General features: G+C 67.4%; 192 protein-coding genes, 4 tRNA genes and 1 pseudogene (1 of these 197 running past the window's edge). 107 read left to right on the forward strand and 90 right to left on the reverse strand.

From position 1 onward, the window contains the following. The first annotated feature begins 251 nt into the window (after positions 1–251). The 12 genes from ACMGEZ_RS08260 to cheZ all read left to right on the forward strand — a co-directional run bounded on the left by ACMGEZ_RS08260 (position 252) and on the right by cheZ (position 10925). Positions 252–539, forward strand: a complete 288-nt coding sequence (locus tag ACMGEZ_RS08260; protein WP_436821784.1) for an EscU/YscU/HrcU family type III secretion system export apparatus switch protein — start codon at positions 252–254, stop codon at positions 537–539. A gap of 287 nt (positions 540–826) precedes the next feature. Next, positions 827–1183, forward strand: coding sequence for a flagellar transcriptional regulator FlhD (gene flhD / locus ACMGEZ_RS08265; RefSeq protein ID WP_436821785.1), 357 nt, complete (start codon positions 827–829; stop codon positions 1181–1183). A 20-nt stretch (positions 1184–1203) separates the two neighbouring features. Continuing rightward, entirely contained in the window at positions 1204–1833 is a 630-nt protein-coding gene (gene flhC / locus ACMGEZ_RS08270; RefSeq protein ID WP_436822180.1) for a flagellar transcriptional regulator FlhC, read from the forward strand. Between the two features lie 46 nt (positions 1834–1879). Next, entirely contained in the window at positions 1880–2740 is an 861-nt protein-coding gene (motA, locus tag ACMGEZ_RS08275; RefSeq protein ID WP_436821786.1) for a flagellar motor stator protein MotA, read from the forward strand. A gap of 18 nt (positions 2741–2758) precedes the next feature. Then, on the forward strand, positions 2759–3697 hold the full coding sequence (gene motB / locus ACMGEZ_RS08280) for a flagellar motor protein MotB (RefSeq protein WP_436821787.1): 939 nt from the start codon (positions 2759–2761) through the stop codon (positions 3695–3697). Between the two features lie 32 nt (positions 3698–3729). Next, positions 3730–5742: a chemotaxis protein CheA gene (gene cheA, locus ACMGEZ_RS08285; protein WP_436821788.1), complete on the forward strand. Its 2013-nt coding sequence runs from the start codon at positions 3730–3732 to the stop codon at positions 5740–5742. 18 nt (positions 5743–5760) lie between these two features. Then, complete coding sequence (locus tag ACMGEZ_RS08290; RefSeq protein ID WP_436821789.1) at positions 5761–7080, forward strand: EAL and HDOD domain-containing protein; 1320 nt, start codon at positions 5761–5763, stop codon at positions 7078–7080. A 60-nt stretch (positions 7081–7140) separates the two neighbouring features. Continuing rightward, positions 7141–7998 (forward strand): CheR family methyltransferase, encoded by an 858-nt coding sequence (locus ACMGEZ_RS08295; protein WP_436821790.1) that lies wholly within the window; start codon positions 7141–7143, stop codon positions 7996–7998. A gap of 166 nt (positions 7999–8164) precedes the next feature. Further along, positions 8165–8776 (forward strand): chemoreceptor glutamine deamidase CheD, encoded by a 612-nt coding sequence (cheD, locus tag ACMGEZ_RS08300; RefSeq protein ID WP_436821791.1) that lies wholly within the window; start codon positions 8165–8167, stop codon positions 8774–8776. Continuing rightward, positions 8773–9849, forward strand: a complete 1077-nt coding sequence (locus ACMGEZ_RS08305; protein ID WP_436821792.1) for a protein-glutamate methylesterase/protein-glutamine glutaminase — start codon at positions 8773–8775, stop codon at positions 9847–9849. Before cheD ends, ACMGEZ_RS08305 begins: the two co-directional genes overlap by 4 nt. 37 nt (positions 9850–9886) lie before the next feature. After that, entirely contained in the window at positions 9887–10285 is a 399-nt protein-coding gene (gene cheY, locus ACMGEZ_RS08310) for a chemotaxis response regulator CheY (protein ID WP_436821793.1), read from the forward strand. 1 nt (position 10286) lies between these two features. Beyond that, positions 10287–10925 carry a protein phosphatase CheZ gene (gene cheZ, locus ACMGEZ_RS08315; RefSeq protein ID WP_436821794.1) on the forward strand — a complete coding sequence of 213 codons (639 nt, stop codon included), beginning with the start codon at positions 10287–10289 and terminating at the stop codon, positions 10923–10925. Positions 10926–10984: 59 nt separating this feature from the next. Here cheZ and ACMGEZ_RS08320 read toward each other — a convergent pair whose 3' ends face one another. Beyond that, positions 10985–12148 carry a DEAD/DEAH box helicase family protein gene (locus ACMGEZ_RS08320; RefSeq protein WP_436822194.1) on the reverse strand — a complete coding sequence of 388 codons (1164 nt, stop codon included), beginning with the start codon at positions 12146–12148 and terminating at the stop codon, positions 10985–10987. 23 nt (positions 12149–12171) lie between these two features. Beyond that, positions 12172–12492 (reverse strand): hypothetical protein, encoded by a 321-nt coding sequence (locus ACMGEZ_RS08325; protein ID WP_436821795.1) that lies wholly within the window; start codon positions 12490–12492, stop codon positions 12172–12174. Between the two features lie 268 nt (positions 12493–12760). On the opposite strand from ACMGEZ_RS08325, the gene ACMGEZ_RS08330 reads away from it, so the two are divergent. The 6 genes from ACMGEZ_RS08330 to ACMGEZ_RS08355 all read left to right on the forward strand — a co-directional run bounded on the left by ACMGEZ_RS08330 (position 12761) and on the right by ACMGEZ_RS08355 (position 20986). After that, on the forward strand, positions 12761–13195 hold the full coding sequence (locus ACMGEZ_RS08330; RefSeq protein ID WP_436821796.1) for a type III secretion system chaperone family protein: 435 nt from the start codon (positions 12761–12763) through the stop codon (positions 13193–13195). A 367-nt stretch (positions 13196–13562) separates the two neighbouring features. Next, a complete protein-coding gene (gene flhB, locus ACMGEZ_RS08335; protein WP_436821797.1) occupies positions 13563–14705 on the forward strand; it encodes a flagellar biosynthesis protein FlhB in 1143 nt (380 codons plus the stop codon). Further along, entirely contained in the window at positions 14702–16798 is a 2097-nt protein-coding gene (gene flhA / locus ACMGEZ_RS08340) for a flagellar biosynthesis protein FlhA (protein WP_436821798.1), read from the forward strand. The genes flhB and flhA overlap by 4 nt, the downstream gene beginning before the upstream one ends. Beyond that, positions 16795–19323 carry a flagellar biosynthesis GTPase FlhF gene (flhF, locus tag ACMGEZ_RS08345; protein WP_436821799.1) on the forward strand — a complete coding sequence of 843 codons (2529 nt, stop codon included), beginning with the start codon at positions 16795–16797 and terminating at the stop codon, positions 19321–19323. The genes flhA and flhF overlap by 4 nt, the downstream gene beginning before the upstream one ends. A gap of 55 nt (positions 19324–19378) precedes the next feature. Beyond that, positions 19379–20215, forward strand: a complete 837-nt coding sequence (locus ACMGEZ_RS08350) for a MinD/ParA family ATP-binding protein (protein WP_436821800.1) — start codon at positions 19379–19381, stop codon at positions 20213–20215. Positions 20216–20248: 33 nt separating this feature from the next. After that, the gene (locus ACMGEZ_RS08355; RefSeq protein WP_436821801.1) at positions 20249–20986 is read left to right on the forward strand and encodes an RNA polymerase sigma factor FliA; all 738 of its coding nucleotides are present in this window, start codon (positions 20249–20251) and stop codon (positions 20984–20986) included. 17 nt (positions 20987–21003) lie between these two features. Here the strand turns inward: ACMGEZ_RS08355 and ACMGEZ_RS08360 are convergent, their stop codons facing one another. Then, a complete protein-coding gene (locus tag ACMGEZ_RS08360) occupies positions 21004–21180 on the reverse strand; it encodes a hypothetical protein (protein WP_436821802.1) in 177 nt (58 codons plus the stop codon). Positions 21181–21332: 152 nt separating this feature from the next. Here ACMGEZ_RS08360 and ACMGEZ_RS08365 point away from each other — a divergent pair, with 152 nt between their 5' ends. From ACMGEZ_RS08365 to ACMGEZ_RS08375, 3 genes are all read left to right on the forward strand, one after another. After that, complete coding sequence (locus ACMGEZ_RS08365) at positions 21333–22508, forward strand: DUF3182 family protein (RefSeq protein ID WP_436821803.1); 1176 nt, start codon at positions 21333–21335, stop codon at positions 22506–22508. Then, entirely contained in the window at positions 22508–23308 is an 801-nt protein-coding gene (locus tag ACMGEZ_RS08370; protein WP_436821804.1) for an alpha/beta hydrolase family protein, read from the forward strand. The genes ACMGEZ_RS08365 and ACMGEZ_RS08370 overlap by 1 nt, the downstream gene beginning before the upstream one ends. A gap of 130 nt (positions 23309–23438) precedes the next feature. Then, positions 23439–23882, forward strand: coding sequence for an FHA domain-containing protein (locus tag ACMGEZ_RS08375; RefSeq protein ID WP_436821805.1), 444 nt, complete (start codon positions 23439–23441; stop codon positions 23880–23882). A 790-nt stretch (positions 23883–24672) separates the two neighbouring features. Here ACMGEZ_RS08375 and ACMGEZ_RS08380 read toward each other — a convergent pair. The 5 genes from ACMGEZ_RS08380 to ACMGEZ_RS08400 all read right to left on the reverse strand — a co-directional run bounded on the left by ACMGEZ_RS08380 (position 24673) and on the right by ACMGEZ_RS08400 (position 30605). After that, positions 24673–24748: transfer RNA gene (locus ACMGEZ_RS08380), tRNA-Thr, on the reverse strand. Positions 24749–24759: 11 nt separating this feature from the next. Next, positions 24760–25767 (reverse strand): class 1 fructose-bisphosphatase, encoded by a 1008-nt coding sequence (locus tag ACMGEZ_RS08385; protein ID WP_436821806.1) that lies wholly within the window; start codon positions 25765–25767, stop codon positions 24760–24762. Positions 25768–25805: 38 nt separating this feature from the next. Next, the gene (pepN, locus tag ACMGEZ_RS08390; protein WP_436822181.1) at positions 25806–28499 is read right to left on the reverse strand and encodes an aminopeptidase N; all 2694 of its coding nucleotides are present in this window, start codon (positions 28497–28499) and stop codon (positions 25806–25808) included. 25 nt (positions 28500–28524) lie between these two features. After that, positions 28525–29629 (reverse strand): peptide chain release factor 2 gene (gene prfB / locus ACMGEZ_RS08395; RefSeq protein WP_436821807.1). Its coding sequence is split into 2 segments (ribosomal slippage): positions 28525–29547 and positions 29549–29629, totalling 1104 coding nucleotides; the frame shifts between segments, so codons are not numbered across the junction. A 49-nt stretch (positions 29630–29678) separates the two neighbouring features. Beyond that, complete coding sequence (locus ACMGEZ_RS08400) at positions 29679–30605, reverse strand: alpha/beta fold hydrolase (protein WP_436821808.1); 927 nt, start codon at positions 30603–30605, stop codon at positions 29679–29681. Between the two features lie 86 nt (positions 30606–30691). Between ACMGEZ_RS08400 and ACMGEZ_RS08405 the strand changes: the two genes are divergently transcribed. The 4 genes from ACMGEZ_RS08405 to ACMGEZ_RS08420 are packed head-to-tail and all read left to right on the forward strand — an operon-like array spanning position 30692 to position 33353. Continuing rightward, a complete protein-coding gene (locus ACMGEZ_RS08405; protein WP_436821809.1) occupies positions 30692–31753 on the forward strand; it encodes an aldo/keto reductase in 1062 nt (353 codons plus the stop codon). Between the two features lie 55 nt (positions 31754–31808). Further along, positions 31809–32300, forward strand: a complete 492-nt coding sequence (locus ACMGEZ_RS08410; RefSeq protein WP_436821810.1) for an aminoacyl-tRNA deacylase — start codon at positions 31809–31811, stop codon at positions 32298–32300. A gap of 49 nt (positions 32301–32349) precedes the next feature. Continuing rightward, complete coding sequence (plsY, locus tag ACMGEZ_RS08415) at positions 32350–32991, forward strand: glycerol-3-phosphate 1-O-acyltransferase PlsY (protein WP_436821811.1); 642 nt, start codon at positions 32350–32352, stop codon at positions 32989–32991. A gap of 8 nt (positions 32992–32999) precedes the next feature. Continuing rightward, positions 33000–33353, forward strand: a complete 354-nt coding sequence (locus ACMGEZ_RS08420; protein WP_436821812.1) for a RidA family protein — start codon at positions 33000–33002, stop codon at positions 33351–33353. A gap of 9 nt (positions 33354–33362) precedes the next feature. On the opposite strand, the gene ACMGEZ_RS08425 is transcribed toward ACMGEZ_RS08420, so the two are convergent. Next, positions 33363–34004, reverse strand: a complete 642-nt coding sequence (locus ACMGEZ_RS08425) for a retropepsin-like aspartic protease family protein (RefSeq protein WP_436821813.1) — start codon at positions 34002–34004, stop codon at positions 33363–33365. A gap of 7 nt (positions 34005–34011) precedes the next feature. Beyond that, on the reverse strand, positions 34012–34497 hold the full coding sequence (locus tag ACMGEZ_RS08430) for a YajQ family cyclic di-GMP-binding protein (protein ID WP_436821814.1): 486 nt from the start codon (positions 34495–34497) through the stop codon (positions 34012–34014). A gap of 44 nt (positions 34498–34541) precedes the next feature. Between ACMGEZ_RS08430 and murB the strand changes: the two genes are divergently transcribed. Next, positions 34542–35594, forward strand: a complete 1053-nt coding sequence (gene murB / locus ACMGEZ_RS08435) for a UDP-N-acetylmuramate dehydrogenase (RefSeq protein WP_436821815.1) — start codon at positions 34542–34544, stop codon at positions 35592–35594. A gap of 38 nt (positions 35595–35632) precedes the next feature. On the opposite strand, the gene argG is transcribed toward murB, so the two are convergent. From argG to ACMGEZ_RS08455, 4 genes are all read right to left on the reverse strand, one after another. Beyond that, positions 35633–36967, reverse strand: coding sequence for an argininosuccinate synthase (gene argG / locus ACMGEZ_RS08440; protein WP_436821816.1), 1335 nt, complete (start codon positions 36965–36967; stop codon positions 35633–35635). A 16-nt stretch (positions 36968–36983) separates the two neighbouring features. After that, a complete protein-coding gene (gene ppnP, locus ACMGEZ_RS08445) occupies positions 36984–37307 on the reverse strand; it encodes a pyrimidine/purine nucleoside phosphorylase (protein WP_436821817.1) in 324 nt (107 codons plus the stop codon). A gap of 82 nt (positions 37308–37389) precedes the next feature. After that, complete coding sequence (locus tag ACMGEZ_RS08450; protein WP_436821818.1) at positions 37390–37953, reverse strand: hypothetical protein; 564 nt, start codon at positions 37951–37953, stop codon at positions 37390–37392. Positions 37954–38029: 76 nt separating this feature from the next. Beyond that, positions 38030–38383 (reverse strand): ArsC family reductase, encoded by a 354-nt coding sequence (locus tag ACMGEZ_RS08455; RefSeq protein ID WP_436821819.1) that lies wholly within the window; start codon positions 38381–38383, stop codon positions 38030–38032. Positions 38384–38429: 46 nt separating this feature from the next. Here ACMGEZ_RS08455 and folC point away from each other — a divergent pair, with 46 nt between their 5' ends. From folC to ACMGEZ_RS08500, 9 genes are all read left to right on the forward strand, one after another. Continuing rightward, complete coding sequence (gene folC / locus ACMGEZ_RS08460; protein WP_436821820.1) at positions 38430–39725, forward strand: bifunctional tetrahydrofolate synthase/dihydrofolate synthase; 1296 nt, start codon at positions 38430–38432, stop codon at positions 39723–39725. A gap of 60 nt (positions 39726–39785) precedes the next feature. Continuing rightward, positions 39786–40658 carry an SPOR domain-containing protein gene (locus tag ACMGEZ_RS08465; RefSeq protein WP_436821821.1) on the forward strand — a complete coding sequence of 291 codons (873 nt, stop codon included), beginning with the start codon at positions 39786–39788 and terminating at the stop codon, positions 40656–40658. A 6-nt stretch (positions 40659–40664) separates the two neighbouring features. Next, the gene (locus ACMGEZ_RS08470; protein WP_436821822.1) at positions 40665–41150 is read left to right on the forward strand and encodes a CvpA family protein; all 486 of its coding nucleotides are present in this window, start codon (positions 40665–40667) and stop codon (positions 41148–41150) included. 18 nt (positions 41151–41168) lie between these two features. Beyond that, positions 41169–42680, forward strand: coding sequence for an amidophosphoribosyltransferase (gene purF / locus ACMGEZ_RS08475; RefSeq protein ID WP_436821823.1), 1512 nt, complete (start codon positions 41169–41171; stop codon positions 42678–42680). 11 nt (positions 42681–42691) lie between these two features. Continuing rightward, on the forward strand, positions 42692–43906 hold the full coding sequence (locus ACMGEZ_RS08480) for an O-succinylhomoserine sulfhydrylase (protein WP_436821824.1): 1215 nt from the start codon (positions 42692–42694) through the stop codon (positions 43904–43906). 10 nt (positions 43907–43916) lie between these two features. Then, a complete protein-coding gene (gltX, locus tag ACMGEZ_RS08485) occupies positions 43917–45314 on the forward strand; it encodes a glutamate--tRNA ligase (RefSeq protein ID WP_436821825.1) in 1398 nt (465 codons plus the stop codon). A 20-nt stretch (positions 45315–45334) separates the two neighbouring features. Further along, a tRNA-Ala gene (locus tag ACMGEZ_RS08490) sits at positions 45335–45410 on the forward strand. Between the two features lie 52 nt (positions 45411–45462). Beyond that, positions 45463–45538 (forward strand) — tRNA-Glu (locus tag ACMGEZ_RS08495). Positions 45539–45608: 70 nt separating this feature from the next. Further along, a tRNA-Asp gene (locus ACMGEZ_RS08500) sits at positions 45609–45685 on the forward strand. Between the two features lie 461 nt (positions 45686–46146). Here ACMGEZ_RS08500 and ACMGEZ_RS08505 read toward each other — a convergent pair. After that, positions 46147–46845 carry a hypothetical protein gene (locus tag ACMGEZ_RS08505; protein WP_436821826.1) on the reverse strand — a complete coding sequence of 233 codons (699 nt, stop codon included), beginning with the start codon at positions 46843–46845 and terminating at the stop codon, positions 46147–46149. 128 nt (positions 46846–46973) lie between these two features. Here ACMGEZ_RS08505 and ACMGEZ_RS08510 point away from each other — a divergent pair, with 128 nt between their 5' ends. The 9 genes from ACMGEZ_RS08510 (at position 46974) to ACMGEZ_RS08550 (ending at position 55339) form a co-directional block, all read left to right on the forward strand. Further along, a complete protein-coding gene (locus ACMGEZ_RS08510) occupies positions 46974–47333 on the forward strand; it encodes a hypothetical protein (RefSeq protein ID WP_436821827.1) in 360 nt (119 codons plus the stop codon). A 64-nt stretch (positions 47334–47397) separates the two neighbouring features. Further along, entirely contained in the window at positions 47398–50898 is a 3501-nt protein-coding gene (locus ACMGEZ_RS08515; RefSeq protein WP_436821828.1) for a beta strand repeat-containing protein, read from the forward strand. Between the two features lie 8 nt (positions 50899–50906). Next, positions 50907–51332, forward strand: a complete 426-nt coding sequence (locus tag ACMGEZ_RS08520) for a hypothetical protein (RefSeq protein ID WP_436821829.1) — start codon at positions 50907–50909, stop codon at positions 51330–51332. A gap of 72 nt (positions 51333–51404) precedes the next feature. Beyond that, positions 51405–52553, forward strand: coding sequence for a hypothetical protein (locus ACMGEZ_RS08525; RefSeq protein WP_436821830.1), 1149 nt, complete (start codon positions 51405–51407; stop codon positions 52551–52553). Positions 52554–52594: 41 nt separating this feature from the next. Continuing rightward, positions 52595–53401, forward strand: coding sequence for an SEL1-like repeat protein (locus ACMGEZ_RS08530; RefSeq protein ID WP_436821831.1), 807 nt, complete (start codon positions 52595–52597; stop codon positions 53399–53401). Between the two features lie 80 nt (positions 53402–53481). Further along, positions 53482–53772, forward strand: a complete 291-nt coding sequence (locus ACMGEZ_RS08535) for a hypothetical protein (RefSeq protein WP_436821832.1) — start codon at positions 53482–53484, stop codon at positions 53770–53772. Positions 53773–54029: 257 nt separating this feature from the next. Beyond that, entirely contained in the window at positions 54030–54353 is a 324-nt protein-coding gene (locus ACMGEZ_RS08540; protein WP_436821833.1) for a hypothetical protein, read from the forward strand. Between the two features lie 7 nt (positions 54354–54360). Further along, positions 54361–55074 (forward strand): OmpA family protein, encoded by a 714-nt coding sequence (locus ACMGEZ_RS08545; protein WP_436821834.1) that lies wholly within the window; start codon positions 54361–54363, stop codon positions 55072–55074. A 10-nt stretch (positions 55075–55084) separates the two neighbouring features. After that, a complete protein-coding gene (locus ACMGEZ_RS08550) occupies positions 55085–55339 on the forward strand; it encodes a zinc ribbon domain-containing protein (protein WP_436821835.1) in 255 nt (84 codons plus the stop codon). Positions 55340–55378: 39 nt separating this feature from the next. On the opposite strand, the gene ACMGEZ_RS08555 is transcribed toward ACMGEZ_RS08550, so the two are convergent. From ACMGEZ_RS08555 to ACMGEZ_RS08565, 3 genes are read right to left on the reverse strand one after another with little or no spacing between them, the layout of a single operon-like run. Continuing rightward, positions 55379–56215: a metallophosphoesterase family protein gene (locus ACMGEZ_RS08555; protein ID WP_436821836.1), complete on the reverse strand. Its 837-nt coding sequence runs from the start codon at positions 56213–56215 to the stop codon at positions 55379–55381. After that, positions 56212–57171 (reverse strand): diacylglycerol/lipid kinase family protein, encoded by a 960-nt coding sequence (locus ACMGEZ_RS08560; protein WP_436821837.1) that lies wholly within the window; start codon positions 57169–57171, stop codon positions 56212–56214. The genes ACMGEZ_RS08555 and ACMGEZ_RS08560 overlap by 4 nt, the downstream gene beginning before the upstream one ends. 3 nt (positions 57172–57174) lie before the next feature. Continuing rightward, a complete protein-coding gene (locus ACMGEZ_RS08565) occupies positions 57175–57846 on the reverse strand; it encodes an alpha/beta hydrolase family protein (protein WP_436821838.1) in 672 nt (223 codons plus the stop codon). Between the two features lie 190 nt (positions 57847–58036). Here ACMGEZ_RS08565 and xdhA point away from each other — a divergent pair, with 190 nt between their 5' ends. From xdhA to ACMGEZ_RS08620, 11 genes are all read left to right on the forward strand, one after another. Next, entirely contained in the window at positions 58037–59638 is a 1602-nt protein-coding gene (gene xdhA / locus ACMGEZ_RS08570; protein WP_436821839.1) for a xanthine dehydrogenase small subunit, read from the forward strand. Positions 59639–59640: 2 nt separating this feature from the next. Then, the gene (gene xdhB, locus ACMGEZ_RS08575; RefSeq protein WP_436821840.1) at positions 59641–62067 is read left to right on the forward strand and encodes a xanthine dehydrogenase molybdopterin binding subunit; all 2427 of its coding nucleotides are present in this window, start codon (positions 59641–59643) and stop codon (positions 62065–62067) included. 82 nt (positions 62068–62149) lie between these two features. Continuing rightward, on the forward strand, positions 62150–63103 hold the full coding sequence (locus ACMGEZ_RS08580) for a LysR family transcriptional regulator (protein ID WP_436821841.1): 954 nt from the start codon (positions 62150–62152) through the stop codon (positions 63101–63103). Positions 63104–63208: 105 nt separating this feature from the next. Then, on the forward strand, positions 63209–64561 hold the full coding sequence (locus tag ACMGEZ_RS08585; RefSeq protein ID WP_436822182.1) for an NCS2 family permease: 1353 nt from the start codon (positions 63209–63211) through the stop codon (positions 64559–64561). A gap of 82 nt (positions 64562–64643) precedes the next feature. Further along, on the forward strand, positions 64644–66185 hold the full coding sequence (locus ACMGEZ_RS08590) for an ABC transporter ATP-binding protein (RefSeq protein ID WP_436821842.1): 1542 nt from the start codon (positions 64644–64646) through the stop codon (positions 66183–66185). Next, entirely contained in the window at positions 66178–67332 is a 1155-nt protein-coding gene (locus ACMGEZ_RS08595) for an ABC transporter permease (RefSeq protein ID WP_436821843.1), read from the forward strand. The genes ACMGEZ_RS08590 and ACMGEZ_RS08595 overlap by 8 nt, the downstream gene beginning before the upstream one ends. Then, the gene (locus ACMGEZ_RS08600; RefSeq protein WP_436821844.1) at positions 67332–68252 is read left to right on the forward strand and encodes an ABC transporter permease; all 921 of its coding nucleotides are present in this window, start codon (positions 67332–67334) and stop codon (positions 68250–68252) included. The genes ACMGEZ_RS08595 and ACMGEZ_RS08600 overlap by 1 nt, the downstream gene beginning before the upstream one ends. Positions 68253–68300: 48 nt before the next feature. Continuing rightward, positions 68301–69470: a BMP family ABC transporter substrate-binding protein gene (locus ACMGEZ_RS08605; protein ID WP_436821845.1), complete on the forward strand. Its 1170-nt coding sequence runs from the start codon at positions 68301–68303 to the stop codon at positions 69468–69470. A 64-nt stretch (positions 69471–69534) separates the two neighbouring features. Continuing rightward, entirely contained in the window at positions 69535–70518 is a 984-nt protein-coding gene (locus ACMGEZ_RS08610; RefSeq protein WP_436821846.1) for a Rieske 2Fe-2S domain-containing protein, read from the forward strand. A gap of 2 nt (positions 70519–70520) precedes the next feature. Further along, positions 70521–71573, forward strand: coding sequence for an adenosine deaminase (locus tag ACMGEZ_RS08615; RefSeq protein ID WP_436821847.1), 1053 nt, complete (start codon positions 70521–70523; stop codon positions 71571–71573). An 89-nt stretch (positions 71574–71662) separates the two neighbouring features. Beyond that, positions 71663–72673 carry a GSU2403 family nucleotidyltransferase fold protein gene (locus ACMGEZ_RS08620; RefSeq protein WP_436821848.1) on the forward strand — a complete coding sequence of 337 codons (1011 nt, stop codon included), beginning with the start codon at positions 71663–71665 and terminating at the stop codon, positions 72671–72673. 47 nt (positions 72674–72720) lie between these two features. Here the strand turns inward: ACMGEZ_RS08620 and ACMGEZ_RS08625 are convergent, their stop codons facing one another. Further along, positions 72721–73341 (reverse strand): pyridoxamine 5'-phosphate oxidase family protein, encoded by a 621-nt coding sequence (locus tag ACMGEZ_RS08625; protein ID WP_436821849.1) that lies wholly within the window; start codon positions 73339–73341, stop codon positions 72721–72723. A 16-nt stretch (positions 73342–73357) separates the two neighbouring features. Further along, positions 73358–73816: a hypothetical protein gene (locus ACMGEZ_RS08630; protein ID WP_436821850.1), complete on the reverse strand. Its 459-nt coding sequence runs from the start codon at positions 73814–73816 to the stop codon at positions 73358–73360. A 145-nt stretch (positions 73817–73961) separates the two neighbouring features. On the opposite strand from ACMGEZ_RS08630, the gene ACMGEZ_RS08635 reads away from it, so the two are divergent. From ACMGEZ_RS08635 to ACMGEZ_RS08645, 3 genes are all read left to right on the forward strand, one after another. Then, positions 73962–74495, forward strand: a complete 534-nt coding sequence (locus ACMGEZ_RS08635) for a GNAT family N-acetyltransferase (RefSeq protein ID WP_436821851.1) — start codon at positions 73962–73964, stop codon at positions 74493–74495. 127 nt (positions 74496–74622) lie between these two features. Further along, positions 74623–77718, forward strand: a complete 3096-nt coding sequence (locus tag ACMGEZ_RS08640) for a sensor domain-containing diguanylate cyclase (protein ID WP_436821852.1) — start codon at positions 74623–74625, stop codon at positions 77716–77718. 107 nt (positions 77719–77825) lie between these two features. Then, on the forward strand, positions 77826–79709 hold the full coding sequence (locus tag ACMGEZ_RS08645; RefSeq protein ID WP_436821853.1) for a GspE/PulE family protein: 1884 nt from the start codon (positions 77826–77828) through the stop codon (positions 79707–79709). A gap of 39 nt (positions 79710–79748) precedes the next feature. On the opposite strand, the gene ACMGEZ_RS08650 is transcribed toward ACMGEZ_RS08645, so the two are convergent. Next, positions 79749–80492 carry an EAL domain-containing protein gene (locus tag ACMGEZ_RS08650; RefSeq protein WP_436821854.1) on the reverse strand — a complete coding sequence of 248 codons (744 nt, stop codon included), beginning with the start codon at positions 80490–80492 and terminating at the stop codon, positions 79749–79751. 245 nt (positions 80493–80737) lie between these two features. On the opposite strand from ACMGEZ_RS08650, the gene ACMGEZ_RS08655 reads away from it, so the two are divergent. Further along, positions 80738–81826: a BMP family ABC transporter substrate-binding protein gene (locus ACMGEZ_RS08655; protein ID WP_436821855.1), complete on the forward strand. Its 1089-nt coding sequence runs from the start codon at positions 80738–80740 to the stop codon at positions 81824–81826. A gap of 15 nt (positions 81827–81841) precedes the next feature. Here the strand turns inward: ACMGEZ_RS08655 and ACMGEZ_RS08660 are convergent, their stop codons facing one another. After that, a complete protein-coding gene (locus tag ACMGEZ_RS08660; protein ID WP_436821856.1) occupies positions 81842–82504 on the reverse strand; it encodes an acyltransferase in 663 nt (220 codons plus the stop codon). Further along, positions 82501–83655 carry a glycosyltransferase family 4 protein gene (locus ACMGEZ_RS08665; protein WP_436821857.1) on the reverse strand — a complete coding sequence of 385 codons (1155 nt, stop codon included), beginning with the start codon at positions 83653–83655 and terminating at the stop codon, positions 82501–82503. Before ACMGEZ_RS08665 ends, ACMGEZ_RS08660 begins: the two co-directional genes overlap by 4 nt. A 183-nt stretch (positions 83656–83838) precedes the next feature. Between ACMGEZ_RS08665 and guaD the strand changes: the two genes are divergently transcribed. The 4 genes from guaD (at position 83839) to ACMGEZ_RS08685 (ending at position 88364) form a co-directional block, all read left to right on the forward strand. Then, positions 83839–85128, forward strand: coding sequence for a guanine deaminase (gene guaD, locus ACMGEZ_RS08670; protein WP_436821858.1), 1290 nt, complete (start codon positions 83839–83841; stop codon positions 85126–85128). A 59-nt stretch (positions 85129–85187) separates the two neighbouring features. After that, positions 85188–85754, forward strand: a complete 567-nt coding sequence (gene dcd / locus ACMGEZ_RS08675; protein ID WP_068676294.1) for a dCTP deaminase — start codon at positions 85188–85190, stop codon at positions 85752–85754. Positions 85755–85915: 161 nt separating this feature from the next. After that, positions 85916–86797 carry a KPN_02809 family neutral zinc metallopeptidase gene (ypfJ, locus tag ACMGEZ_RS08680; RefSeq protein ID WP_436821859.1) on the forward strand — a complete coding sequence of 294 codons (882 nt, stop codon included), beginning with the start codon at positions 85916–85918 and terminating at the stop codon, positions 86795–86797. A gap of 94 nt (positions 86798–86891) precedes the next feature. After that, entirely contained in the window at positions 86892–88364 is a 1473-nt protein-coding gene (locus ACMGEZ_RS08685; RefSeq protein WP_436821860.1) for a DEAD/DEAH box helicase, read from the forward strand. 9 nt (positions 88365–88373) lie between these two features. On the opposite strand, the gene ACMGEZ_RS08690 is transcribed toward ACMGEZ_RS08685, so the two are convergent. Next, the gene (locus tag ACMGEZ_RS08690) at positions 88374–89216 is read right to left on the reverse strand and encodes a symmetrical bis(5'-nucleosyl)-tetraphosphatase (protein ID WP_436821861.1); all 843 of its coding nucleotides are present in this window, start codon (positions 89214–89216) and stop codon (positions 88374–88376) included. A 24-nt stretch (positions 89217–89240) separates the two neighbouring features. Between ACMGEZ_RS08690 and ACMGEZ_RS08695 the strand changes: the two genes are divergently transcribed. Next, the gene (locus tag ACMGEZ_RS08695) at positions 89241–90557 is read left to right on the forward strand and encodes a hemolysin family protein (protein WP_436821862.1); all 1317 of its coding nucleotides are present in this window, start codon (positions 89241–89243) and stop codon (positions 90555–90557) included. Positions 90558–90600: 43 nt separating this feature from the next. On the opposite strand, the gene ACMGEZ_RS08700 is transcribed toward ACMGEZ_RS08695, so the two are convergent. Continuing rightward, positions 90601–91092: a thermonuclease family protein gene (locus ACMGEZ_RS08700; protein WP_436821863.1), complete on the reverse strand. Its 492-nt coding sequence runs from the start codon at positions 91090–91092 to the stop codon at positions 90601–90603. Between the two features lie 254 nt (positions 91093–91346). On the opposite strand from ACMGEZ_RS08700, the gene ACMGEZ_RS08705 reads away from it, so the two are divergent. Then, positions 91347–91991, forward strand: a complete 645-nt coding sequence (locus tag ACMGEZ_RS08705) for a hypothetical protein (RefSeq protein ID WP_436821864.1) — start codon at positions 91347–91349, stop codon at positions 91989–91991. A gap of 37 nt (positions 91992–92028) precedes the next feature. On the opposite strand, the gene ACMGEZ_RS08710 is transcribed toward ACMGEZ_RS08705, so the two are convergent. The 4 genes from ACMGEZ_RS08710 to gcl all read right to left on the reverse strand — a co-directional run bounded on the left by ACMGEZ_RS08710 (position 92029) and on the right by gcl (position 98345). Beyond that, positions 92029–94689, reverse strand: a complete 2661-nt coding sequence (locus tag ACMGEZ_RS08710) for a hypothetical protein (protein ID WP_436821865.1) — start codon at positions 94687–94689, stop codon at positions 92029–92031. 129 nt (positions 94690–94818) lie between these two features. Continuing rightward, entirely contained in the window at positions 94819–95721 is a 903-nt protein-coding gene (locus ACMGEZ_RS08715) for a 2-hydroxy-3-oxopropionate reductase (RefSeq protein WP_436821866.1), read from the reverse strand. A gap of 31 nt (positions 95722–95752) precedes the next feature. After that, positions 95753–96532, reverse strand: a complete 780-nt coding sequence (gene hyi / locus ACMGEZ_RS08720) for a hydroxypyruvate isomerase (RefSeq protein ID WP_436821867.1) — start codon at positions 96530–96532, stop codon at positions 95753–95755. A 19-nt stretch (positions 96533–96551) separates the two neighbouring features. Next, the gene (gene gcl, locus ACMGEZ_RS08725) at positions 96552–98345 is read right to left on the reverse strand and encodes a glyoxylate carboligase (protein WP_436821868.1); all 1794 of its coding nucleotides are present in this window, start codon (positions 98343–98345) and stop codon (positions 96552–96554) included. Between the two features lie 111 nt (positions 98346–98456). On the opposite strand from gcl, the gene ACMGEZ_RS08730 reads away from it, so the two are divergent. Continuing rightward, on the forward strand, positions 98457–99359 hold the full coding sequence (locus tag ACMGEZ_RS08730) for a LysR family transcriptional regulator (protein ID WP_436821869.1): 903 nt from the start codon (positions 98457–98459) through the stop codon (positions 99357–99359). Positions 99360–99449: 90 nt separating this feature from the next. Beyond that, positions 99450–100547 carry a cupin-like domain-containing protein gene (locus tag ACMGEZ_RS08735; protein ID WP_436821870.1) on the forward strand — a complete coding sequence of 366 codons (1098 nt, stop codon included), beginning with the start codon at positions 99450–99452 and terminating at the stop codon, positions 100545–100547. Between the two features lie 58 nt (positions 100548–100605). Here ACMGEZ_RS08735 and ACMGEZ_RS08740 read toward each other — a convergent pair whose 3' ends face one another. From ACMGEZ_RS08740 to ACMGEZ_RS08785, 10 genes are all read right to left on the reverse strand, one after another. After that, positions 100606–103788 carry a galactose oxidase early set domain-containing protein gene (locus tag ACMGEZ_RS08740; protein WP_436821871.1) on the reverse strand — a complete coding sequence of 1061 codons (3183 nt, stop codon included), beginning with the start codon at positions 103786–103788 and terminating at the stop codon, positions 100606–100608. 96 nt (positions 103789–103884) lie between these two features. Next, positions 103885–105390, reverse strand: a complete 1506-nt coding sequence (locus ACMGEZ_RS08745) for a carotenoid oxygenase family protein (RefSeq protein ID WP_436821872.1) — start codon at positions 105388–105390, stop codon at positions 103885–103887. Between the two features lie 8 nt (positions 105391–105398). Beyond that, positions 105399–105809 carry a DUF2141 domain-containing protein gene (locus tag ACMGEZ_RS08750; RefSeq protein ID WP_436821873.1) on the reverse strand — a complete coding sequence of 137 codons (411 nt, stop codon included), beginning with the start codon at positions 105807–105809 and terminating at the stop codon, positions 105399–105401. Between the two features lie 136 nt (positions 105810–105945). Further along, positions 105946–107010 carry an AI-2E family transporter gene (locus ACMGEZ_RS08755; RefSeq protein WP_436821874.1) on the reverse strand — a complete coding sequence of 355 codons (1065 nt, stop codon included), beginning with the start codon at positions 107008–107010 and terminating at the stop codon, positions 105946–105948. Positions 107011–107096: 86 nt separating this feature from the next. Next, positions 107097–107795 (reverse strand): GntR family transcriptional regulator, encoded by a 699-nt coding sequence (locus ACMGEZ_RS08760; RefSeq protein ID WP_436821875.1) that lies wholly within the window; start codon positions 107793–107795, stop codon positions 107097–107099. A 14-nt stretch (positions 107796–107809) separates the two neighbouring features. Further along, a complete protein-coding gene (locus ACMGEZ_RS08765; RefSeq protein ID WP_436821876.1) occupies positions 107810–109153 on the reverse strand; it encodes a C4-dicarboxylate transporter DctA in 1344 nt (447 codons plus the stop codon). 239 nt (positions 109154–109392) lie between these two features. Beyond that, positions 109393–110766 (reverse strand): amidohydrolase family protein, encoded by a 1374-nt coding sequence (locus tag ACMGEZ_RS08770; RefSeq protein ID WP_436821877.1) that lies wholly within the window; start codon positions 110764–110766, stop codon positions 109393–109395. A 760-nt stretch (positions 110767–111526) separates the two neighbouring features. Further along, a complete protein-coding gene (locus ACMGEZ_RS08775) occupies positions 111527–112504 on the reverse strand; it encodes a Bug family tripartite tricarboxylate transporter substrate binding protein (protein WP_436821878.1) in 978 nt (325 codons plus the stop codon). A 116-nt stretch (positions 112505–112620) separates the two neighbouring features. Next, complete coding sequence (locus ACMGEZ_RS08780; RefSeq protein ID WP_436822183.1) at positions 112621–113565, reverse strand: Bug family tripartite tricarboxylate transporter substrate binding protein; 945 nt, start codon at positions 113563–113565, stop codon at positions 112621–112623. 77 nt (positions 113566–113642) lie between these two features. Beyond that, positions 113643–114596 (reverse strand): 2-hydroxyacid dehydrogenase, encoded by a 954-nt coding sequence (locus tag ACMGEZ_RS08785; protein ID WP_436821879.1) that lies wholly within the window; start codon positions 114594–114596, stop codon positions 113643–113645. Positions 114597–114732: 136 nt separating this feature from the next. Here ACMGEZ_RS08785 and ACMGEZ_RS08790 point away from each other — a divergent pair, with 136 nt between their 5' ends. Further along, positions 114733–115890, forward strand: coding sequence for a citrate/2-methylcitrate synthase (locus ACMGEZ_RS08790; protein ID WP_436822184.1), 1158 nt, complete (start codon positions 114733–114735; stop codon positions 115888–115890). Positions 115891–115968: 78 nt separating this feature from the next. Here the strand turns inward: ACMGEZ_RS08790 and ACMGEZ_RS08795 are convergent, their stop codons facing one another. The 14 genes from ACMGEZ_RS08795 to ACMGEZ_RS08860 all read right to left on the reverse strand — a co-directional run bounded on the left by ACMGEZ_RS08795 (position 115969) and on the right by ACMGEZ_RS08860 (position 129228). After that, a complete protein-coding gene (locus tag ACMGEZ_RS08795; protein WP_436821880.1) occupies positions 115969–116661 on the reverse strand; it encodes a TetR/AcrR family transcriptional regulator in 693 nt (230 codons plus the stop codon). Positions 116662–116709: 48 nt separating this feature from the next. Continuing rightward, on the reverse strand, positions 116710–117510 hold the full coding sequence (locus tag ACMGEZ_RS08800) for an enoyl-CoA hydratase/isomerase family protein (RefSeq protein WP_436821881.1): 801 nt from the start codon (positions 117508–117510) through the stop codon (positions 116710–116712). Between the two features lies 1 nt (position 117511). Beyond that, positions 117512–119320 carry an AMP-dependent synthetase/ligase gene (locus ACMGEZ_RS08805; protein WP_436821882.1) on the reverse strand — a complete coding sequence of 603 codons (1809 nt, stop codon included), beginning with the start codon at positions 119318–119320 and terminating at the stop codon, positions 117512–117514. Beyond that, positions 119317–120165, reverse strand: a complete 849-nt coding sequence (locus ACMGEZ_RS08810; protein WP_436822185.1) for an ABC transporter ATP-binding protein — start codon at positions 120163–120165, stop codon at positions 119317–119319. Before ACMGEZ_RS08810 ends, ACMGEZ_RS08805 begins: the two co-directional genes overlap by 4 nt. Beyond that, complete coding sequence (locus ACMGEZ_RS08815; protein WP_436821883.1) at positions 120165–121346, reverse strand: ABC transporter substrate-binding protein; 1182 nt, start codon at positions 121344–121346, stop codon at positions 120165–120167. Before ACMGEZ_RS08815 ends, ACMGEZ_RS08810 begins: the two co-directional genes overlap by 1 nt. Before the next feature lie 19 nt (positions 121347–121365). Continuing rightward, positions 121366–122406 carry a branched-chain amino acid ABC transporter permease gene (locus tag ACMGEZ_RS08820; RefSeq protein WP_436821884.1) on the reverse strand — a complete coding sequence of 347 codons (1041 nt, stop codon included), beginning with the start codon at positions 122404–122406 and terminating at the stop codon, positions 121366–121368. A 3-nt stretch (positions 122407–122409) separates the two neighbouring features. Beyond that, positions 122410–123303, reverse strand: coding sequence for a branched-chain amino acid ABC transporter permease (locus ACMGEZ_RS08825; protein WP_436821885.1), 894 nt, complete (start codon positions 123301–123303; stop codon positions 122410–122412). Further along, positions 123300–124136: an ABC transporter ATP-binding protein gene (locus ACMGEZ_RS08830; RefSeq protein ID WP_436822186.1), complete on the reverse strand. Its 837-nt coding sequence runs from the start codon at positions 124134–124136 to the stop codon at positions 123300–123302. The genes ACMGEZ_RS08825 and ACMGEZ_RS08830 overlap by 4 nt, the downstream gene beginning before the upstream one ends. Positions 124137–124253: 117 nt before the next feature. Next, the gene (locus tag ACMGEZ_RS08835; RefSeq protein ID WP_436821886.1) at positions 124254–125507 is read right to left on the reverse strand and encodes a branched-chain amino acid ABC transporter substrate-binding protein; all 1254 of its coding nucleotides are present in this window, start codon (positions 125505–125507) and stop codon (positions 124254–124256) included. Between the two features lie 131 nt (positions 125508–125638). Beyond that, positions 125639–126679, reverse strand: a complete 1041-nt coding sequence (locus tag ACMGEZ_RS08840) for a L,D-transpeptidase family protein (protein ID WP_436821887.1) — start codon at positions 126677–126679, stop codon at positions 125639–125641. 122 nt (positions 126680–126801) lie between these two features. Next, positions 126802–127506, reverse strand: a complete 705-nt coding sequence (locus tag ACMGEZ_RS08845) for an enoyl-CoA hydratase-related protein (protein WP_436821888.1) — start codon at positions 127504–127506, stop codon at positions 126802–126804. A 15-nt stretch (positions 127507–127521) separates the two neighbouring features. Further along, positions 127522–127740, reverse strand: coding sequence for a hypothetical protein (locus ACMGEZ_RS08850; protein WP_436821889.1), 219 nt, complete (start codon positions 127738–127740; stop codon positions 127522–127524). Between the two features lie 17 nt (positions 127741–127757). Next, on the reverse strand, positions 127758–128174 hold the full coding sequence (locus ACMGEZ_RS08855; protein ID WP_436821890.1) for a response regulator transcription factor: 417 nt from the start codon (positions 128172–128174) through the stop codon (positions 127758–127760). A gap of 160 nt (positions 128175–128334) precedes the next feature. Then, on the reverse strand, positions 128335–129228 hold the full coding sequence (locus tag ACMGEZ_RS08860; protein WP_436821891.1) for a LysR family transcriptional regulator: 894 nt from the start codon (positions 129226–129228) through the stop codon (positions 128335–128337). A gap of 133 nt (positions 129229–129361) precedes the next feature. Between ACMGEZ_RS08860 and ACMGEZ_RS08865 the strand changes: the two genes are divergently transcribed. The 3 genes from ACMGEZ_RS08865 (at position 129362) to ACMGEZ_RS08875 (ending at position 132018) form a co-directional block, all read left to right on the forward strand. After that, positions 129362–130357: a tripartite tricarboxylate transporter substrate-binding protein gene (locus tag ACMGEZ_RS08865; RefSeq protein ID WP_436821892.1), complete on the forward strand. Its 996-nt coding sequence runs from the start codon at positions 129362–129364 to the stop codon at positions 130355–130357. After that, a complete protein-coding gene (locus ACMGEZ_RS08870) occupies positions 130354–131193 on the forward strand; it encodes a class I SAM-dependent methyltransferase (protein ID WP_436821893.1) in 840 nt (279 codons plus the stop codon). The genes ACMGEZ_RS08865 and ACMGEZ_RS08870 overlap by 4 nt, the downstream gene beginning before the upstream one ends. A 207-nt stretch (positions 131194–131400) precedes the next feature. Further along, positions 131401–132018 carry a YdeI/OmpD-associated family protein gene (locus ACMGEZ_RS08875; protein WP_436821894.1) on the forward strand — a complete coding sequence of 206 codons (618 nt, stop codon included), beginning with the start codon at positions 131401–131403 and terminating at the stop codon, positions 132016–132018. Positions 132019–132137: 119 nt separating this feature from the next. On the opposite strand, the gene ACMGEZ_RS08880 is transcribed toward ACMGEZ_RS08875, so the two are convergent. After that, on the reverse strand, positions 132138–132536 hold the full coding sequence (locus ACMGEZ_RS08880; RefSeq protein ID WP_436821895.1) for a hypothetical protein: 399 nt from the start codon (positions 132534–132536) through the stop codon (positions 132138–132140). Between the two features lie 118 nt (positions 132537–132654). On the opposite strand from ACMGEZ_RS08880, the gene ACMGEZ_RS08885 reads away from it, so the two are divergent. Further along, positions 132655–133275 carry a class I SAM-dependent methyltransferase gene (locus ACMGEZ_RS08885; RefSeq protein ID WP_436821896.1) on the forward strand — a complete coding sequence of 207 codons (621 nt, stop codon included), beginning with the start codon at positions 132655–132657 and terminating at the stop codon, positions 133273–133275. 209 nt (positions 133276–133484) lie between these two features. Here the strand turns inward: ACMGEZ_RS08885 and ACMGEZ_RS08890 are convergent, their stop codons facing one another. The 7 genes from ACMGEZ_RS08890 to ACMGEZ_RS08920 all read right to left on the reverse strand — a co-directional run bounded on the left by ACMGEZ_RS08890 (position 133485) and on the right by ACMGEZ_RS08920 (position 140642). Then, positions 133485–134351 (reverse strand): pirin family protein, encoded by an 867-nt coding sequence (locus ACMGEZ_RS08890; protein ID WP_436821897.1) that lies wholly within the window; start codon positions 134349–134351, stop codon positions 133485–133487. Positions 134352–134697: 346 nt separating this feature from the next. Further along, entirely contained in the window at positions 134698–136239 is a 1542-nt protein-coding gene (locus ACMGEZ_RS08895; RefSeq protein WP_436821898.1) for an acetolactate synthase large subunit, read from the reverse strand. Positions 136240–136284: 45 nt separating this feature from the next. Beyond that, on the reverse strand, positions 136285–137043 hold the full coding sequence (locus tag ACMGEZ_RS08900; RefSeq protein WP_436821899.1) for an SDR family oxidoreductase: 759 nt from the start codon (positions 137041–137043) through the stop codon (positions 136285–136287). After that, the gene (locus ACMGEZ_RS08905) at positions 137036–137875 is read right to left on the reverse strand and encodes a 2-keto-4-pentenoate hydratase (protein WP_436821900.1); all 840 of its coding nucleotides are present in this window, start codon (positions 137873–137875) and stop codon (positions 137036–137038) included. Before ACMGEZ_RS08905 ends, ACMGEZ_RS08900 begins: the two co-directional genes overlap by 8 nt. Next, on the reverse strand, positions 137872–138834 hold the full coding sequence (locus ACMGEZ_RS08910) for a Bug family tripartite tricarboxylate transporter substrate binding protein (protein WP_436821901.1): 963 nt from the start codon (positions 138832–138834) through the stop codon (positions 137872–137874). Before ACMGEZ_RS08910 ends, ACMGEZ_RS08905 begins: the two co-directional genes overlap by 4 nt. A 16-nt stretch (positions 138835–138850) precedes the next feature. Further along, positions 138851–139702, reverse strand: a complete 852-nt coding sequence (locus tag ACMGEZ_RS08915; RefSeq protein ID WP_436821902.1) for an HpcH/HpaI aldolase family protein — start codon at positions 139700–139702, stop codon at positions 138851–138853. Positions 139703–140111: 409 nt separating this feature from the next. Next, positions 140112–140642: a hypothetical protein gene (locus ACMGEZ_RS08920; protein ID WP_436821903.1), complete on the reverse strand. Its 531-nt coding sequence runs from the start codon at positions 140640–140642 to the stop codon at positions 140112–140114. 197 nt (positions 140643–140839) lie between these two features. Here ACMGEZ_RS08920 and ACMGEZ_RS08925 point away from each other — a divergent pair, with 197 nt between their 5' ends. Then, positions 140840–141373 (forward strand): peroxiredoxin family protein, encoded by a 534-nt coding sequence (locus ACMGEZ_RS08925; RefSeq protein ID WP_436821904.1) that lies wholly within the window; start codon positions 140840–140842, stop codon positions 141371–141373. Positions 141374–141385: 12 nt separating this feature from the next. Here the strand turns inward: ACMGEZ_RS08925 and ACMGEZ_RS08930 are convergent, their stop codons facing one another. Together ACMGEZ_RS08930 and ACMGEZ_RS08935 are read right to left on the reverse strand one after the other, a co-directional pair. Further along, positions 141386–142807 (reverse strand): FAD-binding oxidoreductase, encoded by a 1422-nt coding sequence (locus ACMGEZ_RS08930; protein ID WP_436821905.1) that lies wholly within the window; start codon positions 142805–142807, stop codon positions 141386–141388. Between the two features lie 231 nt (positions 142808–143038). Beyond that, positions 143039–145801 carry a PAS domain-containing hybrid sensor histidine kinase/response regulator gene (locus ACMGEZ_RS08935; protein ID WP_436821906.1) on the reverse strand — a complete coding sequence of 921 codons (2763 nt, stop codon included), beginning with the start codon at positions 145799–145801 and terminating at the stop codon, positions 143039–143041. A 229-nt stretch (positions 145802–146030) separates the two neighbouring features. Between ACMGEZ_RS08935 and ACMGEZ_RS08940 the strand changes: the two genes are divergently transcribed. Then, positions 146031–146312: a hypothetical protein gene (locus ACMGEZ_RS08940; protein WP_436821907.1), complete on the forward strand. Its 282-nt coding sequence runs from the start codon at positions 146031–146033 to the stop codon at positions 146310–146312. A gap of 79 nt (positions 146313–146391) precedes the next feature. Here the strand turns inward: ACMGEZ_RS08940 and ACMGEZ_RS08945 are convergent, their stop codons facing one another. After that, positions 146392–146796, reverse strand: a complete 405-nt coding sequence (locus tag ACMGEZ_RS08945; RefSeq protein ID WP_436821908.1) for a hypothetical protein — start codon at positions 146794–146796, stop codon at positions 146392–146394. Positions 146797–147128: 332 nt separating this feature from the next. On the opposite strand from ACMGEZ_RS08945, the gene ACMGEZ_RS08950 reads away from it, so the two are divergent. The 5 genes from ACMGEZ_RS08950 to ACMGEZ_RS08970 all read left to right on the forward strand — a co-directional run bounded on the left by ACMGEZ_RS08950 (position 147129) and on the right by ACMGEZ_RS08970 (position 151499). Then, positions 147129–147554 carry a CBS domain-containing protein gene (locus ACMGEZ_RS08950; RefSeq protein ID WP_436821909.1) on the forward strand — a complete coding sequence of 142 codons (426 nt, stop codon included), beginning with the start codon at positions 147129–147131 and terminating at the stop codon, positions 147552–147554. 59 nt (positions 147555–147613) lie between these two features. Next, a complete protein-coding gene (locus ACMGEZ_RS08955) occupies positions 147614–148306 on the forward strand; it encodes a phosphoribosyltransferase (RefSeq protein WP_436821910.1) in 693 nt (230 codons plus the stop codon). Further along, the gene (locus ACMGEZ_RS08960) at positions 148290–149630 is read left to right on the forward strand and encodes an erythromycin esterase family protein (RefSeq protein ID WP_436821911.1); all 1341 of its coding nucleotides are present in this window, start codon (positions 148290–148292) and stop codon (positions 149628–149630) included. Before ACMGEZ_RS08955 ends, ACMGEZ_RS08960 begins: the two co-directional genes overlap by 17 nt. Before the next feature lie 2 nt (positions 149631–149632). Continuing rightward, positions 149633–150316, forward strand: coding sequence for a dienelactone hydrolase family protein (locus tag ACMGEZ_RS08965; protein ID WP_436821912.1), 684 nt, complete (start codon positions 149633–149635; stop codon positions 150314–150316). A 97-nt stretch (positions 150317–150413) separates the two neighbouring features. After that, a complete protein-coding gene (locus ACMGEZ_RS08970; RefSeq protein WP_436821913.1) occupies positions 150414–151499 on the forward strand; it encodes an ATP-dependent DNA ligase in 1086 nt (361 codons plus the stop codon). A 36-nt stretch (positions 151500–151535) separates the two neighbouring features. Here the strand turns inward: ACMGEZ_RS08970 and ACMGEZ_RS08975 are convergent, their stop codons facing one another. The 5 genes from ACMGEZ_RS08975 to ACMGEZ_RS08995 form a co-directional block, all read right to left on the reverse strand. Beyond that, positions 151536–151784: a hypothetical protein gene (locus tag ACMGEZ_RS08975; protein WP_436821914.1), complete on the reverse strand. Its 249-nt coding sequence runs from the start codon at positions 151782–151784 to the stop codon at positions 151536–151538. Positions 151785–151835: 51 nt separating this feature from the next. Next, positions 151836–156668, reverse strand: coding sequence for an autotransporter domain-containing protein (locus ACMGEZ_RS08980; protein ID WP_436821915.1), 4833 nt, complete (start codon positions 156666–156668; stop codon positions 151836–151838). A 15-nt stretch (positions 156669–156683) separates the two neighbouring features. Further along, positions 156684–163106: an autotransporter-associated beta strand repeat-containing protein gene (locus ACMGEZ_RS08985; protein ID WP_436821916.1), complete on the reverse strand. Its 6423-nt coding sequence runs from the start codon at positions 163104–163106 to the stop codon at positions 156684–156686. Positions 163107–163189: 83 nt separating this feature from the next. Next, complete coding sequence (locus ACMGEZ_RS08990; RefSeq protein WP_436821917.1) at positions 163190–163603, reverse strand: hypothetical protein; 414 nt, start codon at positions 163601–163603, stop codon at positions 163190–163192. A 388-nt stretch (positions 163604–163991) separates the two neighbouring features. After that, on the reverse strand, positions 163992–164363 hold the full coding sequence (locus ACMGEZ_RS08995; protein WP_436821918.1) for a response regulator: 372 nt from the start codon (positions 164361–164363) through the stop codon (positions 163992–163994). Positions 164364–164787: 424 nt separating this feature from the next. On the opposite strand from ACMGEZ_RS08995, the gene ACMGEZ_RS09000 reads away from it, so the two are divergent. The 5 genes from ACMGEZ_RS09000 to ACMGEZ_RS09020 are packed head-to-tail and all read left to right on the forward strand — an operon-like array spanning position 164788 to position 181855. Further along, on the forward strand, positions 164788–175674 hold the full coding sequence (locus ACMGEZ_RS09000; protein WP_436821919.1) for a cadherin-like domain-containing protein: 10887 nt from the start codon (positions 164788–164790) through the stop codon (positions 175672–175674). 53 nt (positions 175675–175727) lie between these two features. Next, positions 175728–177611 (forward strand): TolC family protein, encoded by a 1884-nt coding sequence (locus ACMGEZ_RS09005; protein ID WP_436821920.1) that lies wholly within the window; start codon positions 175728–175730, stop codon positions 177609–177611. Then, positions 177608–178390 carry an efflux RND transporter periplasmic adaptor subunit gene (locus ACMGEZ_RS09010; protein WP_436821921.1) on the forward strand — a complete coding sequence of 261 codons (783 nt, stop codon included), beginning with the start codon at positions 177608–177610 and terminating at the stop codon, positions 178388–178390. The genes ACMGEZ_RS09005 and ACMGEZ_RS09010 overlap by 4 nt, the downstream gene beginning before the upstream one ends. 25 nt (positions 178391–178415) lie before the next feature. Continuing rightward, positions 178416–179768 (forward strand): efflux RND transporter periplasmic adaptor subunit, encoded by a 1353-nt coding sequence (locus ACMGEZ_RS09015; protein ID WP_436821922.1) that lies wholly within the window; start codon positions 178416–178418, stop codon positions 179766–179768. Continuing rightward, positions 179762–181855 carry a site-2 protease family protein gene (locus ACMGEZ_RS09020; protein WP_436821923.1) on the forward strand — a complete coding sequence of 698 codons (2094 nt, stop codon included), beginning with the start codon at positions 179762–179764 and terminating at the stop codon, positions 181853–181855. Before ACMGEZ_RS09015 ends, ACMGEZ_RS09020 begins: the two co-directional genes overlap by 7 nt. A 48-nt stretch (positions 181856–181903) precedes the next feature. Here the strand turns inward: ACMGEZ_RS09020 and ACMGEZ_RS09025 are convergent, their stop codons facing one another. Beyond that, positions 181904–182233, reverse strand: a complete 330-nt coding sequence (locus tag ACMGEZ_RS09025) for a hypothetical protein (RefSeq protein WP_436821924.1) — start codon at positions 182231–182233, stop codon at positions 181904–181906. Positions 182234–182259: 26 nt separating this feature from the next. Next, the gene (locus tag ACMGEZ_RS09030) at positions 182260–182586 is read right to left on the reverse strand and encodes a hypothetical protein (protein WP_436821925.1); all 327 of its coding nucleotides are present in this window, start codon (positions 182584–182586) and stop codon (positions 182260–182262) included. Between the two features lie 323 nt (positions 182587–182909). On the opposite strand from ACMGEZ_RS09030, the gene ACMGEZ_RS09035 reads away from it, so the two are divergent. From ACMGEZ_RS09035 to ACMGEZ_RS09070, 8 genes and pseudogenes are all read left to right on the forward strand, one after another. Beyond that, positions 182910–183626, forward strand: coding sequence for a response regulator transcription factor (locus ACMGEZ_RS09035; protein WP_436821926.1), 717 nt, complete (start codon positions 182910–182912; stop codon positions 183624–183626). Beyond that, entirely contained in the window at positions 183616–185346 is a 1731-nt protein-coding gene (locus ACMGEZ_RS09040; RefSeq protein WP_436821927.1) for a FecR family protein, read from the forward strand. The genes ACMGEZ_RS09035 and ACMGEZ_RS09040 overlap by 11 nt, the downstream gene beginning before the upstream one ends. A 39-nt stretch (positions 185347–185385) precedes the next feature. Then, positions 185386–187353: a CHASE2 domain-containing protein gene (locus tag ACMGEZ_RS09045; protein WP_436821928.1), complete on the forward strand. Its 1968-nt coding sequence runs from the start codon at positions 185386–185388 to the stop codon at positions 187351–187353. Positions 187354–187404: 51 nt separating this feature from the next. Then, positions 187405–189417, forward strand: coding sequence for an ATP-dependent zinc metalloprotease FtsH (gene ftsH / locus ACMGEZ_RS09050; protein ID WP_436821929.1), 2013 nt, complete (start codon positions 187405–187407; stop codon positions 189415–189417). A gap of 13 nt (positions 189418–189430) precedes the next feature. Beyond that, positions 189431–189997, forward strand: a complete 567-nt coding sequence (locus tag ACMGEZ_RS09055; protein ID WP_436821930.1) for a DUF4142 domain-containing protein — start codon at positions 189431–189433, stop codon at positions 189995–189997. Between the two features lie 226 nt (positions 189998–190223). Continuing rightward, on the forward strand, positions 190224–190505 hold the full coding sequence (locus ACMGEZ_RS09060; protein ID WP_436821931.1) for a hypothetical protein: 282 nt from the start codon (positions 190224–190226) through the stop codon (positions 190503–190505). A 481-nt stretch (positions 190506–190986) separates the two neighbouring features. After that, the gene (locus tag ACMGEZ_RS09065) at positions 190987–191169 is read left to right on the forward strand and encodes a hypothetical protein (protein WP_436821932.1); all 183 of its coding nucleotides are present in this window, start codon (positions 190987–190989) and stop codon (positions 191167–191169) included. A gap of 447 nt (positions 191170–191616) precedes the next feature. Then, positions 191617–191744 (forward strand): annotated as a pseudogene (locus ACMGEZ_RS09070) (IS481 family transposase); the annotation flags it as partial. Here the strand turns inward: ACMGEZ_RS09070 and ACMGEZ_RS09075 are convergent. Together ACMGEZ_RS09075 and ACMGEZ_RS09080 are read right to left on the reverse strand one after the other, a co-directional pair. Further along, on the reverse strand, positions 191741–192010 hold the full coding sequence (locus ACMGEZ_RS09075) for a GlsB/YeaQ/YmgE family stress response membrane protein (RefSeq protein ID WP_436821933.1): 270 nt from the start codon (positions 192008–192010) through the stop codon (positions 191741–191743). The pseudogene ACMGEZ_RS09070 and the gene ACMGEZ_RS09075 overlap by 4 nt on opposite strands. A 34-nt stretch (positions 192011–192044) precedes the next feature. Then, entirely contained in the window at positions 192045–192356 is a 312-nt protein-coding gene (locus tag ACMGEZ_RS09080) for a hypothetical protein (RefSeq protein ID WP_436821934.1), read from the reverse strand. A 260-nt stretch (positions 192357–192616) separates the two neighbouring features. On the opposite strand from ACMGEZ_RS09080, the gene ACMGEZ_RS09085 reads away from it, so the two are divergent. Next, a complete protein-coding gene (locus tag ACMGEZ_RS09085; protein ID WP_436821935.1) occupies positions 192617–192862 on the forward strand; it encodes a hypothetical protein in 246 nt (81 codons plus the stop codon). Positions 192863–193068: 206 nt separating this feature from the next. Further along, a complete protein-coding gene (locus ACMGEZ_RS09090; protein WP_436821936.1) occupies positions 193069–194103 on the forward strand; it encodes an RNA methyltransferase in 1035 nt (344 codons plus the stop codon). Here ACMGEZ_RS09090 and paoC read toward each other — a convergent pair. From paoC to ACMGEZ_RS09115, 5 genes are all read right to left on the reverse strand, one after another. After that, positions 194060–196270, reverse strand: coding sequence for an aldehyde oxidoreductase molybdenum-binding subunit PaoC (paoC, locus tag ACMGEZ_RS09095; protein WP_436821937.1), 2211 nt, complete (start codon positions 196268–196270; stop codon positions 194060–194062). The two genes, ACMGEZ_RS09090 and paoC, sit on opposite strands and share 44 nt — an antisense overlap. A 3-nt stretch (positions 196271–196273) precedes the next feature. Next, positions 196274–197224: an FAD binding domain-containing protein gene (locus ACMGEZ_RS09100; protein ID WP_436821938.1), complete on the reverse strand. Its 951-nt coding sequence runs from the start codon at positions 197222–197224 to the stop codon at positions 196274–196276. Further along, positions 197221–197859: an aldehyde dehydrogenase iron-sulfur subunit PaoA gene (gene paoA, locus ACMGEZ_RS09105; RefSeq protein WP_436821939.1), complete on the reverse strand. Its 639-nt coding sequence runs from the start codon at positions 197857–197859 to the stop codon at positions 197221–197223. The genes ACMGEZ_RS09100 and paoA overlap by 4 nt, the downstream gene beginning before the upstream one ends. Before the next feature lie 274 nt (positions 197860–198133). Beyond that, entirely contained in the window at positions 198134–199129 is a 996-nt protein-coding gene (locus ACMGEZ_RS09110; RefSeq protein WP_436821940.1) for a Bug family tripartite tricarboxylate transporter substrate binding protein, read from the reverse strand. Between the two features lie 60 nt (positions 199130–199189). Then, entirely contained in the window at positions 199190–200278 is a 1089-nt protein-coding gene (locus ACMGEZ_RS09115) for a tartrate dehydrogenase (RefSeq protein ID WP_436821941.1), read from the reverse strand. Positions 200279–200385: 107 nt separating this feature from the next. On the opposite strand from ACMGEZ_RS09115, the gene ACMGEZ_RS09120 reads away from it, so the two are divergent. Then, on the forward strand, positions 200386–201318 hold the full coding sequence (locus ACMGEZ_RS09120; protein ID WP_436821942.1) for a LysR family transcriptional regulator: 933 nt from the start codon (positions 200386–200388) through the stop codon (positions 201316–201318). Positions 201319–201357: 39 nt separating this feature from the next. Here ACMGEZ_RS09120 and ACMGEZ_RS09125 read toward each other — a convergent pair whose 3' ends face one another. Then, positions 201358–201852: a GAF domain-containing protein gene (locus ACMGEZ_RS09125; RefSeq protein WP_436821943.1), complete on the reverse strand. Its 495-nt coding sequence runs from the start codon at positions 201850–201852 to the stop codon at positions 201358–201360. A 108-nt stretch (positions 201853–201960) separates the two neighbouring features. Here ACMGEZ_RS09125 and ACMGEZ_RS09130 point away from each other — a divergent pair, with 108 nt between their 5' ends. Next, complete coding sequence (locus tag ACMGEZ_RS09130) at positions 201961–202827, forward strand: aldo/keto reductase (protein ID WP_436821944.1); 867 nt, start codon at positions 201961–201963, stop codon at positions 202825–202827. A gap of 66 nt (positions 202828–202893) precedes the next feature. Here ACMGEZ_RS09130 and ACMGEZ_RS09135 read toward each other — a convergent pair whose 3' ends face one another. Both ACMGEZ_RS09135 and ACMGEZ_RS09140 read right to left on the reverse strand, forming a co-directional pair. Beyond that, positions 202894–204378, reverse strand: coding sequence for a nucleobase:cation symporter-2 family protein (locus ACMGEZ_RS09135; RefSeq protein WP_436821945.1), 1485 nt, complete (start codon positions 204376–204378; stop codon positions 202894–202896). Positions 204379–204556: 178 nt separating this feature from the next. Next, positions 204557–205468, reverse strand: a complete 912-nt coding sequence (locus tag ACMGEZ_RS09140; RefSeq protein ID WP_436821946.1) for a LysR family transcriptional regulator — start codon at positions 205466–205468, stop codon at positions 204557–204559. 109 nt (positions 205469–205577) lie between these two features. Here ACMGEZ_RS09140 and ACMGEZ_RS09145 point away from each other — a divergent pair, with 109 nt between their 5' ends. The 4 genes from ACMGEZ_RS09145 to ACMGEZ_RS09160 all read left to right on the forward strand — a co-directional run bounded on the left by ACMGEZ_RS09145 (position 205578) and on the right by ACMGEZ_RS09160 (position 210689). After that, a complete protein-coding gene (locus ACMGEZ_RS09145; RefSeq protein ID WP_436821947.1) occupies positions 205578–206963 on the forward strand; it encodes an acyclic terpene utilization AtuA family protein in 1386 nt (461 codons plus the stop codon). Positions 206964–207076: 113 nt separating this feature from the next. Further along, entirely contained in the window at positions 207077–207433 is a 357-nt protein-coding gene (locus tag ACMGEZ_RS09150) for an AtuA-related protein (protein WP_436822187.1), read from the forward strand. A gap of 53 nt (positions 207434–207486) precedes the next feature. Beyond that, positions 207487–208452 (forward strand): Bug family tripartite tricarboxylate transporter substrate binding protein, encoded by a 966-nt coding sequence (locus ACMGEZ_RS09155; RefSeq protein WP_436821948.1) that lies wholly within the window; start codon positions 207487–207489, stop codon positions 208450–208452. Positions 208453–208490: 38 nt separating this feature from the next. After that, on the forward strand, positions 208491–210689 hold the full coding sequence (locus ACMGEZ_RS09160; protein ID WP_436821949.1) for an alpha/beta hydrolase domain-containing protein: 2199 nt from the start codon (positions 208491–208493) through the stop codon (positions 210687–210689). Between the two features lie 401 nt (positions 210690–211090). Here the strand turns inward: ACMGEZ_RS09160 and ACMGEZ_RS09165 are convergent, their stop codons facing one another. Next, positions 211091–212488 carry an FAD-containing oxidoreductase gene (locus ACMGEZ_RS09165; protein ID WP_436821950.1) on the reverse strand — a complete coding sequence of 466 codons (1398 nt, stop codon included), beginning with the start codon at positions 212486–212488 and terminating at the stop codon, positions 211091–211093. A 141-nt stretch (positions 212489–212629) separates the two neighbouring features. Here ACMGEZ_RS09165 and ACMGEZ_RS09170 point away from each other — a divergent pair, with 141 nt between their 5' ends. Beyond that, positions 212630–213091: a GNAT family N-acetyltransferase gene (locus tag ACMGEZ_RS09170; RefSeq protein WP_436821951.1), complete on the forward strand. Its 462-nt coding sequence runs from the start codon at positions 212630–212632 to the stop codon at positions 213089–213091. A 38-nt stretch (positions 213092–213129) separates the two neighbouring features. Continuing rightward, the gene (locus tag ACMGEZ_RS09175) at positions 213130–213651 is read left to right on the forward strand and encodes a GNAT family N-acetyltransferase (RefSeq protein WP_436821952.1); all 522 of its coding nucleotides are present in this window, start codon (positions 213130–213132) and stop codon (positions 213649–213651) included. A 152-nt stretch (positions 213652–213803) separates the two neighbouring features. Here the strand turns inward: ACMGEZ_RS09175 and ACMGEZ_RS09180 are convergent, their stop codons facing one another. The 3 genes from ACMGEZ_RS09180 to ACMGEZ_RS09190 are packed head-to-tail and all read right to left on the reverse strand — an operon-like array spanning position 213804 to position 216877. Beyond that, positions 213804–214562, reverse strand: coding sequence for a GntR family transcriptional regulator (locus ACMGEZ_RS09180; protein WP_436821953.1), 759 nt, complete (start codon positions 214560–214562; stop codon positions 213804–213806). 55 nt (positions 214563–214617) lie between these two features. Further along, entirely contained in the window at positions 214618–215376 is a 759-nt protein-coding gene (locus tag ACMGEZ_RS09185) for an aspartate/glutamate racemase family protein (protein WP_436821954.1), read from the reverse strand. Between the two features lie 10 nt (positions 215377–215386). After that, the gene (locus ACMGEZ_RS09190; protein ID WP_436821955.1) at positions 215387–216877 is read right to left on the reverse strand and encodes an NCS1 family nucleobase:cation symporter-1; all 1491 of its coding nucleotides are present in this window, start codon (positions 216875–216877) and stop codon (positions 215387–215389) included. A 182-nt stretch (positions 216878–217059) separates the two neighbouring features. Here ACMGEZ_RS09190 and ACMGEZ_RS09195 point away from each other — a divergent pair, with 182 nt between their 5' ends. Beyond that, complete coding sequence (locus tag ACMGEZ_RS09195) at positions 217060–217368, forward strand: acylphosphatase (protein ID WP_436821956.1); 309 nt, start codon at positions 217060–217062, stop codon at positions 217366–217368. 267 nt (positions 217369–217635) lie between these two features. Then, positions 217636–218736 (forward strand): glycosyltransferase WbsX family protein, encoded by a 1101-nt coding sequence (locus ACMGEZ_RS09200; protein WP_436821957.1) that lies wholly within the window; start codon positions 217636–217638, stop codon positions 218734–218736. A gap of 39 nt (positions 218737–218775) precedes the next feature. Here the strand turns inward: ACMGEZ_RS09200 and ACMGEZ_RS09205 are convergent, their stop codons facing one another. From ACMGEZ_RS09205 to ACMGEZ_RS09220, 4 genes are read right to left on the reverse strand one after another with little or no spacing between them, the layout of a single operon-like run. Continuing rightward, positions 218776–220008, reverse strand: coding sequence for a M20 family metallopeptidase (locus ACMGEZ_RS09205; RefSeq protein WP_436821958.1), 1233 nt, complete (start codon positions 220006–220008; stop codon positions 218776–218778). Further along, on the reverse strand, positions 220005–221783 hold the full coding sequence (uraD, locus tag ACMGEZ_RS09210) for a 2-oxo-4-hydroxy-4-carboxy-5-ureidoimidazoline decarboxylase (protein WP_436821959.1): 1779 nt from the start codon (positions 221781–221783) through the stop codon (positions 220005–220007). The genes ACMGEZ_RS09205 and uraD overlap by 4 nt, the downstream gene beginning before the upstream one ends. Before the next feature lies 1 nt (position 221784). Beyond that, entirely contained in the window at positions 221785–222738 is a 954-nt protein-coding gene (gene puuE, locus ACMGEZ_RS09215) for an allantoinase PuuE (protein ID WP_436821960.1), read from the reverse strand. Between the two features lie 8 nt (positions 222739–222746). Beyond that, positions 222747–223424 carry a GntR family transcriptional regulator gene (locus ACMGEZ_RS09220; RefSeq protein ID WP_068676740.1) on the reverse strand — a complete coding sequence of 226 codons (678 nt, stop codon included), beginning with the start codon at positions 223422–223424 and terminating at the stop codon, positions 222747–222749. Between the two features lie 87 nt (positions 223425–223511). Here ACMGEZ_RS09220 and uraH point away from each other — a divergent pair, with 87 nt between their 5' ends. Further along, positions 223512–223874, forward strand: coding sequence for a hydroxyisourate hydrolase (gene uraH, locus ACMGEZ_RS09225; protein WP_436821961.1), 363 nt, complete (start codon positions 223512–223514; stop codon positions 223872–223874). Here uraH and ACMGEZ_RS09230 read toward each other — a convergent pair. Further along, positions 223859–224383, reverse strand: coding sequence for a hypothetical protein (locus ACMGEZ_RS09230; RefSeq protein ID WP_436821962.1), 525 nt, complete (start codon positions 224381–224383; stop codon positions 223859–223861). The two genes, uraH and ACMGEZ_RS09230, sit on opposite strands and share 16 nt — an antisense overlap. A 53-nt stretch (positions 224384–224436) precedes the next feature. Here ACMGEZ_RS09230 and xdhC point away from each other — a divergent pair, with 53 nt between their 5' ends. Both xdhC and ACMGEZ_RS09240 read left to right on the forward strand, forming a co-directional pair. Next, positions 224437–225252, forward strand: a complete 816-nt coding sequence (gene xdhC, locus ACMGEZ_RS09235) for a xanthine dehydrogenase accessory protein XdhC (RefSeq protein WP_436821963.1) — start codon at positions 224437–224439, stop codon at positions 225250–225252. A gap of 182 nt (positions 225253–225434) precedes the next feature. Next, positions 225435–226490, forward strand: the 5' portion of a protein-coding gene (locus tag ACMGEZ_RS09240; RefSeq protein ID WP_436821964.1) for a urate hydroxylase PuuD. 153 nt of this gene lie beyond the right edge of the window; the window shows 1056 of its 1209 coding nt (coding positions 1–1056); its start codon is at positions 225435–225437; the stop codon falls past the right edge of the window.

Below are 226490 nucleotides of genomic sequence, written 5' to 3' on the forward strand. Positions count from 1 at the left end.
TTTGGTTACTTTCTTTGGCGAGACAAAGAAAGTGACTCGCCCGCCGGGGCGAATTCCCGGCTCCGGACTCAAACCAACAGCAACGTCCGAGTCGACGGCAACGTCCGAATCGACGGCAACGTACGAATCAACGGCAACGTACGAATCGACAGCCAACGTGCCCCCACCCCAACCCTCCCCCAGAGGGACAAGGAGTAAGGCAAACACACCATCCGCGGCACTCGCACGCACCCGAACGCACAGGCACGCCGATGACGCCCCCCAATGACGAGCGCCCGAGCGCGGTGGCCTTGTCCTACCTGGACAAGAACCGCGCCCCCATCGTGGTCGCCAAGGGCTACGGCCTGGTCGCCGAATCGATCATGCGCGAGGCCCGTGAGAACGGGCTGTATGTGCACGCCTCGCCCGATCTGATCCGCCTGCTGATGCAGGTCGACCTCGACCGGCAGATCCCGCCCGAGCTCTACCTCGCCGTGGCTGAGGTGATGGCCTGGATCCATGGGCTGGAACAGGCCGAGGTAGGAGCCAGTTCGCGCTGATTGGAAGGTTGCCCGATGTAATACTTTTGTAGAGCAATCTTCATTCGCTTTTTGTTCACTTAATCAGCGTTGGGCCGTTACTACTTTTTTCGCACGTAATTGACCGAGGCGGTACTTATGAATATGCATGAGTTCTTCTTAACGCGCTCCACCCTCGCGGCCCCCTCTGTAGGACCGTTCGCACAAACTCTGTAATTTATTCCTCACTTCTTAAAGCCAAAAGCTACAAACGTTACAAATTCAAAGCGTCCTGCATACACTTGAGCCTCGATTGAACGGAGTGCAAAGTGGAAACGGACAAGGTCACAAACGCGGCGAACGGCGACATTTCGAAAGAAATCGGGGACATCAATCTCGCCTACATGTTGCTGGCCCAGAAACTGGTCAAACAAGATCGCGCAGCGGCGATGTTCAAACTGGGCGTGAGCCGCGAACTCGCCGACATGCTGGCTGGCATGTCGCTGGCGCAGATCCTCAAGCTGGCGGCCTCCAACTTCCTGCTGTGCAGCTTCCGCATCGACGACCACCCGTCGATGTCGGCTGTTGTCGGCGACGAGAAGGACACGACGCTTCAACAGGCACACATGTCGATCCTGATGTCGGCGCGGCGCCTGCAGGTGCGTGACACCGGCGTAGCCGCGTGAGCCCGTCGAACAGCGGGCCGATGAGCCGCAAGAGCGTGCTCCGCGAGGTGCGCGAGGTGCAGCTCGCGATCGAGCTGATCGAGCTCGGCGCGCGCCTGCAATTCCTGGAGGCCGAGGTGGACCTGAGCCGCGAACGCCTGATCCGCCTCTACAAGGAACTCAAGGGCGTCTCGCCGCCCAAGGGATTGCTGCCTTTTTCCACGGATTGGTACATGACGTGGCTGGCCAATATTCATTCGTCGATGTTTTACAACATGTATCAATTCATGTTGACGCACGCAAATGAGAATGGTTTGCAGGCGCTGATCAAAAGTTACCGCCTTTATGCCGAGCAAATTGAATCGCAAGGCGGCGAAATCGTGCTGGATTTCACACGTGCCTACACCATGGTGCGTTTTTTCGACAGCGACATGCTGCAGTTGAGCGCCTGCTGCCGCTGCGGCGGCAGGTTCGTCGCGCACGCTCACGACAGCAAGAACGGCTATGTGTGCGTGCTGTGCCGCCCGCCCTCCCGCGCGGGCAAGACGCGGGGCGCCAAGCGCGCGGCGACGGCCATTTCGAGCGAATCGGGACTTCAGAAACCGGCTTCCCCTGCCGATAGACCGGAAGCAGCGCCCGCAGGGAGGGCTCTGCTGGCGGCCCTGCCCTGAAGGCAGGTACTGGATTCGATGCCTTGACGGGCAAAAGGGGAAGCGCGTGCTGGTTCTGGTCGGGTATCTGGTAGTGGTGGGGGCCGTCTTCGGCGGCTATGCCTTGATGGGCGGCCACTTCGGTGTCCTGTTCCAGCCGGTGGAACTGCTGATGATCGGCGGTGCCGCCCTCGGCGCCTTCATCGCGGGCAACAACGGCAAGACCATCAAGGCCACCATCAAGGAGCTGCCGCTGCTCCTGCGTTCCTCCAAGCACAACCGGCAGCTCTACATGGACCTGCTGGCGCTGCTCTACGAGCTGCTGGCCAAGGCGCGCAAGGAAGGAATGATGAAGCTCGAGGCCGACGTCGAGGCGCCGGCCTCGAGCGAGATCTTCGCGCGCTATCCCGACATCCTCGCCGACGCCAACATGATGGAGTTCCTCTGCGACTACCTGCGCCTGGTGATCAGCGGCAACACCGACGCGTTCGAGATCGAGGCGCTGATGGACCACGAGATCGAGACCATCAAGCACGAGGCCGAGGTGCCCAGCCACAGCCTCTCGCGCATCGCCGACGCGCTGCCCGCGCTGGGCATCGTGGCCGCGGTGATGGGCGTGGTCCATGCGCTGGGCTCGGCCGACCTGCCGCCTGCGGAGATGGGCGCGCTGATCGCGCACGCCATGGTCGGCACCTTCCTCGGCGTGCTGCTGGCCTACGGCTTCGTGGCGCCGCTGGCCTCGCTGATCGAGCAGAAGGTGGCCGAGGGCATGAAGATGTACCAGTGCGCCAAGGTCACGCTGCTCGCCAGCCTCAACGGCTACGCGCCGCAGCTGGCGGTGGAGTTCGGCCGCAAGGTGCTGTTCTCGACCGAGCGGCCCACCTTCACCGAGCTCGACAGCCATGTGCGCGAAGTCAAGGCCCGCTGAGATCGCGAGGGCAGGGGCATGAGCGCAGAAAGGGGCCGTGTCGTCGTCAAGCGCGTCGCGGGCAACAGCGCCGGCGGGCACCATGGCGGTGGCTGGAAGATCGCCTATGCCGACTTCATGACGGCGATGATGGCCTTCTTCCTCGTGATGTGGCTGCTGTCCAATGCCAGCCCCAAGCAGCGCGAGGGCATCGCCGAGCACTTCCGCATGCCGCTGAAGGTGGCGATCAACGGCGGCGAGAAGAGCAGCACCAGCACCAGCGTCATTCCCGGCGGCGGCATGGACCCGGTCACCCATGTAGACGGCGAGGTCCGCCTGGCTCAGGCCGACATGGAAGACGCGGCCGACGCCGACCGCCTGGCCAGCATGAAGAAGCGGCTGGACGACCTGATCGAGAACAGCCCGGTCTTCAAGCAGTTCCGTTCGCAGATCCTGATCGACATCACGACCGAGGGCCTGCGCCTTCAGATCGTGGACAACGAGAACCGCCCGATGTTCGACCTGGCCAGCGCGCGGCTGCTGCCGCACGTGCGCGGCATCCTGCGCGAGATCGGGCCGGTGTTGATGGAGCTCCCCAACAAGATCACGCTGTCGGGCCATACCGACGCCATCGTCTACACCAACGGCGACCGCTCCTACGGCAACTGGGAGCTGTCGGCCGACCGCGCCAACGCCTCGCGCCGCGAACTGGTGATGGGGGGCATGGCCGAGGACAAGGTCATGCGCGTGGTCGGCCTGGCCGACAGCATGCACCTGGACAAGGCCGAGCCGCGCAACCCGATCAACCGCCGCATCAGCATCATCGTGCTCAACCACCGCACGCAGCAGCAGATCGAGCGCGAGAACAGCGGGGACGGTGGCGGGGCCACACGGGCCGGCCGCTTGCCGCGGCCGGCACCGCCGCCGCCCGACAACGTCAAGGTGACGGCCTACAAGCCGCCGCCGCTGCAGAACTAACCCAGCCCGAAGAAGCCGGTCAAGGAGCACCCATGGACCTCAGTCAATTCACACAAGCATTCTTCGTCGAGGCGGTCGAGCTGCTGGCCGAGATGGAACAGCTGCTGCTCGAACTCGACGTCGCCGCGCCCGATGCCGAGCAGCTCAACGCCATCTTCCGCGCCGCGCATTCGATCAAGGGTGGCGCGGCAACCTTCGGCTTTACCGCCCTGACCGACACCACGCACCTGCTGGAGACCCTCCTGGACCGGGCGCGCCATGGCCAACTGAGCCTGAGCGCTCCGATGATCGATGCCTTTTTGGAAACGAAGGACGCCTTGCAAGAACAACTCACGGCCTACCAGGCGGGCAAAGAACCGGAGCCTGAGAGGGTGGCGCAGATCTGCGCCGTGCTGCAACAACTGGCACTGGAGAACGGCGCCGCCGGGGCCGCGCCTGCTCCCGCTGCTGCGCCCGCACCGGCCCCCGTGGCCGCCGCGCCCGCCGAGCCCGTGCCGCAAGGCGCGCTGCGCATCCGCTTCTCGCGCCTGTCCGACAGCGAATGCGACCTGCTCGCGGACGAGCTCGGCAACCTGGGCAAGCTGCTGTCGCGCACGCGCAGCGGCGACCAGTTGACGGCACTGCTCGAGACCACCTGCAGCCCCGACGACATCATCGCCGTGTGCTGCTTCGTCATCGACGAATCGCAGATCGACATCACGCGCGAGGCGGCGGCGCCCGAGGCCGCCGCGGCCCCCGCCGCCGAGGCCCCGGCCGCGGCGCCGAAGGCAGTGCCGGTTGCGGGCCCGCCGGCCGGGCCGGCTGCGGCAGCAGCGAACGCCAAGGAGTCCAGCTCGATCCGCGTCGACGTGGAGAAGGTCGACCAGCTCATCAACCTGGTGGGCGAGCTGGTGATCACCCAGTCGATGCTGACCCAGGCCGCGACCATGCTCGACCCCGTGGCCTACGAGCGCTTCCTGAGCGGCCTCGGCCACCTGGAGCGCAATGCGCGCGACCTGCAGGAATCGGTGATGTCCATCCGCATGATGCCGATGGACTACGTGTTCAGCCGCTTCCCGCGCGTGATCCGCGACGTGAGTGCCAAGCTGGGCAAGCTGGTCCGGCTCGACACCTACGGAAAGGAGACCGAGCTCGACAAGGGCCTGATCGAGCGCATCGTGGACCCGCTCACGCACCTGGTGCGCAACAGCCTCGACCATGGCATCGAGACGCCCGAGCAGCGCCTGGCCAAGGGCAAGGACGCCACCGGCCAGCTGCTGCTGTCGGCCCAGCACCACGGCGGCAACATCGTGATCGAGGTCAGCGACGACGGAGCGGGCCTGAACCGCGGCAAGATCCTGGCCAAGGCGCAGCAGCAAGGCATTGCGGTCAGCGACGGCATGCCCGACGACGAGGTGTGGCAGCTGATCTTCGCGCCGGGCTTCTCCACCGCCGAGCAGGTCACCGACATCTCGGGCCGCGGCGTCGGCATGGACGTGGTCAAGCGCAACATCCAGGAGATGGGCGGCCACGTGGAGATCAGTTCACGCGAAGGCCGCGGCACCACCACCCGCATCGTGCTGCCGCTGACGCTCGCCATCCTCAACGGCATGTCGGTCAAGGTCGGCGAAGAGGCCTACATCCTGCCGCTGAGCTATGTCATCGAGTCGCTGCAGCCGCTGGCGGAGCACCTGCACTCGATCACCGCCGACGGCCATGTGATCAAGGTGCGCGGCGAGTACCTGCCGCTCATCGAGCTGCACCGCGTGTTCGACGTGGCCGGCGCGCAGACCCAGCCGACCCAGGGCATCCTGGTGATCGTGCAGGCCGACGACACGCGTTTCGCGCTGCTGGTCGACGAGCTGCTCGGCCAGCACCAGGTGGTGGTCAAGAACCTCGAGACCAACTACCGCAAGGTGCCCGGCATCTCGGCCGCGACCATCCTGGGCGACGGCAGCGTGGCCTTCATCATCGACGTCGGCGCCATGCCGCGCATCCAGCGGGCCCAGGCGGCCAGTGCCGCTGCGTTGGCGGGCGCCTCGAGGATGGACCCGATCGCAGCCTGAGAGCACGGAGACCACGCCATGCGCTTCGACTTCTTCCGGCGACAGCAATCCAGCGACGGCCCCGCGGCCGGCCAGGCGTCCGGCCAGGCGTCCGCCGCCGGCGAATGCGACGCCAGCGGCTACGTCACCTACGCCCAGCTGCTCGACGCGGGCAAGCGTGTGATGGGCTACAGGCTCGCATGGCGAGCGGCCTCGTCGGACAACGCGGCGGATGCGCTTGCGCAGTTCAAGGCACTCATGACCTGCGCCGGCAGGCACCTCAACAGTCCCAAGACCGGATGGGCGCTCGGGCGCACCCTGCTGTTCGTCGACGTCTCGGCCGAGTCGATCATGGCCGGCGAGCTGCAGCTCCTGCCGCCCGAGAATGTCGTGCTGTGCGTCGAGCCCGAGCTGCTCATGAACGAGGAGCTGCGTCCCATCGCGCTGTTCCTGCGCGAGCAGGGCTTCAGCTTCATGCTTTGTGGTGCCGACGCACTGCCGCAGGAGGAGGAGTTGCGCGGCCTCGTGACCCACTTCGACGTGGGTGCGGGCGACCGCGCGCTGGTGGAGCGCCTGCGCAGCGAGGCGGGGGCGGGGCAGCCGCCGCTGCAGCTGATCGTCACGCGCATGAACGAATGGAGCGACTTCGGCGCCGCCGCCGCGCAGCGGCTGGAGGTGTTCGTCGAGGGAAAGCACCTCCGGCCCGGCGAGCACGCGGCGCCCAGCCAAGGCGCCATGCAACCGGAGTCGATGCTGATCGTGCAGCTGATGCAGATGATCCAGCGCAACCAGGACGTGCGCGAGATCGAGGCCGTGCTCAAGCGCGACGCCGCGTTGACCTACCGGCTGCTGCGCTACATCAACTCGCCGGCCATCGGCGCCGGCGTCGAAATCCATTCGCTGCGCCACGCCGTGACCATGCTCGGCTATGCGCCGCTGTTCCGCTGGCTCTCGGTGCTGCTGGCCATGAGCAATGCCAAGGGCAGTGCGCCCTTCATGACGAAGAAGGCCATCCTGCGCGGCCGCTTCGTCGAGCTGATGGGCAAGGGCATGCTGCCGGCTGCGGATGCCGACAACCTCTTCGTGGTCGGCATGTTCTCGCTGATCGACCGGCTGCTCGGGGTCCCGATGCGGGAGGTGCTCGGCAAGGTGCAGCTCAGCGAGGCGGTCCAGCAGGCGATCCTGACGCGCGAGGGTGCCTACGGGCCCTTCCTGGCGCTGGCCGAGAGCTGCGAGGAGGACGGCGAGCGCGCCGCGAGCCTGGCCGAGGCGCTCTTCATGAGCGCCGACCAGGTCAACGCCGCGCACCTGTCGGCACTCGCCTGGGCCCAGGACCTCGGCCCCGCCGAGGCCGCCTGAGCGGAAGCGAGATGCAGGGCTTTTGGTCGCTTGATCGCCACATTGAAAAAGACGTGCGCTATGTACATTGAAAGCCCATCCCCGGCGTCGCTCGTGAACTCCGAATTCCTCTTTACCGACCACGATTTCGCGAAGGTCCGCACGCTGATCCATCGCCGGGCGGGCATCGCCCTTGGCGAGCAGAAGCGCCAGATGGTCTACAGCCGGCTGTCGCGCCGTCTGCGCGAGCTGCGGCTGCCCGAGTTCTCGCGCTATCTCGAGATGCTGGAGTCCAGCCATGACGGCGAGGAGTGGCAGGCCTTCATCAATTCGCTCACCACCAACCTGACCTCCTTCTTTCGCGAGGCGCACCATTTCCCGGTGCTGGCCGAGCATGCGAAGCGCGGCAAGCAGCCGGTCACCGTCTGGTGCGCCGCGGCCTCCACTGGCGAGGAGCCGTACTCGATCGCCATCACGCTGGTCGAGGCGCTGGGCGAGCGCGCTGGCGCGGCCCGCGTGATCGCCACCGACATCGACACGGCGGTGCTGGCCAAGGCCTCGGCCGGCGTCTTCACGCTGGAGCAGGTCAACCACCTTCCCGCCGAGCGGCTGCGGCGCTTCTTCAACAAGGGCACCGGCGCCAATGCAGGCAAGGTGCGGGTGCGGCCGGAGCTCGCGGCCATGGTGCGGTTCGAGCGCCTCAACCTGCTCGACCCGGTGTGGCCGGTGAAGGAGCCGGTGGACGCGATCTTCTGCCGCAACGTGATGATCTATTTCGACAAGCCCACGCAGAAGCGCATCCTCGATCGCTTCGAGCCGCTGCTCAAGACAGGTGGGCTGCTGTTTGCCGGGCATTCGGAGAATGCATCTCTGGTGAGTCCGAACTTCAAGGCGATCGGGCAGACGGTTTATGAAGTGAATCGGAAGGGGAGGGCATGAGCGCTTCATGGTTGCGCGAATGTGCTCCTGGCTTGCTCCGTCGCCCGCCGGGGCGAAATCCCGGCTCCGCACTCAACACAACAGCAACGTACGAAATCAACCGAAACGAGTGCCCCCACCCCAACCCTCCCCCGGAAGGGGAGGGAGCAGAACCGGAGGCTTCCACATGACCGCCTCCGCCCCAGGCTCGATCGCCAGCCACCACTACTTCGACCGCGACTTCGACAGCATGGCCGTCAAGCTGCTGCCCTCGGAGTACTACGTCACCGCCGCCGACACCGTGATGACCACGGTGCTGGGCTCCTGCGTGGCGGCCTGCCTGGTCGACCGCGATGCCGGCGTCGCCGGCATGAACCACTTCATGCTGCCGGAGGACGCCGAGCCGGGCACCCGCGGCCAGGCCGAGTCGATGCGCTACGGCGCCTACGCGATGGACGTGCTGATCCGCGAGCTGCTGCGCGCCGGCGCGCGGCGCGACCGCCTGCAGGCCAAGGTCTTCGGCGGCGCCGCGGTGCTCGCCAACATGACCACGCTGAACATCGGCGACCGCAACGCCGACTTCGTGCTGCGCTATCTGGAGACCGAGCGCATCACTGTCGCGGCCCAGGACCTGCGCGGCCCGCATGCGCGCCGCGTGTGCCTGCTGCCGCGCAGCGGCAAGGCTGTGGTGCGCAAGCTGCGCGCCCAGGTGGAGGTGCAGTCCGTGCAGCGCGAGGAGGGCGAGCTGCTGCGCAAGCTTTCCGCCGTCAACAAGAACAAGGGGAGTTGCCTGTCATGAAGAAGATCAGGGTCCTGTGCGTCGACGATTCCGCGCTGATCCGCAGCGTGATGACCGAGCTCATCAACAGCCAGAGCGACATGACGGTGGTCGGCACCGCGGCCGACCCGCTGGTGGCGCGCGACCTCATCAAGCAGACCAACCCGGACGTGCTGACGCTGGATGTCGAGATGCCGCGCATGGACGGCCTCGAGTTCCTCGAGAAGCTGATGCGCCTGCGGCCGATGCCGGTGGTGATGGTGTCATCGCTGACCGAGCGCGGCTCCGAGATCGCGCTGCGCGCGCTGGAGCTGGGCGCCATCGACTTCGTCACCAAGCCGCGACTGGGGGTGCGTGACGGCCTGATCCAGTACACCGAGCACATCGCCGGCAAGATCCGCGCCGCCGCGCAGGCGCGCCTGCTGCCGAGCCGCCCCGCAGCCGCGCGGCCGGCCGCCGAGAGCGCCCAGGAGCCGCTGCTGCGCAGTCCCCTGCTGTCGACCGAGAAGCTGATCATCATCGGCGCCTCCACCGGCGGCACCGAGGCCATCCGCGAGGTGCTGCAGCCGCTGCCGCCCGACGCGCCGGCCGTTTTGATCGCGCAGCACATGCCGCCCGGCTTCACCCGCTCGTTCGCGCAGCGGCTGGACGGCCTGTGCCGCATCAACGTGAAGGAGGCGGAGCAGGGCGAGCGCGTGCTGCCGGGCTATGCCTACATCGCGCCGGGGGGCTGGCACCTCGCGCTGGGCCGCAGCGGCGCCAACTACGTGGCCCAGCTCAACCAGGAGCCGCCGGTGAACCGGCACCGCCCCTCGATCGACGTGCTCTTCGACTCGGCGGCCCGGCATGCGGGCAAGAACGCGATCGGGATGATCCTCACCGGCATGGGCCGCGACGGCGCCGAGGGCCTGCTGCGCATGCGGCAGGCGGGCGCACACACCCTGTCGCAGGACGAGGCGAGCTGCGTGGTCTACGGCATGCCGCGCGAGGCCGTGCTGCTGGGTGCCGTCGACGAGGTGTCGCCCTTGAACGAGATAACCCGCCGCGTGCTCGCGCACCTGCGCACCTTCGGCGAACGCACCAACCGCGTGTGACGCCGTCTGAATCTGAACCATTGAAGCTGGAGAAATCGTGATCGATAAGAGCATCAAAATTTTGGTCGTGGACGACTTTCCGACCATGCGGCGCATCGTGCGCAACCTGCTGAAGGAGCTGGAGTTCCTCAACGTCGACGAGGCCGAGGACGGCGCCGCCGGCATCGAGAAGCTGCGCGGCGGCGACTTCGGCTTTGTCGTGTCGGACTGGAACATGCCCAACATGGACGGCCTGACCATGCTGAAGGCCATCCGCGCCGACCCGGAGCTGGCCAAGCTGCCGGTGCTGATGGTCACGGCCGAGGCCAAGAAGGAGAACATCATCGCCGCGGCACAGGCCGGCGCCAACGGCTATGTGGTCAAGCCCTTCACCGCTGCCACGCTCGAGGAAAAGCTCAACAAGATCTTCGAGAAGCTGCAAAAAGAGGCCGCCTGATATGAGCTCCAACACACAAGGCAACACGCATGACGAACTGCTGGGCCGCATCGGCCACCTGACGCGCCAGCTGCGCGAGGGCATGCGCGAGCTGGGCCTGGACAAGCAGGTCGAGCGCGCAGCGCAGGCCATTCCCGATGCGCGCGACCGCCTCAACTACGTGGCCGCCATGACGGAGCGGGCGGCGCATCGTGCGCTCAACGCCATCGACGTGGCGCAGCCGATGCAGGAGGCGCTGTCGAACGGCGCGAAAGACCTGAGCGGGCGCTGGGACCAGTGGTTCGCCAACCCGATCGAGCTGGACCAGGCGCGCGGGCTGGTGATGGACACGCGCGGCTACCTGCAGCAGGTGCCGGAGCGCGCCAGCGCCATCAACTCCCAGCTGATGGAGATCATGATGGCGCAGGACTTCCAGGACCTGACGGGCCAGGTCATCAAGAAGATGATGGAAGTGGTCAACGAGGTCGAGACGCAGCTGCTGCAGGTGCTGATCGACAACTCGCCGATGGAGAAGCGGCCGGAGCTCGCCGTGGTTCAGGGCAACGGCCTGATGAATGGGCCGCAGATCAAGGCCGACAACCCGGAGGCGGTGACGGATCAGGCGCAGGTGGATGACCTGTTGGAGAGTCTGGGGTTCTAGCGTCTGCAAACCCCGTGTTGCTCCGTCCTGGCGCGCGTCCAGGGTAGTTGTCGCCTCGTTCAAGCAGCCATCGGCTGAATGTCGTTGGTGGCCGAATGCATCTTGATGAGGGAGGCGCGTTCGGGGTTGAGCGTCACCGGTCCGATGGGCGACCAATTGCGTGTGGCGCCCGACCAGCGCCGGGTTGAGCTCGCGAGCGCTCGTGCTTTGCCCAGCGCGTTGAGCTTCATCGTGATACGACTCGCGATAAAGCGCGGGTTGTTGGAGCCGGCGGCGTGCTGCAGTTCATGGCGCTGATAGATGCCCAGAAGGCTTTCCTCGCGCGGCGTGGCCACTGCCAGCAGCTGGGGCTCTAATCCCAAACCCTTTTTTTCACCCGGCCTAGTCAAGAGGTCAAGAAGTGGGTTGTCCGGCGAAATTTTGAAATCCCGTATCAAATCTATGATTTGATCAGTTGACTGTCCATTAATCTCAGAGATGACAGATTGAAGATTGCGTAAAGTCCTTGAATTGAACTCCGTTTCTAATTCACCCAACTTATGCCCCGAATTTTCTCGATATTTCTGAACAGCCTGATCAGCAAGCCTATATGAACTATCTTCCCGCCCCCAAAAAAAGAGCGCATCTTCAAATCTCGACCCTTCCCATTTGTTCGATTTAATCCCTCTTGCACAATCGTCTGAAAAAAGCACGGGAATTCCATCCTGAACAAGGCCAGGTGTCATATTTTCATAGTATTCGTTAAAATCTTCCTGAACCCCAACGGTATTGCGCACGCACGCATTGGTATCAAAACCTGCAACGATTACAAAATCAGCAGCACGTACTTGTTTACGAAGCTCAGGATCTTCTAGTTTGTTGAGTGGATTTATCGAATGAAAAGTGTGCAGAACATTGGCGACTGCAGATTCCAGTTCCGGCTTTAAAAGCGGCTGGCATGGTCTTGTACAAATCAGGACTTGCCCTCCTAATTTCTTGACCTTATCAATCAACGCCAATTGATTTTTTGTGATCTGCTTATCGAAGCCGTTTCGATCGTCGCCGACTTCATCAATAAGCAATAACGTTGGCTTCAGCCCCTTGTCGTGTAAGGAGTTAAGTGCATGATCGAGATTCAAAGCCGGATACCCATTTTCATCTTTTGCCAGGGTCGCCTTGACAATGTCCAGATTTTTTTCGCGTACCTCAAAAACATGATTTTGTTCGCCAGCCTCAATAGACATTATTTCACTTGAGTTTTCTCTTTCTATTTCGCTGTATTCGTGTTTTTTAAGCTGGCTAGATCAGCTTGCGCAAGTTCTATAACGGGATTTTCATGAGCTCGCCTGGCAATTTCCAGGGCATAAGTTGCCCCAAACCCCGCCGCGGTTCGCGCCAGTTTGCGCTCTTGATGACGGCTATTGATCCACTGCACTGGATGATCGGGGTTGAACATCTGATTGATCAAGCAGCCACGGAGATTCTTGAATCCTCGCCCGACATTTTGTTTAACGTCTTTGAAGCCGCGGGCTGCTGCCTCACTAGTTGCCATTTCTTTCGTATATCGTGGGTGGGCTGATGGGATCATGGCTTTCTCCAATGACAAAAGTGGATCAAGAGTGACTTTAAAGTCGCGGGAATAGTCGCTTCACATTTCATTGCTAAACCAAAGGTAATGAGATGTTGATATGGTTGTAACAACAAGTGGCGCCAAGTTCCCGCTAACCCTGCAGATCACAAATGGGGCATTGGAAAATGTGCCGAAAGTCACAGTTCCGACTTACGTTTGGGATAGGTGCTGAAGACAGGCAAGTTGCCACTGTCATAATAGAAATTTGGTCCTGGAGGTATTCAAAATGTCGCCTGATCAATTCCGCGAGCTATGCCGCAGCACCGCGAGGGTACTTCAACTGGATCGGCTGGATGCATTCGATGATGACGATGTGTACTTAGACGGAGTAACGGTAGGACTTCTCCACGCTGAGGATTGGGATGAAGATGGAGTTTTTTGCTACGCTGACCTTGGCTCCATCGATTCGTGTGCAGCAGCGCCGCAGCTGGCTGAAGAGGTGCTCGCGCTCAATCTTGAGCTAGACGCTGGCTTAGGAGAGGTCATCGGCATAGAGCGACAGAGCCGTCATCTCGTTTTTCGCGCCCGCCTTGATAATCGGAGCAAACCACTGCGTGAAGCTGAAGTGGCCGAACAACTACGCAGCTATGCGGCGCTTGCGAACGAACTCTACCAAACCGTCCTCGTGGGTCTGAGCCGTCCGGCCCAGCGAACAGCTTAACCCCGCAAGGCTTTATTCGGAAGTTTACCTTCGACACACTGGTAGGCCTGCTCAGCCGCCATTGAATGTGTGACCGCGCGGAGGATATATCGCTGCGCATGCCGCAAACAAGGGGTTTGCCCTTGCGCAGACGCGTCCACTGGCCTGCTGGGTACTCCACTTCTCAACGCCGCGGCCATGATCCGAAAGCTGCTGGCCCGCCGCGCTCATCCCGTGGCTTTCGCCGCCGTGCAGGGCCCTGTCCATCTCGCTCTAAGCCCCAAGCAGGAGGGCATTCCTGCCCCTCATCGATGGATTGTCCAGAGGGCCCGAATCCAATAATCAGCCACGACTCGGCGATGTTCGCCGATGCTCTCCCGGGACATGAATGGCTGACGAAAGCGATCTCGAAAAGACAGAACCGGCCTCGCCGCGGCGCCTCGAGAAGGCGCGCGAAGAAGGCAGCGTGGCCCGCTCTCGCGAGCTGGTCACCTTCGTTCTGCTCGCCACCGCGGTCGCCGGCCTGTGGGCACTGTCGGGGCCGCTGGGCCGGGACTTCCAGGCATCGTTCAGCCACGGCCTGCGCTTCGAGCGCGCGGCGGCCTTCGACACCTCCTTCATGCTGACGCAGGCCGGGCTGCTCACGATGCAGGCGCTGATCGCGATGGCGCCGCTGATGGGCATGCTCGTGCTGGCCGCGCTGGTGGCGCCGCTGATGCTCGGCGGCTGGCTGTTCTCGACGCAGGCGCTGGGGCCCAAGTTCGACAAGCTCGATCCCATCGCGGGCATCAAGCGCCTGTTCTCCACCCAGTCGCTGGCCGAGCTGTTCAAGGCGTTGGCCAAGTCGCTGCTGATCGGCGGCGTGGCCTGGCTGGTGATCATGGACGGCATGGACGAAGTCAACGCGCTGATGGCCCAGTCCGAGCGCGCCGCACTGCCGCAGATGGTGCTGCTGGTGGCGCGCAACTGCGCGCTCATCACTGCCGCGCTGCTGCTGATCGCGCTGGTGGACGTGCCCTGGCAGCTGTGGAGCTACTACCGCAAGCTGCGCATGTCGCGCGAGGACCTGCGCCAGGAGCACAAGGAAAGCGAAGGCGACCCGCACCTCAAGGCGCAGATCCGCCGCCAGCAGCAGCAGATGGCCAAGCGCCGCATGATGTCCGAGGTGCCCAAGGCCGACATCGTGGTCACCAATCCCACGCACTTCGCCGTCGCCCTCAAGTACGTCGACGGCGACATGCGCGCGCCGCGCGTGGTGGCCAAGGGGACGGACCGCGTGGCCGAGCGCATCCGCGAGATTGCCAAGGAGAACAAGGTCGCGATCCTCGAGGCGCCGCCGCTCACGCGCGCGCTCTACAAGAACACCCGCCTGGGCGACGAGATCCCCGCCGGGCTTTACACCGCCGTGGCCGAGGTGCTGGCCTGGGTCTACCGGCTCAAGCGCTGGCAGGCCGAGGGCGGCGAGGCACCTCGCACGCCGGGCGATCTGCCCATTCCCCAGGATCTCGAATACACGCCGAACGCCGCATGAACGCGATCGCCTCTTTCCTGCGCCTGCCGCCGCAGAGCTTCTCCGGCGCCCAGATGAAGGGCCTGGCCGGTCCCATCCTCATCATCCTGATCCTCAGCATGATGGTGCTGCCGCTGCCGCCCTTCCTGCTCGACCTGCTGTTCACCTTCAACATCGCCATGTCGGTGATGGTGCTGCTGGTGAGCATGTACACGATGAAGGCGCTGGACTTCGCGGCCTTCCCGGCGGTGCTGCTGTTCTCGACGCTGCTGCGCCTGTCGCTCAACGTGGCCTCCACCCGCGTGGTGCTGATGCACGGCCACACGGGCCCCGACGCCGCCGGCAAGGTGATCGAGGCCTTCGGCCACTTTCTGGTGGGCGGCAATTTCGCGGTGGGCGTGATGGTCTTCATCATCCTGGTGCTGATCAACTTCATGGTCATCACCAAGGGCGCGGGCCGCATCGCCGAGGTCGGCGCGCGCTTCATGCTCGACGCCATGCCAGGCAAGCAGATGGCGATCGACGCCGACCTCAACGCCGGGCTGATCGGCGAGGACGTGGCGCGCAAGCGGCGCACCGAGGTCGCGCAGGAGGCCGATTTCTACGGCTCCATGGACGGCGCCAGCAAGTTCGTGCGCGGCGATGCCATCGCGGGGCTGCTGATCATGGTGATCAACATCATCGGCGGCCTGGTGGTGGGCATGGTGCAGCACGGGCTGGACTTCTCGACCGCCGGCAAGACCTACACGCTGCTGGCCATCGGCGACGGCCTGGTGGCGCAGATCCCCGCGTTGGTGATCTCGACCGCAGCCGGCGTGATCGTCTCGCGCGTGACCACCGACGAGGACGTGGGGCGCCAGCTCACCGGCCAGCTCTTCTCGAGTCCGCAGGTGCTGTTCCTCACGGCCGCGATCATCGGCCTGATGGGCATGATCCCCGGCATGCCGAACCTGGCCTTCCTGCTGATCGCGGGCGGTCTGGTCTGGCTCGGCCGCCGGCTGCTGCTGCGCGCGCCGCAGCAGGCGGCCGAGCAGGCGGCTGCCGCCAAGGCCGCGGCCAGCGCGCCGGCGCCCGAGGCGGCAGAGGCCACCTGGGACGACGTGGCCCTGGTCGACCCGCTGGGCATGGAGGTCGGCTACCGGCTGATCCCGCTGGTGGACCAGTCGCAGCAGGGCGAGCTGCTGGGCCGCATCAAGAGCATCCGCAAGAAGATCGCGCAGGAGCTGGGCTTCCTGGTGCCGGTGGTGCACATCCGCGACAACCTGGAGATCCAGCCCAACAGCTACATCATCCGCCTCAAGGGCGTGGAGATCGGGCGCGGCGAGGCCTATCCCAACCAGTGGATGGCGATCAATCCCGGCCAGGTCACGGGCACGCTGCCCGGCACGCCTACGCAGGACCCGGCCTTCGGGCTGCCCGCGGTGTGGATCGACGCCAGCCAGCGCCAGCAGGCGCAGGTCTTCGGCTACACGGTGGTCGACGCCTGCACGGTCATGGCCACGCACCTCAACCACCTGATCCAGACCCACGCCGCCGAGCTGCTGGGCCGCCAGGAGGTGCAGCAGCTGCTGGACCAGGTCGGCAAGACCGCGCCCAAGCTGACCGAGGACCTGGTGCCCAAGGTGCTCTCGCTGAGCACGCTGCACAAGGTGCTGCAGAACCTGCTCGAGGAGGAGGTGCCGATCCGCGACATGCGCACCATCCTCGACGTGATGGCCGAGCACGCGCCGACCATCAAGGACGCCACCGAACTGACCTCGCTCACGCGCCTGGCGCTGGGCCGCGCCATCGTGCAGCAGCTGTTCCCGGGCGACTCCGAGCTGCAGGTGCTCGGGCTCGACCCCACGCTCGACGGCGTGCTGCAGCAGGCCATGACCAACAACAGCGGGATCGAGCCCGGCCTGGCCGACAACCTGCTCGCGCAGACCCAGGCCGCGATCGCGCGCCAGGAGCAGATGGGCCTGGTGCCGGTCCTGGTCGTGCAGCACTCGCTGCGCGTGCTGCTCTCTCGCTTCCTGCGGCGCAGCCTGCCGCAGCTCAAGGTGCTCTCGCATGCCGAGATCCCTGATTCCCGCCACATCAAGATCACCGCCACCATCGGAGGAAGAGTTTGAACATCATCACGGACGTGCGCAGCGCCGCACGCAAGTTCGTCGCCGCCACCAGCCGCGAAGCGCTGCGTCTGGCCCGCGAAGCCCTGGGCTCGGAGGCGATGGTGCTGACCAACCGCGTCGTCGCCGAGGGCGTCGAGATCGTCGCGATGGCGCCGGAGGAAATGGAGCAGGTGGCGGAGCACGCGACTGCCGTGGCGTCCGCTGCAGTGCCGGTACCTGCGCCTGTGCTCGCGGTCGCCGGCCCGACGCCTGCGTCCTTCGCGACTGCCGAAAACGCGGCGACCGCTGCCATGCCCGCGCCGATGCCGGTGCCCTCGATGCCGGCGATGCCCTTCGCGCCCTCCATGCCTTCTCGGCCGGCGGTGCCGCCCTTGCTGCAGCGGGCCATGCCGGCTGCGCACGCGCTGCCGATCGCACCTGTCGCCGAAGCGCCGGCCGCCGCCACCCCCCACGCCGACCCGGTGCTCAGCGAGCTGCACTCCATGCGCGGCATGATCGAGGAACAGCTGGCCACCGTCGTCTGGAACGACCGGCAGCGCCGCGACCCGATGCGCGGGCGCCTGCTGCGCACGCTGCTGGGCGCCGGCTTCAGTGCCCGCCTGGCCAAAGCCATGCTGGAGCACCTGCCGGCCAACCAGAGCTATGCGCAGGGCATGGCCTTCGTGCGCTCGGAGCTGGTCCGCACCCTGCCCGTGATGGAGGACGAGGATGCGCTGCTGGCCCAGGGCGGCGTCTATGCGCTGATGGGCCCGACCGGCGTCGGCAAGACCACCACCACCGCCAAGCTCGCCGCGCGCTGCGTGATGCGCTTCGGCGCCGACAAGCTGGCGCTGGTGACCACTGACAGCTATCGGATCGGCGCCTACGAGCAGCTGCGCATCTACGGCCAGATCCTCAACGTGCCGGTCTACGCGGTGAAGGACGCGACCGACCTGCAGCTGGTGCTCAACGACCTGCGCAACAAGCACATGGTGCTCATCGACACCGTGGGCATGAGCCAGCGCGACCGCGCCGTCTCGGAGCAGATCGCCATGCTGGGCAGCAGTCCGCGGCCGGTGAAGCGGCTGCTGCTGCTCAACGCCGCCAGCCACGGCGACACGCTCAACGAGGTGGTGCATGCCTACCGCCACGGCGCGAGCGGCAACGAACTGGCCGGCTGCATCTTCACCAAGGTGGACGAGGCCACGCACCCCGGTGCGCTGATCGACACGGTGATCCGTCACCGGCTGCCGGTGCACTACGTTTCCAGCGGCCAGAAGGTGCCGGAGAACCTGGCGCCGGCCGACCGCGCCGCGCTGGTCGACAGCGTATTCCAGGCCAAGGCGCCGAGCGCGCTCTTCGTGCCTGGCGAGAGCGACCTGCAGGACAGGCCGGCCGCCGCCGAGGACGCGTCGGAGGTGGCGCAGGCGCAGGCCGAGACCGAGCGCCTCCGGCTGAAGTACCAGCAGCTGATCCATGCCATGGCCCACGACGCGCAGGAGGTGGCCTGGGCGGCCAAGGCGCTGGCCGATGCCGACCTGGGCTTCGATGCCACGCGCGAGCTCTGGCGCATGGCGGCCGACGAGAACGTGCTGCACAAGACCGTGCTGCAGTCGCTCAAGGCGCATGCGTGGAGCGAGATCGCCACCGGCTGCGACCGCCATGTGCTGGCGCTCGGCGGGCAGCTCGGCCTCAAGTCGAACGAGGGCGGCGATGCCTACGGATGCGAGAGCAGCCTGCTGCTGTCGGATCGCGACGGCCAACCGCTGGCCGCGCCCAACCAGTGGCTGTCCACCGCCGCTGCCGGCACGGCTGCCGCAGCGGCGCGCAGGGCCGGGCTGCGCCCGCTGCAGTGGGTGGCCCAGCAGGACTTCGGCAAGCCGGTGGTGCACGCGCTGCCGCGCCTGCCCGCCATCGAATTCATGAGCGAGCTCCAGGCTCGCGGGCTGGCCTGGCTGGCGCGTGCGCCGGGCTCGACCGCCATCGTCGACACGGCCGGCGGCCGCGGCACGCTGGCGCGGCTGGAGCTGGCGTTCGGCGAGGCGCACCCCGTGCGCTTCAAGGGCAAGCCTGCACTGCAGGCCGAGGCCCACGCCGAAGTGCTGCTGCGCGGGGAGCACGGACTGCCTGCGCTGCGCTGCGTCGCGACGCGCGTGATGGATCCGAAGAGCCGCAAGATCCTTGCACAGAATTACCTGCTGTCGAACATCGGCAGCGATGTCGGCGCGGCGCAGCTCGCGCAGTGGCAGGCCTGGGCGGCGCAGGCCGAGCCCTGTTTCCGGCTGATTCGCCAGGGCCTGCAACTGGTGGGCGGAATGGGCGAGCTGGGCGACCCGCACATGATGAAGCGCGTGCTGATCGCCGGCCAGGCCGGCACCACCGTGTGGCGGCTGCTGCACGCCGAAGGGGAATGGGCGGGCCGCACCCGTTCGCTGCTGAGCCAGCTCACCGGTCGGCGCCTGCGGCCCGACCGCGCGCCCTCGGGCAACGTGCTCTACGAGGGCGTGGCCAAGATGTTCCTCTTGCTGGAGGCGCTCGGTACATGAGCCGAACAGCCGCTCCGAAGGCGAATACCGAAGCGCGCAGCGCAGAGGTTGCGCAGTGAGCAAAGTGGTACTCGATCAAGCGGATGGCCTGCGCCGCCTGTTGGCGCAGACGCGCACCCGGGTGCTCGCGTTCGCGAGCATGGGGCGCGGGCTGGGCGTCACCACCGTGGCGATGAACCTGGGCGCCGCGCTGGCCTGCCAGGGCAGGGAGGTTCTGCTGCTGGACGAGCATGGCACGAAGGCGGGCACCGTCTCGGCGGCGTGGGCCCTCGATCCGCCGGGCACGCTGGCCGATGTCGCCAACCGCCGTCTCACCATGGAGGGCGCCGCCGCGCGCGCGCCCTGCGGCGTCTACGTGCTGCCGACCGTGCCGCACACGCCGGCCGCCAGTCCGGACCCGCGCACGCTGTGGGGCGGCGACGTGATCCTGGTCGATGCCGCGCTCGACGGCGAGGGCCGTCTCTCCGCCCTGGCGCAGGCGGCCGACGAACTGGTGCTGGTGATGCAGCCGCACGCGGCTTCCATCACCGCCACCTACGCAGGCATCAAGCGGCTGCACTACGCGCATGCGCTGCGCCAGCTGCGCTTCCTGGTCAACGGGGTGGCCGAGCCCGGGGCGGCGCAGCAGGTGGCGCACAACCTGGCCCAGGCCGGCAGCCGCTATCTCGCGGTCTCGCTCCAGGCAGCCGGGTGGGTGCGTGCCGAGACCCACGCGGCCGATGCCGGGCGGCTGGGCCGCACGGTGGTCGAGGCCTATCCCGCCAGCCCGGCGGCGGCGGACTTCCGCCGCATCGCCGACGAGATGGCCCAGTGGCCCTGGCGCCCGGGCGCGAGCCTGGCGCCGCAACCTGCGCCCAGGGTGCAGGGCATGAACACCGCCGAGGCCTGCTGAGGCCCGGCACCTGGAGAAGGAAGAAGGACGACCGTGTACACCGCACAGGGAACCATTGAAAAGTCCCATCTGCTCAAGCAGCACCAGCCCATGGTGCGGCGCATGGCGCTGCAGATGCTGGCCAGGCTGCCTGCCAGCGTGGAGCTCGACGACCTCATCCAGGCCGGCATGATCGGCCTGCTCGATGCGTCGACGCGCTACCAGGACAACCGCGGCGCGCAGTTCGAGACCTTCGCCAGCCAGCGCATCCGCGGCGCCATGCTCGACGAGTTGCGCGCCAACGACTGGGGCTCGCGCGGCCTGCGCCAGTCGGCGCGCAAGGTCGAAGGGGCGATCCAGGCGCTGGAGCACCGGCTGGGCCGCGCGCCCACCGAGGGCGAGATCGCCAAGGAGCTGAAGATGACGCTGGAGGCCTACCAGGGCCTGCTGCAGGAGATCCAGGGCTGCCAGCTGCTCTACGTCGAGGACTTCTCGCAGGACGGCGAGGGCGATAGCCCCTTCCTCGATCGCCATGCGAGCGAGGCGCGCGGCGAGCGTGGCGGCGGCGACGACCCGCTGGCGCAGCTGATGGAGAGCGGCTTCCGCCACCAGCTGGTGGCTGCGATCGCCGAGCTCCCCGAGCGCGACCGGCTGCTACTGAACCTCTACTACGAGGAGGAGCTCAACCTCCGCGAGATCGGCGCCATCCTCGAGGTCAGCCAGTCGCGCGTGTGCCAGCTGCACAGCCAGGCCATCAGCCGGCTGCGGGCGAAGCTGAAGGATCTTCTGTAGCTCGCCGGCACTCGGTTTCAGTGCCCGCCCGAAGGGCCCCGGCGCGCCTGCGACTGGTTGGTCGAGCCGACCTGGGTTTCGCGGTCGTGGCGGCTCTCGGGCGTGCGCTTGGGCTCGTTGCGCTGGGTGGCAGGCTGGTGACCGGCCTTGTTGTGCTCGGTCTGCCCCTTGCGGTCGTTCTGCGAATTCGACATGCGGACTTCCTTTGACTGAACGGACATGCGCTCATGTAGCGCCCGGCCCGGCGCCCCCGAAGCCTGCCGGCGCCGGCCCGGCGTGTAGGAAAACGCCGCCACCGATGTGGCAATGTTTGATTTCCGCCGCGCAATCGCCCAGCATGGTCGCCATGGACACACCCATCTTCAGCGCGCTGCCCGGTGGAGGCCAGACACTCGCCGGTGAAGGGTCGGAGCTCGCCGAGCTCGGCCTCGAAGGAACCGTGGTCGCGCTGACGGCGGACCACCATGCGTACGCCAGCGAGCACGAGCGCGCGACCCGCGCCCAGATCGCCTGGCGGCTGGCCCGGCTCAAGAAGTCGCGCTTCGCGGGCGAGTACGACAGCGCGCGCACCTATCCCGCGCCGGTGTACTTCGTGCCCAGCGACACGCTGGTCGGCGACGCGCTGCCCAATGCACTCGGCATCGCGAGCCATCACGCCTTGTTCGGCGGGGTAGTGCCCTATCCCTTCGTGCTCACCAAGGCGCTGGTGCACCCGCTCATCGATCCGGCCGCCGCGGCGCCGCCCGGATGGAACCACGGCTTCGCCGGCCAGGTCGAGCATGCGGTGCTGCGGGGCTTCTCGGTTTTTACGCAGGAGGATGCGCGCCGCGCCGGAATGCGCCTGCTGGAGCAGGGCGCCATGCGCGTCAAGCCCGTGCGCGCGACCGGCGGCCGCGGCCAGCAGGTGGTGCGCGACCGGCAGGCGCTGGAGGCATGCATCGAGGCCCTGGATGCGGCGGAAATCGCCGAGCACGGGCTGGTGCTGGAAGAAAACCTCGAGCACCCCGTGACCTACAGCGTCGGCCAGGTGCACGTGGGCCGGGCCATCGCGAGCTACTACGGCTGTCAGCGCCTCACGACGGACAACCAGGGCCAGAAGGTCTACGGCGGCTCGGACCTCACCGTGGCCCGGGGTGACTTCGATGCGCTGCTGGAGCTGAGCTTTCCCGAGGAGATCCGCCTTGCCGTGGAGCAGGCACGCAGTCTCCACCGCGCGGTGCTGGCCGCGTTCCCCGGCTTCTTTGCCTCCCGCATCAACTACGACGTGGCGCAGGGCGAGAGCAGCGCCGGGCGCTGGTGCTCCGGCGTGCTGGAGCAGTCCTGGCGGGTGGGCGGCGCGAGCGGCGCGGAAATCGCGGCGCTCGAGGTTTTCGAGGAGCAGCCGGAGCGCCGTGCGGTCAACGCCTCCTGCTTCGAGATCTATGGCGACGGCGTCGTGCCGCCGCCCAATGCGTGCGTGTACTTCAGCGGCGTGGATGCCAGTGCCGGCCCGATCACGAAGTACACCGTGGTCGAGCCCTGATGCCCACCCGACATGCACTGATCGACATCCCCGTAGACGGCGTGCACATCGCCGGCACGCTGGTCGCCCCCTCTGCCATGGTCCCCGGCGTGCTGCTGGTGCACGGCTGGGACGGCAGCCAGCAGCAGGACATCGCACTGGCCCACGAACTTGCGGCCCTGGGCTGCATCTGCCTGACCTTCGACCTGCGCGGCCACGCCCGCCACGTCGCGCAACGCGAAGCCGTCACACGCGAGGACAACCTGCGCGACGTGCTGGCCGCCTACGACACGCTGGTCGGCCATCCCGCGGTGGACCCCCAGGCCGTCGCCGTCGTCGGCAGCAGCTACGGCGGTTACCTCGCGGCCGTGCTGACATCGCTGCGCCCGGTGCGCTGGCTGGGCCTGCGCGTGCCCGCCATCTACCGCGACGAGAACTGGGAACAGCCGAAGCGGCGGCTCAACGGCGACGACCTCACGCTGTACCGCCAGACCACCATCGAGCCCGAGAAGAACCGCGCGCTGGCCGCCTGCGAAGACTTCTTCGGCGACGTGCTCATCGTCGAGTCGGAGAACGACACCATCGTGCCGCACCCGGTGATCGAGAACTACCTGGCCGCCTTCAAGTACGCGCGCTCCGTGACCCACCGGGTCATGCTCGGCGTCGACCACGCGATGTCGAAGAAGGCCTGGCGACAGGCCTACGTCCAGATCGTGGTCGCCTGGATGACCGAGATGCGCCTGGCAGCGAAGGCCCAGGACAAGGAGCGTCCGCCGGAGCAGGCGCAACGCTACGAGACCTGGCCGAGCGCGAGCGCTTGAGTGCCCCGCTTGCAAAGCGCCGGGAGAAACGAGAAGTTTTTAATACGCCTGTTTGCTGAGCGCCCTTCAAGAAGCGCGGAATGAGCCGAAAAGCACTCAGATCCAATCAGACATAGCGAGCATCAAAACAATGTCCAGACTCATCATCCTTGCCCGCCACGGCAGCGTCAGGCAAGTCAACATCGAGGGCCAGGTCACCACCATCGGACGCGATCCCGAGTGCGACGTGCAGATCGACAGCCTGGGCGTGAGCCGGCGCCACGCCACCATCCACTGGACCGGCGACCGCTTCGTGCTGACCGACCTGCAGAGCTTCAACGGCACCTTCGTCAACCACGAGCGCATCTGGGAGCATGCGCTGCAGAACGGCGATGCGATCGCCATGGGCGAGTGTCAACTGCGCTTTCTCTACAGCTCGAAGGCGCTGCCCAGTGCGGATGCGTTGCGGCTGGTGACGCGGGCCGACGACCTGCATGACTTTCATGCCGCGCGGGAGCGCAGCGACTGGGCTGCGTTCTTCCGGCGCAGCAGGACGGCGGGGAGCCGCGGTGGGGCGGTGGTGCACCATCGTTGATTCGAGGGGAGGGTGGGAGCGCGAGCAGCGCCCGTCAATGGGAGAGGGCTGGAACCGCGAAGCGTCCAGCGTTACCTAGGGGACAACATTCGGCTTCTTCGTGACTGGCCGAGACCCTGATGAGCATTCCTGAAAGTAAAACCGACACTCGCCAGCAACTATTGATCTCTGATCACGACCGCATTCAACCCTTTCGGCAGGGTGAGGTCCGGATGTCCCATCAGAGCCATCATGGTGTTGAATCGTTTGCTTCCAATCAGGGGATTCTTCGCCCGGCCCCTTGGCCCGATGTCCGGCAGTTCGTGCCGGATGGGCAGCAACCGGTTTTCCCGTCCGTCCTGCCCCTCTCCAACACCGTGCCTTCGCCTGGCTCATGGCGCATGTCGGGCCTGAAGCAGCCACACCCCGCATATAGAGTCTTCCCCGTCATTCCCCCGGATTCATATTCCGGTTCCGATGACGAGTACGGCGTCGATACTTTCGAACTCCCCCACACCAATCCCCCGAATTCAGAGCCAGTTCAGATGAAGAGCACGGCGATCCGCCCGAAATTAGGGGCTTCGACAACCCGCATGTGCGCTTGCCGGCCTCCTGTGAGCTGCTCGGGCCTGAATCCTTGTCTTCAAACAAGCTACCGGAGGTCGGCTCTCCGCCTGGCAAGCGACTGTGGCCATTTGCCGGCGACATGTCGTCGGTCAATCTGACGCGGTTCCGGGCAATGTGCCGTCGGTTACGCAGCAGCGACCGACACGAAAAAGGGGTTGACCATGACAGTCAACCCCTTTTCATCTGGTGCCGGAGAGATGAATCGAACACCCGACCTTCTCATTACGAATGAGCTGCTCTACCGACTGAGCTACACCGGCTAAGCCCTCGATTATAGCGGCTCGTGATACCGGGTGAGCCGCTCGACCTCGTTCTTCGACCCCAAAATCACAGCCACGCGCTCGTGCAGCTTGCCCGGCTCCAGCTCGAGGATGCGTTGGCGGCCGTTGGTGGCGGCGCCGCCGGCCTGCTCGACCAGCCAGCTCATGGGATTGGCCTCGTACATCAGGCGCAGCTTTCCGGCCTTCTCGGGCTCGCGCTTGTCCCAGGGATACAGGAAGATCCCGCCGCGCATCAGGATGCGGTGCACGTCGGCCACCATGCTGGCGATCCAGCGCATGTTGAAGTCCTTGCCGCGCGGGCCGTCCTTGCCCGCCAGGCACTCGTCGATGTAGCGTTTCACCGGGGCATCCCAGTGCCGCATGTTGCTCATGTTGGCGGCGAATTCCCTGGTGTCGGCCGGGATCTTGATGTCCTCCTGCGTGAGCATGAAGGAACCCTGCTCGCGATCCAGCGTGAACATCGCGACGCCGCTGCCCACGGTGAGCACCAGCGTGGTCTGCGGGCCGTAGATGCAGTAGCCGGCCGCGACCTGCTTGCTGCCGGCCTGCAGGAAGTCGGACTCCTGCACGCCTGGGGAGCCCTCGGGCTTCTTCAGCACGCTGAAGATGGTGCCGATGCTGACGTTGACGTCGATGTTGCTGGAGCCGTCCAGGGGATCGAACAGCAGCAGGTACTCGCCCTGCGGATAGCGGTTAGGGACCACGTAGATGCTGTCCATCTCCTCGCTGGCCATGGCGGCGAGGTGGCCGCCCCATTCATTGGCCTCGATCAGCACCTCGTTGGCGATGATGTCGAGCTTCTTCTGGACCTCGCCCTGCACGTTCTCGCTCTCGGCCGAGCCGAGCACGTTGCCGAGCGCGCCCTTGTTGACGGCCTGGCTGATGCTCTTGCAGGCACGCGCCACCACTTCGAGCAGAAGGCGCAGCTGGCCGGGGATGAGGCCGTCGGCGCGCTGCTGTTCGATGAGGTAGCGGGTGAGCGAAACGTTCTTTGGCATTCAGTAACTCCAGAGGGAAGCTGTCGATTCGGGGTGGCTTATCCAGCGAGGGCGCGGGTGACGACCTCGTGCGTGTCCTTGCTGAGATCGGGCTTGGCCGCCACGCGCATGATGGCTTCGCGCGCTGCGCTGCGGTAGGGCTCGGCCAACTTGCTCCAGCGGTCGAGCGCGCGCGCCAGGCGCGCGGCGACTTGCGGGTTGATGGCGTCGAGCTCGATCACGCGCTCGCTCCAGAACACGTAGCCCGCGGCATCGGGGCGGTGCAGCGCGCCCGGGTTGGCGTTGCAATAGCTGAAGATCACGCTGCGCGCGCGATTCGGGTTCTTGAGCGAGAAGTCGGGGTGCTTCATCAGCTGCTTGACGAGCGGCAGGATGTCGCCGCCGCGGTCGGGCGCGCCGGCCTGCAGCGAGAACCACTTGTCGATGACCAGCGCCTCGTTCTTGAAGAGCGCGTGGAAGCGCGCCAGGGCCTGCGCCGCCAGGGCGTGGCCCGAGGTCACCAGCGCCTGGAGCGCATTGAAGCGGTCGGTCATGTTGCCGGCATCCTTGAAGCGCTGCAGCGTCCTGCCGGGCCAGACGGTGTCACCCGTGGCGCGCGCGGCCAGGCAGAGGTAGGACAGGGCGAGGCCGGCCAGCGCACGGCGGCCGGAGGAGCGTGGGTCTGGGCTGTAAGGCCCGGTCTCGCGGTTCTCCTCGTAAGCCTGTTCCCAGTCGGCGAAGAGGCCGCCGGCGAGCTGCGTGCGCATGGCCTCGCGCACGAGATGCACGCGCTGCGGGTCGACCGTCTCCAGCTGCTCGGCGATGTAGGTCTCCGAGGGCAGCGTGAGCACCAGTTCCTTGAAGGCCGCATCGAGCCCGGAGTCGCGCAGCACGCGGCGCATGGCCCCCAGGTAGGCCTCGTCGAGCGGCGCTTCGATCGCACCGACGACCGGCGCGTGGATTGCCTGGATCGCGGCGCGCAGCGCCAGGCGCTGGGCGGCCTCCCATCGGTTGAAAGGATCGGCGTCATGCGCCAGCAGCGCCAGCAGCTGGGCATCGCTGTACTCGTAGTCCAGGATCACCGGCGCGCTGAAGCCGCGGAGGATCGAAGGCACCGGCTCGGCATCGACGTGGATGAAGGTGAACTGCTCGCCGGCGCGCGTCAGCACCAGGGTGCGCGTGCCCGCGCCCGGGGCTTCCTCGCCGGCCAGCTGCAGCGGCAGCTCGCGCCCGTCGGGGCCGAGCAGGCCGACGTTGACCGGGATGACGAAGGGCTCCTTGAAGGGCTGGCCCGGCGTCGGCGGGCAGCTCTGCACGAAGCTCAGGGTGTAGGTGCGCTCCGCGGCGTCGTACACGCCGTGGGCGGCCAGGCGCGGTGTGCCGGCCTGGCTGTACCAGCGCTTGAACTGCGGCAAGAGGCGCGCCAGCTCGGAATCGGGGTTCGCATCGGCAATCGCCTGGGCGAAGTCGTCGCAGGTCACAGCCTGGCCGTCGTGGCGCTCGAAGTACAGCGTCATGCCGCGCGCGAAGCCCTGCCGCCCGACCAGCGTCTGCATCATGCGGACCACCTCGGCACCCTTCTCGTAGATGGTGACCGTGTAGAAATTGCTGATCTCGATGTAGCTGTCCGGCCGCACAGGGTGGGCCATCGGGCCGGCGTCCTCGGGGAACTGTGCGGTGCGCAGCACGCGCACGTCCTCGATGCGCTTGACGGCACGCGCCGAGGCGTCGGCGCACAGGTCCTGGCTGAACTCCTGGTCGCGAAAGACGGTGAGGCCTTCCTTGAGCGAGAGCTGGAACCAGTCGCGGCAGGTCACGCGGTTGCCGGTCCAGTTGTGGAAGTACTCATGGCCGACCACGCTCTCGATGTTGCTGTAGTCGGCGTCCGTGGCGGTGGCCTGGTTGGCCAGGACGTACTTCGTGTTGAAGATGTTCAGCCCCTTGTTCTCCATCGCGCCCATGTTGAAGTCGCTGGTGGCGACGATCATGAAGCGGTCCAGGTCCAGCGGCAGGCCGAAACGGGCCTCGTCCCACATCACGGAGTTGACCAGCGAGTTCATCGCGTGCTCGGTCTTGTCGAGGTCGCCGGCACGCACGTAGACTTGCAGCAGGTGCTCCTTGCCGTTGCGGGCCTTGATGCGCTGCTCACGCGCCACGAGCTTCCCGGCTACCAGCGCGAACAGGTAGCTGGGCTTGCGGAAGGGGTCGACCCACTTGGCGAAATGGCGACCCTCCGGAAGCTCACCCTGCTCGACCAGGTTGCCGTTCGACAGCAGGACGGGGTAGGCGGCCTTGGCGGCGCGGATCGTCACCGTGTAGCTCGCCATCACGTCGGGGCGGTCGAGGAAGTAGGTGATGCGGCGAAAGCCCTCGGCTTCGCACTGGGTGAAGAAGGTGTCCTCGCTCACGAACAGGCCCATGAGCTTGGTGTTCTTGGCCGGCGCGCAGGTGGTGAAGAGCTCGAGCTCGAAGGCCTCGGGCAGGTTGTCGATCACCAGCTGGTCGGCCTCGATGCGGAAGGAGGCGCCCTGGCCGTCGACCAGCACGCGCGCCAGGTTGAGCTCGTCGCCGTCCAGGCGCAGCGGCTCGGGCGCGACATCCGGGTTGCGGCGCAGGCGCATGCGGTTGAGCACGCGGGTCTTGGCCGGGTCCAGGTCGAAGGTCAGGTCGACGGTGTCGATCCAGTAGGCGGGAGCGCGGTAATCCTCGCGGCGGATTGCAACAGGCTCGGCTTGGGCATCACGCATGAGCATCGACATCAAGTGTCTCCAGGATTTTTTATACGCCTTGCTTGAGCGAGGCTTCGATGAAGGCATCGAGATCGCCGTCCAGCACCTTCTGGGTGGCCGAGATCTCGACATTGGTGCGCAGGTCCTTGATGCGGCTGTTGTCCAGCACGTAGCTGCGGATCTGGTGGCCCCAGCCGACGTCGGTCTTGCTGTCCTCCAGCTTCTGCTGCTCTTCCTGGCGCTTGCGCATCTCGTGGTCGTACAGGCGCGAGCGCAGGCGCTTCCAGGCTACATCACGGTTGCTGTGCTGGCTGCGGCCGTCCTGGCACTGCACCACGATGCCGGTCGGGATGTGCGTGAGGCGCACCGCCGAGTCGGTCTTGTTGATGTGCTGGCCGCCGGCGCCGCTGGCGCGGTAGGTGTCCACCCGCACGTCGGCGGGGTTGATCTCGATCTCGATCGAATCGTCGATCTCCGGGTAGACGAAGATGCTGGCGAAGCTGGTGTGGCGCCCGCCCGAGGAGTCGAAGGGCGACTTGCGCACCAGGCGGTGCACGCCGGTCTCGGTGCGCAGCAGGCCGAAGGCGTACTCGCCCTCGACCTTGATGGTGGCGCCCTTGATGCCCGCGGTGTCTCCGGGGGTCTCGTCCTCGATCTGGGTCTTGAAGCCCTTGCGCTCGGCGTACTTCAGGTACTGGCGCAGCAGCATGCTGGCCCAGTCGCAGGCCTCGGTGCCGCCGGCGCCGGCCTGGATGTCGATGAAGGCGTTGAGCGGGTCGGCCGGGTTGTTGAACATCCGGCGGAACTCGAGCTGCTTGATGTCTTCCTCGAGCTTGGCGGCGTCATCGGCGATGGCCTGCAGGCCATCCATGTCGCCTTCCTCCTTCGACATGTCGTAGAGCTCGGTGTTGTCCGAAAGCCCGCTGGTGAGCCGGTCGAGCGTGACGACCACGTCGTCGAGCGCCTTCTTTTCACGGCCCAGCTCCTGGGCCTTCTTCGGGTCGTTCCAGACTGCGGGATCTTCGAGCGATGCGTTGACCGTCCTCAGACGTTCGGCCTTGGCATCGTAGTCAAAGATACCTCCGTAAGTCGGCCGTCCTGGCGCTCAGGTCTGCGAGGGTTGCGCCGATTTGGTTGATTTGCTCTGCATCCATGGGGAATCCTGACGGTGTTCGGGGTAAACGGGGAATTTTCTCACGGCCGTCAAGGCCCCTCGTTCGCCATGAACGCCTCGATGAGCGCCGCAACGCGGGCCGGTTGGTCGTGGTGCAGCATGTGGCCCGCTTCCTCGACCCGTTCCATGCGCACATTGCGCACCGATTTCAGGCGCTCCTGGAAGTCGGCCAGGGTGTAGCGGCCCTTCCACCACTGGCCAAGGCTGTCGTCGGAGGCCACCACGGCCAACACCGGGGCCTGGATCGCGGCGTAGAGCGCCAGCGCCTCGTCGACACGGAACAGGTTGGCGTTGATGATCTTGTGCGCCGGGTCGCCCAGGATCTCCCAGCGCTCGCCGCCTTCGGGCTGGGCGCGGGCCACGGACCAGTGGCCGGCCAGCCAGTCGGCCTTGTCCTGCGACAGGCGCGGGTTGGTCTTCATCAGCCGCCGCGCCACCCCGTCGGGGCTGGTATAGGTTGCCAGCGCCATCTCGCCGCGGTGCAGGCGCTTGAGCTGGTCGATCCACTTGCCGTAGCGGCCGGGCGCCTCGGCCGGCTCCAGGGGCGGCATGCCGAAGCCCTCGAGGTTGACCAACCGCCGCAGCCGCTGTGGCCGTACGCCGCCGTACTGCATCGCGATATTGCCGCCCATACTGTGGCCGACCAGGTCGACGGGCGTGTCGCCGGCGTAGTGGTCGAGCAGCCAGTCGAGGTCGGCGAGGTAGTCGGGCATCCAGTAGTTGTCGACGGCGCCGCCCTCGGTGAGGCCGAAGCCGCGCCAGTCGGGGGCGATCACGTGGCGCTTCTCGGCCAGTGCATCGACCACGAACTGCCAGGACGCAGCCACGTCCATCCAGCCGTGCAGCAGCACCAGGGGAGGGCGCGCCGGAGAAGGCGTGCCCCAGATGCGGACGTGATAGCGCAGGTTGCGGATGGGGACGAACTCGCTGCGGGAAGGGCGGAGGACTTGGTACATGGCCGATCGATGATACGGACCAGGCCCGGGTCGCGCAGTCCAGCAGCGGACAGCAGGCCCGCGCGGCAGCCGGTAGCATTCATCGCATGCAAAAAATCCAACTCGGGCAGAGCGATCTGCGCGTCACGCCGATCTGCCTCGGCACCATGACCTTCGGCGAGCAGGTGGACGAGCCCACCGCCCACGCCATCCTCTCCCGTTCGCTCGAACGCGGCATCGACTTTATCGACACGGCCGAGATGTATGCCGTGCCCACCCGCGCGGAGACCTTCGGCGCGACCGAGACCATCATCGGCAACTGGTTCGCGAAGAATCGCGGTGTGCGCGACAGGATCGTGCTCGCCACCAAGGTGGCCGGCCCTTCGCGCGGCATGCCCTGGGTGCGCGAAGGCAGCGGCATGACGGCGGCCGACATCTTGGCCTCTTGCGAAGGCAGCCTGCGCCGCTTGAAGACGGAGGTGATCGACCTCTACCAGATCCACTGGCCCGAGCGCCACGTGCCGGCCTTCGGCAACATGTACTACGACCCGGCGCGCGAGACTTCGCGCACCTCCATCCACGAGCAGCTCGAGGCGCTGGCCGGCCTGGTGAAGGCGGGCAAGGTGCGCGCCATCGGCCTGTCGAACGAGACGCCCTATGGCGTGCACGAGTTCGTCCGCGTGGCCGAGCAGCACGGCCTGCCGCGCGTGGCCACGGTGCAGAACGTCTACAACCTGCTGAACCGCACGGTCGAGAACGGCCTGGACGAGACCATGCACCGGCTCGGCGTTTCGCTGCTGGCCTATTCGCCCCTCGGCGTCGGCTTGCTGACCGGCAAATACGACGAGAGCGGCATCACCGGGCCCGATGCGCCCAAGGGCGCGCGCATCGCACGCTACGAGTCGGTTCGCAAGCAGCGCTGGGGCCGTCCCGAGTCGCTCGAGGCGGCGCGCCGCTACAACGCCCTGGCGCGCGAGATCGGCATGACGCCCACGCAATTCGCGCTGGCCTTCTGCCACAGCAAGTGGCAAGTGGCCAGCACCATCATCGGCGTGACCTCTCTCGCCCAGCTCGAGGAAAACCTCGACGCCTGGGACAAGCGGCTGCCGCCGGACGTGCTGGCGGAGGTGGACAAGCTGCGCTGGGAGATGCGGGACCCGGCGATCTGAGCACAGGCCCAGGTCGCGTGAGCCGCACGGCCGCTTCGAAGGCGAAGGTACTTCAATGAGCAGGAAATCCCACGTCAGCGAGACGCCCGCCACCCAGCTGCTGCGGGCGAACGGAATCGACTTCACCGAGCATCCCTACGAGTACCTGGAGCATGGCGGCGCCCAGCACAGCGCCGAGGTGCTGGGCCTGGATCCCTTCACCGTGGTCAAGACATTGGTGATGCAGGACCAGGACGCCAGGCCGTTGATCGTGCTCATGCACGGCAACCGCACGGTCTCGACCAAGAACCTGGCGCGGCAGATCGGCGCCAAGTCGGTGGAACCCTGCAAGCCCGAGGTCGCCAACCGGCACAGCGGCTACCTGGTGGGCGGCACCTCGCCCTTTGCGACGCGGCGGGCGATGCCGGTCTACATCGAGTCGACCATCCTCGAACTGCCGAGGATCGTCATCAACGGTGGGCGGCGTGGCTACCTGGTGGGCATCGACCCGCAGGTCTGCGTGCGGCTGCTCGGCGCGAAGCCGGTGCAGTGCGCGCTGGCAGAATAGCCGGCCGATCCGGGCGGCACATCGCCCGCCCGGACCGTCTGGAGACACTGTGAGTTCCTACCTGCCTTCGTCGATCGCGATCGTCCTGTCCTACCTGCTGGGCTCGCTGTCCTTTGCCGTCATCGTCAGCAAGGCGCTCGGCATGGCCGACCCCCGCAGCTACGGCAGCAAGAACCCGGGTGCCACCAATGTGCTGCGCTCCGGGAACAAGGGCGCGGCGTTGGCGACACTGCTGCTGGACGCGGTCAAGGGCTGGCTGCCTGTTTTCCTGATCCATCGTCTGGGCGAGCCCTACGGCATGGGGCAGGGGACCGCGGCGCTCGCGGGGCTGGCGGCCTTTCTGGGGCACCTGTACCCGGTCTTCTTCGGTTTCCAGGGCGGCAAGGGCGTCGCAACGGCCGCGGGGGCGCTGCTGGGCATCGAGTGGCTCTTGGGGCTGGCCACCGGCACCACCTGGCTGATCATCGCCGTCTTCTTCCGCTACTCGTCGCTGGCCTCGATCGTGGCGGCCTTCTTCGCGCCGGCCTACTACCTGCTCGGCGGCGGCATCGCGTGGCCGCGCTCGCGCGAGGTGCTGCTCGCGCTGATCGCGATCAGCCTGCTGCTGATCTGGCGGCACCGGGAAAACATTCGCCGCCTCGCGGCCGGCACGGAGTCCCGGCTGGGCTCCAAGGCCAGGACACAGGAGTGATTTCAAGCATGGCAAGCATTCAGCGCTTTCACGTCGGCCCGCGGCTGTCCGAGACGGCAGTCCACAACGGCACCATCTACCTCGCGGGCCAGGTGCCCGACGACACCACGCAAGACATCCGCGGCCAGACCGCACAGGTGCTGGCGATGGTGGACCGCCTGCTGGCCGAAGCCGGCAGCGACAAGTCGCGCATCCTGATGACGCAGATCTTCCTGGCCGACATCGGCGACATCGGCGCGATGAACGAGGTGTGGGACGCGTGGATTCCCGCCGGAAACACGCCCCCGCGGGCCACCGTGCAGGCGGCAATGGCCAATGCGGCCTACAAGATCGAGATCGTCGTCACCGCTGCCGCGGCGTAGTCCCGAAGCTCAGAACCGCTTCTCGAGGACCATCTGGTCCGCGTCGCGCCGCATCGAGAAGCGGCTGATGAAGCTGTTGCCCAGCAGCACATAGGGCATGGGCTGCTGCGACACGATCGCCTCGACGTCGTAGACCTCGACGTCGCCGACCCGCACGGAATTCAGGCGCACCAGGTAGCCCTGTGCGGTGCCGTTCGCGGTATTCACGCGCACCGGCCGTCCCTTGCTGAAATCGAGCCCGATGCGCTGCGCGTCCGCCGCCGAGAGCGCAACGGTCGTGGCGCCGGTGTCGAGCATGAAGTTGACGCTGCGCCCGTTGATCGCGCCCTGGGTCATGAAGTGCCCGCCGCTCGAGGCCGGCAGCACGATGCGCGTCCCGCCGCCACCGCCACCGCCGGCGCCGCCGATGCTGACCGGCTGGTCCATGCGCAGCGCCACCCGCTTGCCGCCGGCCTCCACCGTGGCCTGCTCGGGCGTCATCGACAGCAGCTTCACGCCCTGGAAGGTCTCGCCCACGGCCACTGTCTTGGGCGCGCTGCCGTCGACGATCAGGATGGCGCGGCTGCCGATGGTGCCGGTCAGCATCACGGATTGGGCGTGCGCGACGCCGCATGCCGCGGCCAGCAGCATCGGAAGGAGGAGGGCCTTCATCGGGCGCTCAATCGCGGAAGTTGTTGAAGGACAGGGGCATATCGGGCACGTCCTTCTTGATCAGCGCCATCGCGGCCTGAAGGTCGTCGCGCTTGGCGCCGGTCACTCGCACCGCGTCGCCCTGGATCGCGGCCTGCACCTTGAGCTTGCTGTCCTTGATCAGCCGCTGGATCTTCTTGGCGGTCTCGCTCTCGATGCCGTTCTTGACCTTGATCACCTGCTTGACCTTGTCGCCGCCGATCTTCTGGACATCGCCCTTGTCGAGGAAGCGCACGTCGACGCTGCGCTTGGTGAGCTTGTTGCGCAGGATGTCCTCTACCTGCACGAGCTGAAATTCGGCATCGCCGATGAGCGTGATTTCCTTGTCCTTGAGCTCGACCGAAGCCGCGGTTCCCTTGAAGTCGAATCGCGTGGCGATCTCCTTGGCCGTGTTCTCCACGGCATTCTTGACCTCGGGCAGGTTGGGTTCGCAGACGGTATCGAAAGACGGCATGGACTCTCCTCTGAATCACACGGTGTGAATGCGACAATTCTCCCATGATCGTGGAGCACAACGTACCGCTGCAGCAGCACAACAGCTTCGGTATCGTCGCGCGCGCCCAGCACCTGGTGCGCATCGCGAGCGAGGCCGACGTCGCCGCGCTGCTGGCCGACGAGGCCTGGCGCGGCGCACCCAAGTTCGTGCTCGGCGGCGGCAGCAACATCGTGCTGACCGGCGACGTCAAGCCGCTGGTGCTGAAGGTGGAGATCAAGGGACGCCGGCTGGTCGAAGAGACGCCGCGCGCCTGGATCCTCGAGGCGGGCGCCGGCGAGACCTGGCACGACACGGTGCGCTGGATGCTCGACCAGGGCTTGCCCGGCCTGGAGAACATGGCGCTGATCCCCGGCACGGTGGGCGGGGCGCCGGTGCAGAACATCGGCGCCTATGGGGTCGAGCTGCAGGACCGCTTCGAATCGCTGGATGCCATCGACCTGGAGACCGGCCGCGCCTTCAGCCTCGATGCAGCCCAATGCGCCTTCGGCTACCGCGATTCGGTGTTCAAGCACTCGGCGAGCGGCAGCAACGATTTCGGCCTGGCGGGCCGGGCGCTGATCACGCGGGTGCGCTTCCGGCTGCCGCGGCCCTGGAAGCCGGTGCTGGGCTACGTGGACCTGGAGCGCAAGATGGCCGAGACCGGCAATTTCACGCCCAGCCCGACAGAGATCTTCGATTGGGTCTGCGCCATCCGCAGCGCCAAGCTGCCCGACTGGCGGGTGCTCGGCAATGCCGGCAGCTTCTTCAAGAATCCCACCGTCACGCCGGAGCAATGCGCGGACATCATCGCGCGCGACCCCAAGATCGTGCACTACCCGATGGCCGACGGCAGCATCAAGCTGGCCGCCGGCTGGCTGATCGATGCCTGCGGCTGGAAGGGCAAGACCGTGGGCAACGCAGGCGTCTACGAGAAGCAGGCGCTGGTGCTGGTCAATCGGGGCGGCCCGGCGCACCCGGCGACCGGCGGCGAGGTCATGACCCTGGCCAAGGCGATCCAGACCAGCGTCTACGAGCGTTTCGGGATCCGGCTGGAGCCGGAGCCGGTGGTCGTGTAACCGAAAACGAAGGGTTCGCTGGCCCGGCCAGCCCGGCTTCAGTCCGTGTCGTTCTTCAGCTGCGGGAGCGAAGCGCCCTGGCCGGCCGAGAGCAGACCCACCTGCGTGTAGATACCCAGCTTTTCGCGCGTGTCCACGATGTCGAGGTTGCGCATGGTGAGTTGGCCGATGCGGTCGGCCGGCGAGAAGCTCGACTCGCCCTTTTCCATGGTGAGGCGTTCCGGCTTGTACGTGAGATTGGGCGACTCGGTGTTGAGGATCGAGTAGTCGTTGCCGCGGCGCAGTTCGATGGTGACCTCGCCCGTGATCGCGCGCGCCACCCAGCGCTGGGCCGTCTCGCGCAGCATGATGGCCTGCGGGTCGAACCAGCGGCCCTGGTAGAGCAGGCGGCCCAGGCGGCGGCCGTGGTCGCGGTACTGCTCGATGGTGTCCTCGTTGTGGATGCCGGTGACCAGGCGCTCGTAGGCGATGAAGAGCAACGCCAGGCCTGGGGCCTCGTAGATGCCGCGGCTCTTGGCCTCGATGATTCGGTTCTCGATCTGGTCGCTCATGCCGAGGCCGTGGCGGCCGCCGACGCGGTTGGCTTCGAGCAGGAGTTCGACGAGGCTGGGGTACTCCACGCCGTTGATCGCGACCGGGCGGCCTTCGACGAAGCGCACGGTGACTTCCTCGCGCTTCACTTCCACCTCGTCCTTCCAGAAGGCGACGCCCATGATCGGCTGCACGATCTTCATGCCGCTGTTCAGGTGCTCCAGGTCCTTGGCTTCGTGCGTAGCGCCGAGCATGTTGGAGTCGGTGGAGTAGGCCTTCTCGGCCGACATCTTGTAGGCGAAGCCGGCCTTCTGCATGAAGGCCGACATTTCGGCGCGGCCGCCCAGCTCGTCGATGAAGGTCTGATCCAGCCAGGGCTTGTAGATTTTCAACGCCGGGTTGGTGAGCAGGCCGTAGCGGTAGAAGCGCTCGATGTCGTTGCCCTTGTAGGTGCTGCCGTCGCCCCAGATGTTGACGTCGTCTTCCTTCATGGCCGCAACCAACATGGTGCCGGTGACGGCGCGGCCCAGCGGCGTGGTGTTGAAGTAGGTGAGGCCGGCGGTGGTCACATGGAAGGCGCCGGCCTGCAGTGCGGCGAGGCCTTCGGCCGCGAGCTGCGTTCTGCAATCGACCAGCCGGGCCTTCTCGGCGCCGTAGAGCATCGCCTTGCGCGGGATCTCGTCGTAGTCGGGCTCGTCGGGCTGGCCCAGGTTGGCCGTGTAGGCATAGGGGATGGCGCCCTTGTTGCGCATCCAGTGCAGCGCGGCGCTGGTGTCCAGGCCGCCGGAGAAGGCGATTCCGACCTTTTGGCCGGCGGGAATGTTCTGAAGAATGGTGGCCATGGTTCGAATCCCCGGTTCAGCCGAAATGGCAGATGTAGCTGTACGGCTCGCCGCTCACGCGGATCTGGAAGCTGGAATTGCCGGGCACGCTGAACTTCTCGCCGGCGCCGGAGGCCACCCATTCGCTGCTGCCGGAGAGCAGGTACTCGCAGCGGCCGGCGGTGCCTTCCATCGTCTCGGGGACGCCGGTGCTGAACGTGAGGGTGGAGGGCAGGATCACGCCCACCGACTTCTTGCTGCCATCGGCCAGCGTGAGGCCGTGGCTCACGCATTTGCCGTCGAAATAGACGTTGGCCTTGGTTGCTACCGTGGCGTCGCGAAGGGATTCGGTGGTTGTCATCTGGAAGGAGGGCCTGGCGCTGCGAGGGGGAAAGGAAAGCCCGCGATTTTAGGCTTTGCCGCCAGGCCCCCCGGGCCGGGGCTCAGCGCCAGCGGCCGTGGTACCCGCCGCGCCAGCCGCCACCCCATCCGCGCGAGTAGCCGAGGTTGAGCGAGATGCCCACCGGCGGATAGACGTAAGGTGCCGGGTAGTAGGCCGGGGCGACATAGACCGGTGCCGGGTAGTAGACCGGCGCCGGCTGCACATAGACCGGCGCCGGCTGCGCATAGGCCGGTGCGCCGCCGCCCGAGACGACCACCCCTGGCTCGGGCCTCACGCGATTCCAGTCGGGCTGGCCGCCATCGCCGTCGACGGGACGCTGCGCGATCTGCGGCTGCGGTGCCACCGGCGAGGGGGTTGCGACGCCGTAGTCGCCGACCTCGATCGGGATGCTGGCCCCGGGGCGGCTGTCGGTGACCGTGGTGTAGTGCCGGCCCTCGTATTCGTAGGTCACGTTGTAGCGGGTGTTGCCCGTCGTTTCGTGCGAGGGCGTCACCGAGACCACGCGGGCCCAGACCTGCTCCGCGTGAGCGAGGCCTGCCGTGCCGGCAAGCGCCGCCAGAAGCGAAAGGGCGATGGTGTTGCGTAAGGTTGTTTGCGTGCGCATGTCGGAACTCCTGAAGGTCGGGCGCGAGGCCCTCCGAACCCGGTTCGACGCGATCCGGCAGGCTGGGTTCAACCGTTTACACGGTGTGGCTTTCCCATTCGGCGGCATCGAACCCCGTGGTAACGCCGGCTCGCGCGCCCCAGTTGACCACCGGACGCTTGATCAGGCTCGGATGGGCCAGCAAGGCGGCGCGGGCAGAGCTGCTGTCGACCACCGAGGCGCGCGTCGCCTCGTCGAGCCTGCGCCAGGTGGTGCCGCGCCGATTGACCAAGGCCTCCCAGCCCAGCGCGCGCAGCCATTGGTCGAGCTCGGACTCGGGCACCCCCTCCTTCTTGAAATCGTGAAACCGGTAGGCGATGCCGTGTTCGTCGAGCCAGGCGCGGGCGCGCTTGACGGTGTCGCAGTTCGTGATGCCATAGAGCGTGGTCATCCCGCGATGATGCCTGTGCGGCGAGTGGGCGACAATTCCGGGCTCCATGAAAAGCCTTGCCGACTGGCTCGCTCACGCCGAGCGCCTGCACCCCAAGAACATCGAGCTCGGGCTAGAGCGCGTCCGCGCAATGGCCGGCAAGCTCGGCCTCGCCTTCGATTGCCCGGTGATCACCGTGGCCGGCACCAACGGCAAAGGCTCGACCTGCGCGATGCTGGAGTCGATCCTCATGCACGCGGGCTACCGCACCGCAGTGTTCACCTCGCCCCATCTGGTGCGCTTCGAGGAGCGGTTGCGGCTCTCGGGCGAGGCGGTGGCCGCCGAGGCTCTGGCGGCGCACTTCGAAGCCGTCGAGCTGGCGCGCGGCGAGATGGCCCTGACCTATTTCGAGTTCACCACGCTCGCCATCCTGCTGTGCATCGCGGCCAGCAAGCCCGATGTCGCGATCCTCGAGGTTGGCCTGGGCGGGCGACTGGACGCGGTCAACGTGATCGATGCGGATTGCGCCATCATCACCAGCATCGACCTGGACCACATGGAGTTCCTCGGGCCCGACCGTGAAAGCATCGGTTTCGAGAAGGCCGGCATCATGCGCGCCGGCCGGCCCGCGATCGTCAGCGACCCGGTTCCGCCGCAAAGCGTCATCGGGCATGCCGAAGCCATCGGCGCCGACCTCTGGCGCGTGGGGCGCGACTTCAACGTCGCCGGCGACAAGCAGCAGTGGGGCTGGAGCGGCCGCGGCCGGCGCTACAGCGGACTGGCCTACCCGGCGCTGCGCGGCGCCAACCAGCTCGTCAATGCGGCAGGTGTGCTGGCCGCGCTGGAGTCGCTGCGGCAGCGGCTGCCGGTCACCGCGCAGGCGGTGCGCACCGGGCTGGCCTCGGTAGAGCTTCCGGGGCGCTTCCAGATCGTGCCGGGCGAGCCTGCCCTGGTACTCGACGTGGCGCACAACCCGCATGCGGTGGCGGCGCTGGCCGAGAACCTCGACGCCATGGGCTTCTACCCGACCACCCACGGCGTGTTCGGCGTGATGGCCGACAAGGACCTGGCGCCGATGTTCGCGCGCATCGGCCCGATGATCGACCGCTGGTACTTCACCGACCTGCCGACCCCGCGCGCCGCGAACGCTGCCGACCTGCTGACGCGCTGGCAGGCGCAGAACACCCGCGCCGATGCCTCGGCGAGCGCGCATGCTGCGCCCATGGCGGCGCTGCAAGCGGCCATCGATCGCGCGGACCCCGCTGATAGAATCGTCGTCTTCGGATCGTTCTTCACAGTGGGTGGTGTGCTCGAGCACGGAACACCTCGTCTGCGGGCCCGGCACCTGTCGCCGGACTCCTGATTGGCCTGATTTCCGGCGCCTTTTCTACTCACGCTGCACACCATCAGGAAATCGAATTTCATGGCGTTCTTCCAGTTCCGCACCCGCGGTCCGCAGGCCAACGAAGGGCGAAACACCGGCGTTGCGGCGCCGCCGGCCGAAAGCGTCGAGGCGATGCGCCGGCGCGCGCGGCACCGGCTCGTGGGCGCCGCGGTGCTGGTACTGATCGGCGTGGTCGGCTTCCCGCTCCTGTTCGACACCCAGCCGCGGCCCGTGTCCGTCGACATCCCGATCGAGATTCCCGACCGCAACAAGACCAAGCCCTTGCCCCTGCCGGCAGCGCCCGCACCTGCTCCTTCGGCCGCGGCGCCGCCGACCGCAGCGCCACCGGCGAGCCCGCCAGTGGCCGCAAGGTCCTCGAGCGGCGAGATGATCACCGAGATGCCGGATGGCACGGAAGTCCCGGCGTCCAGGCCGGCACCTTCCGCGCCGCCGGTCGAGACCAAGCCGCCGCGGGTGGCGGAAGCCAGACCCGAAGCCAAACCGGAAGCCAAACCGGAACCCAAGCCCAAGCCGGAGGCCAAGCCCGAAGCCAGGGCCGAGGCGAAGCCCGACGCCAGGTCCGCCGCCAAGACTGCCGAGGATGCCGCCCGCGCGCGTGCCCTGCTCGAAGGCAAGTCCAGCGCCTCCGCGGCCGCCAAGCCCACTGCGGCGGCGGACGACAGCGGCCGTTTCGTGGTCCAGGTCGGCGCCTTCGCCGATGCCGACAAGGCGCGCGAGGTCCGGCAGAAGCTGGAGAAGGCTGGTCTCAAAACATACACGAACGTCGCGAAGACGGCTGACGGCGAGCGCACGCGTGTGCGCGTCGGGCCCTTCGGCACGCGCGCCGAGGCGGACAAGGCTGCGGGCAAGGTCAAGGGCTTGTCTTTGTCGGCTGCCGTCCTCAGCTTGTAGGCGGACGTGGCTGGCCTCGACTGGATCGCCATCGCGCTGCTGGTGGTGTCGATGCTTTTCGGTCTGGTGCGTGGATTGGTGTACGAGGTGATCCTGCTGGCCGCCTGGGTGGCCGCCTTCTTCTGCGCGCAGTGGTTCGCGGCCGACGTGGGCGCCTGGCTGCCGTTCGGCGATCCGGCGGGCAGCTGGCGCTATGCGGCGGGCTTCGCGCTGGTGTTCGTGGGGGTGGTTTTCGGCGTGGGGCTGGTGGCCTCGCTGATGCGCAAGCTGATCACCGCCGTGGGGCTGCGGCCCGTGGATCGCCTGTTGGGCGGCGTCTTCGGCCTGGCGCGCGGCGCGGTCGCGCTGCTGGCCGTGGCGGTCGTGGTTCATTTGCTCGCGCTGAGCGACGCGGCCTGGTGGCAGGAATCGCGCAGCGCCACTGTTCTGGATGCGGCATTGCAGGGCCTGAAACCCGCGCTGCCTGAAAAATTGGCAAGCTACCTGCCTTGAGTAGAGAAGGACCGCTTCATGTGTGGAATCGTCGGCGTTGTCAGCAACGCACCCGTCAACCAGCTGCTCTATGACGCGCTCCTGCTGCTGCAGCACCGTGGCCAGGACGCAGCCGGCATCGTCACGCTGCTGGAGCGCAAGTTCTTCATGCACAAGGCCAAGGGCATGGTGCGCGACGTGTTCCGCACGCGCAACATGCGGGCCCTGCCGGGCAGCGTGGGCCTGGGGCAGGTGCGCTACCCGACCGCCGGCAACGCCTTCAGCGAAGAGGAGGCCCAACCCTTCTACGTGAACGCGCCTTTCGGCATCGTGCTGGTGCACAACGGCAACCTTACCAATGCGCACGCGCTGCGCGCCGAGCTGTTCTCGACCGACCACCGCCACACCAACACCGACAGCGACTCCGAGGTGCTGCTCAACGTGCTTGCGCACGAGCTCGACCGCTCGACCCGCGGCGGCATGCTCGACTCCGAGACCCTGTTCGCCGCCGTGCGCAACGTGCACCGGCGCGTGCGCGGCTCCTACGCGGTGGTGACACTGATCGCCGGCCACGGGCTGCTCGCCTTCCGCGATCCGTACGGCATCCGGCCACTGGCCATCGGGCGCGGCGCCGACGGCACCTACATGGTGGCCAGCGAGACAGTGGCGCTCGAGGGCTCGGGCCATGTATTCGAACGCTATGTGGCGCCGGGCGAGGCGGTGTTCATCGATCTCCAGGGCCAGCTGCACGTGCAGCAGTGCGCCGAGTCGCCCAGCCTCAATCCCTGCATGTTCGAGTTCGTGTATCTCGCGCGGCCCGATTCGGTGCTGGACGGCATCTCGGTCTACCAGGCGCGGCTCAACCTCGGCGAGACGCTGGCCCAGCGCGTGATCTCCACCGTGCCGCCGAACGAGATCGACGTGATCATCCCGATCCCCGAATCGAGCCGCCCGAGCGCGACACAGCTCGCCCATCTGCTGGGCATTCCGTACCGCGAAGGCTTCGTGAAGAACCGCTACGTCGGCCGTACCTTCATCATGCCGGGGCAGGGCGTGCGCAAGAAGTCGGTGCGCCAGAAGCTCAATGTCATCGGCAGCGAATTCAAGGGCCGCAACGTGCTGCTCGTCGACGATTCGATCGTGCGCGGCACGACCAGCCGCGAGATCGTGCAGATGGCACGCGAGGCCGGCGCCCGCAAGGTCTACCTCGCGAGCGCGGCACCGCCGGTGCGCTACCCGAACGTCTACGGCATCGACATGCCGACCAAGGACGAGCTGGTTGCCCATGACCGAACGGTCGAGGAAATCCGCGAGCTCATCGGCTGCGATGCACTGATCTACCAGGACGTCGAGGCCATGAAGCGCGCCGTGCTCAAGGCCTCGCCGGGCAACGGTCCGAAGCTCGACGGCTTCGATGCCTCGTGCTTCGACGGCGTCTACGTGACGGGCGACATCGACACCGAGGCCATCACCCGCATGAACGGCAACCGTCCCCGCATCGAAGAGACCGACGAGGACTCGTCGCGCCTCGCGCTCCCCAACCTGAGCTGAAGAAGAACATCGTGACCGACCGATCCCTGCCCCCCGGGCTGCACCGCGACACGCTCGCCGTGCGTGCCGCACTCGAGCGAAGCCAGTACGGCGAGAACTCGGAGGCGCTGTTCCTCACCAGCAGCTTCGTGCAGCCCGATGCCGAGACCTCGGCGCGCCGCTTCGCAGGCACGGAGGAAGGCTTCACCTACACCCGCACGTCGAACCCGACCGTCGCCAGCTTCGAGCGGCGGCTTGCCGCGCTCGAGGGCACCGAAGCGGCGATCGGCGCCGCCAGCGGCATGGGCGCGATCCTCATGATGTGCATGGGGCTGCTCAAGGCCGGCGACCATGTGGTGTGCTCGCGCTCGGTGTTCGGCTCCACGCTCAACCTGATCGGGCGCGACTTCGGCAAGTTCGGCGTCGAGACCACCTTCGTCTCGCAGACCGACGTGGCCGAATGGAGGGCTGCGATCAAGCCCAACACGAAGCTGCTGTTTGCGGAGACGCCGACCAATCCGCTGACCGATGTCTGCGACATCCGCGCGCTGGCCGACCTGGCGCACGACGCAGGCGCGCTGCTGGCCGTCGACAACTGCTTCTGCTCGCCGGCCCTGCAGCGGCCCATCGAGTTCGGTGCCGACCTCATCATCCACTCGGGCACCAAGTACCTCGAGGGCCAGGGCCGCGTGCTGGCCGGCGCCATCTGCGGCTCGCAAAAGCTCATCGATGTGTTCGCGACGGTGGTGCGTACCGCCGGCATGGCGCTGTCGCCCTTCAATGCCTGGGTCGTGCTCAAAGGCCTCGAGACCCTGGGCATCCGCATGCAGGCCCATTGCGCCGGCGGTCTCGCGCTGGCGCAGTGGCTGGAGACGCAGCCCGCAGTGAAGCGCGTGTACTACCCCGGCCTGGCCTCGCATCCGCAGCATGACCTGGCGATGCGCCAGCAGTCGGGGCAGGGCGGGGCGGTGGTTTCCTTCGATGTGCAGGGCGATACGCCCGAGGCGGCGCGCTCCAACGCCTTCCATGTGATCGACAGCACGCGCGTGCTCTCGATCACTGCCAACCTCGGCGACACCAAGACCACCATTACCCACCCGGCCACCACCTCGCACGGCCGCCTGAGCGAAGAACAGCGCCAGGCCGCCGGCATCTCCCAGGGCCTGGTCCGCGTGGCAGTCGGGCTCGACCATATCAACGACATCCAGGCCGACCTCTTGCGCGGCCTGGACACGCTAAGCACCTGAACCCGACTCCATGACCGTTCGCACCCGCATCGCGCCGTCCCCCACGGGCTTCCTCCATCTCGGCACCGCGCGCACCGCGCTCTACTCGTGGGCCTATGCGCGCCACTACGGTGGGCAGTTCGTGCTGCGCATCGAGGACACCGACGTCGCGCGTTCGACGCAGGAGTCGGTCGAGCAGATCCTGGCCTCGATGCACTGGCTGGGGCTGGACTACGACGAAGGTCCCGTCTACCAGATGCAGCGCCTCGACCGCTATCGCCAGGTCGTCGAGCAGATGCTGGCGGCGGGCACGGCCTATCGCTGCTACTGCACGCCCGCCGAGCTCGACGCAATGAAGGAGGCGCAGCGTGCCCGCGGCGAGAAGGCCCTGTACGACGGCCGCTGGCGCCCCGCGCCGGGCAAGGTGCTGCCGCCCGTTCCCGAGGGCGTGCCGCCGGTGATCCGCTTCTGCAATCCGCCAGATGGCGACGTGAGCTGGGACGATCTCGTCAAGGGTCCGATCACCATCAACAACCGGGAGATCGACGACCTGATCATCGTGCGCACCGACGGTGTGCCGACCTACAACTTCGCGGTCGTGGTCGACGACTGGGACATGGGCATCTCGCATGTGTTCCGCGGCGACGAGCACATCAACAACACGCCGTGGCAGATCAACATCTTCCGCGCGCTCGGCGCCCCGCTGCCGCAGTTCGGCCACGTGCCCGTGATCCTCGGTGAAGACGGGCAAAAGCTCTCTAAGCGCCGCGGTGCCGTCAGCGTCACGGCCTACGAGGAGGGCGGCTACCTGCCCGAGGCGATGCTCAACTATCTCGCACGACTGGGTTGGAGCCACGGTGACGACGAGCTGTTCACGCGCGAGCAGATGGTGGCGTGGTTCGATGGCACGCATCTCTCGAAGAGCCCGGCGCAATGGGATGCGGCCAAGCTCGCCTGGGTGAACGCGCAATACATCAAGGGCAAGCCGGATGCGGAGCTTGCCCCGCTCGTGGCGACGCAACTGCAGAGGCGCGGCATCGTGCCCGACAACAGGCTTGCCGCGATCTGCGCCCTGTTCAAGGACCGCTGCGAGACGACGGTGGCATTGGCCAACTGGGCCGCCGCGTTCTACGCAGACGTGCAGCCCAGCGAAGCCGATCGCGCGCAGCATCTGACCGATGCCGTTCGTCCCGCGATCGCCGCGCTGGCCGACAAGCTCGCGACGGTGGCGTGGGACAAGGCGTCCATCGCTGCGGCGATCAAGGAAGTGCTGGCCGCGCAGGGCCTCAAGATGCCCGCGCTCGCCATGCCGGTGCGCGTGCTCGTGATGGGGACGGCGCAGACGCCGTCGCTCGATGCCGTGCTCGCACTCTTCTCTCGTGAAGAAATTTTGAAGCGATTACAGGGCGCGCAAATTTCGACGCTATAATTTGAGGCTCGACGCCCACAGGGGGTATAGCTCAGCTGGGAGAGCGCTTGCATGGCATGCAAGAGGTCAGCGGTTCGATCCCGCTTACCTCCACCATCTGGAAGTCGAGACAACCAAGCGTTGATCGCAACGCGGTTCTTAGGTTTATGACCCTATCGTCTAGAGGCCTAGGACATCACCCTTTCACGGTGAGTACCGGGGTTCGAATCCCCGTAGGGTCGCCAGTTTTCACGCAAGTGAAGAAGGCACAAGTCGGCAGCACTTGGCTCCTTCCGGAGCGAACGCAGCCTACCAGGAGTGGTAGTTCAGTTGGTTAGAATACCGGCCTGTCACGCCGGGGGTCGCGGGTTCGAGTCCCGTCCACTCCGCCAAAACAATCAACGGGTTACGTCAGCAATGTCGTAACCCGTTTTTCATTGTCTGGGAACGCCTGTGGGATCGCTTGAACTGACGCGACGTGTCGCTGTGAGTACGATCCTGTCGCGAAAGGTCGATCTCGTGGACGAAGCCTCTCGTTGCGACGAGCGTCAGGGGGTTGAGGCCGAGGTGTCGAATTCATGGCGCAGGGTTCGTACCAGTCAGCGACAGGCGGAACCGAGGTGACCCCCCGGTACGGAAGGGCCCGTGAAAGCGCGCGTGTTGCGATGACATCGTCTAGCGAGCTTCGCTCGAGCATCTTTAGTAGGGAATCGAGCCGAGGCTTTCCTGGGTCGCGATGAATCGGTCCCCATGGAGCCCAGGTCGCAACCCCTTGCGTGCGTTCGATGATGACGGCGTACAGCGGCAGCGCGCCTTCGGCTACGGCGTCAACTCGGTGGCGCTGGCTGCGACCCTAAAGCGGCAGACAGCGGAACTGTGCCTTTGGTGATTGCAGCTTGTCGGCATGCCAGCCGCCTCGTTCTGGAGAAATAAGTGCACCAAGGCCGTCCATCAGCGCGACGCTATCGCTCGGTTGGGCGTTGCGGTAGCACTTGTCGAGACTCTCCAGCATGTGGCGCAGCGCAGCGGCCTGTTGCGGGTTGCCTTTCTCCAATGCCTGCGCGCTCTCACTCAGCCACTTCGCATAGGACTCCAGTGTTTGCGCCGGCAACTTCGCCGCTTCTTCCTTCGGGACCATGGTCGCGTACAGCTTCTGCAGGCTTTCTGCTCCGCTTTGACCCATGCGCAGGCTGACGTCGTACTGGGCTTCGAACGCACCTTGGCGGTAGATCACCTTGCGGACCTTGTAGTCGAGCTGTCCCTTTTCGCCTCCTAGTGTCTGGATCAGTTCGCGTGCCTTGGCGGAGTCGGTGTCCTGTGCAAAGTCGGCTTGCAGGGCTTGCGAGATGTCCGAGTCGTCAGGAAACCGGATGGCGCTGCCGCCGCTGGCGCGGGGATCGCACGCGGACAAGCCCGTAGCGCACGCGACCGTCGTCAGCAAAAGAAGGGCACGCAGCGAGGGGGTGCAAGGCGTCGGGAAGGCAGCGAAGGGCGGCATGAAGAGTGGTGACCAAGAAAAGAGATGCGCGGAAGTTTGCGCGAGGAAGTGCATTGCCTTCTGTCGGAAACGTCTGACGCCAAAGCGTGCGCAACTGTCATCTGCCGCTGTTAGATTGCCCTCGGCGATCCGCCCCGGACCGCCTGAACCCCTTCAATTCGATCCTTTCCAGGAGTGATTCCATGAAGAAATTCGCTGCAGCCGGCATCGTCACCATCGCCTTCTTCTCAGCCAATGCATTCGCCCAGAGCGGCGCCATCAGCATTCCGGGAGTCGGCAAGGCGAACGGCTCGACAGGCTCCGAAGTCACCAACAGCAAGATCACCGTCAGCAACAACTCGGCCAAGAACGTCATCGCGGGCGGCGGTTCCGCCGGCATCAAGATCGCAACCGTCGAGATGAGCGGCATGGCCAACGTGAACAGCGTGAACATCACGGGCTCGAAGGTCAAGAACAGCGAGATCATGGTCACCGGCAACACCGCTGAAGACGTCAAGGCCATCGGTGGCACCGCGAACGTGAACTCGGTGAACATCAACTGAGCTGATACCCACAGGGCCGGCTGACGGCCCGACGAAACGCTTTCCTTTTTTGCCGGAGACGCCTGTGCCCCTCTCCCTTCTGCAACACCGCAAGACTCTGATCGCCATGGCGGTGCTGAGTGCCGGGTTCACGCTGCCGCAGGCATCGCAGGCGCAGGAGGGCGTGCTCCACGGCCTGGGCTGGGTCACAGCCCGGCCCGGCAGCGAAGTGGATGGGCGCTCCAGCATGGTTGCCACGGGCAACCGGGCGCCCGCTCAAGTGAGTGCCAGTGGCGGCAAGGCGGGTGCCGGGCTCGGCGTTGCGGGCTCGGCCGAGCTCATCTCGACGGCGCAGGCCAACGCGATCGGTCTCTCGGCGCTGCAGGTCAACAACTCGCAGGTCGGTGTTCTGCAGAACCAGGTGCAGGGCTTCGTCAACGCAGTGGGTGGCGCAGCGACGGCGAACACGGTGCTGTTGTCCGGCGGCACGGGCCGCCGGCCGTTCGCCGACAGCCGCATGCTCCTGAGCGGCAACCAGACGAACAACATCGAAGCGATCGGCGCCAAGGGCTCGATCGCACTGGGCGCGATCGGCTCGCTCCAACTGCCGGGTCGCGCAACCGCCAACAGTGTGCTGGCCGACGAGTCCGACCTGCGGCGCGCCCAAATGTCCCTCACGGGAAACAGGGCCGAGGGCGTGCAGTCGATCGGCGGCGCAGCGCTCGCGAACGCAACGACACTGGCGCGCAGCACCGTCGAAGATCTGAACATCATCCAGGGCACCAACAGCGCGCGCGATGTGCGCGCGGGCGGTGGCTCCGGCGGCGTCGGTGGCGGTCTGGTCGCATCGGCGGATCTGAGCGGCGTCGCGGCGGCCAACGCGTTCGTGGCGGCCGGCAGTCAGGTCAAGGGCGCGCGCGTCACGCAGCAGGGCAACGAGGTCAACGGCATGTGGGCTCTCGGCGGCAGCGCGTTGGCCAACTCGATGAGCCTCGCAGACTACACCGGCAGCGAGCTGCGCCAATACCAGGTGCTCCAGTCGGGCAATCGCGCAGGCAAGGTCGAAGCCAGTGGCGGCAGCGGCTCCTTGCTCAAGGGAGCGCTGGCCGACGTGACGATGTCGGCCTCGGCACTGGCCAACAGCGTGTCGATCCAGCGTGGTGACGTGCAGGGCGCCACGCAGCACACCCTCACAGGCAACAGCGCCGACAAGGTCCAGGCGGTGGGCGGCGCGGCTGCCGCCAACAGCATCTGGCTGCAGGCCTCGATCGCGCAGCGAAGCAACGTGACGATCAGCGGCAACACGGCCAGCGACATCGACACGGCCGGCGGAGGGGCCAGCATCGGCGGCGGCGCCATCGGCGCCTTCGAGCGCAACGGCCGCGCGCTGGCCAACAGCCTGGCGCTGGACAGCAACGCCACCTTGCAGAACACGCCGGTCACCATCTCCGGCAACACGGCGCGCGGCGTGCAGGGCTCCGGCGGCCTTTCCACCGCCAACAGCGCACTGCTGAGCGAGGCCCGGATGCAGAACGGGACGCTCAGCATCACCGGCAACACGGCCGACAACGTGCGCGCGAACGGCTTCGAGGGCAGCGTCGGTGGTGGCTTGCTGTTCTCGAGCAAGCAGAATGCGATGGCGCTGGTCAACAGCCTGGGTTCCTTCGGGTCCACCGTCGACGCTGCCTCGATCGCGCTGTCCGGCAACAGCGGACGCGACCTCTCTGCACAGGGCGGCAAGCTCGTCGCCAACAGCGTGAGCGTGGAAAAGGGCGAGGGAGGCGGCTCTCGCCTGTCGGCCTCGGTCGCCGTGTCTGGCAACACCGCCGCGCAGGTGTCCACGGGTGCCAGCGCGATGGCCGGGCCGGGCCACGTGTTCAGCGAAAAAAGCGTGGCGCGCGCTGCCACCAACGCGGTCGTCCTGTACGAGAACGTCCGTATCGATGCCGGCTCTCCGGTTTCGGTGGCGGGCAACCGCGCGAGCCGCGTCGGCGCCATCGGGGGCACCGCGCTGGTGAACGCGCTGGCGGGTTACCGGGATTCGAGTGTGTCGGGCAGTCCTATCACGATCGCGAACAACACGGCAAACGACGTCACGACCGGAGGTTCGTACAACCAGGCCGCGGGCATCGGCAACGCGAAGAACGGCATCCTGGTGGCTAACGGCATCTACCTGGAGGGCGACAACGGTGTGCGCCTCGTCGGCTCGCCGGTCAGCATCCTGGGCAACACCGCGAACACGCTGCGCGCCGATGGCGGCCGCGTCAACGCCAATGCGGTGGCGCTCAACGGCAGCGGCGATATGCAAGGCAGCGCGATCACGCTGAGCAACAACCGCGCCGAAAACGTGACCAGCCGCGGCGACGAGGGTACGTTCGGCGGCTACGCCGTGATCGACCGCGGCGTCGGCCACGCGAGCGCCAATGCGGTCCAGATCCTGGGCGCGCTGCGTGCAAGCAGCATGCAGCTGCTCGGCAACGTGGCTGCCAACGTGAATGCCGAGAAGGGGGTCGCCCTGGCCAACAGCGCAGTGGTCGACAAGTCGGGGTCGACCGACGCGACGCAGCACACGGTCACTGCGAACCGCGCCGACGACGTGAGCACGCGCGACGGCAAGACGGCCTCGGCCAACAGCGTGTTCAACGAAGGCGCCATCAGCGGGTCATCGGTCTCGATCGCCGGCAACCGCGGCAGCGCGCAGGCAAGCTCGGGCGACGCCAGCGCCAACAGCGTGCGCAATCGCGAAGGCGCACGCATGGCCGGCATCGCCGTCACGATCTCGGGCAACCAGGGCCGCGCTGCACAGAAAGGCACCGTCAACAGTGTCGACAACCAGGGCTCGGTAGGCGGCAGCAACATCACCGTCCTTGGCAACCAGGGTTCGGTCGAAGGCGGGGCCATCGCCAACAGCGTGATCAACAACGGCAGCATCGCGGGCAGCCAGATCCATATCCTCGGCAACCACGGCACTGCGCAGGGCAATGGCATCGTCAATTCGGTGATCAACCAGGGCCGCGTTGGCGCAGGCAGCATCGTCATTGCCGGCAACACCGGCTCGGCGCAGGGCGGCGGCACAGTCAATAGCGTGCACAACCGCGGTAACGGCAACATGACCAATACCCAGATCGTGATCTCCGGCAACCGCGGCAACGCCAACGGCGGCGGCACGGTGAACAGCGTCGACAACCACGGCGCAATGACGGGCCGCATCGCCATTCTCGGCAACCAGGGCAGCACCCAGGGCGGGGGCACCGTGAACTCGGTGATCAATCGTGGGGTGATGAGCGGCACCATCGTGATCTCCGGCAATCGCGGCTCGGCCATGGCAGGCGGCACCGCGAATTCGGTGGTCAACCGTGGCGTCATCACCGGCAGCGTGACGATCGTGGGGAATCAGTCCGTCGCCGGCGCCGGCATGACATCGGGCAGCGTGCGCACCACCGGTGGGGTGGTGACAGGTGCGGCCGGTGTCACCGGAAACACGCCATGGGCAGCCAATCCGGGCCTCACGATCACGAAGCCGTCGACGGGCGTGGTCAACCGAACCGTCACCGTGGGCCCGGCGGTCACGGTGCTCAGCATGTAGGAGAACAGATGCGCACCGTCGTCGTGACCGTCGTTGTTGCCGCCGCTTTGGGGGCATTGGCCAATGGCGCCTCGGCGCAGCTCGTCAACTATGGCGAAGCGCTGGGCGCGTACAAGGATTCGAAGGAAGCCGGGATCAGGCTGGTCGACGGCGTCACGCCGGGCGTCACGGCCAAGGCGCGCGTCGCCCGTGCACTGGAGCAGAACAAGGTGGTCGAGCAGCAGGCGCTGGTGCAGCCGGACGGCACGCTGAAGCTGCCGCCCAACCAGACCAATCTCGTGATCCGGACCAACTACAACAACGTCCAGCAGGGCGCCGATGGCCAACTGCGCATCGCCAGCCCGACGATCCAGGGCAACGTGAGCGGCAACGTGACGTTGTTCGTCGAAGGCAGAGGCCTGGAGAACATCACGGTCCTGAACAATGGCCGATGAGACGCACTGCGCAAGCAAGAACATGAGCGTTCGGAGAACGAGCATGAAGAAGAACAATTTTCCCGTGAATGCATGACCTCGAAAACTGTTGCGCGCTTCAAGCGCGGCTTCCTGGTACTCGCCGCCGGTGCCTTTCTGGCTGGCTGCGCCACCACTGAAAACACGCTCGGCGATGCCGACAGGCTGTTGGCGGAGCGGGATGCCGCCAAGAAATTGCCCACTGCCAACCTGAGCACTTACGCCGCCTCGCTTTCGCGCTTCGGTCGCATGCTCGACGTCTACAAGGACGGCGATCCGGTCGTCTACATGCAGACACGCAGCATCCTCGACGCGACCAACCTGTCGAACCCGCTGGTAGGCTCCGAGATTCCAGGCGACATCACCGAGATGGTCCGCACCGCCGTCAACCGTATAGGCGCACGCATCGTCTACGTGCCTTACCACCCCGACTACCTGATCTCGCAGGCCCAGCTCGGGGCGAAGTTCGGCGTGACGATGCCCGACTTCCTGATCACCGGCGCGCTCACCGAGTTCGATCGGGCCTTGTCGGGCGCCGGTCGGTCCAACTCGGCCAGCGTCGACTTCGGAAGGGGGAAGGGTGAGACTGCGCTGGGTGCCGATGTGAAGCGCACTGCCATTCTTTCGGCGCTTGCGCTCGACCTCAACCTGGTGAGCTTCAGCACCCAGCAGATGGTTCCGCGCATCCAGGCCTCGAACGTGATCAAGGTGCTCAACTTCACGGCCGAGGACAACGCGAGCATCGGCTTCTACGGCGATTCGTTCGGCTTCAAGCTCGAAGGCCGCTACCTGCAGGGCCGGCACTCGGCCATTCGCACGCTGGTCGACCTGAGCGTGCTCGAGCTGATGGGCAAGGCGACCAACACGCCGTACTGGCGATGCATTCCCAACGGCGTGCCCGACCCGGTCGTGATCGACAACATGCGCACATCGTTCGAGGGCCTCACGCCGGAACTCAGGATCGGCCTGGTCCAGGTGATGCTGCGAAAGTACGGGCAGAACGTGGCGGTCAACCAGAAGCTCGACGAGCCGACGCGCGAAGCAGTGCGCGAGGTGTACGCCACGCGCTACCCGCAAGTGGGCGACAAGGTCGACGTGCTGACCTGGCAAGGCTTCGAGCCCTTGTTCTTCGGCGTGCCGATGCCCTGGGACTCGCCGCTTCCGCCGCAGGCCGGCACTGCGCCGGCGAAGTCAGGCACCTGATGCGGCACGCATCGTTGCTCCCGCTCGCACAAGCCGCGTGGATGGTGGTGGCGCTGCTGCATGGGCTCGATGCCGAAGCGCAAGCCGCCGCGAGCACCGGCGGCGGCACGCAAGGCGGCGCGGCGCGCGCGGCGATCGCCGTTGGCGCAGGGGCAGGAACCGCGCTCGCTCCGACCCCGGCAGCTCCGGCACCCGGTGCAGGCGCGCGCTACGTCGAGTCATGCCAGCAAGCCATCGAACGAGGCATCGTGAATCCCGGTTGCCAGGGGCCGCTCTACCAGAGCGAGATCGCCCGCCTGAAGGAAGACGCGCTGCGCACCAACAACCCAAGCCTGCTGACGATGGTGGGCGACGCGTACCAGAGCAACCGTACTGGCGTGTCCGACATCGGACAGGCCTATCGCTGGTACCTGCTCGGTGCCGTGCGCGGCGATCCGCGCGCGATGCAGCGCCTGAGCGAGCTCTACCAGCAGGGGCGCGGTGCGCCGCAGGACAACATCAAGGCGCTCGGCTACGCCCGCCTGGCACAGCGGCTCGCGCCGCCCGGCAGCACCAGCGCCCGCCAGGCGACCGAGGCCATCAATTCCCTCGGCGGCGAAATGGCGACCGAGGAGATGGCGCTGGCGGAGCGCTTTGCGAGCGACCTGGAAAACACCATCCGCAACCAGGCTGGCTTGTCGTCCGGCGCGGCGGCGGGAGTTCCGGCGGCGCCGAAAACCGCGAGCACGCTGGCTCGCTTGCCCGGCATGGGTGCCGTCCAGCCCGAGGGGGCGCCCGAACAACCCTCCGCGCCTCCCAGTCCTCTCCCCGGCCGCGACAGCCTGCCGTCGCTGCCGCGCCAACCATGAGGAGTCTTCCCATGCATCTCCATCGCCATCTTCTTCCCCTGTGTTGTTCCGCCGGCATCGCGGCTGCGTCATCTGCCGCCATGGCCGACACGACGGTGATCCAGAACCCAGGCAGCGGCACCAATCGCATCGAGGTGACCGGCAACAGCGCGCGGAACGTCCAAGTGCGGTGTCCCGACGGCAGCAGGAAGGCAGACGTTGCTGCAAGCAACGTGAACAGCGTCAACATCGATGGCCGTGCGCTTCAGGGCAAGACAGTGATCGTCTCCGGGCGCAACAGCCGCGACATTCATGCGGATGCGGATGCGGATGCGGACTGCAGGGGCGGTGCCCCATCGAACGCCAACGTCAACAGTGTGAACATCCGATGAACGTCGCCCCTCACATCGCGTTGCTGTTTTTTGCGGCGGCGCTGACAGGCTGCGGCGACAGGAGTGCGCCGGCGAATCCTGCCGCACCTGCGCCTGCTGCACCAGCGGCACCAGCGGCGTCTGCGGCACCAGCCACACCTGCCGCACCCGCGCCTGCCCCTTCGGCGGCGGTACCACCGGCGCCAGCCCCCGCTGCCGCGACAGCCCCCAGGCAGCTGCCGCTCAGCGTCCAGGGCGTCGCGAGCGCAGGTCTGACAGTGCGGGTCAAGAACATCGAGCTCGGGGAGGACGCGACCATCCTGACCGTGAGTGCTTCGTTCGGGAGCCGCGAGACCAATTTCACCAACCTCGCCGAAACCGCGACTTACCTGGCCGATGCGGCCGGCAACCGCCTGATGCTGCGCCCACCGGACGGCAACCGTTACCTGCGCATCGTCTCGGGCGACACCATGGAAGGCAAGCTCGTGTTTCTCGGCGCCGTGGCACCCGCCACACCGCAGCTGCGCCTCGTCATCAACGAAGGCAACACGCCCGACAACACCGCGGGGCCGGGGCTGTCGATCACGCTTGCGTTGCAGTAAGGCAGACATGGCGCCAGCGCTGCGCGCGTTCTCCGCTCTGCTGTGGATTGGCGCGGGATTGGCCACACCCTGCATGGCGCTTACGGTCGAACGCGTGGCGAGAAGCCTCAAGGACGCGCCAAGTACTTTCGTGCGGGCGGCCGATGCGCCGCGCTCGGAGTTCCGCAAGCTCGCTGCAGCAGACGCCTTGTCGCGCGGCGCCACACCATCGCAGCTCGGCAGCGCAGCGGCGCCCAGCACGGTGTTCCGACTGGCCGAGGTGCCGCCCGCGCGCGTGGCGGTGACGCGCGAACTGCTGAGCACCTTAAAGGCGCGGCAGACCGAGCAGCAGGCGATCGTGATCGACCTCCCTGCCGACGTCCTGTTCGATTTCGACAAGGCCGAGTTGCGACCGGATGCGCGCACCTCGCTCGACCGAGCGGCAGAGCTGCTGCGCAGCTACCCGGACGCTCCGGTGATCATCAACGGCCACACCGACGGCAAGGGAACCGATGCCTACAATGACGCGTTGTCGATGCGGCGAGCACAGGCCGTGGCCGCGCGGCTGCAGGGCGAGCCGCCGCGGGCGTTCACCGTGCACGGATTCGGCAAGCGGCGGCCGCTCGCGGCCAACGCCCAGCCCGACGGCAGCGACGATCCCGAGGGCCGGCAGCGCAACCGGCGCGTCGAGATCGTGATCCAGCCGCCTGCCGCCGCGGCGGCGACGTCGAAGAATTCCTGAGGAGAAACCCATGGCGCTCATCGCATGTCCCGAATGCGGCAAGCAGGTGTCGACGCAGGCCAGTGCCTGCCCCGCGTGCGGAGCCCCGGTGTCCGGCAGCACCGCGCCCCACGGCGGCCGGCGCGAACCGGTCGTCAATGCGACGCTGCTCGGCAAGATCGCTGCCGTGGTGGGTGCCTGGCTCGTGGTGCCATGGCTCGTGCGGCTGCTGGCGTTCCTGGCTGGCGTCGCCATGCTGATCGTGATGTTCAGGTCCGCGCGCTGAGCTGTCGTTCCGGGTAAGGGCCTTCCTAGCGATCGGGCGTCACGGCACTGTCGCCCCCGGCCAGGCCGCGGTGCCGAGCGCCAGGCTGTGGACGCGGGTGCGCCTGAACTGTGCGACGCCGACGTCCCAGTCCCATTGCTCCACCGTGCAGCGCCGTTCGCCGTCCCCGCCTTCGAAGCGGATGAGGTTGACCGAATTCGGAGCGCCCGCGCGCACCCGGGTCGACACGGCGGTGCCCGCCTGCACGCACCACATCTTGCGCGCCGGCCCGCCGGCGCCTTCGTGCAGCGGCAGCACGAAGGGCAGGTGGATGTGCCCGCCGAGGACCAGGTCGGCCTCGGCCTCGGCCCAGATCCGCACGGCCTCCTCGCGTCCGATGAGCAGGTTCTTGTGATCCTCCTCGCGCGTGACTGCAACCGGCTGGTGCACCACCACGACCCGCAGCTGCCGGGCCGAGCCTTTCGCGAGGCGGCGGGCCACACGTTCAACCTGCTGGGCCGAGGCGGCGCCGTTCTCGTGCCGGTACCAGCGCGTGGTGTTGACGCCGACGACGAGGAAGTCCTGCAGATCCACGACCGGCTCGAGATCGTCGCCGAAGGCTTCCCTGTAGCGTGCATAGGGCGCCAGCAGGCGGGTGGACAGCGCGAAGAGCGGGATGTCGTGGTTGCCCGGGATTGCCAGCAGCCCCGGAATCGCCAGACTGTCCACGAAGGCGCGAGCGCGCGCGAACTGCGAGCGCGTCGCTCGCTGCGTGATGTCGCCGGAGAGCACGAGCGCACCCGGTCGCTCGGTCCGCACCAGCATGGCCAGCGCTTGCATCACATCGGGTCGCTCGGTGCCGAAATGCGGATCGGACATGTGCAGCAGACAACTCATCGAGCCGCATCCTCCGGCTCGTCGCGGGCCGGCTTGATGAGCCACAGCGGCTCGGGCGCGACCCGGAAGTGCAGCGGCATGGCCATGCGCAGCACCTCGCCGTCGGCCGCGACCTTGGCATGGCGCCGCGTGGTCTTGGCCGGGCTGACTGACATCGACCGAAAGGAGGTGTGCATGACGTTGTCCGAGTCGCCGAGCCGGCCCATGGCGCCGCGCAGCATCAGCGCCAGCATGGCGAGGCGGCTGCTCGGCCGAAGGGCAATGGCCGTGAGCTCGCCCTGCTCGACCGCTTCGGGCCGCGGCATGCCGACCTGCTGCAGCTGCAGCGCGTTGTTGCCGACGAAGAGCGTCGGCGTGCGCACCAGGCGCTCCTCGCCGCGCCATCGGATGCGCAGATCCCAGCCGGGGTGGGGGCGCATCGCGGTCACCACCGCCGCCCAGAGCGCGACCCATCGGCTGCGGCCGTAGCGCGACTTGTAGATCTCACGGTCCTCCAGCACGCGCGCATAGAGGCCGAGGCTGGCGTTGACCAGGAAGACGCGATCGTTGACCAGGCCCACCTGCACCGGCACCGGCTGCTCGTCGAGCAGCACCCGCAGCGCCTCGTCGATGTCGGCGGGAATGGCATGCGTGCGGCTGAAATAGTTGAAGGTGCCCTTCGGCAGGACGCCCAATGCGCAGCCGCTGCCCAGCACCGCCTGCGCGACTGCGTTGATCGTGCCGTCGCCACCCGCCGCGACCACCACGCCGCTTTCGGCCCGGGCCGCGTCGACCGCCTCGCGGATCCGGTCGGACAGGCGGTGCAGGCGCGAGACTTCGAACAGCCGATACGCCCGGCCGTGCGCCGCGCAGGCGCGCGCGATCGCCTCGCGCAGGGCCTGCGCACTGCCGCGCCCCGAATGGACGTTGAAGACGACGAAGAGCGCGGACTGCGCGTGCGAGTGGCAGGCGGACATCGGCTATGCCCGCATCCAGGCCGCCATGCCGTCGAGCATTTCCACCAGGACCTCCTTGTCGCTGCGGCCCGAACGGCGCAGCACGTGGAAGGCATGGTCGGCCTCGGCGATTTCCACCAGCGTCGCGCAAGCGCCCAGCTTCGCGACCACGGCGCGCATGCTGGGCAGGTCGGCCAGCTCGTCGCGTGTGCCCTGCACGAACAGCATGGGCACGCGCACATCGGACAGATGGTCGGCGCGCCCCGTCGAGAGCGTCCCCGCGGGATGCAGCGGAAAGCCGACGAACACGAGGCCCGCCACCCTTGGCAGGGGATCGAGCGCCTGCGCCTGCGAAGTCATCCGCCCGCCGAACGACTTGCCGCCGGCGAAGAGGGGCAGTGCTCCGAAGCGCTCCACCGCCTGCGCCACGGCCGCGCGCACGGCGGCATGGGCGACGGGCGGCGGATCGGGCCGCTTCTTGCCGAGCTCCATCGATGGAAACTGGTAGCGCAGCGTGGCGATGCCGCGCGCTGCGAGCCCCTCGGACACCGCGCCCATGAAAGCGTGCCCCATGCCCGCCCCGGCGCCATGGGCGAAGACGCAGCAGGCGGTGGGGTCGGCCGGCGACTGCACCAGTCCCGAGACGGTGCCATGGTCGCCGACCTGGAAGTTGATTTGTTGCGTGCAGAGGCTCATGCTGGATTCTGTCGGACGTGCTCAGTGTGCGGCCTGCGGCAGCTGAACACCCCTAAACGAGGGTTTTCCCGGGCGTTATATAGCAAGCCCCACATAGGTCGTATGGGCGCGTCCGTATGCATGCGGCCTCGCAAAGGAATACCTTTGCAGGCACGATTTTTGATCGCCACGAAGACCGCCCCCACGAGCCATGAGCATGAACGCCAGCAACCAACCCATCCGCTTCTTCCACCGCGGCCGGATCGTCGACGTGAGCGGCGTGCATCCCACCCGCTCGGTGCTGGACTGGCTGCGCGAGGACGCACGCTGCACCGGCACCAAGGAGGGCTGCAACGAGGGCGATTGCGGTGCGTGCACGGTGGCGATCGGCGAACTGGCCGAGCCCGGCGAAAAGGACGCGGTGGGCGGCCTGCGGCTGCAGACGGTCAACGCCTGCATCCAGTTCCTGCCCACGCTGCACGGCAAGGCGCTGTTCACGGTCGAAGACCTCAAGGCGCAGTGCACCGGCCGGCGCGACCGGGCCCCGCGCGACAAGCAGGCGGCGACCCAGCTGCATCCGGTGCAGCAGGCCATGGTCGACTGCCATGGGTCGCAATGCGGCTTCTGCACGCCGGGCTTCGTGATGTCGCTGTGGTCCACCTACGAGCACCACCGCAACGCGGGCACGCAGCCCACGCGCCAGCAGTTGGCCGACGATCTCTCGGGCAACCTGTGCCGCTGCACCGGCTACCGGCCCATCCTCGATGCCGGCCAGCGCATGTTCGACCTGCCGGCGGTGCGGCTGGACACCGAGCCTGTGGTGGCCGCGCTCCAGAGCCTCAAGCACCAGGCGAGCTTCGACTACGTCGCGCCGCTGGGCCAGCGGCTGGACCATTTCCATGCGCCGACGACGCTCGCGCAGCTGGCTGCGCTGCGCGAGGCCAAGCCGGCGGCCCAGCTGCTCTCCGGTTCCACCGACGTCGGCCTGTGGGTCAACAAGCAGTTCCGCGACCTGGGCGACATCATCTACGTCGGCGACGTGGCCGAGATGAAGGTGGTGGAGGAGCGCGAGGTCGACGGCACCCCGGCCCTCTACATCGGCGCCGGCGCCTCGCTCGAGAACGCCTTCCGCGCACTGGCGGCGTGGGTGCCCGCGCTCACCGACGTCTGGCTGCGCTTCGCCTCGCCGCCGATCCGCAACGCCGGCACCATGGGCGGCAACGTCGCCAACGGCTCGCCTATCGGCGACTCGCCGCCAGTGCTGATGTCGCTGGATGCCGAAATCGAGCTGCGCCGCGGCGAGCGCGTGCGCCGCATGCCGCTGCCCGACTTCTACGTCGACTACATGAAGAACAGGCTGGAGCCCGGCGAGTTCGTGCAGGCCCTGGTGCTGCCGCTGGCGGCGATGAAGCGCCAGGTGCGGGCCTACAAGATCAGCAAGCGCTTCGACTGCGACATCTCGGCCCTGTGCGGCGGCTTCGCGATCGAGCTCGACGGCGACATCGTCAAGGAAGTGCGGCTGGCCTACGGCGGCATGGCCGCGGTCGTCAAGCGCGCGGCGCAGGCCGAGGCCGCGCTCGCGGGCAAGCCCTGGACGCAGGCCAGCGTCGATGCCGCCAAGCGGGCGTTGGCGCAGGACTTCAAGCCGCTGACCGACATGCGCGCCAGCGCCGACTACCGCCTGCTCGTGGCGCAGAACCTGCTGCAGCGCCTGTGGCTGGAAACGCGCACGAAGGAGCCGCTGCCGGTGGAAGCCACCAGCGTCTGGAGCGTGATGCCGCACGCAACTGAGGCCGCCGCCGAAGGAGTCTGAACATGAACAAGCCGCTCGACCCCGCACTGCTGCAATCGGCCGAAGCCTTCGCCGACTACCTGAAGAACACCGCCGCGCGCATCGACGTGCATGCCGAGGCCAAGGCGCACGACGACGGCGCGCGCGTGGGCATCAGCCGCCCGCACGAATCGGCGCACCTGCACGTGGCCGGCGAGGCGACCTACATCGACGACATCCCCGAGCTCGCGGGCACGCTGCACTGCGCGCTCGGCCTGTCGCCGGTGGCGAACGGCCGGCTCAAGAACATGAACCTGGAGGCGATCTGCGCCATGCCAGGTGTGGTGGCGGTTCTCACCGCGGCGGACATCCCGGGCAGCAACGACTGCGGCTCGATCGTCCACGACGACCCGATCCTTTGCAGCGGCGACATCCGCTACCTCGGCCAGCCGGTGTTCGCGGTGGTCGCCGAGACGCGCGACGCCGCGCGCCGCGCCGCCGCCTGCGCGAAGGACGCGCTGGATGTCGAGGCCGAGCCGCCCGTCATCACGCCGCAGCAGGCGCACGAGAAGGGCCAGTACGTGCTGCCGCCGATGCACCTGGTGCGCAGCACCCGTGAAGGCGGCGCGCAGGCCGCGATCGCCAAGGCGCCGCGCCGGCTCAAGGCCACGTTCGAAGTCGGCGGGCAGGAGCAGTTCTATCTCGAAGGCCAGATCAGCTACGCGATCCCGAAGGAGGGCGGTGCGATGCACGTGCACTGCTCGACCCAGCACCCGAGCGAGATGCAGCACCTGGTCGCGCACGCCCTGCACCTGCATGCCAACGCGGTGCAGGTCGAGTGCCGGCGCATGGGCGGCGGCTTCGGTGGCAAGGAGTCGCAGTCGGCGCTCTTCGCCTGCGTCGCGGCGGTGGCCGCGAACAAGCTGAAGCGCCCCGTCAAGCTGCGGCTGGACCGCGACGACGACTTCCTCATCACCGGGCGGCGCCACTGCTTCTGGTACGAGTACGAAGTGGGCTTCGACGACGAGGGCCGCGTCCTCGGCGCCGAGATCAGCATGGTCTCGCGGGCCGGCCACTCGGCCGACCTCTCGGGCCCGGTGATGACGCGGGCGCTGTGCCACTTCGACAACGCCTACTGGCTGCCCGACGTGGCGATGCACGGCTATTCGGGCCGCACCAACACGCAGAGCAACACCGCCTTCCGCGGCTTCGGCGGGCCGCAGGGCGCGATCGCGATCGAGAACATCCTCGACAGCGTGGCGCGCGAGCTTGGCCGCGATCCGCTGGACGTGCGGCGCATCAACTTCTACGGCAAGGGCGAGCGCAACGTCACGCCCTACGGCCAGGTCGTGACCGACAACATCATCCATGAGCTGGTCTCCGAGCTGGAAGGCACCAGTGCCTACCGCGCGCGGCGCGAGGAGATCGCGGCCTTCAACAAGGCCAGCCCGGTGCTCAAGCGCGGCATCGCGCTGGCGCCGCTGAAGTTCGGCATCTCCTTCAACGTCAAGCACTTCAACCAGGCCGGCGCGCTGGTGCATGTCTACACCGACGGCTCGATCCTGGTGAACCACGGCGGGACCGAGATGGGGCAGGGCCTCAACACCAAGGTGGCGCAGGTCGTGGCCCACGAACTGGGCGTGAATTTCGAGAGCGTGCGCGTCACGGCGACCGACACGCAGAAGGTGGCCAACACCTCGGCCACCGCGGCATCGACCGGCGCCGACCTCAACGGCAAGGCCGCGCAGGACGCGGCGCGCCAGATCCGCGAGCGCCTGGCCGCCTGCGCCGCCGCGCGCCATGGCGGCAAGGCGCAGGGCGTGCGCTTTGCGAACGACCAGGTCGAGGTCAACGGGCGCGCGCTGTCGTTCAGCACCGTCGTCGGCGAGGCCTACCTAGACCGGGTGCAGCTGTGGTCCGACGGCTTCTATGCCACGCCCGGCCTCAGCTGGGACAAGGACAGGATGCAGGGCCGCCCCTTCTACTACTACGCCTACGGCGCGGCCGTGAGCGAGGTGATCGTCGACACGCTCACCGGGGAATGGAAGCTGCTGCGCGCCGACATCCTGCACGACGCCGGCAAGTCGCTCAACCCGGCGGTGGACATCGGCCAGGTCGAGGGCGCCTTCATCCAGGGCATGGGCTGGCTCACGACCGAGGAGCTGGTCTGGCATCCGAAGACCGGCCTGCTCACCACTCACGCGCCCAGCACCTACAAGATCCCGACGGCCAACGACTGCCCGCCGGTCTTCAACGTCAAGCTGTTCGAGGGCCAGAACTTCGAGGACTCGATCCACCGCAGCAAGGCGGTGGGCGAGCCGCCGCTGCTGCTGCCCTTCTCGGTCTTCTTCGCGATCCGCGACGCGGTGTCGGCGGTGGGCGAGCACAGGGTGGACCCGCCCCTGACGGCGCCGGCCACCAGCGAATCCATCCTGCGCGCGGTCACGGCCGTGCAGTCGGCCTCGGCCTGAAGCAGCCCGTCGAACAAGGGGATCGATGTGAATGCCGCGCTGTATAACTGCCCGGACATAGGCATCACCCTGCGGGCAGCTCATGAGAGACCAAGCGCTTCTGGACAAGATCGACCTGCACCTGATCCGGGTGCTTCACACCGTGCTGACCGATCGCAGCGTCTCGCGCGCCGCCATCCGCCTGGGCATGTACCAGCCGGCCGTCTCGGCCGCGCTGAAGCGCTTGCGCGAGCTCTCGGGCGACCCGCTGCTGGTGCGCTCGGGCTCGGGCATGGTGCCCACGGATGCGGGACTGCGCATGATCGACCCGGCCGCCAGCATCCTGCGCGCGGCGGAGATGCTGTTCTCGGACGCGCGGGGCTTCGATCCGCAAACCGCGCAGACCACCTTCCGCATTGCCGCCTCGGACTACCTCGACCCGCTCTTCCTGCCCATGCTGGTGGCGCAGGTCAAGGCGCAGGCGCCGTTGTGCCGCATCGAGATCCATGCGCTCTCGTCCGACTCGGACTACCACGCGCACCTGTCGCTCGGCCAGGTCGACCTGGTGATCGGCAACTGGCTCAAGCCGCCCGAGGACCTGCACATGGCGCGGCTCTTCGGCGACGAGATCGTCTGCCTGGTCAACCAGGACCATCCGGCCGTGCGCCGCGGCTGGGACCTGGAGAGCTGGCTGGCGGCCGAGCATGTGGCGCCCACGCCGCTGCACCCGGGCGCGCGCGGCATCATCGACCAGATGCTCGACGAGGTGGGCCGGCAGCGCAACATCACGGCGCGCTGCGCGCATTTCGGGCTCATCCCGGACATGGTGGCCTCCAGCCTGCTGGTGCTCACCACCGGGCGGCAGTACTGCGAGCGCTTCGTCGAGCGGCTGCCGGTCGCGATCCTCCCGTGCCCGGTCGAGCTGCCGCGCCTCATGTACTACCAGCTCTGGCATGAGCGCACCCATTCCTCCAGCTCGGCGCGCTGGCTGCGCGAGCGGACCAAATCGGTGGCGGCCTCGCTGAGGCCCGCACCTTCCTCGGCCGGCTCCGGATAGCCGGCCTCCTTACCGACTCGCGCCCGGCGTCGCGACATCTCCCCAACGCCACGACAGAAAAGACCCGGAGACAACGCGATGAACCGTACAGAGCAGGTGCTCGGCATGCCCGAGCACGACACGCCGACCCTCATCCCGCAGGCACAGGCGCCCGCGACCGGCTGGACAGAACGCCTGTTCAAGCTCAGGGAGCACAACACCACGGTGCGCACCGAGATCGTGGCCGGCCTCACCACCTTCCTGACGATGGCCTACATCATCTTCGTCAACCCCTCGATCCTGGGCGACGCGGGGATGCCGAAGGACGCGGTGTTCGTCGCCACCTGCCTGATCGCGGCGCTGGGCACCGGGATCATGGCCCTCTACGCCAACTACCCGATCGCGCTGGCGCCGGGCATGGGGCTCAACGCCTACTTCGCCTACGTGGTGGTGCTGCAGATGGGCTACACCTGGCAGGCGGCCCTGGGCGCGGTCTTCGTGTCGGGTTGCCTGTTCCTGCTGGTCACGGTGTTCCGGCTGCGCGAGCTGATCATCCGCGGCATCCCGCAGTCCATACGGCTGGCGATCACCGTGGGCATCGGGCTTTTCCTCGCGATCATCGCGCTCAAGAGCGCGGGCATCGTGGCGCCTTCGAAGGCCACCTACATCACGCTGGGCGACCTGCACACGCCGCAGGCGGTGCTGGCCACCATCGGCTTCTTCCTGATCGTGGTGCTCGACCGGCTGAAGGTGCCGGGTGCGATCCTGATCGGCATCATCACGGTGACGGTGCTGTCCTTCTTCTTCGCCGGCAACACCTTCCACGGCGTGTTCGCGGCACCGCCGTCGATAGCGCCCACCTTCCTGCAGCTGGACATCAAGTCGGCGCTGACGGGCGGCATCCTGAACGTGGTCCTGGTGTTCTTCCTGGTCGAGCTGTTCGACGCCACCGGCACCCTGATGGGCGTGGCGCGCCGCGCCGGCCTGCTGGTGCCGGGCAAGATGGACCGGCTCAACAAGTCGCTGCTGGCCGACAGCGGCGCGATCTTCGCCGGCTCGCTGCTGGGCACGTCGAGCACCACGGCCTACGTGGAGAGCGCGGCGGGCGTGCAGGCCGGTGGCCGCACCGGGCTCACCGCGCTGACGGTGGCGGTGCTGTTCCTGGCCGCGCTGGCGATCTCGCCCCTGGCCGGCGCGGTACCCGCCTACGCCACCGCGCCCGCGCTCTTCTTCGTGGCATGCCTCATGCTGAGGGACATCACCGAACTCGATTGGGACGACACGACCGAGGTGATCCCGGCTGCGGTGACCGCCCTGGCCATGCCCTTCACCTACTCGATCGCCAACGGCCTGGCCTTCGGCTTCATCACCTATGCGGTGCTCAAGCTGTTCACCGGGCGCGCCAGGCAGGTGCACTGGATGGTGTGGCTGATCGGCGGGGTTTTCCTCTTCAAGTTCATCTACATAGGCGGACACTGAACGACAGAAAATATGCGATTGCCCTGGGCAAGACCCCGGGGCAGTTCAGGGCGATTCCGAAACCCACAGGCCAGGCACAGGCATGACAATCCACCACCGACTGCAGCTCGAACACATCACCAAGCGCTACCCCTCGGTCGTCGCCAACAGCGACGTCTCGCTCAACGTGGCGCCGGGCGAAACCCACGCCGTGCTCGGCGAGAACGGCGCCGGCAAATCCACGCTGATGAAGATCATCTATGGCGCGGTGAAGCCGGACGAGGGCAGCGTCACTTTCAACGGCCAGCCCGTCAGCGTGCGCAACCCGCAGGAGGCGCGGGCGCTGGGCATCAGCATGGTGTTCCAGCACTTCAGCCTGTTCGACACGCTGACCGTTGCCGAGAACGTCTGGCTCGGGCTGGACAAGAGCCTGACGCTGGCCGAGGTCACGCGCCGCATCGTGGCCAAGGCCGGCGAGTACGGGCTGGATGTCGATCCCTCGCGCCCGGTCCACACCCTCTCGGTGGGCGAGATGCAGCGGGTCGAGATCATCCGCGCGCTGCTGACCGACCCCAAGCTGCTGATCCTCGACGAGCCCACCTCGGTGCTGACGCCGCAGGCCGTGACCAAGCTCTTCGTGGTGCTGAAGAAGCTGGCGGCCGAGGGCTGCAGCATCCTCTACATCAGCCACAAGCTGCACGAGATCCGCGAGCTGTGCACCGCCTGCACCGTGCTGCGCGGCGGCAAGGTCACTGGGGTCTGCGACCCGCGCCAGGAGAGCAACGAATCGCTGTCACGCCTGATGATCGGTGCGGAACCACCGCCCTTGCAGCACCGGCCGGTGCATGCAGGCGCCGTGGCTCTGCGGGTCCAGGCCCTGTCGCTGCCGCGCGAGGACCAGTTCGGCGTCGACCTCGACGGCGTGTCGCTGGAGGTGCGTGCCGGCGAGGTGGTGGGCATCGCGGGCGTGTCGGGCAACGGCCAGAAGGAGCTGCTGTACGCGCTCTCCGGAGAAGACACACGGGCCCAGGCCGGCATGATCGAGGTCTTCGGCCAGCCGGCCGGCCATTTCCGCCCGCGCCGGCGGCGCGCACTGGGCCTGCACTTCGTGCCCGAGGAGCGGCTGGGCCGCGGCGCGGTGCCGACGCTGAGCCTGGCGCACAACATGCTGCTGACGCGCAGCAATGCGGTGGGGAAGGGCGGCTGGATCCGCACCGGCTCGCTGCAGCAGCATGCGAGCCGGATCATCGAGCGCTTCAAGGTCAAGGCCGGCGGGCCCGGCGCGGCGGCGCGCTCGCTCTCGGGCGGCAACCTGCAGAAGTTCATCGTCGGGCGCGAGATCGATGCCGACCCGAAGATCTTCGTGGTTTCGCAGCCCACCTGGGGCGTCGACGTCGGCGCGGCGGCGCTGATCCGCGGCGAGATCCTGGCCCTGCGCGACGCCGGGTGCGCCGTGCTGGTGGTGAGCGAGGAGCTCGATGAGCTGTTCGAGATCAGCGACCGGCTGCACGTGATCGCCAAGGGCCGGCTCTCGCCCTCCATCGATCGCGCCGCCGCCACGGTGCCGCAGATCGGCGAGTGGATGAGCGGCCTGTGGGGCGCCCGGCCCGAGGCCACGACGCAAGAGGAGGTGGCCCATGCTTAAGCTCGAACCCCGTCCGGAGCTCTCGCGCTTCTGGAGCTACGGTTCGCCGATCCTGGCGCTGCTGATCACGGTGCTGATCGGCATGGTGCTGTTCTCGGCCCTGGGGAAGGACCCGGTCAAGGGACTCGCTGTCTTCTTCTGGGAGCCGATCAAGAGCGGCTATGCGCTGGGCGAGCTGATGGTCAAGGCGACGCCGCTGCTCATCATCGCGCTCGGGCTGGCCGTGTGCTTCCGCTCCAACGTGTGGAACATCGGCGCCGAGGGGCAGTTCGTCTTCGGCGCCATTGCCGCCGGCGGCGTGGCCTTGATGGCCGACAAGACCACCGGGTCGTGGATCGTGGCCGCAATCCTCGTGGCCGGCATCCTGGGCGGCATGGTGTGGGCCGGCATCGTCGCTTTCCTTCGCGACAGGTTCAACGCCAACGAGATCCTGGTCAGCCTGATGCTGGTGTACGTGGCGACGCTGCTGCTGGGCTACATGGTCTACGGCCCGTGGAAGGACCCGATGGGCTACAACTTCCCGCAGACCAAGACCTTCGAGGCGGTCACGCAGATCCCGCGGCTCATGAAGGGCTCGCGCGTGAGCATCGGACTCATCATCGCGTTGCTGGGCGCGGCGGCCCTGTGGGTGTTCCTGTTCCGCACGCGGGCCGGCTTCGCGCAGCAGGTCGGCGGGCTGGCCCCGGCGGCGGCGCGTTACGCGGGCTTCTCGGCACGGCGCGCGATCTGGGTCGCGCTGCTCACCTCGGGCGGCGCGGCCGGCCTGGCAGGCGCGCTGGAAGTGGCCGGCCCCATCGGCCAGCTCACGCCCTACGTGCCGGCCGGCTACGGCTTCGCGGCCATCATCGTGGCCTTCGTCGGGCGGCTGCATCCGGTGGGCATGATCTTCTCGGCGATCTTGATGAGCATGTTCTATATCGGCGGCGAGCTGGCGCAGTCGCGCCTGGGGCTGCCCAAGTCGCTGACCGGCGTGTTCCAGGGGCTGCTGCTGTTCACCCTGCTGGCCTGCGACACGCTGATCGCCTACCGCATCCGGCGCAAGTCGGCACCGAGGGCGGTGGCCGCGCCTGCCGGCACGTCTTCACTGCAGGCCAGCACGCCGCTGAGTGCGCCGGGCGCTGCCCAAGCCACCGAAGGAGCCATCTGATGGAAAGCTACGCACTCCTCCTGGGCTCCACGCTCAGCGCCGGCACCGTTCTGGCGATCGCGGCACTGGGCCTCCTGATCAACGAGAAGGCCGGCATCGTCAACCTCGGGGCCGAGGGCATGATGCTGTGCGCCGCGCTTGCCGGCTTCGCCACCGTCGTGACCACGCGCAACCCCTGGCTGGGCTTCGCGGCCGGCATGGCGGCCGGCGCGCTGCTGGCGGCCTTCTTCGGCGTGCTGGTGATCTGGCTCAACACCAACCAGTACGCGACCGGGCTGGCGCTCAGCCTCTTCGGCGTCGGCTTCTCGGCCTTCGCGGGCATCAACTTCGTGCAGGCCAAGCTGCCCGAGAGCGCCAACTACGCGCTGCCGCTCCTGGGCGACATCCCGCTCGTCGGGCCGGCGCTGTTCCGCCATCACCCGATGGTGTATTTCGCGGTGCTGCTGACCATCGGGCTGATCTGGTTCCTGTACCGCACGCGCGCCGGGCTGGTGCTGCGCTCGGTCGGCGAATCGCCGGAGTCCTCGCACGCGCTGGGCTACCCGGTGCGGCGCATCCGCTTCATGGCGGTGATCGCGGGCGGCGCGCTGTGCGGGCTGGCGGGGGCGTATCTGTCGACCGTGTACACGCCGCTGTGGGTCGAGGGCATGGTGGCCGGCCGCGGCTGGATCGCGCTGGCCCTGACCACCTTTGCCACCTGGCGGCCGGTGCGGGTGCTGCTGGGCGCCTACCTGTTCGGCGGGGTCTCGATGCTGGGCTTCCACCTGCAGAGCACGGGCGTCGACGTGCCCAGCCAGTTCCTCAGCATGCTGCAGTACATCGCGCCGATCGTGGTGCTGGCGCTGATCTCGCGCAACCCGGCTTTCATCCGCATCAACATGCCGGCTTCCATCGGGAAACCCTTCTACCCCGGCTCATAATCGCGTTCACAATTGTTTCCGGCAAAACATCCTTCGAGGATTCCCCCAATGAACGACATCAACAAACGTTTCCTGCTCAAGTTGGCTGCGCTGACCGCGGTCGCCTCGGCCGCGCTCATCGGCTGCGGCAAGAAGGAAGAAGCGCCTGCTCCGGCCCCCGCTGCGCCGGCACCTGCGCCGAGCGCCGCGGCGCCCGCGCCGGCCGCCCCGCTGAACATTGCCTTCGCCTATGTGGGCCCGGTGGGCGACGGCGGCTGGTCCTTCGCGCACGACAACGCGCGCAAGGCCATCGAGAAGGAGTTCGGCGGCAAGATCAAGACCACCTTCGTCGAGAGCGTGCCCGAGTCGGCCGATGCCGAGCGCGTGTTCCGCGACATGGTGAGCCAGGGCAACAAGCTGATCTTCGGCACCACCTTCGGCTACATGGAGCCGATGCTCAAGGTGGCGAACGACCACAAGGACGTGAAGTTCGAGCATGCCACCGGCTACAAGACGGCCGAGAACATGCGCACCTACGACAGCCGCACCTACGAGGGCGCGTACATGGCCGGCATCATCGCGGGCTCGATGACCAAGAGCAACACGCTGGGCGTGGTCGGCTCGGTTCCGATCCCGGAGGTGCTGCGCAACATCAACTCCTTCACCTTGGGCGCGCAGTCGGTCAACCCGAAGATCACGACCAAGGTGGTGTGGGTCAACGAGTGGTTCAGCCCGCCGAAGGAAACCGAAGCGGCGACCGCGCTGATCAACGGCGGCGCCGACGTGCTGTTCCAGAACACCGATTCGCCGGCCGTGCTCAAGACCGCGCAGGAAAAGGGCAAGCGCGCCTTCGGCTGGGACTCGGACATGACGGCCTACGGCCCCAAGGCTCACCTGGCTTCGGCCATCATCAACTGGACGCCGTACTACACCAAGGCGGTGCAGGATGTGCTCGACGGCAAGTGGGCCACCGGGCAGACCTGGTGGGGCGTGAAGGAAGGCGCGATCGACATCGTCTCCATCGCCGAGGACGTGCCGGCCGAGACCAAAGCCAAGGTCGAGGAAGTCAAGAAGGGCTTGAAGGACGGCAGCTTCTCGATCTGGAAGGGCCCGATCGTCGGCCAGGACGGCAAGGAGCTGGTGGCTGCCGGCGCCGCCGCCGACGACAAGTTCCTGTCTGGCGTGAACTTCTACGTCAAGGGCGTGGAAGGCAAGGTCCCCGGCGGCGACAAGAAGTAAGCGGCCCGAACTTCGCTTGAAGGGTTGCCTCTGCGGCAACCCTTTTTGCATTTTCAGTTTCACGATGATCGAAAAAGAACTCTGGCATCCGGTCGCGCTGGCCGGCGAGGTCGCGCAGGCGCCTCTCGCGGTGCAGCTGCTGGGCGAAAGCCTGGTGCTGTGGCGCGACGCCGCGGGCGCCGTGCAGGCCTGGGCCGACCGCTGCCCGCATCGTGGCGCGCAGCTCTCGCTGGGGCGCGTCTGCGATGGCGGGGCCACGCTCGAATGCCCGTACCACGGCTGGCGCTTTGCGAGCGGCGGCCGCGGCGTCTATGTGCCGGCACTGCCGGACTTCGTCCCGCCCGCCACGCATCGCGCCACCGTCCATGCGGCGCAGGAGGCCTGCGGCCTGGTGTGGGTGCGGCTGGAAGGCGAGGGCGGCGAGCTGCCGGCGTTCCCGGCCGAGCACGATGCGCGCCTGCGCAAGCTCGACTGCGGCCCCTACGAGGTCCAGACCAGTGCGCCGCGGCTGGTCGAGAACTTCCTGGACATGGCTCATTTCGGGTTCGTCCATGAAGGCTGGCTGGGCGCGCGCGAGATGACGGTGATCGAAGACTACCGCGTCGAAGCCACGCCCGAAGGGCTGCTCGCCACCGGCTGCAAGGCCTGGCAGCCGCAGTCGACCATCAACTCCACTGCGCCTGCGCTGGTCGAATACCGCTACGAGGTCACGGCGCCCTATGCCGCGGTGCTGACCAAGGTGCCCGAGGCGGCGAGCGTGGGCATCGAGGGCTACCAGGAATCGATCGGGCTCTTCATCTGCCCGATGGAGCCCGAGCGCTGCCGCGTCTGGTTCCGGTTCGCCACGGCGGACTTCGAGCGCGACGATGCCCAGCTGCGCGCCTTCCAGGACACCATCTTCCTGCAGGACAAGCCCGTGCTCGAATCGCAGCGCCCGCGCAGCCTGCCGCTGGACCTGCGGGCGGAGCTGCATACTGCGGCGGACAAGGCTTCCTCCTTCTATCGCCGGCACCTGAGGGCGCGCGGCATCACTTTCGGAGTCTGCTGAACATGACGAACCCCACGCTTGCGCACATTGCCGCCGACCGCCTCCCGGCGCTGCTGCGCGCCATGCCCAAGGCCGAGCTGCACATGCACATCGAGGGCTCGCTGGAGCCCGAGCTGATCTTCGCGCTGGCGCAGCGCAACGGCGTGGCCATTCCCTACGCCAGCGTGGAAGAGCTGCGCCGCGCCTACGCTTTCACCAACCTGCAAAGCTTCCTCGACATCTACTACGCCGGCGCCAGCGTGCTGCTGAAGGAGCAGGACTTCTACGACATGGCCTGGGCCTACCTCGAGCGCGCCGCCGCCGACAACGTGGTCCACACCGAGATGTTCTTCGACCCGCAGACCCACACCGCCCGCGGCGTCGCGATGCAGACGGTGATCGACGGCCTGCACCGTGCCTGCGTCGACGCGAAGGCCAGGTTGGGCGTGAGCGCCGCGCTGATCCTGTGCTTCCTGCGGCACCTGAGCGAGGAAGACGCCTTCGCCACGCTGGAGCAGGCGCTGCCGTTTCGCGACAAGTTCATCGGCATCGGCCTCGATTCCAGCGAGGTCGGCCACCCGCCCGAGAAGTTCGCGCGCGTGTTCGCGCGCTGCCGCGAGCTTGGCTTCCACCTCGTCGCCCATGCCGGCGAGGAGGGGCCGCCGGCCTACGTGTGGAGCGCGCTCGACGTGCTGAAGGTGGAGCGGGTCGACCACGGCGTGCAGAGCACCAAGGACCCGGCGCTGATGAAGCGGCTGGTGCAGGACCGTATCCCGCTGACCGTCTGCCCGTTGTCCAACCTCAAGCTTTGCGTCTTTCCGGACCTGGCACGGCACAACCTCGGCCAGCTTCTCGATGCCGGCCTGGTTGCCACCGTCAACTCGGACGACCCGGCCTACTTCGGCGGCTACATGAACGAGAACTTCGTCCAGACATTTGCAGCCACCGGGTTGACCGCGCAGCATGCGTGGCAGCTGGCGGCGAACAGCTTCGAGGGCAGCTTCGTCGATGCGCAGACCAAGGCGGGCTGGATGGCCCGGCTGAACGAGAGCTTTGCGCAGTTCGCGAAGGCGTGAGAGGGTGTGAGCGAGCAGAGCCCGCATCCAGGATTTACCCAATAAAACAATTTTTTGTTGGGTAAACTGGGCGCATGTCACCAGGCACCTTGTACCGCTCGCAAGAGCTGGCATTCAGGACGCAGTACGCCGAACTGAAGGAGCGTGCCGGCTCAACTGGCAGCCTGCTTTCCGGAACACCCGGGACCCTGGTCAAGCGGGAGGGCACAGGATATGCGTATTGGTACAGGGTGTACTACCCGGTCCCGGGCCGGCAGGCCGAGGAACTGGTGGCCAGGGATGGGGACGTCGAAGCCCTGGAGAACGCCGAACGCCAGATCGAGTTTGCGCGATGGGCCTCTGCCCAGGTCCGTGACCTTCGAAAGCTCCAGTTCCAGGTGGCGGACAAAGGCGTCGCCGGTGTCCTGGTCGAACTTCACAACAGAGGCATCCTGCGCTCGGGCGTGACCCTGGTGGGGACGCTGTGCTACATGGCATGGCTCAATGAGCTCGGTGCCAAGGCCGTTTCCGCCCGAACGCAGGACATCGACCTTGCCGCGCGGCAGAAGCTGACCCTCGCCGTGCCGACGTCGTTTCTCGAGGCGGTTGGCGCGACCCGCCTCGACTTCGCGCCTGTGCCCGGCATGCCCAGCAAGTCGCCGTCCACCTCCGTCAAGCAGAAAGGGCGCGACGGCCTGCGGGTCGATGTGCTGACGCACGGCGGCAGCTTGGGAAAGACCGTTCCGATTCCCCAACTGATGTGGAGCGCGCAAACGGTGCCGCACTACGCCTATCTTCTGGATGAGCCCCGACAGGCGGCACTCCTTGCCGGAGGCCACTGCATTCCGCTCATGCTCCCGCAGCCAGAGCGATTCGTCTGGCACAAGCTCTTCTCGAGCGCATCGCGCCAGAGCTTTCCCGAGAAGGCGGAAAAAGACCTGGTGCAGGCCGCGACCCTGGCGGCCGTCCTGGTCGAGAAGCACGACGAAGTCCTGTCCGATTCGTTCGGCCTTGCGCCGGCCGTTGTGCGGCAGACCGTGAAGAAGCGGCTGCCTGCGCTGCGCCGCGCGCTGGCGGCCCACCCCCAGGCGCTCGAACAGTTCGAGGCCCTTCTCGGGTAGTCACCGGGCCGTGCGCCGTTTGCACCTGTGGGCCACGCCTGGGCGCCTCAGTACAGCGTGTCCTTCTGCCGCTGCGGCAGCTCGCGGTCGTAGGTGACGCCATCGAACTCGCCGGCAGTCAGCGCGGCCAGGATGGCGCCGGGCGTCGGCACCGTGCGCGGCGCATCGGCAGGCACCGGGGCCCACAGTTTCGAGCGCTGGATGGCGCGGGCGCATTGAAAGTAGACGGATTCCACCGCGATGACGAGCACGCATTGCGGCGGCTTGCCCTCGACCGCGAAGCGCGCCAGCAGCTCGGGCGCGACGGAGATTCCGGCCTTGCCGTTCACGCGCAATGTCTCGCCCACGCCGGGAATCAGGAACAGCAGGGCCACGCGCGGATCGGCCACGATGTTGCGCAGGCTGTCGATGCGGTTGTTGCCGCGGCGCTCGGGCAGGAGCAGCGTCTTCGCGTCCTGCACGGCAACGAAGCCCGGCTCGTCGCCGCGCGGCGATGTGTCGAGGTGGCCCGCGTTGGAGGTGGCAAGCACGGCGAAGGGTGAAGCGGCGATCAACGCCTGGTAGTGCGGATGCAGGAAGTCCACGTCCTTGCGCAGCGACGCTTCTCCGGGCTGCCCGAACAGCGCTTCCAACTGGGCGACGGTGTCGATGGTATGGGGCGGCGGCATGGGAAAGGAGCGCAAGCTACGGCCTGCGTGCACGCCCGGTGCGGATCGCTTCCTTGCGTGCCTTCTGCAGTTCCTTCAGCTGCGCCAGCTGGCTCGGGCAGTCGGCGTTGGTTGCCACCAGCACGAAGGGGCTGCGCCGCAGGGCCTCGACCGATTTCTCGACGTCGGACGGCATCCGGTTCTTGTTGACCAGCCCGGCCGCGACGGCTGCCCTGGAGTCCTTGAAGAAGCCTTTTTCGAAGGCTGGCGTACCGCAGCGTGCCGCGATCACGCGGTAGTCGGCTTCCTGCTGCTCCGCGGCATGGGGCGCCGCCGGCTGTCGTGCCGTCTGGGCGTCCACCGGCAGGGAGATGCCGATGATCGACGCCGACAGAAATGCTCCCAATTCAACACGCGCTTTCATGAGGACCTGCCGCTTCACGAACGCTGAAGGGTTCGTCATTGGCATGGTACTGCCGCATCGCGCCAGTTGCATGGCATTGGTGTGAACTAGTGCCCGGAGCAGCGTACGCAGTTGCGGATTCGCGTCGGTGCGGTGGCGCCCGCGCCACGCGCATGTTTTGCGCGGAATCGACCGGCTATCCTCGAGATGCCCCTACTCCTGCGAAAGTGACACGTCCATGACGGCTTCAACCCCTGTTCCCGGTGTCCGCCGGCTCTCCGGCATGGACGAGGGCCAGCTCCAGGCGCTGGCCGGCCTGCTGATCGACTGCGTGGAAGGCGGTGCCTCGGTGAGCTTCATGCAGCCGCTTTCGATGTCCAAGGCGCAGGCGTTCTGGCGCCGGGTCGCCGAGAGCGAGGCCCGCGGGGAGCGCATCCTGCTGGTGGCCGAGGACGCCACCGGCATCGTGGGCACCGTGCAGCTGGTACTGGAGCAGCCGGAGAACCAGCCGCACCGGGCGGACGTCTCGAAGATGCTGGTACACCGCCGCGCACGCCGCCGCGGGTGGGGAGAGGCCCTGATGCAGGCGGCCGAGCAGGCGGCGCGCGAATGCGGCAAGACGCTGCTGGTGCTCGACACGGCGAGCGGCGATGCCGAGCGGCTCTATGTCCGTTGCGGCTGGCAGCGCTGCGGCACGATACCCGGCTACGCGCTATGGCCGCAGGGCGGACCGTGCGACACCACCTTCTTCTATCGCGTGCTGGACAACTGAGGGGCAGCGGCGGCGACATGGCGATGCTCGCGCTGGCTCGGGCCGCCCGCGCGCCGACGCAGGCCTGAGCTCCGTGCACGCCACCTGTGGCCGGGGAAGCCGTCTGGCTTATGCTGCCCTGTCCACCATGTCGATGAAATCAGGTTTCAGCAACCTTCGCATCAGCTTGAACACGCGCCTGAGCGCCGGCGTGGCGGCGGTGGTGCTGGCCGCGACCTTTGCCATCGCAACCGTCGCCTTGCACCTGGTCAAGGCCAGCATGCAGGCATCGATCGCCAACGAGGAGTTCGCGCGGGTGTCGGCCATCGCCGATGCGGTCGACCAGAAGTTCGTCAGCCGGCGGACCTTGCTGAAGACCTTCGCCGAAAGCGTGCAATCGCACGATGGCCCGAACGCCGAGCCGCTGCAGGGCCTTCTGGAGAAGCACCAGTCGCTGCGCGAGGCCTTCGACAACGTCGCGCTCATCGATCTCGATGGCGAGATCGTCGCCAACCTCGACGGCGCGCGGAGCATCGGACGCGCGAACGTCAAGGACCGCTCGTACTTCGCTCAGACCCTCTCCGCCGGAGCCGGGGTGATCTCGATGCCCTACCGCAATCGGATCAACGGCCTGGCGCAGGTCGCCATCACGCAGCCGGTGCGAAACGCGGCCGGGCAGGTGCGGCTGATGATCTCGGGTTCCATCAACCTGAAGGAGCGAAACATCCTCGGGGACCTGGCCGACGTCAAGTTCGGCAAGACAGGCCACCTGTTCATTCTGTCCAGGGACGGCGTCGTGATCGACCATCCGCGACCGGAGCTGGTGCTGAACCGTGTCGGCGTCGACAGCGCCTGGGACGCCGGGATCCAGCGCGCGATCGCAGGTTTCGAGGGCACGACCGAGGGGCTGGATGAGGACGGGGCGCGTGCCCTGTACGCCTTCAAGCGGATTCGCCAGGCCGACTGGGTCCTGGGCGCCGTGTATCCGCAGAGAGAGGCCTTCGCGCACATCGATGCCATCGAGCGCGTGGCCTGGGGCGGCGCGATCGTGCTGGCCCTGCTGGCGGGCGCTGCCGCCCTGGCCGTGGCGCGGGGGCAGCTGCAGCCGCTTTCGCAGCTGCACCGGCGCATGCTGGACGCGCAGGCCGCGCCGGCGGAAGCCGCGGCGCCGCGCACCTATGCCCGCGACGAGATCGGCGACCTCTCGCGAACCTTCGACGAACTGATGCAGCAGCGGCGAGCCAGCGAGAAATTCCTGCGGGACATCACGGACAACCTGCCTGCCATGGTGTCGCACGCGGACGCGCAAGGCCGCTACACCTTCGTGAACGCGCGCCTGTGCGAAAAGCTGGGCCGCAGCGCGGCCGAGCTCGTGGGTCAGCCCGTGCGGAACGCGCGCGGTGCCGACTACAGCGTGATCCCGGAGCGCTACCTCCAGCGGGTGCTGGCGGGCGAGCCCGTGACCTTCGAACGTCGAGGTTCCACCAAGCAGGGCGAGGAGCCCCGCTTCTTCCAGACCGAGCTCATCCCCGACCGGGACGCAGCGGGCACGGTCCGCGGTTACTACGCGATGACCTCCGACGTGACGGAGCGCAAGCGCGTCCAGCTGAGCCTCGCGCACAGCGTGGCGCAGATCCGCACCATCGCCGACAACATCCCGGCGCTGGTCTCGCATGTCGATGCCTCGCTGCGCTACACCTTCGTCAATGCGAAGGTCAAGGCGCTGCACAAGTCCGACGCGTTGGTGGGCCGGTCGATGCCGGAGGTGCGCGGCCCATCGGATTTCGCAGTTGTCGAGCCCTACTATCGACGCGCGCTCGCCGGAGAGATAGTCATCGTCGAGAAGGCCGGCGATGCGGCGCTCGGGATCGGCGGCCGGACCTACAAGGCCCACTACATCCCCGACCAGGACGATGTCGGCATGGTCCAAGGCGTCTTCGCCATGACCTTCGACATCACCGAGGAGGCCAACGTCCGCAAGGCCCTGAGCGAGCAGGAGAAGCGGCTGCGCGACGTCACCGACAGCATCCCGGCCCTGGTGGGGTACTTCGATCGCAATGAGAACTGCCTGTACGGCAACAGCCGGGCGCGGCAGATGGCGGGCCTGGGCGATGGCCCGCTCGGTGGCGTGACCTTGCGCGCCGCCGTGGGCGAGGCGGTGTACGCGCAGCACTTGCCCTTTCTTCCGACCGTGCTGGCGGGAGAGGCGGCACGTTTTCCGGTCGAGGCGCCCCTGTACGGCAAGAACGGCTACTTCCAGGTCAACCTGATTCCGGACAAGGACCTTCAGGGAAACGTGCTGGGCTTCTACGTCATGACCTTCAACATCACGGCCTTGAAGGAGGCGGAAATGCTCCAGGCCGAGAGCGAGACGCGCCTGCGCACCATCACCGACAACCTGCCGGCACTCATCACCTACATCGACCGGGAGCAGAAGATCACCTTCGCGAACGGGACCTACCGCGAATGGCTGGGGCTCAATCCCGCCGAGCTGGTGGGGCGCCATATCCGCGATGTCGCCGGGCCCGAGCTGTACGCGTCGCGCAAGGCCACCATCGAGCGGGCGCTGGCCGGGGAGCGCGTCGAGTTCGAGGCAGCCACCCGACGGGGGGATTTCGATCGCGTCACCCATGTCATCTATGTGCCGGACGTCGGACCCGACGGAGCGACCCACGGCATCTTCTCGCTCAGCCTGGACATCACCGAGCTGAAGGTGGTGGAGCGCAAGCTGATCGAACTGGCGCGGGTTGACACCCTCACCGGCCTGCCGAACCGACTGGCCTTCAACGAGCTGCTGCCCGCGGCAATCGCGCGCGCCACGCGCGCGCAAAGCGCGCTCGCCCTGATGTTCCTCGACATCGACCATTTCAAGTCCATCAACGACACGCTCGGCCATGCGTGGGGCGACGAGGTGCTGGCCGAGTTCGCCCGGCGCCTGCAAGCCAGCGTCAGAAGCACCGATACCGTGGTGCGCCTGGCCGGCGACGAGTTCGTGATCGTGCTCGAGAACCTGGACAGGCCGGAGGCGGCCTCGACGGTGGCCAGGAAGGTCATCACATCCGTCAACGCAGCGGCCTTCCAGCTCGATGGCCGGAGCCTGAACGTCACGACCAGCATCGGCGTCGCCTTCCATCTGCCTGCGGGCGCCACCGTCACGACGGCGGAACTGCTGGCCCGCGCCGACGCTGCGCTGTACCGCGCCAAGGCTGCGGGGCGCAATACTTTTGTGCTCACGGCAGACTGAGTTTGCATGGCGGGGCAGTGCGTGCTCGTGCGCCGCGCGCAGCTGTGCTGAAATCGTGCCGGGGACCTCAGAATCCCCAAGCTGAAACTGAACAAGAGGTCAAAGTCATGTCGTCTGCGGAAGTCGTCACGCCGGATCAATTGCTGAAGGAGCTCGAGGCCCAGAGCCGCATGCCGATCATGCGCATCGGGCAGGCGCTGGTCTCGCTCGGCATGGTTACGGAGAAGCAGCTGGAGGCCGCGCTGGCGCAGCAGCAGCTCGATCGCAACGTGCCGCTGGGCGAGACGCTGGTGCGCATGGGCGTGGTCAACCGCTCCCAGCTGCAGATTGCGCTGGTCCGCAAGATGGGCTACCCGCTGGTCAACCTGCAGCTGTTTCCGCCGGCGGCCGAGGCCTTGCGCAAGATCAACCATGGCGTGGCGCGCCGCTTGCAAGTGATGCCACTGATCATCCACGAGGGCCGCCTCGTGCTCGCCCTCGACGACCCTGCCAGCCGGCACGCTGCGCTCGACGAGGTGGAGTTCATCGCGCAGATGAAGGTGGTGCCGGTGATCGGGCAGTGCCGTGACCTGGACGATGTGCTGCACAAGGCCTACGAGAAGATCGGCGCGCAGGCGGAAGGGCGCTCGGCGGCGGTCGACCCGATGAGCATCGACTTCGACCTGGCTGGCACCAGCGAGCTGCTGGAGACGCTGGAAAAGGAGGTCCGTCCACCGGCCGACGAGGATGCGCCGATCGAGCAATCGGACAACTCCCTGGTGCGCATGATCAACAGCATGATCCAGGAGGCGCACCGCGAGGGCGTGTCGGACATCCACATCGAGAGCTATCCCGGGCGCGAGAAGACGCGCATCCGCTTTCGCCGCGACGGCCGGCTCTACACCTACCTGGAGCTGCCGCCCAGCTACCGCAATGCAATCGTCGCGCGCGTGAAGATCATGTGCGACCTCGACATCAGCGAGAAGCGCAAGCCGCAGGACGGCAAGATCAACTTCGCAAAGTTCTCCCCCCAGCACCGCATCGAGCTGCGCGTGGCGACCATCCCGACCACCAGCGGGCTGGAAGACGTGGTGATGCGCATCCTTGCGTCGGCCAAGCCCATCGCGCTGGATGCGCTGGGATTGTCGGCGCGCAACCTGGCGCGGCTGACCGAGGCCGTCGAACGCCCCTATGGCATGGTGCTGTGCGTCGGGCCGACCGGCTCGGGCAAGACCACCACGCTGCACTCGGCGCTCATGCACATCAACACGCCCGAGCGCAAGATCTGGACCGCGGAAGATCCCATCGAGATCACCCAGCCCGGGCTGCGGCAGGTGCAGGTCAACCTCCGCATCGACTGGACCTTCGCCAAAGCGCTGCGTGCCTTCGTGCGCGCCGATCCCGATGTGATCATGGTCGGCGAGATCCGCGACGAGGAGACCGCGAAGATCGCGATCGAGGCCTCGCTGACGGGGCACCTCGTGCTGTCGACCCTGCACACCAACAGCGCGCCCGAGACGGTGACGCGGCTGCTCGACATGGGCATGGACCCCTTCAATTTCGCGGACTCGCTGCTGGCCGTGTTGGCGCAGCGGCTGGTGCGGCGCCTCTGCACGCACTGCATCAGCAGCCGTCCGCTGACCCCGGAGGAGACCGATGAGCTGGTGTCCGACTACCTGAATGCCTACGCGGTGAAAGCGTCGCCGTCCGATCGCGAGGGGGTGGTCGCTTCCTGGGAGCGCCGCCATGCGCGCGACGGGCGGCTCATGCACTTTTCGAGCGCCGGCTGCGAGGAGTGCAAGGAAACCGGCTTCAGGGGGCGCGTCGGCATCCACGAGCTGATGCTGATGTCCAAGGGGCTGCGCCGCCTGGTGCAAGGCGGCGCCCGTGCCGAAGAGATTCAGCAGGCGGCGCTGCGCGAGGGCATGCGCACGCTGCGCCAGGACGGCATCGCCAAGGTGCTGTCCGGGCAGACCACGATCGACGAGGTGCGCGCGACCAGCAATGTCTGAGCCCCGCGCGGGGCCAGTCTCGATCGGTTCGGGCCGGCTTCAGGCGGCGTCCCACGCCACCACCGGCAGCGCGGCGATGGCGGGACTGGCGAACAGGAAGCCCTGGAAGAGGTCCACGCCCAGCGCGCGCAGTGCATGGACTTCTTCCCGGGCCTCGACTCCTTCCGCGATCACCCGGATCTGGAGCTCGTCGCAGGTCGCCACGAAGCCCTTCACGATCGCGATGCGGACCGGGTCCATGTGGATGCCGCGGACCAGGCTCATGTCGATCTTCACGACGTCGGGCTGGAAGGCTGCGAGCAGTTCGAAGCTCGCATAGGCGGCGCCGAAATCGTCGATCGCGGAGGTGAACCCGTAGCGCTTGAAGATGCGGAAGGTGGCTGCGAGGCCGGGCAGGTCCTTGACGCGCTCGCCTTCGGTGATCTCGAACATCAGGCGCTGGACCGGAAAATTGCAGCGCTCGGCAGCGGCCATGGCGGTGCGGAAGCAGGCCTCCTGGCCGGCGACGTCGTTGGGCATGACGTTGAGGCTGAGCCTGGACTCCATCCCCAGCGCGGCCGCGAGCTCGATCGCATTCACGCGGCAGGCCTCGTGAAACGCAAAGCGGTCTTGCGGGGCTACACGGGCGAACACCTCGGAAGCACCTTCGCCGGAAACGCCGCGCACCAATGCCTCGTGGGCGAAGATTTCCCGCCGCGCGAGGTCCACGATGGGCTGGAAGGCCATCGTGAAGGCCGATTCATCGCCCGGGGAAGCGGCATGGGCTCTGATCGGAGCAGTCACTGGAAATGATCCTCGTGGGCGATGGTTGAGCGGTGCCCCCGGGGCGGACAGGTGCAGGGCGTGGGTGCAGATTCCTGCACGCCTGCATTGTGCGCGTGCCGGCGGGCGGCGGCGCGGCTTCGGCGCCACGAAGCAGCCCGCGCAGCGGACGAAGTCACGGCCCGCCGCGCCGCCTAAAATGCCGGGCCCGGCGCTGCTGCCCCGCAGCGCCGATTTTTTTATCCGGGGCCATGTAGAGGAACACCATGTACAAAAACCTCGCCGCCGCGCTCGCGGCCGCCTGTTTTTTCATTTCGCCTTCTTTTTCGCAATCCGCCGCCCGGGCGGACCCGCTCAAGATCGGCTTCGTGTATGTCGCGCCCATTACCGCTGCCGGCTGGGTGCGGCAGCACGAGGAGGGCCGCAAGGCCGTCGAGGCAGCGCTCGGCGGCAAGGTGAAGACCACCTATGTCGAGAACGTGCCGGAGGGCCCCGATGCCGAGCGCGTGATCCGCGATCTCGCGCAGCAGGGCCACAAGCTGATCTTCACGCCCAGCTTCGGCTACATGGAGCCCACCCTCAAGGTGGCGCGCGACTTCCCCGACGTGAAGTTCGAGTCCATCACCGGCTACAAGCTCGCATCCAACGTCTCGACCGCGAACGCCCGCTACTACCAGGGGCGCTACCTCGCGGGCGTGGCCGCGGGTCGCATGAGCAAGACCCATGTCGCGGGCTACGTCGCCGGTTTCCCGATTCCGGAGGTGCTGCAGGGCATCAACGCCTTCACGCTGGGCATGCGCTCGGTCGATCCGAAGGCGCGGGTCAAGGTCGTGTGGCTGGACGCCTGGTTCGATCCGCCAAGGGAGCGCGACGCCGCGATGACGCTGTTCAACCAGGACGTGGACGTGATCGCCTTCCACACCGGCTCCACCGCCGTGATGGCCGCGGCGCAGGAGCGCGGCAAGATGGCCGTCGCCTACCACTCCGACATGCGCAAGGTCGCGCCCGATGCGCAGATCGTCGCCGTCACCCACGAGTGGGGCGGCTACTACACCCAGCGCGCGAAGGCGGCGCTCGACGGCAGCTGGAAGCCGGTCAACATCTGGGGCGGCGTGAAGGAAGGAATGGTCAGCGTCGGCGACTTCGGTCCCAAGGTGCCGAAGCCCGTGCAGGAAGAGGTGCTGGCACGGCAGCAGGACATCGGGAGCGGCAAGCTGCAGGTCTTCCGCGCGGTCCAGGACGTGCGCGACAACGAGGGCAGGGTCGTCATCGCCAAGGGTGCCGGCCTGCGCGACGACCAGATCCTCATGATGAACTGGCTGGTCGAGGGGGTCGAGGGGCGGGTTGCACGCTGACGCCGGCGGGCCGTCTCAGTGCACGAAGCCGCGCTCGCGGTGAAAGTACGCAGCCTCTGGGTCGAGCTTCTTCACCTGCGCCGCGGGTGAGCCCGCGTACACGGCGTATTCCTCGCCGTGCGCCTTGTTGAGCACCGAGCCCGCGCCCAGCATCGAACGGTCGGGCAGGGCGGCGCCGCCCAGCACCGTCACCCGCGTGCCCACCAGGCAGTAGGCGCCGATGCGGATGGGCTTGCAGTCCTGCCGGTTCTCCTGCGCGTTGATGCCATGGGTGATCAGCTGCGAGTGGTAGCCCGCGATGGTGGTGAAGGCGCCGATGTCGACGCGGTCGGTGCAGTCGATGATGTGCTGCTTGGTGACGGCCGCATGCTCGCCCAGCGAGAGCGTCGGGTCACGGTCGGTGCGATGCCTGAAATGGGCACCGGCCGGCGGGTGGCCGGTGATCCAGTTCGAGCGGTCGATGACCGAGTGCGCGCCGCACTCGAGCCGGCCCAGGTGGATGGCCACGTTGAAGTGCCCGATGTACGCCCCTTCGCCCATCACCAGGTGGCCCGGGAAGACATAGGAGAGCCCGATGCGGGCGCCGTCTGCTATCTCGTAACCCCAGAAGCGCCGCAGCACCGCGCGCTTCAGCGTCCAGGGCAGGAACACCACGAGCAGGCCCAGCAGCCTCTTCATCGGGCGGCCTTCCGTTCGTCGAGCACGCGGCGGTAGGCCGCCACGTAGTTCGCGGCCATGCTTTGCGCGGAGTAGTGCGTGGCGTTCTCGAGGCCCAGCCGGCGCATCTCGGCGAAGCGCGGCGCCGCGTTCTCGATGGCGGTGGCCATGGCGTCGGGATCGTTGGGGTCCACGTACACCGCGCCTTCGCCGCCGATCTCGTTCATCGGCGCTAGGTCGGAGGTGAAGACCGCGCAGCCGCAGGCCTGGGCCTCGATCACCGGCCAGCCGAAGCCTTCCTGCAGCGAAGGGAAGAGCAGGGCGGTCGCGCTGGCGTAGAGCGCGCGCAGCTCCTCGTGCGAGACGCCTTGCACGGTCTTGACCCGATCGGCCACGCCGTGCTTGCGGGCCAGCTCGGCCATCTCCGGCACCAGTTCGGGGCCGACGAACAGCAACTGCTCCGCCGGCGCAGGCCGGCCGCTCGCCGCTGCGCGCTCTTGCAGCGCGATGAAGGTCTCCAGCACCTTGCGGCGGTTCTTGCGTGCCAGGTCCCAGCCGACATGCATCAGGAACTTGTCTCCGGTCGAGATGCCGAAGCGCCGGATCAGGCCCTCGGCCTCTTCGGGCGGCACCGGCCGGAAATCGTCGTTGAGCCCGTTGAGCACCACGGTGACCCGCGATTCCTCGGCCAGCCCCAGCGCCAGCAGCTCGCGCCGGGTCAGGTGCGAGACGCACGCCACCAGGTCGGCTGCGCGCAGCCCCTTCACGATGAGCCGCTGGAACAGCCGGCCCGTCCAGCCCACGTTCCAGCCGTCGACCATGCCCTTGGCGGCCTGCACCGCGATGACATCGTGGCAGGTGATGACGTTGGGCTTGGACTTCACCCAGGGGATGTACATGCCGTTGGAATGGTCGGTGACATGCACCACGTCGGCCCAGCGCAGGTGCCGGGCGAGCGAGGGAATGAAGAGGATGAACTTGTCGACGTAGCCCAGCCACTTCCACAGCGCCGAGGAGGTGGGCACGCGCAGCACGCGCCGCGGCGGCGTCAGCACGCGCAGCTCGCAGCCGTGGTGGGGCAGTTCGCGTTCCAGGATTCGCTTGAAGGCCAGCATGCTGGTCTGGCCGTCGGGGACGTAGTTCCCGATGAGGAGCACTTTCATGTTGGACATGCGCGGCGGTCTGCGTCGCGTGAAGTCATCGCTGTTCCTGTTGGGCTATTGGGGTGAAGCAAGAATTATGTTCTAGCGGCAGGGGCACCCCGGGAGGTGGACCACCGAAGCGAAGCTGTCGTATAGGCTCCATACGCGCTCGCACATTCCGTACCGGGCCTCGCTGCCTTACCCTCCCAGCCCATGCAAGCCTACCGTGCCTCCCTTTTGCGATTCGATGCCGCCGGCCAGCCGGTTTTCGACCAGGACGGGCTGCTGGTCGTCGGCCCCGACGCCGCTGGACGCCAGCGGGTGCAGGATGCCGGTGCCTTCGCAGGCGTCGCCGCCCGCCATCCTGGCGTGGCAGTCACGCAATGGCCGGGCCGCATCATTGCGCCGGGCTTCGTCGACATGCACATCCACTTCCCGCAGACCGACATCATCGGCGCGCCTTCCGCAGGCCTGCTGCCCTGGCTCGAGAACTACACCTTCCCGGCCGAGAGCCGCTTCGCCGAGCTGGCCCATGCGGCCGAGGTGGCCGAGGTCTTCTTCGACGAGCTGCTGCGCAACGGCGTCACCACCTCCCTGACCTTCGCGACCTCGCATCCGGCTTCGGTGCAGGCCTTCTTCGAGGCGGCGCAGCGCCGCTCGCTGCGCATGATCACGGGCAAGGTGCTGCAGGACCGACATTCGCCCAACGGCGTGCGCGACCAGACCGAGCAGAGCCTGATCGACACCGAATCACTGATTCGCCGCTGGCACGACGTGGACCGGCTGGGCTACGCGATCACCCCGCGCTTCGCTCCCACCAGCACCGACGCGCAGCTGCGCGGCGCGGGCGAGCTGGCCGCCAGATACCCCGACACCTGGATCCACTCGCACGTGGCCGAGAACAAGGACGAGGTGAAGTGGGCGCGCGAGCTCTTCCCGGGCGCGCGTTCCTACCTCGATGTCTACCGTGGCTTCGGCCTGATGCGCGAGCGCGCCGTCTACGCCCATTGCATCCATTTCGACGACGACGACCGCCGCCTGATGCGCGAGACCGGTACCGCCGCGGCCGTGAGCCCGACCAGCAACCTGTTCCTCGGCAGCGGCTTCTTCGACTTCGAGGGGGCCGATCGCATCGGCTGCGCCTACGGCCTGGCGAGCGACGTGGGCGGCGGCACCAGCTTCAGCCCGTTCTCGACCATGCTGGCCGCCTACTACGTGGGCCGCGAGGGCCAGACCAAGCCGGGCCTCAGCATCGCGCCCTCGCAGCTGTGGTGGCGCCACACCGGCGGTGCAGCGCGGGCCCTGGGGCTGGAGGGCGTCATCGGCAACCTGCAGCCGGGTTGCGAGGCCGACTTCGTGGTGCTCGACCCCAAGGCCACTGCGATGCTCGCGCGCAAGACGGCGCGGGCGGACAGCCTGGAGGAATTGCTGTTCGCCATGATCGTGCTTGGCGATGACCGGCTGGTCGAGCGCACCGTGATTTCGCAGGCCTCGAGCGCCTGAGGCCCGGCGGGTGGGCGGGAGCCGCTGCCTAGAATAGCGGCCCCAAGGAAGGACCTGACATGAGCATCAAGAGCGACAAGTGGATCCGGCGCATGGCCGAGAAGAACGGCATGATCGAGCCCTTCGAGCCGGGCCAGATCCGCGAGCAGGACGGCCACCGCATCATCAGCTATGGCACCTCCAGCTACGGCTACGACATCCGCTGCGCACCCGAGTTCAAGGTCTTCACCAACATCCACAGCACGGTGGTCGACCCGAAGAACTTCGATGAGAAGAGCTTCGTCGACTTCCACGGCGACTCCTGCATCATCCCGCCCAACAGCTTCGCCCTGGCGCGCACGGTGGAGTACTTCCGCATCCCGCGCAACGTGCTGACCATCTGCCTGGGCAAGAGCACTTACGCCCGCTGCGGGATCATCGTCAACGTCACGCCTTTCGAGCCCGAATGGGAAGGCTACGTGACACTGGAGTTCAGCAACACCACGCCGCTGCCGGCCAAGATCTACGCCGGCGAGGGCTGCGCCCAGGTGCTCTTCTTCGAGAGCGACGAGGTCTGCGAGATCAGCTACAAGGACCGCGGTGGCAAGTACCAGGGACAGCGCGGCGTGACCCTGCCCAAGGCATAGTCCACTACCGACTTCGCGGCGCTGTCCTGCATGCGCTTGCGCCTCGCCGGCCGTGCGGCCCGGTCCGGCCAGCGCGAGGATCCTCGGCCATGGACGTGCTCCCGGATCGGGCGCGTACCATCGGCGGGCAGCAGCCGTCGCGGGCGGCAAGGAGACGCGTCATGAGATGGGAAGGCAACGAACAATCGGACAACGTCGAGGACCGCCGCAGCGGAGGTGGCGGGGGCTTCGGCGGCTTACCGATCGGGGGGCGCAGCGTCGGGCTTGGCACCATCGCGATCGCCGTGATCGCGGGGTGGATCTTCGGCATCAACCCGCTCACCCTGCTGGGGCTGATGAGCGGCGGCGAGCCGCCGGCCCAGGTGCAGCAGCAGGGCCCGGCCCAGAAGCCGCCCGCCGAGGACCGCGAGGCCGCCTTCGTCTCCACCGTGCTGCGCAACACCGAGGTGGTGTGGAGCGACATCTTCCGGCAGAACGGCAGCACCTACACGCCCACGCGCCTGGTGCTGTTCCGCGGCGCCACGCCCACGGCCTGCGGCGCCGGCCAGGCCGCCATGGGCCCCTTCTATTGCCCGGGGGACAAGAAGGTCTACATCGACCTGAGCTTCTACGACACCCTCTCGCGCCAGCTGGGCGCGCCGGGCGAGTTCGCCCGCGCCTACGTGATTGCGCACGAGGTGGGCCACCATGTGCAGGACGTGCTGGGCGTCACCGGCAAGGTCGACCAGATGCGTGGCCGCCTGAGCCAGGCGCAGAACAATGCGCTGAGCGTGCGGGTCGAGCTGCAAGCCGACTGCTTTGCGGGCGTCTGGGCTCACCATTCGCAGGAATCGAAGCGCTGGCTGGACCCGGGCGACATCGAGGCCGCGATGAACGCGGCCGCCAAGATCGGCGACGACGCACTTCAGCGCTCGGCCGGCCGGGCCGTGGTCCCCGACAGCTTCACCCATGGCTCCAGCGCGCAGCGCCAGCGCTGGTTCGGCGCCGGCTACAAGAGCGGCAAGATCCAGGATTGCGACACCTTCGCCGCGAAAAGCCTTTGAGACGGAGCTCCGGCGCTATCCAAAAGAGAGCAAGGGGGCCAGTCACCGCACTGTCATCCCCGTCTTTTGCCGCAGTGCGACAATAGCGGGCTTCATGACCAGTTCCTTTTCCAATCTTTCCCTGGCCGAACCGCTGGCGCGCGCGGTGGCCGAAATGGGCTACGAGAGCATGACGCCGATCCAGGAGCAGGCCATTCCGGTGGTGCTTGCGGGTCAGGACGTGATGGGCGCCGCGCAGACCGGCACCGGCAAGACGGCCGCCTTCTCGCTGCCCCTGCTCCAGCGCATGCTCAAGCACGAGAACAGCTCGACCTCGCCGGCGCGCCACCCGGTGCGTGCGCTGGTGCTGCTGCCCACGCGCGAGCTGGCCGACCAGGTGGCGCAGCAGGTCAAGCTCTACGCCAAGTACACCAACCTGCGAAGCGCGGTTGTGTTCGGCGGCATCGACATGAAGCCGCAGACGCTGGAGCTCAAGAAAGGCGTCGAAGTCCTGGTGGCCACGCCGGGCCGGCTGCTGGACCACATCGAGGCCAAGAACGCGGTACTCAACCAGGTCGAGTACGTGGTGCTCGACGAGGCTGACCGCATGCTGGACATCGGCTTCCTCCCTGACCTGCAGCGCATCCTTTCGTACCTGCCCAAGCAGCGCACCACGCTGCTGTTCTCGGCCACCTTCTCGCCCGAGATCAAGCGCCTGGCCGGCAGCTACCTGCAGAACCCGGTCACCATCGAGGTGGCGCGCCCGAACGAAACGGCCTCCACCGTCGAGCAGCATTTCTACAGCGTGAGCGACGACGACAAGCGCCGCGCGCTGAAGCAGATACTGAGGCAGCGTGGCCTCAAGCAAGCCTTCGTTTTCGTCAACAGCAAGCTGGGCTGTGCGCGGCTCGCCCGCTCGCTGGAGCGCGAAGGGCTCAACACCACGGCACTGCACGGCGACAAGAGCCAGGACGAACGCCTGAAGGCGCTGGCTGCGTTCAAGGCCGGCGAGGTCGACCTGCTGGTGGCCACCGACGTGGCGGCGCGCGGCCTCGACATCAAGGACGTGCCGGCGGTCTTCAACTTCGACATCCCCTTCAACGCCGAAGACTACGTGCACCGCATCGGCCGCACCGGCCGCGCCGGCGCCTCGGGACTGGCGGTGAGCTTCGCGAGCGGTGGCAACGATGTGCGCCTGGTGGCCGACATCGAGAAGCTGATCAAGAAGAAGATCGAGCTGGAGCCCGTGGAGTTCGAGGAAGACCGTCCGCGCGGGCGCATCAACGACGGCCGCCGCCACTGGCGTGACGAGGGCGAGGCCGGCGACGCGCGCGACGTGCTCGACCAGCCGCGCGAGCGCACCGGCGAAGCCCGCTTCGGACGCGGCACACGGCCGCACCGCGCACCCGCGGCGCCGCGCGACCCCTTCTTCGAGAAGCCCTACGAGAGCCCCGAGCGCGAGGCCGCGCCTTCCTGGGAGGCTGCCGCCAAGGCAACGCCCGCCCGCGGCCTCTCGAGCAACATCAAGAGCAAGCGCAAGGTCCCGGCGCTGTTCAAGGCCGCCGCTTCGGAGCCGCAGCCGGGCTGAACCCGGCGCTCAGCCGGGCTTCTGCGCCTGCGCACAGCGCACCTGGATCAGCTCGCGATCCGCGGTCGTTGCGCCAATGCGTACCGCGCTCAGGCAACCGCCCCAGACACAGCCCGTGTCCGTCGACAGCAGGTCGGGCCGCGAGAGCCAGCCGAGCGTGGACCAGTGGCCGAAGGCGACCGTGAGATTCGCGGTGCGCCGCCCGGGCACGTCGAACCAGGGCATGAAGCCCGCGGGTGCGGCGGCTGATCCGTCCTTGGTCTCGAACTCCATCACGCCCACCGCGCTGCAGAAGCGCAGCCGCGTCAGCGCATTGACAATGACGCGCAGGCGCGCGCTGCCGCTGAGCGCATCGCTCCACTGCGCGGGCTCGTTGCCGTACATGGTCTGCAGGAACTCCGTCCAGGCGGGACCGCGCAGCACTGATTCGAGCTCTGCCGCCAGCGCCAGCGTATCCGCAAGGCTCCATTGCGGCAGCACGCCCGCATGCACCATCAGCAGCTCGCCATCGGCCAGTTCGCGATGCAATGCCATGGGCTGCCGGCGCAGCCAGTCGAGCAGGGCCTCGCGGTCGGGTGCGGCCAGCACCTCGTCGAGCGTGTCCTTGCGGCCGCGCTTGCGCGCGCCCTGGGCCACGCCCAGCAGGTGCAGGTCATGGTTGCCCAGCAGGCTCTGCGCCGCGCCGTCCAGTCGCTGCACGCGCCGCAGCACGGCCAGCGAGTCGGGGCCGCGGTTGACCAGGTCGCCCAGCAGCACGAGCTGATCGCGGCTGGGGGAGAAAGCGATGTGGTCGAGCAGGCGGGCCAGGGGCTCGTCGCAGCCCTGCACGTCGCCGATCAAGTAAAGTGCCATGGGTCCCCATTCTCCCCCGCCTCCATGGATGTTTTTCTCCTGGCCTTGCTGACCACGCTCAACGCGGCGTTCGCAATGTCCGAAATGGCCCTGTCCACCAGCCGCCGGGCGCGCTTGGCCGCCTTGGCTGAAACGGGGGACACCGGCGCGGCGGCCGCGCTGGACCTGATGGAGTCGCCCACGCAGTTCCTCTCGACCGTGCAGATCGGTATCACCTCGATCGGCATGCTGAGCGGCATCGTCGGCGAGGCCGCCTTCGCCGGGCCGCTGGCCCTCTGGATGGAGGGCGTGGGCATGGGCCCGGGGGCGGCCAGCTTCTTGTCCACCGCCGTGGTGGTGAGCTGCATCACCTTCTTCACCATCATCTTCGGCGAGTTGGTGCCCAAGCGCATCGGCCAGCTCTATCCCGAGCCGGTGGCACGCCACGTGGCCCGCCCGATGCACATGCTGGCCGCTGCCGCGAAGCCCTTCGTGCTGCTGCTGTCGGGCGCCACGGCTGCCACGCTCAAGCTGCTGCGCATCGACCTGAACGCCGGCCGGATGGTGACCGAGGAGGAGATCTCGGCCAGCCTGGAAGAGGGCGTCGACGCCGGCGTCATCGAGATGCACGAGCACCAGATGGTGCGCAACGTGTTCCACCTGGACGACCGGCGCCTCAGCTCGCTGATGGTGCCGCGCGCCGACATCGACTGGCTGGAGGCTTCCGACAGCGTCGAGGAGGCCCTTCGCAAGGTGTCGGCGGAGGCGGCACGCGATGAGATCCATTCTTGGTACCCGGTATGCCGCGGCTCGCTCGACGACGTGGTGGGCACCATCAGCGTGGCCCGGCTGCTGGCGCTCGGCGTCGCGCACACCCGCACCATCGAAGAAGAGGCGCAGCCGGCGATCTTCGTGCCCGAGACCCTCACCGGCATGGAGCTGCTCGAGCAGTTCCGCGCGCGCGCCGCGCGCCTGGTGTTCGTCGTGGACGAGTACGGCGTGGTGCAGGGTTTGATGACGCCGGGCGACCTGCTCGAAGCCATCACCGGCGAGCTGCAGACCGCTACCCAGGGCGACGCGTGGGCCCACAAGCGGCCCGATGGCGTGTGGGAACTCGACGGCCTGATGCCGGTGGCCGAGCTGCGTGCGCGCCTGGGCATCCGCGAACTGCCCGACGAGGACCGCGGCCGCTACAACACGGTGGCCGGGTTGCTGATCTTCGTGGCAGGCCACCTGCCCGAGGTGGACGAGGAGATCGATTGCGAGGGCTGGCGCTTCCGGATCGTGGCGCTCGACGGCAAGCGCATCGACCGGGTGGTGGCTCGGTCGACGGCCGCGGTGGCCCAGAACGCGGCGGCCTGAGGACAGCGGCGCCGGCGGAATCGTGAGCGAAGGCCTCCGCGGTTCAGCGGGGCCGCGGATGCTCGGCGCGCCATCTCCAGGGCGGCACCGGGCGCTGATCGGCCCACAGCCCGGCGCGGCGAGCCTTGGCCTCGGACTCGGCGAACGCGTACTGGCCGCGCTCGGCGGGGCTTTGTTCGCCGGCATGGGTGCGCGACCACCAGGCCATTCCAACGGTGAGCATCGCGAGGCCGACGTCCAGCGTTTTCGCACAGGGGGCTTCGCTGCAGCTGTCCGGTGCAACCTGCACGCGGCAGATGCGACGGTGATAGCGGTCCTCGTCGAGTTTGCAGTCCAGCCGCGCCGTCTTGCGATAGGCCATCCGCGACAGCGCCTCCTTGGCCCGCCGCCCGAAAGGCTGGTTCAGCTCCGGCGCATCGATGGCATGCAGCCGCACGGTGAGCTGGCGAAAGGAGCCAGGCTCGCCGCAACGGACCTTGAGGGTGTCACCGTCGCTGATGGCGACGACCAGACAGAAGAGGGCGGCGGAAAGCATGAGGCCAAAGCGGTCCATCCTAAAGGCTCTGATCGGGCCGGCTCCGGTGCGACCGCTCGCCGCTGGAGATCCGCCACCTGCGACCACTTCACCTTTCGCGACGGCCTCATCCAGCTCAAGAACTCCTGGCGCAAGGCCCGCGGCTGACCCGCGGACCTGTGGCGCGAACGCCCCGGCCGACCAAAAGTAGCTTGGGAAAGTAACTATTTGTGTGATTCAATCGGCGCCGGAGTAGAGGACCGTCGAGGACATCCATGAAAAGACTGCTGTGCATCTTCTGCATTGCCGCCCTGGTGGCCGGCTGCGCCACCCGCCCCAACGAGGGCCCCGGTTCAGGTTCCGGCGCGGACTACGTGCCCGCCGTTCAGGCGCCGGCCAACAACCCTGGCGCCTACGAACAGGACCTGGCCCGGTGCCGCGCCTCGGCTGCCACCATCCCGTTCCGGGCCAGCCAGCATGACGATGCGCTCGTCGTGCTCGACACCGGCGTGGTCGGCGCCGGCTGGATGGCCGGCATCCCGACGCTGAGCGGTATCGCGGTGGTCGGCGGCCTCTATGCCTTCAACAAGGCCGTCTACACCCCCGAGCGCCGCGTCTGGCATGCCAAGCAGGAAACCGCCATGGTCAACTGCCTGGCGCAGAAGGGCTACGTCAACACCGACCCCAGCGTGCGCGTGACCTGGGTGCCGCCCGGGCAACGCTTTGCGCAGCCGGCGCTGCGCAGCACCGGGCGTGACACCTACAGCGCCGAGCAGCTCGCCAAGGCCCGCCGCTGCAGCGTGCTGCCCATGGCCACCTTGGTGGAGAAGGGCCCGGGCTACGAGCGCCACAGCATCCCGTGCAGCAATGGCCAGACGATGGCCGTGCGCTGCGAGTTCGGGAACTGCCGGGCGGGGTAGCGGGCGCCGATTTCGCCGCACAGTAGAGTCAGGCGGCTCATTGCTCCCATACCCGGGGTGTCGGGATTGCCCCGAGTTCGATGTCCTCATCGGAATCGGGGATGTGCTCGTATGTGGAGTCGGAATCAGTTTCCGATACGGCGTCGGAATCGGACACCGTTTCGCTAATGCCTCGATCGTCGGGCTCGTACCTTTCGGTTCTCGGTGTGAAGGGATCTTGAGTCTCCTGACGCCCTTGCAGAGGGGGAAGGGTTCTTTCGGCTCCCGGTCGGTAGACCCCCCCTCCGCGTGCGCCTTCGCTGTGCATCAAGATCAGCGCCCAATAGACCATGAAGATGCCGAACCCCGCCATCAGGTTCCAGATCGTCAGTTGGGTGTTCTCGTCGCTGTCCTTGATCCTGTCCCCCATCAAGCCATCCATCAAGACCAGGAGAGCGAAGACGGCGCCGAGCGCACTCTGGCGGGCGCTATCGGTGACGAGCAGTTGCCTGCCTAAGCGCTCGACCGCCTCCATGGTCGAGCTCACATTGGTGGGCTGAAACCGAATTCCAATGCGAATCCCTTCGGTTTTTTCGCGCCTCTTGTCAGCAACTTCCTCTACCAGTTGCGTCAGAAGGTCGGAGGGGAGAGTTGCCGGTTTCTCCTTGAACATCGACGCCAGCACGTCCTGCTCGACGGGGGTGAGCGAACCCGGGAGATAAAGTCTCACCAACTCGTACGAGTACAGCTCTCTAACGATCTCTTCGTGTTCCTCTGGCCGCAAATCGTCGTGCAATCGGCATATGTGCCTGATCATCTTGTCAAAGCGAGTGAAGTCCAGTGTGCTCTTCACATCGGATCGCAGAGCGGATATCGGACGCAATCTTGCGGGCTTCTGATCGGTGCTGATGAATTCGTGTGCGAGGAGCTTCAGCAGGTCCTGGTCTGCGCCGAGCTCGCTCGGGTCTGCATGCCGCAGCCGTTGCCAGCTTTGCTGGTACCCGTCGACTGTTTCCTGGAGCTCTGCCAAATCTCGGCGTTGCGCCTCGTTGATCCGACTGTTGTCGAGCCTTCTCAGTCGATCCAGCTCACGTGTCTTCTTGTAGACGCCAAGCGCTACTTCAATGGATTTCAGATGAGCCAGCTGCTCCGCGCTATAGCAGTCCGGGTCTCTGCTCAATGCCTCCCACATTTGCCCCAATATTTGTGTGTTTCGATATACCCGAAGCTCCTTCCGAAGATCTTCCAGGTATTGCCGGTTCGCCTTGTCAAGCTGATCCTTGTCGAGATTCCTCATGCGCTGAAACTCTCGTTGATACAGCTCGAGGTTCTTGTCGTCGATCTTTTTCTGGCGTTCTTTGCGAGGTGTCTCCAGCAGGACCTTGGCCAACTCGGTCAGCTCGCCGATGTACTTCGAGTGGGCGGCCTCGACTTGCATGTTGACCGCCTCCTTTTTCCGGTATTCCCTGGTCTGGATCCACCTCAGGATGGTCGGCAGGATCAAGTCGTCCCCAACCTCGACAGCGGCCCACGTCAGGGCGCTCCCCAAGGAGGCGGGAAGATCCAGGACAGCGTTCTGGAGGGCTGCAAGATGTTCCGGCATCATCCTTTCGGTTTCGTTTCCTGTGCGAGGGAGGGCACCGGCGCCGGCGGTTGGCAGTGTTTTGCCGATGAGCATTCCCGCAAACGCGTTGATCAACGAGTAGATGCCTCCCGCTCCGAGTACGCCGAGCTTCGAAATTGATTCGACGTTGTCCGAAAAAGGGAACCAGAAGTTCAAGCCATCGCGAAGGAGGCAGTAGATAGCCACAGGCGAAAGCTTTGCAGCCAATGTGCCCAGCACGTCGGTTTCGTAGCAGGCCAGCAGCAGGCCTAGGTACAGCATTCCCAGCCACAGGCGCGAAACGACGCTGGTCGGGTTGGCGGTGCCCAGAACGCCGGAGAGGATGCCACCCAGAACGTTCAATGTAGGGGCAAGGATGAGCGCCAGAATGCCCGCGATGCGCAGCGAGCCTTCCTGGCCGCCAAGCGCAGCGGCCTTGCTCACCTCGAACTCGACGGCATCTTCAACGAGTTTGGCCAGAACCATGATGAATACGGTATGCACCAGCACATTGGCCGTATTGGCGGCCCGTCGGCCGGCGTCGCTGCGGAAGTCGTTGCGGCAGACCGCCCCGAGATGGTTGATCAGCATGCAGCGCCGTTCCTGCTTGGCCTCGGGCCCATCTCCTTGATGGTTCGCGACCGCCGCTTGCATGCATTCCATGATGTGCTGGACATCGGCGGACAGCGTTTCGTTGTCTGAAAGATCTGGCTTGCCATGGCCATCGGGATGGGCGACCAGGCCTCTTGCATGGGCCGTGATCAGGTTGATTGCCCGAATGTCCTGCTGAGGCAGTTCCTGCTGCACCTTCCGGAGGGCGCGCGGCAGGTTCTTCGAGGCGATGCGATGGATCGCCGGCAACGCCGACTGTCTGGTCAGACCACGCTCTCTGCCACGCTCTCTGGCGGCAATGCGTTTGTCGAATGTCTTCTTGACATCTTCGATGTCGAACGTCAGTGCAGGGATCTCGGGTCTTGCCGGGATCTCGTCCGTTGGAAGACCGCCCCCGCCTTGTGGACCTGTGGGTGGCACCTTGGGTGGCACCTTGGGCGGGGTATCGGTGCTATAGGAGTGGGAGTTGCTACTGCTCAGGCTGCTGCTGGAGCTGCGTTGCATGGAGGGCCTTCCTGATTGTGGGAAAGGCCGTGTCTAACCCCAACGCGCAAGCTGGTCAAAATTTGTCGCAACTTTGTCGCGCTTTGTCGCGGCTTGTCGCGAACCCGGGCGCACCAGCGTGCGCCCTGCTCAGTCCCCGCGCGCGACCGGATGCTGCGCCAAGGCCTCCAATGCCAGCACCAGGGCCGAATGATCATCCTGCCCATGGCCCAATGCCGCGCATGCATTCATCAACTGCGCCGCCCCTGCGGTCTGCGGCAGCGCAACCCCCAGCGAGCGCGCGCTCTGCATCGCAAGATTCAAATCCTTCTGATGCAGCGAGATTCGGAAGCCCGGCGCGAAGGTGCGCTTGATCATCCGCTCCCCATGCACCTCGAGGATGCGCGACGAGGCGAAGCCGCCCATCAACGCCTGCCGCACCTTGGCCGGGTCCGCGCCGGCCTTGCTGGCGAAGACCAGCGCCTCGCCCACGGCCGCGATGTTCAGCGCCACGATGATCTGGTTGGCCACCTTGCACACCTGGCCGTCGCCCGCGGCGCCGACCAGCGTGACGTTCTTGCCCATCTTCTCGAGCAGGGGCCGCACGCGCCCGAAGACGCCTTCGTCGCCGCCGCACATGATGGTCAGGCTGGCCGCCTTGGCGCCCACCTCGCCGCCCGAGACCGGCGCATCGACATAGCCGCAACCCAGTTCCTCGATGCGCTTCGCGAAGCCCCTGGTCGCGATCGGATCGATGGAACTGCAGTCCACCACGGTCTTGCCCCTGGTCAACGCGGAGGCCACGCCGTTCTCTCCGAACAGCACCTTCTCCACGTCCGGCGTGTCGGGGACCATGATGAAGATCACGTCGGCCTGCTTCGTGACCTCGGCGGCGGAGCTGCACACGGTGGCGCGCGAGCTGAAGGGCTCGGGCACCGGCCCGTGCGTGTGGACGAAGAGCGTGTGGCCTGCTTCGAGCAAATGGCCGGCCATGGGGGCGCCCATGATGCCGAGGCCGATGAAACCGATCTTCTGGGATGCCGTAGCGGACATGCGATGAATTCCTTGTCTAGTGTGTCTGTCGTTATTGGGTGAGGGTGGTCCGCCAGCCGAGGCCGTCGAAGGTGTCGCTCTTCGGCTTGTATTCGCAGCCGATCCAGCCGGTGTAGCCGGCCCCATCGATGTGCTTGAAGAGCCACGGGTAGTTGATCTCCCCCGTGCCCGGCTCGCCACGGCCCGGGTTGTCGGCCAGCTGGATATGGCCGATGCGGGCCATGTTCTTCGTGATGGTGGCGGCCAGTTCGCCTTCCATGCGCTGCGCGTGGTAGATGTCGTATTGCAGCAGCAGGTTGGGCGAACCCACTTCGTCGATGATCGACAGCGCCTGGTCGGTGCGCGTCAGGAAGAAGCCGGGAATGTCGAAGTGGTTGATGGGCTCGATCAGCAGCATGATCCCGGCGCTCTGCAGCTCGCGGGCGGCGAAGCGCAGGTTCTCGACCGCAACCCGGCGTGCGTCCTCCGCGCTCACGCCCGCGGGCAGCTTGCCCAGCAGGCAGTTGAGCTTGGGGCAGCCCAGCGCAGTGGCGTAGTCGATGGCCATGCCAACGCCCTCGCGGAACTCGCTCACGCGATCGGGGTGGCAGGCGATGCCGCGCTCGCCACCTTCCCAGTTGCCGGCGGGCAGGTTGTGCAGCACCTGCTGCAGGCCGTTGGTGCGCAGCGCGGCGGCGAGCTCCTTCTTGTCGAAGGGGTAGGGGAACAGGTACTCGACGGCCTTGAAGCCTGCCTTGGCGGCGGCCTCGAAGCGCTGCATGAAGGGCAGCTCGGTGAAGAGCATCGTCAGGTTGGCGGCGAAACGCGGCATCTCGTGTGTCTCCTCTGAATCAATCGAGCATCGCGGCGGCGACGGCAGTCGGGGCGTCCTCGGCGCTCTCGGCCAGCGCCTCGAACTCGTTGATGGCATCGATCTCGGTGCCCATCGCGATGTTGGTCACGCGCTCCAGCATCACCTCGATCACCACCGGCACGCCGAACTCGACCATCAGCTGCTCGGCGCGCTCGATGGCTGGCTTCATCTCTTCCTGCTTGTAGACGCGCAGCGCCTTGCAGCCCAGGCCCTCGACCACCTTCAGGTGATCGACGCCGTAGTCGCGCTCGATGCCGCTCTGCTCCGTGGCGTTGATGTTCTCGAAGCCCAGCTGCACGCAGTAGTCCATCTCGAAGCCGCGCTGCGCCTGGCGGATCAGGCCGAGGTAGGAGTTGTTGACCACGATGTGGATGTAGGGCAGCTTGAACTGCGCGCCCACGGCCAGCTCCTCGATCATGAACTGGAAGTCGTAGTCGCCCGAGAGCGCGACGATCTTGCGCGACGGGTCGGCAGCACGCACGCCGAGCGCGGCGGGAATGGTCCAGCCCAGGGGGCCGGCCTGGCCGCAGTTGATCCAGTTTCGCGGGTTGTAGACGTGCAGGAACTGCGCGGCCGCGATCTGCGAGAGCCCGATGGTGCTCACGTAGCAGGTGTCGTTGTCGAAGTTGCGGTTCATGCACTGGTAGACGCGCTGCGGCTTCATCGGCACGTCCGCGAAGTTGGTCTTGCGCAGCATCGTCTTCTTGCGCTCCAGGCACTGGCCTGCCCATTCGCGGCGGCTCGGGAGCTGGCCTTTGGCCTTCATCTCCTCGGCGACTTCGACGAAGAGCTGCAATGCGGCTTTCGCGTCCGAGACGATGCCGAAGTCCGGCGTGAACACACGGCCGATCTGCGTAGGCTCGATGTCCACGTGCACGAAGGTGCGGCCCTTGGTGTAGACCTCGACCGAGCCGGTGTGGCGGTTGGCCCAGCGGTTGCCGATGCCCAGCACGAAGTCGGAAGCGAGCATCGTGGCATTCCCGTAGCGGTGGCTGGTCTGCAGCCCGCACATGCCGGCCATCAGCGGGTGGTTGTCGGGAATGGCGCCCCAGCCCATCAGCGTGGGGATCACCGGGACGCCGGTGACTTCGGCGAAGCGCACCAGCAGCTCGCTCGCATCGGCGTTGATGATGCCGCCGCCGGCCACGATCAGCGGGCGCTCGGCCGCATTCAGCATGGCGATGGCCTTCTCGATCTGGGCACGGGTGGCGGCCGGCTTGTAGGGCGTGAGCGGCTGGTAGGTGTCGATGTCGAACTCGATCTGCGCCATCTGCACGTCGAAGGGCAGGTCGATCAGCACCGGGCCCGGGCGGCCCGAGCGCATCAGGTGGAAGGCCTGCTGGAACACCTGCGGCACCTGGCCCGGCTCGCGCACCGTGACGGACCACTTGGTGACCGGCTTGGAGATCGACTCGATGTCCACCGCCTGGAAGTCTTCCTTGTAGAGCCGCGCGCGCGGCGCCTGGCCGGTGATGCAGAGGATCGGGATCGAGTCCGCCCACGCCGAGTACAGCCCGGTGATCATGTCGGTGCCGGCCGGCCCCGAGGTGCCGATGCACACGCCGATGTTGCCGGCCACCGCGCGGGTGTAGCCCTCGGCCATGTGCGAGGCGCCCTCGACGTGGCGCGCCAGGATGTGCGCGATGCTGCCGTGCTTGCGCAGCGCCGAGTAGAGCGGATTGATGGCGGCGCCGGGCACGCCGAAGGCCTGCGTCACGCCTTCTTTTTCCATCACCAGAACGGCGGCCTGGGCCGCGGTCATCTTTGCCATGTGAAGTCTCCTTGGGATGCCTGGACTTTAGGAATTCGGGGCTCCCGGCAGAAGGCGGCACGGGACCATAAAAGCTATTCCGCGCCGGAATAACTGGCTACGATCAGGCGCATGGACCGACTGCTTGCCATGGAGATGTTCGTTCGCGTGGTGGAGACCGGCAGCTTCTCCAAGGCCGCGCGCGAGTTCAACACCACCCAGCCCACCGTGACCAAGCAGGTCGCGGCCACCGAGGCCCGGCTGAAGGTGCGGCTGCTCAACCGCAACACGCGCGGCGTGAGCCTCACCGAGGCGGGATCGCTCTACTACGACAAGTGCAAGAACATCGTGCGCGAGGCGGAGGAGGCCGAGCACATCGTGCGCCGCCGCGACTCCCAGGCCCAGGGCCTGCTGCGGGTCGGCACCTCGGTCGCCTTCGGCCGGCGCGTGGTGGTGCCGCTGGCGCTGGAGTACATGGCCCGCCATCCGCAGGTGCAGGTGGACCTGAGCTTCGAGGACCGCTACGTGGACCTGATCGCGCAGGGCATCGATGTCGCGGTGCGCATGGGCAAGCTCGCCGATTCCTCGCTGGGCGCGCGCTTCCTCGGCATGAACCCGTGGGTGATCGTGGCGGCGCCGGGCTACCTGAAGAAGCACGGTACGCCGAAGCGCGCGCAGGACCTGAGCGCCCACGTGGCGCTGATCTACAGCAGCGTCGTGGGCGACGATGTCTGGCGCATGCACACGCCCAAGGGCGAGCCGGTGACGGTGCCGGTCACCGGCCGCCTGCGCTCCAACAACCTCTCTGCGGTGCTGGCCGCGGCACGCGAGGGGCTGGGCATCGCGTTGATGCCGCGCTACGTGGCGAGCGACTCGCTGGCGGCGGGGCGGGTGGTGGAGGTGCTGCCGGGGCATGCGCTGCCGGAGCAGGAAATCCATGCGGTCTTCCCGTCGCCGAAGCTGGTGCCGGGAAAGGTGTCGAGCTTCGTGGCGTTTCTGCAGGGGCGTTTCGGCGAGGGGTGGTGGCAGCGCTAGGGCTGTTGACGCCATTCAAGGGGTCGCGAAGGCCCTGGATCACCAGTTCGCCACACAATCTACAGGCCAGAGAACGCAGGAGATCTCCGCATGAAACCACCCAAGCCGCCTGCTCCGCCACGCCCGCCCGGAAGCCAGGCCGAAGAACAAACGCCGGCACCGGCAGGCGCACCGCTGACGCCCGAATGGCTGCGATGGACCACCGAGCAGTTGCTGCGCGGCTGCACGCCGGAATCGGTGCTGGCGTCCATGATCGCTGCCGGCCTCGACGCGCAAGCCAGCGCGGAGTTGATCGAACTGGTGCCCGGCAACGCCGTCTACATCGCGGCCGAGGGCCGGGCGCAGCAGCTGCGCAAGCTCGAGTCGACGCTGGCCAACCTGCAGCTGCTCTGGGAAATCGACCCGATGTACAGCATCGTGGACAAGCGCGTGTCCGTCAGCGAAGAGGAGTTCATGGAGCGCTATGTGCGAGGCTGCCGGCCGCTGGTGCTCACCGGCCATACGCGGGACTGGCCTGCGATGCAGCGCTGGTCGCCGGACTATCTGAAAGGGCGCTTCGGCCATCTCGATGTCGAGGTCCAGGCCGAACGCCTGGCGAATCCGCGCTATGAGGAAGACAAGGCCGCGCATCGGCGCAAAGTTCGCCTGGGCGATTTCGTCGACCAGGTGCTGGCCGGCGGCGAAACCAACGACTACTACCTCACCGCCAACAACGAAGCATTGCGGCGGCCCGACTTCGCGCCTCTGCTGGATGACATCGGCAGCCTGCCGCCGTGCTGCATTCGCTCGGAACTGGCCGAGCGCTCGTCGTTCTGGTTCGGGCCGGCCGGCACCGTCACCCCCTTGCACCACGACACGCTGATGCTGTTCCACACGCAGGTCGTCGGGCGCAAGCGCTGGCGCCTCATCTCGCCCTTGCAGGGACCGCGCCTGTACAACACGAACGGCGTCTTCAGCCCCATCGACCTGGATGCGGTCGACCTGCGGCAGTTTCCCTTGTTCGGGGGGGTGCGCGTACTCGAGGTCGTGGTCTGGCCGGGCGAGACGATGTTCCTGCCGCTGGGCTGGTGGCACCAGGTGCGTGCGCTGGACGTCAGCGTGTCCTTCTCGTACTCGAACCTGGCCTTGCCGATTCCGAACCTGTTCACCTACTTCGATCCGGTGCCGCGTGCCGTCCCGGATGCTTGATGGAGAGCGCGCCCTGCGGCTGGCGCAGGGCGCACGCTTCGACCTCTGAAGGCCTGGCTCAAGCCACGCGGCACGACTTGACGACGTAAGGCGCAGGGTCGGTGCCGAAGAACGCGTTGGTGCAAGGGACCGTCCCATTGACCGTCTTCTGCACCCAGCGCGTGTCGGCGCCATATCTCACCACGGTCGGCGCCGACACGGTGAAGCTTTGTCCCTCGTTGGCCAGCAATGCGCCCGAAGGTGGCGGCGCTGGGGCCGGTGCAGGTGCGGGTGCGGGCGCTGGAGCCGGCGCAGGCGCGGGTGCAGGCGCAGGCGCAGGCGCAGGAGCGGGAGCGGGAGCGGGAGCGGGAGCGGGAGCGGGAGCGGGAGCGGGAGCGGGAGCGGGTGCAGGTGCAGGTGCAGGCGCAGGTGCGGACGCCACTCTGCAGGACTTCACCACGAAGGGCGCTGGGTCGGTACCGAAGTAGGCGTTGGTACAAGTCGCGGTGCCGGTGACCGTCTTCTGCACCCAGCGCGTGTCCGCGCCATACGCCACCAGCGTCGGGCTCGACACCGTGAAGGTTCCGCCTTCGGTGGCCAGCGTCGCTCCGGTCGGCGGCGGCGCAGGCGCAGGGGCCGGTGCCGGTGCGGGTGCAGGGGCGGGTGCCGGTGCCGGTGCCGGTGCGGGTGCAGGGGCGGGTGCAGGAGCAGGCGCAGGAGCAGGCGCAGGCGCAGGCGCAGCGGTCGTCAGCCTGCAGGACTTCACCACGAACGGCGCCGGATCGGTACCGAAGAACTCGTTGGTGCAGGGCGCCGTGCCACTGACCGACTTCTGCACCCAGCGGGTGTCGGCGCCATAGGCCACCAAGGTCGAGTTCGCCACCGTGAAGGTGCCGCCTTCGGTGGCCAGAGTCGCGCCCGACGGTACGGGAGCAGGGGCCGGAGCGGGTGCAGGTGCAGGTGCAGGCGCCGGTGCCGGTGCCGGCGCGGGTGCGGGTGCGGGTGCGGGCGGCGCCGCGGTCCCTGTGTCCGCCACGCAGGACTTGGTCACGCCCGGTGCGGGATCGGTGCCGAAGAAGGACGCGTTGCAGGTGCCCGCACCCGTCACGACCTTGTCGACCCAGCGCGAATCGGCACCGTAGCTCACCACGGTCGCGCTCGTCGTGTTGAAGGTCGCGCCTTGCGCGGCCACGGTGCGGTCGGCAGTCGTGACCTGGGTGCCTGGCGTCACGCCACCGGCCTTCGGCGCCAGCACGTGGCAGGACTTGGCGACGTTCGGCGCCGGATTCATCCCGAAGAACTCGCTCCTGCAGCTCACGTTGCCGGTGACCGTCTTCTGCGTCCAGTCGCCGCCCTGCCCGAACTGCACCACGGTGGACGCCGGCAGGGTGAAGGTGTGGCCCTGGTCGGCCACCTTCGTCCAGCCCCCCTGCACCTTCAGGATCTTCGCGACGGAGGGCACGCCGGCGCTGTCGATCGCGAACAGCATGTAGTAGCCGGCGGGCAGGATGTTCGGGCTCTCGTTGAGGGTGATGTTGACCGTCGAGCTCCCCGCCGCCTGGGCGAAGGGCAGGTTGAGAAAGCGTTGCCCGAAGTCGGTCGCATGCGTCGCCGAGCCGGTACGCACCAACGTGACGCGCTGGATCGGCTGCGACGACATCACGCTGATCTGGAAGTCGGTGCCGAGGGTCAGCTGGGCCGGGGCCGTGTTGATGATCGGGCGCGGCGCCCGCTGCCCGCTGCTGTCGAAGAGATAGGGCGGCGAATAGATCTCTGCATTGAGATTCAGCACCGGCCCCGGCGAGCCGCCGCCCACCGACAGCACCGTGGCATCCGGCAGCAGCATGGCCGTGGAGTGGTAGAGCCGGGCCTTCTGCGCGGCGTTGCCGGTGGTCCACTGGCCCGTGGCCGGGTTCCAGATGAGGGCAGTGAACGCGGTGTCGACCAGCTCGTTCTCCTGGGCCGAGCCCCCCGTGACCAGCACCTTGCCATCGGCCAGCATGGTGGCCGAGCCCCATTCACGGTTCGGTCCCGGCCCCGCGACGGTGCTGACGACCGGCGTGCGCCCGTTGATGTCGATCACCATCGCGGTGCCGTCGTCCGCCACCATCAGCATCTTGCCGCGGTCGAACATCGTCCAGGGCAGCACCCAGTTGACGAACTTCGGCAGCCTGCCGAGCGGGCCCATGGTGGGCGCCTCGGTGTTGATGCTGTACATCTGGTCGATGCTGGCCACGAACACGCGGCCATTCGGCGCCAGCACGGCGCGGGGATAGAGCCAGTCCCCCGGCCAGTTGGGGATGGCCGAGAGCGTGCGCCAGCCCTGCCCCGGCGTGTAGATCTCCGGCACGCCGGAGCCGGCGCCGCCGCCGTCGATGCCTGCCAGCATCAGCGCCCGGCCGTCGGCCAGGGGCACCGCCGTGCCATACCAGCGCGCATAGGCCATCGGCGGCCCGGCGGTGATGGTGGAGGAGACCGGGTCGTAGAAGTTGACGTCTGCCACGCCCCCGTTGACCCTGTCCGGCGTGATCCCGCGCGTGTCGCCGCCGGCCAGCAACACCTGCCCGGCCGGCAGCACGGTCTGGGCGGTGCAGAAGAGGTCGGTGCGCACGCTGTGCTGCAGCAGGCTGTGGGCGTTGGTGGTCGGGGTCCAGACGTCGTAGTAGAGCTGGGCCCCCTGGGCGCCGCTCGGGTCGGTGCCATAGCTCATGACCTTGCCGTCGGGCGTCAGCACGGCATGGATGGCATTGATCGGCCAGCTGACGGGCGCCGCCCACTGGCCGCCGATGTTGGGTGCGACGGCAGCAGCCGCCGCTGCGGCGGCTGCGCTCGTGATGGCGCTCGTGGTCGGCGTCGGCGGGCCCTCGGCACCACGGCCGCGGTCGATCGGGGCGGGGCGGTCCCGCTCCAGTTCGCGCTGCCGGGCGATGTCCTCGGGCGTCTTGACGGTTTTGCGTGCCCTGACGATGGAGGCCTTGGCGTCGGCCTCGTTGCCGGTGGAAGGCGACGAGGGGTCGGTGGTGCCGGCCGCTACTGCGGCGGCAGCCGGAGCCGTCCCGCCTTCACCATTCCCGGGGGCTGGCGCCGGGGCCGGGGCGGGTGCGGAGGTATCGGTGGTGCCGGCCGCGGAGCCGGCGAAACCTGTCGCGGGCACCCCACCGTCGCTCCCGCCTCCTCCGCAGGCGGTAATCACCAGTGGCGCCCACAGGGCGATCCACCTGAGGCCCGAAGCCGGAGGAAACGGCGGAGCGGTAGTCGGCATATCCCATCTCCGAAAAAGAGAACTTAGAGGTTACGCGGCTACCATTTTGAGTGTCGTCCGCCAATCTGTGTAGGACCAAAGATCTAGGAGATATCCCTAGGCCGGCACGAAAGCCCCGTGCAATCCCAACGGCAAGGCGCGGGGCAGGATTGCCTGCGCCACCGGCCCCGCGCCGAGCTGGTCGGCCGCGAAGCAGGACAGCACCGTCTTTCCCAGCGCCAGGTCGAGCACGGTGCCGAGGATCCAACCCGGCCGCCGCCCGTCCGGCACGAACACGTGCTCCTCGACCATCGCCTGCGGCCCGTAGACGAAGCGCTGCGAGCGGCCGGTCTCGACATCGGTGCGCGCGATCGCGCCGAAGCCCGGCCGGCCCTCCACCTGCTGCGTCGCATGCACAACGCTGCGGTGGCGCAGCCCCACGCGGCGCGGATCGATGCGCGGGAACTCGGCGTCGAGTTCGAGGACGTGCTGCGTGGCGCGGCCGGTCCCGAGGTCGAGGGTGGCCACGGTCAGGCGCGGTTCGGCGCTCCGCACCAGGCGCCCCCGCATCACTTCGCGGTTGGTGGTGAAGATCGAGCTCGCATCCTCCGAGCGCGCATAGTCGATGTGGATTCGCGTGCCGCCCGGCGCGGCCTCTTCCCACGCATTGCCCACATGGAACAGGAAGCCGGCCGGCAACGTGAGCCACTGGCGCCTGTCCCAGTCCTTCTTGTCGATGACGAGGGCGCGCATGCCCAGCTCGGGCCGCCACACGTGCGCATCGAGGAAGCTGGTACCGGCGGCCCGTTGCTCGCCCTGGCTGTCGTAGACCAGCGGCGGCATCAGGAAGACCAGGTGCCGCTCGGTCACCGCGAAGTCGTGGACCATCGGCAGGTCGGTCACCGGCATTGCGGCGGCACGGCGCAGCCGGCCTTCGGGCGCGATCTCGTAGAGCGCCAGCAGCCCCTGGCCGCTGCCGACGCCGAAGTTCCAGATCGTCCCGTCCGGGTCCACCTTGGGATGCGCCGAGAAGGGCATGCCCGCGAGGTCGGCGCGCCAGGTCTTCGGGCCCAGCGTGTCGAGCGTGCGCGCCTCGATGCGCGTGGCGGAGCCGCCTTCCCACAATGCGAGCACTTCGCCCTGCAGCGGCAGCACGCTGGTGTTGGCGACATTGATGCTGTCGGCCGATGTAGGCGGCTCGACGCCCGGCAGCACGGTGCCGAAGGCCTCGGTCAGCCGCCGGCCGGCGCGCAGTTCGGCCACGCGCTTGGGCGTGGCGACATAGCGGCCGTGGTGATGCACCTGCCGTCCCTCGATGACGAGGCGCTGCACCATGCCGTCGCCGTCGAACCAGTGGTGATAGCGCTGGCCGCCCAACTCGTGGCCGGCCGGGCCGATGCGGTAGAGCGTGCCGGCCACCGCGTCGGGAAAGCGCCCGCGCACCTGGGCGGGCGCCAGCGGCAGGTCGCCCGGCGCCGAGCCAAAGCCCAGCCTCCACGGGGCTTCGGAGGCCTCGAAGTCGGCCTGCCAGTCGTCGGCCGCGGCCGCGTGGGCCAGCAGCGGAGCGAGCAGGGGAGTCGCGCCGGCCGTGGCCAGCAGGCGCAGGAGTTCGCGTCGTTGCATGGCTGGCCTCAGCGCAGATGGATCACGGTCTGGAGATCGGCATTCAGCTGGAGTGCCGCCGCGTCGAAACCCGGTGCTCCGCGGTTGCCCTTGGCATCGTTGGAGAAGCCGTAGCGCTCGGTCGGCAGGCCCATCAGGTTGGCGTCGAGCTTGCCGTTGCCGTTCTCGTCGGCGAACACGCGCAGCGCGTAGCGACCGGGGGCGAGGCCGGGGAAGGAGAGCCTGGCAGCACCGGCGTTCATCTGAACGATCTGCGCGGCCAGCGTCTTGTTGGTCTCGTAGCCTTGAGCGCTGTCGTAGAGCGCCACGTAGAGCGGGGTCGGTGCCGCAGGGCCGTCGACAACGCTCACATGCAGGTCGGCCGCCAGTGTGCCCAGCGGGGCGAGCAGGGCACCGGCGAGGAGGGGAAGCTTGTTCATGATGGGCCTCGTGGAAAGTGGAGGCCCGACGATCGCGCAGGCAGGACGCGCTGCCCAGTGCGATGCGACGAGTTGCACGATCGCGGCGCGAAGTGCCTGCAGCGCGAGCGAAGCGTGGAGGATCCGTAGATCCCTTCTAGGGCGGCCCGGCAGCCTCTTCGTTCGACGAAGCGAACAAGTCCCACGTCGCCATGAAGAGCGCCGCCACCACCGGCCCGATGACGAAGCCGTTCACCCCGAACAGCGCCATGCCGCCCACCGTGGACATCAGCACGATGTAGTCGGGCATCTGCGTGTCCTTGCCCACCAGGATCGGGCGCAGCACGTTGTCGACCAGGCCGATCACCACCACGCCGTAGACGATCAGCCCGACGCCTTCCCAGACGTGCCCGGTGGCCAGGAAATAGATCGCCACCGGCAGCCAGATCAGCGCCGCCCCCACCGCGGGCAGCAGCGAGAGAAAGGCCATCAGCACCGCCCACAGCAGCGCACCCTGCACGTCCAGCACCCAGAAGGCCAGGCCGCCCAGGGCACCCTGGACGATGGCCACTGCCACGTTGCCCTTGACGGTGGCTCGGATCACGGTAGTGAACTTGTTGAGCAGGAAGTGGGTGTGCGGCCGCGCCATCGGCAGCGCCTGGCGCACGGTCTTCGACAACGCGGTGCCGTCGCGCAGCAGGAAGTACAGCAGGTAGAGCATCAGCGCGAAGCTCACCAGGAAATCGAAGGTGTTCTGCCCGATGCTGAGCGCCTGCGTGGCGATCAGCTGGCCGGTCTGGGCAGCGCCCTGGGCGACCCGGGACAGCATCGCCTCCAGGTCGCCCAGCCCGAAGCGGTCCAGCAGGTTGATCAGCCACTGCGGCATGGCACCGAGGACCTGCTGGAAGTAGCGCCCGAAGTTGATCTCGCCCGTGCGGATGCGCTGCGTCACCAGCGAGGCCTCCTGCACCAGCGAGACCGTCACCATCGTCAGCGGGATGATCACGATCACCAGGCAGATCGTCAGCGTGGCCAGCGCCGCCAGGTTGCGGCGCCCCGGCATGCGCTTGAGCAGCCACTTGTAGAGCGGCGTGAACAGGATGGCCAGCGCCACGGCCCAGAGCACCGCGCCGAAGAAGGGCAGCAGGATCCAGAAGAAGGCCGCCGTCACGGCCGCCAGCAGGAAGAGGAAGACCGCGCGCTGCAGATCGGGTGAATTCATCGCCCGGCGACTGTAGCCGACCCCGGGGCCCTGGGCCTGTCAGCGGGAAGCCCGTGCCGGCGCCGCCGGCGTCGCAAGGCCGGCGGTCAGCGTGAGGCGCGTGGCAATGCCACCGGCGCCAGCGTGGCGCGCAGGCGCTCGTCGGCAGCGGGGCTGGCGGCGACTTCGGCCTCCAGCGCCTCCTCGACATTGCCGATGTGGTCCAGCATCAGCTGGCGCGCGCGCTTCATCTCGCCCGCCTCGAGCGCGGCGACGATGGCCGCATGCTCGGCGCAGGACTGCCCCGCCTCGTGCGTGGACTGGAACAGCGTGGCCGCCAGCGTGGTGCGCGCCGTCAGGTCGCGCAGCACGTCGCACAGCAGCCGGTGCCCCATCTGATCGGCCAGGCAGACATGGAAGTCGGCCAGCAGGAAGGCACGGGTGGCGGCGTCGGCGCCGGCGATGGCGCGCTTCTCGTCGGCGATGTGCTCGCGCAGCTTGCGGATCACCTTCGACAGCGGCCGGCCCGACTCGGCCAGGATGCCCGCCTCGATGATGCGGCGCGCGGCGAAGGCATCGCGCGCCTCCTCGGCCGAGGGCTCCACCACATACCAGCCGCGGCGCGACTGCACCTCGACGAAGCCCCGCGCCTGCAGCTGCATCAACGCCTCGCGCACCATGGTGCGGCTGACGCCGAAGTTCTCCGCCAGCTGCTGCTCGCCGAGGCGCTCGCCGGGCGCGAGCTTCTGCGCGAGGATGGCCTCGACCACGCGCGCGGCGATGGTGGTGGGGGTGACGTCGGTCATGGGCTGAGGGACCCTCAGTGTGCCGGGTGGACTGCCTGCACTGCGTGTGCGGCGGCGACCGGCGAATCGGGCTCGGCCAGCGGCTCGTCTTCCGGCGAGTGGGTGCCGTCCAGCACCGCGCGGGCACGCTCGCGGTCGATGTCGCCTTCCCAGGCCGCGATGGCCACCGTGGCCACGCAGTTGCCGATGAGGTTGCCCAGGGCGCGGGCAATGCCCATGAACCAGTCCACCGACAGCACCAGCACCAGCCCGATCGCGGGAATGGACGGAATCGCATGCAGCGTTGCGGCCAGCACCACGATGGCCGAGCCCGGCACGCCGTGCGCGCCCTTGGACGTGACCAGCGCGACCGCAAGGATGGCCAGCAGGTCCGACATCGAGATCGGCGTGTTGGTCGCCTGCGCGATGAACACGGCCGCCAGCGTGATGTAGATCGAGAAGGCGTCCAGGTTGAAGGAGTAGCCGGTCGGGATCACCAGGCCGACCGTCGAGTCGCGGATGCCCATGTGGCGCAGCTTGGCCATGATCTGCGGCAGCACGCTGTCCGACGACGTGGTGGCAAAGACGATGGTGAGCTCCTCGCGCAGGTAGCGCAGCAGCTTGATCAGGCTGAAGCCCGAGAGCCTCATCACGAAGCCCAGGATCACGAACACGAAGACCAGCACCGAGGCGTAGAACAGCACCACCAGCATGCCCAGCTGCTTGAGCGAGCCGATGCCGTACTTGCCCACCGTGAAGGCGATGGCGCCCAGCACACCCAGCGGCGCCAGCTTGATGATGATGCCCATGATCTTGAAGAGCACCAGCGACAGCGAATCCACCACCGTGGCCACCGGCTTGCCGAGGTCGCCGAGCAGCGCCAGCGCGCAGCCGAACAGCACCGCGAACAGCAGCACCTGCAGCACGTCGCCGGTCGCGAATGCGTTCACCACCGTCGTCGGGATCAGCTTCATCAGGAACTCGACCGTGCCCCCGCTGGTGAGCTTGTCGGCATTCGACGCATAGGCGCTCATCGCCGCCGCGTCGAGCGCGCGCGGGTCCACGTTCATGCCCACTCCGGGCTTGAACACGAAGGCCAGCACCAGGCCCATGGCCAGCGCGATGGTGGTCAGCACTTCGAAGTAGATCAGCGCCTTGACGCCGACCCGGCCCACCCGCTTGAGGTCGCCCGCGCCGGCGATGCCGTGCACCACCACGCAGAAGACCAGCACCGGGATGATCATCTTGATCAGCTTGATGAAGCCGTCGCCCAGCGGCTTGAGCTTGACGGCGAACTCGGGGAAGAACAGGCCCGCCGCCACGCCGAGCACCAGCGCGATGACCACCTGACCGAAGAGCGATTTGGCGAAACGGGGCATTCTTGTCTCCGTGATGGTTGCATGCAAGACAAGGAACATCTTGCATACAAGCAATGTAGGCAAGATTCATGGATTTTTCTGTGCGGGTATTCCCGAGTTTGGAGACGCCAGATCCCCGTGTTCCGAGCCATTAATTGCACGAACAGGTCAATAAACGCGCAAACAACCTGATAAATGCGCAAACAGTCGGGCTCGGCGGACAAGCCGGCCTGAAAACGGAGCAGCGATCCCCGCGCTGCTCAGCCAGCGGGATCGAACACACCGAGGAACTCGCGTCGCGTCTTTGGCCCATAGGTCCTGAAGTGAGGATCGGGTTTCTCCAGGTAGGCCATGCGCTTTCGGGCGACCGAGTCGTGGGCGGTGTATCGCTTCACTTCCGTCGGCGTCAAGCCGTACACCTTCGCGGCGTTGAGACCGAATATCTTGGCCCGCAGCGCAGGTGTCATCTCGGGATAGCCATGCCGTTCGCGCAGTTCCGCCGAGATCTGGAACGTCCGGAAAGCTTGGATCTGGTCCTGCGGTGAGCCGTACCAGATCGAATCCGTGCCCCACAGCACGTTGTTCTCGCCGCACGCGACGATCAGTTTCCCCAGGGCGTGAGCCGCCTGTTCGGGATCACGCATCAGGAAGCGCCACGTGCTGCCCAGCTCAGCATAGACGTTGCTGTTCGGCTTGACCTGGTGTTTGCGCAAGGACGTAATCAGCGTGTCGATGCCGTCGCTCTTGCCGCTCGCGTCGTAGGCCTTTTCAGTGACCGTGCTGACGAAGCCCGAGTGATAGATCAGGAAGTTCACGTCCGGGTAACGCCTGGCGACGACGCCGATGTCGCTGCACTGGCTGTGCTCGTAGGATCGTGGTCCGAACGGCAGCCCCTTGTGGATGCAGATGTTCTTGACGCCCAGTGCGCGAGCCTTCTCGATGAACCGGATGCCGACGTCGTCGTGCAGGAAGTAGCCCTTGCCGTTCGGTCCATACTGCGTGTAGGTCTTCCAGGCGCTGATGCCCCACTTCTCGTGCAACTCGTCCATGCCCTCGAGGTCTCCGGGCTGGTTCGGGTTGACGCGTCCATGCAGCAGCAGCCGGTGCGTGCCCTCGAGCTTGTCGACCAGCCTGCGGACCTCGTCGGCCGCCTGGATCGTGACCGGTTCGGCGTCGCGAGCGGAGGGCACGAAGGACAGCACCATCACGTCGGTGTCGCTGTCCATGAACACGTCCTTGAGGAAGACCTCCGCGTTCTTCGAATTGCCTTTCGGCGTGTCGATGAAGTGGCCCTGGACATCGAGGATGAACTCCTGCCTGGCGGGGCCGACCTGCGCGCGCGCGAGCTGCACATCCAGCGCGGCGTCGCGGGGCAGCTCGAAGAAGCCGCCGGTCCTTCCGGCCGCGGCGTTGGCCGCGTTGAAGGCCAGCAGCGTGCTGGCTGCGCCACAGGACGAGGTCAGGAACGCTCGTTTCGAGCATCCCAGCCGCTTCGCGTTGGTTGCCGCGGCCTCGTGTGCGAGGCGGTTGGCCTCGATGTTCGCCGGCCACAGCGACACCGGTGCGAACTCGCCATTCGAGGTGCTGTCGAGCTTGATGGGAAGGCGCTTGCCCTCAGGGTCGCTGTCATGCATGGTGGTCCCCCGGTTTGATCAAGAAGCCCCGCCGGCCCGCCAACGGCGCCATGAGCCCCCTTGGCTTCGATGAGACCTCCGATTCTGCTCCGTGCCGCGGGGCTCGGCCCTGGAACACAAGCTAGGCACGCCCGCGGGCGGGCTGGGCTGTGCGTAGACGCCGCAAGCGTGGCAAGAAGACTGAAGGCGGATGTTCCGGGTCCGGGGAGCGGAAGGAGCGGCGTGCTCCCTAACGGAATGCTGACCAAGCAGAGGCGGAAGAGTAGTTCCGCGCGTTACCTTCTGAGTGGCTGCGCAACCGGTACGGGTCGATCTGCTGGACAAGATGTACCCGGCGGCCGAACTTTGCAATCGCTGGCACCAAGCGTTGTACAGCAGCACGATCCTCCGGATGGGCACGCCTGTGCCCCTTGTCCGAACCAGCTGCGAACTTGCGCGCATCCGCTAAGGGTCACCAACAGTGTCAAGGCGAGCAGTGTTCTCATGCCGACCTCCTTTTCCTTGCAAGCGTGCGGAGCACAGAACCCAATTCTGGACACTCAGTGCAGGATTTCAACCGGCACTTGGCAACCGGCTTGTCCAACGGATTGTCTGCCATGTTGTTCTTCTACGGGCGGGCTTCGTTCGGGCATTTGCGTCGGTGACCTAACGCTCGAGGAGCTTGGCGAGCCGCATGCCTCCTGGATCGCTGTTTGGGCATCTATTAGCTCAGAACAATCCCCCGGTGCTGACCATGCAAGACCGCCGCTGGACCCCGGGCTCACTCTGGCTGGATCCCCGCCTCCTTGACCACCTTGCTCCACTTGACGAGGTCGGACCTGATCAACGCTGCGTAGTCCTGCGGCGATCCGCCCTGGATTTCGATGCCGGCAGCCTCCAGCTTCGTCCGCACGTCAGGCAGCTTCAGCGCTGCGTTGATCTCGGCATTCAGCTTGGCGATGATGGCCTTCGGCGTGCCGGCCGGAGCCAGGAACCCACCATTCGTATTGGCGTCGTAGCCCTTGAGTCCCTGCTCTTCGGCGGTGGGCACGTCGGGCAAGGACTTTGTCCGCTTGCGCGTCGACACGGCAACAGCGCGCGCATTGCCTGCTTTCACCTGCGGCAGGATGGCACTGACGGAGTCGATGAAGAGCGCCGTGCGTCCGGCCAGCAGATCCGGGTGCGCGGCTGATGAGCCCTTGTACGGAACCAGCAGCATCTGCGCGCCGCTGGCCATGCGGAACATCTCCGCCGCCATTTCCTGCGCACTGCCGCGGCCCGAGGTGGCGACCTTGGCCTCGTCGGGGTGGGCCTTCATCCACGCCACGAGCTCGGGCAGCGTCCTGGCGGGTAGCTGTGGGTAGATGGCGAACACCAGCGGAACCTCGTGGGTGTAGACGATGGGCTCGAAGCTTTTTTCCGGATCCCAGCCGAGGTTCTTGAACAGGAACTTGTTGGTGTTGTGGCTGCCACCCACGATGCCGATCGTGTAGCCATCAGGCACGGATTTGGCGAGCACATCCGTGCCGAGGTTGTTGGATGCGCCAGGCTTGTTGTCGACGACCACCGGTTGCCCCATGGATACCGCGAGCTTGTCCCCGACGACGCGGGCAATCATGTCGATCGCGCCGCCCGGCGGGGCGGGCACGATGATCTTGATGGCGCGCGTGGGGTAGGCCGCGTCGGCCAAGGTCACGGCTGGCACCGCGGCCAGCAATGCCGAGACTGCAAGAATGTTGATCAGTGATGCGGGCTGCATGGAAGTCTCCTCTTCAGGGTGGGTCTGTCGTGTTGCGATGCCGACGCGCCGTTGCGCCTGTCACTGGCACGGTGCTTCGCGTCGACGGTAGGCTCTCGCAGTGCCGGTTCCTGCACTCACTCGATAGTGATCTTGCGGTTGCGGATGATCTGGGCGTAGCGGCTCTTGTCGGCGGCGATGAGCTTGGCGAACTCCTGCGGCGAGGTGGCGCGCGGCACGCCGCCCAAGCCCACGAAGCGTGCCTCGACCGCTTCGTCGGCCAGCACGGCTCGCAGGTCGGCGGCGATCTTGTCCACGACCCCCTGCGGCGTGCCCGCCGGCGCCAGCAGGCCGATCCAGGAGATCGCGTTGAAGCCGGGCACCACGCTTTCCGCGAGCGTGGGGACTTCGGGAAACGCCGTCACCCGCTTGTCGCCCGTCACCGCCAGCGCTCGCAGCTTGCCCGCCTTGATGTGTCCGGAGGCCTCCAGTACGGTCATGAACGACAGCTGCACATGGCCGGCGAGCAGATCGGCGATGGCGGGGCCGCCGCCTCGATAGGGCACATGCAGGATGAAGGAGCCGGTCTGGTCCTTGAACATCTCAGCCGCCAAGTGCGGGGCGCCGCCGGCGCCGGAGCTGCTGTAGCTCATCTGGCCCGGCTTGGATTTGGCCAGTGCGACGAAGTCAGCCGCGGTCTTCGCCGGGACCGACGGGTTGACCATCATGGCCAGGGGCAGCTCGGCCACCAGCGAGACCGGGGCGAAGGCCTTGTCGGCGTCATAGGGCAGCTTCGGATACAGCAAGGGATTGATCGCTTGCGTGCCGATGTTGCCCAGGAGCAGCGTATAGCCATCCGGCCTGGACTTGGCGACGAAGTCAGCGCCGATCTGCCCAGCGGCACCCCCCTTGTTCTCTACCACGACAGGCTGGCTCCAGCGCCGGCTCAACTGCTCGGCAATGACGCGGGCGCCAGTGTCGGTCCCGCCGCCGGGCGGGAACGGAACCACCAGCGTCACGGGCCGGGAAGGAAAGGACTGCGCGAAGCTCGGCGCCTGGATGGCGCACAGGGCGAGGGCCATGAGGATGGCAAGGCGTCGGGTGAACAAGGGTGTCTCCTTCTGGTCTGGGGGCGGTGGCTGCGTCGAACGCAGGGGGCTCAAGTGGTCAGGCTCATTGCGGGGCGCTCGCCCGCCAGGGCCTGGGCAACGCTGGCGAGCACCATCTCGGCCATCGCGGTGCGGGTCTCCCAGGTCGCGCTGGCGCGGTGAGCCTGCAGGGTCACGTTGTCGGACTGGCGCAGCGCCAGCGGCACGTGCGGCTCGTCGACGAACACGTCCAGCCCCGCCCCCGCGATCCGGCCGGCGGCCAGCGCTTGCGTCAGGTCGGCTTCGTCGACGAGTCGGCCACGGGCGACGTTGACGAGGAACCCGCGCGGTCCCAGCGCGTCGAGCACGGCCGCGTTGACGATTCCTTCGGCCTGGTCCGCCGCTGCGCACAGCACCAACGCGTCCGATTCGCGTGCCAACTCCATCAGGCTCGGTATGAAGCGGTGCGCAACGTCGTCCATGGCGTGCAGGTCGGTGTAGCCGATGGGGCAACCGAAGGCGGCCACCCGCACAGCGACCGCGCGGCCGACGCGACCCATTCCGACGATGCCGACGCGCATGCCGCTGAACCGCCGGGCAAGCGGGATGGCGCTGGGCTGGGGACGAAGCTCCCACTGGCCGTCCCGCACGAAACGGTCACCGGCACACAGGTTTCGGCAGGCCGCGATCAGCAAGCCGACGGCCAGATCGGCCACGTCGTCCGTCAACGCACCCAGCGTTGCGGTGACAGGGAGGCCACGGCCCCGGCAGTACGCCAGATCCACGGCGTCGGTCCCGACGCCATTGACCGCCACCACCTTCAGGCGAGGCAACTGCTCCAGCGTCGCTCGCGAAATGCCGGTGTGCCCGCCGGTAATCACGGCGTCGATCGACGCGCCATGTTCACGCAGCCACGCTTGCGGATCGTCGAGCTCGAAGTGCTTGTGAACGACATAGCGCGACGCGAGCTTGTCGTTGATCGCAGGGATCAGGATCGGATTGAATTGGAGGACTTGAGGTTTCATATCACTTTGCGTGCCCGGTCCTGGGGGCTTGGGGGTGCGAGGGGCTTTCGACCGCGAGGACGCATGCTGTTTTAGATTGACGAAGCCGTCAATATTGATCTTTATAATCAATATAAGTCGACTCAATCTGGACGGCATGGCTTCCTGGATTTCAATGAACGAGGCGTGCACTCTTCTGGGTGTGCAACCTCAGACGGTGTATGCGTACGTGAGCCGCGGCAAGCTGGAGGTCGCGCCCGACCCGGCGGACGCGCGGCGCAGCTTGTATCGCGCCGAGGACGTCGCGGCCTTGGCCAAGCGCAAGCAGGCCGGCCGCAAGCACGAGACCTTGGCGGCCAACACCTTGTTCGGTTCGCAGCCCAGCATTCCGACGGCCCTGTGCGCGTTCTCTCGCGGGCGGCCGCACTACCGCGGCCAGGATGCCGTGGGCATGGCCCGGACGGCCACGCTGGAAGACGTGGCCCAACTGTTGTGGGGCGCCCGGCAAGCGGTCGATTTCTCTTCCCTGGCACCAATGCGCTTCGGCAAGCCGGGGCGAGACGCGGCCTTCGCGACCTTGGCCGGCCTGGCGTCCGCCGGGCACTCCACCGGTGGGCGTCTGACCCGGGTTCTGCACGCCGAAGGCCAGGAGCTGGTCGGCCAACTGGCCAACGCGTTCGGCGCCTCGCCGGGGCGCGAACCGCTGCATCTGCGCTTTGCGAGAGGGTGGAAGCAATCATCCAGGACGGCTGATCTGCTGCGAACGGCCATGGTGTTGCTGGCCGATCACGAGCTGACCAGTTCAGCCTTTGCCGCGCGCATCGCCGCCTCGACGGGCGCGTCATTGCCGGCATGCCTCCTGGCCGGATTGGCCACGCTCTCCGGCCCCTTGCATGGCGATGCCTCAGGGCGCGTGCGCGCACTGTTCGGCGAGGTGGAACGCCTGGGTGAAGACCAGGTGCTCGCCCAGTACCTGTCGAACGGCTTGTCGCTCGCAGGATTCGGCCATCACCTCTATCCCGACGGCGATCCGCGCGCGGCGGCATTGCTGGCGTTGTTCGAGCCCCCGAAGGTGATCGCGCGCTTCATCGAGAAGGTGATGAAGCTGACCGGCTTGCACCCGAACATCGACGTGGCTCTGGCAGCCCTGGTCGCTCACCATCGGCTTCCTGCCGATGCGGCCTTCGGCCTGTTCGCAACGTCGCGCAGCGTCGGGCTGTTGGCGCACAGCCTGGAGCAACTCGGCGTGGCCCAGGTCATCCGCCCGCGCGGGCGCTATGTGGGCCCGACGCCCGAACCGCACGAGGTCGCCTAGCAAAGTGCCGCGGACAGACTGCCTTGGACAGACTTGCTTGATGCCTTCCCCGGCATCGAGCTTCGCGTCGCCCGTGCGCTACAAGGTCTGGGCGACGGGCTGCTTCGCGTCTCGGGCCGGCTTCTTGCCCCGAGCCGGTCGGGGACGAGCCAGTCCGCGCATCAAGACGGTGATGCACTGCTCGGCGATTTCCTCGGGCGTGAGATCCCCGCCCGGGCGATACCACCGTCCGACCCAGCTCAGAGCGCCGGCGATCGTGAATGCCGCGATCTTCGGATCGCACTCCACAATGCTTTCCTCCTCGATCCCGCGCTGCACCAGTTCGCGAAAGTGGCGGTCAAGCTTCGCCTTGAATCGCCGAAGTTCCTTGCGGCTCTCGGGCGGCAGCGGGTCTTCGCCCACGCGGATGATGCACATGCCGAAGTCTTGCGTCACGATGTCGACGTAACTGCGCATCGCGGCCCCGAGCTGGTCGATCGCGCTTCCGCCGAGGGAGCGTTCCCGCTGGATCGCGTCTTCCATCATCTGCAGACCGATGGTCACGCACTCGAACAGAATCTCTCCCTTGTTCTTGACGTAGTAGTAGAGCGTGGGCTTCGTGACTTGCAGTCGTTCAGCCACTTCATCGAGCGACGTGGCATGAAAGCCCTTCTCGTTGAAGATCTGCGCTGCGGTGCGCAGCACGGCCTCCCGCTTGCTGGCGCGAAGCTCTTCGCGACTGGCAGGAATTGCCCAGGGCGAGGCGATCGAACGCGCCGCCGGCGGCTCCACGGCGCTCGCGGGCTTGGCGCTTTGTCGGACTGCCATCGGCCTGCTCCTTCAGCCTTGGTAGTGCGCGCTGCGCTTCTCGACGAACGCGCGCACGCCTTCCATGCCGTCCGGACTGCGGCTCAGGCGCGCGATGGTGCGTGTCTCGCGCTCCATCTGGGACTCCAGCGAGTCGCCGCTTTGCATCAACAGCTCCTTCACGCCCGCATAGGCCCCGGTCGGCCCTTCAGCCAGGCGTCGCACCTGCTGTTCGACCGCCGCTTCGAAGTCCTCGGGCGCCACCACTTCGTTGAGCAGTCCCCAATCCAATGCCGTGGCGGCGTCGAGCACCGGGTTGTTCATGTACATATGCATCGCCCGTCGGCGGCCGATGAGGCGCGGCAGATACCAGCTGGAGCTGCCGTCAGGCGACAGGCCGATGCGCGTGTAGGCGCTGGTGAAAGTCGCGCGGCTGCTGGCGATGGCCAGATCGCACGCGGCGACCAGGCTGAGGCCCGCGCCGGCGGCCACGCCGTTGACCGCCGCGACGACCGGAGCAGGCAGCCAGGCCAGCCTGCTGATGGCGGTATGCAAGCGGCTCGCCATGTCGCGTACGAGGCAATCCACGTTTTCCGGATCGAGCGCGAACGCACGGACATCTCCACCCGCGCAGAAGGCGCGGTCCCCGCTGCCGGTCAGGACCACCACGCGCAAACCCGCGGTTGCAGCGCATTGATTGGCGGCCTCGGCCAGCTGGTCGATTGCCTCCAGATCCATCGTGTTGAAGGGCAGCCGGTTGAACGTGATGCGGGCGATTCCACCTTCCATTGCGAAGAGGACTTTGCGCTCAGGGGAGGGGACCAGGTTCGTCATGTCAGCGGTACAGATTCTCTATTTCGGTGGCGTACGCCTTGTAGATGCTGGAGCGGCGTACCTTCATGGTGGCCGTCACTTCACCATCATCGTGGTCGAGCTCTTTCGTCAGCAGGTGAAAGCGGCGGATGTGGGCCACTTCCGCCAGCCGGGCGTTGCCCTGATGCACTTCGGACTGCACCAGTTCGCGCACCTGCGGCAGCTCGACCAATGAGCGGAAGTGCGTGAACGCCAGGCCGCGCTGTTCTGCCCATTTGGACGTGGTCTCGTAGTCGATCTGGATCAGGGCGCTCACGAACCTGCGGCCGTCCGCGACGACCACGCACTCCTTGATGAAGGGACTGGCCTTCATCGTGTTCTCGATCTCCGAGGGGGTGAGGTTCTTGCCGCCCGCGGTGATCATCACGTCCTTCAGGCGGTCGACGATGCGCAGCTGCCCGTCCGCCTCATGCACGATGTCGCCGGTGTGCAGCCACCCCTCGATGATGGCGCCGGCCGTGGCCTCCGGGTTCTTGTAGTAGCCCTGGAACACCACGCCTCCCTTCAGCAGCAGCTCGCCTTGTCCGGACAGGCGATGCTCCACGCCAGCCGTGGGCGTGCCCACGCAGCCGAAGTGCACGGCGTCCTTGCGCTGGCCCAGCACCATGCCGCTGGATTCCGTCATCCCGTACACCTCGATCAACGGCACACCCAGGGTGCGGAAGTAGCGCAGGATCACCGGGGAAATCGGTGCGGCGCCGGTCAGTGCCACCTCGGCCTCGCGCAGGCCGATGAAGTTCTGCAGCGCGCGAAACACTGTCCAGTACCAGAACGCGAAGATGGCGCGTTCTGCGCCGGTGCGCTGCCGGGCCGCCTTGTGCGCGAACGGCTCGCAAGCCGCCAGCGCCCTCTGGTACATCGAGCGACGCCAGCGGCCCGTTTCCTGCATCTTGATGGAAATGGAGGAATGCAGCTTCTCCCAGATGCGCGGCACGCCCAGGAACATCGTCGGCCCCACTTCCCGCAAGTCCTCTTGCACCGTCCGGATCGACTCGCCAAAGTCCACACGCGAGCCCAGGTACATCGGCACGAAGCAGGTGAGCATCTGCTCGGCCACGTGACACAGCGGGAGGTACGACAGGTGCGAGGTGTGCGTGCCGAGCTCCAGGCGTTCGATCACGCCCGGCGCCATGGCGGCCATGTTGCCGTAGCTGATCATGGCGCCCTTGGGCTTGCCTGTAGAGCCCGAGGTATAGATGATCAGGCCGGTGTCGGCGAGCGTCTGCTTCGCCAGCACCGCGTCGACGGTGGCGCTGTCGGACCTGGAGGCGAGCACCTCCAGCTCGTCGAAACCCACGACCAGGGCGGGAGCACGTGCCTTGGTGTCGGCCAGGCCCTTCTTCTCGATCTGCACGATGTGGCGCAGGGCGGGCAGCTGGTCGCGCGCGTCCAGCACCTTGTCGGCCTGCTCCTGGTCTTCGCAGACCACGATCTCGGTGTCCGCATGGCCGAGGACGTAAGCGACCTCGTTGGTCGGGCTGGTGGGGTACACGCCGACGGTCACCGCCCCGATCAGACCGGCGCCCATCTGGCAGAGCACCCACTCGATGCGGTTCTCCGACAGCACGCCGATGTGCGCGCCCGGCGCGACCCCGAGGGCGGAAAAGCCCAGGCCGACGCGCAGCGCCCGCTGGTGATAGTCCGCCCACGTCAGCGGCTTCCAGATGCCGAAGCGCTTCTGGCGGATCGCCACGCGCTTCGGCGTCGTGCGCGCGAGGTGGCGCAGCGCCTGTGGCAAGGTGCGCTGGTAGGCGGACGCATCCACGCTCACGAGAGCCACCTTTTGCGCCGCTTGTAGTGCTTGAGCTCCTTGAAGCTCCTGCTCTTGCCTTCCTGACCGACACCCAGGTAGAACTCCCGCACGTCGGGGTCGGCAGCCAGCTTCTCGGCAGTGTTGTCGATCACGACCTTGCCGGTTTCCATGATGTAGCCGTAGTGCGCGACGGCGAGCGCGACGGAGGCGTTCTGTTCCACCAGCAGCATCGACACGCCGTGCTCGGCGTTGATGCGGGCAATGATCTCGAAGATGTTCTCCACGAGCACGGGCGAGAGACCCAGCGAAGGTTCGTCCAGCAACATCAAGCGCGGCCGCGCGATCAGCGATCGGCCGATCGCCAGCATCTGCTGCTCACCGCCGGAGAGATAGCCGGCGAGACCCTTGCGTCGCTCGTGCAGCCGCGGAAAATACTCATAGACGAGGTCGTAGTCGGCCTGGGCTGGCTTCAACCCCGTCAGCGCATACGTTGCGGCCAGCAGGTTTTCCTGAACCGTCAAGTCCTCGAAGACATGGCGGCCCTCCATCACATGGAACAGGCCGGCGCGCACCAGCTGGTGCGGCGCTTGCTCGGCCACGGCGCGGCCGTCAAAACGTATCTCGCCGCGCGTGACTTCACCGTCCTGCAGCTCCAGCAAGCGCGATATCGCCTTGAGCGTCGTGGACTTGCCGGCGCCGTTGCTGCCCAGCAGCGCCACGATCTGCCCGCGTGACACCGAGAGCGACAGCCCGCGCAACACCTGGATCGCCTTGTTGTAGACGACCTCGATGTTGTTGACTTCCAGCAGCGGCGCGGCGCTCGCCGCGCCGCCCGGGCCGGCGGGCTGCGCATCCGCGAGCATCATTGCAGGCTGATCCAGTCCGACACCGGCACCATCTTCTGCTGCTTGAAGTCGGCCTTGTACACGCGGCCAATGGGGATGGAGTTTCCCTTGATGGAGAGCGGCACGCCGATGATGCCTCCGGTGTCGAAGTTGCGGATGGAGCTGAGGGCGAGCTTCAGGTTCTTGCCGTTCAACTCATTGCCGGCATCCAGCGTGCGCTTTGCCGCTTCGGTCAGCAGCATGGCCGCGAGGAAGCCCTGCATGTACGCGGTGCTCTGATAGTCCGGGCGCATCTTGCGGATCTTCTCCATCATCGCGCCCTTGCCCTCGGTGTCGTAGTGGTAGCGGTAGGGCATCACGCCCATGAAGCCGTCGGCGTTGGGGCCCATCTTCATCACGGTGGAGTTGTCCATGGTCCAGAAGGTGCCCATGAACTGCGTCTTGACGCCCTGGCCGCGCGCCTGGTTGATGAATTCCGGAATCGGCGCCGAGACATAGCCGTGGAAGATGGTGAAGTCCGGGTCGGCGCGCCGCAGCTTGATCACCTCCGTGGAAACGTCCACGCTGCCCGGCGGCGTGGCGATCTCCTGCACGAGGTTCAGGCCCAGCTTCTTCGTTTCGGCGCGGGCGGCTTCCACTGGATCCTTGCCGAATTCAGTGTCGGAATAGACCAGCGCCACCTTGGCGCCGGGCTTCACTTTCGCGATGTACTGCAGCAGGATGCCGACCATCTCGCTGTAATCCGGCCCCACCATGAACTGCAGCGGGTACTTCTGCGCGTTGCTGATCTCGCGGGCGAAGGAGGCGCCTGTCATCAAGATGGAGCCGTTGCGCTCGAGTTCGGGGTTCACAGTCTTCACAAACCCGGTGGAGTCGGCGTAGTACAGGTTCACCTTGTTCTGGCCGGTGATCTTCTTGAACACCGCCATCGACTGATCGACCTTGTAGCCGGTGTCCTCGGCGATGTACTTCACCTTGCGGCCGTTCACGCCGCCCGACTCGTTGAGGATCTGCAAGTAGTCCTTGATGCCGGCATCGATGCCGATGCCGGCGAACGCGAAGACGCCCGTCAGCGGCACCGAGGCGCCGAAGACGATGTCTTCCTTGCTGGCGTTGGCTGCGGCGGGCCGGGTCTGGGCGGCGACGCCCAGCGAGAGGGTGGCCGCGGCAGCGGCAAGCAGGGTGCGCTTGTTGATCATGGGTCGTCTCCTTGAGGTTTCAGGTGCGGAAGGGCCAGAGATGGAAGGTGCGACGCACGCGCCGCCAGATTTCGGCCAGCCCGTGCGGCTCGAAGACAAGAAACAGGACGATCAGCAGGCCGAAGACGATGGTGCGGACCGGTGACAGGTAGAGGGCGGCGTTGCCGGAAAGGGGCAGCCAGCCCATCACCAGCTTCAGCACCTCGGGCAGCAGGGTCATGAAAAGCGCACCGAAGATGCTTCCCAGCACCGTGCCCATGCCGCCGACGATGACGGCGGCCAGGAAGAAGATCGACATCACCAGCGGGAAGCTTTCGGGGGTGATGGCGCGGAAGAAGTACGCGAACAGTCCGCCCGCAACGCCCGCATAGAAGGAGGAGATGGCGAACGACAGCAGCTTGTAGGGCAGCAGGCGGATGCCCAGCACTTCGGCCGAGATGTCGCGGTCGCGGATGGCGATGAAGGCGCGGCCGATGCGGGTGCGAAACAGGTTGGCCGCCCCCACGAGCATCAACGCCGTGAGGGGAACCACCAGCCAGTAGAAGCGGAACGAGTTGTCGAGGTCGATGCCCGCCAGGCGCGCGGGCTGGATCGTCATGCCCGCGCTGCCGCCCGTCACCGTGGCCCAGTGGGAGAAGATGAAATGCGCCAGCACGCCGGCCGCAATGGTCGCGATGGCGAGGTACAGGCCCTTTACCCGCAAAGAGGGCAGGCCGACCACGATGCCGCAAGCCATTGCCACGCCGCCCGCAGCGAGCAGGTTGGGCAGGAAGTGCAGGCCATAGCGGCCCTGCAGCACTGCAACGGTGTACGCGCCGATGCCCATGAAGGCAGCCTGGCCCAGGCTCACCAGACCCGTATACCCGGTGAGCAGGTTCAGCCCGGTGGCGCTGGCCACGTTGATGGCAACCAGGCAGGCGAGATAGAGCCAGTATTCGTTGGCCACGAACGGGAAGACCGTCAGCAGGATGACAAGGACGGCGGCCCAGGCGCGTTGCGTGGAGGTGTCGAAGAGCGCCGTGTCGGCGGCGTAGCTTTCCTTGGCCGTTCCGATGCGCATCGTCTACAGCCTTTCTATTTCGTGGGTGCCGAACAGCCCGTAGGGGCGCACGAGCAGAATCAGCACGAGCAGGCTGAAGGTAGCCAGGATCTTGTACTCGCCACCCAGGTAGAAGCCGGCCACCGCCTCGATCACGCCCACCACGACGCCGCCGACGAGCGCCCCCAGTACGCTATCGAGCCCGCCGAAGATCACCACCACCAGCACGGACAGGCCGAACACCCCCATCACCGAGGAGATTCCGCCGATGGAGCCGACCACGATGCCGGCGACGCAGGCGATCATTGCCGCGGCGACCCAGGCGAGCGAGAACACCCGCGGCACGTTGATGCCCATGGAGTAGGCCGCAGCCTGGTCGGATGCTGTCGCCCGCAGTGCCACGCCGCCGCGCCAGAACCGGAACGCGAGCAGCACGGCAGCGATCAGCACCACGGCGATCCAGAAGCCATAGAAGACTTTCGCCGACAGCATGGCCTGCCCGATCACCACCGGCTTCCCCGTGATGAACTCGGGCAGCCGCTGCTGGTCCGCCGTCCAGATCAACTCCACCAGACCCACGAGAATGGACGAAAGCCCCACCGTGACCATGAACGAGGCGATGGGTGCCTCGCCAAGCATCGGGCGGATCATCGCGCGCTCGATGACGGCGCCGAATGCGCCGGAGACCAGCATGGCCGCGGGAATGGCCAACCAGATCGGCATTGCCAATCCGACGGAGAAGGCGAAGAAGATGTAGGCACCCATCATCAGCATTTCGCCGATGGCGATGTTCACGACCCGCGTCCCCTTGTAGATCATGACGAAGGCCAGGCCCGTGAGCGCGTAGAGGCCGCCCGCGCCCAGCCCGGAGAGCACGATCTCGGAGAGCAGCCACCAATCGATGCCGGTCGCGTTCATGCGGTCACCTGCGCCTTGCGCGCCGTTGCGCGGAATCTCTCGCGAAGGTGTTCGACGTTGCCCGATCCCAGATAGGCCTTGACCACTTCGGGGTTGCCCTGCACCTGGGCCGGTGCGCCGTGCGCGATCACCTGCCCGAAGTTGAGCACCACCACGTGGTCCGAGAGGTCCATCACCATGCCCATGTCGTGCTCCACCATGAGCACCGTCACACCCCAGTCCCGGCGCACCTCGAGGATGAAGCGCGCCATGTCCTCCGTCTCCTCGCGGTTCATGCCCGCCACGGGTTCGTCCAGCAGCAACAGGCGTGGCTTCATTGCGAGCGCGCGGGCAAGCTCGACCCGCTTTTGCAATCCGTAAGAAAGCGATGCCACCGGTGCCTTGCGAACGTGATCGATCTCGAGGAAGTCGATGATCCGTTCTTCGATCTCGACGCGCAGCTGCTCTTCCTCGCGGCGCGCCGCCGGCGAATAGAACAGCGCACCGAGCGGTCCTGTCCGCAGATGGCAGTGACGACCCAGCTTGATGTTGTCGAGCACCGTGAGGCCGCGAAACAATGCGATGTTCTGGAAGCTGCGAGCCAGCCCGAGAGCGGCACGCTTGGGCGCGGCGAGGCGGGTGATGTCCTTGTTGTCGAAAACGATCCGTCCCGCCAAGGGCCGGTAGAAGCCCGAGATGGTGTTGAAGACCGACGTCTTGCCTGCACCATTGGGACCGATGACCGAGGTGATCGTGCCCTCGCGAACCTCGAATCGAACCGAGCTGAGCGCCTTCACCCCGCCGAATGCCAGCGTGATGTCCTCAACTTGCAGCAGGGCGCGGGAATCGGTCAGGGTCTACTCTCGAGTAACGTAAGTTAATCTTAAGTAACATGACTGCCCGCAGCATATGGGGACAACCCCTGATCCGAGGAGCTAGGGCGGCAACCTGATCGCCATGCGGAGCAGCGCTCAGGCCGGAGGCCGGTTCATCTGGCAAGTCGTGGGCTGCGTGCTCTCGGCCGGGCTCCAAACCGCCTCGGAGCGAAAGCCGTAGCCGGTGTTCTCGGCATCATGTTTGACGCCCGGGCTGCCTTTCTTTGCCCATACGCCAAGGTAGATAGGCGCCTGCAGCTGGTGGTCGGTCGAGCGCATTTCGACCTCGCCCAACGGGCTCTGGTACTTCATGCCTTCGAGCGCGTAGGCGACCTTCTTGGGGTCGGTCGACTTGGCCTTCTGCATCGCCGCGCGCAGCATGTTCATCGCGTTCCAGTGCGCGGCGAAGATGAAGTCCTCGCCCGACTTCTGCTTGTAGGCGACGGCAATCTTCTCCAGCGCCGGTGTTGGCGCATTGCTGCCCCAGTTCCAGATCACGCTCACCTTGTCGACACCCCAGGAGCCCATCTGCGCTGGCACGCCAGGATTGTTGGCGTTCATCGTGTAGAAGTTGATGTTCAAGCCGAAGTCGCGCGCCGCCTTCAGCAACAGCCCGAGGTCACTGCCCCAGTTCGAAGTAATGACCGTGTCCGCGCCCGACGCCGCGATCTTCGCCACGTAGGGAGCGAAGTCACGCGTGGTAGCGATCGGTACGTAGTCTTCGCCGACCACCTCGATATCCGGACGCTTCTTGGCAAGGTAGGCGCGCGAGGCTTTGGCCACCTGCTGGCCGTGCGTGTAGTTCTGGTTGAACAGGTACACCTTCTTCACCTCCGGCTTCGTCTTCAGGTAGGTGGTCAGGGCTTCGATCTTCATCTCGCTCGACGGATAGAACCGGAAATGCCAGAAACTGCAGCGGTCGTTCGTCAGGCCCGGGTCCATCGCCGAATAGTTCAGGAACACCATCGCGCCGTCCACGTTGCGCTGGGCCTGCTTGTTGATAGCGTCGACCAGGGCGAAGGCGACTCCCGAGCCGCCGCCCTGCGTCACGTAGCGAATGTTCTGGTCGAACGCCGCCTTCAGCACGTTCGTGCTCTCCTGCGGCGTGCCCTTGCCATCGAAGGGAACGATCTCGAACTTCTGATCAGACGCGCCGGCCGTGGAATTGAGCTGACTCACTACCTCGCGCAGCTGGTTGAGCGAGCCTTGGCCACTGAGCGCGAATGGTCCCGACAATACATCGATGAACGCGATCTTCACCGTCTCCGCAGCGTGGGCCGCGAAACCGGCCGAGAGGGAGATGGCGCAAAGGGATGCGCGGGCGGCGCGCAAGAATCCGAACCTGTGCATGGTTGTCTCCGGTCGGTGGTTTGTGCCACGCACTCTAGGCCGCGCATGGCGGCGGCTGAGTCACTGATGGGACAGCCGAGGTTTGGGTGCAGGCCTCATTCGCCGTCGCGACATGTGCATCGGCAGTCCCTTCAGGCCTTGACCTCGACCGTGAAGCCCGCTTTCGCCAGCTGCGACAGGCGTGCCGCGTCCCAATTGGTCAGGTGAATGCAGCCATTGGTTGCCGCATGACCCACGCGATCCGGCGCCGGCGTGCCGTGGATGCCCCAGTGCGGCTTCGACAGCCCCAACCAGACGTTGCCGATCGGGTTGTTCGGACCTCCTGCGATGTCGACCTTCACCGCGCCTGCCGGCGCCTTCTTCAGGATCGCCGGGTCGTACGTGAAGGTGGGGTCCTTCACTTCGTTGATGATCTTCATCTTCCCCAAGGGCAGCGGGTCTAGAGGCCCGCCGATGCTGATGGGAAAGCCGGCGAGCGGCTTGCCCGACCCGTCGAGCACGAACAGCATGTGTTCGCTCTTGTCGATCTGAATCGACGCAGCGGCCTTGATGACACTGGAATCTGCCTTGCTCGTGACGTTGGCAACCACAATTTCCTCACCCGCCTCGAACTTGGCACCGACATTCAGGGTGACCAGGGCCTTGGGAGACATGTGGTGCTTCTCCGAAATGGCTTCCTTCAGGTTCTCATAGCTCGACGCTTTCATCTTGGCTCGCTCGGCCATCGTCCTGGGCGTTGCCGCATAGGGACCAGCCACGTCCTTCTCGGTGATCGCATAAATGGCGAACAGTGGCGCAGTGTCGGCCTTCAGCGCGGTCCACGTCGTGGCGTCGACCTTGCGGCTTTCCGCAAGACCCTTTGCCTGCTGGTAGGCCTTCACCACGCGGCGCATGTTGGCGCCGAAACCGCCGTCGATCTCGCCGGGCGAGAACCAGGCGCGATCGAGCAGGATCTGCGCTCGCATTACCGCGGCCCCGCGCGAGCCTTGCGCGAGCACCGGCGTCTCCTCGGCTGCATTGAGCCTGTCGAGCGCAGTGCGGCCCGACATGCCAAAAGGAATCTTCGGGTCTTGTTTCGTTGCCGCATGGGCAAGCCACGACGTGGCGCCTGTGGCGCTGACAGCAAGACAGGCCGCATTGCGGAACAAGATTCGACGTGACGGAATCATCATGGGAGCGGGCGAAACGCAGCGACGCCTTTCGGACCATACGGTTCGCACCGCTTGCGAGATGTAGTCTCAAACGGACATCAAGCTTCGGCCTGCGCCGCATCCATCCGAGCCATGCGCTTCGTTCATGATGAATGGCGGGCAGCCGACGGCGCCGCGAGCGGAGGCACGAAGATCGGCGCGTTCAGCGCCATTCGGCCGAGGATCGTTTCCGCACGGGGGATGAGCTGGTCTGCATCGACAATCTCGTCGACCAGGCCGTTCCGGTGTGCTTCCCTCGCGTCTATCGTGTCCGCGGTAAGAATGAGCTGCAGCGCACGGCCCTTGCCGACGAGACGCAGGAGGCGCTGCGTTCCACCGAAGCCGCGAACGAAGGCCTTCGCCTGCGGCCCGCCGAATCTCACATGCGCCGTTGCAAGACGCAAGGTGCATGACATCGCCAGTTCGCACCCTTCGCCCGATGCGAAACCATTCATGGCGGCGATCACCGGCTTGCCGAGATGCTCGATCAGATTGAACGCAAGCCGTCCGCTGCGCGTGAACGCTTGCGCTTCCACGGCGGAGATCGACACGTCCTCGGTGAGATCGGCCCCGGTGGCGAAGGCCTTGTCGCCCGCCCCGGTCACGATCACGCCTTGAATGGCGGGGTCCGCCTGCGCGTCCTTCATCACCGATCTCAGGTCCTCGAGCGCCGTGTGGGTCAGTGCGTTCATCGCCTGCGGGCGGTTGATCGTGACGTAAGCGATGCCCGCCCTCTTTTCATAGAGGAGGTTCTGCAGCAATTCAAGTGGCACCCCGCCGTCCGGGAATTCGTCCGATTCATCGCACATGGCTCTGTTCCTGCCTTAGGTCTGCGAGGCCAGCACGCTGGGCCATCCGTAGTCGCGGCCCGTCAGTGCGCGTGCAAGCAGGTAGTTGTTCCGGGCGCGCTCGCTCAGGCTGTCCATGTGCACCGATCCACTGGCATCACAGGGAAAAGACAGGGCGCAGCCGGTACCGCTGAGCGAGGGAAAGTGCAGCTCGAAGGCAGACGGTGCAGCGGATGAGTGGAATGCGGAGGGCATCGCGATCTCCTCGTGGTTCAGTTCGATGAAGCAGTTCCGGGAAACGGAGTTGTGCGCCCCACGCGGCCAACGCGAAGGGCGGTCTCAATGCATGCAAGGAGCTCTTCCGGGCTGAAGGGCTTGGCGAGAAAGCAGATCACCCCCGTCGACAAGGCCCGGGAGCGTACCCGTTCGTCGGGGTGCGCGGTGATGAGGACCGTAGGAATCGGGGTGCCGGCGGCGGCGAGCTGGCCGTGCAGCTCGAGCCCGGTCATTCCGGGCATCCGCATGTCGGCGACGAGGCAATGGACGGCGCGCACATTCTTGGACTGCAGGAAGCTTTCGGCCGAGTCGAATGTGGCGGCGCACAAGCCAGCGGAGTCGAGCAGGTCCTTCGTGGTGTCTCGCACCGCCTCATCGTCGTCCACAATCGCCACGGTCGTGTTGGTGCGCATTTGGATCTCCTTGCCGGCCGAGTGACCGTTGACGCAAGACTAGACCGGGCGGGCAGGCAGGACCATTGGACGTTTGTCACGCGCTCTACGACTTTGGTTTAGGCGCCTGTGGCCTCCTCGAAGCAAGTCTGGGCTGATGGCGTCCCCCCACGAGACCTCACTAGCCAGTGATGATCGGTTTGAGCGCGTCGATCTCCGCGGCAATGAAGTCGAAGAATGCGCTGACGCGGGCCGTCTTCCGAATCTCGGGCATCGCGAGCAGCCGCCAGTCCCGCGACAGCGCCGGTATGGGACCGAGAACCCGGACCAGCTCCGTGTCGGAATCCCCAAGCGCTGTCGGCAGCGGCGCAATGCCTACACCGGCCTTCACCGACAGCAGGAGACCGAGCACACTTCCGCTGCGGGCCACGATGTTCGCGTCCGGTGCAACCTGATGCAGCCACTGGCTTGCGCGGTGACCCGCCATGCTCTCTTCAAACCCCGCGAGAGGGTGTGCCTGCATTTCCTCGATGGACGAAGGTTTGCCGTGGCGCGCCACGTAGTCCCGGCTCGCATAGACGGCCCACAGCGAGTCGCCGACCTTGCGACCGACCAGCACGGCATCGTCTGTATCGCCTGAACGCAGTGCGACGTCGGCGTCGCCAGTGCGCAGGTCGACGTACTTGTCGCTCATCACGAACTCCACACGCAGCGCGGGGTGCAGCGCATGGAAGCGATCCAGCAGCCCGGAACGCGTCAACCGATTCACGAGCGGCTCCGGGCAGGTGAGCCGGATCACACCCGCCGCATTGCGCTTCGAGGCGGCCAGCACCTGTTCGAACTCGCCCACGGCCCGCTCGACCATACGAGCGGCTTCCAGCACCTCGGTGCCGAAGTCGGTGAGCCTGTAGCCGGTGGTATGACGCTGCACCAGCGCGCGGCCGATATGCCGCTCCAGCGCGGTCAGCCGTCGCTGCACCGTCGACTGATCGACATCGAGGGCCCGGCCCGCGGCCAGCGTGCTGCCATGCTGCGCCACAGCCACGAAATACTTCAGGTCGTTCCAATCGAGCATCGCCCGTTATGCACTATTGCGGCCCCGTTCTGCAAGTCCGCGCCTTGTGGCCCATGGAGCGCCCGCTTACGCTGAAGTTGCTACATCACTTTCGAGGCCGCCCATGACGACAAGCCCACTCACGAATGACCACATGCCACGGCGCCGCGTGCTGATTGCCGCTGCCGTCGCAGCGGGTGCGGCAGTCTGCCATCTGGCTTCCCTCGGGCAAACGGCGCTCCCGGCGAAGCAGGAACGCCTTCGCGTCATTTGCACCGGTCCCGCGGGCAGCGTGCCGGACATCGTTGCGCGGGCCTTCGGCGAGGCACTTGTCGGTGTCTTCGCACAGCAGGTCGTCGTCGACAACCGGCCCGGCGCGGCAGGTCAGATCGCGGTCCAGGCGCTGAAGTCGGCGCCGCCCGATGGCTCTACCTGGCTGCTGGGCCAGGGCGCGATCGCCAGCCTCTACCCTACGTTGTACGGAAAGCTCGGCTACGACCCTGCGCGGGATCTCGTGCCCGTGTCGCTGGCTGCAGAGATGAATCTTGGCGTGGCCGTGGGCAATGCCGTGCCGCCGGAGGTCGCCGACACCAAGATGTTGATCGAGTGGATGCGGCGCCATCCCGGCGAGGCCAACGCAGCCTCGCCGGGCACGGGCACCCTGCCGCACATTCTCGAGGTCATGCTGTTCGACCAGGCCGGGCTGGACTGGCGCCATGTTCCCTATCCGGGCGGTCCGCCCGCCATGGCGGCGCTCCTTGGCGGGCAGGTCGCCGTACTCGTGCTTCCGGAAGGCCTCCTGCTGCCGCAACTCGCCAGCGGTCGTCTGCGGTTGCTCGGCACTTCGGGACGTGAGCGCAGCCGCTTCTCGCCCGCAGTGCCCACGCTCGCCGAACAGGGCCACGCGCGATCGGTGATGCGCGAGTGGTTCGCCTTTTTCGCACCGGCTGGCACACCCCCGAACATCGCGGAACAGGCGTCCGAGGCGGTCGGCAAGGTCGTGGCGCGCGCCGGACTGACACGCCGACTCGAGGATGCGGCCATGACGGCGGCCCCAAGCTCGCCCGCACAATTGGCCGCGAAGGTAGAGGACGACCGCCGGGCCTGGGCGCCCCTGCTGATCGACGCTGGAATCAGGGGGGACGCATGACGGACGCGGTCGTGAGGGCCTGGGACCGGGCCGCCGAGGGCTGGTCCAGGAGCACGCCGATCGTTCATGCGTGGTTGCGAGAGGCAACCGCAGCGATGCTGTCCAAGGCGCGACTCCGGCCGGGTGCACGCGTACTCGATCTGGCCGCGGGCGCGGGCGACCAGACGAAGGACATCGCACTCGCGGTCGGGCCGACGGGCGACGTGCTGGCGACCGACATCTCACCGAAGATCTTGGACTTCGCGCGCGAGCGCATCGAAGCGGCCGGCCTGACCAACGTGCGCTTCGCCGTCGCAGACGCGGAGCAGCCGATTCATGCAGAGGCGTGTTTCGATGCGGTGATGTGCAGGCTCGGGCTCATGTTCTGCATGAACCCGGCCACGGCGCTGGCCGCGACATTCAAGGTCCTGCGGCCGGGTGGTCGCTTCGTCGCGCTGGTGTTCGGTGACCCTGCGAACAATCCTTGCATCACGACCATGATGAAGGTGGCCCGCAAGCACCGGGGGTTGAGCGGTTTCGTCTCGCCCTATGCCGATGGCGGTCTGTTCAGCCTTGCGGCGCCGGGCAGACTTGTCAGCCTTTTGACGGCGGCTGGCTATGTCGAGGTTGCAGTGGAATCGCTTGCGGCGCCAATCGAACTCTCCGATGCCGCTGCCTACGTCGCCTTCGTTCGAAGTTCGGGTTCACCGATCATGGAAGTCCTCGCGCCGCTGGATGCGACGGCCAGAGAGTCGGCGTGGCGAGAAATGGAGGATGCGCTCCAGCAATTTCGCGGCGACCAGCGCTGGCTGGGGCCAAACGAACTCTTGCTCGCCTCGGCGACGCGAGCGGGCTGAGGCCAGGGCGGAAGGTTTGATCGTCACAGTCCGGAGTTCGGTCCAGGTGCCGGCAGCTTTGCGGCGATTGCCGGCGCCTATCGAGTCGCGATGTGACTCTGCGCTGCGTCGGCGAGCTCGAGAAGGTTGTGAGTCGAAGCGGTACGTTGCAGGGCGTTCCACACCGTGCAGCGAACCGCGCTGGCTCTCTGCGGCACACTCCATGCGATGCCCGCCGCCAAATCCGCCATCCAACCCGACTCCTCCCCGACCTTGTTCAAGAGCGCCAAGGCTTTCGAGACCTGGCTGAAGAAGAATCACGCCACCTCCGACGGCCTCTGGCTCAAGATCGCGAAGCGGGGCGCCAATGAACCCAGCGTCACCTACCCCGAGGCTGTGGAAATCGCGCTCTGCTGGGGCTGGATCGACGGCCAGAAGAAGGGCCTCGACGACCAGCACTTTCTCCAGCGCTTCACGCCGCGGCGCGCGCGCAGCACCTGGTCGAAGATCAACGTCGACAAGGTCGCGGCGCTCATCGAGGCGGGCCGCATGCAGGCGCCGGGCTACGCGCAGATCGAGGCCGCTAAGGCCGACGGACGCTGGGCGCGGGCCTACGACGGAGCGCGCACGTCCGCGGTGCCGGAGGACCTGCTGGCAGCGCTGGAAGCCGAGCCGAGGGCCAAGGCCTTCTTTGCAACAATCAACGCGGCCAATCGCTACGCGGTGCTGTGGCGCATCCAGACGGCCGTGAAGGCCGAGACGCGCGTCAGGCGCATCGCCCAGCTGGTGGAGAAGCTCGCGCGCGGCGAGACCATCCACATCTTCAAGCCCGGTGCCAAGGCATGACCGTGAGGTTCACGCGTGGTCTCCTGGGTTACACCTCTTGAAGCGCGGCCACGAGGCTTCACCGGATGCCACCGACGGGCTCGGCACTTCCCAATTTGGTTGCGGGGCACTGCCGGGGCCTAAAAGTTCGCCGTCGTGGTGGTGTGGTATCCGGTGAGCCTGCCGCCCTGGGTCGCCTCAGCGCCGCGTGCCTTCCTGGTTGAAAAGACCAGTGTCGCGGCCGTCACTCCGAACAGTGCGAGCAGGGTCCATGCACCGAAAGCGTAGACCAGGCCAATCGGTACGAGAGCAGCAAGAATGAAAAAAAGTGCCCTGAACATGCCTTCAGTTTGCCTCCCCGCGGCCATCTTGTATCGTGAAGAAGTGGACGCACGGCACAGAAGTTGGTCGAACGCGGGCTTCGTCAGGCGGGTGGCTGAAGCATCGCCAAAGAAGAAGCGCAGAAGCTCCACGAACGAAGGAAAGCGAGCGTCGAGCTGACCATCCTTCAGCAAAGCGTCGCCGCCTTCGAAGGCCACGTGGTAGACCTGTTCAGCCGCAATGCCGTAGACCACCGCTCGACCGAGGGCAGAATGCGACCCAAGAGACGCCCCCACACCATCGGCGGCGATTGTCTCATTCCATCTGTCTCAGTTCATGACCTCTGAAGTTCCAGGTGCCGCCGGCTATGCCGTCAACGCATCCGTCCTAGCTTCTCAGTATGAGAGCATCACTTTCGCCCAGGTGCATAGGGACCTTATTCATCTGTTCCCCACGTCCCCCGTCATGGTGTTGGACATCGGCGCTGGGTCCGGTCGTGATGCCGCGGAACTGTCTCGCCGAGGACATCGGGTGGTTGCAGTTGAACCGACCGACGAGCTTCGCCGCGAAGGTCAACGCCTCCACGGCGCGCTGGCAATCGACTGGGTGGACGACCACCTGCCAACGCTGTACGTGCTTCGGCAATCCAAACGCCAGTTCGACCTTGTCTTGCTTACGGCCGTGTGGATGCACCTCGACCCGAAGGAGCGAGAGGTGGCCATGGAAGCCCTGGCCGACCTGGTTGCAGTTGGCGGGCAAGTATTGATGTCGCTCCGACACGGGCCAGTTCCTCAAGGCCGAAGAATGTTTGACGTTTCTGCTGAGGACACGGCAAGCTTGGCTGCGGTGCACGGACTGTCCTGCCATCATCGCAGTGAGCGTGAGGACATGCTTGGGCGAGGGGATGTGAGATGGAGCTTTCTTGCATTGCACCGACCCCGCAGCCCGAATGCGTGATCGCGGCGCGACCGGTTGCGTTGCAGATTGCCCCTCGAGGACGGCACGGACTCAGTCGACGAGGTCTACGTGAATCCGACCCCGAAGCCCATGACCGCAAGCGACCTTCGCATCGAAGGTCGAAGTGTCGGGGTGACAAGGTCAACGTCACTCGCGAAGTCGACGCAGCGCCTGCAGGGCGGCGACAGGCAATGCGAAAACTCGTCGAGTTATCGATAAACCGGCACGCTTCCCGATTCAGTGCGCCGGTCGCCCGCGGCCACCATGGTCCGGTAGAGCTCGTCGATGTGCCGCTCGCCGGCACGCAGCGCAGCGTCGGACGTATGGACGGAATAGTTGCCCAGGTGCAGCTCGTGAAGGTGGGGCACGGCGGAACCCAGGACGAACACGGCGTCCTCGTTGTGCGTGTTGGCCAGCGCGATCGCCGCCTCGCCGTGCTCGAACACGGCCATCTCCCCTGAAGAGATCGGGGCTCCTGCATCCAACGCACCCGAGGCAACCGCGATCCACCCGACTGAATGCCCCGGCGGCGGCTGGTAAACCCAAGACTCGCCCGGCGCAAGCGTGACCAGGAGATAGTTGACGCCCGTGAACGCGGGGACTGGGCTTTGCACGCCGGCGTAACTGCCAACGACGACATGGGCCGGCCCACTGCGCGGCATGCTGCGAGCCTCGATGTAGCGGCTTTGCGGCTCGCCGTTCTCCAGCTCCGGTGGCAGCGCCAGCCAGAGCTGAAAGCCTTGTACCCTGCCCGTATCGGCACGGGACATTTCCTGCCCGTGCCAGACTCCACCGCCCGCCCGCATCCATTCGACGCCGCCGTAGTCGAGCGTGCCGGAACCGGAAGCGGGGTCGTCGAAGCGCAGGCGGCCCTGCGTCAGCACGGTCACGGTGGCAATCCCCGAGTGCGGATGAATCGGCATCTTCCCGCCAGCGCTCCCGCCCATGTCGAAGATGTCGAGGAAGACGAAGGGCTTGAGGATCTGCCCCAGATCCGAGGGACTCATGAGCCGCGTGATCGGACCGTGGCCATGGCCGCGGGTGAGATGCACGATGTGGCGTTGCGGTGAAGACATGGCACTAGCTCCCCGCATGGACGCCGGACCTTCCCGCGGCCGTGGCGGCCACGACGAGAAGGCCCGCGTAGCGAGATGCGCTTGTGGGAGGCGTCAACGAAATGGAGGAAGAGTTCATCACTCCATCGTAGGGTTCCTCTTTGTGGTCCGCTAGCTCCAGAATGCGGGCTTCTGAGTTGCGGAAAGTGGAACATGGAACTGGATGATCTGCGCACGTTCGCCCGAAGCACTGCGCCCGATCGAGTCCGAGACTGCTCAACGTTGTAGCTTCCTACCCGTGTTGCGGCTAAAGAAAAAGCCTCGCGAAGCTTTGGTTTCAGACTTGCTGCGGCGGACAGCCGCCGCGTTAGACAACCAGGTCGATGACGAAGGGTTTGTCGCTTCTGAAGCTTGCACGCATAAGGTCGGCACAGTGGTCGAGGGTGGTGGCCCGGGCGGCTTCGACCCCCATGCCGTTGGCCAGTTGCACCCAGTTCAAGGAAGGATTTCCGAGGTCCAGCATGCTCATGGCGGTATCGCCTGGCACGGCACCAACGTTCTTGTATTCGTTTATCAAGACGTTGTATTTGCTGTTGTTCAGGATGACGGTTGTGATCGGCAACTGCTCGCGGGCCTGGGTCCACAGGGATTGGAGCGAGTACATGGCGGACCCATCGGCTTGAAGGTTGATGACCCGTCGCTGCTTGTTCGCGCCCAGCGCTGCACCGGTCGCGACCGGCATGCCGTCCCCGATGGCCCCGCCAGCCAAATGCAACCAGTCGCAGGCGGGCGCTGCGTGCGTGAACTTGTAGAAGCCCAGACCGTAGGAAATGCTTTCGTCGGACACGATGGCGTTCTCGGGCATCACTGCGGCCAGCGTCCGGGCAAGGCCCTCGGGACTGGGTGCGCCGCTGCCAGCCTCCGGGCGCGGGCCCGGATCGGGCATCTCGACCTCGGGCGCGTTCAGGGCAGAAACGAGCGCCTTGAGCGCCTCGACCGGGTCCTGATCGGGTCGGGTCAGCACATGGAATTGCGCATCCGGTGCATGCTGGACCGATGGCATGCCGGGGTACGCGAAGAAGCCCACGGGTGGGCGCGCGTTGACGAGCACGATGTGCTTGAACTTCGCCAGTGTCTTGATCGCGGTCGCCATGCCGTAGGGGACACGTTCCAGTTGCAGGTTGCCCCGTCCACGGGCGAGGTGCGAGGTGACGTAGTCGGCCATCACCGTGGCACCGGTTGCCTGCGCCACGCGCCACGCAAGTCGCTGTCCCTCGCTGAGCACGGCAGGTCCTGCCAGGAGGATGAGCACATCGCGATGGTCGCGAAGGGTCCTTGCCGCGCACTCCACGGCACCTGCATCGACGGCCGCTGGCTCCGGCCTGGAGCAAGGCGTGCCGACGATTCCTCCGTCACCCCAGGACACGTCTGCCGGGAGAATGAGCGTGGCGATCTGGCCGGGCCAGGTGCGCGCCGCCCGCACCGCTTCGGCGGCATCGCGCCCCAAGTCGGGCGTTCTGGTGCTGTTGCGCACCCACGCAGATACGGTCTCTGCCAAGCCCACCGTGTCGGATGTCAGCGGTGCGTCGAAGGGCCGATGGTAGGTCGCCTGGTCACCAACGATGTTCACGATGCCGCTGCGCGCGCGCCTCGCGTTGTGCAGATTGCCCATGCCGTTGGCCAAACCCGGGCCACAGTGCAGCAGGGTGCAGGCCGGTTTGCGGGCCAACCGGTAGTAGCCGTCTGCCATCCCCGTGGCGACGTTTTCCTGCAGTCCGAGCACGCACTTCATGCCCGGCACCTGATCGAGCGCCGCGACAAAATGCATCTCGCTCGTGCCCGGGTTTGCAAAACATGTGTCAACGCCCGATGCCAGCAGGGTTTCGACAAGGCTTCTAGCGCCATTCATTGAGTAAACACCTTTCATCCAGTCCGAGGACACACGGAGAGACCGCTAAAGGGTCAATCCCGTCCCACCATCGAAATTGATCGCCGTCCCGGTGATGTAGGCAGCTCTGTCCGAGACCAGGAAGGCGAACAGGTCGGCAAACTCCTCAGGCTTGGCCACGCGGCCCAACGGTACGCGGCCGGCAAGGCTCTGGTACTGGGCGGCATGCAGCCGGTCTATCTGAGGGGTTTGCACGAGCCCAATGCAAATGGCGTTGACGCGGATGTTGTCGGCGGCCAGTTGATTGGCCAGCGATTTGGTCAGATTCAGGCCCGCTGCCCGTGACACGGAGGTAGGCAACGAGTGGGCCTTGGGCGCCTTGCCTCCGACCGTGCTGATATTGACGATGCGGCCATCGCGTTGGGCCCTCATGACGGGCAGCACGAGGCGGATCATCCGGATGGCGCCCAATACCTTGAGCTCCCAATCGGCGGTCCAGCCTTCGTCCGTGACATCCTCGAAGGGATGGGCACTGGAAGTTCCCGCGTTGTTCAGCAGAATGTCCACCTTGCCCCATCGGGCCAGGACGGCATCCACCGCCCGTTGGCAGTCCGACGCACTCGTGACATCGCCCGCCACGGTCAGCTGCTCGATCCCGGTCAACCGTTCGAGTTCCTCCGCCACGGCCTGCAGTGGCGCGGGACGGCGGGAGACAATCGCCACGTTGGCCCCTTCAGCCGCGAGCTTCAACGCCGCAGCCCTGCCAAGGCCTTCGCTGCCACCGGTGATGATGGCAACCTTGTCCTTGAGTCCGAGTTCAAGCATGGACGCCCAGGGACTCAACCCCCCGGAATTGGAAAGTGACTTCCCCCAGGGGCCCGAAATCGGCCCGGCATCTGGCGCCGGGCGACACCCTTGGCGCTCCGTGCATGGTGCCCGTGGAGACGACCTGGCCCGCCATCAGGGGAACACCCTTTGCGCGGAGGTGGTTCGCCAAGTACAGCACCGATTGCAGAGGATCGCCCTCCATGACCTCTTGGCCGGACCCGGAAGACACCTCCTCATCGTCGGCCCAAACCCGTACTTTGACATCGGCAAAGCTAAGCTCACGCCAGCCAAACACGGGCTGCCCGAGCACCAGACCCGCGTTGCCCGAGTTATCGGCCACCACACTGGCCACATCCAGACCCACAGAGCTGGGGTAATGAAACACACAGATCTCCAGCACAGGCACGACGCACTCGATGTGGTCCAGCAACTCCTCGCGCACAAAAGGGCGCGGGCGCGGCTGCACCGTCGTTTTCATGCGGAACGCCAGCTCCGCTTCGAGACACAGCATCACCGGCAGACCCTTGAGGAGAGCGGGTGAATGATGGATCTCGACGTCGAAGATCTGGCCCACGATGGGATGCCGAACGTTGTAGCGCTCGCGCGCGGCCGGACTGGTCAATCCAATCTTCCAGCCGCCCAGGGGGCGACCGACTCTTTCAACCACCCGGTCCTGGATCCGGTAGCCCTCATCCAGGTCCAAGGGCCTCAGCGAATCCGGAAAATCAGGTATTCCTTGATGCTGGCGTCGTGCATCGGCCAAGAGACGCGCGGCTCGGTCTATCTTGTCACTGGCGATCATGGCAACGTTGTTCAATGTGATGGTCACAGCTTGCCAATGCGTTTGACGGTGTCGAGCGCGCTCTTCTTGTCGTCCTCGATCAGCTTGCGGAACTCCTCCGGCGATTCGTTGAGAACGGGCTGAACGGCGTAAGACGCCAGGCGATCGCGCACGGACGGGTGCTGACTGGCTTTCTGAATCGCGGAATAGAGCCGGCGCATCGCGGCATCGGGAGTTCCGGCCGGCAGGAAGAAGCCTGCCCAGCTAGGTGCGAAAAACCCTTTGAGTTCGGGCATGTCACCGATCACCGGAAGGTTGGGGAAGACAGGCGTCTTGCCCATGCTGGCGATCAATCGGACCCGTTGCGAATCGGACTGGGCCTTGGCCAGCATGGGCGACAGAACGCCAAAGTCGAGCCGATCGGCGATCAAGTCGAGCACGAGTTTCGCTTCGCTGGGATAGGCCACGCCATTGAAATTCAGATTTGTGCGAAAGCCGATCTCCTTGACCCCGAGATTCGACGCCCCGCTGTTGCCGGTATGGCCATAGTTCAGTGCAGCACCTGAGCGCGCCGCCTCCAGAATGCTGGCCAGCGAAGTAAAGGGGGAATTGGCCGGAACCGCAACGACCGGGCTGATGCTGTACACCCGAGCAACGGGCAGGAATGCCTTGTCAATGTCATAAGGCAGGCTCTCCATCGTGGCCTTGGCCAGGGCCACCGGACCGTTGAAACAGAAGCACAGGGTCTCACCATCCGGGCGGGACTTGGCCAGCGCGTTGGCAGCCACGACCCCTCCCGCGCCACCGCGGTTCTGCACGATCACGGCCTGCGAAAGCTCCTTGGACATGGCGTCGGCGTAGGCACGCGCGACCACGTCGATCAGCCCCCCGACGTCCGCAGAGGCAAGGATGGTGATGGGTCGACCTGTGTCTGCCGTGGCCGGGCCTGCAGCAACGGCCGCGACCGCCGCACTGCAAACGATGAGCTTGTTGATGATCTTCAGCATGCTTGTCTCCCGGTTGTCAAATAGCGGCAGATTCCGATGCGCGTGGCTCGGGCGGTTGAGTAATGCCATCCGCCTGGGGATCGGATTCGTTGGAGCGGGCCGCAACGACAAACCGAGCGGTGCCGGATCGGATCATCGACAGCAGCCCGGTAATCACCACCGAATAGCCCGATGCGAATCGCCGGCGAGCCATCTCGCCATCAGCTGCACCTGCCGCAACCCTGATGCCCGCACGACGTGCAGCGGCATCGATGTGCTGCTGCGCCTTCACCACTGCGGGAGCGCTGTCTGCGCCATCTCCCAATTGCGCGCTGAAGTCCTGACTGCCAAACAGGACAAAATCAATTCCTTCCACATTGCAGATGTCCTGAGCGTGTTCCACGCCTTGCGGCGTTTCGATCATGGCGCCGACAACCACATTCGTGTTCGCATTCTTCAGGTCGTCCCAATTGACATCATTCGCGAATTCGTGCGCTCGCACATAGAAGGCAACCCCCCGCTTGCCCAGCGGAGGGTATTTACATTCGGCCACCAGTTCACGCGCTTGGTGGGCAGTGCTGATCTGCGGCGCAATGATCCCGTCGGCCCCTAGATCCAGCACCTTCGAAATCGCGGTCTTGGTGATTTCGCAGGGTCGAACCAGGGTGGATATACCCGCGGCTTGTGCCGCCCTGATCATGTGCGCGACGTCGGCCAGGCCAATAGAGCCGTGTTCGCAATCCAGGACAATGAAATCAAAACCACTTGATGCGCAAATTTCCGCCAATTCGGCTGATGGCACCGAGATGAATGCACCCAGCAATGGCTCGCCGTCTTTCAGTCGAGCATGAAACCGATCTCGACAGTGAGCATCAATCCCTCGGTACATGCAAGCGCCTTAATGTGATTGAGTTGATCAATGAACTCATTCTAGGCCGCCATCTCAGATCAACTGCCGCTCAAACAGCAGATCAGAACTGCGAAAAGCGGTGGTGTCGCCATCTTGACAGGTGAGTGCCCAGGACTATCGGGCAAGGCGGGGCGCAATGCCGCCAGGAGGGTGGACTTTCCGGCTCCCGAAGCACCAGCAATTACATAGCGGCCTTCGGCGAAATTTTGGGGATTCCCGACGCGCAGGGTATCTCGGCGATGTCGAGGTCAGCGTCGATGGTTATGCCCTTGGCATTGACTGACGAACTGCCAGGCCGTCGAGAACGTCCTGTGTTGGCGGTCTGAGCCGTAGTCCGTTTCGGGCTAAGGACCGACCGCAGCGACACGGTCCATACGGCCCACTCAGTTCAACGTGACCACGACGTGGGTTTGCGGTCCGCCGCGGATGACGTAATTGACCGGATACAGCGCCTCGCCGGATCGCATGCGGCTGCTGAATTCAGCATGGGCGCGAGGGCTCCAGGCAGCTTTTTCTTGAACGATCCGACAGGCATGCATGCAGTGACGTTGACAACGCCGGAGTTCTTCTCGTCCCTGTCCTTATGAAACCTGTCGTTGACTGGGAAGGTTTCTGGCCTGTACTGGCCGGCCGCCGTATCCTTGACGAAGATCGACAGATAAGCCTCCCATCGATTCCCCACGTCGACGTCCATGCAGGCTCCCGGCCTCATGGTGTACCAGCCTTGGAGCGTCACGTAACACCGCGATCCTTGAAGCTCGCATCTCGAACCCGAATCGTCCAAATTCTCATTGATTACAGCAAAGACGATGTCCGTCTGTCGTCCGTTGCAGAGCTTGTTCGTCCCCGTTGCGCCGGCGTTGAGCGCCACAGTAGAAAGCAGCAGAACGCCGAGCCCGAGATGTACGATTGATTTCATCTTTTCCGATTACAGAATTTGCGAATAATGACGTTTGAGAAGTCAAACTTCGCTAGCCCCGGCGAAGCTGTCCCAGCTTGGCTTTCACCCAATGAGGCCACAAGCCGACAGGCTATCAAACAAGCCAGGCCTTGAAAAGGCGATCCGCGCCAAAATCCGCTCTCTCCCGGCCTTGTGTTCAAGTCGGAGTTTTCAGCATGTCGAAGAACTTCCCCGAAGCGCCTGCGCTGCAGGTTGTCCAATGGCTCAACACCGACACCGCCCTCTCGCTGGAGGCGCTGCGCGGCCGCGTGGTGATGATGCATGCGTTCCAGATGCTGTGCCCGGCCTGCGTGACGCACGGCTTGCCCCAGGCGAAGAAGACGCGCCAGCTCTTCGCCGCCGCGGACGTCGCCGTGATCGGCCTGCACACCGTGTTCGAACACCACGAGGTCATGACGCCCGCGGCGCTCGAGGTTTTCGTCCGCGAGTACCGCTACACCTTCCCGATCGGCATCGACACGCCGGCGCGTGGCAGCATTCCCGCCACCATGCGCGAGTACCAGCTGCAGGGCACGCCGAGCGTCGTGCTCATCGACAGGCAAGGCCGCATCCGGCTGAGCCACTTCGGCGTGATCGACGACATGGCGCTCGGCGCGGCCATCGGTCAACTGGCCGCCGAGGAGGCGCCCACGGCGCTGTTCACGCGGTCCCCCGGCGGCCCCGACGTCGGCCAGGGATGTTCCACTTGAGCCGTCGGTTGCTCAGGCCTGCGGCCGGATGTTCTGGTTCTGGCTGAACAGGTTCCCTGGGTCATATCGTGCCTTGAGGGCGGCCAGCCGTGCATAGTTGGGGCCGTAGGCGCCGCTCGCCACGCGCTGCATCTCGTCCTCCGGCATGAAGTTCACGTAGACGCCGCCTGTGGCGTGCGGCGTCAGCGCATCGAACAGTGCACGCGCCCAATCGATGCATGCGCGGTCGCCACCCGCGTCGCGCCAGCGCGTGTGAACGTTGACGACGAACTCGGCATCGCGGTGCGGGTAGGCCGTGTCGCCGGCCTTGACCCGATTGATCTGCCCGCCCACCTGGCCGATGAAGATCTCGCACTCGTCGCTCGGCAGCCGGGCGGTGGCGTCGCACACGATGCGCTCGACATCGGCGTTCAGCACCTTGAAATCGTGCGACTTCCAGTAGTTGCGCGCGCCTGGTTGCAGCAGCGGGTCGAAGGCGGTCTGCCAGGCTGCGAAGGGCATCGCACCGACGTGCTCACCTGCGGGCGTGCCCCAGCTGCGCAGCGGGCCGGCGAGCTCCTCGCCCCGGCCGAGCTCGCCGATCCAGCAGAAGGCGATCACGACCACCTCCTTGCCATGCACATCCGGCGGAAGGAAGGGAAGCGGGGGCGCCTTGCGCAGCACCATCCAGGTCGTCATGTCGTCGCCAGCCGCCGCCGTGAACTTGCGATAGCCCTCGAACACCTGCTTTGCCTGAGCGAGCGGATAGACGACCAGCCCGGCCAGCACCTCGGGGCCGAGAGGGTGCAACCGGTACTCGAACGAGGTGACCACGCCGAAGTTGCCGCCCCCGCCGCGCACCGCCCAGAACAGCTCGGCGTTCTGTGTCGCGCTCGCCTGCACGAGCTCGCCGGAAGCGAGCACCACGTCGACGGCCGTCAGGTTGTCGATGGTCAGCCCGCGCTTGCGGCTTTGCCAGCCGAAGCCGCCGCCCAGCGTGAGCCCGGCCATGCCGGTGGTCGAATTGATGCCGGTCGGCGTGGACAAACCGAAGGCCTGCGTCTCGCGATCGAAATCGGACAGCAGCGCTCCGGGCTCGACACGCGCGAGACGTGCAACGGGGTCGACGCGTATCGACTTCATCCCCGACAGATCGATCATCAGCCCGCCATCGCAGGCGGCCTTGCCGGCGATGTTGTGGCCACCGCCCTTGACTGCCATCAGGAGCTGGTGCTCTCGCGCGAAGTTCACGGCCTGGATCACGTCGGCTGCGCCCGCTGCACGCACGATCGCAGCCGGCCGGCGGTCGAACATGCCGTTCCACAGCGCGCGGGACACGTCGTAGCCGTCATCCGCTGGCAGCAGCAGGGTCCCGCGCAGCGCTGCGCGAAGCGTCGCGATGGGCTCGTCGGCGATGCCGACCGTGCCCCCTTGGGGGGTGTGAAAGTCAACCATGGAACTGTTCTCCTTCAGCTGCGGCCGGAGGGCAGGGCGCGCCCCTTGCACAGCGTCCGGCGGCGCTGGCGAAGCGGCAGGCGTGCCGCGGATCGGACGTGTCCAGGTTTGCCGCCGGCCGGCCGAAGGCGCGGTATCGACGGCGTGAGAAGAAGTCTGCGATGTGTTGGTATTCACCGCACGTCGCGGCGACTTGCCTTTGTATCGACCTTGTATCGCAGGGCGAGGGACTCAGCCGTCGTGCGAGGTGCTGCCGCGCCCCCTGCGCAGCCATGACTCCATCAGCGCACGCAGTGCCTGGTTGTCGATGGGCTTGCGCAGCACGCTGCTGACGCCATGTTGCTTCACCTTGGCTTCGTCGATGTCATCGGCGTTGCCGGTGTACAGCAAGACCGGCAGTCCCGGGCGCAGATCGGTGGCCCGCTGTGCGAGTTGCAGGCCGTCGAGCTGTGGCATCGTCTGGTCGGTGATCAGCAGATCGAGCGGCTGACTCGGGTCATCCAGCCAGGCCAGCGCCTCCAACGGGCTGCGATGCAGCACCACCTCGATGCCCCAGCCGGACAGCAATTCGACCATGAAGTCGCCGACCATGACCTCGTCGTCGACCACCATCACGCGCGCGCAAAGCGCCTCGCGGACCCCTGCCACGGCCGGGGCGTCGGGGGTGTCGACCTCCGTGCCGCTGGCCGGCGGCAGCACCACGCGGAACACGGACCCGGCGCCCTGTGATGTCTCGACGATCACATGGCCTCCGTGGTCATGCACGATGCCGTGCACCATCGCCAGGCCCATGCCCGAGCCACGGCCGACCTCCTTGCTGGAGGTGAAGGGCTCGAAGATACGGTCGATCAGGTCCGGCGCGATCCCGCTGCCGCTGTCGGCCACGCTCAACTCGACCCACGGGCCGGCGCCGACTTGGGCGCGGCACGATGCGCAGGTCCAGCCGCCCCCGCTGCGGCCCAGGCGAACACGGATCCATCCCGAGCCGGTGATAGCGTCGCGCGCGTTGATGCAGAGGTTGAAAAGCACCTGTTCCAGGTGCACGGCGTCGACCGCCACGTGCAGCTCGTGGCCACCCGCCGCGGGTGGCGCAGCGAACTCCAGCGACACCGAAGACGGCAGGGTGGCGCGCAGCAGTTGCAGGGTCTGGTCGACCAGCGGGCTCAATGCCAGGGTGCGGCGCTGGCCGCGCTGGCGCCGCGCAAAGGCCAGCATCTGCGCAATGAGCTCACGGGCCCGCTGCGCAGCGATGTGGGCCTGGCCCAACTGGTGCTGCAGCCTGGCGTCGCCCAGGGTCTCGGCGCGTTCCTGGCCGAGAACCAGGTAGCCGATGACGCTGGTGAGAATGTTGTTGAAGTCGTGCGCGATGCCACCCGTGAGCTGGCCGATGGCCTCCATCTTTTGCGCCTGGCGCAGCTGGGCCTCGAGCCGCTCCCGCTCGGCCTCCGCGGCGCGGCGCTCGGTGATGTCGCGGGCCGCGTACAGCACGTGCGGCTCGCCGCGGTAGGTCACCGGCATGCCGTTGACCTCGAGGTAGAAGTGGCTGCCGTCCTTGCGCACGCCCGGCGCCTCGAAGCGAACCGCGCGACCGGCCAGGATGGCGGAGTGCTGTTCCCGGTGGCGCTCCTGGATCTCCTTGTCGGGTTGCGTCAGCACCCGGGTCGCATTCAGCACTTCGTCGCGCGAGTAGCCGCTCATGCTCAGGTACGCCGGGTTCACGTCCACCGCGCGGTAGTCGGCATCCCGCACGACCAGGCCGTCGGCAGAAGCATTGAAGATCGCCCGGTATTGTTCCTCGCTGTTGCGCAGGGCTCGCTCGGCGCGCTTGCTCTGCGTCATGTCGCGTCCGATGTAGAGCACATGCGGTTCACCGTGGTGCAGGATCGGAACGCCGCGCAGCTCCAGGTCATAGCGCTGGCCATCGCGCCGCACCAGCTCGGTCTCGAGTCGGATCGGCTCGCCAGCGAGCGCCTGCTCGTGCAGGCGGCGGATCGTGGCCGCGACTTCGGGTGGGTTGGCCAGCACCCGGTCCATACCCAGCACCTCGTCGAGCCGGTAGCCGCTCATGCGCTCATAGGTGGCGTTGGCATCCACGATGCTGAAATCCGAGGCACGCAGCACCAGCGCGTCGGCCGAGGCGTTGAAGATGCCGCGGTACTGCGCCTCGTTCGAGCGCAGCGCACGCTCGCTCACGATCCGCTCGCTCACGTCACGACCCACGCCCAGCACATAGGGCGTATCGCCAAGCTGCACCGGCAGGTAGCGCAGTTCGATGTGGAACGAAGTGCCGTCGCCGCGCGTCACCGGCTCGACCGCCTGTGTCTCGCGCCCTTGCAGCGCCGCTTCGATGTAGCCGATCAGGCGCTGCATGTCCTGCGCATCCGGGCGTTCCGTCCAATGCTTGCCAACCACCTGCTCGCGTGTCATGCCGGTCATGCGCACGAAGGCCTGATTGACGTCGACCGTGCGCAGCTCCTGGCTCCACAGCACCATCGAATCGACGCTGCCGTCGAAGATGGCCCGGTACTTCTGCTCCTGGGCCTGCAGCGCCGCCAGGGCCGCCTTGCGCTCCGTGATGTCTCGCCCGACCGCCAGCACATGCGGGGTGCCGGCGTAGCCGATCGGCAAGTAGCGCAACTCGATGTCGAACGTGCTGCCGTCCTGGCGCACGCCGCGCGTCTCGATCGATACCTCCCGGCCAGCGAGCGCAGCGCGGATGCCCTGGATGCGCCGCTCGCGCTCGTGCAGATCGATGTTCGTCGGGAGGGAGCTGCCGATGATCTGCTCGCGCGCATAGCCGAACATGCGCGCGAATGCGGGGTTGATGTCGACGATGCGCAGCGCGTCGTTCCAGAGGGCAAGCGCATCGGCGCTGCCGTCGAAGATCACGCGGTACTGCTCCTCGCGCGAGCGCAAGGCCTCGACGAAGATCGGGTCCTCGGACTCCCACGCGGGTGCGTCGGCGGAGCGATGACGGCGTTCCGGAGCAGCCATGAGCCGCAGTCTAGACCGCCGCGCAGCCGTGCGCAGCGTCATTTCCTTGGTGATACCGCGCGGATACGTGGGGGACACACGCCGGCGCTGACGCGGTCATGAGCAACTTTCTGTCAATCGAAAGCGTTGCTTGCGCCTGCGTCGGGAGCCGGTCCTTGCCGAAAGTGAGCTGCATGAGCTGCACGACGAGGGCCAGCTTCAATCCAACCCGATCTTCAGGACCACAGCCATGTTCGGAAGCTACAAGAGAAAGATCGAGGCCTACTGCGAGGAAGCCGGAATCGAGGTCCCCATCGGATTCGGCCGTCACTCGGCCGGGCGGTATGCGGCAATCGATCTCGAGTCGAATCCGCCAAAGCTGGTTGCAACGACCTGGTCGAGTGTCCAGGACGCGGTGCACTACGCGGCCAACCTGGCAGCAGGCCGCAGGACAAGGATGCTGGATTTTCAGAAGCGCCGCGAACTCACCTTCAACGGCAAGGACAACCTCGTGCCGGGCAAGCTCTTCTAGGGGCATCGCGGTGCACGGCGATGCCGAGCGCGTTCCGCGCAATGGCTCGTGCCTCGGGGGATGAGTTCCCGAAAGCGACCTACAGATCCTCGATGACCAAGGCGCGATAGCGTTGCGCGATGGAGTAGGGCGCGCGGCGCACGACTTCCATCATCCGTTGCGCCGTTTCCGAGTCCGGCGTCTTGACCAGCAGGCCATGATGGCCTTCCTTCGCGAGCTTGGTGTAGGCCCTGACCGTGGCGCCCTCCGTTCCCGGCGACGGCAGAGGATCGTCGGCGCCACTCACCGTCGGAGTGATTTGCGAAAGGATCGCCGCCGGCGTGAGCAGGAAGACCTCGCTGTCCTCGAGCTGCTCGCTGAGCTCCTCGCCGACGGATACGGCGGTCGCTTCGTCCGGGAACATGACCACGGAGTACCCCGTGGGATAGAAGGCGCCGCCGAGGGCGGCGGTCATCGACGGGTCGAGGCTGAAGGACATCAACATTGACGGCTTTCCGGAGGAAGTGGGCGAGCCGTGACGTTGCGGCATGGGGCCCGGGGCGCCTGGTAGGACGAGCCCGGCATTGGCCGACGGCAATCGCCCGGTGCCGCAGCAGCAGCGCCAGCCCGAAGACCCGGTGTTCGCTCACGGCCTGAAGCACTGAAAGACGAGTCTTTCAACATTGCGGCAGCCGTCCTACAGCGCACGAGCTAGTGATTTCAGAGTGAAATCGAAGCGCGCGAACGGGCCCCCGCCGGCCTTCAGTGCGCAAGGCCAAGCACTTCTACCCGCGCTCGCTTCGACCCGATTCCAGTGCTGAAGAAAGGAGTTTTTCCATGCACAAGATCAAGGATGTCATGAGCCGGGACGTGCAGGTCATCAGTCCCGACGCAACGATTGCCGAGGCTGCCCGGTGCATGCGTGACGGCGATTTCGGAATGATGCCGGTGGGCGAGAACGACCGCATGATCGGCGCCATTTCCGACCGTGATATCGCCGTGCGCGGGGTGGCGGAAGGCCGCGACGGCAAGGCCAAGGTGCGCGATGTGATGTCGGAGGGCATTCACTGGGCTTATGAGGACGAATCCGTGGAGCGCGCGGCGCAGATCATGGCGCAGTACCAGATCAGGCGCCTGCCCGTCGTCAACCGCGACAAGCGGCTGGTGGGCATCCTGGCCCTGGGCGACGTCGCGGTGAAGGAACGCAAGACCAAGCCCGCGGCCGAGGCGCTTTGCGCCGTCTCGGAGCCCGTGTCGGCCTGACGCGGCCAACGACCTCCTTCGGCGTGTCCGAGGAGGCGCCCAAGCAGATGGAGGCCGAGATGAGAACGGGTCCTCTTTTCCGCGACCGGCGGCAGGCCGGGCAGGTGCTGGCGCGCGTGCTCTCGGCCTATGCCGACCGGCGCGATGTCCTGGTCCTGGCCCTGCCGCGCGGCGGCGTCCCGGTCGGCTTCGAGGTGGCCCAGGCGCTGCGCGCGCCGCTCGATGTCTTCATCGTGCGCAAGCTCGGCGTGCCGGGTCGCGAGGAGTACGCCATGGGCGCCATCGCCAGTGGCGGCGTCCGCGTGTTGAACGAGAGCGTCACGCGCCTGCTCCATATTTCCGATGCGGCGATTGAAGAGGTCGCCAGGGCGGAGCAGCAGGAGCTCCAGCGGCGCGAGCGCTTGTACCGGGATGCGCGGCCGCCGCCCGAGGTGCGCGGCCGCACGGTGCTTGTCGTGGACGACGGGCTCGCCACCGGCTCGACGATGCTGGCCGCGATCCGGGCCGTGCGGGTGCAGCAGCCGATGCGCATCGTGGCCGCCGCGCCGATCGCCTCGCCCGAGACGTGCGCGGAACTGCGCCGCGAGGCCGACGACGTGGTTTGCGCCAAGACCCCCGAGCCCTTCGTGGCCGTGGGCTTGTGGTACGAAGATTTCGACCAGACCACCGACGAGGAAGTCCGCGAACTGCTGGAGCGCGCGCGCCTTGGCGCGTCCGCGCATTGGGAGAGTGGCGATGGGAAGAAGCGATGACGCCAAGGCGGTCGACGCGGTGCGCCGCGCCGCGCTGCCACTGACCGCGGACGACGATCATGGTGCGCTGCTGGCGCTGATCGGGGACGCGCATTTTGTGCTGCTGGGCGAAGCCTCCCACGGCACGCACGAGTTCTATCGCGAGCGCGCACGCATCACCCAGCGGCTGATCGCCGAGAAGGGCTTCAACGCCGTTGCGATCGAAGGCGACTGGCCGGATGCGTACCGCGTGAACCGCTACGTTCGCGGCTTCGGCGACGACGCATCCGCGGCCGAAGCGCTGGCCGGGTTCCGCCGCTTCCCGACATGGATGTGGCGCAACACCGACGTGGTGGATTTCCTGGACTGGCAGCGCAGCTTCAATGACGCGCTGCCCGAGGCGTCGAGGTCCGGCTTCTACGGCATGGACCTCTACAGCCTGCACAGCTCGGTCGACGCCGTGCTGCAGTACCTGGAGAAGACCCGCCCCGAAACCGCGCGCCTGGCCCGCGAGCGCTATGCCTGCTTCGACCGGTTCGGCGACGACAGCCAGGTCTATGGCTTGATGACGGGACTTCGTGGTGCCGAAGGATGCGAGGACGAAGTGATCGCGACGCTGGTCGAGCTGAGCCGCCATGCCGCCTCCGTCAGGCATGGCGGACGCATCGGCACCGACGACGCCTTCGATGCGCAGCAGAACGCGCGGCTGGTGAAGAACGCCGAGGCGTACTACCGCTCGATGTACCTGAGCGACATCTCGTCGTGGAACCTGCGCGACCAGCACATGGTCGAGACGCTGGATGCCCTCGAGCACCATCTCGGGCGTTCCGGCGCGCGCCCGAAGATCGTGGTGTGGGCACACAACTCCCACCTCGGCGACGCGCGGGCCACCGAGATGGGCGGGCGCCGAGGCGAACTCAACGTCGGCCAGCTCATGCGCGAGCGGCACGGGCGCGACGCAGTGCTCGTCGGCTTCACCACCCACACCGGCAGCGTGACCGCGGCCTCCGACTGGGGCGGAACCGGCGAGCGCAAGCGCGTGCGGCCGTCACGCGAAGACAGCATCGAAGGGCTCATGCACGCCACCGGCTTCGAGCGCTTCCTGCTGCCCCTGCGCGCAGGCGGCCCTCACGCGGATGCCTTGCGCGAACCGCGGCTGGAGCGCGCGATCGGCGTGATCTACCGGCCCGACACCGAGCGCCAGAGCCACTACTTTCATGCACGGGTGCCGGATCAGTTCGACGCGCTCATCCACATCGACACCACGCGGGCCGTGGAGCCGCTCGAGCCCGAGTCCGAATGGCGTGAGCTCGAGGCGCCGGAAACGTATCCCTCGGGGGTGTAGCCATGAATGCAGCGACCTCGCCGCAAGCCGCTGTCGAGCAGCGTCCCGTGCGCATACCGGTGGGGCCGGCCATGCTGGACGGCGATCTGGTCCATGCAGCCGGCGCCACGGGGCTGGTGCTGTTCGCACATGGCAGCGGCAGCAGCCGATTCAGCCCGCGCAACCGCCATGTGGCGCGGCAGCTGCAGCAGGCCGGCCTCGCCACGCTGCTCACGGATCTGCTGACGCCCGAGGAAGAGGCGATCGATGAGCGCACGCGCCGACTGCGCTTCGACATCGAACTGCTGGCGCAGCGGCTCGTCGGCGCGACCGACTGGCTGAAGGCCCAGCCGGAGTTCGGCCATCTGAACGTCGGCTACTTCGGCGCCAGCACCGGCGCAGGTGCCGCGCTGATGGCGGCGGCGCTGCGTTCCGCCGCCGTGCGGGCCGTGGTCTCGCGCGGCGGGCGGCCCGACCTGGCCGGCGATGCGCTGGGCAGGGTGCTGGCGCCGACGCTGCTGATCGTCGGCGGCGACGACGTCCCGGTGATCGGGCTGAACAAGCAGGCGCTCGCGCTGCTGCCCGCCGAGAAGGAACTCGTCGTCGTGCCCGGCGCAAGCCATCTGTTCGAGGAGCCCGGCACGCTCGACGCTGTGGCGCGCCTGGCGCGCGACTGGTTCCTGCGTCACCTGGCGCCGCAGTCCTGAGTCCGAAACCGCCGCAGGCAAGCAGGCGAAGAAAGATGTCCCCTGGATGGCCGGCGCTCCTTCAACGCGCAAGAGGGCGCAATGCTCCATTGCGTCCATGGAGTCTCCAGACGCAGGCTTCGAGCCCATCCCCCCGATGCTCGCCAAGGTCGGGACGAGCCTGCCGGACGGCGAGGAATTCCTCTTCGAGCCGAAGTGGGACGGCTTCCGCGCGATCGTCCTCCGGCACGGTGGCGGAGTTGTGATCCAGAGCCGCGACGCCAAGCCGCTCGACCGCTACTTTCCCGACCTGCACGAGGTCTTCATGGCAGAGCTGCCCGAGGGCTGCGTGCTCGATGGCGAGATCGTCATCGCCACGCCGACCGGTCTGGACTTCGATGCGCTCCAGCAGCGCGTGCATCCTGCCGCGTCGCGGGTCACGCGCCTGGCCGCCGAGACGCCTGCGTCCTTCGTCGCCTTCGATCTGCTGGCCCTGGACGGGCAAGACCTGATGACCCGGCCGCTGGCGGAGCGCCGGCTGCTGCTCGAGGCGCTGCTGGCGGAGTCGGCCCCGCCGATCCATCTGACGCCGATGACCACCGATCGCGCGCTCGCGCTCAGCTGGTTGCAGCATTTCGAAGGCGCAGGCCTGGATGGCGTGATCGCCAAGTGGGCAGACCAGCCCTACCTTCCCGGCAAGCGCGCAATGCTGAAGGTGAAGCACCAGCGCACGGCGGACTGCGTGGTCGCGGGCTTCCGCTGGCACAAGAGCGGAGCGGGCGTGGTGGGCTCGCTGCTGCTGGGCCTCTACGACGATCACGATGTGCTGCAGCACGTGGGCGTGACCTCGTCCTTCGACATGGCGACCCGCAGGAAGCTGGCCGACGAGTTGCAGCCCCTGCGCGACAACGCATTGCAGGGGCACCCCTGGGCCGGATGGGCAGATGCCGTGGGCGACGGGCCGCAGCAGCGGATGCCGGGGGCACGAAGCCGCTGGAGCGGGAGCAAGGATCTCTCCTGGGAGCCCGTGCGCCCGGAGCGCGTATGCGAGGTGCGGTACGACCACCTGCAGGGCAACCGCTTCCGTCACGCCGCCTTGTTCCTTCGATGGCGCTTCGACAAGGCGCCCGGTGCTTGCCGCTACGACCAGCTGGAAGTCACGCCGCCGTACGAACTCGCTCGCGTGTTTTCGACGGCGGGTTGACGCGAGGATCCGAGGGTCGCCCGCGGAGATGACGCTCTACAGCCATCTTCTGCGGAAGTACTCGAGCAACCTGGCCTTGGATGCGCTCTCGCGTTCGGTCTCTATCGCGGCGATGACGACCCACTTCGCGGGATCCTGCTTGAGTTCCATCGCGAGGCTGCCCGCAAGGATGGGCGACACGCGGCCCCGGTGCCTCGCCGTGCGCAAGGTCTCCGCCGCCAGGCCGAGTCGCAGCGACAGGGCGCGCAGATTGTCCTGCTCCAGGGCCAGCTCCAGGAGGTCCATCGTCGTGGGCATCTTCCCTGGGGCAGGCGCGGGGCTTCGAGCAGGTGCCATTCAGAACGCCCAGTTCAGGTTGATCTTGAACCCATGGTCCTGCAGCCCGTTGCCGAACTGGCCCGAGTAGGACGCGCCCAGCGTCAGGTTGGGCCGCAGCTGCGTCTCCACGCCCGCTTCCAGCACCGCCACGTTCTTGGCCAGCGGCACGCCCGACAGCGTGAAGGGCAGGCTGCCGCCGAAGGCGTGGGTGCTGGTGGGCGTGGTGTCGCCGAAGGCATGGCGCCAGCCCAGCAGGCCGCGCACGCGCGTGCGCTCGCCCACCTGCGTGCTCGCGCGCAGGCCCAGCGTGGAGAAGGTCGCGTCGACACTGCCGCCGTCGCCGTACAGCGCGGCCAGGCCGCCGCGCTCGAAGAAGGCATCGCTCTTCACGCGCACATGGGCCAGGCTGGCGAAGGGCTCCAGCGCCACCGTGCCTGCGTCGATGCGGTGGCCCACCTCGCCGAAGAGCTGGGTGGTGGTGCTGTCGTACTTGGCCGAGACGCTGTCGGCAAAGCCGGCGAAGGCGACCGAGCGGCTGGTGTCCAGCTTGTTCCAGCTCTGGCTGGCACCCAGGCGCAGTGCCGTGGCGCCCCACTGTTTGCTGCCGTAGAGGCCCAGGTGGTAGCTGTCGGTCTTGGCGCTGCTGTTGCGCGCATCGGTGTCGGCGCTGGCGCGGCTGTAGCCGGCCAGGCCACCCACGCGCCAGCCGCCACCCACGCCGGTGTCGGCACCGACGACGAAGCCGCCGATGTCGCGCTTGAGCTTGGCGGCGTTGCCGTTGCCATCGATGTGGCCCCAGGAGCCGAAGACCTGGCCCCAGGCGGTGCGTGCCTGGTTGTCCGCCGGCATGCAGCCTTCCGCTTCGCTGCCCCTCGAGGCCTGCTGCGCCGGCTGCTGCGGCGCGCTGCCGGGCGCACAGGTGGCCGTGCGCAGCCGGTCGATGGCCGCCTCGCGCACGAAGCGGCTGTCCTCCAGTGCGGCGGTCTTGGCGGAGGCATGGATGTCCACCGACAGCTGGTTCAGTGCGTCCCGCGCAGCGAAGTCGCTGGGCAGGAAGGCCACCGCATTGGACAGCGCGTTGTCCTGCGGCAGGCTGTCCAGCGCCGTGGCCACGGCCACCTGGTTGGGTGTGCCCGCCACCTCCGTGAAGCTGCGCACCTTGTCGGCACTCAGGTAGACGTTGTTGGCGTCGTAGCTGTCGCGCAGTTGGACGAAGGCGGTGCGTGTGTCGCCGTCGAGGCTGTAGGTGCCGCTCACGCCGCCGTCGGCGGTGAGCACGGTGTAGCGGTTGCCCACCACGAAGTCGCTGCTGCCGATGCGCGCAACGCTGAGCTTCGCTCCGTTGGCGATGCTCGCGGTGCCGCCTGCATGGATGAGGTCGGAGGCGGTGGATGCCGGGTCGACTTCGACCTGGTAGGTCGAGCCGGCGGCTTGCGTGAAATTGCCGTTGACCGTCAGCGTGCCGATCGAGTTGCCCGGGGCGATGGTGCCCGCGACCGCCAGGCTGCCGAGGGTGCCCGAGCCCTGCAGGCGGCCCGCCGCGAGCACGTTGATCGTGCCGCCGAGCACGCCATCGACGGCGAGCGAGCCGGCCTCCACCGTCGTGGTGCCGCTGAAGCCTGCGCTGTTTCCAGTAAGCCTGGTCAGGCCCGTGCCGATCTGGCGGATGGTGCCGTTGCCGGAGATCGCGCCGCCGAAGTCCAGTGAGTCCGAGCGATTGAAGGCCAGCGCGCCGCTGTTCGTCACGTCGCCCGCGATCGAACCCGACGTGCCGCCGTTGCCGAGCTGGAGCATGCCCGCCGAAATCGTCGTGCCACCCGTGTAGGTGTTGCTGCCGTTCAGCACCAGCGTGCCCAGGTCGGTCTTGGTCAACCTGCCCGTGCCGGCAAGCACGGCGTCGACGGTGGCCGTCATGTCGGCGCCGGCGGCGGTGCCATCGCCCACGCGAATGGTCGGCGTGCTGCCCACCAGGGCCAGCGGGCCACCCGTGAGGCGATAGCCATCGACCGCGAACTGCAGGCCCGAGGCCTCGATCTGGCCGTTGCCGTTGTCGATCGTCACGGTGCCCGGCGTGCCGGCCATGACAGTGAATGCGCCGTTGGAGTACGGCGCATTCACCGCGCCGCTGGCCTCGGTCCAGCGGTCGTTGTCGGCCAGGCGCCAGGTGCCGTCGCCGCCGTTGACCACACCGTTGCCCTGGGCGTTCGGGCCATCCCAGAAGTTCAGCGTGAGGCCGGAGGTGTTCACCAGGTTCACCTGATGCGCGATGGACTTCTGCACGAACAGGTCGCCCGCGGGCACGGTGCCGAGCGCGAGACCGTTGTCGGTCAGTGCGCCGTCGTAGCTGAAGACGCGATACACGCCCGGCCCGAAGCTGCCGCCCGGCGCGGTGCTGACGTTGAGCGTCCCGCCCAGGGTGAGGTCGCCGTGCACCACCGTGAGATCGTTGAGGGCCCCTCCGGCGGTGCCTGCCTGGCCGAAGCGGTAGTTGAGCGTCGCGCCGCTGTCCAGAGACAGATTGCCATTGACGGTCAGCGTGCCGGCGGAACCCGTATCACCGGGGCGTAGCGTGGCGCCGCCCGCGATGATCACGTCGCCACCAACGGTGCCTGTGCCACCCAGCGCGGCGCCACCCTGGACGGTGGTGAGCCCGGTCGCGCCGGATTGATCGCCGTTGACGAGCAAGGTGCCTGCCTGCACGTTCGTGGTGCCGACGTACGTGTTGTTGCCGGTGAGCACCGTGGTGCCGGCACCCGCCTGCGTCACGCTGCCGCTGCCGGAAATGGCACCGCCGAACGTCGCGCTGTCAGAGCGCTTGAAGACCAGCGCGCCATGGTTGGCCACGTCGCCGATGATCGATCCGCTGGCGCCGCCGTCACCCAGTTGCAGCGTGCCCGCGGCGATGGTCGTGCCGCCGGCGTAGGTGTTGGCGCCGGTCAGAACCAGCGTGCCGAGGTCCGCCTTCTGCACGCCGCCGGTGCCGGTCAGCGCCGATGCGATCGTCGCGGTCATGGCCGCGCCGTCGGCGGTGCCGTCACCCACGCGCAGGATGTTGGGCGCGCCGGCCAGCGTGATGGGGCCGCCCTCGATCCTGTAGCCGTCCGCGGCGAACTGCATGCCGCCGTTCCTGACCGCGCCGAGGCTGTTGTCGACCGTGACCGTTCCCGGCGCGGCGGCGAAGATCGCGAAGCTGCCATCCTGGAACGGCGCATTGACGCCGCCGTCGCCGAGCGTCCAGTTGCCGTTGCCGGTGGCGTTCTGCCACAGGCCGGTGCCACCCTGGATGACGCCGTCGTTCTGGTTGCCCGGACCATCCCAGAAGTTCACCGGCAACCCCGCTGCGTTCACCAGGTTCACCTGGTTGTTCACCGAGGTCTGCACATAGAAGCTCGGCGAAGGCATGGTGCCGGCGACAAGGCCGTTGTGGGTCAGCGTGCCGCCGTAGCTGATGACGCGATAGATGCCGGGGTCGAAGGTGGCGCCCGGCGTGGTCGTGACGTTCAGGGTGCCGCCCAGCGTGAGGTCGCCCGCCACCTTGGTCAGGTCGTTGTAGGCGCCGCCGATCACGTTGGCCTGGCCGAAGTTGTAGCTCAGCGTGGAGGCATTGCCCAGCGCCAGGTTGCCGTTGACGGTCAGCGTGCCCGGCACGCTGCCGAGGTTGCCGGGGCTGAGCGTGGCGCCGTCGGCGACCGACACGTCGCCGCCGATCGTGCCGGCGCCGCCCAGCGTGCCGCCGGCTGCCACCGACGTGGCTCCGGCAGCCGCGGACTGGTTGCCATTGACGATCAGGGTGCCGGCATTGGCGGCGGTGTTGCCGCCGTAGCTGTTGTTGCCGGTCAGCACGGTGATGCCGGTGCCTTGCTGCCTGACGGCGCCGCTGCCGGAGATCGTGCCGCCAAAGCCGTACGTGTCCGAGCGGTCGAAGACCAGCGCACCGTTGTTGGTGACGTTGCCGGTGATGGAACCCGTGGTGCCGCCATTGCCCAGTTGCAGCGTGCCCGCGGTGATCGTGGTGCCGCCGGCATACGTGTTGTTCCCGGCGAGCAACAGGGTGCCGGCATCGGTCTTGGTCAGCGTGCCCGCGCCGCCGATCGCACCGGCCAACGTGAGATCGCCTGTGGTCTGGAACGTGCCGCCGCCCGCGTTGAGCGTGACTGCCCGTGCAGACGCAAAGGGCGCCGTGCTCTGCAGCGTGCCGCCATCGAACGAGAGAGCGCCGCTTGCATTGCCGAGGTTGGCATCGCCGGATGCGGCAACCGTGCCGCCGTTGATGAACGTGCCGCCCCCGTAGGTGTTGCCGCCGGTGAGGGTGAGCGTGCCGCCGCCGGTCTTGGTCAACGGCCCCGTGCCGCCGACCGTGCCGGACAGCGCGAGGTCCGCCTGCGTCTCGAAGGTGCCGCCATTCGTGCCGAGCGTGACGGCGCGCACGGACGCGAAAGCCGCGGTGTTGCGCAGCGCGCCGCCATCCAGCGTGAGCCCGCCGCTGGCATCGCCCAGGTTCGCATCGCTGGCTACCTGCAGCGTGCCGCCGTTGACCGTCGTGCCGCCGGTATAGGTGTTCGCACCATCGAGCACCAGCGTGCCGAGGTCGGACTTCTGCAGCCCGCCCGTGCCGACCAGTGCGGCGTCGATGGTGGCCGTCATGCCGGCGCCCGCGCTGGTGCCGTCCCCCACGCGAAGGATCGAAGGCGCACCGGTCAGCGTGAGGGGACCGCCGTCGAGGGTGTAGCCGCTCACGGTGAACTGCATGCCCGACGCGCGGACTGCACCGAGGCTGTTGTCCACGGTGACGGTGCCCGCCGTGCCGCCGAAGATGGCAAAAGCGCCATCGGCATACGTCGCACTGAGCATGCCGGTCTGGTCGGTTCAGCTGTCGCTGCCGGCAGCGTTCTGCCACAGGCCGTTGCCGCCCTGGATCGTGCCGTCGTTCTGGTTGCCGGGGCCATCCCAGAAGTTCAGCGTGACGCCGGTACTGTTGACCAGGTTCACCTGGTTGGCGACCGCGGTCTGCACGGAGTACGTGCCTGCCGGGGCGCTGCCGATCGTCAGGCCGTTGTCGGTCAGGGCGCCGTCGTAGTTGATGACGCGATACACGCCCGGCGTGAAGCTGCCCCCGGACGACGGGTTGACGTTCAGCGTGCCGCCGAGCGTCAGGTTGCCGTGCACCGTGGTGAGATCGTTGAGCGGACCGCCTGGCACATTGGCCTGCCCGAACTGATAGTTGAGCGCCGAGCCGCTGTTCAGGCTCAGGTTGCCGTTGATGGTCAGTGCGCCGACTGCGCCGGTACTCCCGGGACTCAGCACGGCGCCGCTGGCCACGCTCACGTCGCCGGCAACCGTGCCCGTGCCGCCCAGCGTGGCCCCGCTCTGTACCGTGGTGGGTCCGCCCGGGCCGGCCTGGTTGCCATTGACCAGCAGCGTGCCAGCCTGCACCGTGGTGCCCGCCGAGTAGCTTTGCGCGCCGCTGAGTGTCAGCGTGCCGGCACCCTGCTTGACCAGCGTTTCGAAGCCGCCGGTGCCGGCGCCATCCAGCGTGCGGCCGGCGGTGTTGTTCACCTGCAGCGTGTCGCCTGCGCCGCTTTCGCCACCGCTGCCGCCATCGACGACGCCGGCGATCGTGCCGCCATCGTTCAGCACCAGCGTGTCGTTGCCGGTGCCCAGGCCGAGCGTGCCGGCGCCGGTGCCGAGCGTGCCGGCCAGGTTGAGCGTGTCCGCGCCGGCGCCCAGGTCGCCGCTGGCCCGCAAGGTTGCGCCGATGTTGACGTTGAGGGTGCTGGCGCCGGCGTCGCCCGTCAGCGCAGTCGGCGCGGGGCCGCTGGCCTGCACCGTGCCATTCACCGTCAGTGCGGACGTGCCGCTCATCGCCAGGGTCGCCGTGGTCAGCGCGCCGTTGACCTGCAAGGTGCCGGCGCTCACCGTGGTGTTGCCGATGTTGCTGCCGGTGGAGGTCAGGATCGTCGTGCCCGGGCCGACCTGGGCCAGCGTCCCGGCACCGATCAGCGTGCCGGCCAGGGTGAAGCTATCGCTGCGGTTGACCGACAGCGTGGAATCGGGATTCGTGACGTACACGTTGCCCGCGCCGACGTTGCCCGACGTGCCGCCATTGCCCACCATCAGGTTGCCCTGGTTGATGATGCTGTCGCCGGTGAAGGTGCTGTTGCCGGTCAGCACCCAGAGGCCGGTGCCGTTCTTGGACAAGGTGGTCTTGCCGGTGCCGGCATCGGTGAGGGTGGCGCCGAAGATGTTGGTGTTGGTGTTGGTGCCGCCCAGGTTCACCACGTGCGCCAGGCCGGAGCCGCTCGCCCCGGCGGTGGCGCCCGCCAGCGACACCGTCCCGGTGTTGCTGAGATTGATCGGGCCGCTGCCGGAGGATTCGATGAAGGTACTGCCGGACAGCAGGGTGAACCGGCGGTTGCTGCTGTCGCCCGCGCCGGTGTAGCGCAGGGTGCTGCCGGTGCCGATCACCAGGTTGGTGGCAGCGTTGCCCGAGGCGCCGATGCTGCTGGCCAGGCCGCCATCGGCCAGCTTGTCCACGCCCAGCACGCCGCCGCCGGTGATGGTGGTCACGCCGGTGTAGGTGCTGCCGGAATTCATCAGGATCCAGGTACCGGTGCCGGTCTTGCTCAGCGAGGTCGCGCCGGTGCCGCTGTCGGCGATCAGCGCCGACAGGCTGTTGCTGCCGGTATTGGTGCCGGTCAGCGTCAGCGTACGCGCGGCAGTGCCGGTCAGCGTGATGGGCGCGGTGCTGGTGAAGGCGATCGCGCCCGTCCCCGAAGCATCGATGGCCGCACTGCCCCCCAACGTGAACTGCCGGTTCGTGCTGCCGCCCGCGCCCGTATAGGCGAGCGTGCCGCCGTTGAGGACCAGATTGCCGGCCGTGCTGTCGGAAGCGCCGATGGCGCTCGCCGTGCCGCCGTTCGCCAGGCAGTCCACCGACAGCACGCCGGCGTTGATCGTCGTGGTGCCGGTATAGGTGCTCCCGCAGCCCGAGAGATATTGGTTGCTTGCGCCGTTCTTGACGAGATTGCCGGTGCCGCTGATGACGCCGGCGAAATCCCAGGCGTTGACGCCCCCACCGGTGCGGATGGTCAAGGTCTTGTCCGTGAGCCGGATTTCGCCGCCCGTGCTGCCGCCGCCATCCAGGGCAGACACCGTGGTGTCGAAGCCGTTCATGTCGAGGATGGCGCCGGCCGCGTTGGCCACGGTCATCCCGCCGGCGGTGGTGGCCGTGCCGAAGGCATTGGTCGCCCCGGCGCGCAGGATGCCCGCCGAGACTGTTGTGCCGCCCGTGTAGTTGTTGGTGGTGCCGCCGAGCACCAGGGTGCCCGAGCCTGACTTGACAAGCCCGGCGCCACCGGTCGCCTGCCCCGAGAAAGTCAGCGTGGTCGCGGGATTCTGCACGCTGATCGTGCTGCCGGCCGTCAGGGTGAAACCGCGGTCGGTGGTGGTGGTGCCTCCCTGGTAGTTGAGCGTGCCTCCGGAGAGAACGAGGTTGCCCGGGTCGGCTCCGGACGCACCGATGTCGCTGGCCACGCCGCCGTTGGGGAGGCAGGAGATGTTGAGCGTGCCCCAGATGGTGGTGGGGCCGGCATAGGTGTGCTGGCAGCCGCTGAAGGTCTGCGTGCCGGAACCGAGCGTCACCCCGCCCGCGCCGCTGATGATGCCGCCGAAGACCGAGCTGTTGCCGTCGATGAGGTAGCGGGTCGAGGACAGGACACCCAGGTTCAGGGTGCCGGTGCCGCTGAGCCCCCCGGCCCTGACGTCGGCAATGTCCGCGATGTCCAGCGTGGCCCCGCCGTTCACCGCAATCGGCCCGCTCCCGAAGGCGTCGGCCGAACCCGCACGCAGCGTGCCGGCGCTGACCGTGGTGCCGCCGCTGTAGGTGTTGGTACCCGACAGCACCAGGGTGCCGGCACCGGTCTTGGTAAAGGCGCCGCCCGTACCGCCGGCAAGGGAGCCGGCGACGACGCCGCTCATGGTGAGCGTGGTCGCCCCATTCGTCACGTCGATGCCGCCGCTGGTATTGAGCAGGAAGCCGCGATCGCTGGAGGCCGTGCCGCCCAGATAGGCCAGCTTGCCGCCGTTCTTCATCACCAGGCTGGACGAGGCACTGCTGGAAGTGCCGATCGAACTGGCCGTGCCGCCGTTGCCAAGTTCGGTGACCGCCAGGGTGCCGCCGTCGATAGTGGTGGTGCCGCTGTAGGTGTTGGCCGTATTGCCCAGGGTCAGCGTGCCGGGGCCTTTGGCGATCAGGTTGGCGCCGTCCGGGCTGACCACCTGGCCGTCGAAGCGCAGGTTGGCGCCGGCATTGGTCACCTCGACCGTGTTGTCGGTCACCGAACCGTTGGTGCTGAGGGTGAAGCCGCGGTCGGTGCTGTCCCCGATGCCGGTGTAGCGCAAGGCGGCGCCTTGCAGGAGCAGGTTGGACGGATCGGCGGACGACGCGCCGATACCGCTGGCCGCACCGCCGTTGCCGATGCTGGACACGGACAAGGTGCCCTGGCTGATGGTGGTGGCGCCGGTGTAGGTGTTCGCGCCGCTCAGCACGACCGTGCCGGTGCCGCTCTTGGCGAAGCCGGTCGCGCCGCCGTTGTCGATGATGGCCGAGGCGACGGTGAAGGCGCCGGTGCCGTTCTTCGCTATTCCCAGCGTGCCGCCGCCGGTGACGCCGGTGAGCGAGCCGCCGGTGATGGTCTGCGTGGCGGCGCCGACACTGGACGACACCACGATGGTGCCGTCCACACCCAGGGTATCGCCACTGCCGATGTTGACGGTGGAATTCTGCGTCGCGACGTATTGCAGGCCACCGACCTGCCTGGTGCCGCTCACGGTGCCGTAGTACGCCGTGGTGGCCAGCCCGGTGTCGCCGCCGTCGCTGAGGATCTCCCCGTCGACCCAGTTCGCGGCGTTGTCCTTGTAGACGTAGTCGCTCGAGGTGAACGGGACGATGTAGCCGCCCACGACCTTGGCATAGTCGGTACCGTTGATCGTGGCCCAGCCGCCCAGCGTGCCATCGGCATGCGTGGTGGTGATCCTGGCGGTGCCGGCGCTGCCGAAGGTGCCGGTCGAGGCGAAGTTGAGCAGGCCGCCCGAGTAGGTGACGGCGCCGAGGTTGACCTGCATGCTGCCGCCCGTGCCTGGAGCGACATTCAGGGTGTTGTTGCTGGAGAGCACGTTCAGGCCATTGAAGGCCTGGGTGTTGGCCTCGCTCGCCGCGCCGGCGACCCTGAGCGTGCCGCCCTGCAGGTTCAGCGTGGAAGCGCTGGAGATGATGTTGCTCGCCGGCGCACTGGCGTTGGAGAAGTCCAGCGCCAGCGTGCCTCCACCGATGGTCGTGGCGCCCGCATAGGTGTTGGCGCCGGTGAGCGTGAGCGTGCCGATGCCCAGCTTGGTCAGGCCGCCGGCGCCGGCGATGCTGCCGCCGAAGCTGGTGTTGGTTGCGCTGTCGACTGTCAGATTGCCCGCGCCCAGGGCCAGCGTGCCGCCGGTTCCGCTCAGGTTCGAAGTGGTCTGGCTGAAGCCGTTGAGGTCCAGCGTGCCGCCGCTGAGCGTCACGCCACCGATCGTGGAACCGAATGCGGTGGCACTGCCGGCGCGCAGGGTGCCGCCGCTCACGTTGAGGGTGCCGGTGAACCCCGCGTTGTTGCCGGTCACCACCCACGTGGCGGGCCCGCTGCTCCCCAGGAAACCCGCGCCCGAAACGGCGCCCGACAGCGTGTTGTCGCTGCCCGCATGGTTGCCGCCGAGCCAAAGCCCGGTGTTGAGCGTGGTGGCACCCGCCAGCGTGAACGCCCCGGTGCCGTCGTTGCGGAAGGTGCCGCCGGCGCCTGCGATGGTTCGGTCGATGCTGGCAGCGCCGCCGGTGTAGCTGAGGTTGCCGCCGATGCTGATGTTCGACCCGGCACCCAGGGAACTGGCCGTGCCGCTGTTCGCCAGGGTGCCGACGTTGACCATGCCGCCTCCGGTGACGGAGGCGGTGCCGGTGAAAGTATTGGCGTTGCCCAGCGCGAGGGTGCGACCGGCACTCGCACCGAAGCCGACCGTACGGGCGCTTCCACTGCTGATGACACCGGACAGAAACATGTCCCCCGTAATGGCTGAGAAGGTCACCGTGTTCGCGCTGCTGGAGCCTCCGATGGCGGTCAGCTGGAAGTTGCCGGTCAGGTTCAGGGTTCCGGAACCGTTGTTTGCGAATGTGACCTGGGCGCCACCGTAGATCCCGGGAGTGATGCTCCAATTGCGGTTCGATGTGGCGGCGGCCCCCGTATATGAAATGGCCTTGCTGAACTGGTTGCTGCCGCTGCCTTGCCCGACCCTCAGGTCGATCGTCCCCAACGTGGGGTCGGTCGGTGCGCCGAACGCACTGGCCTGGCCCAGATTGGCCACCGAGCCGAAGGAGATGCTGCCCGAGGTCGAGATGGTCGTCCGGCCGGTGTAGTTGTTGAGCACGTTGGTCGGCGAGCCGTTGCTGGAGACGCCGCCGGTCCCGGTCAAGCGGGACGACAGGAACCCGCTGTAGACCGTCGTCTGGCCGGTACCGGTCAGCGTCACGACGCGGCTGCCCAACTCAGCGCCTGCACTCAGGACGGTACCGCTGGCCGCAGTGATGGCGTTGCCGGCCGCGCCCAGCGCCGCGTCATTGGCGACGTACAGCGTGCCTTGGTTGACTGCGACGGTGCCCGTGAACGTGTTCGCGCCGGTCAGGTCCAGCTCCCCTGCGCCCGTCTTGGTCACGCCGGCGGAACCGGCAATGACCGAGCTGATGGTGGAGATGCCGCTCGTCGCCGTGATCGTCGGTGTCGCGCCGCCCAAGGTCAGCGTATTGCCGCTGATGGTGTAGCCGCCAATGTTGAACGTGAGCCCGCCCACGACGATCGGCGCACCCAGGCTCACCGTGCCCGCTGTGCCCATGAAGACCGCGGTATCCAGTGCGGCATTGTTCCAGCCACTGAGATAGGGACCGGCCACGCCGTCATGGACGGTGCCGTCGTCCCAGGTCCTCGTCGTGAGGTCCCAGGTACCTGTGCCACCCATGCCGGTGGCATTGCTGTTGGCATCCCAGTACCTGTCCGCGGCCTGAGCCGGCGCGTACAAGGCAAGCAACGCGGCCAGCACGACGAGCCGCAAGGGCCAAGGGCCGTGCGTGCGCGCGGCGCAGCCAACGACCGCATCCGCCGGGCGAGGCCCCGTGTCGGCCCCGCCGCTCTTGCCGCGCTGCGTGGCCAGCTCCGAGGCGACCACCCAAGTGCCCAGCGCGCTGGACCAGATCGTGCGGAACACATGGTTCATTCGATTTTTTCCTTCGAAGATTTATCGAAAAGCTGCGCTGCGCAGCTGCGGGCGAGCAGCGCGGGTCGCTGGGGATGCCTGACTCACCACGTGCCCCGCGAGACCACGATCGGGCCGTCTTCGGGTGGCATCGATTGCCCCAGAAGAACGCTGGCGGCTTGCGCGGCCATCTCTGCGGCGAGCGCTGCGCTCCGGGCGATCTCTGCCAGTGCGCGGGTGCGTTCGCCAGGCTCGACGTCCACGTCACAGTCGAGCAGATCAAGACTCGCCTTCAAGCCCCGGCTGGCCGCCAGAAGGCACATGTGCGTCGCGAAGCGGGTGCGGTTGCCCAGCTCGGTGTCCTCCTTGGCCCTGAGCTCGGACTCCGTAGGCGGGAGTCCGCCGAGGTTGGTCGGCTCGAAGTAGTGGACCGGGGTGGCTCCGAGTTCCGTCTCGGCGAGCACGAGGTTGACGGCCCTGCTCGCCGCCGCGATGGTTGACCTGTTTCGAGTGGGCATTTGGATCCTCAGAGACGAGATGCAAAAAGAGAAGACGCAGTAGCTCAGAACGCCGAGTTCAGGTGCGCGACCGCGAGCGCAATGGTCGAGAGAGGAATCGAATGCCCCTGGCTTCCGGCCCCATCTGCATTCGTGAGAGTCGCCAGCTGGCGCTGACGATTGGAAAGACGGGAGTTGCTGCCGGTAGTGGCTGACTTCATCGAAACGGCCTTATCGCATGTTGTTACATGAGATATTGCCTCGTAACAGCCCATCCATACGAGTTGCACTTAGGCAGAAAATATTCAGATAACCCGCAAAAGGGATTAGCCTTGTTGCCATGGAGCGACAGTCGTGGCACAGCAATAGGCGATGAGCGGCGAAGGCTGCAATTCGCCGGAAGGGGCGGCTACGAAGTTCGAGCCGCGCAATAGCGAAAGAAATCGTCGAGCTCCGTCGATTTGTCGAAGATCGCATCGGCACCGAGTCGCTTGCAGCGTGCGCGCGTATCAGGGGTGGCGAAGTTCGTGAGGATGACGACGCGCTGAGATGCACTGCGCCGCCTGCAAAAGGCCAGCACCCCAAGCCCGGAGCCCTGCTTGAGGAAGAGATCCACCACCGCCAATTGCCACTGGTCCTGATGGCTGGTCAGCCACTCGCAGGCCTCTGCTTCCGATTCCGCAAACCCGGCGACCTGTGCGGAAACGAGCTCTTCCAACGCCGAGCTCAAGTGATGACGAATTCGCTGGTTGTCCTCGACGAGGAAGACTGATATTTCCATATCACCCCCACGCATGGGCGCCTGTTCTGACGGCAGCGTCGTCGCCGGGCAGGGCCTGTTTACTGGGGCGCGAATATAGGGAGTCGAAATGCCTCGGGCAATCGAATTGACAATGCCTGACACTTTTTGTAGATGAAAAGTTCTCTGCAACCAAGGCTCGTTGCTACTCGCATACATACAGGCTGTAACACTCGTTAGCCACACGTACGATCCCGTCGCTTCGTGCGGCCGCCCATCTCTCGGCTGTGCTTTTTTCACAGGGTTGGAATGCTCAGGCAGAGGCAAAAAGCCCGCCGAGCGAATTGTTGTGGTCGAGCTTGTATTCCTTCGTTGATCCGCCCTGCATCCCGATGACAGCCGCGTGTGCATCCACACGCCCTCAGGCATCTCCGATGCCATCGCCTCCCGAAAGCTGAAAGCCCACATGCCAGATCCAAAGGTCGACTTTCTTCGTCCGCGCACGCATCGTTTTGCCCTGGAGAGCCGCCAGCTGTTCGACGGCGCCGCCTTCGTCGAGGCGGCCACGCATGCGGCCGACGCGCCGCAGGCGGGCAGTGCGCCTGCAGATGCGCACCATGCCGAGCCCGCGCAGCCGGCGCCGCTGCCGCAACACGAGCCGGTCGCGGCAGAGTCGGCACCCGCCCCGCAGCCTGCGCCGAGTGCACCGCACGAGGTCTACGTCGTGGACCAGAACGTCGCGAACTGGCAGCAGCTCGCCGCGTCGGTCCCGGCGGGTTCCGAACTGATCCTGCTGAACACCGGCTCTTCCGGCGTGCAGCAACTCGCGGACGCCCTCGACGGCCGCACCGGCATCACCGCGCTGCACATCCTGAGCCACGGCAGCACGGGCGAAATCACCCTGGGCAACGAACAGGTGGACGCGGCCAGCCTCGAGCGCTCCGCCGACGCGTGGAGAAGCATCGGCGCGAGCCTCGGCGCCGATGCCGACATCCTGCTCTACGGCTGCGACGTCGCTGCCGATGGCGCGCAGTTCTCGCAAGCGCTCGCCAGCCTGACCGGCGCCGACGTGGCTTCGTCCACCGATGCCACCGGCGCAGCCGCGCGCGGGGCGGACTGGACGCTGGAATCCACCACCGGCCACATCGAGGCGCGCACCTTCGCCGACGCCGACTACGACGGCGTCATGGCCGCCCCCACGGTCAGCACCACGGCGACGCGGCTCGTCGTGGCGGAGCCGAGCAGCCTCAATGCACCCGGCGCCGACCGCGGGGCGCTCAGCGGCTGGACCATCACCGACGACGGCTCCGGCAACGTGACCGTCACCGTCGTGGTCGAAGACCCCACGAAGGGCACGCTGTCCTCGGCGAGCACCACCGGCGTCACCGGCATCGCCGGCGGCTACAGCTTCACCGGCAGCGTGGCGGCCGCGAATGCGTGGGTGAACCAGCTGGTCTTCACTTCGGCCGATGTCGAGCTCGGCACCACCGCGGCCAGCACGCGCATCGTCGTGACCGTCACCGACTCCGAAGCGCCCGCGCTGAGCGCGACCCGCGCGCTGGACGTGACGGTGACGCCGTCGAACGACCCCGTCGCCGTGGCCGATGCGACCCAGTCCGTCAACGAGATCGGCAGCACGGTCCTGACGGTGGCGACGCTGAACGCGATCGATCCCGAAGTGACGCTCGGCACCCAGGTGCCGAGCCAGGTGGTGTACGCCCTCACGGCCGATACCGTGCATGGCCAACTCCTGCTCAACGGCACGCGCCTGGGCATCGGCGCGATCTTCACGCAGCAGGACGTGATCGACGGCCGGGTGGTGTACGTCCACACCGCCACCGGCGCGAACCAGAACACGCAGGACGGCTTCGCGGTGCAGATCAACGACGGCGCGACGCCGTCGAACCGCTCCGACACGGCCGCCATCACGCTCAACGTCACGCCGCTCAACCAGGCGCCGACCGTGAGCGGCTCGGGGGTCATCCTCGAAGGCCAGCCCGCCAATGCGCTCGACGGCGGCGGCAACCCCGCTTCGGTCGTCGGCAATTTCATCGTGGCCGGAGGTGGCGGCGACGATGCAGACACTGCGCTCACCGTGCGGCTGACCAGCCTGCCGACCGACGGCACGCTGTTCTTCACGGGCACCGTCACCATCGGCGGCGTGTCGCAGGCCGTCACCAACCGCGCAGTGACGCAGGCCGACATCGATGCCGGCTTCGTCTTCGCCTACGGGGCGCGTGGCGGCCTGACCTATGCCAACGCCGGCAACCGCGACACCAACCCCGCGACGCCGTATCCCTACGCCGACGGCTTCGGCGTCGCGGTCAGCGATGGCGGCGGCGGGGCAGGCAGCGGCGCGGTGCAGACCACCACCGCGACCATCGCGCTGACCATCCAGCCCACCGACGACGATCCCACCCTGGACCCGGCAAGCAGCCTGGTCGCCACCGTCACCGCCCCCGGCGACGGCAGCGGCGCCTACACGGTGACGCTGACCGCGGCGATGCTGAATGCCTTCGACGTGGATTCGAGCGACGATCGCCTCACCATCGCCGTGACCTCGCAGGCCCTGCTCGATCAGGGCCGCCTGCTGCTCAACGGCCAGGTGCTGCCGAACGGCGGCACCTTCACCATCGCCGATGTCAAGGCGGGCCGCGTGCAATACGTGCAGGTGGCCGGGGCCGGTCCGAGCCAGACCGACGTCTTCCAGTTCCAGGTGCGCGACAACACCACCAGCGTCCGCTGGAATGCCGACGGCACGCGGGTCGAGCGCGACGGCGGCCACTACAACGACAACGGCACGCCCGGCAACTACAACGACGACAGCCTGCGGAGCTTCAATTTCACGTTCAACCTGGTGGAGACGCCCACGGGGAACAACGGCAACTTCCCGCCCCTGAACAACACCACCACCCACGCCGATTCCAACTACGCCGGCACCAACGACAACGGCGTTTCGCGCGGGACGCTGAGCGAAGGCGGCACCATCGTGCTGGCAGGCACCGGCAGCGATTTCACGGTCACGCCGGGCCTGAGCTACACGGCCGACGGCGTGCCGCCCGAACAGGTGGTCTACACCATCCTCGGTTTCGACGGCACGGCAGGCGGCGCATGGAACGGCACGCTGCAGCGCTTCAACGGCACGACCTGGGTGACCATGGGGGTGTACGACACCTTCACCCAGGCCGACCTCAATGCAGCCAGGGTCCGCTACCAGCACGACGGCGCCAGCGAGGACTTCGAATCGAGCGTGCGGCTCTCGGCATCGGCCGGGGTGCTCGTCGACGACGGCGCGGGCGGGCTGACTTCCGATTCGTGGGACACCAGCTTCACCTTCTTCATCACGCCGGTCAACGACGCGCCGGTCACGGTCGGCTCGTCCAACACGGTCATTCCCGAAGGCGGCACGGCCTACATCACGACCGGGCAGTTGCAGATCACGGACCCGGACGACGCAGTGAGCGAAAGCTACCTCGAGTCCTCGGCCACGCTGCCCGGCGGCGGCAGCAACTACGCGTTCGACAACGCGGCCACCGGCGCCGGCGCACTGCAGTTCGAAGTGCTGACGCTGCCGCCCGGCGGCACGCTGCAGTATTCGACCGACGGCGGCACGAGCTGGCTCAACGTGACTGCGGGCCAGCTCATCGACGCGGCGCTGATCACCGGCACCGCCGGCACCACGGGGCTGCGCTTCGTGAGCGACGGCTCGGAGCTGCGCAACACGAGTTTCGATGTGCGCGCGGTCGACCGCTGGGGCGCCACCTCGAACACCGCGACCGTCGGCATCCAGATCACCAACGTCAACGACGCGCCGCAGATCGCGCCGGACCCGACGCAGCCCGACCCCGGGACCTCGGTCAATGACCCGCTGACAGTGGCGGAGGGCGGCTACGCGCAGATCTCCGCGACCATGCTCGCTTTCGACACCGACAGCAGCACGACGCAGGTTCAATACACCATCACCAGGGCCACGGCGCACGGCAGCATCGCCTACTCGACCGACGGCGTCACCTTCCTGCGGCTGGGCGTCGGCTCCTCCTTCTCCGAGGCGGACGTTCGGGCGGGGCGCATCTACTACCTGCACGGCGGCGACGAGTCCGACGGCGCCACCTATCCGAACCCGCCCAGCGACTACTTCACCTTCAGCCTCGGCGACGGCGACAAGGAGCAGGCGGGCAACCAGTTCTGGATCTACGTCACGCCCGCCAACGATGCGCCGGTGGTCACCGGGCCGACCAACCCGATTCCCGTCGACAGCGCGAGCGCAGTCAACAATCCGGTGCCGGGCTTCAGCGTGGCCGACTCCGACATGGACACGCCGACGGCCGGCGAGACCGATTTCGTGCAGGTCACCGTGCGCCTGCTGGATGCCGGTGGCAACGCCTTCGGCGCCGGCGCCTACGCCGGCGTGACCATCGGCTCGACCTCCGTGGGCGGCGTGACGGTGGACGGCGACAAGAACGGCACGGCCGACTTCCTGACCCTGCGCGGTACTCGCGCGCAGGTCAACGCGGCCCTCGCCGGCCTGACCGTGACCTTCGGCGACGACCGCGATGCGGTCTACCAGGTGCAGGTCATCGCGGACGACCGGCTGCGCAACGCGGCCGGCGCGCTGGTGGACACCGATGCAGGCGCAGGCGGCGTCCAGCCGGGCGCCAACGGCGGCCCGGTCAACGAATCCGATCCGCCGGGCACGACCGGCATCGCCATCCCGGCGACCGAGTACGACTGGTACAGCGCTGCCGTGCCGACGGCCGGCGCCATCACCGGCAATCTCTCGGCGGCCTCGGTGCGCATCTTCGCCTCGAGCGAGAACGACCCCGCGACGCTGACCGCGCCGCCGAGCGCCAACGTGGTGGAGGACCAGGCCACCTACATCGGCGGCGGCTTCGTGGTCGCCGACCCCGAGTCGGCTGCGTTCGACACGCCGGTCACGGTGCGGTTGTCGGTGCCCAGCGGCACGCTCGGCATCGGCGGCGCCGGCGCGCAGGGCAGCGTCACGCCCAGTGGCGGCCAGGCCGTCACGATCACCGGCGACAACACCGGCCTGCTCGTCCTCACCGGCCGTGCAAGCGACATCCAGGCCCTGATCAACAGCGGCGCGGCGACGGGCCTCACCTACCGCAGCGCGGCCAACCTCAACCACGACACCAACGGCGGCGATGCCGGCGACGTGACGCTCACCGCCTCCTTCGACGACGCGGGCTCGCGCATCGGCGACGACGTGGGCGCCGGCAGCGTTGCAGACAATCCGCCGGACGTGACCATGGCCCTGACCATCGCGCCGGTGAACGATGCGCCCACGGTCTCGCTCAACGGCGGCGTCACGTCGGGCACGCCGGTCGTCCTGACCGGCGGCTCCACCCCCACCGCGGTGCCCGGCTTCGTGGTCGGTGACGTCGATGTCGACGGCGACATCGCCGGCAACGGCGCCGCATCGGACGTGACCGACGGCGAGAGCGACTTCCTGCAGCTGACCATCCGCATCACCGACGCCAGCGGCAACGCCTTGCCCGCCACCTCCTACGACGGCACCAACGGCGAGGTCACCATCACCTCGAGCAATGCCGGCAGCTCGGGCGTGGCAATCGACGGCGCGTTCGACGGCACCGGCAGCGCGCTGGTCATCAGCGGCACCCGTGCCCAGGTGCAGGCCTACCTCGACGGCCTGGCCGTCGCGCTCACCGGCGAGCTGGCAAACGGCGACGTGAGCTACCGCGTCGAAGTCATCGCCGACGATCGCGTGCGCGACGGCGGCGGCGTGGTGACCGGCGCCAACGGCGGCCTGAACGACAACGCGGGCAACGGCACCGTCGTCCCGCCGGCGACCGCCATCAACCCCTACGCGGCCACGCCCGGCGGGCTGGCGAGCAATGTCGCATCGACCTACCGCACGCTGTTCCCGTCGTCCGTGAACGATCCGGCGCACATCGCGGCCGGCAACCTGAACGCAGGGGAGGGCGGCAGCAGCGTCACCATCACCGGCATCACCGTGACCGACCAGGACGCGCTGGACACCAGCATCCTGACGACCACCGTGTCGGTGCCCGAGGGCTTCACCATCACCGCCATCGGCGCGGGCAGCGGCGGCAGCGCGGTGATCGCGGGCGACGGCCGGTCGGTCACCATCACCGGCACGCTCGCCGAGATCAACAGCCGCATCAACACCATCGCGGTGCAGTTGCCCGATGCGCCCGGCGTGCCGGGGCGCCCGGACTGGAACGGTTCCTTCACCGTCACCGTCGTGGTCGACGACGAAGGCAATACCGGCGGCCGGCCGGCGACGCTGGCACCCGGCGACAACAGCACGACCGGCACCTTCACCTACCAGGACCAGAACGGCGTGGCCGCCGACCTGATCACCACGCGCAGCTTCAGCTTCACGGTCGCTCCGCTGAACGACGCCCCGGTCGTGGTCAACGGCAATGCCGAGACCCTGCCGGCCGTGAACGAAGACGCCGGCAACGCCGCCGCCGGCAGCACCGTCGCGGCGCTGTTCGGCAGCCACTTCAGCGATGCGGCCGACCAGATCGACAACAGCGGCACCGGCGCGACCGGCGGCAGCGCGCCCGACAATTTCTTCGGCGTGGCGATCACCGGCCTCGCGCTGAATCCCGCGCAAGGCGAATGGCAGTACTCGCTGGACGGCACCACCTGGACGGCCGTGGGCGCGCGCAGCGATGCCAACGCGCTGGTGCTCGCATCGAGCGCGCAGCTGCGCTTCGTGCCGGCGGCGAACTTCCACGGGACGCCCAACACCCTCACGGTGCGCCTGGTCGAGACCGATGCCAACGCCGACAGCGCCACGCCCGACCCGGCTTCCGGCTCGACCGTGAACGTGGCCGGCACCGGCAACGGCGGCACCACGGTCTACAGCGCGGCCACCGTCGTGCTGTCGACCAGCGTGGCCAACGTCAACGACCGGCCCACCGCGACCGATGCCGTGCTCCCTGCCGGCGTCGAGGACCAGCAGGGCCAGCCTGCGCCTGCGGCCACTGCCGCCAGCCTGTTCGGCGGCGGCTACGGCGATGCCACCGACAACCAGACCGGCATCACGGGCGGCGGCAACGCGGCCACGTCCTTCGGCGGCATCGCGATCGTCGGCAATGCCGCCACCGCGGCAGAGGGCAGCTGGCAATACTCGACCGACAGCGGCGCGAGCTGGACGGCCGTGCCGACCGGTGCCTCGGACGGCAGCGCGGTCCTGCTGCCGCCCGATGCGCAACTGCGCTTCGTGCCGGCCGCCAACTACAACGGCACGCCGGGCGGCTTGACCGTGCGCGTCTCCGACACCGCCGTCGTTGCGGGCACGGGCGACATCAGCGCCACGGTCGGTGCCGCGACCAGCCAGTGGTCGGTGACGCACACGCTGTCCACCACGGTGGCGCCGCGCAACGACGCGCCGGTGCTCGCAGGAACGCCCACCAACGCCAACGCGGTCGAGAACGGCCAGACCGGCACCGGGGTCAGCATCCCGCCGGTCGCGCTGCTCGGCGGCGCCGGCGTTTCCGACCTCGACCTCGCCACCACGCCGGGACTGGGCGCCGGCATCTTCGGCGCGGGCCGCATCACCGTCAGCCTCGACGGCTACCAGCCGGGCGACCTGCTGCTGGTCGACGGCGCGCTGCCGCCCGGCGCCAACGTGTCCGGCGGCAACGGCGCGCCGCTGGTCGTGCAGTTCGATGCCGACACCACGCTGGCGGAAGTGCAGGGCGTGCTGAATGCGCTGTCGTACCGCAGCACCAGCGACAACCCCACCAACTTCGGCGCGGACCCGGACCGGGTCTACACCATCGTCATCAACGACGGCAACAACGTGCAGGCGGGCGGCAACGCCGGCGGACCGGCGCTCGACAGCAACGTGCTGACGGGCACCCTCACCATCGTGGCCGCCAACGACCTGCCGACGGCCAACGACGACACGCACAGCATCGTCGAAGACATGGTCTCGGTCGGCTCCAACGTCGTCACCGGCCGCGTGGCGGGGCAGGGCGATACCGACCCCGACCATGCAACGCTGACCGTGAGCGCCGTGCGCACCGGCACCGAGGCCGGCAGCGGCACCGCAGGCAGCGTGGGCAGCCCGCTGGCCGGCACCTACGGCAGCGTCGTGCTCAATGCCGACGGCAGCTACACCTACACGCTGAACAACGCCGATCCGCGCGTGCAGGCCCTGACGGCCGGCGAGACGCTGACCGAGGTCTACACCTACACCGTCTCCGACGGCGCAGGCGGCACCGACATCGCACAGCTCACGATCACCATCACCGGGGCCGCCGATGGCGGCGCGGGCGACGATATTCCCGGCATCGTGGTGACCGACCAGAACGGCGCGGCGACCGGCCACCTCAGCGTCGACGAGGCCGGTCTCACCAGCACTGGCGACACCAGCGAAACGGCCGGCAGCACCTTCGCGATCAGCGCCGCGGACGGCCTGAGCAGCATCAGCATCAACGGCACGGCCCTGACGCTTGCACAGCTGCAGGCCGCGACCCCCGGCGCGCCGCTGACCATCACCACCGCCGACGGCGTGCTGAACATCACCGGCTTCACGCCCACCGGCACCGTCGGCGGCCTCACCACCGCCGGGGATGTGAGCTACACCTACACCCTGCTGCAGCGGCAGGACCACAGCGGCGGCGAGGTCACCGATCTCTTCGCGCTGACCGTGACCGACCGGGATGGCGATGTGGCGAACGGCACCCTCACGGTGCTGATCGTCGACGACGTTCCGCTGGCGGCGAACGACGCCAACAGCATCGACGAAGACGCGGGCACGAACACCGTCGGCGGCGACCTGAAGGCCAACGACCGCAACGGCGCGGACGCCGGCAACGGCGTGCCCCTCACGGCCGTGAGCTTCGGCGCCACGCCGGGCGTGCTGGGCAGCCCGCTCGCCACCACCTACGGCAGCATCGTCGTCAACGCGGACGGTACCTACACCTACACGCTGGACAACAACAACGCCGTGGTGAATGCGCTCAAGGACGGCGAGACGCTGACCGAGACGCTGAGCTACACCATCGTCGATGCCGACGGCGACACCTCCACCGCCACGCTCGCCATCACGATCAATGGCCGCACCGACTCGAGCGGGCCGACGATCGTTCCGGTCGACGGCAACGGCGCCGCGGCCGGCCAGACCGAGGTGCATGAAAGCGGCCTGACCGACGGCCCGGGCGGCGCGGACCCGCGCGAGACCAGCGGCGGCACCATTGCCATCAGCGCGGCCGATGGCCTGACCTCGGTCACGGTCGGCGGCACCACGCTGACAGTGGCCGAACTGCAGGCGCTCGGCACCACGCCACGCAGCATCGACACCGGCGAGGGCACGCTCGTGCTCACCGGCTTCACCGCCACCAGTTCGGTGGGCGGCGTGCCGACAGCCGGCGAGCTGAGCTACACCTACACGCTGAAGAACCCGCTCGCCCAGCCCGGCGCCACCGAGAGCTTCGATCCCGTCGCGCTGCAGGTCACCGATGCAGGAGGAGGCTCGAGCACGGGCACGCTGCAGGTGCGCATCGTCGACGACGTGCCGGTGGCCGCGAACGACGCTGCCAGCATCACCGAGGACGCGACGCCGAACACCGTGAGCGGCGACGTGAAGGCGAACGATGCGAACGGCGCCGACGACGCCAACGGCGTGCCGGTCACCGGCGTGAGCTTCGGCGGCACGCCGGGCAGCGTGGGCAGCCCGCTCACGACGGCCTACGGCAGCATCGTCGTCAACGCCGACGGCAGCTATACCTACACGCTGGCCAACGCGAACCCCGCTGTGCAGCATCTGCTGCCCGGCGAGACGCTGACCGAGGCAGTGAACTACACCATCACCGACGCGGACGGCGACACCTCGACGGCCACCATCACCATCACCATCCGCGGCGCCGACGACGGCGTGTCGCTGGTCCTCGACGACGGCAACGGCCCCGGCAGCACCGGCGAGGCCACCGTCAGCGAACGCGGACTGGGCGACGGCGGCGACCCCAGCGAGACCACCACCGGCCGCTTCGTGATCAGCACGCCCGACGGCCTCGGCAGCCTCGAGGTCGCCGGCACCACCCTGACCCCGGCGCAGCTGGCGCAGCTCGGGACCACGCCGATCACCCTCGTGACCGACAAGGGCCTGCTCACGCTCACCGGCTACGACCCGGCGACCGGTGCCGTCACCTACAGCTACACCCTGACCAGCCGGCAGCCGCATGCGGGCGGCGAGGTGACGGACGACATCGCCATCGTCGTGCGCGACCGCGACGGCGACACCAGCTCGGGCACGCTGCGCGTGCTGGTGATCGACGATGTGCCGACCGCGCGCGACGACGCCGCTTCGGTCGACACCACGCGGCCGGGCACCTCCACCGTCGGCGGCAACGTATTCGGGCCGGGCGGCCGCGGGCCCGGCGACGTCGGCGACCGCATCGGCGCCGACTTCGTGGCAGAGCCCGTGACTGCCTTCTCCTTCGAGGGACGGCCCGGCGTGATCGGGGGCGGGGCGCTCGCGGGCGCCTACGGCAGCCTGCGCATGAATGCGGACGGCAGCTACAGCTACGCGGTGGACACCAACAACACCCGCGTGTCCGCGCTCAGCGACGGCCAGACGCTGACCGAGGTGTTCAGCTACACCATCACCGATGCGGACGGCAGCACCAGCACCGCCCAGCTGGTGGTGACGATCCGCGGCGCCTCGCAGTTCCGCCCGCCGGAAGGCGACCGGGTCTTCCCGATCGAGTACCCGGCGCAGCAGCGCGTCATCTCGCAGGGCATGGTGCCTGCGCTCTTCGTGCAGTTCTCGGTGCAGGAGTCGCAGCGGGTCAGCCAGGGCGCGTTGGCATCGATTGCGGCACGCGTGGCCGGCGGGGCGTCGTACAGCGCATTCGAGCAGAACGCGCTGCCCGGCATCGGCCAGGACATGAGCAACATCCAGCATGTCAGCCGCGACGGCGTCGCAGCCTCGCTGCGGCTGCTGGAGGACCTGCGGCAGAGCCTGGCGCTGCGCGGACTCGATGCCGGCCTGCCGGACGGCGGCAATGCGCTGTTCGGCGACTTCCCTGCCTTCGCCGTGCCGGAGGAAAAGGCCGCGCCCGAGCAGGGCAGTGGCGAGCGCATCGTGGTGCCGGGGGCCAGGACCTCGGCCGCGCCGCTCGACGCGCATGCGCCGCACGCGGAACTCATCCGGCTGCCGGCCGCGGCCCACGCCGCCGACGTTGCCGAAGCGCCGGCGCGGCCGGTCGATGCCGCGCGTTCCTTCTCCGGCCGGCTGGCCGCGAGCGCTGCCGAACGCGGCACCGTGCGCGACGTCATTCGCGTGCAGCAGCACGAGCCGGTGCGCGTCACGGTGCCGGGAGCCCGCTCGTGACCGCAAGCGCACCCATCGGATCCATCTTCCAAACCCAACATGAGAGAGTCAACGTGAAGAAATCGAAACTCCCCGGCGTCCCGAGCCTGATGGCAGTGGCCGTCGCCATCCTCCTCGCCGGTTGCAGCGTCAACCCGGTGCAGGTGACGCCGGACGAGGTGGCGCAGCGCGTCGCCAACGACCAGGCGCAGATGTACAAGGACCAGGCGCCGGTCGCCGCGCCCATCAGTTACTCCGACGCACTGGCCCGGGCGCTCAAGTACAACCTCGACTACCGCCTCAAGCTGATGGAGAGCGCGCTCGCACGCGGCCTGCTCGACGTCTCGGCCGCCGACATGCTGCCCAAGCTGGTGGCCGACGCCGGCTACAACGACCGCAGCAACGACTCGGGCGGCACCAGCATCGGCATCGAGGACCGCGTCGTCAGCCTGCGGCCCTCCACCTCGGAGGAACGCTCGCACTACTACGGCCGCGCCACGCTGTCCTGGAATGCGCTCGACTTCGGCCTGGCCTACTTCCGCGCCAAGCAGGCGGCTGACGAGGTCAACATCGCCGAGGAGCGCCGCCGCAAGATCCTGCAGAACATCGTGCAGGACGTGCGCAACGCCTACTGGCGCGCGCTCGGTGCGCAGCGGCTGCTTGCCGACGCCGACCAGCTCGCCACCCGCATCGAGGACGCGCTCGCGAAGTCGCGCGAGGCCGAGCGCGCCGGCGTGCTGCCGCCCGCGCAGGGCCTGGCCTACCAGCGCGCGCTGCTCGACGCCATGACGCTGGTCAACCTCAAGCGCCAGGAAATGCAGTTCGCCAAGCGCGAGCTCGCCGCGCTCATGAGCCTGCCCCCGGGCACCGAGTTCACCCTGGTCGACGGGCCCGTGGACGCGCTGGCCCCCGCCACGCTCGACATCGACAAGCTCGAACGCGCGGCGCTGGAGAACCGGCCCGAGCTGCGCGAGGAGGACTACAAGGCGCGCGTCGGCGTCAACGAGACCAAGAAGCAGATCGCCGCGCTGTTCCCCAGCCTCAACCTGTACGCCGGCCCGCGCTACGACTCCAACGAGCTGCTCTACAACAACAGCTGGAGCGATGTGGGCGTGAGCGTCTCGATGGACCTGTTCCGCCTCGCGGCCATTCCGGCGATCAAGCGCACCAACGAAGCGCGCGTGCGCAACGACGAGGCGCGCCGCCTGGCGCTCTCGATGGCCGTGATCACGCAGGTGCGCGTATCCGTGGAGCGCTACAAGCTGGCCCTGGTGGACCAGGAGCTGGCGGCCGAATCGAGCCGCGTGGACCAGCGCCTGGCGAGCGTCTCGCGCGCCGGCAGCAGCAACCGGCTCGAAAGCGAGCTCGAGTCGCTGCGCACCGATTCGCGCGCGCTGGTCTCGCGCTTCTACCTGGCCACCGCCTACGCGGCGACGCAGGCTTCGTATGCCCGCGTGCTCAATTCGGTGGGCATCGACCTCCTGCCCGACACCGTGACCGGCACCGACCTGCCGACCTTGGCGAAGGCCATCGACAACAGCCTGGCCGAAGGCGAGAAGGTGGCCTTCGTGCAGACCGCCGCCGTGCAGACCGCCAGCCGTCCGATCGTCGTGCGCGTGGAGAACCTGCCTTCCGGCGTGAGCGAGGCCGCGGTTCGCGGCGCCGTCGAGCGCATCGTCACCCGCAACGACCTGCAGACGGCGCAGGGCGGCGACGCGCTGGCACTGACACTGAGCTTCGAGCGCGTGGATTCGCGCGCCACCGCGCGTGCGCAGTGGCGCGTCACGCTGTCCGAGCCGGGCGGCCGGCAGCTGCTGTCGCAGCGTTATGCGAGCTTCCTGCCCAACGCGCCCACCGAGCGAGCGCTCGGCGCCTTCGCCGAGGCGGCGACGCTGTCGGTGATCTCCGACGTGCGGCGCCTGTCGCGCAGCGGCGCCTCCGTGGCGCAAAAGCCGTGACGAGGACTGTCAGGTCCATCGGCCTGCTCGCTCTGTCTCTGTGTGCGTACGGGGTCGGCCTGCAGGCCGCCGCCGAGCCGGTGCCCGCGCGTGCGCCCGTGCAGGGCGCGCCCAGTGCCGCACCGGTGCGCTTCCTCGTCGTGGCATCGCAGGAAAGCATCCTCTCCGCGTCCGTCGCCGGGCGCTTCGCCAAGGTGCCGGCGAGCCTGGGCGACACGGTGCGCGCCGGCCAGTTGCTGGCCGCCTTCGACTGCGCCGAGGTCCAGGCGCGGCGCGATGCGGCACGCGCCGAAGCCGAGGCAGCGCGGGTGCAGTACGAGGCCAAGATGAAGCTGCAGGGCTTGCAGTCGGCGGCCGAGGTCGAGGTCGAGCTCGCCGCGGCCAACGTCAACAAGGCGCAGAGCCAGATCCGCATCTTCGACGCCCAGCTGGGCCAATGCGCCTTCGTGGCCCCGTTCGCGGGCAAGGTCGCGCGCGTGCATGTCAAGGTGGGGCAGGGCGTGAATCCCGGCGCGCCGGTGGTGGAACTCGTCGGCAGCGGCCCCCTCAAGGCGCGGATGAACGTGCCCTCGCAATGGCTGGCCTGGCTCAAGCCCGGCGAGCGGCTGGAAGGCATGGTCGACGAGACCGGCAGCGCCTGCGAACTCAAGGTCACGCGCATAGCCGGCCGCGTCGATGCGGTAAGCCAGACGGTGGAGATCGAGACCGAGCTTGCGAGCGCCAGCGGCCAGGTGCTGCCCGGCATGAGCGGCCAGGTTCGCGCGCCGGTGCGGCGTTGAGCCTCGTGCGCCGCGGAAATAAGCCATGACCGACCTGGCCTTCCATGCGCTGGCCGCGAAGGTGCGCGCCGCCCCGCGTGCGGCCGATCTCGCTTTCGTCATCTGCAACGAGACGCACGCGCTCGCCAGCTACCGGCAGGCGGCGCTGGTCGGCTACTTCGGCGCGCGGCGCACGCGGCTGGTGGGCCACTCGGGGCTGGCCGACGTCGAAGCGGATTCCCCCTATGCGCTGTGGCTCGCGGAGGTGGCCGACCACCTGCGGCCGCAGCTCGATGCGCTGCCCGCCGCGGCGCCCGTGCTGGCGCTGGCACCGGCGATGCTGCCGCCGGCGCTCGCAGCCTCCTGGGCCGACTGGCTGCCCGACCATGTCTGGGCGCTGCCGCTCGCGGGACCCGATGGCCGCGTGCGAGCGGTCCTGTTCCTGGCGCGAGAGACGCCGTGGCCTGCCGAGTTCGACGCCGGGGCGCCCGAGTACCTGCTGCTGCAGGCCGCCGCGACCTATGGCCATGCCTGGTGGGCCCTCACGGGCCGGCGGCGCTCCATCGGCACGCTGTGGCAAGGGCTCTGGGCGCGCAAGGCGCTGCGCTGGTCGCTGCTGCTGCTTCCACTGCTGCTGCTCGTGCCGGTGCGCGAGTACGCGCTGGTGCAGGCCGAGGTGGTATCCCTGCGCAGCCAGGTGATCGCCTCGCCGCGCGATGGCGTCATCAAGCGCATGGTGGTGCCGCCGAACACGCCGGTCGAGGCCGGGCAGACCCTCGCCGAGCTCGACGACACCACGCTCTTCAACCGCCTGGCCGTGGCGCAGGCGGCGCTGGCCAGCGCGCGCCTCGAACTGCACCAGGCCTCGCAGCGCGCCATCGAATCGCAAAGCGCCAAGGCCGAGCTCAACCTGGCCGAAGGCAAGCTGCGCGAGCGCGAGGTCGAGGTGGCCGGCCTGCAGCGCGAAGTGGCGCAGTTGTCGATCAAGGCGCCGGCGCAGGGCGTGTTCGTCTATTCCGATCCCGACGACTGGGCCGGGCGGCCGGTGCAGACGGGCGAGCGCGTCGGGCTGCTGGCCGACCCGGCCTCGCTGGGCGTGCAGGCGTGGGCACCGGTCAGCGAGGCGGTCAACCTCGCGCCGGGCGCGCCGATGACGCTGTTCCTGCGCGTCGCGCCGCTCGATCCCGTCTCCGCGCGGCTCGACTACGCCGGCTACCAGGCCGTCGAGGCGCCGAACGGCGTTGCGAGCTACCAGTTGCGTGGACATCTCGAAGAGACGGCGCCGGTCGCCCGCATCGGGCTGCGCGGCACGGCGCGCGTGTCGGGCGACTGGATCGTGCTGGGCTACCTGATGTTCCGCCGCCCCTTCGCGGCGATGCGGGAGTGGTGCGGATGCTGAGCCATGCCGCCGCCGGCCCCGCGCCCTGGCCCTCGCTGCGGGAAGAACTGCAGATCCATGCAGCGGGCGCGAACCGCGACGGTTCGCCCGCGTGGCACATCTGCGATCCGGTGCGCAATCTCTTCTTTCGCATCGGCTGGCTCGAATTCGAGATCCTGCAGCGCTGGTGCCTGGCCGATCCGCAACGCATCGCCCGCGAGGTCGCCGATGCCACCACGCTGGCGCCCGCGCCCGACGACGTGGACGGGTTCCGCAGCTTCCTCGAGCGCCATCAACTGCTGCGCGCAGCGCGGCAGAAGGCACCGATGCCGCTCTGGCGATGGCTGCTCGACAACTACCTGTTCATCCGCATCCCGCTGGTGCGGCCGGCGCAGTGGCTGCAGCGGCTCCTGCCCTGGGTGGGGTGGCTGTTCACGCGCTGGTTCGCGGGCCTGAGCGCACTCGCCGCGGTCGGCGGCCTGGTGCTCGCGGCCCGGCAATGGGACACGGTCGAAGCCAATCTCCGCGGCGCGCTGAGCTGGGAAGGGGTGGTGGGCTTCGCCGGCGCGCTGCTCGTTTCCAAGCTGCTGCACGAGCTGGGCCACGCGCTGGTTTCCACCAAGCTCGGCGTGCGCGTCGGTCACATGGGCGTGGCGTTGCTCGTGATGTGGCCCATGGCCTACACCGACACCGGCGAGAGCTGGAAGCTGGAGCGCTCGCGCCATCGCTTCGCGATCGCCTCGGCGGGCATCGCCTCCGAACTGGTGTTGGCAGCATGGTCGACGCTGCTCTGGGCCTTCCTGCCCGATGGCGACCTGCGCAGCGCGCTGTTCTTCCTGGCCACCACCGCCTGGGTGATGACCTTGCTGATCAACGCCAGCCCCTTCATGCGCTTCGACGGCTACTACATGCTGGCCGACGCGATCGACTTCCCGGGCCTGCACGAGCGCGCGGGGCAGCAGGCAAGGCATTTCCTGCGGCGCTGGCTGCTCGGCCTGGACGACCCGCTGCCGGAGACGCTGTCGAGCGGCTTCCGTCGGCTGCTGATCGCCTTCGCGTTCGCGACCTGGCTCTACCGGCTGGTGCTGTTCGTCGGCATCGCGCTGGTGGTCTACCACGCCTTCTTCAAGGCCCTCGGCGTGTTCCTCTTCTTCGTCGAGATGGTCGTCTTCGTCGGCCGCCCGGTGATGGCCGAACTGCGCGTGTGGCGCGAGCGCCGCGCCGAGATCCCGCGCCGGCGCAAGCTCGGATGGCTGCTTGCAATCGTGATGGCAGGGCTGGTGCTGTGGGTGCCGTGGCATGCCGGGATCAGCGCGCCGGGCGTGATCAAGGCCGGCTCTGAGCAGCCCGTTTATTCGCCCTTCGCGGCACGCGTGACGGCACTGGACATCGCGGAAGGCGCCGACGTCCAGGCTGGTCGCGAATTGCTGATGCTCGATGCCCCGACCCAGGCCGAGGAACGCGACAAGGCGCGCGCCCTGGCCCTGGCCTACACGCGTGCCGCGCGCGGTGCGCTGGGCCTGGACGAAGGGCCTGCCGCGCAGTTGGCGGTGGCCGAGCAGCAGGCGAGCCGCTGGGAGGCCGAGGGCCGCGCGCGCGAGGCCGAGCTGCTGCGTCTGCGGCTGGTCGCCTCGCAGCCCGGCGAAGTGCGGGACGTCGACCCGCTGGTGGGGCAGGGCACCTGGGTTGCGCCGTCGCAGCTCATCGCGATGGTGGTCGACGGGCGGCGCTGGCGCGTCGAGGCGCTGGTGCCCGAGCATGACCGGCAGCGCCTGTCGCGCGGCAGCCCGGCGACGGTCATCGTGAAGGGGCGCACGCGCAAGCTGCAAGGGCAGGTGCGCGCCATCGACGGGAGCCCCGTCAAGCGCCTGCCGCACCTGCTACTGGCGCAGGACCACGGCGGCCCGATCGCGCTCAACCCGACGCGGCCGAAGACCGAGCTGCGGCCGGCGCAAGCGTGGTTCCGCGTTCTCGTGGAGGGCGAATCGGAGAGCCCGCTGGCTGCGGTGCGCGAGGTGACAGTGCACTTCGAAGGCACGCGCGAGAGTATTGCGCGCAACTGGATCGACAACGCCGTGTCGGTCGTGATTCAGCAGTCGGGTTTCTGACTCATGTGCAGACGCGAAGACGCCTGGACTCGCGACCGCTGCCGGCAGTCACGACTTGTTTGCGCGCGCGTCGCGCAGGCACGGCCACGATTTCCTGAAGCGCTGGACCATCCGGGTCTTGCAGGCGCTGTCGCGTTCGGTCTCGAGCACGGCGATGATCATCCATTGGGCCGGATCGAGGTGAAGGTCTTCGGCCAGCGCACCCGCGATCACCGGCGAGAGCCGGCCCCGGCTTCGCGCAGTGCGCAATGCTTCTTCAGACAGGCCCAGGCGAAGCGCCCAGGCGCGCAGGTTGTCCTGCTGGAGCGCCTTGTCCAGCAGATCCATGGTCGTGGGCGCCGGGCACCCGGAGGCTGGCTGGTTGAAGATGCTGGTCATGGTCGAAGGACCTGCGGTGCCTGCGCTCAGTGGCCCGCCGAGCAGGCCAGCGTTCTTCGAGGAGAAGGGCGGGCGAAGCGTTCGAGCATGGTCCGGCCGAGCCGGGTGATCTCGTCCACCGTTGCCGGCAGCTGTCGCTGGCTGCGGTGCAGGCCGCCAGCCGGATGCATGGCTTCCGGGATGGCGGCCTTGATGGAGCCGGCCAGTTTCAGGATTCTCAAGGTCTCGATCTCGCCATCGTCGACGACGCGGATGGGCAGCCTCGTGTTCGCGAGGCGATACAGCAGTTCGAGAGGTTGGGGAAAGGCGCCATGCGGCGCTTCGTTTCCTGTTGCGATATGGGACGTGTGCATGCGTTCAGAAAAATTGAAAGTTCAAGAGGGCAGGCGTCTTGCCTTGCCCGCACGCACCCGGGCCGGGTGTGTCTGGAGCGTGAATGTAGGCAAGCCTTGCACGCCAGACAATCGAATTGACAATGCATAAGAATTGGTGCCAACGAGCGACGGCGGCGTCATCCAGGACGTGCGACGAACAGGTGTGCAGTCCTACACGAGCGGGCTGGAATTGACATTGTTTGACAATCCGCCGCGGCTTCCGCGTCACCTGACCAGTACACTTTCTCGCTCATCGAAGCCTCGCTGCGTTGCGGGCGCTCAACAATAAGGTAGTACAAGAAATGCGAGTTGCCGCACTGGACGACGACGTCGATCAGCTCGACCTCGTCAGGTGCACTTTGCAAGCCATCGGGCACGACTGCCACGTCTTCTCGGAGGGGGCGGCGCTGCGGCGCGAGCTGCAGCGCGAGACCTTCGATCTCCTGGTGCTGGACTGGCACCTGCCCGACATCACCGGCCCCGAGATCGTGCGATGGGTCCGTGCCAATGTGCAGGCGCGAATTCCTATCCTCTTCGTCACCAATCGCCATGAAGAGCGGGACGTGGTCGAGGGCCTGACCGCGGGGGCGGACGACTTCATGGTCAAGCCGGTGCGCGTCGGCGAACTGGCAGCGCGCGTGCGGGCGCTGCTGCGACGCGCCTACATGGACCCGCCGCCCGAAGAGCAGGTATGGGGACGCTATCGCTTCGTGCTGGCGAGCCGCCAGCTGGAGATCGACGGCAAGCCGGTGGCGCTCACGCAGAAGGAGTTCGACCTGGCCTTGTTCCTGTTCCGCAACGCGGGGCGCCTGATCTCGCGCAAGCATTTGCTGGAGACGATCTGGGGCGTCGCCAATCCACCCGGGACCGAGCTGATGTCGCGCTCGCTCGACACGCATATCTCCCGCGTGCGAACCGTCCTCGGCCTGCGTCCCGACAGCGGCTATCGGCTGGCCTCCATCTACGGACAGGGCTACCGCTTCGAAGTGCTCGGCAACGATGACGGCCATGTCGCGTGAGCCGGCGGCGCGAGCCGCACGCCGCCACGCGAGCCGCATCGGGCAGTGCCTCGCCGCCTTGCAACTGGCGCTGCACGCGGCGCTGGCCTTCTCGCCCCCGGCCGCCGCCGCCGAGCCGGACCTCGTGCATGCGGTGCAGGCCGGCGAGACGCTCTATGGGCTGGCCGAGCAATACACGGGCCGCTCCGATCGCTGGCAGCTTCTGCAGCAGCACAACAAGATCGCCGATCCGCATCGCATCGAGCCTGGCACACGCGTTCGCATCCCGGCTGCGCTGCTGGTCTTCGGGCCGAGCTTCGCGACCGTGGCTTACGTCACGGGCGAAGTCCGCCAGTTCGCCGCGAACGATGCGCAGGCGCAGCCCGTGCAGGCGGGCGCGCGCCTGGCGGAGGGCACCCGCATCGAAGTCGGAGCCGACGGCTACCTGCGACTTGCGCTGAGCGACGGCTCGGTGGTGCGCGTGCCGGCGAACTCGACGGTGCGGCTCGCCGGCGTCCGTCGCCAGGAGGCACTGCAGGCCAACGAAACCCTGATCCAGCTCGATTCGGGCCGTGTGGATGTCTCGGCGCAGCCGCTGCGCGGCGGATCGGGCCGCTTCGAGATCCGCACGCCGCTGGCGGTGGCCAGCGTGCGCGGTACCGAGTTCGGCGTTGCCATCCAGCCCGATGCCGGCGTCACCGGCGAGGTCACGCACGGCGCCGTCGATCTGAAGGGCCGCGCTCGCAGCTCGGGCCCGCGCGGCGTGCGCGAGCAGCGGCTGCAAGCGGGCGAGGGCGCGCGCGTGAGCCGTGCCGGCACGGTCGGCCCCGTGCGCCAGCTGCCCGCGGCACCCCGGCTTGCAACGCTGCCGGCCACCATCACCGATGCCGACTTCGTTCGCCTGCCGCTGCCTGCCGTGCCGGGCGTGGCGGCGTACCGCGTCCGCATCGCGAGGGATCCGGCGATGGAGCAGGTCGTGCGCAACGGCCTGTTCGAAACCGGCGAACTGCAGTTCGCCGGCCTCGAAGATGGCGACTACACGGTGGCAGTGCGCGGCGTAGATGCGGAAGGCCTCACCGGGCTCGAGAGCACGCGCGCGCTCCGCGTCAAGGCGCGGCCGGTCGCGCCGCTCTCGCAAGGGCCTGCGCCCGGCGAAAGAATCGTCGGCAGCACGGTCGAATTCAGCTGCGCGCAGCCGGCCGGCATCCGGCACTTCAGGCTGCAGGTCGCGAGCGACGAGTCCTTCCAGAACTTGCGCATGGACGATTCGGAGCTCCAGGAATGCCGGCGCTCCGTTCGGTTGCCTGTCGGCCGCTACTTCTGGCGCGTGGCCTCCGTCGCCCTCGCGCCCGACGGAAAGACCGACCAGGGGCCGTTCAGCGGAGCCCGGCGCTTCGAGGTGGTGGAGCCGCCGCCGGTGCCGCCGCCGCCCAGGTTCGGCGACGCCGACGGGGCGCTGCAGCTCTACTGGTCGGCGCTGCCCGGCTATCGCTACCGCGTGGAGGTGGCGCGCGACGGCGGCTTCGCGGACCTGGTCCAGGCAGAGACGCACTCCGAGGCCTTCCTGCACCTGAAGGCACTGCAGCCCGGCACCTATTACGTGCGGATGCAGGCCATCACGCCCCAGGGCGATGCGGGCGCCTTCTCGGTGCCGCAGGCGGTGCGGATCGGCCCGGTCGTGCGCGATGCGAGCGGCAGCGCCGTTCATGACGGCGATGGCCGTCCCATCGGCCGGCAGTAGCGCCTCACCGCACCTTCTGCGAAGACGCATTCGCCGCGCATGCCTGACCATCGCACCACCGCCTCATCGCCTCGCCTGCCGTGGCGCTGGCTCGAATGGCTGGGCCTGGCGATCCTCGTCGCGGGTCTGGTGCTCGTCGTGGACCGCACCGGCTGGCTGCAGGGGCCCAACCGCTGGCTGCAGGACGCGCTGATGTTCCTGCAGGCACGCCCTGCCGATCGCAGCGCGGTGGTGATCGTCGCGATCGACGACAAGAGCGTCGCGGCCCTGGGCCGCTGGCCCTGGCGGCGCTCCTTCCATGCCCAGCTGATCGACCGCATCGACAAGGATGGGCCGCGCGCCATCGGCATGGACCTGCTCCTGATCGAGCCGGATCAGCGCTACCCGGCCGACGAAGCCGCGCTCGCCGCCGCGCTGGGCCGCAGCGGCAAGGTGGTGCTTCCGCTGATGATGCAGAGCCACAACGGCGAGCCTGTCGTGGTGGAGCCGCTGCCCGCCCTGCGCCGCCGCGCGGGAGCATTGGGGCATGTGCACCTGGACATCGACAACGACGGCGTGGCACGCAGCGTGTACCTGCGCGAGGGGCTGGGCGGCCGCCAGTGGGACCACTTCAGCGTCGCCATGCGCAAGATCGGCGAAGGCCGGGCCGATGCCCCGCCTCGCAAGGGCGACGCCGAAGCCGGCGATGCGGACGGCGTGCCCGCCTGGCAGCGTTCGCGGCGGCTGACCATCTCCTTCGCGGGGCCGCCCGGGCATTTCCGGCAGGTGTCCTATGTCGACGTGCTGGACGGCACGGTGGCGCCGGGCACCTTCGAGGGCAAGTACGTGCTGATCGGCGCCACCGCGGCCGGGCTGGGCGACCTGTACGCCACGCCGGTCTCGAACCGCTCGAGGCTGATGTCCGGCGTCGAGCTGTCGGCGAACGTGCTCGACAGCCTGGAGAGCGGCCGCAGCATGGCCCCGTTGCCCGCGCGGCTGAACGCGGCGTTCAATCTTCTTCCGGCGCTGCTCGCGCTGGCGGGCATGGCCTTCGTCGGCCCGCTTGCGGCGCTGCTGCTCACGCTGACCCTGGTGCTGCTGCCGGTGGCGGCCGCTGCGGGTGCAGCGCGCTACGGCCTGCAGTTCGCGCCCGCCGCGGGCATGCTCGGCGTGGCCGCGGCCTACGGTCTCTGGAGCTGGCGAAAGCTCGATGCCGCCACCCGCTACCTGATGGAAGAATTCAGGCGCCTGCACGCCGACAGCCGCATGGCAGGCCTGTCGGGCCCCGCGCTCGGCAGCGGCGATTTCGTCGGCCGTCGCATCGATGCGCTGGGACAGGTGGCCGAGCAACTGAGAAACCTGCAGCGCCAGCGCGACGATGCGATGCGCTTTCTCAGCCATGACATGCGCGCGCCGCTGGCTTCCATCCTCGCGCTGCTGAATCTGCAGCGGGAGAATCCCTCCGCGCTGGCGCCGGAGCAGGTCCAGGAGCGCATCGAACGCCACGCCAGGAAGGCGCTGGGGCTCGCGGACGATTTCACGCAGCTGGTGCGGGCGCAGTCGCACAGCTACCGCTTCGAGTCCTGCAACCTGGTGGATGTGCTGCTCGAATGCGTGGACGATGCGTGGGAAGCGACCCGGCGCCATGGCATCGAGATCGTCATGTCGCCGGCGCCGGACCTGGCGCACAGCCGCATCGACAGGGACCTCGTGGCCCGGGCCATCACCAACCTCCTGGGCAATGCGCTCAAGTTCTCGCCCGCCGGTTCGTCGGTGCGCTGCGCCATCGAGGCGCTGCCGCACGAATGGGCCGTGCTCGTGCAGGACCAGGGACCGGGCATCGACGAGGAGCTTCGGGCCCAGCTCTTCGAGCCTTTTGCACGAGGCCGCGCAGGGTTCCACGTCGAGGGAGCGGGCCTCGGGCTGGCCTTCGTCAAGACCGTGGCCCAGCGGCATGGGGGCAGGGTGGTGCTGGAGAGCGTGCCGGGGCAGGGCAGCGCGTTCCGGTTGATCCTGCCGCGCGCCTGAAGCGAAGACGAAGCATGGTTACCATGAACTCCGCACTTCGGAGACCCGCACATGGCATGGCCGACGCTCTCCCGCGACAAGCAAGCTCAGCGCCCCGCTGCGCCGCCTGGGCAGCCGCCCGGGCCGGGCAACCAGTCCGCGCTGCCGCCGCGCAAGGCGTGGCTGACCTTCGCCCTGATCCTGCTGGCCAACTACTTCCTGATGCGGCTGCTGTTCCCCGACCCGGCGGCGCCGGCCACGGTGCCGTACACGGCCTTCAAGGAACAGGTCGCCAAGGGCAACGTGCAGTCGATCTACAGCCAGGGGGCCAACATCGAAGGGCGCTTCGTCGAGCCGGTGACCTGGCCGCCGCCGGGCGAAACGACGGGGCCGCGCGCGGCGCCGGTGCAGGTGAAGCCGCGCCAGGTGGAGACCTTCAAGACCACGCTGCCGACCTTCGTCAGTCCGGGGCTCGAGACCTTCCTGATCGACCATAAGGTCGAGATCCGTGCCGATCCGCTGCAGGCGGGCGGAGGCTGGGCTTCGTTGCTGTTCGGCTTCGGTCCGGCGTTGCTCATCATCCTGTTCTACGTCTGGATGTTTCGCCGCGCCGGCGGCGGCGGCATGGGGCTGATGGGCCTGGGCGGCAGCAAGGCGCGACGCTACGACCTGGAGATGCAGACCCGCGTCACCTTTGCCGACGTGGCCGGCATCGACGAGGCGGAGAACGAACTCGTGGAGGTGGTCGACTTCCTGAAGTCGCCCGAGAAGTACACCCGCCTCGGCGGCACCGCACCCAAGGGCGTGCTGCTGATCGGCGCGCCGGGCACCGGCAAGACGCTGCTGGCCAAGGCGGTGGCCGGCGAGGCCGGCGTGCCCTTCTTCTCGATGAGCGCGGCCGAGTTCGTCGAGATGATCGTCGGCGTCGGCGCCGCGCGCGTGCGCGACCTGTTCAAGCAGGCGCGCGAGCACGCGCCCTCGATCATCTTCATCGACGAGATCGACTCCATCGGCCGGGCCCGCGGCCAGATCGCGGTCGGCGGCTCGGGCGAGCAGGAGCAGACGCTGAACCAGATCCTCACGGAGATGGACGGCTTCTCGGGACGAGAGGGAATCATCGTGCTCGCCGCGACCAACCAGCCCGATGTGCTCGACCGCGCGCTGCTGCGGCCCGGCCGCTTCGACCGGCGCGTGGTCGTCAACCTGCCGGACAAGAACGGGCGCGAAGCCATCCTGAAGGTCCATACCCGCAAGGTGCCGCTGGCGCCGGACGTCGACCTGGCCGACATCGCATCCACGACGCCCGGGCTCTCCGGCGCGGACCTGAAGAACCTCGTCAACGAGGCGGCGCTGCTGGCCGCGCGGCGCAGCCAGGACCGGGTGAGGCACAAGGACATCCTGGATGCGCTCGAGAAGATCGTGCTGGGGCCCGAGCGGCCGCTGCTGCTGAGTGCCGAGGACCGCGAGCGCATTGCGTACCACGAGAGCGGCCACGCGATCCTCGGCCTGGTGGTGCCCGGCGCGGACCCGGTCCATCGCGTCACGATCGTGCCGCGTGGGCAGGCCCTCGGCGTGACCTACCAGCGGCCCCAGACCGACCGCTACAACTACCCCGAGGCCTACCTGCGCGCCCGCATCATCGGCATGCTGGGCGGCCGCGCGGCCGAGGAGATCGTCTATGGCAGCCGCACGACCGGCGCCGAAAGCGACATCGAGCAGGCGACCCAGCTCGCGCGCAACATGGTGACGCGCTGGGGCATGAGCGACAAGCTGGGCATGGTGCAGCTTGCTCCGCGCGAGAACCGGTACCTGGGCGGCGCGCTCGGCCTGGGCGGGGACCGGCCCTTCAGCGAGGAGACGGCGCGCGTGGTCGATGCCGAGGTGCAGCGCATCATCGGCGAGTGCCACGAGTCGGCGAAGCGCCTGCTGCTCGAGCATCGCCGCGCGCTCGACGCGCTGGTCGCGGCGCTGCTGGAGCGCGAGACGCTCGGCGAGCAGGAGATCCTGGAAGTGACCGGGCTGCCCGGCGCGCCACAGCTCGAGAACAAGCCGCTGCGGCTGGCGAGGGCCGCCGCGGCTTCATGACTGGAGCCAGACCATGAACGATGAATCGCTTCCCTTGAACAAGCGGCGCATCTTGATCGCCCTTGCGGCCGCGGTGATCGCGGGTTCGGCGGCGGCTGCCGACCCACCCCGTTCCGGCGGCGGGCTCACGGGCGGCGCAAGAAAGGTCAGCGACGGGGACAACGTCTTCCTGCGCAGCGCCGCCCAGGCCGGGCTGTATGAAGTCGAGGTCTCCAGGCGGGCGGCGCAACGAGCGCGCTCGCCGCAGGTGAAGAAGTTCGCAAGCATGCTGGTGCAACATCACACCGCATCCAACGACCAGCTCAGGAGGCTGGCCGCGAGCAAGGATGTTCAATTGCCCAACGACATGCCCGAAGAGAAGAAACGGAAGATCGCCGCGCTGGAAAAGCACGAAGGCGCAGCCTTCGACCGCGCCTTCGTTCGGGAGGTCGGCATCGCCGACCACCAGGCCGACATCAAGCTGTTCCAGGATGCCGTCCGCTCGGCCGAGGATGCCGACATCAAGCAATGGGCGAACCTGACGCTGCCGGTGCTTCAGGAGCACCTGACCACTGCGCAAGGCCTGGCCGCGGCGAAGTAGCTTCTTCGGCATGCCGCGGCCGGCGGCGGCGCCTGGTGAAAGGCGCTGCCCACCACGGATTGAGCTGGCGGAGCTCAATCGCAGGCGTCGCCTTTGGCGGTCCGGCAGCCGAACGCCCGGAAACAAGCCTGGTAGAACCGTCCACACCAGTCCGGATGGCCGGCTCACGGTAGTGATCGAGGGCGGAAAAGTTGTCACAGTCATAATCAAGTGAAGGGCCGCAGCGATGGATGAATTCAAATCTCGCCAACTCGCGCAGATGCATATTGGTATTGCCGATTTCCGTGAGGGGAAGATTTCACTCAACAAGCTTCTGTCCAGGCTCGAAGGCGCCGCCCGCGCAGTCGGCCAAGAATTCTGGGAACAGAACGTCTTCGACACCGTGTTGAACCTTGAGCAGATCAATGCGGATGTGGTTGAAGAGCGGAGAGCGCTGACGCCATCTGAACAGATGCAAGTCGAATCGTTGATTGTTCAACTAGAGAAGCAGTTGAGCCAGTCCGATTGATGGTTGATCTCCCGGACCCATGAGGTCACCAACGATGGAAAGGTAGCGCACCAGCACCAAAATCACACCGGTAAGCACGCAGGCGAACGGCAATTTCCTGATGAATGGACTGGCACGACGACCATCAATGCGCCATACGAGAATATTCTTCCGAGTTTTCCAGCAGAGCGTGTCCTGGTGGACGTTCTAACCAACAGGAGTGACGATGCTTAATGAAAGCGCCGCAAGATCTCTTTGGAAATTATTCCGTCCGGGTTTCTCTGGGCGTGATCCGAGCAAGCGAACGAATGGGCGGCCTCCATGTACGGCCGAGGCCTTGGTCTTCCACCGGAAGTAGAGTCGTCGCTTGTGAGCTACCAGTGGTCTAAAGATCCGGCGCGCCTCGTGGCATTGGCTATTGTGGTGCTGGAAGGTTTCTATTTCGATGTGAGCCGCAGAACCCGTCTGAACGGCGGTCTTGCTCGCTGATGGAGTGATCGGCTTGGATCATGCGTTCACCCTTCTAGGCTTCGACGGCGTCATCACCGATGATCTGCAACCTTCTATTCGTCGAGTGGCAGATGTCCTCTGGTTGTTGAAACGGAACGCCGACATGGACGCTATAACGCCAAGTGACGGTAGCCTGCTTGCCGAGGCATTGCGCGACCTTGCTGAGGAAGGCTAGTGACTGACGAAAAGATGGAACGGAGTCACACTAGTCCCAGTCCCGAAGCCGCAGTTAACGAGCGTCTGGTATGAAGCGTCAGGCACCACACCCAAGGACTGGCTCTATGCGGACCACCTGGGTACCATCGCGCGCACGGCCAATGCGACGGGTGCCTCACGGACATTTACAGCTATGGGCTCTACGGGTAGTCCAACACCACGTCGGGGCCGCGGTTCAGGTACACCGGCCAGGAACTCATCGGCGAGTCGCGCTATGCCACTACAAGGCGCGCTTCTACTCGCTGAGCCTGGCCGGTTCCTGCAGACGGATCCGAATGGCTACAAGGATGACGTCAACCTGTCTGCCTAAGTGGCGTAACCCGGCGAACCGAACTGACCTTCCGGCTTGATCGCCAGTAGGCAGCGGCCCTGGCTGCTGGCGTTGAGGAGCCCTAGCGGATCGGGCCGCGCGGCTTGGCTGTCTGCGTTCCTGAGCTACTACAACCCCTGCCCCGCACGCCACGCTCCGCCCTGGGCTACATGCCTCCCGCTTCCCGACCTGGCGGGAACAACCTATTGCAACTCGACAGCTAGCGCACCCTGCCTCGCCGGAACAGATTGACGATCGCAAGCAGTATCACGGCGCCGATCAGCGAGGCCACCAGCCCCATGATGCTGAAGTCGTTCTGATTGACGGTCCCGGAACCCAGCAGCGGCGCAATGAGCCAGCCGCCGATGACCGAACCGACGATGCCCACCACCACGTTGAGGATGAGGCCCTGCTGCGCATCCGTCCTCATGATCATGCTGGCGATCCAGCCGATGATCCCGCCGACGATCAGCCAAATGATTATGTTCATCTTGTTCTCCAGGCAGTTGGTGCCAGTTGTGGGATCAGCGGCGGCTGCGCATCGCGCTCATGAGCAGCGCACCCAGGATGACGCCGCCTGCCGCTGCGATAGCGACGGCGCGTCCGGGTTGCTCGGCCACGTAGTGGGTGCCTTGCTCGGCGGCTCGGCCCATTTGCTCCTTCGCTGCCGTCAGCTTCTTGCCGGCGGCGTTGACGGCGTTCTGGGCGTACTCCTTTCCGGAGTCGATCACCTGGCGCGCTGCCTGCTTCGCAAGTTCCGCGGCGTTGGCTTTCTCTTCAGCGGTCTGGTTGGCTTGGGCCGAACCGGGGCTCAAGGATTCGGGATAGTTCTCCATGGCAACTCCTTGGATGAAAGGATGAAAAGACGGTCGAGCCGACCGGCGGACCCATTGATACGACGTCACCGATGGTCGCCATCGTCGGCGCTCAGCCGCAGCTTGTGTAGGGCGGTGGCCCATGGGGCACGTCCACGCTTCGCCGGCGCACGCGCCGGGCGCCCGAGGCTTGCCTGCGCCTGCGCTGGGTCCGCTCCTACGTGGGCACGTCAAGGCCGGCGTCAATCTGGCTTTCCACTCTGAAAACCGAAGGAAGCACCATGAAAGACCAGCCGAAGACCCCGCAGCAGAACACGCCCACGCCCGCACAGAAAGCCATGAAGCAGGAGGCGAAGACGCCCGCGGAACGCGATGAGATCGTGGGGCCCAACGATGGGCCGGCGACGACGGCCAGGAATCAGCCGGTGCGGCCTGGCGACGCGGGCGTCGGCGAGTCCGGGAACCAGGGCAGCTCTCCGTACCAGGATCGCAGCCGGCCGGAGGAGTCCGCCCGCGAGAACGATTGACGCGTCTCGCGAACTCAGCTCAAACGCTGGCCGATCATCATCGGCAAGGCCCGTCGCCGCGGCAGGCAGTCCGAACAGGCCCGCGCTGAGCGCGCCTGTCGCGATGCTTGAAGCAGATTTTTTGCTTCAGAATGGCCTCATGAGCTCACTCCCCCTCGACACCGGCAGCCTGACTTGGGTCGAGGCGTGCCTGAAGGATGCAGCGCATGCGAATCCTTGAGCTCAAGCGGAGACTGCGGGACGCCGGAGCAGGCCCCCTCCACGAGCACCGGATCCTGCGGCTGTGGTCCCATGCGCTGCCGCGCGACAGCGGCAAGCGGCTGCCGGCGAGCTTCTTCCCTTCTTCGCTGCTGGCGGCGCTGCCGGCCATCGAGGCCGAACTGGCGGCGCTGGCGCGCATCCACGCCGTCCATCCCGGCGCCGATGGTTCGGAGCGGCTGCTGGTCGCCCTCGCGGACGGCCAGACCGTGGAAAGCGTGCTGCTTCCGCGCGCCGGCTTGTGCGTGTCGTCGCAAGTCGGGTGCGCGGTCGGATGCCGGTTCTGCATGACAGGCCGCGACGGCTTGCTGCGCCAGCTGGGGAGCGCCGAAATCGTTGCCCAGGTCGCCCTCGCGCGCCGGCGCAGGCCGGTGCGCAAGGTGGTGTTCATGGGCATGGGCGAACCGGCGCACAACCTGGACAACGTGATGGAGGCCATCGACCTGCTCGGCACGGCCGGCGACATCGGCCACAAGAACCTGGTGTTCTCCACGGTGGGCGATGCACGTGTCTTCGAGAGACTTCTCCAGGGACGCGTGAGGCCGGCGCTGGCACTCTCGTTGCACACGACCCGGGCCGATCTGCGCAGGAAGCTGCTTCCGCGCGCGCCGGCCATGACGCCCGATGAACTGGTCGCCGCGGGCGAACGCTACGCCCGGGCCACCGGCTACCCGATCCAGTACCAGTGGACGCTGCTGGAAGGCGTCAACGACGGGCAAGAGGAGGTCGAAGGCATCGTCCGGCTGCTCTCCGGCAAGTACGCCTTGCTGAACCTGATCCCCTTCAACGCGGTGGATGGCGTGGACTTCGGTCGCCCCTCGTGGGAGCGCTGCAAGGAGATGGCGCGCACGCTGCACCAGCGCGGCATCCTGACCAAGCTGCGCTATTCAGCGGGCCAGGATGTCGACGCGGGGTGCGGTCAGCTCAGGGCGCGCATCGTCATGCCACCCGCGGCAAGCGCGCCAGCAGCTTGTCGAGCGTGATCGGGTAGTCGCGCACCCTGACGCCGCTCGCGTTGTAGACGGCGTTGGCCACCGCGGCGCCGACGCCGCAGATGCCGAGCTCGGCGACGCCCTTGGCCTTCATCGGTGAAGAGATCGGGTCCGCTTCGTCCAGGAAGATCACCTCCTGGTGAGGGATGTCGGCGTGTACCGGCACCTCGTAGCTTGCCAGGTCGTGGTTGACGAAGAAGCCGCGGCGCTTGTCGAGCGCGAGGTCCTCCATCAGCGCGGCGCCGGCGCCCATCGTCATCGCGCCGATCACCTGGCTGCGCGCGCTCTTCGGGTTCAGGATGCGCCCGCACGCGCAGACGGCGAGCATGCGCCGGATCCGGATCTCGCCCGTGTCGGCATCGACACCGACTTCCACGAAGTGCGCGCCGAAGGTCGACTGCTGGTACTTCTTGTCGAGGTCGCCGTATTCGATCGCGTCCTCTGCCACCATGCCGTTCGGCCCGGCGGCCTCGGCGAGCGGGACCGCACGTTCGCCGGCGCGCACCAGGCCGTCCGTGAACTCCACATTGGCCGAGGTGATGCCGAGCTTCTGCACGATGGCCTCGCGCAGCTTCATGCAGGCCGCGTAGACGCCCGAGGTCGAGTTGTTCGCGCCCCACTGCCCGCCGGAGCCGGCCGACACGGGGAACGCCGAGTCGCCCAGCCGCACGAGCACCCGCTGCAGCGGGACGCCCATCGTCTCCGCGGCGGTCTGCGCGATGATCGTGTACGAGCCGGTGCCGATGTCCGTCATGTCGGTCTCTACCGTCAGCATGCCCCGGTTGTCCAGTCGCACGCGTGCGCCCGACTTCGTCAGCAGGTTGTTGCGAAAAGCCGCGGCGACACCCATGCCGACCAGCCATCGCCCCTCGCGCACCTGGGCCGGCTGGCCGTTGCGGCGGCTCCAGCCGAAGCGCTCCGCGCCTGTCCGCAGGCACTGGATCAACTGGCGCTGCGAGTAGGGGCGTTCCGGCTTCTCGGGGTCGACCTGCGTGTCGTTGAGGACGCGGAACTCGATCGGATCGAGACCGAGCTTCTCCGCCATCTCGTCCATCGCGATCTCCAGCGCCATCATGCCCGGGGCCTCGCCCGGCGCGCGCATCGCATTGCCTTCGGGCAGGTCGAGCACCGCCAGCCGCGTGGTCGTCAGGCGGTTCGCGCCGGCGTACAGCAGGCGGGTCTGGTTGACGGCGGTCTCGGCCTGGCCGTCGGGCAGGTCGCCGGACCAGCCCTCGTGGGCGATGGCGGTGATCCTGCCGTCGCGCCCGGCGCCGATGCGGATGCGCTGGATCGTGGCCGGCCGATGCGTGGTGTTGTTCATCATCAACGGCCGCTGCAGCGCCACCTTGACCGGCCGCCGTGCCGCCCGCGCGCCCAGCGCGGCGAGCACCGCATCCGCGCGCACGAACAGCTTGCCGCCGAAGCCGCCGCCGATGAAGGGCGAGACCAGCCGGACGTTGGCCTTGGGAATGCCGAGCGTTTTTGCAACGTCGCCGACGCCCCAGTCGATCATCTGGTTCGAGGTCCAGACCGTGAGCTTGTCGCCCCTCCAGGCCGCGATCGAGGCGTGCGGCTCCATCATCGCGTGCGACTCGTCGGGCGTGGTGTAAGTGGCGTCGATCTGTACCGGCGCCGCGGCGAAGGCAGTGGCGAAATCGCCCACCTTCGTCTCCGGCGGACCGGTGAACTCCGTCGGCTTGGGCATCTGGGCCGACTCCTTCTGTGTCGTCAGGTCGAAGCGGCCTTCCGAGCGCGTGTACTCGATGCGCACCAGCTGCGCCGCGGCACGCGCCTGCTCGAAGGTCCTCGCGACGACCAGCGCCACCGCCTGGTGGTAGTGGTCGATCTCGGGCCCGCCCAGCAGCTTCGCGGTATTGAAGTTGCCCTTGCCGAGCTTGCCGGCGTTGTCCGCAGTGACGATGGCCAGCACGCCGGGCGCCGCGCGCGCTGCGCGCAGGTCCATCGAGGCGATGCGGCCCTTCGCGATGCCAGCCCCGACGATGTAGCCATACGCGGCGTCGGGCGCGACGTCATGGCGCTCGTACGCGTAGGGCGCCATGCCGGTGGTCTTGAGCGGGCCGTCGATCCGGTCCGTCGGCTTGCCGATCACCTTGAGCTGGTCGATCGGGTTGGTGGTGGCGGGGGTGTCGAACTTCATGGCTCAGGCCCTCGCTTGTGCCAGCACAGCGGCGATCGTGCGCTCCGCCAGCGGCAGCTTGAATGCGTTGTCATGCGTCGGCTGGGCGCCGGCCAGTAGCCGGCTGGCCACCGCCTCGGCGCCTTGCGGCAGCGCGGCTTCGGCCGCCTCGTCGCGCCACGGCTTGTGCGCCACGCCGCCGAGCGCGACCCTGCCTGCGCCGTTGCGCTGCACGATCGCGGCCACCGAGACGAGCGCGAAGGCGTAGGACGCGCGATCGCGCACCTTGCGGTACAGCTGGGTTCCGCCCACCGGCCGCGGCAGCGTGACCGCGGTGATCAGCTCGCCGCGCTCCAGCGTCGTTTCGATGTGCGGGGTGTCGCCCGGCAGGCGGTGGAAATCGGCGATCGGGATGACGCGCGGGCGGCCATCGGGCCGCACCGTCTCTACCGTTGCATCGAGCACGCGCATCGCCACCGCCATGTCGCTCGGGTGGGTGGCAATGCAGGCGTGGCTGCTTCCGACCACGGCGAGTTGGCGGCTCACGCCGCCGATCGCACTGCAGCCGCTGCCCGGCTGGCGCTTGTTGCAGGGCTGGTCGGTGTCGTAGAAGTAGGGGCAGCGCGTGCGCTGCAGCAGGTTGCCGGCCGTCGTCGCCTTGTTGCGCAGTTGCCCCGTGGCCCCGGCCAGCAGCGCCCGCGAGAGCACGCCGTAGTCGCGCCGCACGCGCTCGTCGGCGGCCAACGCGGTGTTGCGCACCAGCGCGCCGATGCGAAGCCCGCCTTCGGGCGTGGGCTCGATCTTGTCCAGCGCGAGGCCGTTCACGTCGACCAGGTGCGTCGGCGCCTCGATCTGCAGCTTCATCAGGTCGAGCAGGTTGGTGCCGCCGGCAATGAATTTCGCGGACGGGTCGCGGGCCACGGCCGCGGCGGCTTGCGCCGGCGATTTCGCGCGCTCGTAGGTGAAGGGCTTCATGTCCTGACTCCCGCCACTTCGGACATCGCATCGACGATGTTCGAATAGGCACCGCAGCGGCAGATGTTGCCGCTCATGCGCTCCCGCAGTTCCTCGGCCGAGAGCAGCGGCCGCGCCGTGAGGTCCGCGCTGACGTGGCTGGGAATGCCCTGGCGGATCTCGTCGAGCACGCCGACCGCCGAGCAGATCTGCCCCGGCGTGCAGTACCCGCACTGGTAGCCGTCGTGCTTGACGAAGGCGGCCTGCATCGGATGCAGGCTCCTCGGCGTGCCGAGGCCTTCGATGGTCGTGACCTTGCTGCCGTCGTGCATCACGACGAGCGTCAGGCATGAGTTGATCCGCACGCCGTCCACCAGAACGGTGCACGCGCCGCACTGTCCGTGGTCGCAGCCCTTCTTGGTGCCGGTGAGGTGCAGGTGCTCGCGCAAGGCATCGAGCAGGGTGGTCCGCGTGTCGAGATCGAGGGTGCGGCGCGTGCCGTTCACCTCGAGGGACACCTTGGCGGCTGGCACCGTGCCGCCGCTGGTGGCGGGCGCTGCGGTGGCATCGGGTGAAACGGCGGTCGTGGCGGCCGTGGCAGCCCCCACGATCAACAGGTCACGCCGGGAGATGGTCAGGTCGCTGGGACTGTCCATTTGTTCGATCCTCGTGGATGACGCGGCGCGAAATCCTGCGGCCGCTAAGGCTCGTCGCCGGCCCCGGCGATAAGGCTCGCGAGGATGACGGCGTCGGCCCAGGGCGCCATGTAGGCCGCAGGCTCACGCGCGAGTAGTCGCGGCGACATGCGTCGCGACCGCCTTGGCAAGCGACCGGCCTGTCTCGGTGCTGGAACGCCTGCAACCCCATGGCGATCAGCTTTCGAAACCCCCCAGGGGCCGCGCTCGGCGCAACGCGGAAGGGGCGTCGCAGCTACTCGACGACGACCTTGCCGTCCTTGACGAGCTGCGCGAACTTCGCCGTCTCTTCGCGGATCCGGGTAGCCATCTCGGCGGAACTGTCGCCGATCGGGTCCGCACCGATGGCCTGCATGCGCTCGCCGAAGTCCGGCGACTTGATGATCTTCACCATCTCGCGGTTCAGCTTCGCGACGATGTCCTTCGGGGTGTTCGCCGGCGCGAGCACGCCGAACCAGGTCCCGATGTCGAATCCCTTCAGCCCGGCCTGCTCGAGCGTCGGAACATCGGGCAGCGCGGCGGAGCGCTTTGCCGTGGTCACCGCAAGTGCACGCAGCTTTCCGCCCTTGATGTGCTGAAGGACCGGCGTGATGGTGTCGAAGGACATCGCCACCTGGCCGCCGAGAAGGTCGGTGGTGAGGGGCCCGCTGCCCTTGTAGGGCACGTGCAGCAGGGTCGTGCCGGTGCTGGCCTGGAACTGCGTGCCGATCAGGTGCTGCGCGGTGCCGTTGCCGTTCGATCCGTAGGCCAGGGGCGCCGGCGACGTCTTGGCGAATGCGACCAGCTCGGCGACGGTCCTGGCTGGCGTGAGGGCGGCATTGACCACCAGGACGTTGGGAACCATCGCCACCGTGGTGATCGGCGCGAGGTCCTTCTGGAAGTCGTAGGGAAGCTTCTTGTAGACGCTGGTGGCGATCGTGTGGTGCACCGCACCCATCAACAGCGTATGGCCGTCGGGCTTGGCCTTTGCGACGTAGTCGGCGCCCAGCGTGGCGCCCGCGCCCGGCTTGCTTTCGACCACCACGGGCTGGCCCAGGCTCTTGGACAGCGCGTCGGCGAGCGCCCGGGCCAGTACATCGGTCGTGCCACCCGCGGGAAAGGGCACGATCAGGCTGATCGGCTTGGTCGGCCATGCCTCCTGGGCACCGGCCCATGGGGCCAGAGAAAGGCCGAGCGCAGCCATGGCGGCACCCGCGAGGCTACGGCGGTTGAGCGGGAATCGTCGGGTCATTTCTTGTCTCCAGGTTGACGGTCTTCGCCGTTCGTTCGGCCTTGTCGCGAGATCAGCGCTTCAGGCGGCCTGTCGCTGCTGACCGGCTGATGCGAGGCGCGCGCACACGGCCTGCGTGACCTGCGATGTGGTCGCCGTGCCGCCCAGGTCGCGGGTGTGGAGCGAAGGGTCGGCCGTGACGGCTTCGATGGCCTTCATGACGCGCTGGGCTGCCTCCGCTTCGCCCAGGTGCTCCAGCAGCATCACGACCGACCAGAAGGTGCCGATCGGGTTCGCCAGGCCCTGGCCCATGATGTCGAATGCCGACCCGTGGATCGGCTCGAACATGGACGGATAGCGGCGCTCGGGATCGATGTTGCCCGTCGGCGCGATGCCCAGGCTTCCTGCGAGCGCGGCGGCAAGGTCGCTCAGGATGTCGGCATGGAGGTTGGTGGCGACTATCGTGTCGAGCGTGGCCGGGCGGTTGATCATGCGCGCGGTCGATGCATCCACCAGCTCCTTGTCCCAGGTGACGTCCGGAAACTCCTTGGAGACCTGCAGCGCGATCTCGTCCCACATCACCATGGCGTGCCGCTGGGCATTGCTCTTGGTGATGACGGTCAGCAGCTTGCGGGGGCGCGACTGGGCGAGCTTGAACGCGAAGCGCATGATGCGCTCGACGCCCGCCCGGGTCATCATCGAGACATCGGTGGCAGCCTCGATCGGATGGCCTTGATGAACGCGGCCGCCGACACCCGCATATTCGCCCTCCGAGTTCTCGCGAACGATCACCCAGTCGAGGTCGCTCGGTCCGCAGCGCTTGAGCGGCCCATCGATGCCGGGCAGGATGCGCGTAGGGCGCACATTGGCGTACTGGTCGAAGCCCTGGCAGATCTTCAGGCGCAGGCCCCAGAGGGTGATGTGGTCGGGAATGTGCGGATCGCCCGCCGAGCCGAACAGGATGGCGTCCTTGCCGCGCAAGGCATCGAGGCCGTCGTCCGGCATCATCACCCCGTGCTGGCGGAAGTAGTCGCCGCCCCAGTCGAAGTTCTCGAACTCGAACTCGAAGCTGCTTGCCGAAGCGGCTGCATCCAGCACCTCCCGCCCGGCCGGCACGACTTCCTTGCCGATGCCGTCGCCTGGAATGGTTGCAATCCGGTACGTCTTCATTTGCGCTGTTCCTTGTCTGTTCGAGGCCGATTCTGGTGCTTGCCTCCGGGTGCGACGCGGCGGTAGATTCAATCCGCCATTAACCTGAAGTTAACAATCGAACGACCATGAACCAGGGCATCCAACCCTCTGAACTGGGCTTCTTCGTGCAGATCGCGCTCGGCGGAAGCCTGAGCGCCGCGGCGCGCAACCTGGGCGTCTCCACGGCGGCGGTCAGCAAGCGCCTGTCGCAGGTGGAGCAGCGGCTTCGCATGCCGCTGGTCAACCGGACCACGCGGCGGCTGAGCCTGACGCCGGAGGGCGAGGTGTTCCTGGAGCATGCGCGCCGGATCCTCGGCGAGCTCGATGACCTGGACCAGCTCCTGGCCAAGGGGAGGGCGTCACCCAAGGGCCTGCTGCGCGTGAATGCAACGCTGGGCTTCGGCCGCATGCACGTTGCGCCGGTCATCTCGCGCTACTGCCGCCTTTGCCCCGACGTCGAAGTCCAGCTGCAGTTGTCCGCCGACCCGCCGCCGCTCATCGAGGATGCCTTCGACGTCTGTGTCCGGTTCGGGGAGCCGCCGGACGCACGCGTGATCGCGAAGCGACTGGCGCCGAACCGGCGGCTGCTGTGCGCCTCACCGAAGTACCTGGCGCAGCGCGGGACTCCTGCGGTGCCCGGCGATCTGGCGCGGCACGACTGCATCGGCATTCGCCAAGGCAACGATGCCTACGGGGTCTGGCGCCTCGCAAGCGGGAAGGGACTTCGGGAGCACACCGAGGCCATCAAGGTCCGTGGCGCGCTGACCACCAACGACGGCGAGATCGCGGTGCGCTGGGCGCTCGATGGGCACGGCATCGTCATGCGCGCCGAGTGGGACATCGCGCGCTACCTGGCAAGCGGGCGCCTGGTGCAGGTTCTGCCGCAGTACCGGACGCCCAGCGCCGACATCTACGCCGTCTATGCGCAGCGTCATCAGCTGTCATCGCGCGTGCGGTCGTTCGTCGACTGCCTGTCGGAGGCATTCGCGCGGCTGGGTCCCGGCGCAGGCAGCCCGTAGCGGGCTCTTCTCCGAGACGGCGTCCTGCGTTCCCGCCGTTCAACTTTCCGCAAGAAAACCCGGCAGCAGCCTGGCCGCAGCCTGCAGAAGCTCGAACTCGACATCGGAGAGCGGTAGAGGTGTCATGTCGAAATGGCTCAGCGTGCCCCACAGGTCACCGGCGGCGGTTGTCAGCGGAACGCTGTGATACGACACGACCACCCCGCGGTAAGGGTGATTCCTGAGCCTCGGATCGGCGGCCGAGTCGTCCGTGCGGAACGAACCATCCCGCAGAACGAACTGGCAGAAGCTCTGGTCGAAGGGCACCGCCACCAGGAACTCGGGCCGCATCTCGCCTGCCTTGTCGTGCAGCAGGACGTTGCGCAGCATGGGCCCTGCGAAGCGGTAGACCGCGCTGTAGCGGTGCGGGACGCCTTCGTTCAGGTATGCAAGCGCCGCCTCCGGCCCTTCGGCATGCAGGACTGCCGAGAACGTCTCGAGGTTGCGGGGCAACGCCATGCCTTCATTCTTCGCCTCGGGCGAGAAGGCGAACATGGATACATACCCGAACCTCGGGGGAGCCAACGGTACGCGAGTGAGCCGCCGGGCACCCGTGCTGAACCCGCATGGTTAACATGAAGGCCGCATTTCGGAGAGCTGCCCATGGCCTTGTCCACGACCCTCGCAATTCCCACCGGCGGCCGACTCCCCGTGCTCGGCCTGGGCACCTGGCGCTTCGGCGAGGACCCTGCCGAGCGGCGCGCCGAAGTCGCCGCGGTGCGCTCCGCCATCGCGATGGGCTACCGCCTCATCGACACGGCCGAGATGTACGGCGAGGGCGGTGCCGAAGAAGTGGTGGGCCAGGCCATCGCCGAGGCGCTGCGCGCCGGCGACGTGACGCGTGAGCAGCTCTTCGTCGTCAGCAAGGTCTATCCGCACAACGCCAGCCGCAAGGGCACGCCGGCCGCCTGCGCGCGCAGCCTGGCGCGGCTCGGGCTGGATCGCATCGACCTCTACCTGCTGCACTGGCGGGGCGAGCATCCGCTCTCCGAGACCTGCGAGGCGATGCGCAAGCTGGTGGCCGACGGCCGCATTGCGCATTGGGGCGTCAGCAACTTCGACACCGATGACATGGAGGAGCTGGCCTCGGTCTGCGGGGAGTCGCTCGACTGCGCGGCGAACCAGGTCTACTACTCGATGAGCGAGCGCGGGCCGGAGTTCAGCCTGCTGCCGTGGCAGCGCCAGCGCGGCATGCCGATGATGGCCTACAGCCCGATCGACCAGGGCGCATTGGCCGGTGATGCGGCACTCCAGAAGATGGCCCGGCGCCTGGGCGTGACCGCGGCGCAGCTCGCACTCGCCTGGGTGATCGCGCAGCCCGGCGTGGCCGCCATCCCGAAGGCCGCGCGCGAAGCGCATCTGCGCGAGAACCTGGCTGCCGCTGACCTGCAGCTGAGCGCGGACGACCTCGCGGAGATCGACCGCCTGCATCCGCCCCCGCGGCGCAAGAAGCCGCTGGCGATGATCTGACGAAGGCCGTGCGCGGCGTCGGCGCCCGTTGCGCGCGGCTCGCCAGCCCCTCGCACTCGCGTTCCCTCAATGCGCCTCGGCCTGTTTGGCCGCGGCAATCACCGCACCCTCGTCGTGCTTCGCGCCGTTGAGGAACAGGTTCAGCAGCACTGCCGAAATCGACGCCAGGAGAATGCCGGACTCCACCAGCGAGTGGATCGCATGCGGCATCCATTGCTTGAAGTTGGGCGCGATCAGCGGAATCATGCCGATGCCGATCGACACGGCGACGATCATCGCGTTGTGGCGGTTGCCCTTGAAGTCCACGCCCGAGAGGATGCGGATGCCGGTGGCCGCGACCATGCCGAACATCACCAGGCCGGCGCCGCCCAGCACCACCGTGGGCAGCGACTCCACCAGCGCCGCCATCTTGGGCAGCAGGCCCAGCACGATCAGGATCACGCCGCCGGCCACGCAGACGAAGCGGCTCTTGATGCCGGTGACGGCCACCAGCCCGACGTTCTGCGAGAAGCTCGTGTACGGGAAGGTGTTGAACACGCCGCCGATCAGCGTGCCCAGGCCGTCGGTGCGCAGGCCGCGCGCCAGGTCCTTCTGGCCGATGTTGCGGCCGGTCATCTCGCCGAGTGCGAGGAACATGCCGGTGGACTCGATCATCACGACGATCATGATGAGCGTCATGGTGAGGATGAGGACGGGGTCGAACAGCGGCATGCCGAAGTGGAAGGGCAGCACGACGTCGACCCAGGCGGCCTTACCCACCTTCTCGAAGGTCATGAAGCCGAAGATCGTGGCAACGACGGCCCCGATCACGATGCCCAGCAGCACCGAGATGTTGGCGACGAAGCCCTTCGCGTACTTGACGATCACCAGGATCGACACGAGCACCAGCGCAGCGATGCCCAGGCCGCCCAGATCGGCGTACCTGGGGTTCGGGACCGAAGGCACGATGGCCAGGCCCTTGGGCATCGGCGGCACCGAGCTGCCGGGCGAGGTGACCTCGGCCAGCCACTTGGCGTACACCGGGTCGACCAGCGCCGGCGCCGTGGGGCCCACGGGGTTGCCGAAGATCCAGTTGATGCCCACGCGCATCAGGCTGATGCCGATGACCGCGATGATGGTGCCGGTCACCACCGGCGGAAAAAAGCGCAGCATGCGCGAGACCATCGGCGCGATGAGGATCGAGATCACGCCCGCGCCGATGATGGCGCCGAACAGCAGCTGCGCGCCGTTCTGGCCCGGGTTGGCGTTGGCGATGGCGACCATGGGCGCGACGGAGGCGAAGGTCACGCCCATCATCACCGGCAGCTTGATGCCGAACCATTGCGTGGCGCCCAGCGCCTGGATCAGCGTCGCGATGCCGCAGCAGAACAGGTCGGCCGAGATCAGCAGTGCGACGTCGTCGGGGCTGAGCTTGAGCGCGCGGCCGACGATCAGCGGAACGGCCACCGCGCCGGCGTACATCACGAGCACGTGCTGCAGGCCGAGGGCGGTGAGCTTGCCGGCGGGCAGGCGCTCGTCGACGGGGTGGACGGAGGAAGAGGAAGCGGTCATGCAGGAGGCTCCTGGCGCGGGATGGCGAAGGGGCGAGCCGGCTTGTGTGGATGGCTCACAGGTGTGTACGCCAAACTGTATACAAATTATGGATGCGACTGTATGGCGGAAAACCCGAGCCCCCTGGGGTGCGGTGCGCAGGCGTGCGGAATGCCTCGCGCCCGCCGATCTCGAGCATTCAGATCGACAGCGATCCCAGCCGCTCCACCACCATGTCGTGCAGCCCCTGTGCCGCAGCCGACAGGCTGCCTTCGCGCCGCTGCACAAGATAGATGCGCCGCGTGAGCTGCGGCAGCGGCAGTGGCCGGATCGCGATCGTCTCGCGCCTGAACTGGTAGAGCGTGAGCGTGGGCACCACGCTGATGCCGAGGCCCGCCTCGACCATGCCCATCACGGTGGCCAACTGCTCGACCTCCAGCACCGTGTTCATCGCCAGCGGATGCAGCGCGACCTCGAGCGCCTGACGCACGCTGCTGTTGCGCGTCATGTGGATGAAGGCGAAGGGCTGCAGCTTGCGCAGCGTGAGCCGGGGCTCGGTCGCCAGCGGATGGTCGGCGCGGCACACCAGGTGGAAGCGGTCGGTGCACAGCACGCGCATGCGCAGCTCCGCGCTGTCGGCGGCGCGGCTGCCGGCGGCGGCCAGGGCGAAGTCCGCCTGGCCCCCGCGCACCAGGTCGATGCAGGCGTCCGACAGCTGGTCGCTCAGCTGGAGCTCGATGCCGGGCCATTGCGTGTGAAAGTCCGAGAACAGCGTGGGCAGCCAGCCGGCGGCCAGCGAGGGCAGGGCGGCGACGTGCACGCGGCCCTTGCGCCGCTCCACATGGTCGCCGAGATCGCCGATCGCGCGCTCGATATCGGCCAGCAGCCGCCGCGCCGAAGCTTCGAACAGGCGGCCCTCGGGCGTGAGCTGCACGCTGCGCGTGTTGCGGTCGAACAGCCTTGCGCCCACTTCCTCCTCCAGCGCCCGGATCAGCGTGCTGAAGGCCGGCTGCGAGAGATGGCAGGCCTGCGCTGCGCGCGTGAAGTTGGGCAGGTCGACCAGCGCGACGAAGGCGCGCAGCTGGCGGGTGGAGAGCTCCGTGGCGGCCATGATTCGTGCGTTCCTCCATTGATCTGAAAATCGAATGAGCCGATCCGAAGTTTCGATTTTACGGATGACTGCGGAATGCCTACATTCGATCCCACAACATGAGACACGCATGAGTCCATCGCCTGCATCCTCCCTGCTGATCGGCTGTGCCGCGGGCTTTTCCGGCGACCGCACCGACGCCGCGGGCGCCGTGGTGGACACCCTCATCGCCCGACTCGCCGGCGGCCCCGCGGGCCAGCGGGCCTTCCTCATCTTCGAGACGCTGGCCGAGCGCACGCTGGCCCTGGCCCAGCTGCGCCGCCGTGCCGATCCCGAAGCGGGCTACGAGCCGCTGCTCGACGCCATGCTGCGCCCGGTGCTGGCGCGCTGCCTCGCCCACGGCATCCGCATCGTCAGCAACTTCGGCGCCGCCAACCCGCGCGCGGCGGCGCGCCGCATCGCCCACCTGGCCCGCGAGCTCGGAGCACCGGCACCGCGCGTCGCGGTGGTGGAGGGCGACGATCTCTCGGGCCCCTCGCATCGCGCCTTGTTGCGCGAGCAGCTCGGCGCAGAGATGGACGGGATGCGCGTGGTCAGCGCCAACGCCTACATCGGCGCGGAACCGATCGCGGCCGCGCTCGATGCCGGCGCGCAGATCGTGGTGTGCGGGCGCGTGGCCGATCCCTCGCTCACGGTCGGGCCTGCGATGTCGCATTTCGGCTGGCGCGCCGACGACTGGCAGCGCCTCGGGCGCGCCACGATGGCCGGCCATCTGCTCGAATGCGGCGCGCAGGTCTGCGGCGGCTACTTCGCGGACCCGGGCTACAAGGATGTGCCGGGACTGGATTCGATCGGCTTCCCGATCGCCGAGATCGACGCCGATGGCGGCTGCACGATCGGCAAGGCCGATGGCACCGGCGGCTTCGTGAGCGAGGCCACTGTGAAGGAGCAACTGCTCTACGAGGTGCACGACCCGGCCGCCTATCTCACGCCCGACGTGGTGGCCGACATCGGCGAGGCCGAGGTGCGCGCCGCCGGTGCGGATCGCGTCGTGCTGTCCGGCGTGCGCGGCCATCTGCGCCCGGCGCACTACAAGGTCAACGTCTGCTACGAGGGCGGCTGGCTGGCCGAAGGCGAAATCTCCTATGCCGGCCCGCGCGCCGAGGCCCGGGCCCGGCTCGCGGCCGACATCCTGCGCAGCCGTCTCGCAGGGCTGCAATTGCGCGTCGACCTGATCGGCGCCATCAGCATCCTGGCGGACGACGGCGGCCGCGCGATGGCCGCCGCGCCCGCGGGCGATGCGCGCGACGTGCGGCTGCGCGTGGCGGCGGTGCACGACGAGCGCGCGCAGGCCGAGCGGCTGACGCGCGAGGTGATGGCGCTCTACACCTGCGGTCCGGCCGGCGGCGGCGGCGTGCGCACCGCGCTCACGCCGCGCCTCAACATCCGCTCCTGCCTGCTACCGCGCGAACAGGTGCCGGTGCGCTTCGAGATGCTGATGGAGGTAGCCTTATGAGCCGCCCGGCCGCTCCGAAGGCTCATAGCAGCGCAGCCGAAGGCGAAGGTACTCCAGTGAGCCGCCCGGCCGCTCCGAAGGCTCATAGCACCGCAGCCGAAGGGACGCAGCCGCTGCATCGCGTTCCGCTGTTCCGCGCGGCCCACGGCCGCACCGGCGACAAGGGCGACCGCTCCAACATCAGCGTGATCGCCTGGCATCCGGAGCTCTATCCATTGCTCGTCGAGCAGATCACGCCCGAAGCCGTCGCAGAGCAGTTCCGCCACCGCGCGCCCAGCCGCGTGCAGCGCTTCCTGCTGCCGCGGCTCGGTGCCATGAACTTCGTGCTCGACGGCGTGCTGGACGGCGGCGTCAACGATGCGCTCAACCTCGATGCGCATGGCAAGGCGCTGTCCTTCCTGCTGCTGGACATGGGGCTCGATGTGCCGGATGCGCTGCTGCACCGGCTCATCGCGCCTTCCGAGGGCTGAGCGCCGCTGCCTTTCATTCCATCCAATCAACGACTACCCAGGAGACAACAAGCATGATCCGATTGCCATCCCTTCCACTGGTCCTCGCCGCGCTGCTGGCCGCAGGTGGCGCCGCGGCCCAGGGCTTCCCCGAGAAGCCCATCACCTTCGTCGTGCCCTTCGCGGCCGGCAGCGCCACCGACCAGATCGCGCGCGCGCTGGGCAATGGCATCACCGCAGAAACCAGGCAGCCGGTGGTGATCGACAACAAGGCCGGCGCCAGCGGCTTCATCGCCTCGCAGCAGGTCGCCAAGGCCGCGCCCGACGGCTACACGGTGTTGATCACCACGAACACCACGCACGCGGCCAACGAGCACCTGTTCAAGAAGCTGCCCTACGACCCGGTGAAGGACTTCGCGCCGGTCACTGCGCTGGGCAAGGGCGGCCAGATCATGGTGGTGCGGCCCGAGTTTCCGGCGAAGACGGTGGCCGAGTTCGTCGCGCTCGCGAAGAAGGAGCCGGGCAAGCACAGCTTCGGCAGCGGCAGCTCGTCGAGCCGCATGGCGGGCGAGCTGCTGCAGCAGCTGGCCGACATCAAGCTGCTGCATGTGCCCTACAAGAGCAACCCCCTGGCCGTGACGGATCTGCTCGGCGGGCAGATCGACATGATGATCACCGACACGGCCACCGGCCTGCCGCAGGTCAAGGCCGGCAAGCTGCGGGCGCTCGGCGTCTCCGGTGCCAAGCGCTCGCCGCTGGCGCCCGACGTGCCCACCATCGCCGAGGCCGGCGTGAAGGGTTACGAGATGGGCTACTGGTTCGCGGCCTACGCGCCGGCCAAGACGCCGCCGGCGGTGGTGAACCGCCTCAACGAGCTGCTGGTGAAGGCCGCCAAGAGCGATGCCGCCAAGGCTGCCTTCTACGAGCCGAGCGGCACCGAGGTGTTCACCACCACGCCTGAGGAGCTGGCGAAGTTCCAGACCGCCGAATCGCAGAAGTGGGGCCGCATCGTGAAGGCCGCGGGCATCGAGGCCGAATAAGCGGCGCGGGCCTTTCGCACGACAACCAGGAGACAAGCATGTACAAGACCCGGGAGGCGCGCCGCCGGCGCGCACTCTTCGCCGCCGCATGGGCGATTGCAACACTGAGCGCCTGCGGCGGAGGAGGAGGCGGGGGCTTCTCCGGATTCCTGCCGGTTGCGCCGGCACCGGCCCCGGCTCCCGCTCCGGCACCCGCGCCGGCCGCGCCGCAGATGAAGCTCACCATCAACGCTACCGCCGACTATCCCGGCAGCTTCGGCAACGTCGGCGCCTACGAGCAGCTCACCGGCACGATCAGCGGCGAACTCGACCCGAAGGACCCGAAGAACGCGATCATCCAGGACCTGGAGCTCGCGCCGGTCAACGCGCGCGGCATGGTCGAGTACAGCGCCGATTTCATGATGCTCAAGCCCAAGGACATGGGCAAGGCCAACGGCGTGCTGCGCTACGACGCACCCAACCGCGGCAACATCCTGACGGCGCCCAACCTCGCGGCGAACCCGAGCGACGCGGAATACTTCGAGCGCGGCTATGTGTGGATGTTCTCGGCCTGGCAGGGCGATGTGCCCAAGAGCACGCCGCAGCGGCTGACCGTGACGGTGCCGGTGGCGAAGAACAAGGACGGCTCCTCGATCACCGGGCCCTATGCGACCGAGCTGATCGCCTCCACGCCCACGCCCTCGATCGCGCTGCCCGGAGGCGTATTCAACGGCAGCATGATCCCCTACGCGCCGGCGAGCATGGACAACACGCAGCCCGGCTACCTGCTGACGTGGCGGGTGAACGAGACCGATCCCCGCATCGCCATTCCGCCCTCGGAATGGAAGTTCGCCAACTGCGGCGCCGCCGCGAATATCTTTCCTGGCACTCCCGACCCGGTGCGGGTGTGCCTGAAGGGCGGCTTCCAGCCCAACCAGCTCTACGAGCTGCAGTACGTGGCCAAGGACCCGAAGGTGATGGGCGTCGGCCTCGCGGCGCTGCGCGACACCATCAGCTTCTTCCGCTCGGCCGCGGCCGATGCGTCCGGCACGCCGAACCCGCTCGCCGGCAGGATCGCCCACACGATCGGGCAGGGCACCTCGCAGTCGGGCAATGCGATGAAGACCTTCCTGCACCTGGGCTTCAACCAGCGGCTCGATGGCGGCAAGGTGTTCGACGGCATCTACGCGCACGTGGCCGCGCGCCAGACCAATATCAACACGCGCTTTGCGGTGCCTGGCGGTGGCGGCGGGCTGCGTACCGACCACCGCGCCTTCGGCCAGACCGCGCCACGCGGCCTGGCAGCCGATTACGTCGATGCCGTGTCGGGCCGCAGCGGCGGCGTGATGAAGCGCTGCACCGCGACTGCCACCTGCCCCAAGTTCTTCCTCGGCCTCTCGGGCACCGAGTTCTGGCAACTGCAGGGCTCGCCGGTGCTCACCGATGCCAACGGCTTCGCCGACCTGGCGCAGCCGGACAACGCGCGCATCTACTACTACGGGAGCACGCAGCACGGCGGCGGCACCGGCGGGCTGTCGACGGGCATCAACTTCAACCCGACGGCCGCGGTCTATCCCGTCGGCTCGATGGTGGACTTCGCCGACACCTTCCGCGCGCTCTTCATCGACCTGGAGGACTGGGTGGTGAAGAACACCGCGCCGCCCGACAGCCAGGTCCCCAAGATCGCCGACGGCACGCTGGTGCGCCCAAGCCAGCTGGTGTTCCCGACCATCGCGGGCCTGAGCTGGCCTCCGGCCGGTGCTACGCCGGCAGCGATTCCGCCCTTCAACTACCTGGCACGCTACAACGGCTTCCCGCTGCTCGACTACGGCCCGCAGTACCGGCCCGAGGACGAGTCCGGCATCCCGACGATCGTGCCGCCTTCCTACATGGGCAAGGACTACGCGATCCTGGTGCCGCAGGTCGATCCGGGCACCGGCCTGGCGAAGGCCGGCATCCGCGCCGTGGACGTGCAGGCACCCCTGGGCACCAGCCTCGAGTTCAACTACGTGGCGACTCCCGGCATCGTCGACCTCGTCAATCTGTCGGGCAGCTTCCTGCCCTTCCACAAGACCGAGGCCGCGCGCATCGCTGCGGGTGATACGCGGCCATCGATCGAGTCGCTGTACGGCACGCACGCTGGGTATGTGTCAGCCGTGACGAACGCGGCGAACAGCCTGGTGGCGCAACGCTTCATGCTGCCGAGGGACGCGGACCGGCGCATCCAGCGGGCGCAGGCCAACCCGGTTTTGCCTTGAGACCCTGGCCCCGAACCATGTTTCTCCGGGGCTCCGATTGTGTTTGCTTGTAAAAGGTTGCGAGTACTAAAGTTCGCGAAACATCGCGCATTCGCAGGGGTGTGAGGCGATTGCGTCGCTCGGAGTCCACGAATGCCCGTTTGGCGGGCATTCCGTCGGAACGCCCGTGGGGCCTCGCACGGATGAGTTGCTCTCTGGGTTTTCCACAACGTTATCCACGGGCGCGGGGGATAAATTTCCCTCTGTCGGGGGACGACTCGATCACGGCCGGCCAAGGACTTAGCCACAAGCGCGGCTAACAAATAAATCACGCGCTGACAAGCACGTTACCGAGCAAAGACACGGTCGGACGTCCTGGCGCGAAAAACGCGAAAAAACGCGAAACGCGAAGGGTCTGCGGCTCAGTCCTGCGCTGCAGTGGCCTCCAACGGCCGCAGTGCACCCAGCACCGTCGGCAGCAGCTCCGATACGGTGGGATGGATGAACACGGCGCGCTGCACGGTCGACACCGGCTGCCGCGCATACATCAGCGTCAGCAGCGCATGCACCGCCTCGTCGGCCTCCACGCCCAGCAGCGTCGCGCCGACCAGGTGCCGCGTCTGCGCATCCACCAGCACGCGCAGGAAGCCTTGCTCCTCGCCCTTCTGCACTGCGCGCCCGACCCTGGACATGGGGCGCTCGCCGATGAGCGTCGGCCGGCCCGAGCGCAGCGCCTCGCCCACCGTGATTCCGATGCGCGCGAGCGGCGGATCGGTGTAGAGCGCGTAGGCGGGAATTCGATCGCTCACGCGCCGCGGATCGTCGTCGAGCAGGTTGGCGGCGACGATTTCGAAGTCGTTGTAGGCCGTGTGCGTGAAGGCACCGCGGCCGTTGCATTCGCCGAGTGCCCAGATGCCTTCCGCTGAGGTGCGAAGCTGGTCGTCCACCTCGATGAAGCCGCGCTCGTCGACCTTGACGCCGGCGCGCTCCAGCCCGAGGTCGTCAGTGTTCGGCCGGCGCCCGGTGGCGTTGAGCACGTGTGTGCACAGCAACTCGTCCTGGTCTTCGCCGCAGCGCCAGCGCGCTGCAATGCGCTCGCCCTCGCGCCGCAGCGCGAAGCATTCGGTGCCCGTGCGGATCTCGACGCCCTCGCGCTCGAGGATTTCCTGCAAGGCAGCCGCCACGTCGGCGTCCTCGCGCGGCACGATCTGCGCGCCGCGCTGCAGCACCGTTACCCGCGAGCCGAAGCGCCTGAACATCTGGGCGAACTCCAGCCCCACGTAGCTGCCGCCGACCACGCCCAGGTGCTCGGGCAGGCGGTCGAGCGCCATCAGCGACGAGTTGTTCAGTACGTCCACGCCGTTGCGGATTTCAGGCGCCAGCTCGCTCGCGCGTCCGCCCACGTTCACGAAGATGCGCTCGCTGCGCAGCAGCCGGTCGCCCACGCGGACCACACCGGGCGCTTCGAAGCGCGCATGGCCCTGGATCACCGTGACGCCCGGCATGCCGCGCAGCCACTTCTCGACGTTCTCGCTCGACCTGCCGGAAATCCGGCTCTTGCGCGCCATTACCGCGCCGAAGTCCACCGCGGCCTCGCCCCGGATCGAGATGCCGTACTCCTGGCTTCGATGCAGCAGCGCCGCCACGTGCGCGCTCGCCACCATCGCCTTGGTCGGAATGCAGCCGGTGTTGACGCAGGTGCCGCCGAAGCGATGGCGCTCCACCACCGCGACGCGATGGCCGGCCTGCGAGAGGCGGTCGGCCAGCGCAGGGCCGGCCTGGCCGCTGCCGATGACGATGGCGTCGAAGGACTCGTCCATGTGCATCTCCTTTGGAAGGGCGCAGTGTCTCAGGCCGGCGGCGGCTTGACCAGCAGGGCCGGCCGCTCGCCACACGTCGTGCGCTCCGTTGCCGCGAGAGAAGCCAGGCGGTGTAGTCTCGCAGGGCAGCAGGAAATCGTCATGTCACAAGTGCTTCGCATCCGACCGGTCGTTCAGGACGACCATGCCGCCTGGCGTCCTCTCTGGGACGGCTACAACGCGTTCTATGGCCGCCACGGCGAGACGGCGCTGCCGCCGCACGTCACGCAGACCACCTGGCAACGCTTGCTCGATCCGGCCGAGCCGGTCTTCGGGCTGGTGGCCGAAGGCGAGGAAGGCATCGTCGGGCTGGCCCACTATCTTTTCCATCGCAGCATGACGCGGGTCGAGCCGGTCTGCTATCTCTCCGACCTGTTCACGCTCGAGTCGCTGCGAGGCCGCGGCATTGGCCGGCTGCTCATCGAGGAGGTCTGCCAGCAGGCCAGCTCCGCAGGCGCTTCGCGGGTCTACTGGCAGACGCACGAGTCGAATGCCTCAGGCCGGCTGCTCTACGACAAGGTCGCGAAGCACCACGGGTTCATCGTCTATTCGAAAGAGCTGTGAACGCCACGGCCCCGCACGGTTCGAGCAAGGAAAAGGAAATGAACTTCATCGCGTGCACGCACGATGCCCACGCCGGCGCCATCCTGGACATCTTCAACGACGCCATCGCCAACTCCACCGCCCTCTACGACTACCAGCCGCGCACGCCGGAGAGCATGGCTGGCTGGTTCAGGACCAAGGAGGCAGGGCGCTTCCCGGTGATCGGCGCGATCGACGACGGGGGCGAGCTGCTCGGCTTCGCGAGCTACGGCACCTTCCGCGCATGGCCGGCCTACAAGTACTCGGTCGAACATTCGGTCTATGTCCACAAGGAGCACCGCGGCAAGGGACTCGGCCTTGTGCTCATGCAGCAACTGATCACGGCCGCCAGGGCGCAGGAGTACCACGTGATGGTCGGTGCGATCGACCTGACCAACAAAGGCAGCATCGCGCTGCACAAGCGGCTCGGCTTCGAACATGCGGGCACCATTCGGCAGGCCGGCTTCAAGTTCGGTCGATGGCTCGACGTGGATTTCTGGCAGCTGGTGCTGGAAACGCCGGCGCATCCGGTGGACGGCTAGCGGAAAACCCCGGGCATGGCCATGGCAACCATCCGAAACGGTCGGCTTCAAGAAGGCTGGAGTTGTTTCGATTTTCTTTCGCTGCACCAGCAGCTCGATCTGCTGCCGGCGTTGCCGACCGGCGCCTGAGCCGCCGGGGGCCCACGTTCCCTTCAAGCCAGCAGCGCCTTGACCAGGTCCAACTGCCGGTCCGGTCCCTGCGTCGTGAGCTGCAGGTTCGCCTCGATGCGCAGCAGGTGCTCGGTCATGCAGGCGACGGCCGCCTCGGCATTGCCGCTGCGGGCCGCGCGCAGAAAGTCCGCGTGCTCGTCGGAGGAGCAGTGCGGATCGTTGGAGGAGTGGTAAAGCATCGCGATCAGCGAGCTGCGCGCCACCAGCTCGCGCACCAGCTCGGCCAGCGTGCGATTGCCCGCGGCCTCCGCCAGCGCGACGTGGAAGTCGCCCAGCAGCTTTTCGCGCACCGTGCCGGTGGTCGTGGTGGAACGCAGCGTGGTGCGCTCGAAGTGGATGTGCTGCTCCAGCGCGCGGTAGTCCGCGGGCTTCGCCTTGGCGACGAAGAGCCGCACCACCTCGGCCTCGAGGATGCGCCGCACGCCGAAGACCTCGCGCGCTTCCTGCACGCTGGGCTTGGAGACGAAGGCGCCCTTGTCCGGGATGATCTCGATCAGCTTTTCCTTCGACAAGGTCAGGAGCGCCGCGCGGATCTTGGTGCGGCTCACCGCGTAGACCCGCCCCAGCGCCTCTTCGCGCAGCCAGGTGCCCGGCGGCAGGCGCTTCTCGACGATGGCGGTGGCAATGTCCTGCGCGATGCTCTCGACGGTCGCGCTCTTGTCGGGCGGGGCGGCGGCCTCTTCGGGGGCTGGGGTCGGCGTCGGGAACGGGGATGCGGGTGCTTTGGGCGCGCGTGGCATGGCCCGATTGTGGACGACGCGCCGCGCGGCGGGCTTCATGCCGCGGCGCCCTGCGTCAGGCGGCGCGCTTGAGCGTCGGCGCCTGCAGCGTGAAGCCTTCCAGCAGGCCCGTCATCGGCTTGGCCGGCGGCAGCGCGAGCTCGCCCCGCTTGCTGGTGGCCAGGCGCAGGTTCACCAGCGACTCGACCAGCTGCGTGCCCGCCGCCACGCCGTCGACCACCGGCACGCCCAGCACCTGGCCGATGTGCGCGCACAGGTCGGCCATGCCGGCGCAGCCGAGCACGATGGTGTCGCTGCCGTCCTCCGCCAGCGCGCGCCGGCATTCCTCGACGATGCGCTCGCGCGCCTTGCTGCCCGGGGCCTCCAGTTCCAGCACCGGGATCTCGCAGGCGCGCACGTTGGCGCAGAAGCGCTGCATGCCGTAGGCCTCGGCCAGGTGCCGCGCCTGGCCGATGGTGCGCGCGAGCGTGGTCACCACGCTGAAGCGGGTGCCGACGAGGCTGGCCACGTGCATCGCTGCCTGCGCGATGCCCACCACCGGCCCGCGCGCCAGCTCGCGCGCGGCCTGCAGGCCCGGGTCGCCGAAGCAGGCGATGACGTAGCCGTCGATGCCCTCGCGCTCGCCGGCCGCGATCTCCTGCAGCAGGCCGGGCACGGCCAGCGCCTCGTCGTAGTGGCTCTCGATGGAGGCCGGCCCCATCGCCGGGCTGACCGCCACGATCTCGGTGCCCGGCCGTGCGACGGAGCGCGCGCAGGCACCGATCTTCTCGGTCATGCTCCAGGTGGTGTTGGGGTTGATGATCTTGATGCGCATGGAGGTGGGTTCAGGACTTGCGGTTGAGGAGCGCGTAGATCACGAAGCCGAGCCCCATGCCGATGAACCAGGCATAGTTGGCGGCGCCGCGCCACGCGGGGATGAGCACGCACAGGATCGGGATCAGCGCCGAGGGGATCATGGTCCACACGGCCTTCATGTTGTAGCCCTTGGTGTACCAGTAGCGGCCCTTGGAGCTCAGCGTGTAGAGCTCGTCGACCACCACGTGCTGCTTCTGCACCAGGTAGAAGTCGGCGATGAGGATGCCGAACAGCGGGCCGATGAAGGAGCCCAGGATGTCCAGCGTGTAGTGGATCACCTCGGGGTTGTTGTAGAGGTTCCAGGGCGTGAGGAAGACCGAGCCCACCGCGGCGATCATGCCGCCGGTGCGCCAGCTGATGTGCTGCGGCGCCACGTTGGAGAAGTCGAAGGCCGGCGAGACGAAGTTGGCCACGATGTTGATGCCGATCGTCGCGATCATGAAGGTCAGCGCGCCCAGCACGACGGCGGTGGTGCTGTCGATCTTGCCCACGGTGTGGACCGGATCGGTGATCAGCTCGCCGAACACCGGCAGCGTCGCCGCCGTGGTGATCACGGTCAGCAGCGAGAAGAAGATGAAGTTGATCGGCAGGCCCCAGAAGTTGCCCTTCTTCACCGCGTCGAAGCTCTTGCCGTAGCGCGAGAAGTCGCCGAAGTTGAGCATCGGCCCGCTGAAGTAGCTCACCACCAGCGCGATGGCCGAGAGCATCACCGGCAGCGCGTCCCAGCCCTGGAACTTGACGCCGCCGAGGTTCAGGTCGATGTTCTTCCAGCCGGCCTTCCACACCAGCCAGCCGCACAGGATCGCCATCACCACGTACACGCCCGGGCCGGCCCAGTCGATGAACTCGCGGATGGCTTCCATGCCGTGCCAGAACACGAAGGCCTGCAGCACCCACATCACCATGAAGGCGAGCCAGCCCAGGGTAGAGAGGCCGGCAAAGCCGTGCAGCTTGACGTCGGCGTAGGGCGCGAGGGTGGGAAACAGGTGCAGTGCCAGCACCATGAAGGCGGCCGAGGCCAGGTAGGTCTGGATGCCGTACCAGGCCACCGCGATCAGGCCGCGGATGATGGCCGGGATGTTGGCGCCGCGCACGCCGAAAGAGGCGCGGCAGATCACGGGGTAGGGCGTGCTCGTCATCTGGCTGGGCTTGGCCACCAGGTTGCAGAAGAACTGCACGATGCAGATGCCCACCAGCAGCGCGACCAGCACCTGCCAGCTGGAAAGGCCCAGCGCGAACAGGCTGCCGGCGGTGATGTAGCCGCCCACGCTGTGCACGTCGGACATCCAGAAGGCGAAGATGTTGTACTGGCCCCAGGTCTGCTTCTTCAGCGGCGCGAGGTCCTCGTTGGTGAGGGCCGGGTCGTAGCCCGGCTTGATGATGGCGTTCGAATCGTGGGCATGCGGCACGGGGCCGGCGATCGGCAGGTCCACGCTGGCTTGGCTGACGGCGGTGTTCACGGGTTGTCTCCTCGTGGGGGTGGTGGCGGTTGGCGGTTTCCGGGCGAGGTGCTCGGTCGTTGATTGCACCCTATATTTGTATACAAAAAATGGGTGCAATCAAGCGGCATTCGAAGGCATGGAGTTGGTGTTTACCCCATGCAGGTCGACAATGAAGCGCCGAAACCAGCGAAAGAAAACGCATGCTGCCCCAGGACGAGAACGCACCGATCGAGCACCGCCTGGTGCGGGTGCGCGGCATCGTCCAGGGCGTCGGCTTCCGCGACAGCTGCATGCGGCATGCACGGGCGCGCGGCATCGCTGGCTGGGTCCGCAACCGGCGGGACGGCTCGGTCGAGGCGCTGCTCCAGGGTCCGCCGCAGCAGGTGGCGCAGATGTGCGACTGGCTGCGCCACGGCGTGCCCGGCGCGCGGGTCGATGCGCTGGAGCAGAGCACCGTCCCGGCACCGTCGCCGCCGCTGGAAGGGTTCGACATCCTGCCCACGGCTTGAGGCCTTTCGTATCGAATTCGGTGCCCGGCGGCAGGGGTCCTACGACACGGTAGGCATGGGCCTACAAGCGAAACGTACGCATTCGAAGCGCTGCCCGCTGCCGCTTGCCTCAGGATGAAGTTTCCGGCATCCCGCCTGCCACAAGCGCAGGCACCGAACACATGAGGACACGAGTATGGGAATCGACGTAGACCGAAACGCAGCGCAAGCCAGAATTCCGAGGCCCGCGCGTTGGACTACGCAGCTTGAAAATGGGTCGCGATCTTGATGAGCAGTCCGCAACTGTTGGCATTCCTGCTGCCCCAATTTCATCGCATTCCCGAGAACGATCAGTGGTGGGGCGAAGGCTTCACCGAATGGACGAACGTCAGGAAGGCGCGGCCGGGGTTCCGCGGGCACCGTCAGCCCCGCGTGCCGCTGCACGGCCACTACTACGACCTGTCGGACCCCAGCACGCAGGACTGGCAGGCCGAGCTTGCGAAGGCGCACGGGCTGGGCGGCTTCTGCTACTACCACTACTGGTTCGCGGGCCGGCAACTGCTGGAAAGGCCGCTGGAGACGATGCTTCGGCGGGGTGCGCCCGACTTCCCGTTCTGTCTGGCCTGGGCCAACGAGCCCTGGACGCGCGTCTGGGATGGCGGCGACCGCCACGTCCTGATGCCGCAGAGCTACGGCGACAAGAGCCATTGGGAGGCCCACTACCGCTATCTCGAGAGGTCGTTTCGGGACCCGCGCTACATCCGGGTGGACGGATGCCCGGTGATCCTCATCTACCGGAGCGCCAGCATCGCGGAGTGCGGCGACATGCTGGATTGCTGGCGCAACCTGGCGGTGAAGAGCGGCTTCCCCGGGCTGCACGTCGTGAGCATGCTGACCGTGTTCGGCCGTGATGAGCGCAGCCATCTCTTCGACGCCTACTCCGAGTTCGAGCCCTTCTACACGCAGGCGCACCTGCCGGTCCACATGAGGATTTCCGAGAAGCTCGTGAATGGGGCGAGCCGGCTGTGCTGGCGCTATCTTGGACGGGGCCCCTACGCGCCGCGGAGCAGGGACTACCGGGCGATGTGGCGGGCGCTTGCCAGCCGTCCCGTGCGGCCGGACCAGTACCCCGGCGCATTCATCGACTGGGACAACAGTCCGCGCAGGCAGCTGGACACGAGCCTGGTCATGCGCAACGTGGATGTCGACACGTTCCGGACCGGTTTCTCACAGCTCTACGAGAGAGCCAGCGATGCCGGGGCCCGCTTCATCTTCATCAATGCCTGGAATGAATGGGCCGAGGGCACCTACCTGGAGCCGGACGAGGACATGGGCACGGCCTACCTGGAGGCCATTCAGGCCGTGGTCGGGCGCAACGGCAGCGGTTGAGCCGCAAGGCCAACCCGAGGGGCAGGCCAGCGGCGTACTTCAGGCCAGCAGATCGTGCAGCGTGCGCGCGATCACCTTGGTGGCACGCCTCAGGTCTTCCAGCACCAGGCGCTCGTCGCTGCGCTTGGCATGCGATTCGAGCACGCTGCGCGGCCCTGCACCGTAGATCACGCCCGGGATGCCGGCTTCGGCATAGAGCCGCACGTCGGTGTAGAGCGGCGTGCCCATGGCCTTGATCGGCTCGCCGAAGACCGCCTGGCCGTGCTTCTGGATCGCATCGACCAGCGGCTTGTTGCCGGGCAGCGGCTTCATCGAATTGGCCAGCAGCAGGCGCTTGATCTCGACGGTGATGCCCGGCACCTGCGCCGCGGCATCGGCGATGACCTGGCGGATGGTGGCCTCGACCTCTGCCGGATGTTCCTCGGGGATCATGCGGCGGTCCAGCTTGAAGGTCACCTTGCCGGGCACGACATTGGTGTTGGTGCCGCCCTCGATGCGGCCCACGTTGAGGTAGGGGTGCGTGATGCCCTCGACCTTCGACGTGACCTGCTGGTAGAGCGTGTTCTGCGCATAGAGCGCATTCAGGATGCGGACCGCGCCTTGAAGCGCGTCGATGCCGGTGGCGGGCACGGCCGCGTGGGCCATCTTGCCGTGCACGGTGACTTCCATCTGCAGGCAGCCGTTGTGCGCCGTCACCACCTCGTAGCTGAAGCCGGCCGCGATCATCAGGTCGGGCTTGGTCAGGCCGTTCTTCAGCAGCCAGCCGGGGCCCAGGATGCCGCCGAATTCCTCGTCGTAGGTGAAGTGCAGCTCGACGCTGCCCTTGGCCGGCTTCGCCACCGCCTCCAGGGCGCGCAGCGCGAAGGTGAAGCTCGCGAAGTCGCTCTTGCTCACCGCAGCGGCGCGGCCGTAGAGGCGGCCGTCCTCGATCTCGCCGCCATAGGGGTCGTGCGTCCAGCCTTCGCCGGGTGGGACCACGTCGCCGTGGGCGTTCAGCGCCACCGTGGGGCCTGCGCTGCCGTACTTGCGGCGCACGATCAGGTTGGTGAGCGACTCCAGGCCGTAGTCCTTCACCTCCTGCGCTGGCACCGGGTGCTTCTCGGCCGCGAAGCCGAAGTCTTCCAGCAGCTCGGCCGTGCGCTCCGCATGCGGCGCGTTGTTGCCCGGCGGCGTGTCGGTGGGCACGCGCACCAGTTGCTGGAGGAAGCGCACCTCCTCGTCGAAATGAGCGTCGATCCAGGCGTCGAGCCGGTCGTAGTCGGTAGTCGTCATGTCGTGGTCTCGGAGGCCAGGTTGTCGAGCAGCAGCTGGAAGGCTTCGACCGCCAGCTGGATGTCGTTGTTGGTGCTCGATTCGAGCGGGTTGTGGCTGATGCCGGAGTTGATGCCGCGCACGAAGAGCATGGCCTGCGGCATCACCTCGTGCAGCTTCATCGCGTCGTGGCCCGCGCCGCTGGGCATGCGGTGCAGCGGCACGCCGAGCGCATCGACCGCCTTCTCCCACCGCTGCTGCCACTCCGGCGCGCTGGGCGCGGCGGAGGCCTTCATGCTCTCTTCGATCGTGTGGCGCACGCCGCGGCGCTCGCAGATCGCGACGAGCTCGGCCAGCACGTCGGCCGTGAGCTTGTCGCGCTGCGGGTTGTTGGGCGCGCGCATGTCCAGGCTGAACTTGCAGCGGCCCGGCACCACGTTGATCGAGCCGCTCGGCACTTCCAGCATGCCGACGGTGGCAACCGAGTCGCCGTCCCTGGCGGCGCGCTTCTCGGCGTAGAGGATCAGCTCGGCCACCGCCGCGGCCGCATCGCGGCGGCGGTTCATCGGCGTGGTGCCGGCATGGCTGGCCATGCCGATCACCTCGCCCACGTAGCGCACGCCACCGTTGATCGAGGTCACGATGCCCAGCGGCAGGTCGAGCTCGGTCAGCACGGGGCCCTGCTCGATGTGCACCTCGACGAAGCCCAGGTATTTGGACGGGTCGCGCTTCAGCTTGGGGATGTCCTCTTCCTTCAGGCCGGCGGTCGCGAGCGCCTCGCGCATGGTGATGCCGTCGGCGTCCTTCTGGTCCAGCCACTTCGGGTCGAAATGCCCGGTCAGCGCGCCCGAGCCGAGGAAGGTGGCCTTGTAGCGCTGCCCTTCCTCCTCCGCGAAGCCGACGACCTCGAAGGCGAAGGGCAGGCGGCGGTTCTGGCGCTTGAGCTCGCGCACGCAGGCGATGGGCACGAAGATGCCCAGCCGCCCGTCGTACTTGCCGCCGTTGCGCACGGTGTCGTAGTGCGAGCCGGTGAGCAGCGTCGTCGCATCGGGCGCCGTGCCCTCGTAGCGGCCGACCACGTTGCCCACGGCATCGATCTGCACGCTGTCGAAGCCGGCCTCGCGCATGCAGCCCGCGATCTGCTGCGCGCAGGCGCGGTGCGCCTCGGTCAGGTAGGTGACGGTGAGCTGGCCCTTTTCGGCATAGCCGGGGTCGGTGTGCACCGCGAGCTGCTCGTGCCAGTCCCACACCAGGTTGCCGAGCGTGGGCGTGACGCCGAACTTGTCGTCCAGCCGGATCTCGGCAATGCGATGGATGTTGCGCAGTGCCTCGCCGCGCTCGAAGTCCGCGGGGTTGTGCAGCCGGCGCTCGAAAGTGTCGATGATCTCGCGCTTGCCGAGGCCCGTGCCGCGCGGCCCGCGCACCGCGAGGATGAAGGGAAAGCCGAACTTCGCGTTGTAGTCCGCGTTGAGCTGCTGGATCTTCGCGAACTCCTCGGGCGTGCACTCGGTAAGGCCGGCCTTGCCCTGCTCGTGGGTGGATTCCGCGGTGAGCGTCTTGCTGACCATGGCCTTGCCGGCGAGTTCGGGGTGGGCGCGGATGAGGGCGAGCTGTTCGTCTTCGGTCGCGCCGGAGACCACCCGCACCAATGCATGCTTGAGCTGCGCGAGCGAGCGGAAGGGGCGCGCCGCGGCGGCGCGCTGCGCGATCCAGGGCGAATGCTCGTAGGTGCCCTCGAGCAGGGCCGCGAACTGCTCGGGCGTGGCGGCGTTCAGTTGTTCGATGCTCAGCGCCATCTCAGGCTCCCTTCGATTCGGTGTAGGGGTGCGCCGCTTTCCAGTGGCGCGCGATGTCGAGCCGGCGGCAGACCCACACGCGATCGTGCTTCGCAATGTGGTCCAGGAAGCGCTGCAGCGCCGTGATGCGGCCCGGGCGTCCGAGCAGCCGGCAATGCATGCCGATGCTCATCATCTTCGGCGCCTCGTCGCCCTCGGCGTAGAGGGCATCGAAGCTGTCTTTCATGTACTGGAAGAACGGGTCCGCATGCGAGTAGCCCTGGGGCAGCGCGAAGCGCATGTCGTTGCAGTCCAGCGTGTAGGGCACGATGAGCTGGGGCACCACCGTGCCGTCGGTCTTCTGCACCTTCATCCAGAAGGGCAGGTCGTCGCCGTAGTAGTCGCTGTCGTACTCGAAGCCGCCGTAATCGGCCACCAGGCGGCGCGTGCGGGGGCTGTCGCGGCCGGTGTACCAGCCCAGGGCCCTTTCGCCGGTGAGCTTCTCGATGGCCTGCATGCCCAGGCGCATGTGCTCGCGCTCGGTGGCCTCGTCCATGTTCTGGTAGTGGATCCAGCGCCAGCCGTGGCAGGCGATCTCGTGGCCCAGCTCCTTGAAGGCGGCCGTCAGCTCGGGGTGGCGCTCGAGCGCCATGCCGACGCCGAACACGGTGAGCGGCAGGCCGCGCTTCTCGAACTCGCGCAGGATGCGCCAGACGCCGGCACGCGAGCCGTATTCGTAGATGCCTTCCATGCTGATGTGCCGGTCCGGGTAGCTCGCCGGGTTGAACATCTCGGAAAGGAACTGCTCCGAGCCGGCATCGCCGTGCAGCACGCTGTTCTCGCCGCCTTCCTCGTAGTTGAGGACGAACTGCACCGCGATGCGCGCGCCGCCGGGCCATTGCGCATGCGGCGGGTTGCGGCCGTAGCCGACCAGGTCGCGCGGGTAGGGCAGGGTGGTGTCGTAGATGTTGCTCATGACGAGGATCAGGCGGCCAGTGCGACGGAGATGTCGTGAGTGGGGACCTTGCGGTCGAAAACGAGGTTGGCCTCGACGTTCAGCAGGTGCTCGGTCATAAGTCGCACGGCGCGCTCCTCGTCCTTCGCGGCCAGGGCCTTCACGATGTCGGCATGCTCGTCGTTGGAATGCTCGGCCGCGCTCGCGCTCTGGTACATCAGCGTGATGAGGGCGCAGCGCGAGATCAGCTCGCCGAGGATCTGCGCCAGCACCTGGTTGCCCATCAGCTCGGCCATGCGCACGTGGAAGTCGCCCAGCAGCTCGGTGCGGCCCGAGACGTCTTCACCGGAGACGGCAGCCTTCTCGAGCGCGACGTGCTCCCTGAGCGCCTTGATCTTGGCCGGCGTCACGCTGCGCACGAACTCGCGCGTCATCTCGGCCTCCAGCATGCGGCGCACGGCGAAGACCTGCTTGGCCTCGTCGACCTCGGGGGCCGCGACGAAGGCGCCGCGCGCGGGCTCGAGCCGGATCAGCTTGTTCTGCGAGAGCTGGAACAGCGCCTGCCGCACCAGGGTGCGCGAGACGCCGAAGTGATCGGCCAGCTTCTGCTCGGCCAGCTTGCTGCCCGGCTGCAGCCGGTGTTCCACGATGGCCTTGGTGAGCGCATCGACGATGGCGCGGGTGGTGGTCGAATCCATGTTTTTCATGATAGACCCAAAGCCGAGAAGTGTATACACTTTTGTCGACCGGAATTTCCCGAATGACTTAGCACGTGTTCTTGAAGGAGCATCACCATGGGCCTGAGCACCCACGTCCTCGACACCATGCACGGCGGCCCGGCGGCCGGCATGGAGGTCGCGCTTTACACGACCGAGGGCACCGGCGATGACGCGAACGCCACGCTGGTGAAGCGCTTCACGCTCAACGCGGACGGCCGCAGCGACGGGCCGCTTTATGCCGACGGTGCGCTGAAGGCGGGCACCTACCGCCTGGTGTTCGATGTGGCGGGCTATTTCAAGTCACGCGGCGTGAAGCTGCCCGAGCCGAATTTCCTGAATCGCGTGACGCTGGACTTCGGCGTCGCCAATCCGCAGCAGCACTACCATGTGCCGCTGCTGGTCAGCCCGTGGAGCTATTCCACCTACCGGGGATCCTGAAACTGCGAGAGCTGTCCTTCGGTCAGCGTGTCGAGCTGGAAATGCCCGCTCTTGTCCCACAGCCAGGTCTCGGTCCAGGTCAGCTTGCCGATGCGGCCGGCGGCCGGGTAGGGCGCCGCGCTCAGCACGGTGCGCTCGATCTCGGCGATCACCTCCGGCGCATGCTTGGGCGCGCGCATCCAGTTCATGCCGGTCACGCGGCCGTTCGCATCGATGCTGACCGAGAGCGTGCCGATGGCGTAGAGCAGCGGCGGCAGCTTGCCGGCATAGATGCGGTTGCCGTTGCGCGCGTAGATGTGGCGGGCGGCGTCCTGCTTGTACTCGCGCGGGGTGGCGGCGTTCGAGGGGCGCGGGGTCGCGCTGGAGCCTGGGGCGGTCGCGTTGCTGAGCTGGCCGGGCACGGAGCCCGTGGATCCCGGCAGGCCGCCGCAGCCGGCGAGGCCCAGGGCCAGGGTCAGGCCGGCCGCGAAGGCGCGGTGCAGGGGCGTGGCGAGCAGCGTGGATGTCATGCTTGGATTTATACAGTGGGCGCAGGGCCCCGGCGCAACTGGAGGTTTCGCGGATGAACGGCATGGTCGACGAGCTGCTGGCACGCCTCGCGCGCGGCGAGCAGGGCGTGCTGGTGCGCGTCGAGCAGACGCAGGGCTCCGCCCCGCGCGAGGCCGGCACCTGGATGGCCGTGTGGGCCGATGGCCTCACCGCCACCATCGGGGGCGGGCAGCTGGAGTACCAGGCGACCGAGGAGGCGCGCGGCTGGCTGCTCGGCGGCCCGGCGATCGAGGGCGTGCGGCGCTATCCGCTCGGCCCGAGCCTGGGCCAGTGCTGCGGCGGCGTGGTCTTCCTCTCTTACCGGCGCATCGCGGCGGCCGATGCGAAGGCGCTGCAGGCCGAGCTGCTGGCGCACCTTGAACCTGTCGCGCTGTTCGGCGGCGGCCATGTGGGCGCGGCGCTGGCGCGGCTGTTGTCGACGCTGCCCTTCAAGGTGCGCTGGATCGACAGCCGCGACGGCGTGTTCCCCGATGCGCTGCCCGCCCAGATCGAGACCGAGCATTCCGACCCGGTGCAGGACGCCGTGGCCCAGCTCGAGCCCGGCTCGCGCGTGCTGATCATGAGCTTCAGCCATGCCGAGGACCTGGACATCGTCATCGCCTGCCTGAAGCGCCTGCGCGCGCGCAACGACCTGCCCTACGTGGGCCTGATCGGCAGCAAGACCAAGTGGGCGACCTTCAGCCACCGGCTGGAGGCGCGCGGCTTCTCGGCCGAGGAGCTGGCGCGCATCACTTGCCCGATCGGCGTGCCCGGCATCACGGGCAAGGAGCCCGAGGTGATCGCGGTCGCCGTAGCGGCACAACTATTGCAGAGCCTGCACGGCGCGTGAGGGCGGGTCAGGGTTTTCCTGCAGCCCTGCGCCGAAAAAACGCTCGAATCCGTCCCCAAAAGTGTATACACTCCAGTCCACAAGCCGCAGCGGAGCGAGGCCTATCCAGGAGCCTGCGTTCGCGGCCCTTTCTCTGCTTACAGCGCCCGCAGTGGTGAGCAGTCCAAACCAAGGTTGAGCACATGGAAAGCTACTACCTCGACTGGGCCAATCTGCTGCTGCGCTGGGTCCACGTCATCACGGCCATCGCGTGGATCGGCGCCTCCTTCTACTTCGTGATGCTGGACAACAGCCTCGAGAAGCCGCAGGACAAGGAGTCCATCGACAAGGGCGTCGGCGGCGAGCAGTGGGCGGTGCACGGCGGCGGCTTCTACAACATGCAGAAGTACGCGCTGGCGCCGAAGAAGCTGCCGGACCACCTGCACTGGTCCTACTGGGAAAGCTATTCCACCTGGATCAGCGGCTTCGCGCTCTTCACGGTGTCCTATCTGTGGAACGCGAGCACCTACCTGATCGACAAGTCCAAGATGGACTGGCAGCCCGGCGCCGCCATCGGCGTGGCGCTGGCCTTCTTCGTCGTCTTCTGGATCGTCTACGACGGCATCTGCCAGATCTTCGGCCAGCGCAAGAACGGCGACACCATCGTCGGCGTGCTGGTGGCCGTCTTCATCGCCTTCGCGACCTGGCTGGCCTGCCAGTGGTTCGCCGGCCGGGCGGCCTTCCTGCTGGTGGGCGCGATGATGGCCACGACCATGAGCGGCAACGTGTTCTTCTGGATCATCCCGGGCCAGCGCAAGAACGTGCAGGCGCTGCGCGAGGGGCGGCCGGTGGACCCGATCCACGGCGCGCGCGGCAAGCAGCGCAGCGTGCACAACACCTACTTCACGCTGCCGGTGCTGTTCGCGATGCTGAGCAACCACTACAGCTTTACCTACACGCACAAGTACAACTGGATCGTGCTGCTGCTGATCATGCTGGGCGGCGCGGCGATCCGGCAGTTCTTCGTGGTGCGGCACCGCTTCAAGCTGGGCAACGCGGGCAACCCGCTGCCTTATGCGATGGTCGGCGTCGTGGTGCTGGGCCTGTCGATCGTGTGGATGCGGCCCGAGCCCGCCGCCGCGCCGATGGCCAGCGCCGCCGCCTCGCAGAAGGTGGCCTTCGGCGACGTCAGGAAGGTGCTGGAGCAGCGCTGCTACATGTGCCACGGCGCCCAGGTGCAAATGAAGAACGTGCGCCTC

This window comes from Variovorax stachyos (assembly GCF_051400855.1).
In the GTDB taxonomy this organism is placed as follows: domain Bacteria; phylum Pseudomonadota; class Gammaproteobacteria; order Burkholderiales; family Burkholderiaceae_C; genus Variovorax.

Bases quoted from the DNA above. Each gene is read 5' to 3' on its own strand.
- ACMGEZ_RS08260 (WP_436821784.1), top strand. From the start codon at position 252: ATGACGCCCCCCAATGACGAGCGCCCGAGCGCGGTGGCCTTGTCCTAC.
- flhC (WP_436822180.1), top strand. From the start codon at position 1,204: ATGAGCCGCAAGAGCGTGCTCCGCGAGGTGCGCGAGGTGCAGCTCGCG.
- motB (WP_436821787.1), top strand. From the start codon at position 2,759: ATGAGCGCAGAAAGGGGCCGTGTCGTCGTCAAGCGCGTCGCGGGCAAC.
- cheA (WP_436821788.1), top strand. From the start codon at position 3,730: ATGGACCTCAGTCAATTCACACAAGCATTCTTCGTCGAGGCGGTCGAG.
- ACMGEZ_RS08290 (WP_436821789.1), top strand. From the start codon at position 5,761: ATGCGCTTCGACTTCTTCCGGCGACAGCAATCCAGCGACGGCCCCGCG.
- ACMGEZ_RS08295 (WP_436821790.1), top strand. From the start codon at position 7,141: ATGTACATTGAAAGCCCATCCCCGGCGTCGCTCGTGAACTCCGAATTC.
- cheD (WP_436821791.1), top strand. From the start codon at position 8,165: ATGACCGCCTCCGCCCCAGGCTCGATCGCCAGCCACCACTACTTCGAC.
- ACMGEZ_RS08305 (WP_436821792.1), top strand. From the start codon at position 8,773: ATGAAGAAGATCAGGGTCCTGTGCGTCGACGATTCCGCGCTGATCCGC.
- cheZ (WP_436821794.1), top strand. From the start codon at position 10,287: ATGAGCTCCAACACACAAGGCAACACGCATGACGAACTGCTGGGCCGC.
- ACMGEZ_RS08320 (WP_436822194.1), bottom strand. From the start codon at position 12,148: ATGTCTATTGAGGCTGGCGAACAAAATCATGTTTTTGAGGTACGCGAA.
- ACMGEZ_RS08325 (WP_436821795.1), bottom strand. From the start codon at position 12,492: ATGATCCCATCAGCCCACCCACGATATACGAAAGAAATGGCAACTAGT.
- ACMGEZ_RS08330 (WP_436821796.1), top strand. From the start codon at position 12,761: ATGTCGCCTGATCAATTCCGCGAGCTATGCCGCAGCACCGCGAGGGTA.
- flhB (WP_436821797.1), top strand. From the start codon at position 13,563: ATGGCTGACGAAAGCGATCTCGAAAAGACAGAACCGGCCTCGCCGCGG.
- flhA (WP_436821798.1), top strand. From the start codon at position 14,702: ATGAACGCGATCGCCTCTTTCCTGCGCCTGCCGCCGCAGAGCTTCTCC.
- ACMGEZ_RS08360 (WP_436821802.1), bottom strand. From the start codon at position 21,180: ATGTCGAATTCGCAGAACGACCGCAAGGGGCAGACCGAGCACAACAAG.
- ACMGEZ_RS08365 (WP_436821803.1), top strand. From the start codon at position 21,333: ATGGACACACCCATCTTCAGCGCGCTGCCCGGTGGAGGCCAGACACTC.
- ACMGEZ_RS08370 (WP_436821804.1), top strand. From the start codon at position 22,508: ATGCCCACCCGACATGCACTGATCGACATCCCCGTAGACGGCGTGCAC.
- ACMGEZ_RS08375 (WP_436821805.1), top strand. From the start codon at position 23,439: ATGTCCAGACTCATCATCCTTGCCCGCCACGGCAGCGTCAGGCAAGTC.
- ACMGEZ_RS08385 (WP_436821806.1), bottom strand. From the start codon at position 25,767: ATGCCAAAGAACGTTTCGCTCACCCGCTACCTCATCGAACAGCAGCGC.
- pepN (WP_436822181.1), bottom strand. From the start codon at position 28,499: ATGCTCATGCGTGATGCCCAAGCCGAGCCTGTTGCAATCCGCCGCGAG.
- ACMGEZ_RS08400 (WP_436821808.1), bottom strand. From the start codon at position 30,605: ATGTACCAAGTCCTCCGCCCTTCCCGCAGCGAGTTCGTCCCCATCCGC.
- ACMGEZ_RS08405 (WP_436821809.1), top strand. From the start codon at position 30,692: ATGCAAAAAATCCAACTCGGGCAGAGCGATCTGCGCGTCACGCCGATC.
- ACMGEZ_RS08410 (WP_436821810.1), top strand. From the start codon at position 31,809: ATGAGCAGGAAATCCCACGTCAGCGAGACGCCCGCCACCCAGCTGCTG.
- ACMGEZ_RS08420 (WP_436821812.1), top strand. From the start codon at position 33,000: ATGGCAAGCATTCAGCGCTTTCACGTCGGCCCGCGGCTGTCCGAGACG.
- ACMGEZ_RS08425 (WP_436821813.1), bottom strand. From the start codon at position 34,004: ATGAAGGCCCTCCTCCTTCCGATGCTGCTGGCCGCGGCATGCGGCGTC.
- ACMGEZ_RS08430 (WP_436821814.1), bottom strand. From the start codon at position 34,497: ATGCCGTCTTTCGATACCGTCTGCGAACCCAACCTGCCCGAGGTCAAG.
- murB (WP_436821815.1), top strand. From the start codon at position 34,542: ATGATCGTGGAGCACAACGTACCGCTGCAGCAGCACAACAGCTTCGGT.
- argG (WP_436821816.1), bottom strand. From the start codon at position 36,967: ATGGCCACCATTCTTCAGAACATTCCCGCCGGCCAAAAGGTCGGAATC.
- ppnP (WP_436821817.1), bottom strand. From the start codon at position 37,307: ATGACAACCACCGAATCCCTTCGCGACGCCACGGTAGCAACCAAGGCC.
- ACMGEZ_RS08450 (WP_436821818.1), bottom strand. From the start codon at position 37,953: ATGCGCACGCAAACAACCTTACGCAACACCATCGCCCTTTCGCTTCTG.
- ACMGEZ_RS08455 (WP_436821819.1), bottom strand. From the start codon at position 38,383: ATGACCACGCTCTATGGCATCACGAACTGCGACACCGTCAAGCGCGCC.
- folC (WP_436821820.1), top strand. From the start codon at position 38,430: ATGAAAAGCCTTGCCGACTGGCTCGCTCACGCCGAGCGCCTGCACCCC.
- ACMGEZ_RS08465 (WP_436821821.1), top strand. From the start codon at position 39,786: ATGGCGTTCTTCCAGTTCCGCACCCGCGGTCCGCAGGCCAACGAAGGG.
- purF (WP_436821823.1), top strand. From the start codon at position 41,169: ATGTGTGGAATCGTCGGCGTTGTCAGCAACGCACCCGTCAACCAGCTG.
- gltX (WP_436821825.1), top strand. From the start codon at position 43,917: ATGACCGTTCGCACCCGCATCGCGCCGTCCCCCACGGGCTTCCTCCAT.
- ACMGEZ_RS08505 (WP_436821826.1), bottom strand. From the start codon at position 46,845: ATGCACTTCCTCGCGCAAACTTCCGCGCATCTCTTTTCTTGGTCACCA.
- ACMGEZ_RS08510 (WP_436821827.1), top strand. From the start codon at position 46,974: ATGAAGAAATTCGCTGCAGCCGGCATCGTCACCATCGCCTTCTTCTCA.
- ACMGEZ_RS08520 (WP_436821829.1), top strand. From the start codon at position 50,907: ATGCGCACCGTCGTCGTGACCGTCGTTGTTGCCGCCGCTTTGGGGGCA.
- ACMGEZ_RS08525 (WP_436821830.1), top strand. From the start codon at position 51,405: ATGACCTCGAAAACTGTTGCGCGCTTCAAGCGCGGCTTCCTGGTACTC.
- ACMGEZ_RS08530 (WP_436821831.1), top strand. From the start codon at position 52,595: ATGGTGGTGGCGCTGCTGCATGGGCTCGATGCCGAAGCGCAAGCCGCC.
- ACMGEZ_RS08535 (WP_436821832.1), top strand. From the start codon at position 53,482: ATGGCCGACACGACGGTGATCCAGAACCCAGGCAGCGGCACCAATCGC.
- ACMGEZ_RS08545 (WP_436821834.1), top strand. From the start codon at position 54,361: ATGGCGCCAGCGCTGCGCGCGTTCTCCGCTCTGCTGTGGATTGGCGCG.
- ACMGEZ_RS08550 (WP_436821835.1), top strand. From the start codon at position 55,085: ATGGCGCTCATCGCATGTCCCGAATGCGGCAAGCAGGTGTCGACGCAG.
- ACMGEZ_RS08555 (WP_436821836.1), bottom strand. From the start codon at position 56,215: ATGAGTTGTCTGCTGCACATGTCCGATCCGCATTTCGGCACCGAGCGA.
- ACMGEZ_RS08560 (WP_436821837.1), bottom strand. From the start codon at position 57,171: ATGTCCGCCTGCCACTCGCACGCGCAGTCCGCGCTCTTCGTCGTCTTC.
- ACMGEZ_RS08565 (WP_436821838.1), bottom strand. From the start codon at position 57,846: ATGAGCCTCTGCACGCAACAAATCAACTTCCAGGTCGGCGACCATGGC.
- xdhA (WP_436821839.1), top strand. From the start codon at position 58,037: ATGAGCATGAACGCCAGCAACCAACCCATCCGCTTCTTCCACCGCGGC.
- xdhB (WP_436821840.1), top strand. From the start codon at position 59,641: ATGAACAAGCCGCTCGACCCCGCACTGCTGCAATCGGCCGAAGCCTTC.
- ACMGEZ_RS08580 (WP_436821841.1), top strand. From the start codon at position 62,150: ATGAGAGACCAAGCGCTTCTGGACAAGATCGACCTGCACCTGATCCGG.
- ACMGEZ_RS08585 (WP_436822182.1), top strand. From the start codon at position 63,209: ATGCCCGAGCACGACACGCCGACCCTCATCCCGCAGGCACAGGCGCCC.
- ACMGEZ_RS08590 (WP_436821842.1), top strand. From the start codon at position 64,644: ATGACAATCCACCACCGACTGCAGCTCGAACACATCACCAAGCGCTAC.
- ACMGEZ_RS08595 (WP_436821843.1), top strand. From the start codon at position 66,178: ATGCTTAAGCTCGAACCCCGTCCGGAGCTCTCGCGCTTCTGGAGCTAC.
- ACMGEZ_RS08600 (WP_436821844.1), top strand. From the start codon at position 67,332: ATGGAAAGCTACGCACTCCTCCTGGGCTCCACGCTCAGCGCCGGCACC.
- ACMGEZ_RS08605 (WP_436821845.1), top strand. From the start codon at position 68,301: ATGAACGACATCAACAAACGTTTCCTGCTCAAGTTGGCTGCGCTGACC.
- ACMGEZ_RS08610 (WP_436821846.1), top strand. From the start codon at position 69,535: ATGATCGAAAAAGAACTCTGGCATCCGGTCGCGCTGGCCGGCGAGGTC.
- ACMGEZ_RS08615 (WP_436821847.1), top strand. From the start codon at position 70,521: ATGACGAACCCCACGCTTGCGCACATTGCCGCCGACCGCCTCCCGGCG.
- ACMGEZ_RS08625 (WP_436821849.1), bottom strand. From the start codon at position 73,341: ATGCCGCCGCCCCATACCATCGACACCGTCGCCCAGTTGGAAGCGCTG.
- ACMGEZ_RS08630 (WP_436821850.1), bottom strand. From the start codon at position 73,816: ATGCAACTGGCGCGATGCGGCAGTACCATGCCAATGACGAACCCTTCA.
- ACMGEZ_RS08635 (WP_436821851.1), top strand. From the start codon at position 73,962: ATGACGGCTTCAACCCCTGTTCCCGGTGTCCGCCGGCTCTCCGGCATG.
- ACMGEZ_RS08640 (WP_436821852.1), top strand. From the start codon at position 74,623: ATGTCGATGAAATCAGGTTTCAGCAACCTTCGCATCAGCTTGAACACG.
- ACMGEZ_RS08645 (WP_436821853.1), top strand. From the start codon at position 77,826: ATGTCGTCTGCGGAAGTCGTCACGCCGGATCAATTGCTGAAGGAGCTC.
- ACMGEZ_RS08655 (WP_436821855.1), top strand. From the start codon at position 80,738: ATGTACAAAAACCTCGCCGCCGCGCTCGCGGCCGCCTGTTTTTTCATT.
- ACMGEZ_RS08660 (WP_436821856.1), bottom strand. From the start codon at position 82,504: ATGAAGAGGCTGCTGGGCCTGCTCGTGGTGTTCCTGCCCTGGACGCTG.
- ACMGEZ_RS08665 (WP_436821857.1), bottom strand. From the start codon at position 83,655: ATGTCCAACATGAAAGTGCTCCTCATCGGGAACTACGTCCCCGACGGC.
- guaD (WP_436821858.1), top strand. From the start codon at position 83,839: ATGCAAGCCTACCGTGCCTCCCTTTTGCGATTCGATGCCGCCGGCCAG.
- dcd (WP_068676294.1), top strand. From the start codon at position 85,188: ATGAGCATCAAGAGCGACAAGTGGATCCGGCGCATGGCCGAGAAGAAC.
- ypfJ (WP_436821859.1), top strand. From the start codon at position 85,916: ATGAGATGGGAAGGCAACGAACAATCGGACAACGTCGAGGACCGCCGC.
- ACMGEZ_RS08685 (WP_436821860.1), top strand. From the start codon at position 86,892: ATGACCAGTTCCTTTTCCAATCTTTCCCTGGCCGAACCGCTGGCGCGC.
- ACMGEZ_RS08690 (WP_436821861.1), bottom strand. From the start codon at position 89,216: ATGGCACTTTACTTGATCGGCGACGTGCAGGGCTGCGACGAGCCCCTG.
- ACMGEZ_RS08695 (WP_436821862.1), top strand. From the start codon at position 89,241: ATGGATGTTTTTCTCCTGGCCTTGCTGACCACGCTCAACGCGGCGTTC.
- ACMGEZ_RS08700 (WP_436821863.1), bottom strand. From the start codon at position 91,092: ATGCTTTCCGCCGCCCTCTTCTGTCTGGTCGTCGCCATCAGCGACGGT.
- ACMGEZ_RS08705 (WP_436821864.1), top strand. From the start codon at position 91,347: ATGAAAAGACTGCTGTGCATCTTCTGCATTGCCGCCCTGGTGGCCGGC.
- ACMGEZ_RS08710 (WP_436821865.1), bottom strand. From the start codon at position 94,689: ATGCAACGCAGCTCCAGCAGCAGCCTGAGCAGTAGCAACTCCCACTCC.
- ACMGEZ_RS08715 (WP_436821866.1), bottom strand. From the start codon at position 95,721: ATGTCCGCTACGGCATCCCAGAAGATCGGTTTCATCGGCCTCGGCATC.
- hyi (WP_436821867.1), bottom strand. From the start codon at position 96,532: ATGCCGCGTTTCGCCGCCAACCTGACGATGCTCTTCACCGAGCTGCCC.
- gcl (WP_436821868.1), bottom strand. From the start codon at position 98,345: ATGGCAAAGATGACCGCGGCCCAGGCCGCCGTTCTGGTGATGGAAAAA.
- ACMGEZ_RS08730 (WP_436821869.1), top strand. From the start codon at position 98,457: ATGGACCGACTGCTTGCCATGGAGATGTTCGTTCGCGTGGTGGAGACC.
- ACMGEZ_RS08735 (WP_436821870.1), top strand. From the start codon at position 99,450: ATGAAACCACCCAAGCCGCCTGCTCCGCCACGCCCGCCCGGAAGCCAG.
- ACMGEZ_RS08740 (WP_436821871.1), bottom strand. From the start codon at position 103,788: ATGCCGACTACCGCTCCGCCGTTTCCTCCGGCTTCGGGCCTCAGGTGG.
- ACMGEZ_RS08745 (WP_436821872.1), bottom strand. From the start codon at position 105,390: ATGCAACGACGCGAACTCCTGCGCCTGCTGGCCACGGCCGGCGCGACT.
- ACMGEZ_RS08750 (WP_436821873.1), bottom strand. From the start codon at position 105,809: ATGAACAAGCTTCCCCTCCTCGCCGGTGCCCTGCTCGCCCCGCTGGGC.
- ACMGEZ_RS08755 (WP_436821874.1), bottom strand. From the start codon at position 107,010: ATGAATTCACCCGATCTGCAGCGCGCGGTCTTCCTCTTCCTGCTGGCG.
- ACMGEZ_RS08760 (WP_436821875.1), bottom strand. From the start codon at position 107,795: ATGACCGACGTCACCCCCACCACCATCGCCGCGCGCGTGGTCGAGGCC.
- ACMGEZ_RS08765 (WP_436821876.1), bottom strand. From the start codon at position 109,153: ATGCCCCGTTTCGCCAAATCGCTCTTCGGTCAGGTGGTCATCGCGCTG.
- ACMGEZ_RS08770 (WP_436821877.1), bottom strand. From the start codon at position 110,766: ATGCATGACAGCGACCCTGAGGGCAAGCGCCTTCCCATCAAGCTCGAC.
- ACMGEZ_RS08775 (WP_436821878.1), bottom strand. From the start codon at position 112,504: ATGCAGCCCGCATCACTGATCAACATTCTTGCAGTCTCGGCATTGCTG.
- ACMGEZ_RS08780 (WP_436822183.1), bottom strand. From the start codon at position 113,565: ATGGCCCTCGCCCTGTGCGCCATCCAGGCGCCGAGCTTCGCGCAGTCC.
- ACMGEZ_RS08785 (WP_436821879.1), bottom strand. From the start codon at position 114,596: ATGAAACCTCAAGTCCTCCAATTCAATCCGATCCTGATCCCTGCGATC.
- ACMGEZ_RS08790 (WP_436822184.1), top strand. From the start codon at position 114,733: ATGGCTTCCTGGATTTCAATGAACGAGGCGTGCACTCTTCTGGGTGTG.
- ACMGEZ_RS08800 (WP_436821881.1), bottom strand. From the start codon at position 117,510: ATGACGAACCTGGTCCCCTCCCCTGAGCGCAAAGTCCTCTTCGCAATG.
- ACMGEZ_RS08810 (WP_436822185.1), bottom strand. From the start codon at position 120,165: ATGCTCGCGGATGCGCAGCCCGCCGGCCCGGGCGGCGCGGCGAGCGCC.
- ACMGEZ_RS08815 (WP_436821883.1), bottom strand. From the start codon at position 121,346: ATGATCAACAAGCGCACCCTGCTTGCCGCTGCCGCGGCCACCCTCTCG.
- ACMGEZ_RS08820 (WP_436821884.1), bottom strand. From the start codon at position 122,406: ATGCGCATCGGAACGGCCAAGGAAAGCTACGCCGCCGACACGGCGCTC.
- ACMGEZ_RS08825 (WP_436821885.1), bottom strand. From the start codon at position 123,303: ATGAACGCGACCGGCATCGATTGGTGGCTGCTCTCCGAGATCGTGCTC.
- ACMGEZ_RS08835 (WP_436821886.1), bottom strand. From the start codon at position 125,507: ATGCACAGGTTCGGATTCTTGCGCGCCGCCCGCGCATCCCTTTGCGCC.
- ACMGEZ_RS08840 (WP_436821887.1), bottom strand. From the start codon at position 126,679: ATGATGATTCCGTCACGTCGAATCTTGTTCCGCAATGCGGCCTGTCTT.
- ACMGEZ_RS08845 (WP_436821888.1), bottom strand. From the start codon at position 127,506: ATGTGCGATGAATCGGACGAATTCCCGGACGGCGGGGTGCCACTTGAA.
- ACMGEZ_RS08850 (WP_436821889.1), bottom strand. From the start codon at position 127,740: ATGCCCTCCGCATTCCACTCATCCGCTGCACCGTCTGCCTTCGAGCTG.
- ACMGEZ_RS08855 (WP_436821890.1), bottom strand. From the start codon at position 128,174: ATGCGCACCAACACGACCGTGGCGATTGTGGACGACGATGAGGCGGTG.
- ACMGEZ_RS08860 (WP_436821891.1), bottom strand. From the start codon at position 129,228: ATGCTCGATTGGAACGACCTGAAGTATTTCGTGGCTGTGGCGCAGCAT.
- ACMGEZ_RS08865 (WP_436821892.1), top strand. From the start codon at position 129,362: ATGCCACGGCGCCGCGTGCTGATTGCCGCTGCCGTCGCAGCGGGTGCG.
- ACMGEZ_RS08870 (WP_436821893.1), top strand. From the start codon at position 130,354: ATGACGGACGCGGTCGTGAGGGCCTGGGACCGGGCCGCCGAGGGCTGG.
- ACMGEZ_RS08875 (WP_436821894.1), top strand. From the start codon at position 131,401: ATGCCCGCCGCCAAATCCGCCATCCAACCCGACTCCTCCCCGACCTTG.
- ACMGEZ_RS08885 (WP_436821896.1), top strand. From the start codon at position 132,655: ATGACCTCTGAAGTTCCAGGTGCCGCCGGCTATGCCGTCAACGCATCC.
- ACMGEZ_RS08890 (WP_436821897.1), bottom strand. From the start codon at position 134,351: ATGTCTTCACCGCAACGCCACATCGTGCATCTCACCCGCGGCCATGGC.
- ACMGEZ_RS08895 (WP_436821898.1), bottom strand. From the start codon at position 136,239: ATGAATGGCGCTAGAAGCCTTGTCGAAACCCTGCTGGCATCGGGCGTT.
- ACMGEZ_RS08900 (WP_436821899.1), bottom strand. From the start codon at position 137,043: ATGCTTGAACTCGGACTCAAGGACAAGGTTGCCATCATCACCGGTGGC.
- ACMGEZ_RS08910 (WP_436821901.1), bottom strand. From the start codon at position 138,834: ATGCTGAAGATCATCAACAAGCTCATCGTTTGCAGTGCGGCGGTCGCG.
- ACMGEZ_RS08915 (WP_436821902.1), bottom strand. From the start codon at position 139,702: ATGTACCGAGGGATTGATGCTCACTGTCGAGATCGGTTTCATGCTCGA.
- ACMGEZ_RS08920 (WP_436821903.1), bottom strand. From the start codon at position 140,642: ATGAAATCAATCGTACATCTCGGGCTCGGCGTTCTGCTGCTTTCTACT.
- ACMGEZ_RS08925 (WP_436821904.1), top strand. From the start codon at position 140,840: ATGTCGAAGAACTTCCCCGAAGCGCCTGCGCTGCAGGTTGTCCAATGG.
- ACMGEZ_RS08930 (WP_436821905.1), bottom strand. From the start codon at position 142,807: ATGGTTGACTTTCACACCCCCCAAGGGGGCACGGTCGGCATCGCCGAC.
- ACMGEZ_RS08935 (WP_436821906.1), bottom strand. From the start codon at position 145,801: ATGGCTGCTCCGGAACGCCGTCATCGCTCCGCCGACGCACCCGCGTGG.
- ACMGEZ_RS08940 (WP_436821907.1), top strand. From the start codon at position 146,031: ATGTTCGGAAGCTACAAGAGAAAGATCGAGGCCTACTGCGAGGAAGCC.
- ACMGEZ_RS08945 (WP_436821908.1), bottom strand. From the start codon at position 146,796: ATGTTGATGTCCTTCAGCCTCGACCCGTCGATGACCGCCGCCCTCGGC.
- ACMGEZ_RS08950 (WP_436821909.1), top strand. From the start codon at position 147,129: ATGCACAAGATCAAGGATGTCATGAGCCGGGACGTGCAGGTCATCAGT.
- ACMGEZ_RS08955 (WP_436821910.1), top strand. From the start codon at position 147,614: ATGAGAACGGGTCCTCTTTTCCGCGACCGGCGGCAGGCCGGGCAGGTG.
- ACMGEZ_RS08960 (WP_436821911.1), top strand. From the start codon at position 148,290: ATGGGAAGAAGCGATGACGCCAAGGCGGTCGACGCGGTGCGCCGCGCC.
- ACMGEZ_RS08965 (WP_436821912.1), top strand. From the start codon at position 149,633: ATGAATGCAGCGACCTCGCCGCAAGCCGCTGTCGAGCAGCGTCCCGTG.
- ACMGEZ_RS08970 (WP_436821913.1), top strand. From the start codon at position 150,414: ATGGAGTCTCCAGACGCAGGCTTCGAGCCCATCCCCCCGATGCTCGCC.
- ACMGEZ_RS08975 (WP_436821914.1), bottom strand. From the start codon at position 151,784: ATGGACCTCCTGGAGCTGGCCCTGGAGCAGGACAATCTGCGCGCCCTG.
- ACMGEZ_RS08980 (WP_436821915.1), bottom strand. From the start codon at position 156,668: ATGCTCAGTGCGACGTATGCCGATGGCGCTTTTGCCATCTTCGGCGGC.
- ACMGEZ_RS08985 (WP_436821916.1), bottom strand. From the start codon at position 163,106: ATGAACCATGTGTTCCGCACGATCTGGTCCAGCGCGCTGGGCACTTGG.
- ACMGEZ_RS08990 (WP_436821917.1), bottom strand. From the start codon at position 163,603: ATGCCCACTCGAAACAGGTCAACCATCGCGGCGGCGAGCAGGGCCGTC.
- ACMGEZ_RS08995 (WP_436821918.1), bottom strand. From the start codon at position 164,363: ATGGAAATATCAGTCTTCCTCGTCGAGGACAACCAGCGAATTCGTCAT.
- ACMGEZ_RS09000 (WP_436821919.1), top strand. From the start codon at position 164,788: ATGCCAGATCCAAAGGTCGACTTTCTTCGTCCGCGCACGCATCGTTTT.
- ACMGEZ_RS09015 (WP_436821922.1), top strand. From the start codon at position 178,416: ATGACCGACCTGGCCTTCCATGCGCTGGCCGCGAAGGTGCGCGCCGCC.
- ACMGEZ_RS09020 (WP_436821923.1), top strand. From the start codon at position 179,762: ATGCTGAGCCATGCCGCCGCCGGCCCCGCGCCCTGGCCCTCGCTGCGG.
- ACMGEZ_RS09025 (WP_436821924.1), bottom strand. From the start codon at position 182,233: ATGACCAGCATCTTCAACCAGCCAGCCTCCGGGTGCCCGGCGCCCACG.
- ACMGEZ_RS09030 (WP_436821925.1), bottom strand. From the start codon at position 182,586: ATGCACACGTCCCATATCGCAACAGGAAACGAAGCGCCGCATGGCGCC.
- ACMGEZ_RS09035 (WP_436821926.1), top strand. From the start codon at position 182,910: ATGCGAGTTGCCGCACTGGACGACGACGTCGATCAGCTCGACCTCGTC.
- ACMGEZ_RS09040 (WP_436821927.1), top strand. From the start codon at position 183,616: ATGTCGCGTGAGCCGGCGGCGCGAGCCGCACGCCGCCACGCGAGCCGC.
- ACMGEZ_RS09045 (WP_436821928.1), top strand. From the start codon at position 185,386: ATGCCTGACCATCGCACCACCGCCTCATCGCCTCGCCTGCCGTGGCGC.
- ftsH (WP_436821929.1), top strand. From the start codon at position 187,405: ATGGCATGGCCGACGCTCTCCCGCGACAAGCAAGCTCAGCGCCCCGCT.
- ACMGEZ_RS09055 (WP_436821930.1), top strand. From the start codon at position 189,431: ATGAACGATGAATCGCTTCCCTTGAACAAGCGGCGCATCTTGATCGCC.
- ACMGEZ_RS09060 (WP_436821931.1), top strand. From the start codon at position 190,224: ATGGATGAATTCAAATCTCGCCAACTCGCGCAGATGCATATTGGTATT.
- ACMGEZ_RS09075 (WP_436821933.1), bottom strand. From the start codon at position 192,010: ATGAACATAATCATTTGGCTGATCGTCGGCGGGATCATCGGCTGGATC.
- ACMGEZ_RS09080 (WP_436821934.1), bottom strand. From the start codon at position 192,356: ATGGAGAACTATCCCGAATCCTTGAGCCCCGGTTCGGCCCAAGCCAAC.
- ACMGEZ_RS09085 (WP_436821935.1), top strand. From the start codon at position 192,617: ATGAAAGACCAGCCGAAGACCCCGCAGCAGAACACGCCCACGCCCGCA.
- ACMGEZ_RS09090 (WP_436821936.1), top strand. From the start codon at position 193,069: ATGCGAATCCTTGAGCTCAAGCGGAGACTGCGGGACGCCGGAGCAGGC.
- paoC (WP_436821937.1), bottom strand. From the start codon at position 196,270: ATGAAGTTCGACACCCCCGCCACCACCAACCCGATCGACCAGCTCAAG.
- ACMGEZ_RS09100 (WP_436821938.1), bottom strand. From the start codon at position 197,224: ATGAAGCCCTTCACCTACGAGCGCGCGAAATCGCCGGCGCAAGCCGCC.
- paoA (WP_436821939.1), bottom strand. From the start codon at position 197,859: ATGGACAGTCCCAGCGACCTGACCATCTCCCGGCGTGACCTGTTGATC.
- ACMGEZ_RS09110 (WP_436821940.1), bottom strand. From the start codon at position 199,129: ATGACCCGACGATTCCCGCTCAACCGCCGTAGCCTCGCGGGTGCCGCC.
- ACMGEZ_RS09115 (WP_436821941.1), bottom strand. From the start codon at position 200,278: ATGAAGACGTACCGGATTGCAACCATTCCAGGCGACGGCATCGGCAAG.
- ACMGEZ_RS09120 (WP_436821942.1), top strand. From the start codon at position 200,386: ATGAACCAGGGCATCCAACCCTCTGAACTGGGCTTCTTCGTGCAGATC.
- ACMGEZ_RS09125 (WP_436821943.1), bottom strand. From the start codon at position 201,852: ATGTTCGCCTTCTCGCCCGAGGCGAAGAATGAAGGCATGGCGTTGCCC.
- ACMGEZ_RS09130 (WP_436821944.1), top strand. From the start codon at position 201,961: ATGGCCTTGTCCACGACCCTCGCAATTCCCACCGGCGGCCGACTCCCC.
- ACMGEZ_RS09135 (WP_436821945.1), bottom strand. From the start codon at position 204,378: ATGACCGCTTCCTCTTCCTCCGTCCACCCCGTCGACGAGCGCCTGCCC.
- ACMGEZ_RS09140 (WP_436821946.1), bottom strand. From the start codon at position 205,468: ATGGCCGCCACGGAGCTCTCCACCCGCCAGCTGCGCGCCTTCGTCGCG.
- ACMGEZ_RS09145 (WP_436821947.1), top strand. From the start codon at position 205,578: ATGAGTCCATCGCCTGCATCCTCCCTGCTGATCGGCTGTGCCGCGGGC.
- ACMGEZ_RS09155 (WP_436821948.1), top strand. From the start codon at position 207,487: ATGATCCGATTGCCATCCCTTCCACTGGTCCTCGCCGCGCTGCTGGCC.
- ACMGEZ_RS09160 (WP_436821949.1), top strand. From the start codon at position 208,491: ATGTACAAGACCCGGGAGGCGCGCCGCCGGCGCGCACTCTTCGCCGCC.
- ACMGEZ_RS09165 (WP_436821950.1), bottom strand. From the start codon at position 212,488: ATGGACGAGTCCTTCGACGCCATCGTCATCGGCAGCGGCCAGGCCGGC.
- ACMGEZ_RS09170 (WP_436821951.1), top strand. From the start codon at position 212,630: ATGTCACAAGTGCTTCGCATCCGACCGGTCGTTCAGGACGACCATGCC.
- ACMGEZ_RS09175 (WP_436821952.1), top strand. From the start codon at position 213,130: ATGAACTTCATCGCGTGCACGCACGATGCCCACGCCGGCGCCATCCTG.
- ACMGEZ_RS09180 (WP_436821953.1), bottom strand. From the start codon at position 214,562: ATGCCACGCGCGCCCAAAGCACCCGCATCCCCGTTCCCGACGCCGACC.
- ACMGEZ_RS09185 (WP_436821954.1), bottom strand. From the start codon at position 215,376: ATGCGCATCAAGATCATCAACCCCAACACCACCTGGAGCATGACCGAG.
- ACMGEZ_RS09195 (WP_436821956.1), top strand. From the start codon at position 217,060: ATGCTGCCCCAGGACGAGAACGCACCGATCGAGCACCGCCTGGTGCGG.
- ACMGEZ_RS09200 (WP_436821957.1), top strand. From the start codon at position 217,636: ATGAGCAGTCCGCAACTGTTGGCATTCCTGCTGCCCCAATTTCATCGC.
- ACMGEZ_RS09205 (WP_436821958.1), bottom strand. From the start codon at position 220,008: ATGACGACTACCGACTACGACCGGCTCGACGCCTGGATCGACGCTCAT.
- uraD (WP_436821959.1), bottom strand. From the start codon at position 221,783: ATGGCGCTGAGCATCGAACAACTGAACGCCGCCACGCCCGAGCAGTTC.
- puuE (WP_436821960.1), bottom strand. From the start codon at position 222,738: ATGAGCAACATCTACGACACCACCCTGCCCTACCCGCGCGACCTGGTC.
- ACMGEZ_RS09220 (WP_068676740.1), bottom strand. From the start codon at position 223,424: ATGAAAAACATGGATTCGACCACCACCCGCGCCATCGTCGATGCGCTC.
- uraH (WP_436821961.1), top strand. From the start codon at position 223,512: ATGGGCCTGAGCACCCACGTCCTCGACACCATGCACGGCGGCCCGGCG.
- ACMGEZ_RS09230 (WP_436821962.1), bottom strand. From the start codon at position 224,383: ATGACATCCACGCTGCTCGCCACGCCCCTGCACCGCGCCTTCGCGGCC.
- xdhC (WP_436821963.1), top strand. From the start codon at position 224,437: ATGAACGGCATGGTCGACGAGCTGCTGGCACGCCTCGCGCGCGGCGAG.